The sequence below is a fragment of the Yersinia mollaretii ATCC 43969 genome (assembly GCF_013282725.1).
Taxonomy (GTDB): Bacteria; Pseudomonadota; Gammaproteobacteria; order Enterobacterales; family Enterobacteriaceae; genus Yersinia; species Yersinia mollaretii.
Window position 1 is genome coordinate 4,152,344 of the sequence record NZ_CP054043.1, and the last position, 230,686, is coordinate 4,383,029.

Here is a 230,686-nt window from a genome sequence, read left to right on the forward strand (position 1 = left end):
AGTAATTCGAGTCAATGACCACAGCTAGCATCGCTGAAGTTTAAAGTCTGGTAGAGATTATTGGCTTAATGTTTGCTTTACGCCCCTGCAAACTGGTAATTTCATTTAAGATTATTGTTATCTGAATGAATTGCAGGAGATCACCACGAATATGTTGTTACGCCTATTTGCTGCCTTGGCGCTTTCGGCCCTGAGTTTTGGCCTACAGGCTGAAACTATTAAAGAGGGGGCATCTTTTGCCATACTGGGCGAACCTAAGTATTCATCAGATTTTAGCCATTTCGATTATGTTAATCCGGCGGCTCCCAAAGGCGGCGATATTACGTTAGCCACCATTGGCACCTTTGATAATTTCAACCGCTATGCCTTACGTGGCAACGCGGCCATCCGCACTGAAAGGCTGTATGATTCGCTATTTGGCACCTCAGATGATGAGATTGGGAGCTATTACCCATTAATTGCAGAATCTGCGCGTTATGCCCCCGACTTCAGTTGGATTGAAGTGGATATTAATCCCCGCGCCCGCTTTCATGATGACACGCCTATTACCGCGCAGGATGTTGCCTTCACCTTCAATAAATTCATGACCGAGGGCGTTCCACAATTTCGTATCGTCTATAAAGGTGTGCAGGTTAAAGCCATCTCCCGCCTGACGGTACGTTTTGAATTCCCCGAACCCAATAAAGATAAAATGCTGGGCCTGTTTGGTTTGCCCGTCATGCCAGCGCATTTCTGGAAAGACCATAAGCTGAGTGACCCGCTGAGTAAGCCGCCGGTTGGCAGCGGCCCTTATCGCATCGGTAAATACAAAATGGGCCAGTTTGTCACCTATGATCGAGTGAGAAATTACTGGGCTGCTAACTTACCGGTCAATCGGGGCCAGTATAATTTTGACACTATCCGCTATGACTACTATTTAGATGACAAAGTGGCGCTGGAGGCATTTAAAGCCGGGGCCTTTGATTTCCGCGAAGAGACCTCGCCGAAAAGTTGGGCCACCCAATACGCGGGCGGCAACTTTGCGAAAAACTATATTATTAAGCAGGATATTGTCGATAACTCCGCACAAAATACCCGTTGGTTGGCATTTAATGTCCAGCGCCCTATTTTTAGTGACCGACGAGTTCGCCAAGCACTGACACTGGCGTTTGACTTCGACTGGATGAATAAAGCCTTCTATTTCAACAGTTATCAACGCACCAATAGTTTCTTCCAGAATACCGAATATGCGGCCAAGGGGTATCCAGACAGCGCGGAGCTAGCTTGGCTGGCCCCACTTAAAGGAAAAATACCGCCAGAAGTGTTCACCCAAATTTATCAGCCGCCACAAACTGATGGCAGCGGTAATGCGCGCGATAATTTGCTAAAAGCGCGCGAATTACTGAGCGAGGCGGGCTGGGAAGTCAAAAATCAGCAGTTAGTTAACAGCAAAACCGGCAAGCCCTTTGAGTTTGAATTGCTGTTATTGAGCGGCAGTAACTTCCAATATGTTCAGCCGTTCAAACACAATTTGCAGCGCTTGGGCATTACCATGAAAATCCGCGAGGTGGACAGCTCTCAGTTTGTTAACCGCCTGCGCAGTCGGGATTACGATATGATCCCCACAGTTTACGCCGCCTTCCCCTACCCTAGCCCGAATCTGCAAATTTTTTGGGGCTCAGCTTATGTTGACTCCACCTATAACGCCTCTGGCATTAAAGATCCGGCCATCGATGAATTGATTGCCCAAATCATCAAGCATCAAGATCAACCGGAGGCACTGCTCTCTCTGGGCCGTGCCCTTGACCGAGTGTTGACGTGGAACCAACTGATGATTCCAATGTGGTACTCCAATCATAGCCGCTTTGCGTATTGGGATAAGTTCTCAATGCCAGCGGAACGCCCCACCTATACGCTAGGGTTTGATAGCTGGTGGTTTGATGTCAACAAGGCAGCTCGCCTGCCAACAGAACGCCAATAGGGGGCTGTTGTGGGCGCATATTTATTACGGCGGCTATTGCTGATCATTCCCACCTTGTGGGCGATTATCACCATCAACTTTTTTATTGTACAGATTGCACCCGGAGGACCCGTTGATCAGGCGATAGCCAATATTGAACTGGGCCACTCCAGCGGCTATAGCACCGGTGGCGGTGATGGCGGATTGGGTGGCGCAAAAGTGGGCTTGAACGCGGCACAAGTGGGTGATAGCAACTATCGCGGCTCACGTGGATTAGACCCGGAAGTGATCGCCGAAATCAAACAGCGCTTTGGTTTTGATAAGCCGCTGCACCAGCGCTATTTCGATATGCTGTGGAGCTACGTGCGCTTTGATTTCGGCGACAGCCTGTTCCGTGGCGAGTCAGTTATGTCGCTGATTAAACACAGTTTGCCAGTCTCTATCTCACTCGGGCTATGGAGCACGCTGATTATTTATCTGGTCTCTATTCCCTTGGGGATTAGAAAAGCGGTGCGCAACGGCAGCGCCTTTGATAACTGGAGCAGCGCCTTAATTATTGTCGGCTACGCTATCCCTTCGTTTTTATTTGCTATTTTACTGGTAGTGCTGTTTTCCGGTGGCAGCTATTTCGACCTTTTCCCCCTGCGCGGGCTGACCTCCAGCAACTGGGACACCCTACCGTGGTACGGTAAAATCACCGATTATCTATGGCATATCACCCTGCCCGTATTGGCAACAGTGATTGGCGGCTTCGCTACATTGACGATGCTGACTAAAAACTCCTTCCTCGATGAGATCCGCAAGCAATATGTGGTGACAGCTCGCGCTAAAGGGCTACCCGAGGAGAAGATTCTGTATCGCCATGTGTTCCGCAATGCCATGTTGCTGGTGATCGCCGGTTTCCCCGCCACCTTTATCAGTATGTTTTTCACCGGTTCGCTATTGATCGAAGTGATGTTTTCACTGAATGGCTTAGGGCTACTGGGCTATGAAGCCACACTACAGCGAGATTATCCGGTGATGTTTGGCACCCTTTATATTTTCACCCTGATTGGTTTGCTGCTGAATATTATTAGCGATATCACCTATACCTTGGTTGACCCACGGATCGATTTTGAGGGCCGCCAATAATGATACGGTTAAGTGCGATTAATCAGGCCCGCTGGGCGCGTTTCCGCCAGAATCGCCGTGGCTACTGGTCACTGTGGATCTTCCTGACGCTGTTTATTATCAGCTTGTTTGCCGAGCTACTCGCCAATGACAAACCTCTGCTGGTGAACTATCAGGGCAAGATCTACATGCCCTTTATGGTCAATTACAGTGAGTCTACCTTTGGCGGAATTTTAACCACGGCAGCCGATTACCAAGACCCCTATGTGCTTGACCGCATTAAAAATAATGGTTGGGCGATTTGGGCACCCATCCGTTTTAGTAATAACACCATCAATTTTGCCACGGATGTACCCTTCCCTTCACCGCCCAGTCGTACCAATTTATTGGGCACTGACAGTACTGGTGGTGATGTATTGACCAAAGTAATTTATGGATTCCGTATTTCGCTGCTATTTGGCCTGACGTTGACCCTATTCTCCAGTGTGATTGGTATCTGTGCTGGGGCGATACAGGGCTATTACGGCGGGAAAATTGATCTGCTGGGCCAGCGATTTATTGAGGTTTGGTCGGGGATGCCAACCCTGTTTTTGGTGATTTTACTCTCCAGCATCGTACAACCGAATTTCTGGTGGCTACTCGCCATCACGGTGTTATTCGGCTGGATGGGGCTGGTCGGCGTGGTGCGGGCCGAGTTCCTGCGCACCCGTAATTATGACTATATCCGAGCTGCGCGGGCTATGGGTGTACGCGACCGAACGATTATGTCGCGCCATATGCTGCCCAATGCCATGGTCGCCACCCTGACCTTCCTGCCCTTTATTTTGTGTGGTTCGATAACCACCCTGACCTCATTGGATTTCCTCGGTTTTGGTTTACCGATGGGGTCGCCATCATTGGGCGGGCTGTTATTGGAAGGCAAAAATAACCTGCAAGCGCCTTGGCTTGGCATCACGGCCTTTCTGGTATTGGCCGTGCTGTTATCTCTGTTGATCTTTATCGGCGAAGCAGTCCGTGACGCCTTTGACCCCAGTAAGGTGTACTGATATGGCGACCTCTCCACTTCTGGATATTCAAAACCTCAGTGTGGCATTTCGCCAAGCGGGCGTTGACCGTGAAGTGGTCAGCGAGCTGTCATTGCAGGTCAATAGTGGTGAAACCCTCGCGTTGGTGGGGGAATCCGGCTCCGGTAAGAGTGTCACTGCCTTGTCGATATTGCGCTTACTGCCCTCGCCACCGGTAGTTTACCCCGGCGGCGATATTCTATTTGCGGGCAAATCACTGCTGCATGCCGATGATTCGACACTGCGTGGTATTCGCGGCAATCAGATCTCCATGATTTTTCAAGAGCCGATGGTGTCACTCAACCCTCTGCACACCATCGAGAAGCAGTTGGCCGAAGTGCTGTCACTGCATCGAGGTATGCGTCAGGAGGCGGCCAGAGCCGAAATTATTCAGTGCCTCGACCGCGTGGGTATTCGGAATGCCAAAGGTCGATTGGCTGATTTCCCTCATCAGCTTTCCGGCGGAGAGCGCCAGCGGGTGATGATTGCGATGGCGGTATTGACCCAACCCAAATTACTGATTGCTGATGAGCCAACCACGGCACTGGATGTCTCGGTGCAGGCCCAGATTTTGGCTTTGCTGAAAGAGTTAAAGCAAGAGATGGGCATGAGTTTGCTGTTTATCACTCATAACCTGAATATTGTCCGCAGATTGGCAGATAACGTGGCCGTGATGCGTGAAGGTCGTATCGTCGAGCAGAATAGCCGTCAGGCGCTGTTCAGTACGCCACAGCACCCCTACACTCGCCAGTTATTGGATGCCGAACCACAGGGCGAGCCATTGCCCCTCACGTCAGGTCTCGCGCCGCTGCTTGAGGTCAAAGGGCTGCAAGTGGCGTTCCCCATTAAACGTGGCTTACTGCGCAGAACGGTCGATCACCACTATGCACTGAAAGATCTCAGTTTTGAGCTAAAACCCGGTGAAAGTTTGGGATTAGTGGGCGAGTCGGGATCAGGGAAAAGCACCACCGGACTGGCCTTGCTGCGCTTATTACCCTCCCAAGGTGAGATTTGGTTTAACGGGCAACCACTGCACAACTTTACGCCAAAACAGATGTTGCCCTATCGCAGCCGCATTCAGGTGGTGTTCCAAGACCCTTATTCGGCGCTCAACCCGCGCTTGAATGTTCAGCAGATCATTGCTGAAGGGCTGGAAGTTCATCAGAAACTCAGTGCCGTGCACCGTGAGCAACGAGTGATTAAGGCCATGGAGGAAGTCGGGCTGGACCCCGTGAGCCGCTATCGTTATCCGACTGAATTCTCCGGCGGGCAGCGCCAGCGCATTGCTATTGCACGGGCATTAATCCTGCAACCGCAATTGCTGATTCTTGATGAACCCACCTCGTCGCTGGATAAATCGGTACAGGCACAGATTCTGGCTCTACTCAAATCCCTCCAACAGCGTTACCAACTCAGCTACCTGTTTATCAGCCATGACTTGCAAGTTGTTCGTTCGTTATGCCATCAGGTGATTGTGTTAAAGCAGGGGGAAGTGGTAGAGCAAGGCGACTGTCAGGCGATTTTTGCCGCGCCAAAAAAGCAATATACGCAGCAGTTGCTACAATTTGCCGACTAATGGCGCAAGCATTAAAATGCGCCAACATGCCGGGCTGACGATATCATCGATGAATAAATACGGTCGACAAATAGCGCCGATGAACGCTTAATGGCGTATCAGAAGGGATAGAGTGCCGTCATGGTTTCGGCAATGGCGACACCTACATCTTTCAGGCGGCACATGGTCGCACTCTCATCCTGCCGATGAACGAAGAGGCAAGGTTCACCCTCCCATTCAACAATCGCGGAATCCACTTGTATCTCTTGAAGCGAGAGATGCAGCCGCTGCATGATAATCTGCGCATGATTGCCATCGTGGCTGAGTAATTTCAGCCCCATAAGGTCATTTTGGGTATCGTCTATCGCCGTCAGTGGTATCGGTTCAACATTGACCCCGATAAACCCAGATAACCAACGGTAACTTTGCGGCAGACGATGTACTACCGAAAGTTGGATATTATTCACGTGTTTTTCCTAGTCAAAATAAAATTTCAAAAATTACAAAGGCACCACAATGACTCACACTCATTAAAGTTATAGCCGCTAAGTTGTCATTGTGCATGATTCACACTCAATCAAAACACAACATTGATAACAATTTAGAAACTTAAAACTAACAATGTTACTTTTGTGTTATTTTTAACCTTTCGTCAACCTTTTCTGCCAAGGTTGAAACTACCGGTTTGGGATTTAGATCCCATTTTTCGTTATATTTATACCTTTATGGCGGTCAGCTCAACCATTTTTCTTGCAAACGCGTTACTTAATCGTCGCCAATATTTTACATTTAAGGAACAATTCAAGGCAAATTCAACGTAATGAAACCACATTAATTAATTGATAAATATATAAATTAACGGGTATCAGTTACCTTTTAACTGGCAGAAATATCTGATAAAAATCATTCGATAACTCTTTAGCGCTTTTTTATGTTAGCGCTTAAAAAGTTAACAATATGTGTCTAAGAATAACTATGCAACGAATAATAATATGCATGATTACTATATTGATTGAGCGCAATAAAACGGCGCTTATTGGTCAGAATTAGGGGTGAAATTTAACAAAATGACGGGGTAAACCGAGGGGGGCATTGGCGAGATTAAATCGATAGATTTCATCGACAGACTGGCAGCAAATAAGGGTGTAGATCATGGCTAGAAAGGAAACGCCCTTCGGCGTCCGCCTTTCACATTTTACTCGCTATACTTTTTTCACTACATTTTTCTGCGGGCGGCTGGCATAGAGATACAACAACATGGCGACAATAATACAAAACGCCATTGAACTCACCATCGGCCAGGCACTACGCGAGGGAGCCATCGACAGCAGCGTCCCCACCACGGCACCAATACCAAAACGTAAAGTCCCAGCCAGAGAAGAGGCCGTCCCCGCCATATGCGGGAAATCATCCAAAATCACCGCCATAGCATTCGAGGTGATCATCGCGATACAACCGACATAAGCCGCCACCCCCAGCACCAATGCCCAGAATCCTAGGCCAGTGGCACACACCACCAGCAACCAGATCCCCATCACAAATTGAACCAGCATACCAAAGCGGAACATTTTCAGCGCACCGAAACGGCGAACATTGCGGCTGTTAATCAGTGTCATCAAGAACAAAAAGACAATATTCAGCGCAAAGTAATAGCCAAAGTTCTGCGGCGAAACGCCATTCAAATCGATATAAACGAAGGGACCGGCACTGAGAAACGAGAACATTCCGGCGAACGAGAAGCCGCTGGCCAGCATATAGCACAGCACCCGCTTATGGCGGAAGAGTGTCGCAAAATTACCGATAGTGGTGCGCAGATGAAACCTTTGCCGTTTCTCTTTGGGCAGGGTTTCTTTGATATAAAGTGCGACCAGTATTGCACCAATCAATGCCGCACCGGCCATCGTCCAGAAAATGGCATGCCAGCTAAACCACACCAGCAGTGCGCCCCCAATAATGGGAGCCAGCAACGGCGCGATAGTCATCACCAAGACCACGAAAGACATCATTCGGGAGAAATCATCTTTGGTGAACATGTCGCGCATCAATGCATTAATCACCACACTGGCAGCAGCGGCAGATAAGCCATGCAAAAAACGCAAATTAATCAGTTGTTCAATCGACTGCGCCATGGCACAGGCCATTCCAGCCAGCGCAAAGATCAGCGTGCCCCAGAAGATAACCGGCTTGCGCCCTACGCTGTCGGCCATTGGCCCATAGAACATCTGCCCGATAGCAAATCCCAGCACATAGGCGCTGAGCGTCATCTGTACCGCGCCACTCTCTACGCCAAACTCTTGCGCAATAATCGGCATGCTCGGCAGATACATATCTATCGCCAGCGGCATCAGCATCGACAGCAAACCCAAGATAAAAATCAAGCCAAAGTGGGATGTGCGGTTCTGCGCTTCGTTTTGGTTACTGGCATGCACGTTCAACAACTCCTTCAACAACTGACGGCAGGTGATATCCGCTGCAAACCACGTGGGAACAGCTCACCCACGCGACAATAGAAAAGCCATTACAGATGGGGCGCGCCGACACTAGCAATCTCTTCAGCCGTTAGCGGGCGGTATTCACCGGGTGCTAAATCGTCATCAAGTATCATTGCGCCAATGCGTTCACGGTGCAGTGCCAACACTCGATTTCCGACCGCCCCAAACATGCGTTTTACCTGATGATAGCGCCCCTCACTGAGGGTCAGGCGCACCAGTTGCGGCTCAATAATTTCGAGCTGGGCCGGCTTGGTCAGAGAGGTTTCATTGTGCAGTTGCACACCATCAGCAAACCGCTGCGCCGTATCTTCAGCGACTGGATGCTCCAGCGTCACTAAATAAGTTTTTTCACAATGATGGCGTGGGGAGGTTATCCGGTGCGACCACTGACCATCGTCAGTCATCAGCACTAATCCGGTGGTATCAATATCCAACCGCCCAGCGGCATGCAACTTGTAAGCCACTGGCTCATCAAGGAAATAGAGCACGGTAGGATGATCCGGGTCTTCTGTCGAACAGACATAACCCTGCGGCTTGTTCAGCATAAAGTAACGGGGGCCAAGGGTTTGCTGTAGTGGGTTGCCATCAAATCTTACGTCACTCTCTGGTGTCAGCTTAGTCGCACCACTTTTGACCACTTCGCCGTCAATAGTGACTCGTTTGGCCCGCAGCTCGCGCGCCACCAACGCCCGGCTAACCCCTAATTGCTGAGATAAAAACTTGTCCAATCGCATTGAATCTACTTTGCCTGTTGTATAGTCGTACCACTGACGGGCACGATACCCATAATCACTGCTGCCAACAGCGGCAGAGTGCTAATAATAGGGTGAGAAATTAATAAAGCAGTATAGCGGCGGTTGCCATATCATCCTAGGAACAGTTACTCAAAAAGTCATAAGTGTGGAAATGATATTTAGGTTGAAAATGACATCTATCCTCATCAGGCGGGCCTATTAATGGCCTTTACGCTACGCCCATACCAGCAAGAGGCGGTGGATGCCACCCTCGCCCACTTTCGTCGCCACACCGACCCGGCACTGATTGTCTTGCCCACGGGGGCGGGTAAAAGTTTGGTTATCGCCGAATTAGCGAAACTGGCCCGTGGTCGTGTACTGGTTTTGGCGCATGTCAAAGAGTTGGTGGCGCAGAATCACGCCAAATACTGCGCCTACGATTTAGAGGCCGATATTTTCGCCGCCGGGCTACAACAGCGCCAAAGTGAAGGCAAAGTAGTGTTTGGCAGTGTGCAGTCTGTGGCACGTAATCTCCCGCTATTTGATAGCGCATTTTCGCTGCTGATTATTGATGAATGCCATCGCATCAGTGACGAAGATGACAGCCAATATCAGCAAATTATCCAGCATTTACGCACCACCAACCCCCGGCTACGTCTGTTGGGGCTGACAGCAACCCCCTATCGGCTGGGCAAAGGCTGGATTTATCAATTCCACTATCACGGCATTACCCGTGGTGATGAAAAAGCGCTGTTCCGCGATTGCATCTATGAATTACCGCTGCGTTACATGATCAAGCACGGTTTTCTGGTGCCACCGGAGCGGCTGGATATGCCGGTGGTGCAATATGATTTCAGCCGTCTGACCAGCAACAGCGACGGTATGTTCCGTGAAGCGGATCTCGATCGAGAGCTTAAACAGCAGCAACGCATCACCCCGCATATCGTTAGCCAGATAATGGAGTACGCCGCCCAACGCCGTGGGGTGATGATTTTTGCGGCCACTGTTGAGCACGCCAAAGAGGTGTACGGATTGCTGCCCAAAGGCGAGGCCGCGTTAGTGAGTGCTGGCACTCCCCCCGCCGAACGGGATGCCCTCATCACCGCATTTAAGCAGCAACAACTGCGCTATCTGGTCAATGTCGCCGTGCTGACCACGGGCTTTGATGCACCTCACGTGGATCTGATTGCGATTCTGCGCCCCACCGAGTCGGTCAGTTTGTATCAGCAGATTGTCGGTCGGGGCTTGCGGCTCTCACCGGGTAAAGAAGATTGCCTAATTCTGGATTATGCCGGGAATCCCCACGATCTTTTTACCCCCGAAGTGGGTACCAGCAAACCCCATAGCGGCAGCCAGCCAGTGCAGGTCTTTTGCCCAGATTGCGGCTTCGCCAATATTTTCTGGGGGAAATGCACCGAGTCTGGGCAGATCATTGAGCACTATGGCCGCCGCTGTCAGGGCTGGTTTGAGGATGATCAAGGGGCGCGAGCGCAATGTGACTACCGCTTCCGCTTTAAGTCTTGCCCGCATTGCGGGGCAGAAAATGATATTGCCGCGCGCCGCTGTCATCAGTGTCAGGAAGTGCTGGTTGATCCTGATGACATGCTGAAAGCTGCGCTAAAATTGAAAGATGCGCTGGTGCTACGTTGCGGCGGAATGAGTCTGGAAACGGGCCGTGATGCTAAAGGCGAGTGGCTGAAAATCACCTATTACGATGAAGACGGCACCAATACCAGCGAGCGTTTTCGCTTAACCACAGCCGCGCAGCGTATGGCATTTGAGCAAATTTTCCTGCGCCCTCATCAGCGCGCACCGGGTATTGCGCTAAAATGGCAAACGGCAGCCGATATCATCGCGCAACAAGCGTTGTTACGTTACCCCGATTTTGTCGTCGCCCGCCAACGTGGGCAATGGTGGCAAATCAGGGAAAAGGTATTTGATTATCAGGGCCGTTTTCGGCGGGCGGATCCCCTAGCTTAAGCCGCATTTAGCCTGAGATTTTCTCAGTTTCATTTGCTGTTTGGCCGATATTTCGCTAGAATGCCGCCCGCTTTGCTCTGGGTTTACCCAATCAAAGCCGAGTATCGAACCTGTTGCTGGGTCGCCTGTAGCAGGGTAAATTTTCTTAAGAGAAAACAAAATGACCACTATCAATGTAGAAGTACGTAACGACCAGGGTAAGGGTGCGAGCCGCCGCCTGCGTGCAGCAAATAAATTCCCGGCAATCGTTTACGGTGGCACAGAAGCAGCTATTTCTATTGCTCTTGACCATGACACCACCAAGAACCTTGAAATCAAACCGGGCTTTTATGATTCCGTACTGACTCTGGTTATCGACGGTAAAGAAACCAAAGTTAAAGTGCAGGCTGTTCAGCGTCACGCTTTCAAGCCAAAACTGACTCATATCGACTTCGTTCGCGTTTAATCGCGTCGCCTTCGATATTCGGGACGCCGAAATAAAAAACGCCGCTTATGCGGCGTTTTTTATTGGCTAAACAAAGCCATAGATCAAGCGGTTAACTCTTATCTAGATTAACCCTTGCCTAGATTAACCCTTGCCTGAATTACGCTGTAGCTGATCGCGCAGATTCGGTGGCGTACCTTTAATGGTCAGCGTATCCGTCGCCGCATCCCAGAAAATACGCTCACCCAACAGCAGCGCGTCAAAATTGATACTCAACCCGCCACCACTGCCCGCGAACTTGGTCAACTGACGCAAAGTGCCGCGATCCGCCGGGAAGCTCTCTTCCAATGCATAACCCTGCTCAGCCGTGAATTGCTGAAAATCTTTTTCGCCGAACTTCGGCAGCTCTTGAGCCAACTCCTGCAAAGCAATCTCTTCGCCAGACTGCAACTGCTCATTACAGTAGCTATAAACCTGCTGACGGTAGGCCTGCCGCTCATTTTTGCCTAACTCGGCATCTGCACAATAGTCGTCAACTGCCTGCAATAAACCACGGTTTTGCGCTTTGGTATCCAGCCCTTCGGCTGCTGACAGGAAATCCATAAAGAAATCAGATACCTTTCGCCCTATCCGCCCTTTCAGGAAGGTCAGGTAACGAGTCGATTCAGGATTATTTTCCCATTCAGTCAAATCAATACGGGCAACAATATCCGCGCGGTTAATATCAAGATAATGGGTAGTACTCAGATCAAGCTGTTCATCCACTCGCATGCTATTACAACTGCTCAGCACCGAGATCAGCAAATATTCGGTTGCCAGATAGCGGTATTGGCAAAACAGCACCACCCCCCCTTCAGCAAACGGGTATTTGGCTAACTCGTCACGTAAACGCCCGGTCGCTGCACGGCTAAAGCTGAGGAAGTCTTCATCACCCTTACGGCATCGTTTCAGCGCATCCGCCAGCTCACTTTGCTCATTAAATAAGCCGTAAGCTTTGTTTTTGGCGCTGTAAACACGATGCAGCTCGGCCATCATCTCTTCAACGACAGCATTGGCAGGTAACAGGGAATCGCGTAACACCACGTCAAGCGTTTGTTCATCGCGCTTAATAAGCTGATGTAAGGCTATCTGGTCGATATCCAGACTCATGATAAATACTCCTTTTGGCTAGGGGCGTATTCAATCACTGATACCTGAGAGCTGCAACCCCCCATACGATGACGCCCCTCAATTAATGGCTAATGATTCTTAATGCTATAAAATAGCGGAAAAGCGCGTCTCTATACGGTAAGATGTGGGACTTTGTCAGGTGTTGAGTACAATTTTTATGCCACAATCATCCCGTTATAGCGACGAACACGTTGAACAACTACTGTCTGAATTGGTCAGCGTACTGGAAAAACATCGTACCCCAACCGATCTTTCTTTGATGGTGTTGGGAAATATGGTAACAAATCTGATCAATACCAGCATTGCCCCCGCGCAACGCAAAGTATTGGCACGTTCTTTCGCTGAAGCTCTTCAGGCTTCGGTACGTGAAGATAAAGCTCATTAATTTATCGGCCAAGACTGCAATCTCAATATGGTGACAAATCGTCAGCGCTATCGTGAAAAAGTCTCCCAGATGATCAGCTGGGGGCACTGGTTCGCCCTGTTTAATATTCTGTTCAGCCTGGTGCTGGGTAGTCGCTATTTGTTTGTCTCCGATTGGCCCTCCTCGCTGATTGGCCGTATCTATGCCCTCGTTAGCTGGCTTGGGCACTTTAGCTTTATCGTTTTTGCCGCCTATTTGCTGGTGATATTCCCCCTAACCTTTGTGGTGATGTCACAACGGCTACTCCGTTTTCTTTCCGCCGCCTTTGCCACTGCGGGTTTAACCCTGCTATTGGTGGATACCGAGGTCTTCACCCGTTTCCACTTACATCTTAATTCGGTGGTGTGGGAGTTAGTGGTTAACCCGGACCAAACAGAGCTAGCACGCGATTGGCAATTGATGTTTATTTCGGTGCCGGTCATTTTTCTGGTCGAGATGCTTTTTGGCACTTGGGCTTGGCAAAAACTGCGCAGCCTTAACCGGCAGCGCTTTGTTAAGCCACTGGTAGCGGTATTTATTTCTGCATTCTTTGCCTCGCATCTGATGTACATCTGGGCTGATGCTAATTTCTATCGCCCAATCAGTATGCAGCGAGCAAACCTGCCACTCTCCTACCCAATGACTGCCCGTAAATTCCTCGAGAAACACGGCCTGCTTGATCAGCAAGAGTATCAACGCCGCCTGATGGAACAAGGCACACCGGATGCACTGGCGGTTGAATATCCGCTCAGCCCGATTACCTTCAGCGATAAAGGCAGCGGTTATAACCTGTTATTGATTGTGGTTGACGGCATTCGTCTGAGTAGCCTTGAGAAAGATATGCCTGCATTGGCCGAGTTTGGTCGTGCAAACATTCAGTTTGATCGCCACTACAGTTCGGGGAATCGTCAAGATACCGGCTTATTTGGTCTGTTTTATGGTATATCGCCGACCTATTTAGACGGTATTCTCTCTGCCCGTGAGCCTTCTGCATTTATGACGGCACTGAGTGCGCAGGGTTATCAGTTCGGTCTGTTCTCATCCGATGGCTTTGAGTCACCACTCTACCGCCAGGCATTGTTAGCCGATTTCACCCTGCCCGCACCAGTGAAACAGACAGACAGCGAAACCACGGCCCAATGGCAACAGTGGTTATCAACACCCAAAAGTGATGCACCTTGGTTCTCGTACATTAATCTGAACGGATCAACGGAAGCGCAAGATCCAATCACCGGCAAGAAAATGGCAGCACCGGCTAACTTTATCCAGAACTATCAAGCGGGTGCGCGAGATGTGGATCAGCAAATTGCTACGATTCTGGAGACCCTGAAGCAGAGTGGGCAGCTCGATAAAACCGTGGTTATTATTACTGCGGCCCATGGCGTCGAATTTAACGATAGCGGCAATAATAGTTGGGGCGCAGGCAGCGGATTTAATCGTCAACAGCTCCAAGTGCCATTAGTAGTTCACTGGCCGGGCACCCCGGCACAGAGCGTGAATAAGCTGACCAATCATGAAGATATCATGACGACACTGATGCAGCGATTGTTGCATGTCAAAACGGCATCAGAAGATTACTCGCAAGGGGAAGATTTGTTTGCCGCGCAGCGCAACAATAACTGGGTGGCGACTGGCGACAATGGCACGCTGGTCATCACAACACCAACACAAACGGTGGTGTTAGATAATAACGGTGAATATCGTACCTATGATGAGCAAGGCAATGAAATCAAAAATGAAAAGCCACAGCTCCCCCTGTTGTTACAAGTGCTGACAGATATAAAACGCTTTATTGCGAACTAGTTCTAAAAATAGCCACTAGAACGCTCAAAAAACAGACGAATGAACGGTCAAGTCTTGTATTAATAAGGATAAAATGTAGTATAAAGACCACTACATCGGCATGTAGCGCAGCTTGGTAGCGCACCGTCATGGGGTGTCGGGGGTCGAAGGTTCAAATCCTTTCATGCCGACCAAAATACCGCAAAAAAACCAATCCGTTAGGGTTGGTTTTTTTGTTTGTGGGATTTACTGATGGTAAAACAATAGTGAAAGAATGTTAAAACCCCGACGATATCATCGGATGATTTTTGGCGGTAAATATATTGTAAACTCATTTAGTGGTTCGATTAATACACTGTATGGAGCACACTGCTCGTGTAACTTTACGATACCAAGGTCTGATAACAACTTAAAGTTGGCAGATGTCAATGTTGCAGGTTTAGCTGCCAGCTCTTTGTGCCAGACTCTATATGTCCCTAGTTTGCCGTCCCTGCGATAGTAAAAACCAGCCAGAGGGTGTGTTAGATAAACGAGTGCAGATTCAGTATCTGGAAACCCAGGAAAATCAAAGCGGTCATATCTAGACTGCACAAGTTCAACAGAGGCTTTTGCCCAATAAGACTCTGTCACCATTGCGTATTTTTCGTAAAGACCGCTAGCTTCATTGAATTCACAGTCAAAGCTGACCTTGCCTCGATACCAGGGAAGATTCCATAAGTATCTAGGTACGGTTATTGTCCATGAATCTAGAGTCGTACCGAGAAACCAAACACAATGTTCATTAGTTTCTTGATCAATGATATATATGCGGTAATTTGTCTGGCCCATCGTGAATTTAGGAAATGGAAATACTGCAGAAGTGAAATCAATATCTATAAATGGCACGACTGAGATAAGCCCCATGTTCTTGCCTTCAATAACAATAGTATCTAATTTAAATCTGTCAGGAAATAGGCCTAAAAATCTTTCTGCGGGTACAGCATAAGTAATAATTGAAAAATGTTTTAAACCACAAAGTACATCTATTCCTTTTGGCCTTGGCCTTTCCATTAGATAATCTTTAAATTTTCTTAACTTTTGCATAAAATCTCTTACAGGATAGATATTTAAATTGAAGGAAATTTTACCCTAAGCCGCTATTTGCAACAGTATCTTACTTTATATAAAATTTAGATCTCCCCATTGCTTCACCTGATGCTTGATAGATCATCATTTTCTGATGCCGACGTGCAGCCTGATCCTGAAAAGGGTAAACAGAACCCCCCATAACTAAGTCACGTATATATTGCTGCTCATAAGTATTAGATTTTTTATTCTTTAATGAATATTTTTCAATATCCAGATTACTTAAATTAGGAAAATACCAATCCTCAGTCCAGCCATCGATGATAATGGCCGCACCGCCCAAATTAAACATACTTGTTTCAGACATTATCTTATTATCTGAAATGATAACAAAAACATGATCAACACCTTCTATACACTCACCGTCAGAATCATAAATACCTGAAGTACACAAGTTAATATAATGCCTACTCCTATTAAATCTTAATATAGGATCTTTAACCAATGGTTCAAGGCAAATAAATGCCTTCTCCTCACAATTCCCTACACCTATTTTTCGAACTTTCCGTGCTGTTTGTTCAATCGTTTTGTATGGAGCATTGGGATTGTCTCGCCATTTAGCAAATTTATTCAGTCTCCTTTTTGAGATTTTTACACAATTATCCCTATTGGTGCTCAAAATATGATGGGCACGCACAATTTTTACTGCACGCTCTGCTGCTCCCTTGCGCTCCTCAAGAACATCTAGGCTAACATTAAATTTCATATTCATTATAATAACTTATTTTGGCTGTATTTTTATAACGCGACGCAGTTTAGTTAATTTTCATTATATTAAATAAAAACACTTAGCGCCTCTATTGTAATAATTAAAAAATCGAACACAACACAATTATATTCGATATTTAAAACTGAGCCAATCAAGCTTAGGTGTAGTTATGTACTGCACTTTTGGGAAGTGTGGAATATGTGGGGAATTTATATTCTCTATTCCGTAATAGCTGATATATGATTATTTTTCTACACTATAGCAAATAGCCTGTAGTGATAAAATCAGATTTATTTTTTGGAAAAAGAGCAATACATGAGCTAACAACTTATTTAACAGTGAAATTTCTCACAAAAATAACACAAAATACTGACAATGAAAAATATTTTGGTATCACATGTAATGTGTATAATAAAAAATAAGTAGTGGCACTATCTTCAACGCTGCTTTGGTAAAAATATCCGATGATTGAAAATACAGCCAGCAGGCTGCTTTCTTAGGCTTGTTACAAATAATGAGAGTCGGTGATTTTACTCATCGATGGATAGAATAACCAACGGAAGAAATTCATAATAATGATTAAATCGTTTAACAGCACCAACGACATTGACTATTTTAAAAATGAAGGACATAACAGCTGGATGCTGTTGCAGAGATGCCGTGAAGTATTCCAACAAATGTCACAGTATACATGCACAGATGCGGAGACATTCGCTAAAAAAAATGCCTACTATCGTGACGTGATACAACCTCGACTAGTTGATTACTACCGCGCCCCAACAAGAATACATGCAAACAACCAAGCAAATATGCTGGCTACAATTCAATTAACACAAGAGAACACATTAGCGACATTACACTCGATAGCGACTAAAACTCACTTGGCTATGGCTGGTTGCTGCACAACTCTAGCATGCACTACCGCATATGAATTGATTAATGAAGACCAAAATAATACTCTTATCGAGCTTGTTGTTCACGCAGGGAAACATAAGCATGCTGAAACTCATTGTTTTGTTCTTGTAGGACGAGATATAACATCTCAAATATCAATCCCCGGCTCATGGGGAAAAAATGCTTTTATTGTTGATCTTTGGGCTGCAACACTAGGGTTACGTCCCATATCACAGCCATTATCCCCGGCGATAACAGATCTCTACCCTCCAAACTCTATTCTTTTTAGCAACCAAAGACTTTCTCGTTAAATAATATACCTATTGAGCAGGCCGTCTGATTCTTTTACACTTTTTTTGTCGCACAAAATCAGCCAAAAAGGCTAGGGGAAAGGATTCGTACGTAAATGTGTAAGATCGTTCTACAGGTCACGCCAGTTCTGGCTTTTCATGTTTGTGCAAATTTCAACCTAGGGTACGACGTTGGTTTTGCTGTCCCAATTAAGCCCTTTTAATAAAAATACCCCTGATAGCCCGGTACACAAAGGTTTAAAGCTAATAAATAAGGAAGTAGGATAATGAAAGTGATCTTATGTTCACTGCTTGCGATTGCCCTGATCGTGCCTGTACACGCCAAGTCTGCATCCAACGCACGGGCAACAGCCAAGGTGGCTGAGTTTCTAAGCTGGGAACGTAAACTCAAACCAAGTGGCATCTATCAGAACTATCTGGGTGGTGCACTGCCAACCATTATCTCAGACGAGCTGCTCTGTTTGCTACACGCCGCCTCGGCTGCACGAGAAATTGCCACGCGGATGACTCCAGATGAAAAACCCCCCTTTGTTGAGGGCAACCCTTTCCTGCCCAATGCCTGGGATTATGTATTAGGTTCTAAAATTCTTTCATCCCGCCCCACGGCTGACAGCAGGGACCAGAGCACAGTAAAGGTGCGCTTCACCTACGGCGCGGTTAGGGGAAAAACCTACAGCTATACTAGCACCTACCTAGTGCGGGAAGAAAACAAGGAGGCCCGTATTACTGATATAGATGCAGGTGGACACTGTGATTTCTGCCAATCCGGGAGCTTGCGCGCTGCTTTGTATGAGACGCTGGCAGCCTATCCATCCTCCGGCTATCAGCAGTGTAAAGCTCTGGCAAGATAAGATCAGGGTTTAGGGAGTAACAGCGCCCCCCTCCCCCCGAAACAGCCTAAACTGTCGGATAAACGACAAAAAGAGCTGTGCCGAATGCACTAATCCGGCCAATATTCTATCAACGATCTGGCAGAGTTGTTCGCGGTATCCAGACCAACAGTTTACCGAACACTTTCGCGGCATAAGACAACTTTGGAAATCTCAACCGAAGAAAGCAGGCAGCATTCTGCTTTATCAGATTATTTACAATCGTCGGAGATCTTTACCAAAGCAGCGTTGAGAACAGCATCATTCTCAGAAGCAAACACAGCGATCCCCTTTACTGGTTTACCTTCTTTCAGGGAACCAGAGGTTAAAACCTCATCAACCGTATCGAGTTTGAATTCTTTCTTGTCTGGAGAGTAAGCCTTCAGGCAAAACTTTGATAAATCAACAGTATCTGCTGATAACTTTGCTATGGAGACCTCAAAGGTTTTAGTGTAGGCAATTTTATCACCAATGGATATAGACCCCTGAGATTGTTCAGTGGCATATACGGCGATATTACTAGGAGTAGAGGCGTTTGCTGCAAAGCAAAAACCGACCAGAGTTAGAGATGTAATGATAGCAGAAACCTTCATATCAATTCCTTTTTGTCAGTTAATTGTCTGGGTTACTGTACGTATGCAAGATGCATCCCTCTGATAATAGGGGTCTGAAGCTCAACCGTACGAAAACGTACGCTAAGTAAATAAAAGTCAATGAGATTGTTCGCTACGCCATAGTGAAAATAAGGGACATCCGCAGGGAATATTCGCAATTATTCTTGTGATTTTTAATATTAATTATCTAATTGTTTGCTTCTATTTCATTTTAGTGATTTTTAGAATATATATCCTCAATATGTGACCGCGGTATATTGCCACTGAGATAAAATACTTCATCCTCGCTGTAGTTAATGTTGCTGAAGTCGGTTAAAAGGTCTTAACATAGTAATAAATTCCTGTCATTAAAATAGAGAGAGCCCTGCCATAGGTGGGTGCTTTATCTGTAATAATACGTCGTGGCTGTTCCCAATCCCGTAAGTGACCCAATATCTTCTTCAAAAATCGATAAGCCGATTGGGTATTACGCCGAGACGAAATATAAAAATCAATCGTTCTACCATGGCTGTCGACGGCCCAGTACAAATAAACCCATTTGCCGCCGATTTTGACGTAGGTTTCATCCAGATGCCAAGGAGAGAGCTCAGTTTATCAAAATTGGATATTTGCAACAGTGCCGATTAACTCTCCTTTTTCTCAACTTCTGGCTTGCCTGGGAACATAATACTCAGAACAATACCCACAGCCAGTACGCCAAGGACAACATACAGGCTTGTCGTGGCCGTAATACTGTAACCGTGGTGCCAGATGTGATCTGTCGCATTTAGCCCCAGTTTTACAGCGATAAAGAACAGCAGCGCGATGACCGCTTTCTCCAGATGGACCAGATACTGCTTCAGTGCTTCGAGAACAAAGTAAAGTGTACGCAGGCCCAAGATTGCAAACATCATGGCACTGTAGACAATCAGCGGCTCACGGCTGACGGCGATGATTGCCGGTACCGAATCAAAGGCAAACATCACATCAGAAAGCTCAACGACAGCCACACACAAAAACAGCGGCGTGGCGTATATTGCGGTTTTCTTACCACGGCCGATAGTCACGTCTTTGTTTTCTGGCTTTGCCAGTTCCGCATCAACTTCTTTCTGTGAGAGCAGGAAAGCATGCCCTTTCAGTTTCGGCCAGATAGGGAAGAGGCGTTTCACCATGCGGTAGGCAAGATGCTGAGAATAATCCTCAACTTCATCCTTATCACCACCACTTTTAAGCATCATGACAGCCGTCATGGCCACAATAATCGCGAAGACCACTTCCACATAAAGCCCAAGGCTCAGGAGACTTGTACCGATGGCAACAAAGATGCCTCGGAATACGATGGCTCCAATAATGCCCCAGTAAAGTACACGGTGACAATAACGGTCAGGCACCGAGAACCACGAGAAGATAGCCATCATCACGAACAGGTTATCAACGGAGAGCACTTTCTCCAGCGCATAACCGGTAACAAACAGACTTGCGACTTCGGAACCGTGGTGAATATAGAGGAATCCGGCAAAAGCCATCGCCACGACGACCCAGAAGATGGACCACAGGACGGCACTTTTCAACGAGATTGGCTTGTCGTCACGGTGCATAAACAAGTCAATGAAGATGGCCCCGACTGACAGTGCAATGAAAACAATGACTGTTTCAGTCGGAAAACCGATGTGTGTTGAAACCATAACAACCTCTTAAAAATCGTGATTCAGAAACCAAATTCAGCCGGTTCAAAAACCAAATACGTGTCCACACCGCGATGTGTACCCTGCATGAATTTTTTATTTTTAAAACGACCCAGCTGGCGGGTCAGCTCTTCACGGCCTGAATTGATAGTGCTTTTACTTTGTCAAAAAGACTCATATTTAAATCCTTAGTTGCGGTGTTATTTAGAACCCGCACTCCAGCGAAAAACCCATCCAAACTGACCCCTAGTGGCTAGTTTATTTATATTACCGCGGCAAGCAGAGTGACCTGCTTGCCCGGTTCAACTTTTAGTTGCTGACCCAGCCTCCTTGTTTAATCGCTTTGTTCAGATAGTCATTAATAAATTTCTTCACATCTCGAATATTGATCTCTATAGAAGTGTTCGGTTGTGAGCCAAACATCAAACGTTGGATAAATTGATTCTGCCCCGAGTGCGTTACTAACATTTCTATTTTTTGTAGCCATATAATGGCTTCCTGTCCGGTTTCAGGAAAAAAGGTATCGAGATTAATATTTTGGAATTTGACACCATTAAATATGGTGCCCCCTTGTATTATTTGTAGCAATATTGAAATAGACCTAATATTGGGGGGGATTCTATAAGCTTGCGGCCCCTTATATCCAACAACCGTAAACGCTCGGCCGTTGGACAAAGTAGGTTCAGGTTCCATATCGAAAAAAAATGGCACTATTGATGCGAGCTGCTGAACTTGAATTTGTGCATGCGTAATATCAGCGGCATCAGCAATATCGGCTGCCTTATTGGCAGCGGCAATATCCATTGGCGCTTGATAATAGAGACCTGATTTACCCATAAAATGGTAATATCCATCAATCAATTCAGCGTTGGGAATAGACTCCAAATTGAAGTAGGTCATTACTTGAGTAATGGGTTTATTTAATGAAAAGAGAATATTGGCTTTGATTTTTTGAAACGACATTTGTTGGCTATTCAAAAAGCTGAAGAATAGTATTTCTTCCATATTAAGGGCATTAGCCACTTTGATGCTATGTCCTAAGTTTGAGCGCATAACAAAATCATTATCAGTAATATTGAGCAGCATACTCTGCTGCGTATGGTCGAGGATATTGACGGTAAAACGATTCTTCCGCGACAGGCCAGCGATATAGAGATTCGCTACAGGAATATCATTAAGCGCCAAACCAATGCAGCTAAGGTTGTCTTGGTAGAAAATAATAATTTGCGTGTTTTTGTCTAACCAATTGAGCTCCAGTTGCTGTTTACTTAGGTTTAATTCTACAGTTGTCGCTTTGGCTTTAACTTCCAACGTTTTTGTAGTTGATGAATAGAGGTTGTTATAGATAAATTCAGCCTGAGAGTTTGACCAGTTAGCATTGCTGACACTCAGTAAATCCCTCTCAGATAGTGCAAAGGAGAACCCTTCGCCTTGTTGGCTGGCAAAACGCCATACGCCTTGTGGGTTAAAGCTCAAGTTTTCACGCGCAAAACTGCCTGGATAGCGTGCAAGCAGGCTATCAATAACACCGCCCAGACTGTGGTCGGCAAATTCCTGGAAGGGTGCCTGACTAAAAGAGGTTGCATCAGCAATCACTATTTCTAGGTAGATCAATGATACCGCTATATTCCCGGATTGCTGTTCCAAGATGGCATTAAAGCTCAGATCCCCCATTTTCCCCGTAGCCATAATTTTATCATTAGGCCCGATCAGTACCTGCGCACTTTTAGGGAAAAGGCTCTTACTCAGTCGGTTACCATCACACAAAAGCAATTGTCCCTGAGATTGTGCCAACCACAGCCAATTGTTGGCGATATCAATCACACCATTGCTTTTGCCCGCCACAAAAGGAATTTTTGCAACCAGTGAAGCTAGAGGCCGCACTGCTTGCAGTATTTGTGCGGCATATTGTTCCAGTAGCGTATCGTCACTGAACATCAATACAGGGCGAGGTGGCGAGTTTTGTTCGCCAACAGATAACGCCAGAGTTAATGTGGGCAGGCTATTATTTTGTTTGGTAACGCCAGTAAGTGTTAGACGTGACTCTAGCAGCAGATGAACCGGGGGTTTACCATTAAACTGTATACGCTGATCCCCAACAGACAATATATTGTTATGTAAGGTTATAGCTTTGATCCGTTCCGGTAATAGTGCGCCGAGAACAATTTTATTGTCCACAACCGAGCTTTGTTTGATTAAGGCTTCAATATCAAAGATCCAATGCTCTTTGTCTGCATCTGCGCAGGTGATAGTGATTGCCACTGTTTTAGACGGCATGATCAGAGTGTATTCACCACCATTTCCAATCAATTGATAGAAAAGCTTACCGCGCTCAGTATCATCAAGTAGGGTGGGAACGATTAACGTGCGGGCACGGCTGTCCAGTTGTACATTTATTGGTGTGGAAAATAGTTCGGCAGTTAAACGAGTAATAGCCCAATCTGTGGGTAATGCATAGAAACCCCATTTAAACTGGGCGCCATAATATTGTCCCAATGCCATCAAGGCTGACGGATTTTTATAACGGATCCCCGGTGCTTCATCGTAGCCGAATGTATAGTGGCGCTGTGCGGATGCGGGTAGCAGGAATATTTGCGCGTCTGTTAAATCCAGCTCTTGGGTGTGTTCCTTTAATCCCAAACCAAGATAAAGATCCAGCTTCAACCCGTAATCAATAGACGGGCCGCTTAAGTAATGGTCCCAATGACCGGAGTGAGTATGCCAAGATCCTCCCTTGCTACCCACCGAGGTAACGGAACCAAAATGGACATGGTTATCGCGAAAATTAATACTGTCGACCACGGCCCCCATAGCGAGCCCCCAAACAATAGGGCTTTGACCTGCATCCGAAATTTTCCTCAGCTGATTGGGTTGGCTGACGCTGGTTTGTATGGCATCAAAGGCAGTGAGGGCTGATTTGTTCTGTTCCGCGAGGGTGGTGTAGTTACCGACTAATGCGGGTAAGCCCGCGGCAATGCCAGCCAATGGCACGGCGACCATGCCAAGCAGGCCACTGACCGCAGCGGAGGCCGCCGAGAGTGAGGTTAGTAGGGCTGCGATATTAGTGCCGACCATTAAGCTGCTTAGCGTTAAATTAGCAATCGTGGTATTGATTTCTACCGGGTCAGTGGATGCACTGAGTTGAAAACTCATGCCCAGAATATTAGCAGCATCCAGTAACAACCCGACAACCCCTGGGGCCACCGTACCAAGGAGTGATGTTGCCGCGCTAAGGGGTTTTAATTCAGTCGCAGAGGCAAGTTTAACCAAATTAGCCACTGCACTGACATCATGAACTAAGCCGAGGGTATTTTGTGCCAACTGAGTATAAGTCTGTAATTGTAATGGCCAGCTGAGAGCATTAATACCGCCATTGCTGGGATTAATATTCATCAATGTTTGAAGCATAAAGGCGGCATTTAAGGTGTGTGCCGCCTCGCCTTCAAGGACATTAGGTTTCGCAATGATTTTGCCACTTTGTTTATCTAACATTAGGCCGCTGCTAAAATGACCAAGCAGTTGCTCATAGCGCTGACTAAACTCAGAAAAGATACTTTCACGCGTGCTGATATATTGGATTTTATCGGTGAGTGAGTTGACAAAGGCCACCTGATGTCCACCGTTTTCGCCTGCTTGCACGGTAAAAGTGGCATGCCAGTGCTCATCTAGGTGGTTATCTAGGTGTAACTGACTCGCGGCGTCATTCCACTCATTACCCAGATTAACCAATTCCAGTAATTCCGAAACTCGCTGCTCAATTTCATTGCGGTGGGATTCATGTTTTTCGTTTAGCAGCAACAATTCACTGATGCGTTGACTCACCTGACGGTGCATTTCTTCCAGCAAGGTGGCAGACTGACTATCCAACTGATTATGTGTCGCTATGGCATCGTCAATATAAGGCGTGACTTGTTGCAATTCCTCGATAGACAGCGGTAATTTATACAGTGACTGAGTTTCCTTATTCCAAACTAATTTGGTTTTGTAAACCAGCCCATGAATATCAGCAACCTCCTTATTAATCCAATGATCATTGATTCTTATTTCTTTTTTGCCATTCTCTAACACAAGCAGGTCATTCTCACGGGCATTAACTGACCAATTACTGTCATCAAGACCAAGTATTTCCGCCTGCTGTTTAAGCCAGATAGCCAATTGGCCCGGTAAAGTATCAGCCAGTGGCTGTTTCGGGTTAAGTAATGAACATCCGGTGAGATTGAGCGTAATACCTTTAATCAGAACAGAGCTAGATCCCAAACGTGCAAATAGTGATGATAAGTGACCTTTAAGCGTTTCGGCATTCATCCCACCAAAGGTAGTGGTATCACCCTCGGTCTCGCCATGGCCAACCAAGGTGATACGGATCTTGCCTTCTTTGTCTAATTTAAGGGGGGAGGTATAGACAAACTTTTTATAGGTCTCGCCCCAAGTAAAAACTTCTGCCGGCTTGCCGTCACCTAATTGTAACCACTCACTTGTGTATCGGTGCTTATTAAATAATGCGCGGCTTGCTTCAAAACAGGTATCATCGCCTTGCAATTGAAAGATTAAGGTTTTTTCGTAATGAGTGCCCTCAGGCTCCAGAGGTGTATTTGGCAATGACGTGAAGTAAGCTTGGTCGGGGCTTTCCCAGACTGAGAAATCGATAGTTTCGCCCAAGACTCTTAACTTTTTAGTATTTTTTTCAAATACAGCAGGATTAGTGATATTGCTATCCAACTTTTTAAGCTTATACATTATGGGTTCAGCCGTGGAAAATTCAGCGCTGCTTTTTATGCTATTATCCCCAATATATAAATGACTGAGTATTTCCCGAGCAAGCGTTGTTGCAAAATTTTCATTAAGAATCAAACTCTCATCTACTTCACTAACTTTTATTATCCTAAATGTATTTCCCTTATCAAGGCTATCATTAATAATCGATAATTCAAAAGAGTAGGCTGTGGATCTTGTAATAAGTGTTTTTTTTGCGACGAGTTTAATGTTTATGTCTTTAGAAAAAACCTCATCATTGAACAGATGTTGAAATTGCTGATTGGCTTCCCACAGTGGCTCTTTTGTTATATTACTTCTAGCTGCCAGTTCATGCAAAGTGAGTACCTGATGAGATTTTTTTTCAACAATATTTTCTGTCAACTGTGCCATCTTAAATATGGGGAAATTTAAAGTTATTTCATAAACACTGATAACTTGCTCAGTTTTTATCTCCTTGATAACAGATATTTCTTTTTGCCCTTTATGTTTGACGCTATTGGGGAAAGTTGAATTTTCAACATCTATTCCCTGACCTGGCTTGAGTTTTATTTTGTAAACCAGCGCCGTAGTTTCTCCTTTATATCGGTTGAATAGCCAATCCGTCGGCATATCTACAAGTGTAGGAGGATCCTCTACATCTTCAATATTAATTTTATTTTTACCGGCAAAGTCTAGGGCTGACTCTATTACGAAACCTCTAAGCGAATATTCCTCAACCATCTCATTTGGATTAGAAGTCGATGTTGAAATAAAACCTGCATCTTTCGGTGGATTTGCAATAAAAGTAGAAATATCATAATTATCGCCGTAAGATTTAAATCCATCAACCATGATGGTCCCTGGTGATCGTGAGTCTATGCGATAAACAAACGTCTCTTCTTTATTTAAAATAATAATATCGTTTGGGTAGTTATCAACATTAAATGAATTAATTCTATTCTTTTTCAAAACAAACCTCTTTACTATTATTCGGTTTTGTTTTCTCAATAGTCATAACGTAGTTTATTGAGATGCTATTTAACTTTCGTACAAAAACACTTATCGCAGTAGATTTAATAAGGAAAAGATTAATACGTTTTAAAATGCTGTTTTATAACCTGAATGTATAAAATTTACTTGTGAATTTATAGAGGATTTATTTATTTTATTGAAAGATAATTCTTTATTTAAGCGGGAATTTTCATGTCTGTTTGTTGTAAGCAGTTCTATAGGCACTACTATTTTTTTCGGTTTAAATCATCATCAAATATATGAAATTATTTTTATGCCCTCCATCAGCGACTCCACTTTGCCTATGTATTCCCGTCGCTAATAATAAAGTCAGATAAATGATGATATATCTGTACCCAGTGAGGGTCGCTGAATTCGGTACAAAACATGTTGCGAAAGCCGATGGTTTAACGGCAACGCAGGATGCGCAAACGCCCCTGTTTTTGCCATGCCTAGCCGCTTCATTAGGTTCTCAGAAGGTGTATTAAGAACCGAAGTCAAGGAAACCACCTCATTTAACGCCAAAACCTCAAAAGCATAATTCAGACATGCTTGCGCCGCCTCCATTGCCAGCCCTTTGTGCCAATCTATTTTGCCGAGACGCCAGCCAATTTCAATGCACGGCGAAAAAACAAATTTATTCGGTTGTGGATGCAAACCGACACAACCAACAAATCTGCGCGCCTCTTTCAACTCAACCGCCCAAAATCCCCAGCCACGTTCAGCAATCCCTTCTCTGAATTGCGCCGCAAGGCTATCGCTCTCTTCCCTCAAGAGCAAAGCAGGAAAGAAGCGCATCACATCAGGATCGGCATTTTGAGCAGCAAAAGGAGCCAAATCTTTAGCTTCCCACTGTCTTAAAATAAGTCTGGATGTTTCAAGCATTTTGCTTATCCTTTGGATTTATCATCATCATGTGCTCATGATAGAACGAGAAATTAAGCACAGCGCCCTTTTACTGCTATTTTCAGATTTTTGCTCGCTATAATTCTATGGAATATTTCACTAAATTCCAATATGCTAAATAGATATTCATATCGCAATAAAAATGAATATCTATGGATGCTGTTGAAGAGTTGATCAATATCGACTCTTATGCATATTGTTCGAATTTGAACGTCAGATAATGACCGCTTATACTTATTTGATCATCCGACATAATTTTATTCATCGCATATTATAGTGAGGATTACCTACACTTAAAATAAAGGGGATTGATATTGAAAATATTACTAATTGTAAACACTGTTTTGGCGGTTATTATTCTGTTTGCTTGGCTAGCTATTCGTTCAGCCGCTAAAGACAGTGAAGATAATTACTAATCCAGCACTTCGCTTATCTATAATTCCAACGTTTTTAATCCCCTCGATGGGCACGGGATTACCGCGCTAATCGTTCCGACTACTTGGGCTTATTCTCTCTGATTCTTTTCTTGCGATCAATTAACTTCCCCTCTGCATCATAATAGCGACTCGGCCAAATCTCGGCGGGATGGATATTCAGCGCATCGGCAATCAACCACTCTCCTTTGGGCCAAGGGCGATACAACGTGTTAGCCAACGTGGCAGATGACAAGCCCGCAGCTCTGGAAACACCCGACAGAGACTTACCGCGCTTCTTCAATGCCGACATAATATCTGCGTGGTGCCAATCTTCCTTTTGATTTTGTCGGTAAGGTTTCATAAGGCTCCATTATTAAGTGCTTCTACAACAATGAAAGGATTTCTTTATTATTGATCAAAAAATACGCTAAATTCAAGTTTAACTTTGCTTTAGTAAGGATACCGATAAGATGAAGAACTAGAAAGTGGAGATAATCAACCACCTAGGGCTGATGAATAGGTGATTGTGTGATAGGTAAACGTCTCAAATTAGCAAGAGTCAATGCAGAGCTAACTCAAGCCGGATTAGGACAACGTGCTGGCATTGATGAAGAATCTGCCAGTTCGCGTGTTAGTCAGTATGAAAAAGAGACTCATGCTCCAGACTTTAAACTTGTGCGCAAATTTGCAGAAGTGCTTGATGTTCCTGAAGCCTATTTTTATGCCGTTGATGATGATTTAGCCGCGCTAATCCTGCAATATCACCGCTATAAGAAAAGTAACCCAAACTCAGTGATCATGATCATTCCACAGTAAAGCCGCTTCGATAGCAAAAACAGCTTCCCCCGTGCTGTGATCAGCCCGAATTGTCACGCCATAGAGGTGACACTATCTCAAACCGCAATGCCCCACGAATGCACCCGCAGATCAAAAACATTAATTTTCAATATGAATAATAAGTGAATACATAAATATTATTAATAATTAAATCTTAGGGTTTTCATTGCATTGCCCCTTATCTCCTGGCCAATGAGTTTAATTAGCACTATAGACTATTTGCAATAATTCAATTTCGTGAACTACATTTCTTATGGATATATTTACTATCCTAATGAGTATAGTTGCATCTGTCTTTATTGCACCTGTATATAGTCACATCCATTATTGGAAGGTATTTTCATGGTCGATAATAATCCACTTAAGTATGAAGGTGATACTGCTGCATTGTATTTATTGGAGCAGGCGATGGGGTTTACTTTTCAGGCCTCATTGCGTGCCGCAGCCATTTTAGGGGTAGCCGATCATCTGGTAAAAGGGGCGAAAACAGCGGAAGAAATTGGGCAAGCGGTGGGCGCGGATTGGCGTCTGTTAAATCGTGTATTACGCATGTTGGCCTCGCGACATATCTTTGCAGAATCGGAAAATGGCCAATTCTCGCTAACTCCCGCAGCAGAGTTCCTTCGCACAGATAATAATAATTCACTTCGCTCCGCCGTATTGATGCTGACGGATAAAACCTTCTGGCTCCCACTGGGTAATTTAGTCGAAAATCTACGAGGTGAATCGGCCTTTAAACAGGCATTCGGAATGTCTTTTTATGAGTACTGGTCACAAGAAAATATTCCCGAGTCAGATAGTGATTTCCATACAGGTATGTCGTCGATGTCCTCCGTAGAAAATAACTTTTTGGTCCGCAGTTATGACTTCCCTGAAAATGCCACAGTGGTTGATATTGCGGGGGGGTTCGGCGGATTATTGTTGAAAGTTTTACAGCATAATCCCACGCTCCACGGCATTTTATTCGATCGCCCTGCTGTTTTGGCAAGAAACCGTCTGGGCGAATTAGGCGATGATTCTCGCTGGAAAACTCAGTCAGGTAATTTCTTTGAGAGCTGCCCTTCGGCAGATATTTATTTATTAAAATATATCACGATGGATTGGCCTGAAGAGCAAGCCAGCAAGATATTACGCAGTTGTCGCAATGCCATGCGGCCAAATTCAAAAGTGCTCATCTTAGAGCCGGTAATATCCAGAGAGGATACTTGGCAAGGCGGAAAAGAGATCGATCTTCTATTACTGGGTAGTTTTGATGGGGGGCAAGCGCGAACCGAGGATGAGTTGAAAACACTACTGGCCAGCGCAGATTTGAAGCTTAATCGAATCATCGATACTGGAAGTTATGTCTCGATCATTGAGGCAATTCCACGCTAAATATCAGTATCAGTTTGAAATTCAAAAATGGCTTAATTTAAAGATTAAACAATAGTGTTAATCGGATAACTATTATCTCTAATAGGGTAAAAGTAATAAGCAAGATGATGAGATATTGCAGTGTCACATTTTCTTTAATGACAGTAATATAATAAGCCGCTCATATCATTGAGCGGCTTTTCCAAGATGATGGGTTATCTAGGTATTAAAGCACTTCGCCGTTACTGGAAATAACGTTTTTATACCAGTCAAAGCTTAATTTACGTGAACGCGCCATGGTGCCAGTGCCGTCATCATTTTTATCTACATAGATAAAGCCATAGCGCTTGCTGTATTCACCAGTGGTGAATGATACACAATCAATGCAGCCCCATGGGGTGTATCCCATTAAATCAACGCCATCTTCAAATACCGCTTTTTTCATCTGCTCAATATGGGCTTTCAGATAAGCAATGCGGTAGTCGTCGTGGACCATACCGTCGTCGGCCACTTTATCGATGGCACCAAAACCGTTTTCAACAATAAACAGCGGTTTTTGATAGCGTTCATATAATACGCTCAATGAATAACGTAAGCCGACGGGATCAATCTGCCATCCCCAGTCTGACGCTTTGACGTGCGGGTTAGGGACACTGCCTTCAAAACCAGAAAGTGAGTTGCCGCTCCCCGGATTGACCGCAGAAACGGCATTACTCATGTAATAGCTCAGCCCCATGTAGTCAGCACAACCCTCACGTAGAGTCTCGAGATCACCCTCTTCCATATGGATAGTGAATCCACGGCGCTCCCACTCATTCAGGATGTATGATGGGTAGTAACCGCGCATATGGACGTCACCAAATAGATAACGCTCACGCATGGCTTCGACAGAATACATCATGTCATCTGGATGACAGGAGAAAGGATACAGCGGCACCATCGCGACCATACAGCCAATTTTGAACTCTGGATTAATCGCATGACCGAGTTTTACCACTTTAGCGCTGGCAACAAATTGATGATGCAACACTTGGTACATGGTCTCTTCAGGATTTTCTTGCTCGGTGAATATCACACCCGAGCAGCAATAACCGAACAGGGGATATTTCCAATTGCGTTGGTTATTAATTTCGTTGAAAGTCATCCAATATTTAACTTTACTTTTATAGCGCTCCATCACCACTTCGCTGAATTTCACGAAGAAGTCTACCACTTGACGGTTTTTCCAGCCGCCGTACTCTTTCACCAAATGCCACGGCATCTCGAAGTGAGATAATGTAATGACCGGTTCAATGCCATATTTCAGTAATTCATCGAACATATCGTCGTAGAATTGCAGGCCCGCTTCATTCGGTTGTTGCTCATCGCCATTTGGAAAGATGCGCGTCCAAGCAATAGAGGTACGGAAACACTTGAAGCCCATCTCAGCAAATAGCGCGATGTCCTCTTTGTAATGACCATAAAAATCAACGGCTTCATGGTTCGGATAGCGGTAACCTTCTTGCACGCCATCGGTCATGACCCGATCAACGCCGTGCGAACCGCCGGAAAGTACATCGGCAATGCTTACGCCTTTACCGCCTTTATCCCAGCCGCCCTCGACCTGATGTGCTGCGACTGCGCCGCCCCATAAGAAATCTTTCGGTAATTGTTTGTAACTCATCACTTTCTCCCTTAGCACTATGGGCAACCCTACGCCCTGAAAATGGAAATCAACGACGGGTCATTGCCCGCCCGAAGATGAAAATACTTTAGCCCTGATTCATCTGTGCCTGCGCCATTGGTGTCTCAGCGGTTTTCTCACTTTGATCCGCGCTCTCTGGCTCATCAGTAAAACCCACCAGCCAAGTGAAAACCGCACCTAATACAAATGCCACGGTGATAGAGAGCAGAAGCCCGAGAAATTGTGTCATATGCCCTTCTTTAAAGAAGACCGGCAAGACCGCGATACCCGGCAAGCAGTAACTCCACGACACGGCATTAAACGAACCGGCAATCGCCCCACCGATCCCCCCTGCGGCACAACTGCATAAGAAAGGTTTTTTCAACCGCAGGGCCACGCCATAAATGGCCGGCTCGGTAATCCCGAACAGTGCTGTGAGGCCAGCCGACAGTGAAATACCTTTCATTTCACGATTGCGGGTTTTTAAGTAAACGCCAAACATCGTGCCTGCCATGGCAAAGACGGCGGAAGCTTGCAGGCCAGTAAAGGTGTCATAGCCCAGAGTCGCGTAGTTGCCGACAGTGACGGGCGTAATGCCCCAGTGAACCCCCAAGGTGACCAATGGCTGCCAAAAAGCACCGACCATAAACCCAGCAATGGCGGGGCTTAGATTGTAAAGCGTGTTGTAAACACCGCCAATGGCTCCCCCAATCAGGTTACCGATGGGGCCGAAAACCAGCAGTGTTAATGGCACCATAATGGCAATACAAAACATCGGGGTGAACAGGTTACGCACCACCATCGGCAAGATACGTTCAAAGAATCGTTGCACGTAAGACATTGCCCAAACCATCAAAATGATCGGGATAACCGAGGCGGTATAGCTCAGGTATTGCACGGGAATACCGAAGAAATCCAAGGTCGGGGATGATAAAGGAATGCCGGCTATGGTATTTAAAATATGGGCGACCTGCGGATTATTCACCGCTTCATGCATCAATTGCTGAACAGCCGGGTCCGCTGAATTGACAGTAGTGATTTTATTGGCCGTCAGCATATTCATGTAATCAGGGCTGATCAGCGCACAGGCGGTAATCACGGCGGTAAAGGGATTCACATTGAATTTTTTCGCGGCGGTAAAGGCCACCATCACGGGCAAGAAAGTAAAACCAGTCCATGAAACAAAATTTAAAATACGGTAGGTGCCACTCGCTGCATCCATCCAACCGATCGCGGCAAGAAAGGAGATAATCCCCTGCAAGATACCGCATGCCGCCAGCGGATAAAGAAAGGGAGCGAAGATACTGGAGATAATATCTATCAGGCGGCTAACAATGCCCACCTTGGGGGCTGCAATCGGGGCGCTTTCATCAATATTAATCAAGCGAGTAACGTGCTGATAAGCATCGCCAACGTGATTACCGATCACCACCTGCATTTGCCCACCCGCCTCAATGACGGTAATGACCCCTTTAACGCGATTGAGCCGTTCTTTGTCGACAACTTTATTATCTTTCAAGATGAAACGTAAACGTGTCGCACAATGTGTGACATTAATCACATTATTATCGCCACCAATATATTTAATAATTTCCTGCGCGGCCAATGCGTAATCAATTGCCATTATTCATCTCCTGTCAAGGTACTGAGTATAAGGTAAGCAGAACGTTACTGGCTTATTATTAGTATTTTTATTTGACTCAGAATGGAGTTTAGCAAAAAGGAAAATGAAGTCACGATATAACAAAAATCGCGATTTGGAATATGTCACATGTAAAAAACACCCTGTTTTAGGGTGCTTATTGATGCGTTAATTGCGGGAGTTTTTTGCCTATGGTTTCAATAATATATAACACCGGAATTTGGGTGGTAATATTATATTGCCCTTCAAGGACAATAGGGGGCATATGGTAGGAGATATTCAGGTCGGCCATTTTAGCCAGTGTCGAGTTTTCACTGTTGGTCAGACTGATTATTTTACATTTATGCAGGCTAAATTGGTTGGCAAGGCGAATAATTTCTTCTGTTTCGCCGGATACGGAGAGGATGATAGCAATAGCATCCTGATACATATCGCTGTTGATAGGATAATAGGGATCATCAATATAGGTGCTAAATTTACCAATATTAGAGAAAAAACGCGCGCTGTATTTCCCTAATGCACCGGAGGTGCCGATGCCAACAAATATAATTCGTTGAGTGGCTGCTATTTGGGCCGCCGCCGTATCTAATAATTCATCAAACTCACTATTATTAATACTTTTAAAATAGCTGATTATTTCACTGATACCAAAACTGACGGGCGGTTTGTCATCGTGTTCTAAATAGAGTTTAAAACGCACCCGAAATTCAGAATAGCCATCACAGTTCATTTTCTTGCAGAAACGTAAAACCGTGGTGGTCGAAACTCCCGCAGCATCAGCCAGCTCTCGGATGGTCATATACATCACTTTGTCGGTATTTTTTATGATGTAGTTATAAACAATCAATTCCAGTTCGTTTAACGCGGATATTTCTTTATATGTAAACATACTGATACCTGAAACGATGCAATGACCTGAGATAGATGAATTTAGCATGAAACGGTGGGAGTAACGAGGGGTTGTGGCTGCGGAGAGTAGTGAATTTATTGAACGGCCTCTTAGCACAAAACTAGATTCAAGATAGTTGAATTTATGGCCGCAAATCAGCGGCCATTCATTTTAACGTTTAGATGTCGTCGGCTCCGGTAATCCATCTATCCACATATGCACTTTGTTATAAAAGATAGCCCACTTCGGATCATCAGTTTCAATCTCACCCTGATGAGGGAAATCTTCTGGATCTTGTGGCCCTGCCAGATAAGCAATGATTTCTATTTTCTTTCACCTTTGCTATCACGTTAACAATTAGCCTATCCGCATTAACTATTGCATAGCTACTCATGAATATTCCTCCACAATGCTTACGCCTTTAAATCCGGCCATACCCTGAATTTGAGTAGCATTACTAGCGCGAAGTTGTCCGCTTCCGCCTATGCCTGCGTTACCGAGTTTAGATCGAGCGGTTGAGTGATAATTTGTTGCAACACCTATTGCAATGAGAACTGCCGGATCTACTGGCTGCCCATATTCGCTACAAAGCAATACTCCGGCGGGGTCAATCGTGGGTGCTGAAGTAGTGCCTTGTGGGCTGGAATAGCCCGGCGGAGTGATTGAATTACCGACTAAAGACCCAATGCCGCCGGAGCAAATAAGGAGATTACCAAATGAAGTATCCCCCCCATTGAAGCCGTTACCAAGACGCGGCTGCCCACCCTCACCAATGGTGACCAATACACTGTCAAACTTCGAGAAAAAGAGGGCCTCTGCATATACGCCGATCCCACCCGGGCATGTGATTGTATTTTGTGATGATCCTGTGGCTGATGCCGCGCCTGACGCCGCCCCTCCAGCGATTTGGCGCACGCGAATAAATTTTGTTTTTTCTTGAGCGTGGAACACCTGTGTATCAGCAATCACTGATGTCTTAATTAGTCGTCCATTTTCGACGCCACTTAAACCAAGGTTTGCGAGAGTCTCGGCGACCGCTGCGGCACCGGCGTTTTTAATTTCCTTAAGATGATTTGCCGCCTGAAGAAAATCACTGCCCTCAATACCATTACTGATCAGTTTTGAAATAGCGGCGGCAACTTGATTAAACTGATCGCTATCGGCCTCAATATCCGCAGCAGACAGAACACTCATTAATTCCCGCTGCAAGGTATTAAACCATTCGGCGGGTAATATCGTTGGTGGAACCCCACCGGCGACATTGCCGTCGGTAAATTCGCCATTAATATCGGCGCGCGTATTAGGAATATCTCCAATTTTTTGCATAGTAAAACCTCACTGATTAAAGCGATATAGATACCCCCTGAGTACTTGGGGAGTGAATAGGGTTAATTAATGGATATGATTAATTGATATAGCCGAACTTCAGAATGGCATGAGACGGATTTAACACCGCCATGCGGCACTCCAGTTGTTTATTACCCCATGAGCGCAGCGGATCGCGGCAATAGGTCAATCCACACTGAGCATGATGAATCGTGGTTTCCGGCGCAGTAATCAGCCACGTGAATGGCCACTCCTCGCCGTTGAGTGCATCACGGCAAACAGACATCCCCGCGCAAGCTTGCCGATATTGGGTGATGGTAATGACATAACCCAGCGCTTTTGCCACGCGGATAAAATAGGCCGCTGACTGCCCGCCGATACCAAACAATTTCGACACAACTGCCCGTTGGCGCTGGATCATGCTGTCAACTTCGCCGATAGCACAGAGATCCGGCAGCCCAACGGTGGCCTCCCACTCGGGCAGCATGGCTGTCGCCGTTGCCGGAAACGCGGCTGTGAGCAGATCCTGAGCCTCTTCGTCGCTGCGCTGATAGGCATTCGCCAGCGCCCGCAACACCTCGGTTTGTACCCCATCGGGCTGCCGTGGCCAGACTAACCCCATCGGCATTAATGCTTGTAATGCTCCGGTATATTCACTGACAGAATAGCGGCTCATAGGTAACTCACTGTACCCCTGACGGGGATTTTACCTGTTTCCAGCTCAATATTGGCCGTAGGAGATTGCATAATAAAGCCGCTGGTGCCCGCCACCTCGCCGATCGCCAGCAACAGTGATGACCAGAGGATTTTGCCACCGGGTTCGCCTTCGGTGAAAAAAACTTCGTCAATTGCGGCATTAATGGCCGCCGTGGTTTCATTGTCCGCATAAGGGATACCGCTGATAATAAAATCAATGGGTTGTGCCACGGGTGCGCACACATAAACCAAGGCGATAATCGGTTGTTCCAGATAAATGCGGTCAGCCACCCGCCCTTGGTCACCGGTAGCTTTGACTGCCCCCCAACTCTCCAGTGATGAGATACCGTCACTGCCCTGCGGGAATCCATCGTGATCATTATCATCACACATGATGTACACCCCGACACTGCCCGCTCCCATCAAGCGCCGCTTCACCCAGCATCGGGTGACACCCGGCACGGCCAGCGCCCAAGATTGATAATCAGTGTCATTACCCCCTTGCGGAACATTCTGGTAGGCCAATAGCATTCGAGAGCGAAATGCCTCTTCGGATTCAATATCCGCACCACCGCTGATAGGGCTCAGCGCCGTCGCCGTGGCCTGTACCCCGTCAATGGCGATATCCAGTGTCAACAGGGTCCCTGACTCGCTGTTACCTCGGTTGCCGCCGCCCGTGGCATCATCCAACGGGCTGGGTAAAATAGCCGTAATTTCGCCAAATGCGTTGCCATCAGCGGTGATATCAACCTCTTTATCCAGTCGATACTGATAGCCGTCCGCCCGATTGAGTAACCGCCCTGTCGGAATGACTCGGCCCGCAATGCCACTGAAGCGGATTTGCGCACCACGGGCTGGCATCGCGGCTTTACGGTAGACATCTTTTAGCGCCGCCCAAGCCGCAAGATACTCATCCGTCGCATGGTAAGGCGTGGCCTGTTGGGCAATGTAATCCAGATAGCCGTAATGCAGATGTGCCATCCCGGCGTCCGCATCACTGATCACGCCGATATTAGAAAAACGCAGTAAATTGCCGCCGGTTTTCAGCTCCGATTGGATATATGACTGATTTCGTTGCCGCAATTCACTTAATGTGGGTCGATTAAATGGCATGAATTACTCCTCCCATACCCATGAAAATTTAACTGATGATTGAGTTTTACCCGGCTGTTGGTAAGTAATCACTAGCCGCAGTGTGTTGGGGTAGACTCTCTCTGCACGGGTGCTGATGGCCGCCACCACACCATCCTCCGTCAGCCAAGCCAGCGCCTGTGCGGCATAATCTTCCGCTTTGATGGCAACCTGCGAGGTAAGCTTTTGTCGCCGCAGCAACCACAGCCGCGATCCAATGGGCGATGCCGCCCCAGTGTCGCCCCACCAGCCTCGTCGGTCATCGCCGTCAAAGGCATCATCCACCCGCGCCAAGCCGTCAGTGAATAGACTCAGCAGAATGGCAGTGTGTAAATCATCACCATCCAGTAAGCCGCCATGACCCGTCCGCCAGTCGCCCAGCGAACGATCGACATCCCAAACTGTTTTAATATCGGTGGTCATCGCACCCCCTTCGCGGGTGTTTCACTGGTGAGAGTGGCACTGCCCGACTGTACGTTTTTGAGTTGATGATTGTGGCTGTTATAGGCGTCACGTAAGGTTTTCAGCGTGGTAGAATTACTGCCCGCGTTATCGATGATATCGCCGCTAACCTCCAGTAACGGGGTGTTCAGCCGGACTTTGACTGAGGCATTGACCGTCACCTCCGTGGCGTTATTGATGATGACGGGTTGATGGTGGGCCTCAATGATCACCCCGTTTTCGGTTAGTTTGATAAACTGCCCCCACTGGGAATAGATCACGGTTTCCCCCGCCTTTAGCCCGGTATGGCGATAAGCCGGATGGTTAGAGGCAATGATCAGGCCGCTGGAGCGATCTCCGCCCAGAAAGCCAATCACCACATCACTGCCGGCAGGCAGGCCGGAAGAGAAGCCGAACTCCGCCAGCCGTGGCGTGTTGCTGTGCACCTCCAGCGGCGTTTGGTACTGCACGGATTGCACCCCGTCACTGTCATCAGAAGCGCTGACCCGCCCGATCCCCAGCAACATCTTGATCTGTCGATACAGCGTCGAGATTTGTCCGCTGACATCATTCATGATTAACCCTCTGTTTCATTTGGTTTTATTGGGCTGAATAGCAAAGGCCGCAGGCGGCATCAATGTCATGTTCGCCACTGTCCCTTTGGCGTCTTTGACATAAATAACCTCGGCCAGCAGCCACAATTCATCTTTCAGCCCTAAAGCCGGGATAGTGATAGGAATCAGTGAGTTGACTTCCCACAGTTGTTGATTTCGATCACGCCAGTTGTCCACTTGCACCTTGAGCACTTTGGAACGGCCATTTTTGCGATTGATAGCCCAATCGAGGCTATCTTTGACCAAATTCGCGGAGTTCATGGTGCTTTCGACGATAATGATTTGGTGACGATGGCGATCGGGGAACTGTTCAGCCAGCGCGGTATCCTGCGTTCTGACCAAGGCCGACGTATTATTGCCACCGGACGCGGCCCGTCGGGTAATCGCGTTGCTGGAGAGGGATACCCCGGTGTAATCAATAAAGCGCTGATTGATATCAGTATGTAGGCTGGCACTGAGAATATTGACGCCTTGCGCCACCCCGCTGGCCGCTTGACGGGTGCCAACGCGAGTCAGATATAAATGACCATCCGGCTGGTCGTAATAGAGTAGCGCCGCCCAGCGAGTCACTCGCTCAATCACCGCTTGCGCCGTATCCCCCCAATTCAAGGTAAATTGCGGCACGACGGTCATGTCGGCGATATCAGAGGTCACCTTGATGCCATAAGGTGCGGCTAATTTTTGCGCAATTTGCAATGCCGTGGATTGGCTGATCACACTGTTAGGCCACTCGGCGGAGCAATCCACCAGATCCTGACATTGGCTGCGTCCCTTGGCGCTGACCTCATGGGTGTTGACGGTGATGCTGCTATCCCAGCTGTCGATATAGCCATTGAGCACTATGTCTTTGCCCAGCTTCACCACACAGCGATCGCCGGGGTTGACCCATTGCTGCCCCTCACTGGCGGGATAGCGATCCATTAGTGATAACTCAAAGCTGCTGGGTAACTTTTCAATGCTGCGCGTCACCTGAACCTTACTCCAGCCGGTGATTGCCCTGCCGCCTACCTCCAGTGTGAGGTCATCACTTATCCGTTGCTCATTCATAAGTTCAATGCCTTAAACCGAACGGGCATAAATGCCGGATGAATCGGATTGGCCATTTTGACTAGCCCATCGCCCCGTAATGCATCCTGATAGAGGCGGTTTGCCAGCATCAGAGCAGGCAGTGAGCGGTTAAAGCTGACTTCACCGACACGCGATAAATTCGCCCCCGCCTGTTGCAGCAGCGCCACAATCGACTCTCGCATCAGCATCAGTGCCGAGTAGGTTTCATCATTGCCGCGATCGGCCGCTGCCAGTGCAGTGTCGTCAATCACCGCGCAGACTCGGCCCAGTACCGCGACCGCATCGTCATAACTTTCCGGCTGATATTGGGCGGCGACAGACACCATGCCTCCGGCACAGAGGGTCATCATTAAATGATGGCTGGCATCCATAACAGCTACGTCACTGCTGTTGGCGAGAAATCTGTCGTCACGGATTGCCGTCAGGTTTTCCATCAGGCGGATAATATCTAAGGTACTGATCCCGCTGGCTAATAGGGCATTGACCAGTGCCAGCACCTTGCCAGCATACCCATCAATGCTGCTCGCACTGAGTAACGCCTCGATGGCCGCATCAATCGCGGCTTGCCCTTCAACCGTCAACGCCAGCCGCTGGGCTACCAATGCGGGCAAATTATTGGTGTCACTTTGCTGGCTCACGACGGCGGTTGCGCCTGAGCTGCTGCCACCGACAGTGCCATGATTGAAGCGGCCATAGCGGTTACGGCCCAAGGTTGAGCGCAGTGCATTGCCGAGATTACTGGCTTCATTGGTGGTGTTGGTGACCATGCGCCCCCAAAATGCCGCCGTATTTTTCAGGGTTTTTATCGCCTGAGTGGCCGAGCGCATTTCACCTTTCACTGTTGAGATAAAACCAGCGACGGCTTTGGCGCTCAAGCCCAGCCAGGAAGATTGAATGGAAGTCCCAATTTCTGCCGCGCCGGTGATAGCAAAGGCCCGTAAACCAGACTCAACCACCGTGAGTGTGAAGGCGAAGACGCGCCCATTGGCGCTGTTTTCATCGATTTTCAGTGCGCTATCGGTGACACTGACCATCATTTCGCCGAGTGTCGGATGAACCAATGTTCCGGCACCGGGCATTTCACAGGCGGCGATCAATGAATCGCGCTGTGTCATCACATCTGGTGCAGTGTATATCTGACTGTTTTGCACCAGAAATCCGCTTAACAACAGGGTTCTGGCGCTGCGCCCCATATCTTCGATATAGCTGGTGTCGCGATAAGGGTAGCTGTGGACCACCTGACGGCGGCCAAAGTTGCTGGCGCTTTTATCAATCACAAAAGGAACACCACGAAACGATGCTTGGTGCAGATGTTCCGACCATTGCCAATTGTCGCTACCCTCGCCCAATAGCGCGGATAATGTATTGCCGATAAGTGACATTTCGTTCTCCTATACAGGATGCTTAGGATAGAAAGTAAAAAACCCGCCGAAGCGGGTTATGACGAAATTGAAGTGATATTAAGGGCTGCATTACATTGGCATTGCCATGGCGTAACTGATCCGGCCACCACCCTGTGCGGGAATAACCGAGGTTTCCCCCGTTCGGCCATCAATGAGTGTCAGTTCGATCTGCACCCGGTTATTTTGCATGGCGGTGGCAATAACATCGGCAATAGCCCTCAAATTCACTCCGCCCGTTGATTCCGTATCAATGGGTGAGGCATTGACCGAAACACCGCTGGCATCAGCACCCGCCGATGAAATAGCCGATGGCGACCAGAGGGAATAAGGATCTGGTGCATTAGGATCGGTGGCCCGATTATTACGCCAAGTGTTTTGGGTTGATATCTGAGAGTCAACTTCAGCGACGGGTCCAAGATTAAAAAGATCAGTTAATGGGTTAGGTTCCATTTGAACTGGCCGAAGTGCAGGAATAACCCCGATATCTTGAGTTTGACTATTTATTGTCTCCGTATTTTTAGACTCGTGATAAGCCTGATATTTCTTACGAAACCCATCAGTCATCAGACCGCTATTAAGCATCATCGTCTCATACCAATTAAGTTTCTGATTAAAATCGGGTTCATTATAAGCCCAGCGCATTTTCTCCGAGTCAGCACCGTTAATTACGCCGAAACTGCGAAGAATGGCAAAATTATCGGCACCATATGTCAATAAATCAGTTAAGCCACCAATACCATCAGCTACAGAACCATCGGAGACGAGCATTCTATCTCCAGCATTAGATACTTTTTGTTTTAAACCTTCCCAAGCCATCCCTAATTCATTAGTCTGCCGGTTTAAGTGCGTCAGTTGAGTATTAAGTTCAGGATCAATGGTTAATCCATAGTGAGTTGATTTGGCGAGTAAATCATTTAGTCGTACTCCCTCTCTCAGTAACTCAATGGCACCACTGTCTTCACCACCAAGAGCTTCGATCAGTTTACTCTGAGCTTTGGGTGCCATTTGTGGAAAATCTCTGGCAATGTTGGTCAATGTTGCAGGCACATCCGCCGTGCCATTTTCATTGCTGATAACGTCGTAGCCGAAGTCACTTAACTGTGTCACTCCCTGCTCATTACGCCCCCATAACATGTTATTTAACGTGCTATAGAGCTGTTGAGTTGAGTTGAGCGCAGCTATTTTCTCAGTACCGAGAATGCGCATAGCGCCAATAACCTGACTGAATTGATCAATAGGTGCACTTACATTTTGAGCTGCATTCTCTATTGTGGCAGCTTGTTTCGCGTCATTAATAGCAATGCCTAATACTTCGGAAGCAATAGCATAAGGAACATTAAGCCGCCCACGCCAAAGCTCTATTTTATCCAGAGAGTTGACTATTTTATTCTGTGGAGGAACCCCATCAATTTTGTATTTATCAGCCATTTTTGCCAGCCTTAATTTTATTAATCCGCTCGGCCTGCTGGCACCACCATAGTAATTTACTGTAGGTCAGGGACCAGGCATCGCCCGGCCCCCAGCTATAGTAGTAAGTAGCGTCAGCGATTATTTCGCGCCATGGTCCCCCGTTGGGGAGTAGGCTAAAAAACCCATCATGTAGACCTCGCAGACTTTATAGTCAGTGAAGGCCATCTTTTTAATCGCCTCACGCGGCACACCAGACACCAAGGCAATCAGCAGCCCCATCCCGCTGAGCGAACCGGATTTGGTCTGCTCATCGTAGAATTGCTGCACCTGTAACAGTGTTGGCTCACTCAGTTCAACGACCTCATAGGTGGTTTTGGTGGCGTCGTGCGAGATGGGCTTGACCAGCGAAATCGTTTTACTGCGCTCCAATTCAGTCATCTTAATTCTCCGTCACCGAACCGCCTTCCCAACTCACATCCACGGTGCCTTCGGTGCTATCGACCACCAAGGTGCTGACCGACCACATGCCGCTGCCGATGATGGTTTTTCCATTCGCCAATTCACAAACAATGTTGACGTTTGTCTGGTCGTTAAAGTCACTGATGGAGACGCCACCGCTATCGCGGAGGGTGCAGGAGATTGAAGGGGCAACCACCGTCTCTTTGTAGCCGTGTACCCCGTCCATGCCCATCACCGTTTCGCGTTTGACCTTTGATGGGCTGTATTTGAACTGACCGGCTACCATAATGGTGATGCCATCCACAGTGACATAGGCTGTACCCGCTAGGCGGTTTGAAGTATTGCTCATAATTTATTTCCTTTTTTATTCTTAAAGCGTCGGCTGTTAATGAGCCGACAGCTCAATAGTTAAGGGGGGGGGTAACTAATTGATATGGTTAACTTATCGACAATTAACGGGTTGACCGTTAAACCGCCGCTTGCAGACGGAATTGGTTGAGGACCGCAAAGATGCGTAGCTGATTAATCAGCACGCCCGTCCATAGCACATCGATTCGATTAGGATTCGTGGCGCTCTTCTCCACAATCAGCCCACGGGCGAAGCCTTTGGCATCCTGAACGTAGCCGTTAAATTCCAAAGTTTGATACTGAGCAATCAGCTCAGCACGGATGACATTCGGGGTGATGATTGCTGAGCCGGGGGCAAAGCGGGTGCCATCCGCCGCCAACTTCATGCGCGCAAACTTGGAGGTCACTTGGGTACGCAGATAGCGGGTGACAAACATCAGCAGGAACAGCGTCTCAATTTGCAGGTAGCTATCATCCTCAGCGCCGTATTTGTTGGTCTGATAAGTGGTGATGATGTTTTCTACCTGAACAGTGCCGTCGTCAGCCACGGTCACCGTCGAGATGCCGCTGTGCAGCAGATTATTGCGCTCAGTCAGGGTAAAACGGCTGGACAGTGGCGGCGCTAGCACCCCACTGACCGCCAGCGTTTGCAGGGGTCGGCCCGGATCGTTGCGCAAACTTTGTGCAATCGCCCCCACATAGGCAGCCGACCAAATATAGGCCGGTGTCGGTGAGTTATGGATGCCCAACAAAGAAGCATGTTGATCATTGCGCAACTCGCCCGCCGCCGTGAGCTGACCATAGGTGCCGGATTGAGCGGCAAAACTGTGGCCGTACAACTGCTGGCTGTAGCTCCAGCGCCCGGTGCTATCCGATAAAAATGCTTTGATGGCATCGAGCGAAGTGGTGTCGGTATAGGGGTTGATAATGAAATCGAAGGTGCGATCCTGCAAATTTGCCAGACCCGCCGCCAGATCAGGTGCCCCCGCCCCGCCAGCCATCGGCACAATTGTCAGTACCAAGCTGTCTGGGGTGATCTCACCGCCCGCGCTGCCCAGATAATTCAGGCGGATATCAATGTTATTGCCGTGCGCCCCCTTGTTTTTTGCGGCCAATACCAGCACTGCGCCGTCAGAAACACTGTCGCCGGTATGCACGACGGTGACCGGTAGCTCCGCTTTCGCCTCAATGGCGGCAGCCAGTGCTGTGGCAATAGTGCTGACATCATCAGTTGCCACCACGGTGGTCTGCACACGGATACCGCCGATGTAGAGTGAAATCACTCCCGTCGCGGATGCCGGGCTGCTTACCGTGATTTTGCCGATGGCTGCCACCATCGAATCAGCATCACTTAGCGGTAAAAGATAAACTTCACCCGCCGTATCATTTGCCAGATAGGCGGTCATCTGCCCATGCAGCATCGAGCCAGCACCGGCTAAGTTGGCGGCCGTAGCGGCCGATGAAACCAGCACCGGGATATCAGCGGGTAAAGTACTTTCCGCCAATGTTTGCCCGATAATCAGGGTCCGCTGAGGGGTGCTCGCACTATTGGCTTGGGAATTATCAAACTCCGCAAAGAACAGTGGCGTGCGCAGATTGCTAGGAATATGAGTGAAAGGAATGGTCATAGTTTTGTACTCTCCGTTGTTAACACTTCAAGTGCAGATTCCGCTGATTGAGCAACGACCTGCACCACATCACCGTCGTGTATGCGACGATGCCAAAATGGGTTATTGGGAACCTCTGCGCCGAATTCAGGCAAAAAGGTGCCCTTGACCGGATCGCGCACTGCGCGACCTGCCATAGGTTTGACGAACATAGAATTACTCCGGGAAGGTAATGGCGATCAGGGGATCAAGGGTGCCATCGGGCATATCAATCGTGATATCCATGCCCTGTAGTGGGCGGCTGTCCAGCGGGAAGAAATCTTCCGGCCCTTGGTAATATTCGAGATCCAACTCAACTTTGACTTCAGCAAAATAGTGCTCGCTGCTGGTGTCGATCCCCATGGTGGTGCGCACCTTGGCAAATTGCTGAATTTGGCGAGTCAGTTCATAGCTGTTAATCACCGCCCGCTGAATTTGTTCGCACAATCGCTCCAGTGCCGATGCGGCCTCTGTAATGCGGTTATCCGCCTCACTCAGTTGAATATGGCCGATGATGCGCAGTGTGGTGGTGGTTTTAAACTGCGGCGCATTGCGGCCAATGGACTCTTTTACTTCAATGGGCGTTTGCAACAAAATGGCCGGATAAGGGGTGACTGGCCATATGTCAGTTGAATAGATACGATCTTCAGCATCTGTTTTGCCCAGTAACGCCGTAGCGGCCAGTTGCCTAATTTGAGCTGCATTCATAATTTCACCCAATAGAAAATGGGCGATCTGCCCGTCATAAATGTCATGGTGACCCTCCTGATAAATGATTTTCTCCTGTGGGAATAACACCGCCCCCGATTCGATTCATGACGCCTCCTTGGCGGGCGGTATTAAGCACAATTCGCGCTCGATCTCGCGTCGATTAATCAAGCCCGGCCACTGCTTGCCCCCCGCCCTGATCCAGCGCCGCAACTCTTCACAAGCGGCGGTAAAATTGCCGCTATTCAGTTTCTTTAATAAGGTCGAGTTGAGAAATGCGGTACGACCGACGTTATAAGTGAAGGAGTAGAGCGCGGCACGGGTGTAATCCCCCAATGGCACCTTCACTGCGCCATCAACCCACCTTTTCACTGGCAGCAAGTCCCGTTGCAGCATGGCGTCACACTCTTGATCGCTATACTGTTTGCCACGAATAATGTCGCTGCCAGTGTGACCATCACACAGGGTCATGACGCCCGCGACATCGTAATAAGCAGTGTGTTGGCGGCCCTCCAATCCCTCGTGCCCACCCAATAGTGCCGCCGCGATGGCGAGTGCTCCCCCTGCCGCTGCGGCAAACACCTTTTTGCGAAGAGTCGGTGTCATATCAGCGCCCTATTTTATGTAATGCGTCGTGACATACAGCAATGGCGGCGGGAATATCCGCTCCGGACTTATTACGCAGAAAATTTCGCAATATTTCTGTCCGTCGCTGCTCCTCTTTCACTATCGCGTCTTTTTCACGCAAATTGACGTAATAGGTTTTGATGGTAAAAATAATGCTAATTATTGTTCCAAGAATAAAGATGTAATCTTGCAGGCTCAGCGCCGAAAATAAGGCAAGTGTGCCTGTCCACCAATACGGCAGCTGACTTTGTTCATTCATTTATTTTCTCCTATCGATACACTGCACGTATTACCAACAGAAACAGGAAAGCCCCGACAATGCGGGGCTTTCCTATTGATTAATCAGTATGTAACGAACCAGTGATATCAGACTAAACCACTTTATGCGGACCGCGTTAGTTTTTTTTATCATTATTTTTCTGGGCTAAAAATAGCGCTGAATAATAACAAAAAAACCCGCCTTAGCGGGTTCTGAAATGTTTTTAATTGCGTAACCAATAAGGCAGTTATGTCAGACTAATACACTTTTTGCGGACCGTGTTACTGTTTTTTCATAAATATGTAAATTTTCGATTAAAGGGTCCATTTCCAATTTTACATTTAACATTGCTAGGCAGCCATCAATAAACCCTTCGGCCATCTGCATATTAATCCTAACTAATTTTTCATCTCTTTTCTGCTGACGTGCAATTGCCCGCTTAGATTGATTAAGGACGTAATGACGAATAATCAATTCATACTCATCCGGCCGATACTGCTTTAGCCGAGAAATGCAACCATCCACCACTAAACCATCATCATCACAACAGGATGCTTTGCTTTTAGAATTATCGGGCAATAGCCCTTTGAAGCCCGCTGCAATAGAGGAATAATCCAGCCCTGAGCTGTACTTCGCCCAGACTCCCCAGCGCGCCAAGACTAATTGAATATCTCTCATGCTCTGATGCTTCACGCTGTGGTTTCCAGTTTGCGTACCGCTGATTGAACTCATAAATAACTACTCCACAAAGGCGGGGTCAGGCGATGACACCTCAGCCTATCGATTGCGCAACAACGGAAACCACCGATGAGTCAGGCTGCCGTCTTCTTGTGATAACCAGAGCAACTCAGGCCGCTAACACTGCGGGCAGTACCTGTTGCAGGTGCGTTCTCATACATTTCTCTTATATGTTTTGATTGATTATTACCGCAAGTGATTTTATAGTCAATACCGCAGGTGATTGGATATTATTGCTAACGGTAATAAAATTGAGCCATGAAAAAGAAGCCATTGACGCCAGAACAGTTAGACGACGCTAAGCGGCTGAAAGAGCTGTTTAACGCCAAGAAAAAAGCACTGGGTATATCCCAGGAGTCGGTTGCGCACGAATTAGGGGTGGGTCAGAGTGCCGTGAATCAATTCCTCAACGGCATTAATCCACTGAATGTGACCAACGCCGCCGCTTTTGCCAAAGTACTCAATGAGCCTATCAGCAGCTTTAGTCCCTCACTGGCAAAGGAGTTGGCGAAAATGGCCGAGAGCCTGTCAATATCGACTCGCTCTGGGTTAAAAGACAAACCGACGGGTTCTGTCGCCAACAGTTATCCCTTGATCAGTTGGATCAGTGCGGGCAGTTGGTATGAAGCCATAGAGCCTTACACCTTGCGTGATATTGAGATCTGGCCAGAGTCGACTAAAAATGCGCACGACAGTGCATTTTGGCTCAGTGTGAAAGGCGACTCCATGACCTCCCCTTCGGGTATCAGCTTCCCGGAAGGCATGATTATTCTGGTTGATCCAGAAAAAGAGCCGATGCCGGGTAATTTTGTTATCGCGAAACTGACGGATGATAACGAAGCGACATTTAAGAAGCTCATTGTCGATGCGGGCGTTAAATATTTGAAACCCCTGAATCCCGCCTACCGGCTCATCGAGCTAACAGGTAACTGCAAAATCGTGGGCGTGGTGGTCGATGCTCGCTGGTTACAAATAGATTAGCCTCACATGACGGTTATCTTGCTAACCGGACGGCTAAAAAAATCTAAATTACCTGTATAAACAGTCAGATAATATCCCGTATAAAAAACAGCCGCAGGTGATTAGTCATTAAATCACTTGCGGTTGTTTAATTACCATATAAATAATTATAAAAGTGATTTAATTTCCTAGAGTAGTGGTAATCTCGTTGTTTTACACCCAAAAACACTGTACATTAACACAGTTAATTACTCATTTAGGAAAAATCCATGCGCGTTGAATTGATTTATGACAAACGGAATGTCGCGGGCCTAACTAATGCCGGTGAAATGATTAAGGCTGAGTTAACCAAACGTGTACATCGTGTGTTTCCAGGTGCTGACGTTAAGGTCAAAGCGATGCAGGCTAACGGTATCAACACTGATGCCAACAAACAGGAAAAATCAGTGCTCAATCGCTTGGTTGAAGAGATGTTTGATGAAGCAGACGAATGGCTGGTTACTGAGTCTTGAGATGAGATTATCTGGGTGAATCAGCGGCTATTTCTGATAGAGCAAGTGTCACCCAGCAAAACCAAACAGTTTCTGCGGATTTGCAGTATAAATTTCAATCACACCTATGAATTGTAGTGACCCATCCCAGCTTCAATGCGCCCGGTACACACTCGCTGTACCCGTATTTAGGCTGAATTTACACTTTAAATATCACTATTTTTTTCAACATTATTTTTATTCTTATCATTAAATTTTAAGCGATGCAGTTAGCAAGTTTATGTTTTTATTAGATATCGATAGCAACAAAATCCCTCACTTCTGTCACTGTTACATAAACAAGCATTAACAATGGCGCACTTATCGCGCTTTGTTACTGTGACTCAGCTCAAGTTTTTCCCTGCCAAGCCGTTACTTGAATCATGCCTTCCCATTTATTTAGGACGCTCTATGCTTGATTCCATTCGTTCACGTATCTTGGCTGCCTGCATCATCATCGTGGCAGGCTCGCTCGCCATTAACACTTATTTTAACTACTCCGTTGCTAACAAATATAACAGCAGCGCAATCGATAACACATTGACCGCCGTTACCGCGAGTCATGGTGTTGGGATTGCAGACTGGGTGGCGACGAAAACACAAATGATTGTGTCGCTAAAAGAGAGTGCGCTGACGGCTGATCCGACCGCAGCCCTGCGTCAAGTGGCTGCTGCGGGCAATTTCATTAACGTTTATATTGGTTACGCTAATAAGACAGCCACTTTTTCTAATCCCGACGGCATCCCCGCAGGTTACGACCCCACCGGGCGTCCATGGTATCTACAGGCGGTAAAAGCAGGTAAACCTGTGGTTACACCGCCGTATGTCGATGCGGGAACCAACCAATTAGTGGTGACGTTTGCACTCCCGATTATTCAAGATGGGAGTGTTAAAGGGGTATTAGCGGCCGATGTCACCATGGATAGCGTAATTGCAAACGTGAAATCCATACACCCAACGGATGATAGCTTCGGTATGCTAATTGATGCCGATGGCACAATTATCGCGCATCTCGATGCACAGTTAACCCTCAAGCCACTGAGTGACATCGCGCCGACATTGGATCTTAAAACCCTGTTAACGGCTACTGATCCTATTGTTGCCGACATCGGCGACCAGAGTAAATTGCTGCTCGCGCAAGCCGTGCCTGGCACGCAATGGTTTACCGTGGTTGCACTGGATAAAGCCCATGCCACTGCGGGTATGCGCTCACTGCTGACAACATCACTGGTCACCTTGATTGTCATTATTTTCATTGCCGTGGTGATTATTGGTTTGATTACTCAACGCGCCCTGCTCCCCCTAAACCATGTGCATAAAGCGATGGATGCCATCAGTTCTGGCACGGAAGATTTGACCCAGCGTTTGCCGGTCGAAGGCCGCGATGAAGTGGCGAAAATCGCCGAGTCATTCAACCGATTTGCCGACAAACTCAGTGCCGTGATGGCACAAATCCGTGATACCAGCGAGTCAGTGCGGATTGCGGCTAATGAAATTGCGGCGGGGAATCAGGATCTTTCGGGCCGAACCGAGTCTGCCGCCGCCAGCTTGCAGCAAACATCGGCAGCCTTAGAGCAAATTTCAGCCACCGTGGCCCAGTCGGCCAGTGCCGCCAGACAAGCCAACACGGCGGTACTCTCCGCGGCGAATGATGCTTCCCGTGGCGGCGAAGTGATCGCCAAAGTGATCACTACGATGGAGTCCATCGAGGCAGCGTCGGGCAAAATCGGTGATATCACCAGTGTTATCGATGGTATCGCTTTCCAGACCAATATTCTGGCACTGAATGCGGCTGTAGAGGCGGCACGAGCAGGTAAGCAAGGCCGTGGTTTTGCGGTGGTTGCGGGTGAAGTTCGCACACTGGCACAACGCAGTGCTCAGGCGGCGAAAGAGATCAAAACGCTGATTGAATCCACTGTCAGCAGTGTGTCATCAGGCTCGGGTCAAGTCCGTCAGGCCAGTAATACCATGACCGAGATTGTCAGCAGCGTGTCTGATGTCACCACCATTATGTCGGAAATCACCAACGCGGCAGATGAACAAATGCGTGGCATCCATGAGATCAATAGCGCAGTCGCGCAATTGGATACCATGGTGCAACAAAATGCGGCGCTGGTGCAGGAGTCAACAGCCGCCTCTGCGGCGTTGCAGGCTCAGGCGGCTGATTTAACTGGGGCGGTGAATCAATTCAGGATTTAGCTCGATACTCTCTAATTCGACTATTAGCTTAGGTTTCAGCGGGTTATCTCACCCGCTGAAACGCCTCTACCCCAGTAAGATCCGCGCCCCAATTTTAATCGGAGCAAAATGATTGTTCGTCACCCCCGCTTCACTTAACGCCAGCTTGAGTTGCTCCGGTGGCTCATCCAATGATTCATCAGCCAACTCAAATACCCCCCAATGAATCGGAACAGTTATGGGTTGCTGTAATTGCTGAAATAACTGTACCGATTGCTGCGGGTCCATGTGCTGTGCCTGCATAAACCAGCGCGGCGCATAAGCCCCAATCGGCAACGCCGCATAATTGAATGGCCCTAATCTTTCGCCAATGGTCAGCAGTTGTGGGCAATACCCCGTATCCCCCGTGAAATAGAAGTTAATCTCACCGCGTTTGACCACCCAACCCGACCATAGACTTTGGTTGCGATCCCAGGGGGTGCGCATACTCCAATGACGGGCTGGCACACAATGAAACTCAAATTCGGCCGCAAGGTGTGTCTCCCACCAATCCAGTTCGTGGACATGGCGAGCACCGTGTTGCAGCAACCAATTTTTTAGCCCCAACGGGGACAGAAAAGTGATGTCAGGGAAGCGGCGCAATAATTGGGTGATAGTCGTCACATCCAAATGGTCGTAGTGATTATGGGAAATCACCACCACATCAATCTGCGGCAGTGCCTTCACTCGCGCAGGAACCGGGGTTTTGCGCGCTGGCCCGTAAAAATTGAGCGGCGAAGCCCGGCTGGAGAGCACCGGGTCAAACAGCACGGTTTTCCCGCTGACTCGGAGTAAAAGCGAAGCATGGCCCAGCCACCACAACGCATCTTGCTGACCACTGAAATCAGCCTCTTGCCACCAGTCACGGACAAACTGTGCATACCCCTGCTGAGGCGGTTTTGGCAGTGATTGGCGTTTTCGCTCTTCACGCCAGCGCTTCAAATCTTGCGGATGATGAATAACCGGTTCCAGATTCTGGAATCCAAACTCCGTGTGGTGTGGCTTACTCGCATCATAATAGGGGTTTTTCTTCGCCATTTGGCATCCTTCACTGCTAGCCACGATAGCAGCCAACATAGATTCATGGGCTACGCCCGTCATAATTCATTCGTGCTCAATAGAGCTACTTTAACACGCAGAGCAGTAGGCCTAATGGTAGTGATGATATTTCACTTTGCTGATTAAAATCTTGCCACACTTGTCACGGTCATGATTGCGCTAAAAAGGCATTATCGCTTATTCGTATTCTCATGGATATTTCGTTTTTTGCCGAATATCCCCAATCGCCACCAAATTGATTCATATCAATTTTTACTGTAATTCGCACTATTTCAGGCCGCAAAACCCTTTTTCGTGATCAAACACTCATTTTTAAAAACGCCATGCCTATATAAAGAAAACAATTATCCATTATTAATGAAACATTGTTTTAATTTGAGGTGGCGGTAAAAATGAGTAAACAGATTTCAACAAGGCATACGTTGGCGTACGGGAGTGCCAACTTATTGGGCAGTGGGGCGCTGGCCATCAGCGGCGCTTGGCTGATGTATTTCTACACCACCTTTTGCGGGCTGTCTGTCGTCGAAGCCGCGACTATTTTCTCCATCGCCAGCATTATTGATGCCATCAGTAACCCAGTCATGGGTTATATCACCGATAACTTCTACAATACCCGACTGGGCCGCCTATTTGGTCGCCGCCGCTTCTTTATCTTGCTAGGTATCCCGCTGGTATTGGTCTATCCGATGCTCTGGATGAGCGGCTTCGGGTTCTGGTATTACCTGCTGACTTATGCGCTGTTTGAACTGATTTACACCTCCATCATGGTGCCTTATGAAACACTGGCGACCGAGATGACCACGGATTTTGCCAAACGCTCTAAGTTAACCGGATCTAAGGCGATTTTTGGTAAAGTAGCCAACTTTTTGGCCGCCTTCATTCCCGGCCAGTTTATTGCGATTTACGGCAAAGACTCCGCGACCCCCTTCCTCTATACCGGTATCGCCTACGGCCTGATTATGTGCTGTGCGATGATTTGGCTCTACAGCTCATCTTGGGAACGTCCGGCCAGCGAAGTGGTACGGGAAACCACCAGCAGCTTAGGTCAGGCACTGAAAAAACTCTGTGTGGATATGGCGTCAACCTTCCACCTACGAATTTTCCGCAAGCATCTGGGGATGTATCTGTTCGGTTTTGGTGCTGAATGGTTGTTCGCTTCCGCATTTACCTACTTTATTATTTTTGGTCTGGGTCAAGATGCCGCACTGGTTTCTCAGCTCAATAGTTTCAGCTCAATCATGCAGTTGATCTCTACCGCCATCTTTATCGGCATCTGCGTCAAAATGGGCTTCGCTCGCCCGTTCCGTATTGCCCTGCAAGTGGTGATTGTCAGTGTAATTGCCTATGCCGCGCTCTATTTTACGGGTTGGTCTCAAACCACCACCGTGATTGTGTTGTTCTGCATCACCGCAGTTTTCGGCTTAAGCACGGGCGGTATTTATTACATTCCCTGGACAGTTTATACCTTCCTCGCGGATGTCGATGAAGTCTTAACTGGCCGTCGCCGTGAAGGGATCTATGCGGGTGCCATGACCTTCGCGGGCAAAATGACCCGTTCGGTTATTGTCTTCGCCATGGGATGGACGTTGAGCCGCTTTGGCTTCGTCTCGGGGCAATCGAGCCAGCCAGAAGTTGCGGTGCAAGCGATCGTTGGCGTGTTTGCCATCGGGGTGATCTCACTGGCGTTAGTGGCTATTTACTACACCACACAGATGAAGCTAGATCGCAAAAATCATAAAATTCTGCTGGAGGAGATTGAGCGCATCAAAGCTGGCGGTGCCATGGCCGATATTCCTGCCCATGCTCGAGCAGTGGCTGAAGAGCTGACTGGCTGGAAATATGAGCAGTGTTGGGGAAATAACCCGCTGGGCATGAAGGAATCAACAACGGTGATCCCTAAACCCGTGACTGAAAGTTAATCGTCACTCGTCATAACCCACCGCATCGGCTCTCTCCGGTGCGGTTTTTTTGTTTTTGGCGCGGGCTAATATCGGGTTCGACGAAATTACAACTAGGCCGTTTTTTGAACAATTTGGCTTTTTTTGACCATTTTCGGCGTGAAGTTTAACCAAACGAATCAAATTTCAAATTTTTTTAAATGAAACACTAGACATATCATCACGCTATAGATCATAATCCCGCTCATTGGAAGGATGGCCGAGTGGTTTAAGGCAACGGTCTTGAAAACCGTCGACTGTAACAGGTCCTAGAGTTCGAATCTCTATCCTTCCGCCAAATTACGCCGGCATAGCTCAGTTGGTAGAGCAACTGACTTGTAATCAGTAGGTCCCGAGTTCGACTCTTGGTGCCGGCACCAATAAAAAGCCCCGTTATCTGAATAAGATAACGGGGCTTTTGCTTTTCAGCTTATCTCTGTTGCGTCGGTTCTTTGTGGCAACAGTGTTCTGTGGCGGCAGTGATCACACTGCCGCCCATAGCGTCAGCCATTCTTCGCCAACTGAGCGACCAACTGATTAACGCCATCACTCATATTGCTAAATTTAGTCAGTTGAGTGCGGGTGACCACCACAAACACGCCAATGTTCTTTTCTGGAATCATCGCCATATAGGTAATAAATCCACCGCCGCCACCCGTTTTTTGCATAATGCCCGGCAGGCCCGCATTCGGTGCCATATAAACCCAGCCCAGACCCAGCGCATCGGCCTGACCCGCAACATCCATGCCCTTCAGTGAGGTCAGATCACGACGCTGGAAATAGAGCGTCTGCTCACGTTTGGCTGAGCTTTTGCGCGCACTGTTATCCGAAGATAAGAATTGCTGCATCCAGCGCTGCATATCTTCTGGCGTTGAGTAGATCCCGCCACTGCCAGCAGCCGCTATGGTGTTTTCACAGCGGCTACTACCCACCCCCACCATCAGGCGATTGCATTGCTCTGCTGTCGGCGTGAGGGTGGTATTTTTCATGCCCAGCGGGGCAGTGATTTTATCACGTAGCAAGCTGGTATAAGGCTTCCCCGACGCCCGTGATAACGCATCGGCCAGTAAGTCATAGGCCAAATTGGAATAAGCCGCTCTGACACCCGGTGGCACGGTCACATTAGCCTGTTTTAGCCACTGCCAACGATTATCTTTGGTCGGCCAGGTAAACACCGGTCTTTTTTGCGGGCCACCGGGTTGCTCGCGCGGCAGGCCACTGGTATGGCTCGCCAAATTCAGCAAGGTAATCGGCTGCTTGGCATTATAAGAGGGAACCTTGGCTCCCTTAGGCGCATATTTTCGCAATGGGTCGGTCAGTTTAACCGTGCCATCATCAGCCAGTTTAACCATCACTTCACTGGTCATCAGCTTGGTAATTGATGCAATGCGGATGAGTGAGTCTGGCCGTGGGCGGAGGTTGTTACCGGGTTTGGTTTCACCAAAACTGCGATTGACCACCTGATTATTATCGATAACCACCAGTGCCATTCCCATGGCTCCACTGTTATAGAAAATATGCTCGGCATGTTGATCAACAACTTGTGAGGTCAAAAGCTCAGTTTTAGCTTGGCTATGCAAGGGGATAGTAAATAAGGCAGCGGCCAGTAGCGAGGAGGAGAAATATTTCAGCACTCTTTTATCCATGTTAAAAAAGCAAAATAAGTGGTCGTGGGCTTATAGTAATCGGATATCTGAATAAAACATGCTGAAATTTTCTGGCAAACGAATAATTTACATTATCGGGCAGGACGCCCCTATGATCACGGCAAAAAAGCGTGGAAGCTGAGCCAGCGAGTTCTGTCGGCAAAACTAAGGCGCGACAGTGATGCCGCGCCCATTGAACGTTTCTAGCGGAAATCTTAGCCGTGGCAGGCTTTCGCCAGCAATTGTGTCGGACTGACTTGCCAGTCAAAAGTCCCCTTGCCTGTTTCGCCGTTTAGCGAAATACACGCGATTGCTGAGGTCGCAAACATTGGCGGGCATTGCCCCGGACAAAGTTCGGCCACCAGATAGCCAACCAGTGGTAAGTGCGAGATAACCAGCACCGCTTCGTGGTCCTCTTTCGCCAGCGCTTGCAAATAGCAGCAGATGAAAGCCGCATCCCCGCCAGGGGTTAATTCTGGCATCACTTCCTGCTCTGCCGGTAGAGGCATGACCCCTCGCACCACTTCCAGTGTCTGCTCAGCGCGCAAATAAGGGCTAACTAGTATCTGATCGATATCGACCGATTGCTCGTTTAGCCAGCTTGCTATCTGACGTGATTCATCCTGACCACACAGAGTTAGAGGCCTTAGCGCATCACTTGCTGCGTCAAGCGCCGCGTCACCGTGACGCATAATGAAAACTTGCATATTGCACCGTTTTTGTTAACAAAATAACGCTATACAGAAACGCTTTGCGTGCTGTACCGCCGAAACCTTTACCCGAGGGTAAAGAAACTTCATAACGATAACGCGCCGTCTATCTATGGCGGCCGGGCATTTTGCCTGAAACTTAAAGTAAAGAAAATGGCTGTTTTCACACCGGACACTCCGGCGGCCACCCCTGACTGGTTACATAATAACCATATCAATAGCTTAATCCAAACTCTACTGCCTGCCAATAAATAGCGATTAATTCATTTTGGCACGAATAGTCACTTCACGTGATTCTGGCTTTAAGGTAGCGCGGGTTGCCCCCAGAGTACAGTCACCTTATTCGCAAGAATTTCAGGTAGTGATCCTGCTCACACTCTCAATCGGGGGGTGGCTTGACACCTCATTTTCGCTATTTTCTGGCAAGTAAAATTGCCGCTGTTGCTCAGCCATCGTCACCAGCAGCGGACAAGGCTCAAAGCGTTCACCGTACTGCTGCGCCAGCAATCTAAGCGTTTTCACCACGTTATCTGCGCCCAGACTGTCCAAATAGCGGAATGGCCCCCCGAGGAAGGGCGGGAAGCCAATACCGAAAACAGCACCAATATCCCCATCACGTGGGCTACGAATAATGGACTCGTCCAGACAGCGGGCGGCCTCATTCAGCATCATCATGGTGCAGCGCTGCGCTATCACCGCAGATCCGAGATGGGCTTTGGGTGTGACACCCAGTAGAACATAAACGCTGGCATCAACTTGCTTACCGGAGTTTCGTTTCCACTTAATGCCGCGACTTTGGGTGGGATATAAATAAAAACCACGGCCATTTTTACGCCCTTTACGCCCATCCTGCAAAAGGAGGTCAAATGAGGCCGGCGCGGCAAAGCGTGGCCCTAATTGCTCAACCAAGATAGGCATGATTTTGGTTCCGACATCAATACCGACTTCATCCAGCAGCGTAATCGGCCCCACCGGGAAGCCGAAATCGACCAGTGCGCTGTCGATGGAGTCAATAGGTTCACCGTCTAGCAAGCAGCGAGCTGCCTCATTGATATAGGGGGCTAAAATGCGGTTTACATAGAAGCCGGCACGATCAGCCACCACAATGGCTGTTTTCCCCTGTTTACGGGCTAAAGCAACAGTCGTAGCAATGGTCTCTTCACTGGTTTTTGCATGAGGGATCACCTCCACCAGTGGCATTTTATCGACCGGACTAAAGTAGTGCAGGCCGATAACCTGCTCTGGCCGCTGCGCCTGAGCGGCAATTTGGCTGATCGGTAATGACGAGGTATTGGAGGCGAAAATGGTATGCGCCGCGCCGAAATGCTCGATATCCGCAACCATTTGTTGCTTCAATGATAAGTCTTCAAATACCGCTTCAATCACCACATCAACGGTGTCAAAACCGCTGTAATCCGTGCTGCCAGAAATCAGCATCATCTGCCGTTGCCGCTCCGCCGGACGCATCCGTTTGCTGCGCACCCGCTTACCCAGTGCGTCCCACGTATATTTCAGCGCCTGATTAATCCCTTGCGGATTGATATCTTTGATGCGCACGGGCAAACCCGCACGGGTTGCGGTGACATTAGCAATGCCGCCGCCCATCAGTCCGCCCCCCAGCACCCCGACCCGATGAATAGCGCGGGGTTGCGCATCACCACCGGTCTCTTTTTTCAGTGATGTGGTGGCAAAAAACAGACTGCGTAAGGCAGCGGATTGAGGTGACATCGCCAGTTCGCCAAATGCGCTGGCTTCCGCCTCATAGCCACTGGCACTGCCGTGATCCAGCCCTTTACGCACTACATCAATGATGCGTAAAGCCGCCGGATAGTGGCCTTTGGTCTTCGCCAGCGTTTTCTTGCGCACAATATTAAACAGCAGCGCCTTACCTAGCGGGCCACTGAGCAGGCGCTCTTGCCAAGGCACGACAGGCTTATCGAGCCAGCCCGCTTTGGCCCTTTTGATAGCCACATCCAGCAAGATATCTTGCGGCACGGCATCATCCACCAGCCCCATTTTCAGTGCCTGACGGGCGCGGACCTGCCGACCGGTCAGTATCATATCCAGTGCTTTACTGACGCCCACCAGACGCGGCAAGCGCTGTGTGCCACCGGAGCCGGGCAGCAGGCCCAGTTGCACCTCTGGTAGGCCGAGCACCGTTTTATCATCCAGCGAACAGATGCGGCTATGGCACGCCAGCGCCAGTTCCAAACCACCGCCCAGACAAGCACCGTGGATAGCCGCCACCACCGGTACTGGGAATGCCGCAATTTGCGCCAAAATAGATTGCCCTTTTTGGGCCAATTTCCGCGCATCTTGCGCGGTACGGCAAGCCGCAATCATGGTGATATCCGCGCCCGCGATAAACGAGTCTGGTTTGCCAGAAATAATCACCAGCCCCTGCAATTGGGGTAGAGCTTGTGCTTGTTGCAGTATTTCGGCAATTTGCTCTGCAAATTCAGCCTTTAAGGTATTCACTTTATCGCCAATAACATCAATGGTGATGACACCAATATTGTCAGGCCGAACATCGAGGCTAAAGACCGAGGGAGTCACAGCCACACTATCGACGACGACGGGTTCATCAGCGGGGTTAAGTCCATTTTCCTTGCTCATTACTCCACCTCCAAAATCATTGCAGCACCCAATCCACCTGCGGCACAGGCGGTGGTTAGCCCTAGCCCGCCACCTCGGCGGCGCAGCTCATTTAGCGTTTGGGTAATCATGCGCGCGCCAGTAGCCGCAAAAGGATGTCCGTAGGCAATTGAGCCACCCAATACATTGAATTTGCTCATATCAACTTCACCAATCGCCTGCTTGCGACCCAGTTTTTCGCGCGCAAAGGTATCACTGGCAAACATTTTAAGGTTTGCCAAGGTTTGTGCGGCAAAGGCTTCGTGCATATCAATCAGGGTCAAATTTGCCAGTGTGATTCCGGCACGGTCCAGCGCCAACGGGGTGGCATAGGAGGGGCCAAGCAACATGTCTTGCCAAACATCAATGGCGGAAAAAGCAAAACTGCGCAGATAGCCCAATGGCTGTAAACCCAGCGCTTTGGCTTTCGATTCACTCATCATCATGACCGCCGCCGCCCCATCCGTTAGGGGGGTGCTGTTCGCCGCCGTGACACTGCCGTGTTTGCGGTCAAACGCCGGACGTAATTTGGCGTATTGCGCCATCGTAGAGTCTTTGCGGATATTGTTATCTTCGGCAATCGCATCACGGTAAGGCGGAATATAGGCCGTCATCACCTCATCCTGTAATAGCCCCTGCTGCCAAGCTTGCGCTGCCATTTGGTGAGATCGCAGCGCTAGCGCATCCTGATCTTCTCGGCTGATACCATAGGTTTTCGCCATCTGCTCGGCAGTATCTCCCATACGCAAACCGGTTGAGTATTCAGCTACGGCGGGGGCCACGGGCAGCAGATCCCGCAGTTTTAATCGACTGAACAATTTTAGCCGCTGGCCTAGGGTTCGCGCCTTATTGACGTCAACCAACGTGCGCGCCAGTGCTTTACTGACCCCAATGGGCAACACGGAAGAGGAGTCGGCACCGCCAGCTATCGCCACTGTCACTGAACCGGCGATAATACTTTCTGCCACATTCGCTACCGCCTGAAAGCTGGTTGCGCAGGCGCGTGAGACACTGTAGGCGTCGGTATGCACACTCATGCCCGTTCCCAACACAATTTCGCGGGCAATGTTGGGGGCTTCTGGCATTTGTACCACTTGGCCGAACACCAGTTGGTCAATTAACTCAGGAGCTACGCCACTTCGCGCCAGCAGTTCACTGACCACAATATTGCCCAAGTCTACAGCGGGGACGCCATGATAAGCAGTGGCCTGCTTGGCAAAAGGGGTTCGTAGGCCACTGACGATGGCAATGCGATCGCCCTGACGCGTCACTAGCGGTAATGGCTTACTCATAAACGCTCCTGATAAATAAAGTGGCTATCACTCATGATAACAAATAACAGGTCTGACCTGATCTAATGATTGTTAACCAAACATTTACATTTGGTAAACCTATAGAGCAGCAAAGTGAGAGCAGGAGCAACTTTTTGAGGTAAAAACGTCAAGGGGAAGGTGCGGGAGTGGGGTTACATCAGTCGCAAGAATGGATTTGGCGCAATAAATTAGCGGAATAAGTCACACAAAACAAAACGCGAAGCAAAAAGCTCCGCGCTCGTAATCACTTAGGCTACGAAGTGTAAATTAACGCAGGCCCAACTGGAAAATCATGGTTTCGGCCTGACAGGCAAAAGTGAAGTCGATAGTTAAGCGCACGCCGCCTTCCGCTTCTTCCAGTTTATGCTCAATCAGGCAAGGTTCGGACTCAACAGCACGGGCTTTTTCAGTCAGCGTTTTCAGCATCGCTTCTGCTTCGGCGCGGTTATCAAATACACAACTGTAGGATGCGGTACAGTCAGTATTGTCCATGACAGTGCCCACATCAACACAGCAACAAGCCGCAGTTTCTTCAGCACTACACAGGTTTTTTATTGGACGATCGTTTGCATCTGACATCTTCAACTCTCCTCAACGGACATTTCAAAATAGGTGCAAATTGCCTATCAGGTAGCCCAAATAGCAATTAGTACAAAGCCAATAACATCTGGCGCAAAAAAAAATTTCTCTGCCGCTATTTTACTCCCCCAGACCCGAAGGCACTAGGACTTACTGTTTATAGGCTTATTAAGTGATGGATATCACAGTCGTTTTGTTTAGTTGCTCATCAATAGCGCATAAATTGATACTCATTTGTAAGTTTTTTGTTAACTACGTCTATTTTTTGCGATCAAATTTGAACAAATCCTAAAACATACTTGCAACATGCACACAGGTCGGACCTATACTTCAGCCACTGGTCTGCTTTGTCTGACCGAAAACGGACCCTACAATCCCGCATTCTCTTGTTACGGTATGTAACATCAATTAAAACAATGAGGTTTTGGTCATGAACCAGAAAAACCTGTTTACCCGATCAGCTCTGGCAGCTGCAATAGCAATCATCTCTTCGAACGCTTCTGCGGCGGGCTTCCAACTGAATGAATATTCAGCCGCGGCATTAGGCCGCTCTTTCTCTGGTGAAGGCGCTGTTGCCGACAACGCCTCTGTTGGTAGCCGCAACCCCGCCGCAATGACTCTATTTGACCGCCCTTCATTCTCCGGTGGTGCTGTTTATGTCGATCCCAATGTTGATATCACGGGAAAATCGCCCTTAACGGGCAGAAGCACTGATGCCAAAAACATAGCACCCTCAGCATGGATCCCGAATATCCACTTTATTATGCCGTTGAATGAGCAATGGGCCATTGGTGCCTCGGTGACTTCAAACTACGGCTTGGCGACCGAATTTAATGATGACTATATTGCCGGTTCTTTGGGGGGACAGACGGATCTGAAGACCGCTAACACGAATCTGGCTGCAGCTTATCGCCTGAATGAAAACTTCAGTTTCGGCTTGGGCTTTAATGCGGTTTATGCCGATGCCAAGATCGTACGCCATATCGGTGAGCTTGGCGGATCAACCTTCCCTGCCCGTACAGAAATTACCCGCATGGAGGGTAAAGAGTGGGGCTATGGTTGGAATGCCGGTATTCTGTATGAAGTGGATAAAGAGAACCGCTACAGCTTCACCTACCGTTCAAAAGTGAAAATCGACTTTGATGGCGACTTCAGCAATCAATTACCAGTAATAGCTGGCGGCACGGGTGGTGCGACAATCCCTGGTGCCTTAACCTTGAATCTGCCTGAAGTGTGGGAAGTGTCTGGCTACAATAAAGTGGCACCACAATGGGCCATTCACTATAGCTTAGCCTATACCAGTTGGAGCCAATTCAAAGAGTTGAAAGCCACCGGAACGACGGGTAAGACACTGTTTGATAAGGAAGAAGGCTTCAAAGACGTCTACCGTATCGCGTTGGGTACCACCTATTATCATGATGATAACTGGACCTTCCGCACCGGTATTGCCTTTGATGATAGTCCGGTTCCAGCAGATAACCGTACCATCTCGATTCCAGACCAAGACCGTTTCTGGATCAGTGCCGGTACTACCTACGCATTCAACAAAGATGCTTCAGTTGATGTGGGTATTTCCTATATGCACGGACAGAACGTGCACATCTCGGAAAAAACACCCGCATTACCTACCAGCACCACTTATCAGTTCGACTCCAAAGGCACAGCCATGCTGTACGGCGTGAACTTTAACTACGCCTTCTGATAAGTTGTTGTCAGTTTGATGCCCACAAAAAAGCGCCTTTCGGCGCTTTTTTTTATGTTTATTTACATTAGCTTAGGCAAGAAAATGTTCACCACCAATTAGCGGAATAAGCCTTGCTAACACTTCATCATAGAGACCCGCTTCTGATTCAATGACAAACTTAGCTTTGCGCTGACGCCAGTCAAAAGTCTGGATTAATGTCGTTGCCACCACACAGGGTGTATCCAGATTAGTCACTGGCACTTCAGTCGGCGCACCCCGCACACTGCTACTCACGGGGCAGCACATCACCAATCCCGTGAGACGATTATAAGTTTCATGTGACAGAATTAATGCGGGGCGATATTTGCCAATCTCTTTGCCTTTAGTCGGCTCAAAATCCAACCAACAAATATCACCGCGCTTTGGTATATACATTAATAATCAAACTCCCTCTCCGTGGGATCAACCCGTTCATCCGCATGTGCTGTATAAGCGGTAAGTCCGGCCAGTAAACTCTCTTCGGTTAGCGGTTTTTTGACCACTTTTTGAATGACTAATCCCTGTTCGCTAATATCAATATCGACAGTATCACCGACCTCAAAATTTGGGATGGTTTTTAGATTACCTGATAAACGCAATGCCACGCTATTACCCCATTTTTGTAATGTGGCTTGAGTACGCATAATCACCTCCTACACTCTCTGTATCTACTATGAGTATACACAATCTGCTCATGTATATACATCGTAGATACAAAAAAGCGCCTTTCGGCGCTTTTCTATACTCACTGTTTCGTCACTATCTATTGGCTGAATCGATCAGTTCGCGGAGTCGATACTCTCCAGATCACCCTGAATCGCCTGAGCATTCGAGTTCACTTCCGGTTTCAACTGCCCGCCATTCGCCAGGAAATCATTACGCTGGAAGTAAGCTTCGCGCATCATCAGGTAAGGGTCAGAGGAGTTACGTAGCAAGCCATCGGAATCCAGCAACTGCGCGCGGGTTTCAATCCCTTCGACCATCCACTTCCCTGCTGACATCCAGAAGGTCAGATAGCTCAGCACCGGATAGACGTAATCCGCGGCATTACCGCCATCTTCACGAATAGTGAAACTGCCATAGCCCGGTAAGACCACGTAAGGGCCGTAACCGACATTGTAGTGGCCCAGCGTACTCCCGAAGCGGTGCGGAACTTCTTTCGCCAGTTTCGGGTTCGCCATGCCAGCGACGTCAATTAACCCCCCCATCCCCAAAATGGTGTTCAGGAAGAAGCGGTTAAAATGTTTCATGGCGTTGTAAGGGTCACCCACCAAGAAGCTATTCACCATGCTGGCTGGCTCTTCAAGGTTACCGAGGAAGTTGCTCATGCCATTTCGTGCGGGCTGTGGCACATAGTCGCGCCAGACCACAGCGACGGGGCGTACCACATAAGGGTCAAGAACATCATAGTTGAAATTGAACATTGCCCGGTTAAATCCTTCCAGCGGATCAGAGCGGCCCTGCTCCATTTGATCCGGCGAGTTACTGGCGCAGCCGACTAATAGCACGGTTGCAAAAGCCAGCCCAATCAGGCGGTAGTTCATATTTTTCTCCATGAAATTCTTTCCAGCCCCCTACACTTAAGGGGCTTGCTTATTGATCTCAACATTGATCGTCTGAGGCTGCCCTTTCCCATCAAAATCCTGCACGCCACTTTCACCAAACCAGTCGCCCGGTTGAGGATTAGCGGTGCCATCCAATGAGATGCGCGCACGCACTTTCACCTGCTGCAATGACGAGAGCAAGCGCTCCGGCATCATGGCATTACTGTCATCCAGTGTTATCGAGAGCGGGAATCGGCTCAATGGCAGTTGCTTCACCGCAACCGGCACCGGGTTGGCCCCATCGGTAACCGAGATAATCAGTGCCCCCTGCTGAGGTAATTTCCGGGCGGCATCAGATGACAGTGCAACCTCTATTTTCAGTGTAGCTGTTTCCTGCCCCGCCTGTGATTTGGCTTGTGCAATACTGCGTTTTATCACTTCTACGCGAGAATCGCCAGCAGGCAGCAATTTTAGCATAACTTCCCACGCGCCAATGGCTTGTTTGAAATCGCCCTGCTCAAAAGCATTAAAAGCTAATAAACTCATGGCGCGTAGATTGGTGTGATCTTGCCCCACCATGCTCCGCAGCATCTGAGTTGCCAACTGATTATCCTGCGGATCATTGGAACGTGTCAGCACTTCTGCATAACCGAGTCTGACATCCTCATTATCGGGCGCAAGTTGGTAAGCTTTAGCAAAAGCTTGTGTCGCGGTGGTCGCATTGTTCAGCGCCATACCCACTCTGCCGAGCATCATCCAGTCGTTGACGTTACCGGTATCCTGCTGCAAAGAGGTCCGTAATCCCAATCCTAAACGGGCGACCTCTTCCATGGTCAGCGGCTCAGCGCGCTCATTAGCCACTCTGGCACGTAATTCAGGCATTTGCGCCTCAACCTGATGCCATGCCTGCACCTGAGACAAACCACCCGTTTTCAGGTATAGCCCCACAGCAATCACCACCAAAATCACCACACCCGGTAATAGTACCCAGCGGTTGATGGGAGTTGTCGCTTCATCCGATTGCTGTGGGATATCAGTCAGCAGGTTTTGTTGCAGTTCCTGAATCAGTTCTGGCCGCTGTTCAACCACGCCCTGCGCTTCATCCTCAGCCAGTTCAGATAATCGATCCTGATAAATCGCCTTATTCAGCTCATCACGAGTGGTCGCGGGTGAATTCGTCTCTTTTCGTAGGGCCGGAATGACCAACAAGGCCCCCGCGACCGCCAGTAAAATAATCACTATCAGCCAAAAAGCCATTATGGTTGTTTCCTGTCAGTCTTGGATGATGGGGTCAGTTGTTCAGCCAACAGATTTTGTAATCGTTGCTGCTCCTGCGCGGAGAGCGGGGTCTCCTTCTCGACCCGCCGACGGGCGCGTAATATCACCACTGCCGCCCCTATCAGCACAAACAGTGCTGGCCCGACCCACAGGATAATCGTCGCAGCAGTCACCGGTGGCTCGTAAGTCACAAAATTGCCGTAGCGGGCCACCATATAATCAATGATTTGCTGTTTGGAATTCCCCTGCTGTTGGAGTTCGTACACCTTTCCCCGCATATCAGAGGCAATGATGGCATTGGAGTCAGCAATACTGTTGTTTTGGCATTTCGGGCAGCGCAGTTGCTCGGTCAACTCGCGATACTGCTGCTCCTGCGCCTCTGATTTGAAGGTGTGGGTATCAATGGTCGCCAATACACTCCCGCTCAGCAACAGGCCGAACATCAGGCTCAGTAATCTCATGCGCCCTCCTGATACTTTTTATAGAGCGGCAGGATTTCCTGCAACCAAACGCGATCATTCAGATCACCCGCATGGCGATAACGGATAATGCCCTGCCCATCGATCAGAAAAGTTTCCGGCGCGCCGTACACGCCGAGATCCAGCCCCAACATGCCATCACCATCGTACAGACTCAGCGCATAAGGATTGCCCAGCGCATTGAGCCACTGCACGGCTTTGGTGCGATCATCTTTATAGTTCAACCCCACCACGCGAATGCCCTGTGCGGCCAGTTTATTCAGGTATTGATGCTCAGCCCGACAGGTCGGGCACCAAGTTGCCCAGACATTCAGCAGCATGGGTTTGCCATCATGTAGCACCGCCTGATCAAAGGTTTTCCCCGGTTGATCAAGAGATTCTAGCTTGAAGGTCGGTACAGGTTGACCAATCAGTGCCGACTCCAACATGGTGGGATCTTCGCCGTTGGCATTGCGGGTCAGTTGCACCAAGAAGGCGACCACCAGCAGCAAAAACAGCACCAGCGGAATAAACATCAGCCTATTGAATGAAGTAGGAGTTTTCATTATTCAGCCTCCGACGCAGCGCCGCGTTTTAACTTTTTACTCATCCGGTAGCGCGGATCGAGCATACAGAAGAGGCCGCCGATCGCCATAAACACCCCGCCATACCAAATCCAGCGGACAAATGGCTTGTAATACAAGCGCACCGCCCATGAACCATCATCCAGCTCTTCGCCCAATGCGGCATAAAGATCACGGGTCAGACCGCCATCAATGGCCGCCTCGGTCATCATCGAGCGGGCCACGCTGTAATAGCGTTTCTCCGCATGGAGGGTCGCTTCCGGCTTACCCTTGCGGGTGACATCAATGATCCCCACACCGCCGGTATAGTTTGGCCCTTTAATATCGTGAACATCGCGGAAAACAAAATGATAATCGTGGATATCGATGCTATCTCCGGCCTTCATGCGCACATCGCGCTCGACACTGTAATTCTGGCTGAAAGCAATGCCGATCACGGTCACCGCCACCCCCAGATGGCCCAGCACCATGCCCCAATGGCTGCGGGAGAGGTGGCTCAGGCCACGCCAGAAGCTATGACGGTGCGTGGCCCGCTCATGCAGCTCCATTAATGTCAGGATAATCACCCAGATAGCCATCATCAACCCAACCACCGTCATGCCCGCAATAGTGTCTTGCAGCAGCCACGGTACCAGAATCGACAGCAACAAGGTGACCACCAGCGCCACACCCAAGCGCCGCCACAGTTTACTCGGCTCATCACGACGCCAGCGCACCAGCGGCCCAATCCCCATCAGCAGCGCCATCGGTGCCATCAACCAAGTGAACATGGTATTAAAGAAGGGTTCGCCGATGGAGATACTGCCCAGCCCCAGTTGTTTGTGGACCAGTGGCAGCAAAGTACCCAAGAGCACCACCAGCATGGCGGCAATCAGCAGCACATTATTGCCGAGCAGGAAAGTCTCACGCGAGAACACTTCATGCTGAGTCCGGCTACGCACTTGTGCGCCTTTCACCGCATACAGCAGCAAGGAGCCGCCGATGACAATCACCAAATAGGCCAAAATAAACATGCCGCGTGCCGGATCAGAGGCGAACGAGTGCACCGAGACCAACACGCCAGAACGCACCAAGAATGTCCCCATCAAGCACAATGAAAATGCGGTGATGGCAAGCAGTACAGTCCATGCTTTGAAGGTGCCCCGTTTTTCCGTCACCGCCAGCGAGTGAATCAGTGCCGTCCCAGCTAACCAAGGCATAAAGGAGGCATTTTCTACCGGGTCCCAGAACCACCAACCGCCCCAGCCGAGCTCATAATAGGCCCACGCCGAACCGAGCACGATCCCCAAGGTCAGGAACACCCATGCGGCTTGAGTCCATGGTCGTGACCAACGCGCCCAAGCACTGTCGAGCCGTCCGGCCATCAAGGAAGCAATGGCGAAAGCAAAGGCCACCGAGAAACCGACATAGCCCATATAGAGCAGTGGCGGGTGGAAAATCAGCCCGATATCCTGCAACAGTGGATTCAAGTCATTGCCGTCAATGGGGAAGTCCGGCAAGGTGCGGGTAAAGGGATTTGAGGTCAGAATAATAAACAGCAGGAAGCCACCGGTGATCATCCCCAGCACCGACAACACCCTTGCCACCGCATCATCCGGCATGGAGCGACTAAACAGGGCCACTGCCAGTGACCAGCCACTGAGTAGCAACACCCACAGCAGCAGTGATCCCTCGTGTGCCCCCCAACTTGCGGCGATTCGGTAATAGACCGGCAGATGTGAATTTGAGTTAGCCGCCACATAGGAGACGGTGAAATCATTCACCACAAATGCGTAGATGAGACAGATAAAGGAGAGCGCAATGGTAGCGAACATACCGTAAGTCAGTGGTCTGCCGGTTGCCATCATGCGGGCATCCTGACGGGCGGCCCCCCACTGCGGATAGAGGCTCAGCAACAGCGAGATGGCCAGTGCCAGACATAACAAGAAACTGCCAATTTCAGGCATCATGAGGCATTGCCCCCACTGTTGGCGCTGCTGTAGGCCTCGGCCGGGCGTGTGTGGTTCTCTTTCATTGCTTCTTTGACTTCAGGTGGCGTGTATTTTTCGTCATGTTTTGCCAGCACTTCTTTGGCATTAATGGTATTGCCTTCCGCAAATACCCCTTGTGCCACGACGCCCTGCCCCTCGCGGAACAGATCTGGCAGGATGCCGGTATAGGTCACCGTGACCGCACCACGAGCATCATAAACCTGAAAACTCATTTCCAGCGTCTTATTATCTCGTTTGACCGACCCCGGCATCACCATGCCGCCGATGCGCAAGCGCTGACCGATTTCCGGCTTCTCATGGCGCTCCCCTTTGCCCTGCAAAATTTCGCCCGGCGTATAAAACAGATCAATATTTGAGCGCAATGCATACAGCACTAATGTGGTGGTTAAACCGATACCGATCAGCACCACCAGCGCCAGATAAAGCCGACTTTTTCGACGTGGGTTCACTGTGATTTCTCCTGCGAATGGGCTGCGTGCTGACGAATACGCTGCTCTCTGGCCTGACGGCGCTGAATATCTGCTAATAAGTGTTTGTGTTGCCACACGGTATGCAGCCATAACCCCAGCAGTGACAGTAATGTGGCCGCCACTGCCAGCCAGACATAAAAGGCGTAACCGCCCATGGCAAAAAATGCCGCCCAAGAGTCAAAGGCCGGTTTCATACGCGTGGCTCCTTACGCAATAAGGCGCTGACCCAAGGGCGATGGCGCTCTTGCTGTAAAATCAGATTGCGCAGACGCATCAGTGTCAGGGTGATAAAACAGAATAAATAGCCAAAAATCGCCCAACGCAGTGGCGATCGCATACTCGGATCGATGCTTTGCTGCATATTGGTGGAGCCTTGGTGCAGGGTATTCCACCAGATGACAGAGAAATGAATGATGGGGATATTCACTACGCCAACCAAAACCAGAATGCCCGCCGCGCGTCCCGCCAGCTTGCGATCCTCGAAGGCATTATACAGGGCGATCACCCCGAGATAGAGGAACAACAGCACCAACTCCGAGGTCAGGCGTGCATCCCAGATCCACCAAGTTCCCCACATAGGTTTGCCCCACGCGGAGCCGGTGACTAAGGCAATAAAGGTGAATACGGCCCCGACCGGTGCCATGGCTGCCAGTACGTTATCGGACATTTTCATTTGCCAGACCAATCCAACAAACGCCGCGATAGCCATCGACATATAGATGCCCATCGACCAGATGGCGGCCGGAACATGCAAATAGATGATACGGAAACTATCACCTTGCTGGTAATCCGAGGGGGCGAAACCAAATCCCCACACCCAGCCGACCGTCAGACAGATAGCCGCGCCCATGCCCAGCCACGGAATAAATCGGCCGCATAGCTGATAGAGCCGCTCGGGTTTAGCCCATTGATGAAACCATTTCCACATTTTTCATTGCTCACGTTGAAATTGGACCGGTATCACCCTTTGGCAATATCGGTGCAGGGTACGGCGCACAATCTGCTCTGACAGGCGTTGGCTACCGCGCTTAAGCTTCTGAAAATCCGTGCATCTAAAAACTCATATTTATAAAAACTCATATTTATAAAAACAAATGCTTCTAAAAATCAGTGCTCGTTTATGCTGCTTGCCGCCAACAAGAAACGGCTAGTGCACACTTACTCTCAACGCCGCTGCGGTCGCAAAAGGCGCAAGGGTTGCACTCCCCGCCAGCATCGCCCCCAAAATCGCCAGATAGCCGTCAATCGGCAGCGCCATAGAGGCCGCATCAATGGCTGCGGTGGCAAATATCAGCACGGGAATATACAAAGGCAGCACCAATAAACTCAGCAACACACCGCCTTTACGCAAACCTACGGTGAGCGCCACACCAATAGCCCCCATAAAGCTGAGGGTTGGCGTCCCCAGTAGCAGTGTAAGGGCCATCGCTATCGCGGTATTCATGTCGAGAGAGAGCAGCAATGCCACCAGCGGAGATAAAATAAGCAGTGGCAATCCAGTAACAACCCAGTGAGCACACACTTTGCCTAACACCGTGAGTGCCAGCGGTGTGGGTAACAGCAGCAACTGCTCAAGCGAGCCATCGAGAAAATCATCGCGAAATAGCCGCTCCAGCGATAACAGTGACGCTAACAGTGCAGCCACCCAGACGATACCCGGTGCGATGCGCGCCAACAGTTGCGGTTCTGGACCAATACCCAATGGAAACAAGGTGATGACAATCAGAAAAAACCAAAGCGGGTTAACAATTTCACCGCCTTTTCTGAAGGCAATTTTCAATTCACGGCGCAACACGCTGATAAACATTACTGCTCCTGCGTGTGGGTTAGACGGATTTTCCGCACCTGCTGACCCACCGCATCCAGATCCTGATGGGTGGTGAGTAGCACCATTCCTCCTTTGGCGGCATGTTCAACAAACAGTGCCAGCAGTGTGCCGACCCCCTGCTTATCGATGGCCGTCAGCGGCTCATCCAAAATCCATAACGGCGATTGACTCAGCCACAAGCGAGCCAGTGCTACCCGCCGTTGTTGCCCGGCGGATAACTGAGAGACCGGTAAATCCTCATACCCCACCAGCCCGACTAGAGCCAGTGCCTGCCAGATGGCGGCGCTATCCACCTTTTGAAACACCGACTGATAAAATGCCAGATTTTCAAAAGGTGTCAGTACCGACTTAATGCCCGGTTGATGACCTAAATACAGTAAATCCTGATGATATCGGGCGCGATCGCGGCGGATATTCTCTCCTTGCCAGCTCACCTGCCCCTCATCAGCATCGGCAAGCCCGGCCAAAATACGCAGCAAGCTGGTTTTTCCCGCGCCATTTTGCCCCTCAACCTGCACAATTTCACCCGCTGAGATACAAAAACTTAACCGCTGGAACAAACGCCGTTCATCTCGAATGCAGGTCAGATCTTTAGCTTCCAGCATGAAGGATTCTCTTCCACCATAGGATTATTAGCTCAGGAAAACTGAATGATAACATAAGGCTTAAACCTTACGTAGCATGGGTCTAACGCGATCCCTACCCTTATAGAGGTAATATTCGGGATAAGATCAAATTTCTGTAGAAAAAACCAACACCGTTCAAATTTGGTTACTTTTTTCTGTCAGCATTAAGGTGGGAGTTGAGCCACTCCTCCGCCCCCAAAGTCAGCATTATCGGTAAAACCTCGCGAATAATAATTAGCAACTATGCTTATAACTTTACTATTTCCTTATTTTCTAGCCTCTAACCGATGACAACAATTTTCTCTGCCAATCAGGAAATCCCTATGAGTGATAAAAAACCGTCTCAGGATGAGGATGAAAGAAAAGTGGAGAGCGATGAACAACATCAGGGAAAGGAGATCGAAGTTAATGAGAAGAACCTGCCCTCCAAAGCGGCAGCAATTCATGAGCTTATCCGTGTTGACGGTGAAAAAGAGCTAGAACGCGACAGTTTTGCCTTGCTCTGGTCGGCCATTGCAGCGGGCCTTTCCATGGGAGCCTCACTGATCGCCAAAGGGATTTTCCATGCCAAACTGCCCGATACGCCCGCCAGCTTTTTGCTGGAAAACATCGGTTATACCTTCGGTTTCATTATTGTCATCATGGCGCGCCAGCAACTATTTACCGAAAATACCGTCACGCCAGTACTGCCCATCATGCAAAAACCCAGCGCTCAGAACTTTATTCTGCTATTCCGCCTTTGGGGGTTGGTGCTATTGGGCAACCTAATAGGGACGGGAATAGCCGCCTACTCCTTTATTCATATGCCGGTATTTGATGAGGCCACGCGCGCGGCATTTGTCAGCATTGCACAAGGGGTCATGGAGAGTTCGCCGGGAGAGATGTTTGCTAAGGGGATATTTTCCGGCTGGATCATTGCCACCATGGTATGGATGATGCCTTCAGCGGGTGCCGCCAAGATTTGGGTGATTTTCCTGATGACCTATTTAGTCGCCCTATGCGACCTGACCCACATTGTGGTCGGCTCCGTAGAGATCTTCTATCTGGTGTTTAATGGCTCATTACCTTGGCAACAATTTATTTATCCCTTCGCCCTCCCAACACTGGCAGGCAACATTATCGGCGGCACCTTTATTTTCGCCCTGATTAGCCATGCCCAGATTCGCAGCGATATGACTCATCAACCGAGAAACAGCGATAAAGTAGAGAAAAACAGCCCGCCCTCTCAGCAGTAACCACACATATTTTGCCACTGCTGGTGGCGACTTTTTGATTACTGACAGCCATTTTTTACCTTAGATTGGTGGCAGAGTAACCAAACAGACAGCTAACTGCTTATTATTTGGGTCAAAATGCGTATAATGCTCCGGCAACACACTTCACCGGCAACCACCTTGCCGATGGCCGGGTCCCCGTAGTTAAACGGATATAACAAGCCCCTCCTAAGGGCTAGTTACTGGTTCGATTCCAGTCGGGGACACCATTAGCACTTCTCACACTGCTTCATTCAGATTCAAATCACTTAAAAATTCAATAAAAACAAAGTCATTTAGCTATCCTTCGTCTCACCACATCTCAATCAGGTTCTCCAGAGCTTATTTTGATGATGAATGGCGATATTAATGGTGCATTGGACTCCCTTAGTTATGAATGGGCAAGTCTTCCTCCAGGACGGTATGGTCAACCATCAAAAAGCAAATCTGAAGCAATGGCTTTGTTTGGAAAATATCTCAATGAAGAAGTCGATGGTAAAACAGATTTGCATATCCCTGTTGGATACATATCAGGAATTATTGAATGATAAGCAATATGAAAAAAGCCTTAGTTATCTTGCTGTTATTATTTCCATTGTGCGGGCTAGCCAGATCACAACAAAATATTTTGGGGACTGCATGTGATGATAATGGATTCCATTTGGACTTATCAAATGATAATACTGAAATTGTTATCAATGATAATCAAATTGTAATATCCATTCGTACAGTAAAGGTTAGTAGTGACGATATTGATATCTTCTTTTATAAAACGCTAGATCTTGGTCGCGGTGGTATGAATTTACCTTGGAAAGATTTCGATAAAACAAAAAAAATAGCCGAAATGAAGTTAATTAATGGCAAAGGATATCTAAAATGGCTCGGTTTTTTCAATAAGAAAGAAAATAAATACGATTGGGTTAAAGACTCTGATTTTGTTCAGTCATTCTCTAGGTCGGGGCTGATTGAAATGAAAAGCTGTAATTAACGTCTGCTTGAATAGCTAGGTGGATAAGATTACTCACCTAGCTCTGATATTCCAGCATTCAAGAAGCTAATTCTGGCAGCCCGTCACTTGCGGGTAGTTACGGCATACCAAAGCGAGTTTCTTTTTGGGTTCAAAACCTTTATCGAGCATACATTGCTGTATTTCAGCGGCCTTTCTAATCGTCGGATCGACTGGATTCGAACCCAGCGGTTGCGGATAACCACATTGGTACATAACCTGTAACGCTACTTTATCATTCTCAAGTGCATGTGAAAAATGTAGCGAAGCCCCCGCTTTACGCCAGCTTATTCGCGAAGATTCCGTGACACCCGAACCCGACTTAATGGGGTGGAATCCGTTATCAGCAACAAAAGGCAGCGCTTCGAGTTGCTGCTGGTTTAATGGAATCGTCTGTCTCTTATTAATGCAGGCAGGTGTTTGTTTGTACACGTCACAAATTTGAAAACCGTGCTTAAAAGTAAACCCCTTTTGCTCCATGCATTGGTAATAGAGGACAGTTTCGTTATCAGTAAAATCCGGCTGAGGCCCAGGCAGAGGAACACCGCATTGACCCATCGCTACGCGAACCTCATTCACATCAGTATGTGGGCGCTGCCATTGCGTTAAATCAGGTGGTGGCGGGCATCCGGTAAGCAAAAAAACCGCCGCGATCAGAATAGGTAAAGACACCAAAGTACGTTTACAAAACATAATAATCCTTTGTTAATGTTATCTTCAGGCCTTGTCTACATTGCCCTCACCTGTACCTTAACACTCAGATTTAAACTCATCTAACTGACTGTGGAATTTTTATATATCTCAGTTATATATACAGTATTCTGTCTGACGAGAGATAAAAAAACAAACACAATGCATCTTCATATACTGCGTTCATAGAAAATATAATGAATAAGATTTTATCTTCTGATAATCCACCTGATTAACGGAAAATCAGAAGGCATACTTAATATTTAAGCCACCCGCAACACCTTCCCTTTTACCGGTAAAACCAGACAATTTCACATCTACTGCAAGATTTTTTTCCTTGGTTGGAGTAAAACGCAACCCAATCTCACCGATACCAGAACTGCCTTTTACACCCGGTGAAATAATGTTATCACCGTCAATCGTGCCCTTGGCTTCACCATCAAATTCATATTCGTAGGCAACTCCACCGATAACATCCATCTGTGCCGTCGCATTATAGGTGGCGGTTAAACCTGTGTTCACGCGGTTTGAGTTCAATGCAGAGAAAGAGAGATTCTCACCCTGTGAATTAGTCACACTATCACTGCCGACGCGAGTTGTCAGTGCACTGACATGAGTATCCAGTTTTGTATTTTGAGTCATGACATTCCGATACCCCATCTTAATATGTCCACTGACATACGCTGATGAGCTGTCATAGTGGCTATTAACTCCACCGTTCACACCAAAATCATTCGATGAGAAGTCACTCGCGACACGGCCAGCTCGCAATGAGCCGTTAAAATAAGCAGCCTCATCGAAATCATAATTTGCAATGACACCTGCACCTTTATAATTCACTTTACCATTACCAATAACACTCGCCAGACCGGTAAAATCGTTATAGGTGTCATAGCTACCCCAACCAGCCTCAAATAAGCCACCAACAGTCAACTTACCCAGATTTTTGGTCACGCCAGTCGTCAGGGCAAAGCCATCCATATCAATGTGAGACCCAGAATTATAGCGACTCTTGCTGCCGGATGTGAGACCAAACAGCGCAACACCGTCGTCATCTGTCTGTAAACTCGCCATATTTAATCCGGCAATCAGGTCAGCACTTTGATTAATCATCAGCATTCCGGGCAAGCGGCCTTCGAGATAAGCCTTAGTCTGGGGATTAGTATTCAGTCTGCTCTCACCGACTAATTGAGTTACCTCATCTAATGAGGCTTTAAGTGAGTCATTTTCCCGATATACTCGAACATCGGCCAGTTTTGCAGTGCCAATCACCACTTTCTGTGTGTCATTCAATGCGACGTCGCCCCCAGTCACATTGGAAATCAGTGTCACCGTATTACCTTGAACCAAGCTGCTGTCTTTGCTGATCCCTTTCACTGCAATGGTCGCGTGATTAATATTTGCCGCTTCAGTAACGGATATCAATGCGTCACTGTTTTTAATGCTATCGTTCAGATAAAAGTTATAAAACTCAAAATTGCCCATTCTATTTAAGGAAATAGGATTAGCTGCAAAGTTAAGGATGTTACCGGTCAAAGCATCGCCATTTGAGGTGGTAACACCATCAAATATTTCCGCAAAACCGCCCCAGATCTCACTGGTATCCGCATCAAATATCGGAGAGCCTGAGAGTGTAATAATATTATTAATTGCAGTGGCATTATCTATTGTAGTATCACCACCAAAGCTTGCAGCGTAGCCTCCGTAGATACGGCCATTAAAAGTGCCACCATTCAAGATAATGCTATTAGCATTACTTTTGACACTAATAGGAGCACTTTCGTCTGGATTCACGGTACTAATCATGGTAATAGCTTCTGCATAACCACCATAAATAGATCCATCGAATATACCCTTGTTAATAACAATGCTATTGGCACTACTTGAAGCACTCGCATCAGCAGTTGTTGAATCATTACTGCTGGCGCTGTAGGCAAAGGCAAAAACATTCGCGTAAGCGTAGCCGCCATGAATTGGGCCACTAAATGAGCCGCCATTAATGGTAATGCTATTCGTATCACTCGTTGCACGAGCATCTACCACGCTATTCGCTATACTGTCAGTGCCATAAGCATAAGCTAAAACACTTCCAGTGGCTGAGCTATAACCGCCATAAATATCACCGTTAAATAAACCACTATTAATCGTGATGACATTCATATTACTGAAAGCTCGGACGTCGGAATAACTTTCGGCCACTCTATTGGTGGATGCGACTGAGACCATAGAGCCAACATCAGTTTCAGCGCCTGAACTTCCCCCATAAATAGACCCATTAAATGATCCATCGTTAATTATTAAGGTATTCTCGCCACTTATCGCATTGGCATCAGCACGGCTCGTCACCGCGACAGTGCTGTTCAAGTTACTCGTCGACGCCGTAGCATCAGCATATCCGCCAATAATAGACTGCAATGTCGCAGATGCAGGTGTATTAACAATGACTGTATATCCCGATGCATCAGTATTCTCAGCGCCTTCAGATAAAATACCCACAATATCGGTACTTGAAGCGGTCGTTACCGTGCATGTCCCGCCCGCAATTGTCCTGGTAGGATCATTACATTCAACGGCATAACTATTTGAGGCTGCGCCAGTTATTAATGCGGCCAAAATACATCGAGCAATAGGGGTGATTTTTTTAATAGGAATAGGTGTCATATATTATTAAATATCCTGATATTCAGCATGTTCAAGAATGATAAAAAATGGAGAGTGTGTAATAGAAAGCAATAGCTTATTATTTGATTTGAAAATTGCCTTACCGAGTTAAGGCTGAAGTATTAAGTGGTATTTGATAATAAATATCTTAACGTGATCTAGATCGCAAAACCATGAGATAGACATCCGACTTTCGTAGGAAACTTCTCATCTTCTCTATTGCTATAATTAATGAATTAGTTGTGTTTATTCGTTTTATTATATATAAATTCAGTCGATAACATTGAATGTAAATACTTATCAATGAGATTAAGGTAGTGACCTATATTTTATGCAAATAACGAATTAAATTTAGAAAATCAAACTATTCTGTTTGCCTGAAAATGTCAGGAACTCTGGTTTTTGATGAACAAAAAACTCCCCCTTAGACCCGTTACTCCACTTCCGACTTTTCAATAACCTGATAAAAAGTGTAAAATAGGTAACTATCAATACAGTAATCAATTTTTTGTTACTTTTTTATATTTATTAAATTTAATTTCAAGGGGTTAGCGAGATGAGTTTACCAAACTGTCCAAAATGCAGTTCTGAATTTACATGGCAGGAAGGGGAACAACTGAATTGCCCAGAGTGTGGTCATGAGTGGTCAGAAAGTAGCGATTCCACTGCTACTGATGAGGGTCTGATCGTCCGTGATGCCAATGGTAACCTACTGGCCGACGGTGACTCAGTCACTGTTATCAAAGATCTGAAAGTCAAAGGTAGCTCTTCAACCTTGAAGATTGGCACCAAAGTGAAAGGCATTCGTCTGGTTGAAGGCGATCACAATATCGATTGTAAAATTGATGGGTTTGGTCCGATGAAGCTGAAATCGGAGTTTGTTAAGAAAAACTAATGTCACAACCGGTTATTTCCCCCCCTTGCTCAGTGTGGTAATGCTGAGCAAGGGGATGATTTATAGCAATATCTATTGCGTTAGCTTGCCTTCCTGCTTAAGGAAGTCCGTCAGGAAATATTGTGCATTCCCCTCTTCAGAAAGTGAGCTGCTATAAAAAATAGGATGGTTGCCATTTTCTCCAGGGAGATTCAGTTGCCCCGAATTATTGTTGTTAATCACTAACACCACGAATTTTTTCCCATTAACCGTAATGCTATAGTCACTACGACCCTCTTTATTCTCCACATCCATTATTTGAATTTTTTTATCCCAATCATGATCTGCATTTGTTATTTGTACTAATGACTGATTGTCAGACCTTGGGCCATAACGCAGTGTCCAGACTTGAATACCTTCATTGCCTTCCCAAGCTTTAACCGAATTAGCCACCTCAGGGCGAGTAGGTTCAGCAGAAAAACTGGTGGCCGATATCGCACACAAGAGAATAAGAAAGAAAAATTTTTTAAACATTTAATAGCCCTTTTTTGTAAATTGAAAACGATAATCCTAATATCGTCGAAACGGCATATTTATCTTCATAATAACCGCAACGGGAAAATATAATCTTATACTAACAGAGAAAACAGCACCTTCGGTTTTATCCATATTGGTAAAAACAGAGACAATTCTTGATACGTTTTTTCATTTAGATATATCTTTTTGTATCCCCCCTCTTGCTAATTCCGATATATCGATCTAGATTAGATACATCGAAATTATTTCGATATATCTAAAGGAGAGTTGTTATGTTTGGATTTTCAAAACGGGGTCATCGTCATGGCGAAGATCATCATGAAGGGCAGCGCCGTTGTGGCGAGAGAATGCAACGCGGTGGCCGCCACTCGATGGCGGGTGACGGCGTAGAAGCAGTAAGAGGCGGCAGACGTGGCCGGGGTGATAAAATGCATCGCCTATTTGAACACGGTGATCTACGTGTGGTTTTGCTGGCGCTGGTTGATAAAAAACCCAGCCATGGTTATGAGCTGATTAAGGCTATCGAAGAGGCGTCATCTGGGCTGTATGTCCCAAGTCCAGGGGTGATATACCCGACACTGACCCTACTGGAAGAACAAGATTTTGTCACACCCGTGGCCACCGGTAATGGCCGCAAAAGCTACCAAATCACCGAGGCCGGTAAGGTTGAATTGCAGAAAAACCAAGCGATGGTCGATGTGATTTTCTCCCGACTGGCGCAGGTAAACCGCCGTCCAGAGGGGAATCTGGCTGAAGGTATTTCCGATGCGATGCATCGTTTACGTCATATTTTGCGCAGTAACATGGTGCGTTCAGATGTCACACCCGAGCAGGTAACCCGCATTAATGCCGCATTAATGACCGCAGTAGAAGCCATCGAGAAAGAGTTAACACCCGAATCAGTAGCGACTGATGCAGATGAACAGGAGAAAAACTGATGCCCGGCTATCGTTATCGCATTACCGTTGAGCCGCTAATCGATCGTAAAGGCGAGCCAGTTGATAAAGCACCAGTCATATTTGAAGTCGAGAATCATGATGAGATCCTCGGCATCATCGAACGGTTGCAGGCACGTGAAGATCTAAACTTCGGCAAAGATAAAACAGCAGCATTTGCTGTGGGTCTGAAACTGTTTTCAGAAACCATGATGGAGAACCGCAAACACCCACTGTTTGCCCCGCTGCGCACTGCCTTTATGGAGTTTATGACCCTGCTGAAAAAAGGCTCACCTCGCGATCGTCATGGGGATAGTGAGCAGTAAAACAAATAGGGCCATTTTATGCATTATCTCGCGGGAATATCGATTATCGACGATATTCCCGGCATTTTTAGCTCAAATCAGCACCGTTGCTGGCGATAACTTTTTTATACCAATAAAAGGATCTCTTTTTCCGTCGTGCTAGAGAGCCTTTTCCCTGATCATCCCGGTCAACATAGATGAAGCCGTAGCGCTTGCTCATCTCCCCGGTAGAGGCAGAAACTAAATCAATGCAACCCCATGAGGTGTAACCGATAACCGGAATACCATCATCAATCGCCTCGCCCATCGCTTTAATATGCTCGCGCAAATAGCTAATGCGGTAATCATCCTCAATTTCACCCTGTGGGTTAATTTCATCTTTCGCACCCAGCCCATTTTCAACCAAAAATAGCGGCTTTTGATAGCGGTCATACATCATGTTCATGGTGATGCGTAAACCTAGAGGATCAATGCCCCACCCCCATTCACTGGCCTCAATATGCGGATTTTTAAGGGATTTTACGATATTGGCGGCACTGCTGTTATGGTCGTTCATCTCCGCCGAGGCGCAACGGGAGGCGTAATAACTGAAGGAGACGAAATCCACGGTATCCTTGAGGATATCGTCGTCCCCCGCTTCGGTGACAATTGAAATTCCCTTCTCCCTGAAGAGGCGTTTAGTGTAGGCCGGATAAGCGCCTCGCGCCTGAACATCAATGAAAAATAGATTTTCGCGGTCTTTCTCCAGCGCTGCCCAGACATCTTCTGGCTTACAGGTGCGCGGGTAGAAATTCCCGCCCGCCAACATGCAGCCCACCTGATTATCCGGATTAACCTCATGGGCTATTTTTGTTGCCCGTGCACTGGCGAGCAGTTCGTGATGTGCAGCCTGATATTTGACCTGCTCCTGGTTTTCGTTTGGCTCAAACACTAGCCCAGCACCGGAAAACGGGCTATGAAGCAAAATATTAATTTCGTTGAATGTCAGCCAGTACTTCACCAATCCATCAAACGCCTCGAAACAGGTGCGCGCATAGCGAGTGAAAAATTTAACCATTTTCCGGTTACGCCACGAACCATATTCCGTGACCAGATGCATCGGGACATCAAAGTGGCACAAGGTGACTAGCGGCTCGATATTGTGCTTTTTGCATTCATTAAACAGGTCGCGGTAAAAGGCGATACCTTCCACATTCGGCGTCATCTCATCGCCATTCGGGTATATCCGGCTCCACGCAATTGATGTGCGGAATACGGTGAATCCCATTTCAGCCATTAATGCGATATCATCTTTATATCGATGGTAAAAATCTATGGCCTGATGGCTAGGATAAAACTCATCGTCCCGTAACACGAAGCGCTTCTCCTGCCCCAGTTTCACCGCCAAACGGTGCGGGCCATGAGGGATCATGTCAACTGTCGTCAGCCCTTTACCACCCTCAAAGCATGCACCTTCGGCCTGGTTTGCAGCTAATGCGCCGCCCCATAAAAAACCGTCGGGAAATGTTGATACCGCCATGAAATACCTCGTGATTTAGTTAATTTTTACTGCACTCTGCACAATAACCGCGTCGTCAGGATGGGCGTTATCGCCTGCGCTGTTCTCAACAGGAATATCCTCAAATCCTAGCAATAGTGTGGTGACGAACGAAATCACTATCGCCAGAACCATAACGCCAAACACCCAGACGATACTCATCGGATTCGCCGGATCGAAGAACTGAACACTGGTAAATAGCCCAGGAGAGGCCATCGAATGGCTAGCCAGCCCACCAATTCCGGCGACCGCGCCACAAATAAATCCACTGATTAAGCTGGCGATCAGTGGGCGTTTGAGCCGCAAGGCGACACCGTAAAGCGCGGGTTCAGAAATGCCCGCTACAATCGCGGATGCCGCCGCTGCCAATGCCGTCTGGCGTAACTCTGGGTTCTTAGTTCGCCATGCAACCGCCAGCGAGGAACCGCCGAGCGAAAGGTTCGCACCAATTTCGGACGGCATAACCATGCCCTCTTTCCCGGTTTCGGCAATGGTCTGAATGATGGTCGGGGTAAAGACGCGGTGCATCCCCGTCATCACCAGTAACGGCCAGAGTGCGCCCATAATCGCGACAGAGAGCCAGCCCAGATAATCATGAACGGTGTAGACCAAAGAGGAGATGCCACTGCCGATCCAGATCCCCAGCGGGCCGATAAACATGATGGCAATCGGAGCCGAAATCAGCACAATCAGCATCGGTTTAAGGAAGTTTTTGGTCACCGCTGGCGTGATGCGATCAACCCAGCGTTCGATATAAGAGAGCAACCACGTCATGCATAACGCGGGAATCACGGTATAAGTGTACTTCACTGCCGTGACAGATAACCCCATAAATTCAACCTGTTGGCCCTGTGCAGCTTTCGCCATCAGATCAATAAAGGTGGGATGGACCAGCACGCCAGCAATGGCAATAGCCAGCGATAGGTTGGTTTTGAATTTGATGGCGGCTGAAGCGGCAACCATCACTGGCAAGAAGAAGAAAGCCCCATCGCCAATGACATTGAGAATAATGAGTGTCGAGGAGCCTTTGCCGAAAACACCAGTCATATCCAGTATCATCGCCAGCAGTTTGACCATCGAACCCCCGATGATGGCCGGAATCAGCGGCGACATCGTGCCAATCAGCGCGTCAAGAATCCCGGCCCCAATCCGCTTTAAGGTGATTTTCTTTTTTTGCGGAGCGCGATCTTCAGGCCGTGCGCCTTCCGGCAGCAGCTTCAGAACCTCTGCATAGGCATAGGAGACATTATTACCAATGATGACCTGACACTGGCCCTCATTGCGCACCACACCCAGCACACCACTGATGGCCTTCAACTTAGCCAGATCGACTGCGCTATCATCGTTGAGTACAAAGCGTAACCGCGTCATACAATGGGTCACAGCCCCGATATTGCCGACCCCCCCCATGGCATCGACGATCAGTTGAGATACTGCGGCATAATTCTTAGACATGAGTGACAACTCCCCGTAACGACGCACGCCGAGCTAAGCGAACCATTTGCGGCCGAAGGGAAACTGCCCTTACCGGCATAAATGCACAATTAGCCATTATATTCATATAGTTATAATTAACTCATTTGCCGATTACTGTTACGTTTTGGTGTTTTCAAACAAATAGGTAACCGGTTCCACATGAGAATCGTTAATTACTAACTAAAATTCAATAGATGGATAATTACAATTTCAGTTTTGTGATAACGATCGGTATAAGTGCAGTAATTTATTTTGCTCAGCAGCCTGCATCTTGCCAGCAGTAACCTGTAGAATGGCCCTAATTGTTTAAAAGCCAGGAAGGGCCTATGTCTACGATGCAAGAAGTGGCAAAGAAAGCGGGCGTATCGAAAGCCACTGTTTCACGGGTTCTGTCAGGCAAAGGTTATGTCAGCGAAGCGACTAAAAAGCAGGTTTATACTGCAATTGAAGAGGCGGGATATCGCCCCAATTTATTGGCGCGAAATCTGGCGACAAATAAATCAGAATGCATCGGTTTCGTGGTCACCAATACGCTCTACAATGGGAATTACTTTAATGAAATTCTCTCTCAGGCGGCGAAAAAATTAGAAAGCAGTGGTCGTCAATTGGTGTTGGTGGATGGGAAACACAGCGCAGAAGAGGAACAAGCGGCAATTCAGTTCCTGCTGGATCTCCGTTGTGATGCCATTATCATCTATCCGCGATTTTTAACGGTGGATGCCATGGATCTGATTATTGATAAACATAAACAGCCGATTATGGTGGTGAACAGAAAATTAAGAAAAAATCATAGTCACTCTATTTTCTGCGATCATAAAGGTTCCAGTTATCACGCCACAAAATATCTTATCGAGCAGGGGCACCGGGATATCGCTTTTATTACCGGCTCACTGGATTCACCCACTGCAATTGAGCGTCTTTCCGGTTACAAAGAGGCATTAATAGCACACTCATTGCCGGTGCGGGACACACTGATTGCACAAGGGAAATGGACGCCACACAGCGGCTCAGCGGCGGTAGAGTCATTACTCGCCCATCAGTTGCCATTGAGCGCAATCCTCGCCAGCAATGACGACATGGCCATTGGCGCGATTAAAAAATTAAATGAAGTGGGTATTCGGGTGCCGGATGAAATATCTATCATCGGATTCGATAATATTCCGCTCGCGCCGTTTCTTAGCCCAGCGTTATCCAGCATTAAAGACCCCGTCAGCAGCATGGTGAATGAAGTCATCAATCGGTTAATATCCATGCTGGACGGGGGCTATTTATCAAACGAAAATCTATTTCAGTCTGACCTTATTCTCAGAGAGTCGGTCAGTCATGGGCCGTTCTTTAGTCAAAAAACTATTTAGCCCGAACACCTTCAACGGACAAAATAAGCTCAACTTCTTGTGACGCTGGGCCTAAATCGGTGGTGATATTAAAGTCTTTCAACTTAATATTGCCATTCGCTTCAAAACCAGCACGGTAGCCGCCCCATGGGTCATTACCTTGACCGGTCAGTTTACTCTCCAGTGTCACGGGTTTAGTCACGCCATTCAGTGTCAGATTACCGATCACGGAATAACCTTCGCCATTTTTCTTCACTTCAGTCGACTCAAATGTCGCTTGTGGGAATTTACCGACGTTCAGAAACTCTTTACTGCGCAGATGCTTATCTCGCTCAGCATGATTGGTATCAACACTATTGGTGTTGATCACCACATTCACTTTATCGGCAGCCGGATTTTTCTCATCAAATGTGAAAGAGCCATCAAAATCGTTAAAGCTGCCGTATAACCAGCTATAGCCTAAATGTTTAATCCGAAACTCGATAAAGGCGTGTTGCCCTTCTTTATCGATTTTATATTCGGCGGCTACGGCGTTGCCTGCGGTAAACATCAGTGCGCCTACAGTCAGGCCCAATAGGGTCTTATTAAACATGCTTCATTCTCCATAATACAGTTGGTTAATCGGTGCTACGTCCCAGCATCCGTTTAAGGGTGATATCACCATCAATAAAGTGGTGCTTGATCGCGGCCAGCCCATGTAATAGCGAGAGCACTACCACGGCCCAAGCCAGATAGAGATGCACAGTACCGGCGGTATCGGCCTGATCAGGTAATCCCGTGAATGTCGCCGGTAGGTTAAACCAACCAAATACATTGATAGGCTGCCCATCCGCAGTCGAGATTAAATAGCCGCTGAACATAATACAAAATAGAACAATATATAGAATCAAATGAGCCAATATCGCGCTGACTCGCGTGAAACGACTGTAGCTAGATAAAGGTTTCGGCGGTGGTGAAATAAAGCGCCAAATAACCCGAAATAACATCACGGCAAAGAGTATACAGCCAATACTTTTATGTATTTCAGGTGCCTGATGATACCAACCATCGTAGTACCCCAGTGTCACCATCCATAACCCCAGAGCAAATAGCCCATAGACGGTTAATGCCACCAGCCAGTGGATGCCAATAGTGATGCGCCCAAACTGCTCCTGAGTATTCTTCCAAAGCATAATGATTCCCTTTTGCTCAATTCATCGAACAATAGTCAAACATTATGAAACATAAAATCAACACTTATTTGATATAAGATATATTTCCCTAATAGCTTTCAGTTATTTTGCCGGAATAGATAATAACTCAGTCAGTTTAATTGGCTGACTTTACCTAACTTGACAGTGGCATAACAAATATAGAGAAACAAAAATGATGTTATATTAGCCAGCACTTAGTGATCAGTATAAAAATAACGCCCCCAATCAGTGCGATTAAATCCGTCTGATCGGGGGAAATAGGATTTAGGATGACGGAAGAGATTGCTGCAACATCCAGTTAAGCACCTGTGCAGCTAACTGATCGCTCGCCAGGCCAAAAGCCTGAACCACCTCATCCATCTTCGTACCGCTTATCGGTTGGCGAATCTCAAAATGGTGGGTCGCAATAATCCGGCGGTCTGAAATTCTGACCAGTCGAGCATCGAAGCGGATCAGCACTTCACTCTTATCCGTCAGGTAGACGCCCTGAAAGGCGGAGAGATCACCGCTCAACTCCACATCCGCCTGCAAACTGTCGTCGTCACTGCTGACCGCACGGATACGACCATCTGCGCGGAACTCCTGAATCAGGCGATTACGCAGTAAAATCGGCGCGGGATCACTCCAGCGCGAGTTTTGATAGACCGCTATCTCCTGCCCTTGCGGCTGCACCGCAATCCGTGAGCTGTTCAGAAATTGGCTGGTCGTCGGTTGAGAAACCCGCAGTGACCAATTGACGGTCTGCGCTCGCGCTGTATTCGTCGCTGGCGGCACCGGCAGAAGATAGACCTGCGATACTGGCGCGGTGGGTAAAATAGTGCAGGCTGATAGCAACATAACCAGCATTGATAACATCAATAGCCAAGTGCGGCGGCCTGCATAGCGCATTACCTTAAGAGATATCATCGAGGGGTAAACTCCTGTGTTCTTTCACGGCCACGCAACAAGGCCGATGGGTTCTCTTCCAAGCGGGAAACCGCAGCGCGTAATGTGGCTAATGTTCTGCGCAGCTCATCCACTGCTGGCCCCAACTCATTCATCCCTTGCATGCCATTACTGAGCGAGGTTTTATTTTCACTCACTAATTTATTGAGGATGGTACTGGTATTTTGCAATGACGCCATGGTCTTAGCGGCATCACTGACCAGCTGTTTTCCCTGCCCATCCATCAACCCATTAGCATTGCGCAGTAAACGATTGGTCTGGGCCAGTGTCTCATTGGCCTGTTTACTGGCCTGCGCCAACTGCTGCAACATAGTGCTGATATCGCCCCGTTGATCCGCTACGGTCTGGGTAATCAGCGCGAGATTATCCAGCGTCCTGATGAGTCGCTGCTGATTATCCGGCTCCAATAGCTGATTGAGGCGCACTAAAACTTCATTAGCGTTACTCATGAAATTCTCCCCGTTCGCCAATAACTGGCTCATCGGTGACGGGGTGGCAATAATGATCGGGATTTCGCCATCTTTTCCCTCCAACAGTGGGCTAGATTGGCTGCTGCTACTGAATTGAATATTGGAGGTACCGGTAATCCCGGCGACCGTCAGCCGCGCTTGGGTGTCTTGGCGGATAGGCGTTGATGCCGACACCCGGATTCGCGCCCAAACTTTATTGGGGTCCTCGTTATCCAGACGTAGCTGAATCACTTCACCCACGCGAATCCCGCTGTACTGCACGGTACTGCCCTGAGACAGGCCACTCACCGGTTCATTGAAGACAATGTCGTACAGCTTGAACTGGCGATTAGAGCCGGCGTTGGTCAGCCATAGGCAGAATAACAAAGCGGCACTGACCACAATGAGAGTGAATAAACCAATGACAACATGATGAGCACGGGTTTCCATATTACGACCTCTCTCCACTATTCGTTACTGCTTGATAAGCAGCCCGGCCACGTGGGCCATGAAAATACGCCTGAATCCACTCATCATGGGTTGCAGCAACATTATCCAAAGTATCAACCACCAGCACTTTTTTCTGTGAAAGCACCGCCACACGATCACACAGTGTATAGAGCGTATCCAGATCATGAGTCACTAAAAATACCGTCAGGTTGAGGGCATCACGCAGGGTACGGATCAAACTGTCAAACGCCGCGGCACCAATGGGATCAAGACCCGCTGTTGGCTCATCAAGAAACAGAATATCGGGGTCCAGCGCCAGCGCACGGGCTAAAGCCACCCGCTTAACCATCCCGCCCGACAGGGATGCCGGATATTTACTCCCTGCACCCGGCGGCAAACCCGCCAGTGCCAATTTGACCTGTGCCAAGCGCTCAGCTTCAGCACGGGGCAAACCGGCATTTTCGATTAACGGCAGCGCCACGTTTTCAGTCACCGTCAGAGAGCTGAAGAGCGCTCCCCGTTGAAACAGGACACCAAATCGGCGTTCGACCAGAGAGCGCGGCTTACCTGACAGCGCCATTAAATCTTGACCAAATACGTGAATCTGCCCGCCAGTCGGGCGTCGCAACCCGACGATACTGCGCAATAGTACGGATTTTCCGGTTCCCGAACCCCCAACAACGCCGAGAATTTCGCCGCGCTGAACATCCAGATTCAGGTCTTGGTGCACCGTCTGTTTACCAAAGCTGTTCACCAAACCACGAATTTGAATAATGGCATCTTGCTTTATTTGGCTCACCATCCCATCTCCATGAAAAAGAGTGCAGCGACGGCATCAAGCAGGATCACCACAAAGATCGAATGCACCACACTGGTGGTGGTGTGAACTCCCACCGACTCCGCGCTGCCCGTGACTTTGAATCCTTCCAGACAGCCAATGATAGCAATCAGGAAAGCGAAAATCGGTGCTTTGCTTATCCCCACCAGAAAGTGCTGCAACCCGTTGCTGTTTTGCATAATCGACAGAAACATGGTGGGCGAAATATCCAGCGTTAAGGCGCACACCACCATGCCGCCGAAAATACCGCAAACCATGCCGATAAATGTCAGCATCGGCAGCGAAATCAACAGCGCCAAGACCCGTGGCAGCACCAGCAATTCGACCGGATTCAGCCCCAGTGTTTGGATGGCGTCGATCTCTTCATTGGCTTTCATCAGCCCGATTTCGGCGGTAAAGGCACTGGCGGTGCGCCCTGCCATCAAGATGGCGGTGAGCAATACCGCAAATTCGCGCAGGAAGGAAAACACCACTAAATCAACGGTAAAAATACCTGCGCCGAAGGTGGTCAATACCGTTGCTCCGAGAAAGGCGATCACCGCCCCCACCAGAAAAGTCAGCAGCATAATGATGGGCACTGCATTCAAGCCAATTTGCTGAATATTGGCGATCAGTGAGGTCATGCGCCAGCGGGCGGGACGGAATAGTGTGCCCAGCAAGGCTTCAAGTGTCAGGCCGATAAAGCCCAGTAAAGATTTGATATCCTCCCATAAATTGACCATCGAACGGCCAATATTGGACAATAACTCCAGCCAAAATGGGGGCGCTTTTGTTGAGGGTTCGGGGGATAAATCAGGTAAAACGCGGCTCACCGTTTCCAGTAAAACTCGGCGCTCTTCCGGCAGTTTCGGCGCAAGTTCGCGTAAATTGCCGACACGCGCCTCACCGAGCAGCAAAGCTAATAAGGTGGCTCCGGCGGTATCCAGCGCCCCCAATTGATTGAGGTCAAATATCACGCCGCTGGGTAGATTCGCCCGCAATTGCATCACTTCTGGCTCTAGCGCGCGGTAATGCGCCAAGACCCAATCCCCTCTGGCTGCCACTCGAACAGGCTGAGCCGAGCTATCGATATCGAGTTGTGCTGTAAACTGCCGCTCGGTCATAGAGAAAGCCTTACTCTTTATTGGAATACGGTTTGATATCGTCACCTATCAAAAACCAGCTCACCACCGCGAATAGGTATATCACACACTTTAGTAAGAGTAATGGCTAATAAGAGTAATGCCAGAGAGATTATTCAGGCTTCAATTGAGTGGTTAAAAATAGCTTGAAAGGTAAAAAAGCATCTTTCGATGCTTTTTTATGGTCAGGTCACTCACTTAAATAGCAAGTCACCCCATTTTCGCTGAATAGCCAACTCATCTGCTACCATGCCAGCAATCAGCTTTTTGCTCCAAGAGGAGGCATACTGATTTGCCTGCCGCAGAAGTTGTAAGATATCGTCCGGGCTAAAAAGTGAATGGGCCGTAAAGGTGGATTGGTCTTCGATAAAAGTTCTGATCATCATATTAAGCTGATCCTTCGACGCACATTTCATCAGGATCATGGCAACGGCTGTTGCGTCTTCAGCGGAACCTTTCCCTTGCGTTTGGCGACAATAACTATCGAGCAGCATCGAAATACCAATAGAAAACATCATGGCAAACTCGTCATTTTTATCATCCTCACGTAATACATCGGGGATTTTGTGGTATGAGAATCCATGCATGATGGACAAAGCAGCCAACACATCACTGTCATGATCTGCCGTCAGTTTCTTACCAGATTTCCTCACCATATCTAATACCGCTGATGCAAGATTAATGGCATGGGTAAAAATAAATGTCATTTCCGGATCTTTGGTAATTTCATCCCGAAGCTCAAGAATTGCGTTATTTAATGCAACATCAGGTTTAATTGCACCTGAATCTGAGTCATCTTCATCATCAAACAGTGCATCTAACTCATCACTGATATTCGTGGATGATCTTAAAGGGGAATTTAATAAAGACAATTGAGGTTCTATGTTAACTGGCGCAAGTGAAAACTCAGTATCCTTAAATAGGGCATCCAGAATTTTGTCTCGATGAGGCAAAATAAAACTAACTAATTGATGTTCTTTAACTGCGAGGCGAACAAAACCTGGTAAAAATGCATAAATAAAGGAAGCCAATCTTTCAATGTATTGATCATTTCTCAATGCTGACTGAGATAACTCACCTGTCTTCTCTCGCAGCATAGGCAATATTTTGCTTTTATTATCTTCAATCGCCGTTAAAACGTAGCCTGTCAGCTTGTTTCTGGCCGTCGTTGCCTTGCTATCATCCCCGCTACTCTTCTCATCTGCCAATATCAATTGACCCAGAATAGCCGTTTCCTCAGCGAATAAATCATCGTCAGTATTGGCAGTTAATTCAGACGAATTTTCCGTGGTTATCGTATCGTCGGCGCTGATATTGCTCGTGTCTTGATGCCAACGATTTATTAACTGAAATAGCCGTTGAATATCACTTTTGTTCGGCATACTAAATGAGATAACTTTTTTGTTATCAAGATAGAGCTTCACCCCTTCTATCTTGATTGAGTCCAATGTATCGAACATATAGCGACTGGCATCGTCAAAGGAATCACGGATAACGATGCCATTACGACAAATTAATGCACCATCTTTACCACTGCCCATCATGGTATTGTCGATAAGGACAATAACATCATCCTCTGCCAAATTAGATTTGTAGGACGCAAGTGCATTGCTTAATTTCTTTGCCGGAATATTGGGGTATACATATATGCGGCTACAATTCGTAAAACCACTCTTATTGAAAAAATCGCTCAAGCCCATAAAAAATCCCTATTTTTCACTGCCTTTTTCATTCTTGTTACACCCCCCACTATCGTGAGGCCCACAAGGGATTATCGGCAAATAAGTCATTTTCTACATTGTAGATGTCACACTAAATGGCTGTTTACAGCAGAAAATATGATTAACCTATTGAATATAAGGATACTTTATCTTAGGTTGAACAATGATGAGGGAGCATTTCAGCTCCCCCGGTTAGTGTGCAAGTTGCAGAACGCGCTTTCTCGGCATGGTGAACCACACGGTGACGGCCAGCAGAATCAACATCGCACTGGCGGAACCTAGCACCAAGCTGTGCGAGGCTGAAAAAGCCAGTTTGGCGCTGGCAAGCAGTGACTCATTCCCACCGAGGCTATTGATCACCTGAAGGGTTTCACTGATAGAGGCACTGGCCTGAGCCACTAAATCTGCGGGTAAATCATCCGGTAACATAATCGAGGCGGTATAAGCTCGCGAGAGCATGAGACCAAAGATTGCCACCCCAAGCCCAGCCCCCAGCTCATAAGCCATGCCCTCTACTGCACCCGCTGCGCCCGCTTTCTCAGGAGGAGCGGCGCTCATAATTGCCGCCGTCGAAGCCAGCAATGAGGCTTCAATACTGAAACCGAGCAAGATCATCCATCCCCATGCCAGATAGGATTGAGTGGCAAAATCGGTCAAGGCCAACCCCAGAAAACTCAATGAGCTAAATGCAATACCGGCACTTGCCACAGCACGCAGCCCCACTCTGGCGACCAGCCAGCCAGATATCGGCCCACTCACCCCACTAGCAATCATGAGCGGCAGTAGGAACATGCCCGCTTCGAGCGGAGTTTTACCCAAGACAAACTGCAATTCCTGTGTCAGCAGTAGCTCAAAACCAACCAACGTGATCATGGCGGTCATCGCCATCACCATGCCCACCGCGATCACCCGCTGGCTAATCAGGCGAAAATCAATCATCGGGGCCGCTGTGGATAGCTGATGGCGGACAAAGGCAAACAGCATCACCCCACCGATCAGCGCCGTCAGGGAAGTGACCATCATATCGCCGCCACCACGCAACCCGGTTTTTGCGGCATAAACCAGCATCAGAATCGCGGTAATCAATACCAGCGCCGGTGCCAGTTTCCATGTCTGTTCAGCGCGCCCTGGTTGGCTAGGGATCACCACCAGCGTCGCAATCACTACGATGATGATGATGGGAATATTGATCAGAAAAACTGATCCCCAGTAGAAGTATTCCAGCAATACGCCGCCGACCAGTGGCCCCATCGCAGCCCCCATAGTGCCGATAGCCACCCATATCCCCAACGCTAATGACCGCTCCCGCTCATCGGTAAAGATATGGCGCACGGCGGAGAGTGTTGCAGGCAGGATCATGGCGGCACCAATGGCCAAAAACGCACGTGCCGCAATCAGTGCCGCCACCGACGGCGCAAGGGCCGCCGCCAGTGATGCCAATCCGAACAATATCGACCCCATTAATGCTAACCGCTTGAAGCCAATGCGATCACCCAGCGCCCCCATAGGGAGCAACAAACATGCCATGACCAGCGAGTAAATATCGATGATCCACAGCAATTCGCTGCCGGTGGCAGAGAGGGCGATACCCAGCCGAGGGGCCGCTACATGTAATACGGTTGCATCAATCGAAACGGGGAGATACATCAGAATGATAACGTAGAAAACTATCCACTTTTTAGACATAAAAACGCTCAAATAGGGCATAAAATAATGTTGAACACCTGTTCAATATGCCAATAGTAGCGGAAAGTTGAACTAACGTCCAATTCATCACATAATGACGAAAACATTGATGAGTCAGATAAAGGAGTCATTTTTGGCCTATTTGAACCGCGAAGAGCGCCACGACACCCTTCTACAGGCGGCAATGCGTGTCGCCATCACCGAGGGGATGGCCGCAACCACGGTGCGCCGTGTTGCCAGTGAGGCGGGTGTGTCAGTCGGGCAGGTTCATCATCACTTCGCGTCAGTCTCGCGCCTGCGGGCCGATGCTTTTCTGCTGTTAGTGAAGCAGTCGTTAGCCGCTTTTGAGCAAAGTAGCCAAAATTTACCCGCAACTGAACGCGTGCTGCGAGCGCTGGGCTACCCACAAGATGAGATGTGCCAAAGAGAGACTCGGCTGTGGAATGAAGTTTCGATTCTGGCTGAGCGGGATGAGCTGATGAAAACAGCCTATGCCGCCTCGATGTCTGACTGGCACCGAGCCACACTCGATGTCATCAATGCCGGTATTGCCAGCGATGAGTTCCGCTCAGATATAAACCCCAGTGATGTTGCCTGGCGTTTGATTGGGCTGCTTTGTGGTTTAGATGGCCTGATCCAATTTACCGAATTAGGCTTTTCGGAAGCAGAAATCATGCGCCATCTGCAAGCAATGATGGCAACCGAGCTATTGAAGAGCCAATAATTGCCCCTCGGCCTCAACCTCATCTCCCACGGGCGGTTTTTGCCATTAATAACAGCTATAATCGCTATTTAATTATTATCCCCAGTCGAAGGGGATTATTGAGAAGATAAAATGACTCAACAATCAACTGTCGCCGATGTCATCTATTACAACGGCACAATCTACACGGCTGACACGGATAACCAAGTTTGCAGCGCCATCGCGATAGGTCAGGGCTATATTCTGGCGACTGGCGCTGATGACATTAAGCAGACATTTAGCGGCCCCCACACCCAACTTATCGATCTGGCAGGCAAATTTATGATGCCCGGCCTGATTGATAGCCATATGCACCCCTTCTGGGGCGGAAAACAGCTTATCGGCTGTAACCTCAATTATGCTGCGCTCAGTGTTGAGCAGACATTGGAGATTATCCAACGGCATCTCGATAGCGACCCCTTTAAAGGCGAAAATGACTGGCTGACGGTGCGCGCTTGGCAACGTCAGGCGATGACACCCGTGGGTGCAGATATGAGTCGTGCGGCACTGGATTCACTCAATACCCGCCGCCCCGTCGCCCTGTTCTCCAATGACTGCCATACCTTGGCAGCCAACAGCCGCGCACTGGCACTGCTGGGCATTGATGAAAATACCCCCGTGCCGCCCGATGGCAAAATTGCCCGCGACGCAAGCGGCAAACTGACCGGTATTTTGGAAGATGCACCCGCGATGCGCGCTTTCGACAGCATCCCCTCCGCGACGCCAGAAAAGAATGTGCAGATTGCCGCCCATGTGCAGCAAGTCCTGAATGCGCAGGGTGTGACCACCGTGATGGATACCCGTGTTTTTGCCGAGCAGTTACTGGCGTTTCGTCGGTTACATGAGCGTAATGAACTGACTCTACGGGTGCTGGGTGCCAAAGAGGTGACCCCCGATAGCCTGCAAGGGCCAGAGGACGCCGCGCGCGTGGTGCAGGAAGTGGTGGCGTTTGGTCGTGAATGGGGAAGCCGCGAATGGACTCCTGCACCGGGCTTTGCGGTAGACCACCTGAAACTCTTTATCGACGGGGTGCTACAGCCGCCAACCATGACGGCCGCCCTGCTGGAGCCATATCGTGCCAATCATGGCACCGAACAACACCCCGACTGGCAGGATACCGAGCACTACGGCGATCTCTACTTTACCGCACCAGTGGTCAATGCCGTGATTCTGGAGTGCGCCCGCGCGGGCCTGCATCCCCATACTCACACCGTGGGCGATGGGGCCATCGAGATGGTGCTGGATGCGGTAGAGCAGATGCGCGCGGCACTGCCGGGCAAAGATATTCGGCCGGGATTGGCGCACAACGAACTGGTTGCCGCCCATCAATATGACCGTTTTGCCAAACTCGGTGCCACGGCGGTGCTCTCCTTCCAGTGGGGCGGTTTGCCGGGTGTGCTGATTGATGAGGAGCGCGCCATGCTGGGTGAGGCCCGTTTCCAACATATGGAGCCAGCAGCCCGTTTTCTGGATGCCGGAGCGCGTATCGCTTATGGCAGTGATTGGCCTATTGATCGTCTGGATGAATGGTACAATCTGCAAGTGGGCATGACCCGTCGCGCATGGGATCTTGATGGCCATCCAGCAGGCCCGCGTCTGGATAATGACCGAGATCTGACCCTGATGGAGACTCTGCGCTCTGCCACTATTGATGCCGCTTATATGATTGCCAAAGAGCAATACATTGGCTCACTGGAAGCGGGTAAATTCGCGGATATCATTATTCTGAAAAATAACCTGTTTACGCAGTCGCCAGAGACGATTTACCAGACTGAAGTAGAGGCAACACTGGTGGGCGGTAAAGTCGTTTATCAGGCTACGGATTCAGCTCAATAAGCGCCAGTCAATCCCCTCCGGAATCACGGGCTTAGGTCAGTGATTCCGGTAAATCATTGCGGTTAACGACACGCCGCTATCAAGTCGGGTGGCGATGGACTTTCAAACCTGCCCCCCTTGTGTCAAAATCCGCTCCTTTATGTTTTACAGCTGCATAAAAATGCAGCTCAGCGGTGCTCGTTTACACCAGGAGATGATAGGGTAATGCCACAAAATATTCAGTTGCGCAGAGTGCTTAAAACCCCCGCGCTGGTCGCTTTCGGCCTTGCCTACATGGTTCCATTAGGCGTATTTACCACCTACGGACAGGTGACCGTACTCAGTCAGGGCCACTTGCCCATTGCTTATCTGGTGACGGTTGCCACTATTCTGTTTACCGCCCTCAGTTATTGCCGGATGACCAGCGCCATGCCGCTATCAGGTTCGGCCTACTCCTATGTGCAGCGCAGTTTTGGCGGGAAAACCGGGTTTCTGGTGGGTTGGGCGCAAATTCTGGATTATCTGTTCCTGCCAATTCTGAACTATTTGGTGTTAGGTATTTTCTTGCACGAGGCATTCCCGGCGATCCCCGCCCCAGTCTTTATCATTGCCTCGATCGTCACTGTCAGCCTGCTTAACATTCTCGGCGTGCGGCTGCTCACTTCGGTCAATTTCTCGCTGATCGCCGCACAGATGGTCTTTATCGTGCTATTTATCGCGCTCTCATTCAGTCAGGCCGATTTAAGCCCCGCAGCGCTGATGAAGCCGTTACTGGTGAATGCGGGTGATCTCTCCGGTTTGTTGTCCGGTGCGGCGGTGCTCTGTCTGGCATTTCTCGGTTTTGATGCCATCGCCACCATGGCGGAAGAGGCGCACGACGCCAAGCGCACTCTGCCGCGTGCGATTCTGTTTACCGTGATCAGCGCCGGAGCCATTTTCATTGCCGTCTCCTATGCCGCCCATTTGGCCTATCCGGATTGGCAGTCGCTGATTCCGCATCAGGATACTGCCAGCCTGATTATCTCAGAGCATGTCGGCGGCAAGTGGATGTATAACTTCTTTATGGCGACCTACCTGACGGGCGTGTATGCCTCGGCCATGACCGCGCAGACCAGTGTGTCGCGTATTTTCTATGCTATGGGCCGTGAAGGGGTGTTGCCACGTAAAGTGTTCTTCCATCTGCATCGCAAATTCCACACGCCATGGCGGGCTATTTTGTTCGTCGCAACTATTTCGCTGCTGGCACTGTTCCTTGATCTGAACCTCGTGGTGTCGATGATTAGTTTTGGTGCACTGGGTGCGTTCACCTTTGTTAACCTGAGCGTAATCAAGCACTTTCTGATCAATGAGAAGCGCCGTGGTGCATCAGCCCTGTTCAAGTACGGGCTGCTGCCGATGATGGGGTTTGTGATGTCAGTCTGGCTGTGGGTGCATTTAGAGCAGCGCGCACTGGAGGTGGGTTTGCTGTGGTTGCTGGCAGGCTTTATCTATCTGCTGTGGCTAACGCGCGGTTGGCGTAAATCCCCACCATCCGTCAATCCGGATGATATTTCGCATCTGCTGTAATCCGTCAATTCTGTCGTAAAAAGGGCCATTGATGTGGCCCTCAGACTGCTGACAAACCTCGACGACTCGATCTGAAACGGTGAGGACAGGTGGAAGAGTAAAGCGTCCGCGCCAAGGATGGCGCGGCTCGAGCCTCCAAGGATGGATTTACGGCGTCTTTACGATCCGCCTGTTCTCACCGCCGCTGGCACTTTGTCAATAACCTCAGGGCCACTGATGTGGCCCTGAGTATGATGAAAAAGGCTTGTGAGCCAAGGGGTTACCGCACCTAGGGGCACTTCGGCGGCTTACGCCGCTTACGACCCCAACGGCACGTTTCCCCCTTGGTTTAGCTTTGTGAGTGATAGACTTTAATAACCTCTACGCGCCCTACCGACCGCTTCACCCAGTTGCCACACCGCCATGGCGTAATGGGTGCTGTGGTTGTAACGGGTGATGGTGTAGAAGTTAGGTAAGCCGTACCAGTATTGATAGCCCGTGCCGATATCAAGGCGTAACAAGCTGGCTTCCTGATAATCACCCAGTGGCGCAGTGGGGCTTAGCCCGGCCGCAGATAAAGTTGAGAGCGGGTATTTGGTCTTAAAGCCATTGTCGAGATTGGCCGCCTGACCATTGGCAGGCACCGCGACGGCCGCCCCTTTCGTCCAGCCGTGAGATTTGAAGTAATTGGCAACACTACCAATCGCATCCACCGGATCCCACAAGTTGACATGCCCATTGCCATTAAAATCAACCGCATAGCTCTTAAATGACGATGGCATAAATTGACCGTAACCCATCGCACCCGCATAAGAGCCCCGCAAGCTGAGTGGATCATTGCCCTCAGCACGCGCCATCAGCAAGAAGGTTTCCAGCTCGCCAGAGAAGTACTCGGCTCGACGCGGGTAAGCAAAGGAGAGTGTCGCCAGCGCATCAATAATGCGAGTCTTGCCCATCACTCGGCCCCAGCGAGTTTCAACACCGATGATACCGACGATAATCTCAGGCGGCACGCCGTAGATTTCATAAGCGCGTTGCAGTGCCTCTTCATGCTGATTCCAGAAATTGACGCCGTTTTGCACATTATCCGGGGTGATAAATTGGCTGCGATAGCGGTTCCACGCCCCATTTGGCCCGGAAGGACGACCTGAAGTGGGCGCTTGCTTGTCCATCAGACGGATAACAAAATCCAATTTTTTAGTTTGTGCTAATACATCATGCAACTGTTCTCGCTCAAAACCGTGCTCGCGCACCATTTTGTCGACAAAACGGGCGGTATCGGCGTTGTAAGCAAAATCACCATCTTGCAGATGCCCCTGATGTTCCGGTTCAAGCAAAAAGCCGCTCTTTACCAAGCCATCCGATGGCGTGGCAGCGGCGAGAGGCGTCGGCTTGCTACTACAGGCAGAGAGCAATGTGAGTAAAGGGAGAAGAACAGCCAAGTAGCGCATCGAATATCCATGATCCATGCAAAAAAGTGATAGCTATGTTAAGTCATTGTCCGTGGCGAACAAACAGGAAAATGCAGTGGGGGTGGAATTTCAAAAAAACATATTAGATCTGTGTTTTATCAACATCTTAGCTTTGTTGATGACTCAGATAGTGATTCTCAAGGATATAATCCTGCCATAAAGGGCCGTGTTTGTTCCCATTAAGCAGGTAATTTAGTCAGTAAATCTTTTACCTTTTCCGCATCTTCCGGGTGAAGTTTAAGGTATTTCTCGCAGGCCAAACGAACATACTGATAGCAGATGTCTTCACTAACAATGACAGACTCTGCATCAGAAGGTGGATAGCCAATGGCAAATTCAACACCGTCAAAATGCTCACTTTCGTCATAACTATTCATGTCAGGAAAATGACAATAGGCACCATCGACATTTAATGTCCACTTTCTAGATAGTAGATCTATAGCATCCAGGAATTTACCATCCCCATACATCCTATCAAAATAGGACACAATGATTAGATCTAGCCCATCATCAATATCCTGTTGACTAAATAATTCCTTTTTCATAATTAACCTCAATTAGGATGAAAATTCCGTACTCTCCCAGTATCCTTATCCACATATATTCTGAAGCTAACGCCATCGACAGTTGCACTAGCTTGCCCGCTTTTACTCGCCATTGCATCTTTATAGCCTTTAGCTGCTGCTTGTTGTCCAAGCTCTAAAATTTTCTGATCAGTGAATACATTAGGGTCATAAATAGTTTTTGTTTCAACGGCAGGCTTATATCCTCCTGTAAGATTTCCGGCCCGGTCTTTGGTGGGTATTTGATATTTAACCTCTGTGATACCCTTGGCCCCGGTGGATGTTTCACTGAGAATTTTTACATCATATTGTTTTGCAGCCTCATAAAAAGCATCAGCATTATGCCCACCTGAAATGCCTGCCTTCTGCGTAAATCCGTCAACTGATGATAAGTGCTTTGGCTGATCGATTCTGAAGCTAATACCTTCAGGGGTACTGACCAAAGTAGTCCCTTGTGGCAGATTTTTTGCTACAGCTAAAAAGGCTTTCGCTGCTGTATATTGTATTAGTTTTGCTTCACTGGTTGGCACACCACTTGACACAATTTCTGCCGCTCTTTCGACGGTCATTGGCCCATTTGCTATCAAAGCAGTAACAGGCACTCCGAAGAATTCAGCCCAAGCAGTCAACAATCCCCGAATCGGGTCCTGACCCTCAGGGGTCTGCCCCAAAGAGTTCTTCACCAATGCCGCTGAAACTTCATCCGGTGAAGTCCCATTTCGCAGCATGGAAACACCAAGCGAGGTCTGCGACATTCCTATGTCTGCCATGCCTTTGCCAAAACTAAGGTTATTATCCTCAACCGCATTTTTCCCGGCCTGTGCCCCCGTAATCAGACCCGTGCTGCTGTCGGTACTTAACCCACCAAGAATACCGGCGGTTAAGGTGCCAATGGCACTGACAATTTTCTTATCTGCTTCGGACAAATCAGAGACTTTCTTACCCGGATGCACTTGGTCCATATAGATACGGGCAGCCAGCTCACCACCGCCCCCACCTAATGCCCCCGCAGTGGCTGAATTACCCTGCATTTGGGCGACAATACCACCCAATATCGCATGGGCTAATATATTGATGGTTTTATTAACCTTGTCGTCTTTATCCGTGGTGTATTTCTTTATTTGCCCCGCCAGATAAGGAGCAACGGCCGCACTGCTAATACTGCCAATATCAGCATTACCGGCTAAACCCGTTAATGCTGCGCTGACCGCCATACCGGCTGTCCAGAAACTGCTCCCAATACCAAATGATTCTTGCGCCGCTTTATAATCAGCAGAGGCATAGATCATTTCTTGCCGCTTCTCTCGCGTGGCGTTCTGATATTTAGGGTCTTTTTCCAGCTTTTCGGCGGCGGATCGCTCAGCTTGCTTCATGTTCCAACTGCTGACATCCCCCACCAACTGAGTCGCTAATTGGGTCACCCCTTGGGTAAATGCCATCTGATCTTTAACTTTAGATTCATCAAAGATCTTATCAATACGGCCATTGGCTGAATCTGTATCACGGCTGAGAGTCGTTACATCCTGCTGCTGCTCGCCCTGATTGCGGATCTCGATCTCCCCGCTGGCTACCGCACTGCGCGTTGTTCCGCTGGCACTGCCGTGGGCATTCGCCATCCCCAAGGTTGGCATCGGCGCATCCGTTGAATAACCAATACGGGTACTGGTCGCTTTATATTCCGCCTGATTATGAATATCCCCCCATCCCAAGGTCCCAGTTGATAGCAGGTTGTCCTGCGCTCCCGCCGTCGAGGCCAACACCCCCCCATTGAGTTGAGTATGGTTGCCAACATTCAGATCAAAACCTTTACTGCCAGCGAAGAAACCGCTTTGGTCACCCACACTGGCATATTTACTCTCTATTTTGGTTTTACCGAGGCTAAATGAAGCGGAACCGCCACCAGATGGACCAAAGGTGAAACTGAATCCAGCGCTAGCATCCTTTTGAATACTATTATAATTATCTGAATCTTGCAGGCTGCTGATCGTCAGGTCACGGCCTATTTCTGCCGTGATTTTATCCCCCAACACTTGGGCCCCGGATAGTACCGTATCGCGCCCACTGTTTATGGCTAGAGCCTCTTTGGCATTAATACGGGCATTGGCATAATCTGTAGTTTTACCGTCTGAGTTCCCTTTTGACATAAAACCATTGGCAGCAATACCAATCCCAGTCTCCTTGCCTAGTGAGAGATGCACCCCGGCATTCCAACCGCTACTGCTATCGCGACTGGTTTGCTCGGAGTTGTTACTGGCAGCGGCCAATAGCACATCATTTTTGGCTACCAAGGTCACTTTATTACCGGTAACGCCACTGCCGACCACACTGAGGTCGCCGCTTTGCTCATGATCACCGCTGGCAACCATGGTCAGATTATCACCCGCCGTTAGGCTGCTTCCCCGTGTCTGATTTTGCGCCAGTTCTGACGTCGATTTGCTATGGCTAGCTCCGACACTAAGCTGTAATTTAATACTGGCTCCCGGATCTGCGGCTGGCCCGCCCGGCTTGCTCGCCATCATATCCATAGTGCCATCCACCCCGACCCAAGCTTCCCGTGCAGCCTGAGCACCATAGAGCGCACTTAATTTGTCACTGCCTGCGTCACTGGCCTGTTTCAATTTGCTATTGATTGCCAGCAAAGCATCGGTAAATGGGCTGGAGAGTGAAAGTGTTAGCCCACTCTGTTTTTGCTCATAAATCTGCCGACGTTTCAGTACATCATTTCCGGGATCGACTTTAATCGTGCCAGCAATCACATTAAGATCTTTACCGGCAATAACATCTGAACCACTGATATGGGCCTGTGCGCCAGCCAGAATACTGACATTACCCGCCGTAGAGCCGACCGCGCTGGCACTTTCGCTCTGCTTGCTACCCTCTTGATTAATCTGCTGGCGGCTGGATTTACTGCCTAACGTCACCCCCAAACCGCCACCGCTGAACATACCACTGGTTTTTTTCTCGTTCAGGCGATAGCTGGATTGCTGCTCAGTGGCAGCGACAATATCGACATTGTTGTCCGCTTTGAGCACCACGGTCCCATCGCCCACAACTGAAGAACCTTTAACTATCAGATTGTTACCCGCACTCAGCGAGACATTATTTCCTACGAGAGCCGAGCTTTTTTCTGTGGTAGCAAAATCCTCTTCCACATTGTGAATGGTCGTCTTTGAGACCAGTTTTTTCTTGGTTTTCTTCTCTTCGAAGAAGTGATAGTCGCTCTCAGTGGCACTATTAACAGCAATGTCACGTCCCGCTTGTAAAGCTAGGTCACCTTTTGCACTGATACTGGCCGCATGTAAATTAATATCCTGTCCGGCATGAACTTGCGTGCCTTTACCGCTAGCTAATTCAGTGCCTTGCTGGCGAATGGCCTCATCAACGCGTTTATAATTTTTACCGTGACTTTCGTTATATTGGCGACTTTCCTGAGCATTAAGATTGATATCGCGACCGGCATTGAGCGCAAGCGTGTTCTCCGCAGTCACTGCTGCCGCCTGTGAGTTGATATCACGACCAGCACTGGCTGTTAAATCGCCCCCGCTACTCAGTGTGCTTCGGGTATATCCCGTCGTTTTATCTTCACTGTCAATATGCTGATTACGAGTGCTTTTCTCCTGAACCAGTAAGTTGACATCACGTTCAGCTTGCAATGTTGCATTGCCATCAGCACCTAAATGGCTGGCAGATAATGTGATATCCCGCCCAGCATGCGCAGTTAACGTGCCACCCGCACTGACATGACTACTTTGGCTCTCGTGCTGTTCATTCAGCTCGATATTTCTGTTCCGGCCAAGGGTTTGCTGCTGTGCAGAGTAGAGATCATTGGCAATAATATTGATGTCATGAGCTGCCTGTATGCCAATATCGCCCGCCGCAGTCACTTTGGCCCCTGTGATAGCAATATTATTTCCAGCCGCCAGCGTGAGTGCTTTACCCGCAGTAATGGCCGCTGTCTCACCCACCTCAGTCTGGGTCATTGATTGTGTTTTTATCCCAGACCAATAGCCCGGTTGCCGACTTTGGTCTGCTGACCACTGGCGGGTTTGTGTCTGATTGATTATGTCGCCGTTCTGGCTTGTTATTGCGACACGATCACCGGAAATGGATGAGCTGAGGTTACTGATATTATTCAAGGCGGTCAGATTCAGTGCACCCTCAGAGGTAAGCAACCCGCCTTTTTCATTGGTAATGGTGTCCTGACTGGCTATTGCCAGCAGTTCAACACCTTTAAGTACACCACTGTTGGTCACTGAACCCGCATTCAGCTCGACCTTATTCCCGCTGATCACACTGCCCTGTAAATGTGCCTGTTCAGCTTTCGCGAGATACAGTTTCGGCGCTAATACAGTCTGGCCGTTAACATTAATATTCTCCCACCAAACGATACTGTGACTCAATTGCGCAACCTGTTCCGGCGTTAGACTGACCCCCAATTTGAGATCCAGTTTTTTCTGCGATTGCGCTGCGTTATCGAGTAAATATTGCATCTGGGACAAGTCAGAGCCCACGCCATTGAGGTAACGCTGGCCAGTCTGGCTCAAGACCGCATTATTGATATAGCGAGTATCAAAAGCCGCATCCCCCAAGAATCGGTAATCATGTTCAGCATCAAGATTGATTTTCTTTAACAGATAATCAGAACCGAGGAAATTGTCCTGCTGAGTCCACTGTGGGTTTCGCTCAATAGCAACAGACGTTTGGGGCTGACGACCCAACATGGCCTGCAAACCGGAAAGCAATGTGCTATCAACGTTACCCAGCTTTTCCAATGTCGGATTAGTGCTGATCAGATAGCGGCTACCCGGCTCTGAATTAACAACAAACAGGCCGTTATTGCTATCAGGCAGCGGATAATCAGAGAGTTGAGCACGGGTTAATGGCTTACCATCAGTACCCAAACCAAAGGTTAATGCAGTGCCGCTTTGATTATAAAGGGCAACCAAATCACCATTATTGCTGTCTGGAGCAACTTGAGCTGCGCCTGAATTTGGCTTGGTGGCAAGTTCTGATGGCACCGTAGTGGCCGTTAGACTGGGCTGCGTCACCTGATGAACAATGCTGCCTATATTGGGTTTAACCGAAGTATTACTCAGATTTTGTGTGAAATTAGCCGAGACACTCCCTACAGCCTGTATCACCCCCTGATAAAGTTGCCCGTCATTGCTTATTTCGTAGGTCGGGCTGCCACTCAATTTAAATTCAAATAAGTTATATTCGGGGTTAGTGTCGCGAGTATTGGTATAAACCAGATACTGCGTTAACGTCCCACTTTGATAACTCTGATTATTGAGTGACTGCCCCTGTAATAGTGCATTCCTACCAGCTGACATTTGGCTGGCCTGATTGACCAACGTATTTGCTGAAATATTAATATCCCTGCCCGCCACGATCCGGCCAACATCATAAGGGCTATCTACGGTAACAATTGAACTGCTGGTCGAGAGTTTTTGCTTTCGAGCCGAAGGCACTAATCCGAGAAGGTTAACTGTTGATACATTTCCATGATGTCCACCGCCAGTCACTGTTTTGGAATAATGCGTGACTTCCCCCGGCTTAAAATAACCAGATGATATGAGAATATTGGTAGCACCCACATTGGCAATGCCGCCGCTATTCACTGCACCGGTTTTTTCTGTGACGCTAAAACCGTCACGCCGGTTGAGCAATGACGCAGTATTAAGCACCATATCTCCTTGCTGAGTCTCAATATTTCCGGAGCTATTAATAATTTCACGGTTAGAATTTCCAGCATTATCCCGCTGCATCCATAAATGATTGCCTGCCAGAATATCGCCACGGACGTTATAAATCGCATCAGCTAATAAGCGCATACTGCCACCTGCATACAGCAGACTGGTATTATTTACCGCGCCGATTGCCTGCAACAACAAATCACCGGCCGCACCGACAAAACCACGATTGTTAATATCACCGCGACTGGTGAGTGAAATTTGCCCCCCTGACTGTAGACTGCCGCTCTGCTCCTGATTAATGGCTGCGCCATTAAGTGCCAGACTACCGCTACCCGCCGCGAGTTGGCCGCTATTGGTTATCACCCCGCGACTGGTAATGCTGACATCATTCCCTTGCAAGTTACCGCGCTGGTTAAAATCACCATCAACCTGCAAGCTGAGTTGCTTACCCGCAGCCATGGCACCGCTAAAATCTAAAGCACCTTTGATTTCACCGGTCAAATCCCTCAGTGCGGTCCATTGACCATTTTGTTGCAGGTGAGATGTTGTGAAATGCAGATCCTGACCGCTGAGAATTTTGCCAGCGCTACTATTAGTCAGGTTCACCGCCTGTAACTCAAGATACGTTAAGCCAAGTAATGTGCCATTATTGGTGAGGTGCTGACTGGCTAATACCAACTCAGTCCCTTGCATGAGTCCATTATTAACCAGTTGCTCGCTATCAAGCTTAATGGTGTTATCAGACAATAATTGCCCACGAGCCTGATTAATTATCTCGTTATGACTATCAATGTGTAATGTTGATAATCCCGAAAGCGTACCCGTGTTATCCAACACCTCTCCCGTCAATGACAACGAGCCAGCTTGAATTAACCCGGCGTTATTCACACTATCGGAGTGAATCTCACCTACACCCTTCGTCAATAATTGGCTGCCGGTGCCACCTTGATACTGTTTCAGGCCGTTTAGTGTCACGGCTTGATTGCCCTGTAACAATCCGCTATTTATTACCTGTTCAGCAACGATGATAAATTCGCCGTCCGTCAGGAATTGGCCTAACTGTTGATTAGTCAATGACCCACTAAGATTGATATTTTGTGACCCGACACTCAACACCTTGCCATTATTGGTCAATTGCTGTGCTGTCGTATTAAGCGAACCACTCTCCCAATGTCCCTGATTATTAATCTCATCCGCAGTCACCGAGAGCAGACCATCACTTTTTAACTCACCTGAAGAAGTTCCTTGATAACCTTCATCCAGTTGTAGAGATAACTGCTGTTTCCCCACTAACTGGCCGCTATTACTAATATTTTTACCACTCAGTGCCAATTCGGCCCCAAGGATTCGCCCCTGATTACTCAACTGATTAAATGATAAATCCATATCGCCAGCGGAAACCAATACGCCGCGATTATCAATAGTGTGACCCAGCCGTAATTGGGCATGTTCTTGCGCAACAACATTACCGTGGTTATGCCAATTGTCCCCTTTCACATCGAGGATCTGGCTTTGCAGGTCACCACTAATATCCATCTCAGCAGCACGCAGGGTTAATGCACGCCCACTATTCATTGTGCCTCGAGTGCTTTGCACTAAACTATCCGCAGTCAGCAAGAGACTCTTATCACCCTGAAGTTGGCCTTGGTTATTAAGCCGATGTACCGCGATATTGATGTCAGCAGCCAATATCTGACCCTGATTATCTAGCCCCAAGCCTTCGAAATGCATCTGATTTGCAGCCAGCAGTTGCCCATGATTAGTTAAACTCTGACCACTAAAGATCAGGTCATTACCTGCCACCATTTGCCCGGCCCACTCACTATCACCGGCAAGATTAAACGTGATGTTTTTCTGGCTGCCTACCGATGCTGTTTTGCTCCCCCGCAAACTTTGACCCGTGATAGATAAATCATTATTGGCCGCTAATTGCCCTGCTAGCTCAAGGTGTTGACCACTCAGTTTGAGTTGTCGTGCAGTCAGACTACTCTCCTTATCCTGCACGATATCCCCTGAACTCACCACGCTCACTGCTGCGGCAGCAACATGACTTTGCTGTAACGCTAACTCACTTCCCTGAAGAGATACGGTTCCTTTCTCACCGATATTTCCGGCTGAATCTACGCCAGCATTAAGTTGACTCTCTTTCGAGGTGATTTTGCCGCCTGCCTTGACGGCTAGCGTATCCCCTGCCAGCAATGTGGCATTGTCCAACCGGCTCTCACCATGGCTATTAAGCGTAATATTGCCTTGCGCTCGCTGATGACCTTGCAGATGAAGTTGGTCGGCTGAGGCAATAATATCCCCATGAGCCACCGCATTATTGACTGTCAGTTTGCCCTTGCTGTCCAATTGGATATCACCCTGACGGGCATTCAGGTTGCCGAGGTTAACGCCAACACCTTTCTCACTGGATACCAACCGAATGCGGTTGGCATACATGCCACCCAGTGCACCAGTATCAATCGACACTTGTGGCACGTCACCTTGACCTTGCCGCTCGCTGACATGACCTGCACTATCCACTCGGTTGCTGCCCGCAATCACAGTGAGATCTTGCGCGTGTATTTGTGCATTAATTTCATTGGCACGACTAATCAGCGACAGTGCGCTACTCTGGCTGGCATCCAGCCCTTTCCCCTGAATCGAAATTGCCCCCTGTGTCACGTCCAACGACTGTAATTTGCCATTGGTATCCATCATCGGTTTACCCGTGGTCAGCGTCACATTGGGAGTATTGATAAAACCACAGCCATCGCAGGTAATACCATAGGGGTTAGCGACCATCACGGCCGCTGCTTTTCCGCCCACCTCAAGGTAGCCATTTAATTGTGATCGGTTGGCCGAAACCACTTCGTTAATAATGGCTCCCGCCGCTTTGCCGTTGAGATTGGCGTTACTCTGAATCAGGCCACCCAGTTGGGTTTGAGTTAAGCGGTCCGTCGCATTATTGAGAATGACCCCCTCGCTACCCACATTGAACTGGTTATAAACATTATGAGAAACCCCCGCGCTATTGGGTGGAGCAATATTCACCACCGGCACCCCATTCCCCGCCTTATCCAGTGCAGTACTTCCTTGGGCAACATCAATTCCCGCAGCCATCACAGGCATAATCGGCTGGATAGCAACCAGATAAATCAGGGCATAGCTGATCAGTTTCTGGCGAAGATAAATGGGGATCATTCTGCGGTTCCTTTGCGTTAATGAATTAAATCACGATACCGATGCGGTAATAGAACGTCATATTGTCTGGCTTCAACCAACTGGGATAACTCAGCGGTTTACCGATACTCAATTGGCTGGAGAAGTAGCGGCCATTGTTAGCCACACCCATTGCCGCGCCCCATAACGAACCTTCTGCATGTTCATCCTGTTTATCGTGTTCCAGCCAGCCACCGTCTATTGCTGCGGTGAGTGACAAGTTGCCCAGTAAAGGTAATTGCAGTACCTGCCAATTCACTTCATTCCGCCAATACCCCCCATTGTTGCCAGACAGGTATTGCTCTTTAAAACCACGAACCGAACTTTCTCCCCCCACAGTCAACTGTTCACTGCCATACAGGCGATCATGTGAATGTTGCCCATACAGGCTGGTGAGATAGCTCACAGAAGAGGTCAAAGGAGAGTAATAACTGGCAGAAAGTGCCCATTTGTTGAATTCGGCATGTGGCGCATCAGCCTCTTTGAGGGCATCATTTTCAGCACCAAACCACGGCGTACCACGACTGAATGAGGGATTGAATGTGGCTAACCCACCGAGCAATTTCTGACTGTGATTGATGCCAATCATGCCGCTACTCAGGCTGCGACTACTGCTTTGTAATCGCACCCCATCAAGGTAGTTCTGGCTGACTCGATGGGTAATACCCAACGACAATGCCGTTTTCATATCAGCGTTGCGAAATACCACGCGAGATAGCGTCCCTCGGTGTATCCGGCTATCGCCGGTAGAACGCCAACTGTAATTTCGATCCGGAATGACGTTGAGGTAATCACTCCAAGCATAACTATAATCAATGTTCCAATAGCCAAATGGCACGCCGACCCCTGCTTGTAAGCTGCGCGCATTATGGCTATTAGAAAACTCACTACTATGGCTACCGGCAATAAACCACTGATCAGCTAGACCCAAGGGATTATCAGCATTTATTGATGCGGTAAGCTGAGATATCCCCGTACTTTTCTGACCGCTATTATCGCTACCCACTGAAAACGTCAGTGGAAATGCTGGCTGAGAGGTCAAATTCACGATGGAATAGCCCGGCTTACTGCCCGGTAAAATTTCGATTTGGACTTGCCGGGTTCGTAGCCGATTAATTTGCTCCATACCCTGTTCAATATCACGCAGATTCAGCACCTTCCCTTTGAGATGTGGGAAAGCCATTACCAACATTGATGCGCCTTGATGGTCAAGCTGAATATCTTCCAGCTTTCCTTCAAGAATACGAATATTTAATTTTCCATCGGACAAATCCTGTTCGATAAGAAATGCACGGCTGGTGATATATCCCCGCCCGATATAGTCATTGCTGACATCTGCCAACAATTTATTGATTTTGGCCAGTGTCAGACATTTGCCAATATAAGGAGAATTGAGGTGCTGCTGCGCCGTGGATGATAAAAGTGTGCTATCAAGATACTCAATACGTGAAATCACAAAACAAGGTTGTGGTTGCGACAATAAAGGGGTTTGCGGCACCGCTAAATCTGGTTGCGTAATTTGTAGGTCATCACGTTGTTGGCGCGCCCGCTCTAGCAGTTGTTGCTGTTCGAGTTGAATAATATTACGTTCAGCTGGGCTAGGAGCTGCATGAGAATAACCACAGACCAATGCCATCAAACAGCAGAGAATTCTCTCCATGCGGATTACTATCAAATAAAAACTATTTACTAGGCTAAGTAATTTTTTTCCACTCATCGCTATCCATTGGCACATAACCAACATCCTGTTATTAAAACTATCAATCAGCTAAAGACTTAAAGAACAAAGTCTGCGAGAGAGATATTGTCATGACATGTAATATTGAGAGGGAGTATCGGCAATAATTAAATTAACTTGAGATATTAATTAAAATAATTACTGAGAATGAAAGGAAAACATTAATAAATAACGCCATGACTATCTTTTTATATTAACTGTTAAAAACAACTCACAAATGATATAGGGAAGTTAAACTTCAGGGCTTATCCACATAAAAAATAGTGTTGAAAATGAAACATTTTGTAGCATATATTGCGAATGATTTTCACTATCATTGCTAATTTCTTTCTATACAATCGTCCTGAATTGCCGTTATCAGACAATCTCGTTTTCTTCTCTGACCTTTTAAAAGGATGTCGCTATGAAGTTACGTTTTCCCTCTCTCGGCCCTATCGCTCTACTCTCTTCTTCAATACTGGCCTCCTCAATGGCGCTGGCGTTTTCCGCTCATGCCGCATCAAATGATGAAGGCATCGTGATTTATAACGCACAGCACGAAAACTTGGTGAAATCTTGGGTTGATGGCTTTACCAAAGAGACTGGCATCAAAGTGACCCTGCGTAATGGTGGAGACAGCGAATTAGGTAATCAGTTGGTTCAGGAAGGTAGTGCATCACCGGCAGACGTTTTTCTGACCGAGAACTCGCCCGCCATGGTGCTGGTCGATAACGCCAAACTGTTCGCGCCACTGGATGCAGCAACCCAAGCTCAGGTCGCCAAAGAGTACCGCCCAGATCATGGTCGCTGGACTGGCATTGCGGCACGCAGCACCGTATTTGTCTATAACCCGGAAAAAATCAGCGAAGCGCAACTGCCTAAATCCATTATGGATCTGGCGAAGCCTGAGTGGAAAGGCCGCTGGGCCGCCTCCCCCTCCGGTGCAGACTTCCAAGCCATTGTCAGTGCCATGCTGGAGTTAAAAGGCGAAAAAGCCACGTTAGAGTGGTTAAAAGCCATGAAAACCAACTTTACCGCCTATAAAGGCAATAGCACCGTGATGAAAGCAGTGAATGCGGGGCAAATCGATGGCGGGGTTATCTATCACTATTACCGCTTTGTTGATCAGGCAAAAACCGGTGAGAACAGCGGCAAAACGAAGCTGCATTACTTCAAAAATGAAGATCCAGGTGCGTTTGTCAGTATCTCTGGCGGCGGCGTGTTAGCCTCCAGTAAGCACCCGAAAGAAGCGCAGGAATTCGTTAAATGGATCACCAGCCATTCGGGGCAGGATATCTTGCGCACCAACGACGCATTTGAATATGCCGTTGGCGTCGATGCGGCTTCAAACCCTAAATTGGTACCGCTGAAAGATCTGCAAGCACCGAAAGTTGAACCATCCAAACTGAACAGCAAAAAAGTGGTTGAGTTGATGACAGAAGCGGGTCTGCTGTAATAGGGTAACCTACTGAATTTTTAGCCCGCCGCGTCTCTCACCCGGCGGGCGTTTAACATGCCGAGCGCCTTAACGAATATGGCCAATATAAGTCCCGATAATGTGTTACCGGTTTCGCTGAATAAAGCAGCACCACGGCACTCTAGCCGCCGTCCCGGTTTTGGGATCGTCACTATCGCGATTCTGCTTTCGCTGATTTCCCTGCTGCCTCTGGGGTTTGTTATTGGTATTGCCATTGATACCGGCTGGTCAACCGTCAAAGCACTGGTTTTTCGCCCACGAGTGGGTGAATTACTGATTAACACCGCACTACTGGTGGTTATCACCTTACCGATTTGCGCCATTATTGGCGTTGCACTGGCATGGTTGACCGAACGGACCACCCTACCCGGTCGGCGGATCTGGTCACTGCTGGCCATTGCCCCGTTGGCCGTACCCGCGTTTGTGCAAAGCTATGCATGGATCAGTTTAGTTCCCGCCATGCACGGGCTAGCCGCCGGGGTTTTTATCTCTGTCATCGCCTATTTCCCCTTTATCTATCTGCCCGCATCAGCGGTATTACGCCGTCTTGATCCCGGCCTTGAAGATGCCGCCGCCTCACTGGGCAGCCCCCCACGGCGATCTTTTTTCGCGTGGTGCTACCCCAGCTAAAATTAGCTATTTGGGGCGGTTCAATACTGATTGCGCTGCATTTATTGGCGGAGTATGGGCTGTATGCCATGATCCGTTTCGATACCTTTACCACCGCCATTTTTGACCAATTCCAATCCACTTTTAATGGCCCGGCAGCCAATATGCTGGCTGGTGTGCTGGCGTTATGTTGCTTGGGGTTGCTGTTAATCGAAGCCACCAGCCGTGGCTATAACCGCTACGCCCGAGTCGGCTCCGGTAGCGCGAGAAGCCAAACCGCTTACACAATGGGCACGGCCCTCACCCTGCTGTGTCTGCTGTTGCCACTGGCACTCACCGCCCTCTCGCTGGGTGTCCCCTTTATCACCCTCGCCCGCTGGCTCTCTATCGGGGGCATTGATGTGTGGCTGAACCCTGAATTGCTCCCTGCCTTGAAACAAACCTTGGCATTAGCCCTGAGTGGTGCGGTGATCATCACCCTGTGTGCTATCCCGATGGCATGGTTATCAGTGCGCTATCCGGGGCGTTTGCACCGAGTCATGGAGGGCTGTAATTATGTCACCAGCTCACTGCCCGGTATTGTGGTTGCGCTGGCACTGGTCACCATCACTATCCGTATTGCCCGTCCGTTGTATCAAACCGAATTCACTATTTTGCTGGCCTATTTGTTGATGTTTACACCGCGCGCTTTAATCAGTCTGCGAGCCGGTATTGCTCAAGCGCCCGTTGAGTTAGAAAATGTGGCGCGCAGCTTGGGTAAAACGCCGACTCAGGCGATTTGGAGCACCACCCTGCGCCTCGCAGCACCGGGCGCGGCGGCTGGGGCGGCATTGGTGTTCCTCGCCATCTCCAATGAGTTGACTGCTACCCTATTACTGGCCCCCAATGGCACCCGCACACTGGCGACAGGTTTCTGGGCATTGACCAGCGAAATCGATTATGTTGCAGCATCACCCTACGCACTGCTGATGGTGGCGCTCTCGCTGCCGCTCACTTGGCTACTTTATTCTCAATCTCAACGCACGGCAGGATTATGAGCACGCTTGAACTTCAGCAAATCGGGAAGTCTTATCAATCGGTTACCGTGTTAGATCACATTGATTTACAGGTTGCAGCGGGCAGCCGCACCGCCATTGTCGGCCCTTCAGGCTCCGGCAAAACCACACTACTGCGCATCATTGCTGGTTTTGAAACGCCCGACCACGGCAGCGTGATCCTGCAAGGCAATCCGGTATTCGATAGCACCACTCAACTCCCTGCACATAAAAGAGGCATTGGTTTTGTGCCGCAGGATGGTGCCCTGTTCCCGCACTTCACTGTGGCGGGCAACATTGGTTATGGGCTAAAAGGCACAAAGCAGGAAAAAGCGCATCGGATTGATGAGTTGATGGAGATGGTGGCACTAGACCGGAGATTATCCCAACTTTGGCCCCATGAGATTTCCGGAGGGCAACAACAGCGGGTGGCCCTCGCCAGAGCACTCGCACAGCGCCCAGTGCTGATGTTGCTGGATGAACCCTTTTCCGCACTGGATACCGCGTTGCGCGCCTCAACTCGCAAAGCGGTCGCCGAACTATTGGCACAGGCGAATATTGCCTCGATTTTAGTGACCCATGATCAAACTGAAGCGCTGTCGTTTGCGGATCAGGTCGCAGTCATGCGCGCAGGAAAACTGGCCCATGTTGGCCCACCGCAAGAGCTTTACCTACGGCCGATTGATGAGCCGACCGCGACTTTCCTTGGCGAAACCGTGATCCTCTCTGCCAATATCGCCAGCGGATGGGCAGATTGTGCATTGGGTCGAGTCAAGGTTGATGACGCGAAACGCCAAGGTCTGACGCGAATTATGTTACGCCCGGAGCAAATTACCCTGACCCCATTGCCCGCCGACCATCACTACCCGACTCACTGCTTGGCGAAAATCATCAATATCGATTTTGCCGGTTTTATCTCAACACTCACGCTATTTATTGTCAGTAGCGAAGAGAGCATCGAAATTAAAACCATCAGCCGAGAAGGTATTAGCGTCGGCTTAATGGTGGATCTGACAATAGTGGGTCAAGCGCATTTGTTTGCTGAGTAAAAGTGCAGTCTCACCTGCTGACGGAATATATTCAGTCAGCAGGTTGCAATGAATGCCGCAACTGGCGGTATTCCAGTAACGTCAGCACAATCACCACCGCATCCAGAAGGGTGATCAGGATTAACAGTGGCGAGTGGGTAAAGGTATAGCGATAGAGTTGATAAACAATAAATAGGCTAAAAATCACGATAGCCATTGGATAATAGCCCAACCTCTTGCGCCATAATCCAATAATGATCCACAGCTTAATCACGCCATGCGCCACCAGATAAAAAGCGGCGAAATGCAAACTGCTGATGGAGAGGCTTTGCGCGGCATGCAATAAATAATTCGCCACCACATCCCCTCGCTGCTCGATAAACTCAACTTGCGTAATACGATGCAGCAAATTAAGTAAAAAATGCGGGGTGATAAAATAGGTTAAAATACCGGTGACAATCTCCAAGGTTGCCAGTATCGCTTTTAGCAGCAGACTGACTTCAAAAACCGCATGGATATTCTTCTCGCCAAACAGATTGTTGCGGTCAAATCTGTTGTTTTTATCAGATCGAACGCTTTGATCAGATAGATTTTTTACCTTTGCCATCGCGCTAACTCCTTGCGTAGTCACAGCTGAAACGACACCTACCAAGAATAGAATAATAGCTTAAAAGGCGCTCGTTAAAGCGTCGATTGCAAAAATTGTCTGGTCAATATGACCCGATAAGACAAAAATATATTAAGACTTTTCTCGACACTGTTAAGAGAAATTAAATATTTCTATTTATTAATTCAAATGAAGTATATTTCCTTCAGTTGAGAGTGATTCTTTATTAGATTAAAAAGAGTCTGTAATTACATTAATTTTATGTATAAATAATAGTTAACATCTCGCAGTAAATAATTAATAACCTTCGGCATGATCACATAAATCACCTCTGCAACTTCGTTATCCTGCCTTAATTGATTTATATCATATGAAAGTAACAAATTATTTCCTAAGGTGGGACATCACTGTTTTATTCTGATTTTTTTATTTTCGTCAAGATAATGTCTTCCTCATAGGTAATGTCGATGAATAACAATAAAAGACTCCCCACCGGCTCACTGAGTCGCCGTGAATTTATTCAAACATCCGCCGCAGTGACCGGGGCTGCGGCCATTGCGGGTTCAATCACCCTGCCTTTTTCAGCTCAGGCCGCGCCAACACTGGCTGCAACGGCAACTGAAGAGAGCATCAAATACAGCGCTTGTCTGGTTAACTGCGGTAGCCGTTGCCCATTGAAAGTCCATGTCAAAAATGGCGAAATTATTAAAATTGCTAATGAAGCGATTTATGATGATTCCACCTTTGGTGAACATCAAATTCGCCCCTGCTTACGTGGCCGTTCAGTCAGATGGAAAACTTATAATCCAGATCGGGTAAAATATCCGATGCTGCGGATCGGTAAACGCGGTGAAGGTAAATTCAAACGTATTAGTTGGGATGAAGCCACCACTATTGTGGCTGACAAGCTGAAAACAACGATTGCCCAATATGGTAATGAGGCCATTTATTACCAATATGGTTCCGGTTCTACCGGCGCTAATTTGCAGGGGCGTAACGCCTGTAAAAGAATGCTGAGTTTACTTGGCGGTTTTCTGGATCAACACGGCACCTACTCCACCGCTCAAATAAATACGGTGATGCCTTATATCTATGGTAATGCCGACGAAACCTTGCTGGATGAAATTAAAAACTCCGATTTAGTGGTCATGTTTGGTCATAATCTGGCAGAAACGCGAATGTCAGGTGGCGGCCAATATATTGAGACCGTTCATGCGCTGGGAAAAAGTAAAGCCAAAGTCATTATTATCGATCCACGGATGACAGACAGCGTGACCACCCTTAATGCCGAGTGGATACCCATATTTCCCGGCACCGATGCCGCGTTGGTCGCCGCATTGGGATATGTATTGATCAAAGAAAACCTGACCGATGAGAATTTCTTGAAAGAATACTGTGTGGGCTGGGATGCCACGACATTACCTGACTCGGCTCCCGCCAATGGCTCTTATAAAGATTATATTTTAGGTCAGGGTGCCGACGGGGTAGAAAAAACGCCGGAATGGGCCAGCGAAATAACCGGCATTGCCCCAGTGCGCATTATCCAGTTGGCCCGAGAGCTAGGAAATGCCCGCGCAGCTTGGGTTTCGCAAGGTTGGGGCATCCAGCGCAGTGCCAATGGTGAACAAGCCGCCCGCGCTATTATGATGTTGCCACTGATGACCGGAAATATTGGTCGGGCAGGCACCAATACCGGAGCTTGGGGCGGGAACGTAAAATATCCTGTGCCCGGATTTAGTATTGCGAACCCGGTCAAGACCGCTATCCCCTGCTTTATGTGGACGGATGCTATTTTCCGTGGCACCGAAATGACGGCAAAAAATGCCCATGTAAAGAATAAAGATAAACTTGATACCAATATTAAGTTTATGTGGAACTACGCCAGTAATGTTATTGGGAACCAGCACTCGGACCTGAATAAAACCCACACTATTTTGCAAGATGAATCACTGTGCGAGTTTATTTTGGTGTGGGAAAACCACATGACCAGTTCGGCTAAATATGCCGATCTACTCTTACCGGATGTCACCTCAGTTGAATCCAATGACCTGATCGACAACTCCTACGCCAGTGGCGCTTATCACTATGTGACGCGGCTGCAAAATGCTATCGAGCCACTATGGGAGTGCCGCCCATCCTATGATGTGTTAGCTGAGATCGCCACTAAATTGGGGATTGGCGAGGCCTTTACCGAGGGCCATACCCAGCAAGAGTGGATTGAGATTAGCTATAACAAAATGCGCGAGAAAAATCCGGCACTGCCGCCTTTCGAGCAGACCAACGACATGGGTATTATTGACCGAATTTATGCTGATAGCAGCCAATATATCGCGTTAAAAGGGTTTCGTGATGACCCACTGAATAACCCACTGAAAACCCCCTCGGGCAAAATTGAGATCTACTCAGAAGCACTGGCAACACTGGGAGAAGAGTGGCAATTGACGCCGGGTGATCGCATTACCGCCGTAGCGGAGTATTGCCCGACATTTGAGGGCGTCAGTGATGTCGAAACCCTGAAAACCTACCCGCTACAGATGACCGGCTTCCACGTCAAAGGCCATACCCACTCATCCTATTACAACGTCGCCATGCTGCGGGAAGCGGTGCCGCATCAGTTTTGGATGAACCCTATTGATGCGCAGGCACGGGGCTTACAACAAGGCGAAATGGTGGAGATTTTTAACAGCCGTGGCCGTATCCGCATTGCGGTCAAAATCACCGAGAGGGTCTTGCCGGGGGTCATTAGTGTGCCACAGGGAGCATGGCGTAATCTCAATAAGGAGGGTATCGACGTGGGCGGTTGTATCAATACATTAACCACACTGCGGCCTTCGCCACTGGCGAAAGGCAACCCACAACATACCAACCTCGTTGAAGTCAAACGCGCATAAGGAGTTGAATAATGAAGCAATATGGTTTTTTTGTCGACTCCACCAAGTGCACAGGTTGTAAAACCTGCCAGATTAGCTGCAAGGATGAGAAGCAGTTGGATCTCGGGCCGAAACTGCGCCGAGTGTACGAATATGGCGGTGGCAGTTGGACTCAGCAAGGCAATATCTGGGTGCAAAATGTCTTCAACTACTATTTATCTATCGCCTGCAACCACTGCTCGTTTCCCACCTGCGTCACTGGCTGCCCAACCGGAGCAATGCATAAACGCGAAGAGGACGGTTTGGTGGTGGTGAATCCGGATCTCTGCGTCGGCTGCCGCTATTGCGAAATGCGCTGCCCCTATGGTGCGCCGCAATTTGATGCAAAGACGAAATTGATGACCAAATGTGATGGTTGCTATCAGCGGGTCGCCGAGGGGCATAAACCAGTTTGTGTCGAATCTTGCCCGCAACGTGCGCTGGATTTCGATGAAATCGCGCTATTAAGAGAGAAATACGGTGAAGAGAGTGCAGTTGCGCCGTTACCGCTCGCCCATCTGACACAGCCTAATTTGGTCATCAGAAGCCACCGCGATGCCAAGCCATGCGGTGATACATCAGGCCGTATCCAAAATCCGGCGGAGGTATAAAATGCATGAATTACCCTTGGTGTTTTTCACCGTACTGGGGCAAACCGCTGTTGGGTTGTTTGCACTGGTGTTGCTGAGCAACAAACTCGGAATGACCACACCACAGCAACTCAAACAAGCCAATATTATCGGCTTGATACTGGTGATGGTGGGGCTGATCGTCGGCACACTGCATGTCGGGCAACCCCTGCGTGCCGCAAATATGCTACTGGGTGTTGGCCGTTCGCCAATGAGCAACGAAATTGTTCTCAGTGGCCTGTTTGTTGCCATGGCCTGTGGCACCGTATTTTTCTCCGTGATGGTAAAAAATGCGGTGCTGGCGGCGCTGTGTAATGTGGCAACTGTGGTATTTGGGCTGGCCTTTGCCTGGTCAATAACCCAAGTTTATCAACTGACTACCGTACCGAATTGGGATACCTCGTACACCTCACTGCAACTCTGGATGACGGTGTTAGTCGGGGGCGGCGCATTCGCCCTATTGACGGGTGCTCGTCAGTTGGGTGCCTTGGCAATGTTAGTGGGTGCTATTGTGACATTGGTGAGTAAGCCGGGTTATCTGAGCTTCCTCGGCCAAAGTTCACTGGAACTCAGCAGCCAACAGACGCTTTTTTGGGGCATCCAAATTCTGCTGCTGACAGTAGGCATCTTTGTGGCCGCCATTGCATTGCTGAAAGAGAGCATCCCACGAGCCACACTGGCGGTCAGTGCTTCGGCCGTGGTCATTGGTGAATTGGCCGGACGCATCGCGTTTTATAATCTCTGGCAAGTGCCGATGTAATTAATGAATTGATTGACCGAGATAAATCACGGATTAGCCGCGATGGCCTGCGGCTAATCACTCCCCAGAGAGTCGGGCCTAAAGAGAGAACATTTTGACGTTATTAGCGACCACTTTACCGCGAATTTTAGGTGCATTTTTTTACTATCCACCCCAATCCGAGACGGTACAGCGCCTGTGGCCACTACTGCCGCAAATCGCCGAGATCTTCCCGTGGCCAGATTTAGCTGAAATGACGCAATATTGCCAGCAAATACCAGCTATCGCCCCCGAAAAACTGGAATATGACTTCTCGATTCTGTTTGAGGGGCAAGGTGAGATGCCCGCCCCGCCTTGGGGTTCGGTCTATCTGGATAAAGAGAATAGCCTGATGGCGGCCAGCACCCTGCACTATCGCGAATTTTTGTCCGGATTAGGGCTGAAAAGTCAGAGCACCATCCGTGAACCGGAGGATCAGTTTGGCTTAATGCTACTGGCTTGGGTGCACTTAATTGAGCAGCAACAGTGTGCCGCCGCCATCGTGCTGCTCACGGATCACTTATTGCCATGGGCTTATCGCTACCTTGAGCTGGTCAAAAGTGCCCAGGTCGAGCATCCGGTTTATCCTCTATTGGCCGAGATTACAGAGTGCTACCTGAAAACCGTGCAGAGTGAATTGGGCTTATTCCCTCAGCCCCATGAGCTGTATCGATGATAATAGTGATAACGAAAAATCAATGAGCAGAGACGAGCGCTACTACAGAGCCTTTATGGAGAGCCGGGTGATCAGCCGTCGCGGGCTATTTCGTGGCTTATTCAAGGGAGCCGCTGGCGACTCACCATCAACATCGTCTCCAGCCCTCCCCTATCCCGTCATCAAAAACCCGTGTCAGAACACCTATATCTATTGTGATAGCTGTGCTGATTTTTGTGAAAAACACGCGCTACTCTGGCAACCCGGCTTACCGCCAACACTGGTTTATACGCTGTGCGATGGTTGTGGAGAGTGTGCTTTTAGGTGCCCGGCAATGGCGCTGGAGATGGAGTTAACGTGCGGAAAAATGGGCGATTGAAGCAAATACGGCGGGGGGAGACATAATAAATGCCCCCGACAACGTCAGGGGCATGGGTACAAAAGAGAGTTAGTGGCCGTCTTTGCCGTATTGCGGTGAACGCGGGCCATACAGAATGCCGTTCGGTGTTCCGGCGGTCAGCATACGTGCACTGGTCACGCCAGCAATATCATGGCTGCGATCGGTCAGTGTGTTGCTGATCTGCGTGACCGCAGCTTGAACCAACATGCCGATGATGCCACCGGAAGAGTTATCACCTTCATTGCTGGAGGCGGTCGCACTGCCGCTCCACAACAATTTGCCGGTTCTCAAATCCACCAATTTGGCATTCGCTGTCACGCGAGTATCACTGGTGATGACCTGATAAGAGGTGCCGTATTGCACCACGGTAATGTACAACACCGCATCTGCACCAAAGATTTTATGCAGTTTGGCTGGGCTGGCGGCACTGATATCGCCCGCATTCGTCATGCCATTTTGCTTAAATGTCTCTTCCACGACGGCAACTGGCAGCACGTAGTAGCCCGCTTCAGAGAGCGGATAAGTGACCTGAGACAGCATGCCATGGCTGGCAGCCACTTCTGGCGATTGGTTCTGTGGCAGTAACACCAAAATGCTCTTTGGTTTGCTTTGCTTAAAGGCAGAGTAGTCCTGCTGTACTGGCTTGGCACAGCCCGTCAGCAGCAGCGTGATCATGACCGCGCCTATGGCGAAAATAGATCTCATTTAAATGCCCCTTTATCTTTGCTCATCAAGAAATCCATAAACGGAGCAGACTCAGGGAATGCCGTTTTCTCTGTATTGAATTCAGCCATCGCTAAATCTGTATGCCCGGTATTGCCATACAGCATGCCCAAATGAGCATGTAAGCCAGGAGGGACTGGCATATTTTTCGCGCGTGACTTTTCAATATTCTCTTTTAAAGCAGCAATTTGCTGTTCAGGGCTGGCATCCGATTTATAGTAATCGTAAATCGTTGTTTGGTAGTTATCCCAGTTGTAAATAGGTTTCGGTGCCGTGGCGCAACCCGCCAAGACAGCAGCAGCCAGCAGCAGGGAGATCTTTTGCACTAATTTCATATTGCGGTATCCATACTCGTGATTAGGAATTAATAAGCCGTTAAGGGTTACTTCGCCGGTTGCCATGCACCTGATTCAATGCCAGCGACCAGATTGTTGACAGCTTCACGGATAGCCAAATCCAACACCTTGCCATTCAAGGCGGAGTCGTAACTTGCTGTCCCGCCAAAACCGATCACTTCACGGTTAGACAGCTCATACTCGCCAGCCCCCTGTGAAGAGAACACCACTTCAGAGGTATTCACATTGACGATATTCAGATTGACTTTGGCATAGGCAATCTGAGATTTACCCCGACCTAAAATGCCAAATAGCTGACGATCGCCAACCTCTTTGCGGCCAAACTCAGTCACATCACCAGTCACAACATAGGTCGCGCCTTTCAATTGCTGGCTTTTCCCTGAAATAGCCGCTTCTGTTTTCAGCTCTTCCATATTGGTGCGCTCTAAGACGTTAAAGCGGCCCGTTTGTTGTAAGTGCGTGACCAAAATGGTTTTTGACTGGTTCCCCAAACGATCGACGCCATCGGAGAATATCCCGCTCATATAGCTGGAACGGTTGTCGAATTTCCCCACAGAAATAGGGCTACGTGGGCCGTTATATTGCGTGCCGTAAGAGGCGACTTTCGCCACTTCTAACGAACGCGAGGACTCAGAGGCACATCCACTTAATAAAAATGCGGAGATTAAAGCGGACGCTAAAAGTATTTTTTTCATCATAAAAGCAATATTCTCAATAAAAGATTAAACGTCATAATTGGAAGAAATAAATAGTGATAATTTAACTTAAGTTAAAATAACAACCTATTAATAAACATAGACTGAAAATAATAACAAATAGTGATTATTGATAAATACACGCATATTTATCATTGATTTAAAAAGGATTTTAGCGGGAGGATAATAACAGATGTAAAATACATTTTGAAATATTAAACCCAGTCTATTTATCAAAATTTAACTTAAGGTTTAAAAAAACGCATTTTATTTAAAGCGAATTTAGTTTTTCATCTATTATTATCGTGGATTATATAAGCAGCAATTGTTTATAAGTCGTTATGGCGGATGTTATATCTTGGTTACTGTTCAACCTGAAAAAGCCAGATAATGAGGAGGCCAAATAATCATTTGATACTTTCGGTGAACAATCGCCATCATTTTGATGAATACGTTAAATAAGTAACCCAGACGGGCTGATGTCAGTACAATGCCCGTACTTTGAGTACTTCGTTTAGCCACAGGAGTGACACCGTGTTCCACTACCCAGCCAGTTATACCCTCGATGAAGCCAGCGGCGAGTACCACATTAAATATCGCGACTTCCCTGAATTGGACTCAGTGACCTACTCCTTGGAAGATATTGAGCTGGAAGCACAGGACGGCATTAAGAATGGCATCGCCGCAGAGATGGAGGAGCATCGCCTAGTGCCTGCCCCGTCCGCACTGCAACCCGGTGATATTTCGGTTCACGTACCCATTCTGGTGCGACTGAAAGCGGAACTGCACAATGCCATGCTCACCACTCATACCCGCAAAGCCGATATGGCCCGTAAACTCGGCCTGAATGCCGCGCAGATGGATCGTCTGCTGGATGTGTATTACGCCTCCAAAGTTGAAGCATTGGAGCAAGCCCTTTATCTACTGGGCTTTGAAGCAGATGTGGTGGTGCGGAAAATCAGCTAATGGCCTTAACACGCCGATCATTGGCTTAATTCTTAGTCAACAAAGTAACAAATTGTTATTTAGCGATAATTTAAAAAAACGTTAATAGCTTCACACTTCAACACATTGGCTAACGACACTTGCTCTTTATGGGCGAAATTGTGATCTAATGCATAAAATTACAGTATTGTAAGTTTCTCCTCGTTGGGATTACATTAGCGCGATCCTATCGTAGACAGCCACTTAGGCTGGTACGACAATTCGGATATCTCTCAGGTTGATAGCGAGCTGATTATGATGAAATGGCTGTTATTGATTGAAAGAATTATTCATCCATTTGATACCTAGAGAATGTGGCATTACAGGCAGAACCTTGTAACACCAGATAAGAAGGGTAAATTCAGCGCAGCAATTTGGATCGTTACTGGCGAAGTAGCTCCAAGGGAGTTGTTCAGTGAAATATTTTTTTATGGGTATCTCAATCATGTTGGTGGTTTGGATTGGCACCTTCATGATGATGGTCGAGTAATATTGGCTCGAATCATCCACCATCTGACATCGTATAAAGGGCGCATTCGCGCCCTTTATCATTTTTGGCGATCTGAATCATTTACCTGGCATCATTCTGCGCAACGTATCATCACGGCGAATATAGTGATGATAGAGTGCCGCTAAGACGTGAATCCCAATGATAAAATAGCCCAAATTAGCGATTAACTCATGAGTCTGCTTAAGGTAGGAACGCGCTTCATCATTCGGTGTCACCCACTGCGGCACCTGCCAACCCAGTAAGAACCAGGTTTTCCCGCCGTAGGCTTGCGCCAACACCCCCAGTATCGGCAACGATAAGAACATCAGATACAGCCCCCAATGCAAAATATGCGCCCCCAAAAGCTGCCAATCCGGTAATTTCGGGGTGATCGTGGGGGTCACATTGCGGTGGCGCAACCAGAGTCTAATCAACATCAGTAGCCAGACAGAAATACCAAAATTGAAATGCAGGTTTTTCACCAGTGTCCGATCTTCATCAGGCACGCTATCACTGAGCAACATGGCGGCATAGGTCAAGATCAGCATCAATAATGTCAGCCAATGCAGGGTTATTTGGGGTAATGAATAGCGATCTCTCATAGCCGCACACTCCAGTCAGTCACACAAAAATGGGTCATTAATGATAAGTATGGCGTATCACAGATGAAGAGAACATTAAGGCGTTGCATATAACATTTTGAAGAGGGGGCACTTTTATTCTGACCAGCCACTTTGCGCGGCCAGCCAGAATAGTGATGAGGTGATTAAACTGGCGCGTTAAGCCGTTTCATCTGATGTGGGTTTACTCGGTTTCAGCAAGCCATCGGCGCGGAACATACTTTTAATCCCACGCACCGCCTGACGAATCCGGTCTTGGTTCTCAATCAGCGCAAAACGAACATGAGTATCACCGTAATCACCAAATCCAATCCCCGGCGAGACACACACTTTCGCTTCAGATAATAGCCGCTTGGCAAATTCGAGTGACCCTAAATGCGCGTAAGGTTCGGGAATTTTAGCCCAGACATACATTGAGGCTTTCGGGTTTTCGACCATCCAACCCGCTTCATGCAACCCGCGCACCAAGGCGTTACGGCGCTGACGGTACTGTTCGGCGATATCACGTACACACTGCTGATCTCCCTCCAGCGCCGCAATCGCCGCGACCTGTAGTGGAGTAAAAGTGCCGTAATCGTGATAACTCTTAATCCGCGCCAGTGCATTCACCAGTTCAGGGTTACCCACCATAAAACCAATGCGCCAACCAGCCATATTGTAACTTTTGGACAGTGTAAAAAACTCAACTGCAATATCTTTTGCACCGGGAACCTGCATGATTGACGGCGCTTTCCAGCCATCATACACAATGTCGGCATAGGCCAAATCATGCACCACCAGCACATCATATTGCTTCGCCAGCGCCACGACCCGCTCGAAAAAGTCCAGCTCAACACACTGCGCCGTCGGGTTAGAGGGGAAGCCGAGGATCATCATTTTTGGTTTAGGAATGGTTTCACGAATCGCACGTTCCAGCTCACCGAAGAAATCAATACCCTCGGTCAGTGGCACCGAACGTACTTGTGCGCCCGCAATCACCGCGCCGTAAATATGAATGGGGTAGCTCGGGTTCGGCACCAGCACGGTATCACCGTGGTCCAGTGTGGCCAGCATCAAATGCGCCAGCCCCTCTTTTGAGCCGATAGTGACAATGGCTTCGCTTTCCGGGTCAATATCCACTTGATAGCGATCGGCATACCAGCGAGAAATCGCCCTGCGCAGGCGCGGAATCCCTCGGGAGGTTGAATATCCGTGGGTGTCTTCACGTTGCGCGACACTGCACATTTTCTCAACGATATGTGGCGGTGTCGGGCCGTCTGGATTACCCATACTGAAATCAATAATGTCTTCACCACGACGGCGCGCCGCCATTTTTAGCTCGGAGGTAATATTGAAAACATAAGGGGGAAGGCGTTCAATTCGGGTAAAACGACGTTTGGAAGGGTATTCAGCCATAATTTCCTCGGGATACGTGAGCGCCCGGACCATCCGAGCGACGCTGACCATCAAATGGTCTGTTGATGAACATATCCTAGCGCGGTATGAGTGTCGAGTGGCTGGTCATAAATATCTCACTGATCGGATAAGTGGCTATATAGACAAAGTTACTGTGATAGGAATAGGCCAAGCTACTGCGGCTTAAATTCACTGCTCAATATCCCCAAAACCCAGTCATCACACCATTGCCCAGCCAATTTATAGTTATCACGCAAAGTACCCTCCAACTGAAAACCACAGCGCTCCAACAGACCCCGTGAAGCCTGATTCCCCACTGTGACTGTGGCTTTCATTTTATGGAACAGACATTGCTGGAAGCCGAATGCCAGTACCGCCATCAGCGACTCTTTGCCAAAACCTTTACCTTGGCAGGCGGGCAGCATGGCATACCCCACTTCCGCTTGCTGTAGCGGCAACCATTCGGCTAAAAAGCCCGTCAGCCCCACCGCTTGCCCACTCTCTTTTTCGCGGATCACCAGACACAGCCAATGGCTGGACGTTTTTTCCCATGGCTGGATGCGCAATTCAAATCGCGCACGAATCTCAGCTAAATCCATCGGATCTGAGATAAAACGCTGGATCTCGGGGTCTTGATATAAACGCAAAAACAGCGGCCAGTCCTGCTCGCTCAGGCTATCGAGCATCAACCGGGGGGTGCTGAGTGAAATAGGGGAATTATTGAACATTTGAATCACCGGTGCCATTTTTCTCTCGAATTATCGCTGTAGCCATCAAAAGGGGATGTGAAAATTAAAGGGGAAATTTTGTCTTAACCTCATCCCTTTATTCTTCTCCATTTTACTTGAATAATGTTTACTCCAAAGTAACAAAAAACAAACAAATGGTCAGCATCAACTGACCCATGCCACCGCCTCACCCCTACAGCTATCGGAGAATCAGCATTATGGCTTCATTACAAATAGACGATATTCCCGCAGCAATCAAAGCGGTGAAACAACAATTACGTCAGGCACTCCCTGATTACCAACAGGTGTTTCACGCCGTTGAAGAGAACATTCGCCAGCAAGTGACCGAGATCCGCCGCAGTCTGGCGCAGGGCGAGAATCCCGTCCCCCGCATTCATGCCGATGATATTATCAATGGCAAAGTGACTGATGAACAAAAAGCACAAATAAAGCAACGGGGATGCTGTGCCATCCTCGGTGTATTCCCGACAGAAAAAGCCGCCGCTTGGAACCGTGAAATCGGCCACTATCTGGAGCGTAATAATTTTGTTGAGCGCCTGAAAAATGCCGCAGAAGATAATTACTTTGGCACTCTAGCGGCCAGCAAGCCACAAATTTACGGTATTTATTGGTCAACCCCGCAAGTTGAAGCCCGTCAGGATCAACGGATGAATGCGGTACAGGTATTTTTGAATAATCTGTGGCAAACCGAGAGCAACGGCAAGCAGCATTTTGATGCTAACCGCGTAGTGACCTATGCTGACCGGACACGCCGCCGCCCACCAAAATCCTCCTCTCTGGGCTTGTCACCCCATGTGGATGGTGGCTCCATTGAGCGCTGGCTGGATGAAAACTTCCGCCATGTCTATCGCCACGTGTTCTCTGGTGAATGGCAGAAGTATGATCCCTTTGCGGCAGAGGGCCGCCCAGAGGTGCGCGAGTTCCCGTCACCGGCGGTATGCTCGATGTTCCGCACTTTCCAAGGCTGGACCGCGCTGACCCCTCAGCGTACCCATGCCGGGACATTAAATGTTATTCCGATCGCCAATGCCATGGCCTATATCTTACTGCGCGCCATTCAGGATGATGTTGCCGACGATGATCTCTGTGGTGCTGCGCCAGGCCGTGCGCTGTCCGCCTCCAAACAGTGGCATCCTCTTTTAATGGAAGCAATTTCCCCTATTCCCGATCTGGAAGCGGGTGACACGGTATTCTGGCATTGCGATGTGATTCACTCGGTGGAAAACGAACATAACGGCGAGTTTGACAGTAACGTGATGTACATCGCTGCCGCCCCATGGTGTGAAAAGAACGCCGCCTACTTGCCGCGCCAACTTGCCAGCTTTATGGATGGTCGCTCACCACCAGACTTTGCCGCCGATGATTTTGAAGTCGATTTCTCGGGCAGAACCACCGCCGAGAATCTGACACCGATAGGCAAGCAGCAGTTGGGGATGACTGAATAACTTTACCTTTACCGCCCCCCTGCCGGAGGTGATTCCTCCGGCAAATCCCATTCTGAACCGCTCGATAGCACGGATAAAGTAGCAGTCAGCCGCCCTTTTCCTTATAGTTAGCCGCTTATTCGCCTCAAGATCTGATTATTTTCGACCTAAGATCTCAGGCCGTAGCCAAGAGAAAATAGCGTGCACCAGATATTTGAAATGCTACTGGCGGTGTTTGATCGTGCCGCACTGATGCTAATTTGCCTGTTCTTCCTGACCCGCACCCGCCTGTTCCGTCAGTTACTGCAAAAAGAGAAGCATACCCCGTTGGAACTGGCCGCAGTGACCGCCATCTTCTCGCTCTTCGCGATTTTCGGTACCTATTCCGGCATTAACGTCGAAGGTTCACTGGTCAACGTCCGTGTCATCGCCGTCATGTCTGGCGGGATTCTGTTTGGCCCATGGGTCGGGATCATCACGGGAGTGATTGCGGGTTCTCACCGCTACTTGATTGATATTGATGGTATTACTTCAGTTCCCTGCCTGATTACCAGTATTATCGCTGGACTGATGTCTGGCTATATCAACCTGAAAGTGAAGAAAGAGCGGCAATGGAGTGTCGGTATTTTAGCTGGCATGATTTGCGAATCACTGACCATGCTATTAGTGGTCATTTTGGCTAAACCGACCGCATTAGGTATCGATATTGTGTCTAAAATCGGCATTCCGATGATTTTAGGGGCGGTCTGTATCGGGCTGATTGTGCTGCTGGTACAGAGTGTCGAGGATGAAAAAGAGGTGATTGCGGCACGGCAGGCCAAACTCGCCTTGGATATCGCCAATAAAACCTTGCCCTATTTTCGCAATATTAACGGCGAGTCCTTACGTAGCGTATGCGAAATTATTCGCGACGATATCAAAGCCGATGCTGTTGCCATCACCGATAGGCAAAATATTTTGGCTTACGTGGGGGTCGGGGTCGAAACTTACGATATTGGCCATGAGATTATCAGTGATATCACCAAAGAGAGTATTCAGCGCGGCAAGATCACCATCCGCAATAACGATGAAGCTCACCGCACGCCGCAGATTCACTCGCTGATTATTATTCCGCTATGGGAAAAAGGTGAAGTGACCGGTTCGCTGAAAATCTATTACTGCCATGCCCATAAAATCACCTATTCGCTGAAAGTCATGGCGGTGGGTCTGTCGCAGATTATCTCTACGCAAATTGAGGTTTCCCGCATTGAGCATCTGCGTGAAATGGCGAATAAAGCGGAGATGCGCGCCCTGCAAAGTAAAATTAACCCGCACTTTTTGTTTAATGCGTTGAATGCGATTTCGTCATCGATTCGCATTAATCCAGACACCGCGCGCCAATTGATCATCAACTTATCGCGTTACTTGCGCTACAGCCTTGAACTGAATGATGAACAAATTGATATCCGCAAAGAACTCCATCAGATTCAAGACTATATCGCTATCGAGCAGGCGCGTTTCGGCAGTAAGCTGACGGTCATCTATGATATCGACGACGACATTGCGCTGAAAATCCCGAGCCTACTGATCCAACCTTTGGTGGAAAATGCCATTGTGCACGGCATTCAGCCCTATCGTGGCAAAGGGGTGGTGGTCATTGCTGTCAAAGACCATGGTGATCAAATCAAAATTTCAGTGAAAGATACCGGCAATGGCATTAACCCAGAAACCATCGAGCGCGTCGCTAATAATGAGATGCCGGGCAATAAAATCGGTTTACTGAATGTACATCACCGGGTGAAATTACTCTATGGCGAAGGTTTACAGATACGCCGCATGGAACCGGGCACCGAAATTTCTTTTTATATCAGCAAAAATGGCGGCAAGATCCATGCAGAACCCAGTATTTCAGCCGGAGTTTAACCCGTGAAAGCAATCATTGTTGAAGATGAGTTTCTGGCTCAGGAAGAGTTAAGCTACCTGATTCACCAGCACAGCAGCATCACCATTGAGGCGACCTTTGAGGATGGGCTGGATGTGCTTAAATATCTGCAAAATCATCAGGTTGATGCCATTTTTCTTGATATTAACATTCCGTCACTGGATGGCGTGTTGCTGGCCCAGAACATCAGCAAATTTACCCATAAGCCCTATATTATCTTTATCACCGCCTATAAAGAGCATGCGGTTGAAGCTTTTGAGATTGAAGCGTTCGACTATATTTTGAAGCCTTACCATGAGTCACGTATTGTCACCATGCTGCAAAAGTTGGAAGCACTGCATAAGCGTGATCGTCAAAATAGAGAGCAAACCAGCAGCCCCAATCCGCGCGCAGCGGCGTACACCATCAACTTGATGAAAGATGAGCGCATTATCGTCACTGATATCAATGATATCTACTATGCGGCAGCACAGGAGAAGGTCACGCTGGTCTATACTCGTCGCGAAGAATTCATCATGCCGATGAATATCACTGAATTTTGTAGCCGTTTGCCGGAAGAGTATTTCTTCCGCTGCCATCGTTCCTATTGCGTGAATTTAGCCAAAATCCGCGAAATCGTGCCGTGGTTTAACAACACTTACATTCTGCGGCTCAGCGATTTGGACTTTGAAGTCCCCGTTAGCCGCAGCAAGATAAAAGAGTTCAGGCAACTGATGCGCCTTTAAATGCATTTCATTCCACGTGGAGTGCAGCTCATTCCCCTTTCGATCTCTCGCTATTAGTCCGCCCGTATACTGGTTTCATTCGGCGGGCTGATAACACCTCAACACAAGATTTTCGGTGCTCCATCAGCGCGTAACTTTTAGGCTTCCGACGCTATTTATCTCTATCAATAGCCATATTCGGGCCACATGCATTGATGTTTAAGGAGTCCGGCATGAGCAGTAAACCGGTAAATCGTTGGTTAATTGTTGTAGGTACTATCATCGTTCAGATGGGACTAGGCACTATCTATACTTGGAGCTTATTTAATCAGCCCTTGGGAGAGAAGTTTAGTTGGTCATTGGGCGCGGTGGCGACCACCTTCTCTATCACCAGTTTCTCTCTGGCTATCGCGACACTCTTTGCTGGCCGCCTGCAAGAGCGGATTGGTATCCGTAAACTGACGCTGATTTCCGGTATCATCCTCGGCTTGGGGCTGATTGCCAGCTCCTTCGCCACCTCATTGGGGATGATTTATCTGCTGGCGGGGATTGTGGTGGGCTTTGCTGATGGCACCGCCTACATCACCACACTGTCGAATCTGATTAAGTGGTTCCCAGAACGCAAGGGGCTGATTTCGGGTATCTCAGTGGGGGCATTTGGGACCGGTAGCCTGCTATTCAAATACGTGAATGCCAGCTTGATTGCCAATCAGGGGGTGTCGTTGGCGTTTTTCTACTGGGGCATTATCGTGATGGTCTTGGTCGGGGCTGGCTCTTTCCTGTTACGGGAAAAAGTGGTTGCACCGCAAGCGGCCAACAACCTATCAACCGCCCGTGCAGGGCGCGACTTTAGTGTCGGTGAGATGCTGGCGGTCAAAGAGTCCTACTTCTTGTTTATCATCTTCTTCACGGCCTGTATGAGTGGCCTATATCTGATTGGTATCGTGAAAGACTTAGGTGTGCAATTAGCCGGGATGGATTTGGCGACGGCAGCAAATACCGTTTCAGCCATCGCCATCTTTAACACTGCCGGACGCATTATTCTGGGGGCGCTCTCCGATAAAGTCGGCCGCCTGCGGGTGATTAGTTTCACCTTGCTGGTCACCACCTTGGCGGTCTCCGTCCTAACCTTTGTTCCACTGACTCACACCTTGTTCTTCCTGTGCGTGGGGGCGATTGCCTTCTGTTTTGGTGGCAATATCACCGTGTTCCCCGCCATTGTTGGCGACTTCTTTGGCCTGAAAAACCACAGCAAAAACTACGGGGTCATCTATCAGGGCTTTGGCTTAGGCGCATTGGCAGGTTCATTTATTGCCGCCCGACTGGGGGGATATCACGCCACCTTTATCGTCATCGCGGTGCTGTCAGTGGTGTCCTTACTGCTGACACTCATTATCAAGCCACCCAAAGGGGCCGCTGCTGAAACAGAAAGCAGCACCTCCGCTCCCGCAGGTGCCACCGCCAGCAGCCATGCTTGAACATTAATACTCTCTAGTCATAAAAAAGCAGAGCCTCGGCTCTGCTTTTGAGTTTCAACGGGTAACACGAAAGCTAACACCCCTGCGGCTTCAAAACAAAGGATACCCAAAGTCATTGGAGTCGCAGGTAGGCAGCAAGTGAACGCATCCCGATGAGCTTACACAAGTAAGTGATTCGGGTAAGTGAGCGTAGCTAACACCCCTGCGGCTTCAAAACAAAGGATACCCAAAGTCATTGGAGTCGCAGGTAGGCAGCAAGTGAACGCATCCCGATGAGCTTACACAAGTAAGTGATTCGGGTAAGTGAGCGTAGCTAACACCCCTGCGGCTTCAAAACAAAGGATACCCAAAGTCATTGGAGTCGCAGGTAGGCAGCAAGTGAACGCATCCCGATGAGCTTACACAAGTAAGTGATTCGGGTAAGTGAGCGTAGCTAACACCCCTGCGGCTTCAAGGACGAAGGGTATGCCCTAAAGTTTGACGCAGATAAGCCCCTGCCCCCAACAAACCCGGCTGTTGATGGGTAATCATATAAACGGGAATCTCGTGCAAGAAATCTTTGAAACGGCCTTTATCTTCAAAAGCGCCACGGAAACCGGAGGCTTTAAAAAACTCCATAAAACGCGGCACGATACCGCCAGCAATATAAACGCCGCCAAAGGTGCTGAGATTCAAGGCCAGATTGCCGCCAAAGCGGCCCATAATGACGCAGAACAGTGATAATGCGCGGCGGCAGTCAGTACAGCTATCAGCCAGCGCCCGCTCAGTCACATCTTTCGGTGCCAGATTCTCCGGCTGGCGCGCATCAGAAATCACAATGGCACGATACAAATTCACCAGCCCTGGGCCGGAAAGAACACGCTCGGCGGAGACGTGGCCCAACTCCTGACGCAATACCGCCAGAATGCGGTCCTCTTCTTCGCTATTGGGCGCGAAATCAACATGCCCGCCCTCACCTGGCAAGCTTATCCAGCGGCGGTCCACATTGACTAAATGCGCCACCCCCAACCCAGTGCCAGCACCATACACCGCAATAGGTTTTCCCGGCTGAGACGCGGTGCCGCCAAATTGCAGCACATCTTGCTCAGACAGCACGGGAATCGCCATGGATACCGCCGTAAAATCATTGATCACTTCTAAATGATTCAGCCCCAAATTTTGTTTCATGGCGGCAATCGAAAAGGCCCAAGTATGATTGGTCATCGCCACCCAGTCGCCGGTAATTGGACAGGCGATGGCGATGCAGGCATCCGTTATCGTCGCCGTATGTTCCGACAGATATTGCCTGATAACATCTTCCAAACTGTCGTATTCCAGCCCTGAATATGTTTTTGCTTGTGATATTTCACCCGTCGCCACAGCGCAAAGCGCCAAACGGGCATTAGTGCCGCCAACGTCACCCACCAGGGCATAGCTCGTCATCAGAAACTTCTCCGTTACAGGGATGCTTAACTTCTACTGTCTCCACTGTAAAATCAGGTTGGGGAAACAACAATCTGAATGCGGTAAACCATTTCGCTTTGGGATGACGATCACATAAAAACGATTCAGCCGCGGCAAAATAGCGCGGCTGAAAGTTGAAAACGGCAGCTAGATGGCAATTATGCCCCGCGTTTTTTTTCCGACGCGGCGGTCAATACTGCGGGCTGACGAGCGCGGATAATACGCATCCGTAAGTTGTCATAAGCCCAGTTGTAACAGATGGTGTAGGGCAGGAAGAACAGGAAGAAACCGATCTCCAACATAAATGCCTGTAGCAGTGAAACACCCAAGACATAAGCCGCAATCGGCAAGCCGATCAGGATAAACCCACCTTCAAAGCCCAGCGCATGGAATACCCGCACACGCAGAGTCTTGGCGACCCGACTGACAGGCCAAAAGTAGTCGAACAACGTGTTGTAAATAATATTCCACAGCATCGCCACGGAAGAGAGAATAATGGTCAATGTCCCCATTTGCAGAATTGAACGATCCAACAGCCATGCCCCCACCGGGGCGCAAATCGCGACCGCAATGACTTCAAAGCCAACAGCATGGATAACCCGCTCAGAGAGAGTCTTGTGATGAACTTGCATAAAACACCTATTTAATTAACCGATAACTGATTGTCTGAGGTGATTATCATCGTTTTTTAAGATAGATTAAAGATAGAATCCATCGATAAAATAGATAGCTCATGCACTATTCTCCCGAATCATTGATTGCGTTTGTCGAAGCCGCTGCACTCGGTTCGTTTTCCGCCGCTGCGCGCAAGTTGCGTAAAAGCCAGTCAACCATCAGCACCGCTATTGCCAATCTGGAGGCGGACCTGGGGGTGACGCTATTTGATAGGCAGGCGCGTCAGCCGGTGCTAACGGATCATGGCCGCCGGGTGTTGTCCCACGTGCAAGAAATTTTGGCCGCCAGCGAACGGCTGGACTCACTCTCAATTCGCCTGTCGGGTCAGGTTGAAACGCGCCTCACCTTTGTGCTCTCCGACACCTATCAACCGACGCATCATGAGGATCTGCTGCGCCGTTTTGAACAGCGCTACCCTGATATCGAATTTGAATGCCTGATCGCCGAAGAAGCCGACGTTATTGACCTATTACAGCTCAGACGCGCACATATTGGTGTGGTGGAAGTGCAACAGAGCTATCCGCCAGACATTGCTGCTCGCCGATTATCCGCCCAAACTGAAATGGCGATATTTGTGCAGGGCGATCATCCGCTGGCAAAACTGCCCCAAGTCCACCCCGAGCAACTGGCTACCACCCGCCAGCTCTGCCTCAACACCTACAAGCGCACCGAGCGCAATCAGCCGCAAGGACTGATCTGGTCTGCGCCCAGTTATTTAATGTTGTTGGAAATGGCAGAGCAAGGTTTCGGTTGGGCCATTCTGCCTCGCTGGTTGGTTGATCAATACAGCCGCCGAAAACTGGTGCCGTTACCGACCATTGGCTGGCCAAAAATGATCTCCATTGATGCCGTTTGGTCGAAAAAAAGCCCGCCCGGCCCGGCAGGCTATTGGTTGTTGGATCAATTGGCCGGCGATATCAGGTAGCAGAATTGCGGGCCTGAATAGATTTGGCAACACTGATTAATAGATCTGGCATATCCATGGGCGGCAATACCACCTCAATGAACACCAACTGTTGAGCGCCTTCGATTTGTGCCAACACCTGTTGCAGTTGATGTGTCTCTTTGATTTTGCGCGTCATAAATTGTTTTCCTACCGTCAATGCTTGCGGCAATTGCGTCCAGTTCCACGGGGCAATATCGTTATAGCGCTGCTGTGCTCCATGAATAGCCCGCTCTACCGTGTATCCTTGGTTATTCAGCAGAAAAATAGTGGGGTTCAACCCATCACGCAGCATTGATCCCAACTCTTGAATTGTCAGTTGTGCAGCCCCGTCCCCCACCAGCAATATCAGTCGCCGCTGGGGTTGCGCCAACTGCGCACCATAGGCCGCCGGCAAACTAAAACCAATCGAACCCCACAACGACTGGGCGATAAAGGTACAACCAGAGGGGAGGTTCAGGGTTGCAGCCCCAAAACTCGAGGTGCCTTGATCAGTCACCACAATATCGTTTGGGCGCAAAAAGTGCTGGATGTGATACCAAAAAGTTTGCTGACTCAGTAAGTGATGTTGCGAGGCTTGTCGCACAGGAGGGGTTATCACGGGCTGTGGCCATTCGCCCTGTAGGGATTTGCACAATTGATGTAAGGCATCGACGGCAGCAACCATTGGGATCTGGCTAAAAACGCGGCTCCCTATGCGCACCTGTTCCGGCTGGACATCAATACAATTATCCTGAGTAATATGCTGGCTGAATCCGGCAGTAATGGTATCGACATACCACACCCCGACAGTGATAAGAACATCTGCATTTTCAATCACTTCTTTCACACTGGCGTCACTGGCTGCCCCAGCATAAGTCCCGATAAATAGCGGATGGGTTTCATCCAGCACCCCTTTTCCCAACAAGAGTGTGGAGTGAGGCAAATTCACCTCCGCCAGCCATTGATTCAGTGATTGTCGCGCGCCAAATCTGTCGGCCAGAAAATCGGCCAGCAGGGCGACCCGATGCGCCGACTGTAATTTCTCACGTGCCGCGTCAATGAATGCTTGAAGGGATGTCGGTGATAAGAGAGGTGGAGAGAGCGCCAAAGTACCTGAATTTGTTGCCATATCAGCTTCCGCCACATCACTGGGGAGTTGCAGATAGACCGGACGCCGTTGGTTTAAAGCCGCTACCAGCAGGCGATCAATTTCAGCCGCCGCATTCTCAGCGGTCAAGCTGGCCTGTGCACAAGTGACCTCTTTCGCCATGCGGGAAAAATGGCTGAAATCACCATCACCTAATGAGTGATGCAACAATTCTCCGGCCTTCTGTGAGCGCAATGCTGGGGTGCCCACAATATGAATCACTGGAAGGTATTCAGCGAAACTACCCGCAATCCCATTGATCGCACTTAATTCCCCAACACCCACTGTGGTGAGTAATGCCCCCGCTGGCATGACCCGAGCATAGCCATCTGCGGCATACGCTGCATTCAACTCATTAGCACACCCCATCCATTCAATCACCGGATGGCTGATAACATGATCTAAAAAATGGAGATTAAAATCACCCGGAACACCAAAGAGATGCCGGATACCCACTTGTGCCAGTCGATCCAGTAAATAATCTGCCACTTTGTAGCTGCTTGCCATCAGGAGACCAACCTTAATACTTATTATATTTAACTAAGTATTAAGCAAAACATAAATAAATCTAATATTTTCTAATTAATAATTAGCTAACACACAGACTACTTGCTGCTATCACCTCTTTGAGACGCGCCATCACTGATCAACTCTGTGATCCTGCCAACTTCACCCATCAGTGAAACCGCATACACTAAAGTGTCATTTACTCTCTTCAATAAGGGGCATCATGGTCTATCAAGCAGCGTCCTCCCGCTATCAGGAGATGAAGTATCATCGTTGTGGGCGGAGTGGGCTAATGCTCCCGGCTATCTCTCTGGGCCTGTGGCATAACTTTGGTGACAGCACGCTGTACGAAAATAGTCGTAATCTGATTCACCGCGCTTTTGATAGCGGCATCACTCATTTCGATTTAGCCAATAACTATGGCCCGCCTCCCGGATCTGCTGAGTTGAACTTTGGCCGAATCCTCCAGCAGGATCTGCGCCCTTACCGCGATGAACTGATTATCTCGTCCAAAGCGGGTTACACCATGTGGCCCGGCCCCTATGGTGACTGGGGTTCGAAGAAGTATCTGGTCGCCAGTATCAATCAAAGCTTGCAACGTATGGGGCTGGATTATGTTGATATCTTCTATCATCATCGCCCCGCTCCTAATACGCCATTGGAAGAGACTATGAGCACCTTGGATCTGCTGGTACGCCAAGGTAAAGCGCTGTATATCGGCTTATCCAACTACCCTGCGGCGCAAGCGCGTCAGGCTTTCGAGATTCTGGCAGCGTTGGGGACACCTTGCCTGATCCATCAGCCTAAATATTCCCTGTTTGAACGCGGGATTGAAGCCGAGCTGCAACAGACGCTGGATGAGTACGGGGTGGGGTCTATCGCCTTCTCTCCACTGGCGGGTGGTCTTTTGACGGATCGTTATTTAGCCGGTATCCCGCAGGACTCACGGGCGGCCAGTAGCAGTAAATTCCTTAGCCCTGAACAGCTTACGGCAGAGAAATTGACTAAAGTTCGTCGGCTGAATGAGCTGGCCCTTGCGCGTGGGCAGAAGCTGTCACAGATGTCTTTAGCATGGGTATTACGTGGCGGGCGGGTGACTTCAGCCCTGATCGGTGCCAGTAAAATCAGCCAGATTGACGATGCCGTGGGTATGTTGGCGAATACTGAATTTAGCGACGAAGAGATAAGTATCATCAATGCTATTTTGGTGTAAACGTTCTCTCTGTAATATTGGACGGGGGTACTCAACGGCCCCTGCTCCCTTCGCACCCATCCCCCACAGATAAATCCTAAATCCTTATTTTACAGTTTTATCCGAATCCCAGCGGTTGGCGAACTGTTTAAGATAGCACCATAGCCAATAAGGTCTGGTAAGGATTAATCATGTTAAAAGTGGCTGCGTTTAAGTCAACGATGTTGAAACTGAGTGTGGTGAGGCCGAGAAGGGTAAAGCCCCTACTGCTGATAACGATATTAGCTTGGTTGCCACTCATTCCGATGGCAAATGCCGAAAGTATTGAACTCTTACCCAGTGTCACGTTGAACATTGGCGAGCAAGATCGCAGCGGTAATTATTGGGATGGTTATGACTGGCGTGACCGCCAATGGTGGCAAGATCATCAGGGGCGGGATTTAGGCGAACGTAATCGCCATGGACATTACTGGGATGGGCATCGCTGGCAAAACAGAGATTGGTGGAAGAAAAACTACTATTACCGCGAAGGGCGCTATTGGAAATACGATAAGCACTATGACAAACACGGTAAAAAGCATCATAAGGGTAAAGGCCATGGTCACGGCCATCATGATGATTAACTAAAGAAAAACGGGCGGGTTATTTACCCACACTCGCCAATATATTTCGGCTAAATTAAGCTAATCAGCAGATAAGCATTGAGTCCAATCACAAACAAGACGACGAGTTTACCCAAAATCTGAGTGAATTTTGTATCCACCAGCTCACCCATCAACTCTTTATTCCCGGTGAAAACCAGCAATGGCACCAGCGCCAGTGCAATACCAAAACTCAGTAATACCTGACTCATCACTAAGATCTGTGTGGCATCGATCCCCACCATAATGACGATAAAGGAGGGCAGCATAGTTATCGAGCGACGCAACCACATCGGAATATAAAAGCGCACAAAACCCTGCATGACCACCTGCCCCGCCATGGTGCCCACGACAGTGGATGAAAGCCCAGCCGCTATCAAGCTCAAGCCAAAAACAGTGGCGGCGGCATTACCCAGCAGGGGTTGTAGGGTCAAATACGCCTCTTCGATTTCAGCAACATTCTGGTAACCACTGAAATGAAACGCCGCTGCGGCCGTCGCCATCATCGCCAGATTGACGAAACCCGCAATCGTCATCGCAATCGCCACATCAAATCGGGTCGAGGCATAACGCTGAGCTTTAGACTCTTTCCCTTCCGCTTGAGTTAACGCTGAATGCAGATAAATAACATGCGGCATGATGGTTGCCCCCAACACCCCGGCGGCTAAAAATACGGCGTTACCATTCGGTAAATTGGGGATCAGCATCCCACGGCCAAGCGCTGCAATATTGGGTTGAGAGAAAATCAGCTCGACGATATAGGCTGCCGCAACAAACAGTAACAAGCCGCCGACGACCAACTCGATCGGCTTTTGCCCCCGATTTTGCAGCATAAGAATAAGGAAAGTGGCAATCCCGGTCAGTACAGCCCCTTCCAATAATGTGACACCTAGCAGTAATTTAAAACCGATGGCCGCCCCGATAAATTCAGCCAGATCAGTCGCCATGACGATAATTTCAGCTTGTACCCAGTAGGCCCAAACCACGGGGCGCGGGAAGCGGTCACGAATATGCTCCGCCAGGTTTTTGCCCGTCGCAATACCGAGTTTGGCTGAGAGCAACTGAACCAACATCGCCATGACGTTGGCCCATACCACCACCCACAGCAAGGTATAACCGAACGAGGCACCGGCCTGAATATTTGTCGCGAAATTACCGGGATCAATATAAGCAATGGCAGCGATAAAAGCAGGCCCCATCAAGGAGAGTTTAGCTCTCCTCGATGTACGGCGGGATGTATCGACAGCACGGCTATTCAGCATTCAGTATGACCCTTGGAAAATAACGTCTTCTTTCTTATCACCAATAATATCCAAATGATAATAATTATCAAGCGCATTTAGATCAGCAAAACTTATCTCTCTGATAGGCGAACCCCATAAATCTGCCACATCACTATCCTTCACTTTTGCTTTCTGAAAAGTTGAGCTAAATGTGGCATCGCTATTTTCAAGACTGTTCACTAGAATAATTTAAACTAGCATAGCTAACCTACTGGCGTAGCAAATGTTTAGCAGCGATTTTTTTTGTGATCAACTCCGCTAATTTGTTTGCATTTATGAAAACGAATTTCTATATTTGCAGCCTACATCTCGTTTTTAATGTAGCCGTTACATAAAATGTCCACCAAAATCTAGCCTGCCTCAAATTTGGAGCACACATGTCCCATATTCTGCAGTTTGCGTTGGCCTTAGTCGTGGTGGCCATATTAGCTTTAGCGATCTGTAAAGATCGTAAAAGCATTCGCATTCGGTTTGTTATTCAATTGCTGGTTATTGAAGTGTTGTTGGCGTATTTCTTCCTTCATTCGGAAGTTGGATTAGGTTTTGTGAAAGGATTCGCCGGTTTATTCGACAAATTACTTGGATTTGCCGCGACCGGTACTGATTTTGTCTTTGGCAATATGGGTGATAAAGGTCTCGCCTTCTTCTTCCTGAGAGTGTTATGCCCTATCGTCTTTATCTCTGCTTTGATTGGTATTCTGCAATACATCAAAGTGCTGCCGATTGTTATTCGGATTATTGGTACTTTATTATCCAAAGTTAACGGCATGGGTAAGTTGGAATCATTCAACGCTGTCAGCTCACTGATTCTGGGTCAGTCTGAAAACTTCATCGCTTATAAAGACATTTTGGGCAAAATGTCTGAAAAACGTATGTACACCATGGCAGCAACCGCAATGTCGACAGTATCTATGTCGATTGTGGGTGCTTATATGTCAATGCTGGACGCGAAATTCGTGGTCGCGGCACTGGTGCTTAACATGTTCAGTACCTTTATCGTGTTGTCATTGATCAACCCGTATAAAGCGGAAGATGAAGAAGAGTTACAACTCAGTAACTTGCATGAAGGCCAAAGTTTCTTTGAAATGCTGGGTGAATATATCCTAGCCGGTTTCAAAGTAGCCATTATCGTTGCTGCCATGCTGATTGGTTTTATTGCATTGATTGCCGCAATGAATGCCTTATTCAGCCTGTTGTTCGGGATTAGCTTCCAGGGGATTCTAGGTTATGTGTTCTTCCCGTTTGCTTGGGTCATGGGTGTACCGACTCATGAAGCTTTGCAGGTCGGCGGTATCATGGCAACCAAGCTGGTTTCTAACGAATTCGTAGCAATGATGGACTTACAGAAAGTCGCCTCAGAACTGTCACCACGCAGTGTGGGCATTTTGTCCGTATTCCTGGTTTCATTCGCTAACTTCTCTTCTATCGGTATCGTCGCCGGTGCGATTAAGGGTCTGAATGAACATCAAGGCAATGTCGTTTCTCGCTTTGGCTTGAAACTGCTGTACGGCTCTACGCTGGTCAGTGTGCTGTCCGCCTCTATCGCGGGCCTAGTGCTCTAAGCTTCAGAAAAAACTCTCCAAAAGGCGCTACGGCGTCTTTTTTTATGTCTGCAATTCGGTGATGGGGAATTTGTTTGAATGATGGTCTGTTTGGGATATGACAGATTGGGGAATGTGTTGGGTGTTGGGTGTTGGGTGTTTAAGGGGAATAACTGGAAACTTGATAAATGGTGGGCCGTGCGGGATAACTTGTACTGCTACATAATGGTGGGCCGTGCGGGATGACTCGGCCTCTGGCCTCGCCCTTCGGGTCAACGCTGACGCGTTGCTGTCTCGCTTCGCTCGGCTCGAACCTGCACGCAGGGTCTCACCCACACGATTCTGGGTTGTTTGCGACGTATAAGTTTTGGGGAATAGAAGAGGTACTTGATATAATGGTGGGTCGTGCGGGATTCGAACCTGCGACCAATTGATTAAAAGTCAACTGCTCTACCAACTGAGCTAACGACCCATTATATAGACTTACTTGACATTTTTAGTGCTTATCGTGCGGGATTACTCATCCTGCGGATTCGCCCTTCGGGTCAACGCTGACGCGTTGCTGTCTCGCTTCGCTCGGCTCGAACCTTTAACCAATTGATTAAAAGTCAACTGCTCTACCAACTGAGCTAACGACCCACTATTATGGTGATGCATTTATAGCGTGATACAAATAAAAGAAGTGGTGGGCGATACCAGATTCGAACTGATGACCCCCTCCGTGTAAAGGAGATGCTCTACCAACTGAGCTAATCGCCCACTTCTACCTATTTGAATCTTAATGCCTTAAAACAATGAGTGATGAGTGGTGGGCGATACCAGATTCGAACTGATGACCCCCTCCGTGTAAAGGAGATGCTCTACCAACTGAGCTAATCGCCCTCATCTATCTCATTTTTACTACTTTAATCCACAACGCGTCGAGTTTGGTGGGCGATACCAGATTCGAACTGATGACCCCCTCCGTGTAAAGGAGATGCTCTACCAACTGAGCTAATCGCCCCGCCGTGTTGTTGGAGTCGCATTATAGGGATAGTTCGAAGTGAGTCAACGGTTTTTAAAACGAAAACAACCGTTCGCCGCAAATTTAAACAGGATGCGATATTTATCGCCGCTATGAGCGTTTGTTTAGCTATATCTGTCAGTAATCATCAATTGCATGTCGGTAACATCGTTGAGGAATTACTACAGGGTGGTAGAATGACGCCTACTTTTTCGAATTTCGAGCAACAGCCAGTGTCTGCTGGTTGGCGTAGCGTAATAAGGCATTGATCCCAATGAAAATCAAAACCCGTTTTGCCCCCAGCCCTACCGGCTATCTCCATGTAGGTGGTGCACGTACTGCACTCTACTCCTGGTTATTCACCCGTCATTTAGGCGGTGAATTTGTTCTGCGCATTGAAGACACCGATCTTGAGCGCTCAACTCAGGAAGCTATCGACGCCATTATGGACGGTATGAACTGGCTGAATCTGGATTGGGATGAAGGCCCGTATTTCCAGACCAAACGTTTCGATCGCTACAATGCCGTGATTGACCAAATGTTAGAAAAGGGCACGGCCTATCGTTGCTACTGTTCGAAAGAGCGTCTGGATGAGCTGCGCGAGGCCCAAATGGCTAATAACGAGAAGCCTCGCTATGATGGCCGCTGCCGTGATAGCCAATGTACCCATGGTGCAGATGAGCCGTCGGTAGTGCGTTTCCGTAACCCGCAAGAAGGCTCCGTTATTTTCGACGATAAAATCCGTGGGCCGATCGAATTCAGTAACCAAGAGCTGGATGATTTAATCATCCGTCGTACTGATGGTTCACCCACCTATAACTTCTGTGTCGTGGTCGATGACTGGGATATGGAGATCACGCATGTTATTCGTGGTGAAGACCATATCAACAATACACCTCGCCAGATCAATATTCTAAAAGCGCTGGGCGCACCCGTTCCTGAATATGCTCACGTTTCAATGATTCTGGGGGATGACGGCAAAAAACTGTCTAAACGTCACGGTGCAGTTGGCGTCATGCAATACCGCGATGACGGCTACCTGCCAGAAGCCTTGCTGAACTATTTGGTGCGTTTGGGTTGGTCACATGGCGATCAGGAGATTTTCTCTGTTGCCGAAATGACCGAGCTCTTTACTCTCGATGCGGTGAGCAAATCAGCCAGTGCTTTCAATACTGAAAAGCTGCAATGGCTGAACCACCACTATATCAATAGCTTGCCGCCAGAACATGTTGCTGTGCAGTTGTCGTGGCATGTGGAGCAGTTGGGTATCGATACACGTAACGGCCCTGAATTGGTTGAAATTGTTAAGCTACTGGGCGAGCGCTGTAAGACACTGAAAGAGATGGCGGAATCTTGCCGCTACTTCTACGAAGAGTTTGCTGAGTTCGACGTTGATGCCGCTAAAAAACATTTACGTCCTGTTGCACGCCAGCCGCTCGAAGCTGTCAAAGCTAAACTCGCGGCCATCACTGACTGGACCACCGAAAACGTACACCACGCCATTCAAGGCACCGCTGACGAATTAGGTGTAGGTATGGGGAAAGTGGGCATGCCGTTGCGTGTTGCTGTCACGGGTGCAGGCCAATCACCGGGGATGGACGTCACTGTTCATGCTATCGGTCAGGCTCGTTCACTGGCTCGAATTGATAAAGCACTGGCCTTTATCAGCGAACGCGAAGCTCAGCAGTAAAACGTAGTACTCTCAATATGATCAGGCGGCGACTCAGCCGCCTTTTTTATGTGGATAGCGTTATTAATTGTGAGCAGGATTCCATTTATTATGCTGTTTGCTGACTGATTTGGCGGCTTTTTCAGCGCTTAACGCGAGAAATCGAATTAGCCGTTGACACTGTTTCAGTGGTTTCATATCATGCGCCCCGTTCACACGATTTATTATGTGCGCATTGGGGCTATAGCTCAGCTGGGAGAGCGCTTGCATGGCATGCAAGAGGTCGACGGTTCGATCCCGTCTAGCTCCACCAAATTTTACTTTTTGATTAGCGACGTTTTATTGCGTAATCAAGTGGGTAAGATGGGTGGCACAGAGATAAATCATCACGAACAACCACATTTGTGGGGCTATAGCTCAGCTGGGAGAGCGCTTGCATGGCATGCAAGAGGTCGACGGTTCGATCCCGTCTAGCTCCACCACTCTTTAAAAAATCGGCTTATGGCCGATTTTTTGCTATCTAATGCTAACCCTTATCACGCGTCTCTGCTTCAACTTGCCATAAAACCAGCCACTCTCCATTTTGTCATTGACCCCTGTTACCCTGCATACTCTCTAACGGCATTGATTATCTTAGGAATAGCTCATGAACCAGCAACAACAACAAATCATTCAATGGCTCAATGCTGACTCTTATCGTATGCAGGCATTGTCTATTGCGCGTAAGCTCGGGCTGAGCCAGTGGTGCCTAGCGGCTGGATTTGTTCGCAATCTCGTGTGGGATCAGTTGCATGGACACCGCGCCCCGACACCACTCAATGATATTGACTTAGTCTATTTTGATGAGCAGAACATCAGCGAACAACATGATTTGCAGTTAGAAGCACAGTTACAGCAGCACAGCTTCTCCCAGCATCCCCCCTTCCCCTGGTCAGTAAAAAATCAGGCCAGAATGCATCTGCGCAGTGGCCGCCTGCCTTATAACAGCACAGAAGATGCCATCAGCTATTGGGTTGAAGTGGAAACGGCGATTGGTGCCAGACTCAAAGAAAATGGGGATATCGAATTGGTGGCACCGCTAGGGTTAGATGCGCTGTTTACCCACACCATTACTTTGAATGCGAAAAATGGGGATATCGACACCTATCACCAGCGCATCAATAGTAAAGATTGGCAACGACATTGGCCCGAATTGCGCTTGGTGGTTTAGCGGCTCAGCGCCCTGTTTTGGCACTCATAAAAACGCCAAGTGATAAGTTAGTGATAAGATTGTGTAAAACAGCCCTAGAGCGTTAAAGGTTAATATTCTGCCGTCGATAAGCATTACTCTATCCACGTTTTTCTAAGGAATAATGATGTCGAATACGATTTCAGCCGCCTCTACCTCAGTGAGCAGCAGTAGCTCTTCAGACAGCAGCACGGCCGCACAAATTAAGTCGCTTAATCAGCAGATTCAAAAACTGACAGAAAAATTAAGCACCTTAAAAGATTCTGGCTTGACCGCTGATGAGTTACAAAAACAGCAGCAACAAATTCAGAGTCAAATTGCGGCGCTGCAAGCTCAAGTTGCTCGCATTGAGGCACAGGAAGCGGAAAAAGCGAAAGAAGGAAAGGACGACACAGTGAGCCCGAGTACACCGACAGGTGATGGGGTCAACCGCCCTTCTGCTCAAAACCAGATTGACGTCTATATTTAATGCCATTTTTGTCCGACAAAACAATACATTGGCGATGGACGGATAGCGCCCATCGCCACGTTTTAGCCCCGTTTAAGCGGTTTGACCAAGCTATCTAAACCTTCCACCTTGATGGTCAGTGTCAGCTCCATCAACATGCCCAGCTTGCCTTGCGGAAATTCACCTTTGCGGGCGAACCACAGCAGGTACTCTTCAGGCAAATCAATCAATACCCGTCCTTGGTATTTACCAAAAGGCATTCGGGTATTGGCAATCTCAATTAGATTCTCTTTTTCCATCCTGCCCTCTGATGTTAGAACTATTCACCCAGCAGACGGATCATTTCTGCTTCATCAATGACGGTGATCCCCAGTTCCTGCGCTTTGACCAATTTTGAACCCGCAGCCTCACCGGCTATCACCAGATCCGTTTTCTTGGAGACACTGCCGCTCACTTTTGCCCCTAGGGCGGTCAGACGATCTTTCGCCTCGTCCCGCGAAAGGATTGTCAATGAGCCCGTCAAGACGACCGTTTTACCCGCAAACGGGCTGTCGATCTCTTCAGCAATAATCTGCTGCGGCTCCGGCCAACTGATCACCTTCTCCAGCGCCTCGATCACTTTCTGATTGTGCTCCTCACTGAGGAAGTTCAGCACGTGTTTAGCCACCACCTCACCCACATCTGGCACACTTTTGAGTGCGTCGATATCAGCCGCACGTAAATTGGCCATATTACGGAAGTGCGCTGCCAAATTAGCCGCCGTCGCCTCGCCCACTTCGCGGATACCCAAGGCATACAGGAAGCGCGCAAATGTAGTCTGTTTTGCTTTATCTAATGCCACAATCAGATTTTGTGCAGACTTCGGCCCCATCCGATCCAGCCCGGTCAGTTTACCTGCCGTCAGTTCGAACAAGTCAGCAGGATTCTCGACATACTGTTTTTCCACCAGTTGCTCGATAATTTTATCGCCCATTCCCTCCACATCCAGCGCCCGGCGGGAAACAAAGTGCTTGAGTGCCTCTTTACGTTGCGCAGCACAGAACAGGCCACCGGTACAACGAGCAACCGCCTCTCCTTCCACCCGTTCAATATCAGAACCACACACCGGGCAGTGCTCTGGGAAGAGGATCTCTTGCGCATCTTGCGGGCGTTGTTCCATCACCACACCCACCACTTGCGGGATCACATCACCCGCACGGCGCACAATGACGGTATCGCCGATACGTAAGCCAAGGCGTTCAATTTCATCGGCATTATGCAGTGTCGCATTGCTGACAATCACACCCGCCACTTGCACCGGCTCAAGGCGGGCAACTGGCGTGATAGCCCCCGTGCGCCCCACCTGAAACTCCACTTCACGGACTTGAGTTATCTGTTCTTGAGCGGGAAATTTGAACGCAGTCGCCCAGCGAGGCGCGCGCGCCACAAAGCCTAACTGCTCTTGTAAGTCTAGATCATCAACCTTGATGACTACCCCATCAATATCGAAACCTAAACTTGCGCGGTCTTGTTCAACCTGTCGATAGAAAGCAATCACCTGCTCGCTGCCGGTGCAGAGCTTCACGCGATGACTGACCGGTAAGCCCCAAGCTTTAAATTGCATCAGGCGTTGGATATGGCTGCGGGGAAGCTCGCCGCCATCTAGCAAACCCACGCCATAACAGAAGAAGGCCAATCGCCGTTTGGCCGTGATGCGGGGATCGAGCTGGCGCAACGATCCAGCAGCAGCATTTCGGGGGTTGGCGAAAACTTTGCCACCTTTGCGGCGCGCCTCGTCATTCAGTTGCTCAAAACCCGCTTGCGGCATAAAGACTTCACCACGCACTTCAACCCGCCGTGGGATGTTATCCCCCTGTAAGCGCAGTGGAATAGCACGAATAGTACGCACATTCGCGGTAATATTCTCACCCGTCGTTCCGTCACCACGGGTTGCCGCTCTGACCAATTCGCCCTCTTCATACAGTAAACTGACCGCCAGACCATCTAACTTCAGTTCACAGCAGAAAGTCAGCGGTTCCGCGCGTTTCAGGCGATCATGTACCCGTTTATCAAAAGCCAAATAGCTCTCTTCATCAAAGACGTTATCGAGAGAGAGCATCGGGACTTCATGTTTAACCTGCTCAAATGCATCGAGAGGTGCAGCCCCCACCCGCTGTGTCGGTGAGTCACTGGTGATCAATTCGGGATGTTGTGCTTCCAAATCGCGCAATTGCTGCATCAGACGATCATATTCAGCATCAGGGATCTCTGGGGCATCTAACACATGGTACTGATGTTCGTGATGGCGCAATGAGGTTCTTAGTTGATTAATTTGCTGAATTATCGATTCCATAGCTCACCATCAAAGATAAAAAACCCCCGGCATGCGGGGGTTCGGGTTAATTCGATTCATTGCGAGGCAACGTGATTAGGCGGTTGCGTTTGCATCCAGCACTTCGCGGATGCGGGCCTTATACGTTTCCAGTTTTTGCGGGGTCATCATGCGGCGCTCATCATCCAACACTACACCACCGACATCATCGGCAATACGTTGGGCAGATTGCAACATAAGCTTAAAGTTCTGATGTGCATCGCCATAAGATGGCACCATCATAAACATTGAGACACCCGGCGTTGAAAAATCAGCCATGGTATCAGGGTCAAAGGAACCCGGTTTTACCATATTCGCAAGACTGAATAATACGGGGCCACTGCCGGCTGGGCTAAGATGTCGATGGAAAATACCCATCTCGCCAAACTGGAAACCAGACTGAAGAACACTTTGTAGCAGCAACTCGCCGCCCAAAGCACCACCGTGATGTGCTGCAACATGCAGTACCAAAACGGTTTCTTTCAGTTTTTGCTGTTTCACCTCAGGGGCGGGAACAACAGGTTCTGGCTGTGGAGCCGCGCGAGGTGCAGGTTCTGCCGCATGTTGTGGCTCTACGTGTCGCGGTTGTGAATAGGATTCGTCAACCGATCCAAGCAAAGGATCACGCTGTGATTCATGCGGTGGTTGCTCAGCAGATAGCCCACCCAAAAGAGGGTCGTCATATTCTGTTTGCACTGAAGCAAAAGGCTGCTGACGAGACTCTGTCTTCACCTGAGCCGGCTTGGTTTCAGTGTGCTGAATAACCGGCATTTCTTCGTCATCGTCATCAATGTGACTAAACGAAGGCTTCTCCTGTGGATGAGCAGTGCGGACGCGCACTTCTCCTACCCCTTCATCGAGACTCTCGATTGGGGTTTCAACACGTTCTTGTTTCAGACGTTTAACTGGGCGATCGCGAAAAAGTGACGAGCGTTCTTTACGGCTGGTCCATAAACCATGCAATAACAACGCTATTATGGCGATCGCGCCAACAACGATTAATATCAGACGCAAATCCTGCATCATTACTATCTCTGTTGTTCCAATACATTGCCACCGCGGCAAACATTCACCCTTTAACTCTATTTCCCAACGAACACAAGTGCAAGTCCGTGCTCAATTTTCTTCGAAGAAAGATGATTATGCTAGATGTTTCGCTCATTTTTCGCACAATATGTGACTATGCAGTGGGAAATCATACCGATATGATACGCGGGTCGATAAGCTTATAGAGAACTGAATGGCATGGCGTATACGCAAAAAACGGTAAAAAAGGTGAGTGGTGTCCATTATTTTGCCCAAGGATGGCAGTTGATTACTCGTCCGGGCATCAAGAGATTCGTTATTTTGCCTTTGCTGGTGAATATTCTGCTGATGGGCGGCGCTTTTTGGTGGTTATTCAATCGGATAGGTGACTGGGTGCCACAATTAATGAGCTATGTTCCCGACTGGTTACAGTGGCTGAGTTATTTGCTGTGGCCCGTGATGGTGATTTCAGTGCTACTGGTGTTCAGTTACCTGTTCAGTACTCTGGCTAATTTTATCGCGGCCCCCTTTAGCGGGTTACTGGCCGAGCAACTGGAAGCCAGCCTGACCGGTAAGCCCCTGCCAGACACGGGCATTATGGGTATCGTGAAGGATCTACCGCGCATTATGGCGCGTGAATGGCGCAAATTGGCTTACTACCTGCCACGGGCCTTGGTGCTGTTGCTGCTGTACTTTATTCCGGGCATCGGTCAAACAGTGGCTCCGGTTCTGTGGTTCTTATTCAGTGCCTGGATGCTATCAATCCAATATTGCGATTATCCCTTTGATAACCATAAAGTGAGTTTTCAGGAGATGCGCAGTGCGTTGCGTCAGGATAAAGTCGATAACTTGCAATTTGGTGCACTGGTGAGCTTATTTACCATGATTCCATTCTTGAATCTGGTGATTATGCCAGTTGCGGTCTGCGGTGCCACAGCAATGTGGGTTGATCGCTATCGTGACCAGTTTATTCAACCATCACGATGATCGTCTAAGGGCGTGACAGCCACGCCCTTGTTATTGGGATTAAAACTTATTTCTTAATAACATATAGATATACCAATTACTTACTTCCATAGCCATACTGTTAGCGTATGCTTTGAACGTTTCCTACATTTTCATAGAGTTAAAGGACGGGCTATGAGCAAGATATATGAAGACAACTCTTTAACAATCGGCCATACGCCGCTGGTTCGTTTGAACCGTATCGGTAACGGACGCATTTTGGCAAAGGTTGAATCACGCAATCCAAGTTTCAGCGTTAAATGCCGTATCGGCGCAAATATGATTTGGGATGCTGAAAAACGCGGCATTCTGACGACAGATAAAGAACTGGTAGAGCCGACCAGCGGCAATACCGGTATTGCTCTGGCATTTGTTGCCGCCGCACGCGGTTACAAATTAACCCTGACCATGCCTGAAACCATGAGCATCGAGCGCCGCAAGCTGCTCAAAGCGCTAGGTGCCAATCTGGTGCTGACTGAAGGCGCTAAAGGAATGAAAGGGGCCATCGCTAAAGCGGAAGAAATTCAAGCGACTGACCCAGACCGCTACCTTATTTTGCAGCAGTTCAGCAATCCAGCAAACCCAGAGATTCATGAGAAAACCACTGGCCCGGAAATTTGGGAAGATACCGATGGCGAAGTCGATGTCTTTATCGCGGGTGTCGGTACAGGCGGCACCTTGACAGGTGTTAGCCGCTACATCAAAAACACCAAAGGTAAGGCGATTACCACGGTTGCAGTAGAGCCAACTGACTCTCCGGTGATTACTCAAGCATTGGCAGGTCAGGAAATCAAACCCGGTCCACATAAAATTCAGGGTATCGGTGCTGGCTTCATTCCCGGCAACCTCGATTTAACACTCGTCGATCGTGTCGCTTTGGTCACCAATGACGAAGCTATCTCCATGGCCCGCCGGTTGATGGATGAAGAGGGTATTTTGGCCGGTATTTCTTCCGGTGCTGCGGTGGCTGCGGCAGTCAAACTTTCTGAAGAAGATGGCTTTACTGACAAAACAATTGTGGTTATTCTTCCGTCCTCGGGTGAGCGCTATTTAAGCACGGCTTTGTTCGCAGATCTGTTCACTGAGCAAGAGCTGCAACAGTAGTCACGCCGTCGCACTAAATGCTAAAAAAGCACCCGCATGGGTGCTTTTTTTGTGGCGTACTTCAAAGTTTTTACTACATAAAGATTGATTTTAGCCTCTGGGTTTAGTATTTAACCGGACAATTATTTTGATACACGAAATTAATCGTATCTCCGGTGCTTCTCAGGCTGAATCGATTTATCTATTATGCAATGCGTTATGCAAAGCGACAAAAAATGTCATCAACTCACGCTGATTGAAGACATAACGCAAAGAGAGCATTATTCTTAGAGATGGCAGTGCCGATTTTAGACCTGAATTCAGGTTGCATCAGAAACTGTCTTTGTGACTTGCCAGTGGTTGAGGCATAGTCATGCGCGAGTCACGGCATCTCGTTTACGCGCACCAATACAGGCTAAAGTTTAGGTTCTACACTAGACTTTAGCTCCACAACATAAATCCAATAAGTTGGGGAAATACAATGTTCCAGCAAGAAGTTACTATTACTGCACCAAACGGTCTGCATACCCGCCCTGCTGCCCAGTTCGTAAAAGAAGCAAAAGGCTTTGCGTCTGAAATTACTGTGATCTCCAACGGTAAAAGCGCTAGCGCCAAGAGCCTGTTCAAACTGCAAACTCTGGGCCTGACCCAAGGTACTGTTGTTACGATCTCTGCTGAAGGCGAAGATGAGAAGAAAGCTGTTGAGCATCTGGTAAAACTGATGGCAGAGCTTGAGTAATCACGCGCGCTTTTTAAGTTAACACCAGTCAAGAGTAAGGTAGGGTTATGATTTCAGGCATTTTAGTATCACCGGGTATCGCTTTTGGTAAAGCACTTTTGCTGAAAGAAGATGAGATTGTTATCAACCGGAAAAAGATCTCTGCTGACCAAGTGGAGCAGGAAGTCGAGCGTTTCAAAACTGGCCGGGCCAAAGCCGCAGAACAGTTGGAAGCGATTAAGACCAAAGCTGAAGCAAGCCTCGGCGAAGAGAAAGCTGCCATCTTCGAAGGGCATATCATGCTGTTGGAAGACGAAGAGCTTGAGCAGGAAATCATAGCCCTCATCAAAGATGAGCATGCCACTGCCGATGCAGCCGCTTATTCAGTGATTGAAGGCCAGGCAAAAGCTCTGGAAGAGCTGGATGACGAATACCTAAAAGAACGTGCCGCTGACGTACGTGATATCGGTAAGCGCCTGCTGAAGAACATTCTCGGCCTGAACATTGTCGATTTAAGTGCGATTCAGGATGAAGTGATTCTGGTTGCCGCCGATCTGACACCGTCAGAGACCGCGCAGCTGAATCTGGATAAAGTGTTAGGGTTCATCACCGATTTAGGTGGCCGTACCTCTCACACCTCCATTATGGCCCGCTCATTGGAATTACCGGCTATCGTCGGGACGACCAATGCGACCAAAGAAATCCAGAATGACGACTATTTGATCATTGATGCGGTCAACAACAAAATCTATTTAAACCCGACTGCCGACGTTATTGAGCAGTTGAAAGCGGTGAAAAATCAGTACATCACCGAGAGAAATGATCTGGCCAAATTGAAAGACCTGCCAGCTATCACGCTTGATGGCCATCAGGTTGAAGTGGTTGCCAACATTGGTACTGTGCGTGATATCGCCGGCGCTGAACGTAATGGCGCTGAAGGTGTGGGTCTGTATCGTACCGAATTCCTGTTCATGGATCGCGACTCACTGCCGACGGAAGAAGAGCAGTTCCAGGCATATAAAGCCGTTGCGGAAGCTATGGGTTCTCAGGCCGTTATCGTCCGTACTATGGACATCGGCGGAGATAAAGACCTGCCGTACATGAACTTGCCGAAAGAAGAAAACCCATTCCTGGGCTGGCGCGCCATCCGTATTGCTATGGATCGCAAAGAGATTCTGCACGCTCAGTTGCGCGCCATCTTGCGGGCATCAGCATTCGGTAAATTGCGTATTATGTTCCCGATGATCATTTCGGTTGAAGAAGTACGTGAGCTGAAAGCAGAACTTGAGCTGCTTAAGAGCCAATTGCGTGAAGAAAATAAAGCCTTCGATGAGACTATCGAGGTCGGTGTGATGGTTGAAACACCAGCGGCAGCGGTCATCGCTCGCCATTTAGCTAAAGAAGTTGACTTCTTTAGTATTGGGACAAACGATCTAACTCAGTATACTCTGGCAGTAGATCGTGGTAATGAGCTGATTTCTCATCTCTATAATCCAATGTCGCCATCGGTATTGGGCCTGATCAAACAGGTTATTGATGCATCTCACGCTGAAGGTAAGTGGACCGGAATGTGCGGTGAACTTGCTGGCGACGAACGTGCTACACTGTTGCTATTGGGCATGGGGCTGGATGAGTTCAGCATGAGTGCGATTTCGATCCCACGCATCAAGAAAATTATCCGTAATACGAATTTCGAAGATGTGAAAGTGTTGGCGGAGCAGGCATTGGCTCAACCGACAGCGAAGGAATTGATGGATTTGGTTACCACATTCATTGAAGAAAAGACGCTCTGCTAATTCCACGATACTGGAACGCTGCCCAATATAAATACTTAGGAGAAGATCATGGGTTTGTTCGATAAACTGAAATCACTGGTTTCAGATGATAAAAAAGACAGTGGTACTATTGAAATTGTTGCACCATTGTCTGGCGAAATCGTCAACATCGAAGATGTTCCTGATGTTGTATTTGCAGAGAAAATCGTTGGTGATGGTATTGCCATCAAGCCTTCAGGCAACAAAATGGTTGCTCCTGTTGACGGCACCATTGGTAAAATTTTCGAAACTAACCATGCTTTTTCTATCGAATCAGACAGCGGCATTGAGCTGTTCGTCCACTTCGGTATTGATACTGTTGAACTGAAAGGCGAAGGCTTCAAACGCATCGCTGAAGAGGGTCAACGCGTCAAGAAAGGTGATGTGGTTATTGAGTTCAATCTGGCCCTGCTGGAAGAGAAAGCCAAGTCTACATTGACGCCGGTTGTTATCTCCAACATGGACGAGATCAAAGAGCTGATCAAATTGTCCGGTAGTGTCACCGTAGGTGAGACGCCAATCATCCGTATTAAGAAGTAACTTTTCTTGCTACGAATAAGAAACGGCACCCACGGGTGCCGTTTTTGTTAGCTAAAATCCCTTTTTATTAGCTAAAATCCATTGTCAGCTAAAACACATTAATCTGCTGCAACCCAACGCGGCACCCGCAGTGTAATCACCAATCCGCCCTGTTCGCCATTTCTGGCTTCTACCTGCCCACCAAGGGCCAGAATCACTTTGCGCGTAATGGCTAGCCCCAAGCCGTAGCCTTTGCCAGACATCGCTGATTTTACACGCACGAAAGGATCGAAAATGCAGGATAACTTGCTCTCTTCTACCCCCGGCCCTTGATCTGCCACCTGAATCTGGTAATTCTTCTCAACGGGTGAAAGCGTCACTTTGACCTGCTGGCCCTGAGCGGAGAAACGCAACGCGTTGCGGACGATATTATCAATCGCCCGCCGCATCAGCTCGGCATTGCCTTTCACCGTATACTCGACGGGCTGCGGCGCGACTTGTAGCAGAATGTCCACTCCCGGCACCTGCGCCTCATAGCGGGCATCATTCACCACCACTTTCACTAATTCGTGCAGGTCAAAATATTCATCGTCATCAGACAAATCGTGGTTTTCGGCACGTGATAGCGCCAATAGCTCGCCAATCATCTTATCTAGCCGCTCCGACTCATGCTCAATGCGCTGTAGTGAGTTCTCCACCTTGCTGGGGTTTTGGCGCGCCAAGCCGATAGCCAATTGCAAACGAGCCAACGGCGAACGTAGCTCATGAGAGACATCATGCAGTAACTGTTCACGGGCGCTGACCAGCACCTCAAGGCGCTCAGCCATTGAGTCAAAGTCACGCGCCACTTCGGTCAGCTCATCATGGCGACGACGCATCACAGGCAATAATCGTACTGACAAATCGCCCTGTGCCACCCGCTCAAAACCGGCCCGCAACTGGCGCATCGGCCGCGTCAGATTCCAGGCAAGTAACGCGCTGAAGAACAGGCCGCCTAATAGCCCCATCCAGATCATCGGGATCGGAATATTGAGTATTTCACGTCGTTTCTCTCTCGGCTCCCCTCCCCCCTGCAATCCATCAATGTTATAGCTGATACGATACCCCTGCCCATCGGGACCTTGAGTCCAACTGATGACTTCCGAGCGATGAGATGCAGCCTCATTACCTGTGGGCGCGGTTTTCCCCTCGGGGACAGCTTCAGTCATTGGCACAATCATTGTGGCGGGCGAGACTGATAACTGGTTTTTATCTGCCGCTGGCCAGTCGGCCATCATGGTATTCAGTGCAGGCAAGCCGCCGGAATGCACTACCGAAGCGGCTGACACCACCTGTAACTTGGCAAGCTGCCGGACCCTTTCGCGCTCCGGTGGCTCATGGCGATTCCCGTAGAAAGAGAACACCAGCCACAACATTTGGGTCATTAAAATAAAGGTCACCCAGAAACCCAACAGGATTTTCCAGAACAATCGTCCACGCATAGGCTATCTCACTTCATTTATGGGGATTATCTGATGCGATAGCCAATACTGCGTACCGTTTCGATATTCAGGGTGTTCCCCGGCAGCGCGGCCAACTTCTGGCGGATATTACTGATATGTACATCAACACTGCGGTCATAAGCTTCCCGTGGTCGCCCTAACCCTTTATCCGATAACTCATCTTTGGTCACCACGCGATCCGGCGAACGCAACAGCAATTCCAGTAAATTAAATTCTGAGGCGGTCAAATCAAATGACGTCCCTTGCCATTCACTGCTGCGGGTTGACGGGTTGAGTGTCAAATCCCCGTGTGTAATCACGCCGTCATCAGTAGACGATAAGTCTGGATGTTCGTCGAAACGGCGCAATACTGCGCGCAACCGCGCCACTAGCTCACGGGGATAACATGGCTTCGGCATGTAATCATCAGCCCCCATTTCAAGACCGATAACTCGGTCAATATTGTCGCCTTTGGCCGTCAGCATAATGATCGGTAAACGGCTTTTTTTACGCACTTGCCGCAACACGTCGATACCACTCATATCAGGCAACATAATGTCGAGGATCAAGGCGGTATAGTCACCGGACAAGGCACGATCAATGCCCTCTTTACCCGTTAATACCAGCTCAGCATTAAATCCCTCGCCGCTCAGGTACTCCCGCAACATGGTGCCCAGTTCAACATCATCATCGACTAACAAAATCTTCATTTTCTAACTCTCCTGCCTGATTTCAGCTATTTTCATGCCTATTTGACGCGCACGCAGCCGGTTTTACTCAATCCTTACATAATTTTGAATCCCACTTAACTCACCCCCCAGCCTGCTTGGCGGTAAATTATCCCCCTGCATTTGGCTTCACCATTCTCTTCATTGTGGTTCAAGGATTTTTGATTAAATATGCTACAGGTTATCCGATCGAAACGTCGCTTTATTGGGTTGGCGGTTGTGCTGTTGCTCGCTGGCGGTGTGCTGCTCTTCAAATTGATCTCTCCGGCGGATAAACCCGGCTATATCACCGCTGCGGCTGAAACCCGCACACTGGAACAGACTGTTTTGGCTGATGGCACCATCAAGGCAAAAAAACAGGTCACTGTTGGCGCACAAGTTTCAGGGCAGATCAAAGCCCTTCATGTCACCCTAGGACAGCAAGTTGAAAAAGGCCAGTTAGTCGCCGAAATTGATGATCTTACGCAGCAAAATGCCCTGAAAGATGCACAAGAAGCACTGAAAAATGTGTTAGCGCAACGCGCGGCGAAAGTCGCGACACAGAAGAATAACCAGTTAACCTATCGGCGCCAGCAGCAAATCCTCGCCAAGGGCCTCGCCGCACGGGCCGATTTTGATAGCGCCAAAGCGACACTAGAGAGCACTCAAGCTGAAATAAATGCGCTGGATGCTCAAATTGCGCAGGCCGAAATCGCCGTCAATACTGCCAAACTTAATCTTGGTTATACCAAAATCAGCTCGCCGATCGCCGGTACAGTAGTGGCGATTCCGGTTGAAGAGGGGCAAACCGTCAACGCGGTACAAAGCGCGCCCACCATTATTAAGGTCGCTCAGCTTGATACCATGACTGTCGAAGCGCAGATCTCTGAAGCGGACGTGGTCAAAGTCAAAGCCGGTATGCCCGTTTACTTCACTATTTTAGGCGAGCCTGAACAGCGCTTCAGCGCCACATTACGCGCCATAGAACCCGCCCCTGACTCAATAAATGATGAGACCACCACCTCATCAAGCTCCAGTAGCAGCACCACGTCCACCACTACCGCCATCTACTATAACGGCCTATTTGATGTGGCAAACCCGCACGGTGCATTACGTATTTCGATGACAGCGCAGGTCTATATCGTGCTGCATAAAGCCGAAAACGCCGTGGTGATCCCCGCCACGGCATTGGAAACTCGGCAAGGAAAGCCTCAGGTTCAGGTGGTCAGCGACAACGGCAAAGTCAGTGTGCGCGAAGTCAGTGTCGGGCTAAACAACAATGTCGAAGCCCAGATTATCTCCGGTTTGCAAGCCGGGGAGCAGGTGATTGTGAGCCAAGCGACGGCCACCACCACCAACAACAATAAGGCCCAGCGTATGGGCCCGCCGATGGGGATGTAACGGATGACTGACCTTAACCCAAGCAAGATTTTGCTTCAGCTCGACAACGTGAGCCGCTGGTTTATCAGTGGTGAAGAGAGGGTTCGCGTGCTGAAAAACATCAACTTGACGATTTACAGCGGCGAAATGGTAGCGATTGTCGGGGCATCCGGTTCCGGTAAATCAACACTCATGAACATTCTTGGCTGTCTGGACAAACCCAGCTCAGGAGAGTATCTGGTGGCCGGGCGTATCCCGCAGCATTTGGACAGCGACACACTCGCCGAGCTACGCCGCGAACATTTCGGCTTTATTTTTCAGCGCTATCATTTACTGAATGATTTAAGTGCCCGAGAAAATGTGGAGATACCGGCGATTTATGCGGGCATTGATCGTGAAGAGCGGCACCAGCGTGCGAGTGCTCTCTTATCCCGCCTCGGACTGGCGGATCGGCTGGAGTATCGCCCAAGTCAACTCTCCGGCGGGCAACAGCAGCGGGTCAGTATCGCCAGAGCGCTGATGAATGGCGGCGAGGTTATTCTGGCCGATGAACCCACGGGCGCTCTTGATACTCACAGCGGCAATGAAGTCTTAAGCATCCTTAAAGAGCTGCATCGACAAGGCCATACAGTGGTGATTGTCACTCACGATATGTCGATTGCGGAACATGCCCAGCGGATTATCGAGCTAAGGGATGGCGAGATAATTGCGGATAGAACCCAGCAACAAGCTGTACCGCAAGAGCAACAGCGCCCGAACAGCATAGCAGAAATAGCCCCCCAGACGGCCCCAAAAACCGTTCTATCGCCTTGGAAAGCCCAACGAGACCGTCTGCGAGAGGCGTTCAAAATGGCAACACTGGCGATGGCTGCGCAGCGCCTTCGCACCCTGCTAACCATGCTAGGGATCATTATCGGCATTGCATCCGTGGTTTCCGTCGTGGCGCTGGGCAAGGGGTCACAACAGCAGGTACTCGCCAATATCAATGCGATGGGCACCAGCACGCTGGAGATTTTCCCCGGTAAAGATTTCGGCGATATGCGCTCTGCGGCCATTCAAACTTTGCGGGCCACCGACGCCGATGCCCTCGCGAAACAGGGCTATATCCACAGCGTGACACCCGCAGTCTCCACCAGTACCACTCTGCGCTACGGCAATAAATCGGTCAGTGGCACAGTGAATGGTGTCGGTGAGCAATACTTTATGGTGCGCGGCTATAGCATTGCGCAAGGGATGGCATTTACCCGTGCCAGTGTCGATGGGCTGATGCAAGAAGCGGTTATTGATGAAAATACGCGCGATAAGCTGTTTCCCAATGGCGAAAAACCCTTGGGTAAAGTGGTGCTGCTCGGCTCCCTGCCCTGTCGGGTGATTGGGGTGGCGGCCAAAAAACAGAGCGGCTTTGGCAGTGATGAAAATCTGAATGTGTGGATACCTTACACCACCGCCATGAGTCGTATGCTGGGGCAATCCTATCTGCGAAGTATTACTGTGCGAGTCAATGATGATATTGATCTAGCGAATGCCGAACAGGGGGTAACCAAACTGCTGACCCAACGTCACGGCACACAGGACTTTTTCGTGATGAACACGGATAGCATCCGCCAGACCATCGAGAAAACCACCTCAACCATGACATTGCTGGTATCGATGATTGCCGTTATCTCATTAGTGGTCGGCGGTATTGGAGTGATGAATATCATGTTGGTCTCCGTCGCAGAGCGCACGAAAGAGATTGGTGTGCGGATGGCGGTCGGTGCTAGGGCTAGCGATATTATGCAGCAATTCTTGATTGAAGCGGTTCTAGTGTGTCTGCTCGGCGGCTGCATCGGGGTAGTACTATCACTGGGCATCGGTCTGTTGTTCAGTCAGTTCAGCAGCAGCTTTTCGATGGTTTACTCGGCGACCTCCATTATCACCGCATTTATCTGTTCCAGCTTAATTGGTGTGATTTTTGGTTTATTTCCCGCGAAAAAGGCAGCAGAAATGGACCCAATTAGGGCGTTAGAACGAGAATGACCTTATTTCCGCGCTTAGAATCTTTATTAATCCTATTATCTTTAATGCATCAGTCATGAATAAAAAACCGCAAACACACTTGCGATACAAAGCGTCGTAGATATATAAATACAAAAGATAAAACAACCATCCCTTACCTGAAAAGGTAAGGGGATTCCTAATTCCAACATTATTAACAACGCAGAAACCCAAAACACTTAAAACAAAAATACAATAAAAAACAATGCGTTAAATAAGAAGTATTTATTGTGAGAATTTTCTTACAAAACCAAGATATTTCGCAAAAAGTATAAGAATGAAACAGTCAAATTAAAACATACGATTTTAATGGTCTTTACATAATCCATACCCTGCGGTATCGTACGCATATAAAACATTAGAACTACGATCATACCAGAAAATTACCTCCTATTTTCACGGCACACATATAAATACCGCCATCCTTTGGCATGGATATTTTCCGCTATATCAATATGGCGTGATCTCTTTTTGTTTTTCAGCATACTGGTCGTTGTCAATCAGGGGCGGTAGCGTGGAAAAAACAGATTAATTATTTTTGGATAACAGCAGATGTCTCGTAGTGGTTTAGAAGTACAAAAAGCAGCCATTAACGCCTTATTTCTAAGAGAGATTAAGACCCGATTTGGCAAATTTCGTCTTGGTTATCTTTGGGCGGCGCTAGAGCCGATGGCTCACATGCTCATTCTGCTGGGTATTTTCGGCTACATTATGAACCGCACCATGCCAGATATCTCCTTCCCGGTTTTTTTGATTAACGGGATTATCCCCTACTTTGTCTTCATCAATATCAGCAACCGCTCGATTGGTGCCATAGAAGCCAATCAGGGCTTGTTTAACTACCGGCCAGTAAGACCCATCGACACCATAATTGCCCGTGCCATTTTAGAATCACTGATCTATGCGGTCGTTTATGTACTACTGATGACCATCGTCGGCTTGTTTGGCGAGGAGTTTGAAGTCGTTAACCTGATTTCGTTGGTTCTCGTTTGGTTATTGCTCATTATTTTCTCCTGTGGCGTCGGCTTGATTTTTATGGTGATAGGAAAAACCTTCCCCGAAACAGAGAAATTTTTACCCATCCTGCTAAAACCGCTCTACTTTATTTCCTGCATCATGTTCCCACTACATTCAATCCCCAAAGAGTATTGGCCGTACATCCTGTGGAATCCAATAGTTCATGCCGTCGAATTATGCCGTGAAGCCGTTGTTCCGGGTTATATCAGTGAAGGTGTCAGCTTACCCTATCTGGCATTCTGTGCTTTGGTGAGCCTGTTTGTCGGATTAGTGCTGTACCGTAACGGCGAAGAGGCGATGCTAACCTCATGATCAGAATTGAAAATCTCACTAAATCCTACCGCACTCCAGCGGGCCGCCATTATGTTTTTAAAAATCTGCATGTCGAGTTCCCCTCCAACAAAAGTGTGGCACTGATTGGCCGTAACGGCTCAGGCAAATCAACATTATTGCGTGTCATTGGCGGCATTGATCGGCCTGATAGTGGCAAAGTGGTTACCGATAAAACTATCTCTTGGCCCGTTGGGCTAGCAGGCGGATTTCAAGGCAGCCTGACAGGGCGCGAAAATGTTAAATTCGTCGCCCGACTCTACTCGACCCAAAACGAATTACGCGAGAAAGTGGCTTTTGTCGAAAACTTCGCGGAACTCGGCAAATACTTTGATATGCCAATCAAAACTTACTCCTCAGGCATGAAGTCTCGCCTTGGTTTTGGCCTAAGTATGGCCTTTAAGTTTGATTACTATCTAGTGGACGAAGTCACCGCCGTCGGTGATGCGCGTTTTAAACAAAAATGCGCGGACTTATTTAAATCCCGCCACGAGGAATCGAGCTTTCTGATGGTCTCCCACAGTCTGGGTTCACTGAAAGAGTTCTGCGACTCGGCACTCTTTATTGGTCGAGATAATCAAGTTAAGTATTTTGAATCAGTGGATGAGGCGATCGCGGTTTATAAGGTGGATGAGGGGATATAGTTTTTATTTTTATCAAGTCTGTCTCCCTAACCTAATGATTTAAATCTAATTTTAAAAGTACCTTCATATACTAAATATAATCTAAAAGGAATGTATGTTAACTGCAATTGTGCCAGTGGATCTTAGCCAAAGGGCATTGGACATTGTCAAAAAAGCGATCAATATGGCTCACGCAGCAGAACTGGCTAAAGTGCAGATCATTTTTGGGCATAATAATCGTAATACTATTTACGATAAGATGTTCTTAAAGTCCATCGCGAAATATAAATCTGCTAATATTGCTTCTGAAAATTATTACAAATCCGGTGTCAATACATCGCTACTTCGGAATAAAGCATTCAGAAAAGTAACTAGTGAACATCTTGTCTTGTTAGACATTGATATTTGGCCTGACTTCAAACAGCTAAAAAAATATAGTAAAAAAATTCACAATGGCTTTCAGCCATTTTATATACTGCCTTGTTTGTATCTCACGAAATACGGTTCAAAAAAGTTAACAACACAAAAATTATCAACATCAGAACTTATCGATAGGTTTTACTCGTTCTCTAGAAAAGAGTTTCTACATTTGGCTAGCCCCTCTTCAGTGACTGTCATGAAAAGTAGTGATTACGAAAGTCTGGGTGGTTTCAATATTAACTATAATGGTCATGGATACGAAGACTTTGATTTTCTAGTAAGATTATCAGACTATTATAATAAAATAGTACCTACCACAGATTTCATGGTTGATAAAACTGCTCGTTCACCTCTATTTGCTGAGGGGTTTCGTCGCTATTTAGGTGAACTCTGCTTAGAAACATTACTTGAAAAAGATATGGTCTTTCATATTTATCATGATAAACCTAAAGGCAGTAAATATTATGCAGCACGCCCAATAAACTTCAATGTTTTTGCTGCTCAGCACACACATTTAATAGGAGATAAAATCAGCAAAGATCCTACTCTCTTAACCAACTTTGTCAGTATTTGTGTTACGAAGGGGCAGTGTATCCAAGATTACTCTATCTTATTCGATAATAAACCTGGACATATTGACAGATTTGATACTTTTAAAAGACGCTTAAGGTTTTTATTAAATGGCTAAACGACTTGAATCAAGAAAAATAATAAAACTATTCCGCAATCCAAATTTATTCTTTTATGATATGTTCCGAAAAAGAGTATACAAAGATGCACCACAGGAAACAAAAATAATCACTGCAACTACACAGCATGCAATTTTTCCTGCTGTAGATATAATAGAAATAAACCGAGTTGGCTTAAATAATTATATACGTAAATATCTTAATGCTGCTTCTGGACCTAAAGATGGCTCAGATCCGAATAGCTTGCTCATTTGGAGTGGTTATCTAAATGGAATTGTCGGCTTCTTAGGCGGCTTAAAAGAAGCAATGTCTATGAGTATTACCATTTACACATCAAATGGTAAATATAATGTAACATCAAAATCAGGTGAGAAATTTGACATACGAGGAATAACTAAAAACCTCAATGGAGCACCAGATTTTGTTGTGGAAACCAGTAATTCAATAGGACAGCTTGATGTTCTTCATATTTATCTTTTTGACCTTGATGCCTTAGGTGTAGCGACGGTTAGATCTAGCCAAGCTTTAATTAGGCGTTTCAATCTTACTAATATACATGATATTTTTAGTGGGAATGAGGCTGATTCTAATGTACCTAAAATTGATGCTGTTTACACTTGGGTAAACCATCAAGATTTAGATTGGCAGAACTATTGGCAATCCGAATTCCCTGAAGAGCCTTTTGATCCAGATAGATATACTGATAATAACGAGCTTAAATACTCATTAAGATCACTAAACAAATATGCACCGTGGTTAAATAAAATTTACGTCGTGACTAATTGTAAAAAGCCTAAATGGCTCAACAACAATGATAAAATCATATGGGTATCGCACGAAGATATATTCCCAGATAAAAACAGTCTCCCAACATTTAGCTCTCACTCCATTGAAACTTGTTTGCATCACATACCGGGCTTATCTGAAAAATTTATCTATTTCAATGATGATGTTATCCTTGGACAGCCATGTTTACCTTCAGACTTTTTCGATGAATCTGGTCGTTCTATTTCATATTTTGAGCCTTATGGAATGGTGGATTCAATAGAGAAAAATGATCTAACACCAGATTATTTAGTAGCAGCTAAAAACTCTCAAGAATTACTTAGATCTGTTTATCCACATTATGTAGCAAGAAGGTTACATAAGCATGTACCATTTTCTTTGAATCGCTCAACCCTCAAAAAAATAGAAAATACATTCTTCCCAGAAATAAACAAAACTAGAAATTCCAAAAGGCGATCTGAGTATGATATTAATCTCACATCATTCCTCTATCACCATTATTCTCTTGTAAATGGACTTTCCATTCAAAGTGATACCCCCTCTATCATTGTTAGGCCGAGGAATATCAATACATTGATGTCTAAAGATACATTCAAATATAAACTATTATGTTTTAATGACGGTAATGGCAGTGCTCAGGATGATATATACAAAAAACAAACACAAAAATTCTTCGACTTACGACTCCCCGAGAAAGCGGAATGGGAAAATATCTAGTTTTTTTTAGCATTACGTAACTTTCCCCCAATTAACCCGATACCTTAAAATACTCACCTTCATACTCTTTCCCTGCCGTCGGTATCGGTTCAACCTGATTATCACCATAATAAACCGCATTAATCTGGGTGTTCTTCAACATATGCAGCCGATACTTTTTGAATAGCTTCATATCTGGCTGGAAATCTGACTGCCAGAATTGGTTGAGATGCCCCTGAAAGGTCAGCCCTTTCATGTCATACATGGCGTTACCCATGACAATCAAAGGTTTATTGTGGATCAGTGCTGATAATCCGGCGGTGCTGTTAATGGTGATCACCGCTTTGGCATGAGTCAATAGTTCTGGCATCGGCAGATCGTGCACATATTTTACGCGATCACTGATGCCATACTGCTTGCCCAACTGACGAATTAACGGCCCGTAGAGGCGATGCCCTCTGTCCATTGGATGGTGTTTGATCACCAGCCACTGGTTGCTACAAGCTTTTTTTGAGAATGAATACATGACTTCATTGATATAATCACGCACATCATTATAGGGACTGTGATTACGAATCTGGCTGTCGTTATAAACTTGCAAAATCGCCAGATGGTAGCGCTGATCCAGCTCACCCTGAAGTTGGGACAACACCTTTCGTTGCAGGAATCGATACCCTTGTTTTCGCACTGCGGCACGCGCCCAACAGCGCGCTTCGTACAGTGGCGAGAAAGATTTATGGTGCCGGTATTGCTGAAACTCATTGCGATAAAACCAGCCAGCAAGGTAATAGGTCATGGCGTGCCGCACACGCAGAGTAAAGCATGATGCCAGTTTTTTGGCGATTGGCGGCTTGACGTCCGGTAACTTGCGGTAGAAATCAGGATTACGAGGCAGTGAGGAGAACGCATTCACGCCCCCCTCTTCGAGGGTAATAAAATGGGGCCGTAAATAGCCCTCTTCGAACGCCAGAAAACGCACCCCTTTGGCTTGCGCCCATTGCTTTGCCGCCTGATGTAACGGGCGACAATCGCCAAAGCACAAAATAGTGTCGAAGGGGTAAGTTTGCCACGTCTCTTTAAGCCAAGTCGGCAGCTCTTTGGGTGTCTGCTTAAACAGCAAATAGTCGCGCTTACGGCAGTAAAACTTGTCGCCGCCGTTAAATACTACGTTCACCGCCTCACATCCCATGGATTCGAGCCACTCAGCAGTATCACTGAAGAAAGGCCCCATCGGGCCTTGTAATAGCAGGTATCTCTTCCCGGAGATAAGTTTGGTCAGCGCGCGACTACTTGTAAGCATAAACAGGTTACCATTATGATTTAACAGACTGATTTATAGATTTATTGTGACTTTCGTTAACATGATCAACTTTCTATAGTGGCGGATAATCCTGCCCGCCTTCTTTTTGGTCAATTGCATATTGGCCCGAGGCTGAGCGGCCAAGATGTCTAACGCCCGTTCAGCGGTGATAGCTTCACGCCGTAGCGGATCGACATAAGTCGGATAAGCGATTAATGCTTGATACACCAAATCATCCAGCGTCAAGGTGCGGTTTCGGCGGGGCGAGCGATGTTCATCCTGAGTCAGCCCCCATCCGGCGTAAAACGGGATGCCGTAACAAAATACCCGCTTGCCATGCAGCAGCGCTTCAAATCCGGATAGAGACGTCAATGTATGCAACTCATCCGCCGCCTGAATGCACTGGATGATATCGGCATCCAGCGCCTGAATATCTGCCCAACGTGCAATATCAGCGGCGGGAATATGCCCTTGGCGATTACCCACCAGCACATCGGGGTGCGGCTTATAAATAATGAATGCGTCTGGGTTCCGCTGGCGCACGGTTTTTAGCAGCTCGCTGTTAGTACGAATAGTGACGGTGCCGGTGAGGATTGAGGCGTCGTCCTCTACTTGGCCGGGCACCAGCAGGATGCGTCTCCCCTGCGCAGCCTGCGGCACACTAAATGCTGCGCCAATGTTGTATTTACTCACTTTGCTGCTCACCAGCCGCTGGCGAAATGTGGCCGCCCGCGCGGCCTGTAGCACGGTTAACTGACTATGACTGAGCAAAGTTTCAAGGTCACTTGGCCGAGTGGCATCGTAGTAAATGCCACTTTTATCCAGTACCAACGACAACGGGGGATGCAGGTCAGACCCCAGCCCCGATGAACGCAAAAAGCCATCCTCCATCCGCCACACCGGCAGTGTTTGTGACTGTGCCTTCTCTTGCCACCGCTGTTCTCCTTTATGCCCCCAGACCACACACGCCGTGTTCAGCTTTTTACTTTCTCTGAAAGTGACGCTGTTCAGCGATGTTCTTAAAAATAGTTGGAAAATGCTGCGTTTCCAAAGCGTTAATCCCGGCGCCCATAATCGCCCCTCGCGTTGTCGCTGATGATTCTTTTGCATCAGCAGGCCATTGATCACATCAAATAAGGTGGCTGGCTGCCCACTACAAGGGTCGATATAGCGGCTGTAGCGGAAGTAAGCCGCGCTGAAGAGATCCTGCAAACTTGCCTGCCCGCGCCGCGCCGATAGTGCGCTGGCCTGTGGGTGGCGATCGTCGGTCAATCCCCAACCGGCATACCAAGGTTGACCAAATACACGGACGGTTTTTCCAGCCAGTAGCGCTTCAAAGCCATACTGTGAGGTCACGACATAGACGCGGCTGACATGGCGCAATAGCGACTGTGGGCTTACATTCTCTGCCAGTAACTTGATACGCGGATCTTTCGGTATGACCTCGAAGTAGCCCGATTTCTTGCCCTGTAATACATCCGGGTGAATTTTCAGCCAAATTTCTGCCTGCGGATTCTCCTCCAGCGCGGCATTTAGCATGGCCTCAAAATCAGCGGCCCCCACATTCCCGTACTTGACCGCCATATCACCGAAGGTTTGGTCGACGACCAGCACTGCATCGCCCTGCGGCGGCTCACCACTGAATGGCGGTGCAAGGTTATATTTCGACAGATCCGCCTCGACAATCAGCTGCATTGCCCTTTGTGCATCGGCATAAAAGGGCTGATTACCGACTCGATCCTGAATCAGTGTTTCCAGCGAACTAGCCCGATTGGCGTCGTAATAGATCCCCTGCGTATCCACCACCATCGACAGCGGCGGGCAGCCCGTGACACCCAACCCCAGTGAACGGATAAAACCATCTTCGAGGCGAATCACCGGCAGATTGGCAGCGCCCGCTTGCGCCGCCGCCTTATCTGCGGTCGGGCGATAGCCCCACACCGCCACCGAGCTTATCTGCGGCGGAATGGGGCGCAGCGATGAGAGCTTGCAGCAAGGCTCAGCCAGAAAGTTTTCCAGATGATCGATGCGATAGATGCCTGCCGAAAAGATGCCTATCATCAGAGTGTTAGCACCACTTTCGCGGCCACGGCCAACTGGTAAAGAATGGTCGAGATGCCACGGGTGACTTCGATATTCTTCGATTCAAACTTCGGCAATACCATCAGTTCGTCGCCCGGTTCCAGTGTTTTGACATCTTCAGCATTCAGCGCTTCGCCGCTTTGCTTAATCAAAATGACTTTGGTGTTGCTGGCTTTTTGCGTGTAGCCGCCCACCTTGGCGATGTAGTCATCCGGACTCAGCCCTTTCTGCCAGCTCACTGCATTGGGGAACATCACTTCGCCGTGGATCATCACCAGCGAGGTTTTCTCTGGGATCTTAATGACGTCGCTGTCCTCCAGAATCACCTGATCAAGATTGCTTTCGCTGAGCACCACTTCCCCCTTTGGCACCACATTGCGGGCTTTGGAGACGAAACGGCTGATAAGTTGTGCTTCCTGCATCCGCAGACGGGCCTCTTCTGAGGTGGAAGATTGAGCGGATAAAGAGGCTTCTTCCAGTTTTTGCAGCGACAGATCAAGCATCTCTTTCTGGCGCAGTGCAACCGAGCGGCGGTAGAGCTGGATAGAGTCCATCTGTGACATGCTGTTTGGGCGAATTTTCGACAGTACCTGACGCATCGTCGCACCATATGGCAACACCATGGCATGTTCGCCGGAGTGTGCGCCTTCAATTCTCACCTGAATGGTTCCGGAATAACGATCAGTGCTGATAATAAGTTTGTCGCCATCCTGCAATGAGCGGCCTGGCGCAGAGCTGAGCGGATAGTATTCACTGCGCTTGATGGTGCCCTGCTGACGGATAATGGTCATATGGGTCGCACCCGGTTTAGGGCGCGCCCAACTCAATGCTTCGGTCACCGGGATCGTGCTGTTGCGGAATTCAAAGTCATAGCTGTTGAACACTTCGCCTTCCACACTGAAGGTGTGCTGACGCGGCCCGACCACGATAGTGTCGCCGTCAGAAAACTGTGATAACCCCAGATTGCCATTGAGTAAAAAGTCGTACAGATTGACCTGCGAACGCACACTTTTACCGCGTTTGATGCTGATATCCACATAACTGCCGCTCTGGGTATCAACCCCCCCCGCTTTGCTGAGGTAGGAGAGCAATGAGTCCGAGGCAACACCGCCATACAGACCGGGGTTGTTGACATAGCCAGTGACAAAAACTTTGACCGGCTGAGCCTGTAAGAGTGATGCATAGACATTCACGTTGGACTGATAGACCTGTTTGACCTTGTTCGTCACCACGCTATTTATCTGACTATTCGGGATGCCAACCACTTTCAGCGGGCCGACATTCGGCAGGAAGATATTGCCTTTCGGGTCCACACTCAGCGCGCCTTCAAAATTGAACGCCCCCCACAACCGCACTTGGATCTGATCACCCAAGCTGACGACGTAGTTGGGATTAAAACCAATACTGGAGCCGCTGTCCGCCGCAGACACGGAAGTAAAGAGCTGCGCACCAAACATGCGGCTCATCACCATCGGCATCGCGGCCTGTGGGGGATCGTAAAACTGGCCGTCGTTATAGGCTTTCTGAGTTTGACCGGAGATTATCGACGGCAAAGGTGCCGCCCCCGTCATGTTCGGATCGGCATTCAGATCCACTGCCTGAGCTGATGTTGCCTGTAGGGCAATAATCAGAAGAACAGATTTCAATAATTTCATAGCATGCTCTGAGTGACTGCCTGCGGTTTTATCCCGACAAGCTAAGAATCGCGTTAATACAGCGTCAGTCTTTATGATCATCAATTACCGCCAGCAATAACTTGACGGTGCCAAAGAGTAAGCAGCAAACCAGTAACCAGCTAATGAGCAGATACAGGCGATTGGGGAATGCAGACTCTTCAGGTAACTGCGGTGAGCTGATGACTGACAATACTTTCAGTTTTCTTGCCGCATCGACGCGGGTTTTCTCAATCGATGTCAGGGTCAATTTGTAGATTTCGCCATCAAACTGCACCTTGGCTTTAATCTCTTCAAAATCCACCGCCATGCGGTTCAGCTTGTGACCATCAGGCGCGGTGATTTTGTTTTTTTCATTATCAATCTGAGTGGAGAGCGATTTAAGGGCATTCTGCGCACTGATGACCTGAGGAGCATCGTCACGAAGATACGTCAGCAGATTACGCAGCTCCGCTTCCATCTGAATCCGTTGGCTCACCAAGGTGTTGACCAACGAGGTCGCGGCTAAAGCCTGAGCTTCGGGATCAAGCACATTATTGCTGTTCTGATAAGTAAGTAGCTCGGTTTTACTGCGATTCAAACGCACACGCGCGGCTTGCATTTCATCTTCGGCAAACTGCAACTGCTCGCGGGCAATGCGGTGCGAGATCTCATTGATAAACTTTTCGGACTCTTTCAATACCGCCTGATTAAATGCTTCGGCAAATTCAGGTGAGAATCCTTGTGTCCCAAGAGTGAGCAGCCCCGTTTTATCGTCATAAACCACAGAAATACGGTCACGGTAATAATTGAGAAATTGTTCGCGGGTGGCCCCCTCAGAGAGATGATAGAAGAAATCCCAACCGCTCTGGCCGAAAGCTTGACGAAAATTAAGCTGCTTATCGAGAACACCCAACATATCAGGAGAGCTAATATACTCCTTCAAATAGAGGGCATCCTCGGCGGAACTGGGGTTGCCAGTGCCTAACAGCAAACCCACGTTCAGGTTACTGCCATTGATATCGCTGGACTGTTTGATGGCGACTTTAGATTCACTGAGGTAGCGTGGCTGGCTAAAAATCAGCAGGTAGAGAGCCAGCAACAGCATCGGTATCAGGATTATAATCTTGCCTAAATGGCGCTGTATCTTGGACAGATTCAAGTGTGATAGTCGCACACGCTTCAGCGCATCACCTGGCCAAGCCGACTTTACTTTTTCAATAAACATGGATTTCATCATTTGTTATTTGCGCGGGTATTTCCCCATCACGTTTAATGCAGTCATCAACAGAAAAATCTGATAATAAAGCGACCTTTTCCCAACAGACGTAAATTAGGTTCGCCGAACCTTGTATCATGTTCAATCACACATGTCACAGCAAAGAGTTAACCCTGTGGGTGAGCTAAAACCTAACCCATAAAATAGAGACATTTTTGTCAGCAAAACGCTAAATGAAGGGATGAATCTATAAAACTGCGGCTATAACATTGCAGCTACAATACGTTTAACTCTTATTCTTTCAACTGCGATACTTTCGGCTAAAATGGGTCAATAATTATACCTTCATCTCGTTATCATTAATAAAGCTGACAACTTTGCATCTTATTCTGGCGATAGAAGATAAATAGTGGAAAACAAAAAAACACATATCTTTCCAATAGATAGAGTATGGAAATCATGAGCCGAGGCAGTATAGAAACAATGGTCCACTAACACCAATTGAATAAATGTTACCAAATGTAACAGCCAAAGATTGATAAAATTAAACTGCCGATTTTATTTGTAAGAATTTTCTCAAGTGTAAATTACAATAACCTTAAAAGTCATGATAGTAAATATTTTCTATTTACAACCCTCTGGGAATGAATGAAGTGTAATGTACGAATTTTCCTAATATTATTTCTGCAAAATATGTGATGTAAATAAGTCATATCGTCAGATCCGGTGGCTATTCATGCTCAGATGCTAAAGACATAAATATGACTTACCCATAGTTAATCAAATTGGGTAGCCAGCGGTACATTAAAGTTATAAATATTGAAACAATTGGTGTTGATATTGTAGGCAGGCATTGAAGCATTGGAGAAGAGAATTAAGCAGAGAAATCATGTTCCCCAACCTGATCGCGCGATCAGATTGGGGAACATGCAATGGTCAGAATAACGCTGTTACTCAAACACCCCAGTCGATAAATACCTATCTCCACGATCACAAATAATCGCCACAATCACCGCTCCTGGGTTTTCGGCCGCGACTCGCAATGCTCCGGCGACCGCACCACCAGAGCTAACGCCACAGAAAATCCCCTCTTCCGTCGCAAGTCGGCGCATGGTCTGTTCGGCTGAGATCTGGGCGATATCCAAAACTTGATCCACTAATTCAGGGCGAAAAATCCCCGGCATATATTCAGGCGACCAACGGCGAATACCGGGAATACTACTGCCCTCCGCCGGTTGCAGGCCGATAATGGTCACTTGCGGATTCTGGCTTTTCAGATACTGGCTGACACCGGTAATAGTGCCAGTGGTGCCCATGCTAGAGACAAAATGGCTCACTTTACCCGCCGTCTGCTGCCAGATTTCTGGCCCAGTGCTGGTAAAATGGGCGTAAGGATTATCGGCATTATTAAACTGATCCAGCACCTTGCCCTGCCCCTCGGCCTGCATCATCAACGCCTGATCACGCGCGCCTTCCATGCCCTGCTCGCGGCTAACCAGAATCAACTCAGCCCCATAAGCGCGCATCGCCGCCTGACGTTCTTGGCTCATGTTTTCCGGCATCAATAATTTCAGCCGATACCCTTTCAGAGCCGCAATCATCGCCAGTGCAATCCCGGTATTGCCGCTGGTGGCCTCGATCAACACATCACCCGGCACAATTTCCCCGCGCAACTCGGCCTGCTGGATCATGGCGAGGGCCGCGCGATCTTTGACCGACCCCGCTGGATTATTGCCCTCCAGTTTGACCCAAATCTCCGCGTTCAGCCCTTGGCTTAATCGTTGCAGTTTTACCAGTGGGGTGTTGCCGATGCATTGTTCAAGGGTCATCACTCTAAATTCCTAGCTAGAATTGATTTTAATAAAAGAAAAAGGCGGCTGTTAGGCCGCCTCTGTTTGCCATAGGCAGAAAAACTTATCAGGCGCTTTGGGCTAAAGCAATGGGTTGCAATAATTGATCGCCAGAATACAAGCGAGCATTCAATCCACCCACGTAATAGCGATTACCGCGCACTGGGGCGTCGATATTGCCTTCCGGCAGCACGACACTGATAGGATCTTGATGCCAACCAATAGGTTGCACGGTCAATTGCCAGAAATGACCACGCGGGCTAACTTCCAGCACCTGCACCGGCAGTGGGCAGCGATCACTCGATTGAGTGCTGACCTCCATCTCCCATGGGCGCAGGAACAGATCCACACTGCCCTGATGCATTGGGGCCAAGTCCAGCGGCCAGTGATGCGCGCCAATATAGAGCTGCGAACCTCGGATCTCTCCGCTCAAGCGATTCACTTCCCCCAAGAATTCCAGCACAAAACGGGTGGCTGGGTCGCGCCACACTTCATCTGGCGTACCAACTTGCTCGATATTACCCTGACTCATCACCACCACGCGATCCGCCACTTCCATCGCCTCTTCTTGATCGTGGGTGACGAAGACGCTGGTGAATTTCAACTCTTCATGCAACTGGCGCAACCAGCGGCGCAGCTCTTTACGCACCTGCGCATCCAGCGCGCCGAAAGGTTCATCCAGCAACAGAATTTGTGGTTCCACCGCCAGCGCCCGTGCTAAAGCAACACGCTGTTTCTGGCCGCCGGAGAGCTGTGATGGATAGCGACTCGCCAGATGGCCTAATTGTACCATCTCCAGTAACTGCGCCACTTTCTGTTTGATGGCTGCCGCATTGGGGCGCTCACGGCGCGGTAACACCGTCAGACCAAAAGCGATGTTATCGAACACCGTCATATGGCGGAATAACGCGTAATGCTGGAACACAAAACCCACGCGCCGATCACGGGCATGGAGGCGGCTGACATCAGTGCCGTGGAAACTTAGCCGCCCGGCGTTTTGGTTTTCCAATCCAGCGATAATGCGCAGCAAGGTGGTTTTCCCCGAACCGGACGGGCCGAGCAGCGCCACCATCTGGCCAGAAGGAATATCAAGCTGGATGTTGTTCAGTACCTTGGTGCGACCAAAATACTTGCTGATATTATCAATCTCAATGCTCATGCTTTTGCTCCTGTTCGAGACGAACAACCTGACGCGCTAAGCGCCATTGCAGGCCGCTTTTCAGAAAAAGGGTCACTATTGCCATCAGGGTCAATAATGCGGCGGCGGTAAAGGCCCCGGCAGTATTGTAATCCTGATGCAACAGCTCAACTTGCAGCGGCAAGGTGTAGGTCTCGCCACGAATAGAACCAGATACCACGGAGACCGCCCCAAACTCGCCAATGGCGCGGGCATTGGTCAACACCACGCCATACAGCAGCGCCCAGCGAATGTTGGGCAAGGTGACGCGGCGGAACATTTGCCAGCCGGAGGCACCGAGCAGCACAGCGGCTTCATCTTCCTGACTGCCTTGACTCATCATCACCGGCACCAGTTCACGCACCACAAATGGGCAGGTGACGAAGATGGTCACCAGCACCATGCCGGGCCAAGAGAACATCAGTTGGATATCATGCGAATCCAACCAGCCGCCGACTACCCCGTTCGAGCCGTAAAACAGCAGGTACATCAGGCCCGCCACCACCGGCGAAACCGCAAACGGGATATCAATCAGCGTCATCAATAACTGGCGGCCGGGGAAGACAAACCGTGTCACCAACCAAGCCAATACCACACCAAACACCAGATTCACCGGCACGGTAATCAGCGCCACCAGCACGGTGAGCCAAATGGCGTGCAACATATCTGGGTCGAGTAAATTCTGCCCCACCACCGCCATCCCTTTCGAGAAGGCGGTGATGAAGATCCACACCATCGGGATTACCAGCAGCAAGAATGAGAACAGTGCGCCGATAGCAATTAGGGTCCATTTTCCCCAGTTGATCGGAGGGCGGGCCACGCCGTTAAACTCGGTGATATCCGCCATCAGTGCCCACCTATCCGCCGACCAAAGCGGCTTTGTAACGTGTTAATCCCGAACAGCAACACCAGTGATACCGCCAGAATAACCGAGGCAATCGCACTGGCCGCCGGGTAATCAAATTCTTGCAAGCGGATGAAGATCATCAGCGAGGTGACTTCGGTTTTCCACGCGATGTTGCCAGCGATAAAGATAACTGCACCGAACTCGCCCAAACTGCGGGTGAAGGATAACGCCGTCCCTGCCAGCAGTGCCGGAGCCAGTTCGGGCATCACCACCAGACGGAAGCTCTGCCAGCGGCTGGCACCTAGGGTTTCAGCCGCCTCTTCGTATTCCGGCCCCAACTCTTCCAGCACCGGTTGCACCGTGCGCACCACAAACGGCAAGCTGGTAAAAGCCATCGCGACGGCAATCCCTAACCATGTGAAGGAAACTTTGATGCCAAACTCGTTTAACCAAGCCCCATACCAGCCGGTGGTGGAGAACAGGGTCGCCAGTGTCAAACCAGCCACGGCGGTCGGTAAGGCGAACGGTAAATCCATCAGGCCATCAAGCAAACTGCGACCGGGGAATTGATAGCGGGTCAAAATCCACGCCATCAACATGCCAAAGACCGCATTAAAAATACTCGCCACGCCGGCGGCCAGTAAGGTCACTTTATAAGCGGCAACCACCTGAGGGTTAGTTATCACCTCCCAGTACTGCGCCCAACTCATCTGTGCGACCTGCATCACTAACGCGCTGAGCGGTAATAATAAGATCAGGCAGGTGTAAAGCAGGCTGCTCCCCAGACTGAGGGTAAATCCGGGCAGAACCCGTTTACTGGATGCCGACAACATTACTGATGCCCTTCCGCTAACAATTTATCCAACACGCCACCCGTCACGAAATGGGTACTCATCACTTGTGGCCAGCTACCGAATTGCTCTTCAACGCGGAACAGCTGGGTTTCAGGGAATTGGGATTTGGCCGCTTCCATCGCTTTTTTATCGTAAACACGGTAGTTGAAACTGGTGATGACCTGCTGTGCTGCCGGGCTGTAGAGATAGTTGAGGTAAGCTTTGGCCGCTTTTTCAGTGCCATTCTTCTCCACATTTTTGTCTACCCACGCCACTGGGAACTCCGCCAGAATATCGACTGGCGGGACAATGACTTCATATTTGTCACTGCCATATTCTTTGCGGATATTATTCACTTCAGACTCGAAGCTGATCAGCACATCACCCAAACCGCGTTCGACGAAAGTGGTGGTCGCCCCCCGGCCGCCAGTATCAAATACCACCACATTGCTCAGGAAGCGCTTCATCCAGTCGCGAGTTTTTGCTTCATCTTTGCCATTGGCTTGTTGTGTCGCGCCCCATGCTGCCAGATAGGTGTAGCGGCCATTGCCGGAGGTTTTGGGATTTGGGAACACCAGCTTCACATCTTCGCGCACCAAATCATCCCAGTTGTGGATATTCTTTGGGTTGTCCTTGCGCACCAAGAAGGCCATGGTGGAGTAGAATGGCGAGCTGTTGTTGGGCAAGCGGGCCTGCCAGTCAGCCGGAATGAGATTGCCGCGATCATGCAGGATTTGGACATCAGTGACTTGGTTATAGGTCACCACATCGGCTTTCAAGCCTTGCAAGATAGCCAGTGCCTGCTTGGAGGAGCCAGCATGGGACTGTTTGATGGTCAGTTTGTCGCCCGGATTTTGTTGCTCCCACTGTTGCTGGAAGCCCGGATTCAATGCGGTGAATAACTCGCGGGAGACATCATAAGAGCTGTTGAGCAGCTCAGTGGCAGAGGCGGTTGTGCTGCCGAAAATTAACGCGCTTAATAAGGCGACTCGGGTCCATCCATTTGTCTTCACTGAAGCCTGTTTCATTCTGCACCTTATCCACTGAGTTCATTCGGCCGGCATGTTATAAATGTTAACAGTGCCCTTCATATGTTCAGTGTATTTATAACTAGGCGCATACCTATAACGCTTTTATATACCGTTTAGTGATGTTCAAGTATCAAATGCTCTAAGCCAGTCACACCGCAGGTCGCCAGCCACCCCATTTGCCGGTCCTCTAATAATGAAAAGCCCAGCCGACCTGCGCTGGGCAATAAAACAGACTTATTGAGGTTATTGGCAAAGTGCCAGCGGCGGTGAGAACAGGCGGATCGTAAAGACGCCGTCAATCCATCCATGGAGGCTCGAGCCGCGCCATCCCTGGCGCGGACGCTTTACTCTTCCGACTATCCTCACCGTTTCCGATCGAGTCATCGGGGCTTGTCAGCGGCATGACTTATTTTATTTTTGAGTCACAACACTCGCACTGCTTGGCCCAATAGCGCCACTGAATGGCTTACCATCGATAGCATCCACCATGCGCAAACCGGATGGGCGCACCCAGCGCTGCACACGAGATGGCATATCAAAGCCAATCAGCAGAATCACCACAAATGTCAGGCTGAACGAGAGCGAACCGAGCGCGGTGCCGAGGCTCAAATGCTGAGCAATCGATGCCCCGAGAATCGGTGCTAATGCCCCACCCAGCGCGCCGACGTTGTAGGTAAAGCCCAAGCCCGCCGCACGTTGCTCGGTATCGAAATAACCGCCCAGCAGTTTCGGCAGCAATCCGGCAATGCCCTGCCCCAACATCTGTTGTAGAAACAGTAAACCACCAAGGAACAGGATGCTGCTGCCCTGAATGGCAAACAGGGGAATGATCAGTAATTGCGAAATCAGCAAGCTGGTCACATAGGCTTTGCGGGTACCCAACCAGTCACCCAAGAAGCCCCCCACGCAGCAACCCACCGCCGCACCAAAACCACTGAAGAACAAGATATTGCCGACCGTGTGCGGGTCATAACCCAGATCCATTTTCAGGTAAGTGGGCAGCAGTGCCTGAATCGGCCATGAGTAGAGGAAGGCGCAGAACACCACCACCATCAGCATCACGCCGGTCGGCCAGCGTTCACCGCTGGTTTGAATCATAAAGTAGACGAATATTGCAGCACAAAGAATACCGAGAATTACCACTAACGGTGTCGATACCATACCGGTGAAGCAGGCGTAGAGCGCGGCGGAGGCAAAGATAGTTAGGCCAATATTCAGATAACTCAGGTTGCTGCGATACAGAATATCCACCATGTTGCGGTTTTTAGTCTGTTTAGTGTGCTGTTGCTGGCTTTGGGCTTTTTCCCAATCTTCCGCTTCCGGCAGATTTTTACGCAACCAGAGTGCAAAAATAATTGGCAGTAATCCAATGTAGAACAGCATACGCCAGCCAAATGCTGGAACCACGTAGCTATAGGCTTGAGCCGCCAATACTGCGCCGATAGAGAAGCCAGAAATCAGGAATCCACTGGCTTTGTTACGCATATGCTTAGGCCAGCTCTCCATCACATAGGTGGAACTGGAGCCATACTCCCCCGCCATCCCGATACCAATAATCAGTCGGGCGATAAATAGCGTGGTGTAGCCCGGCGCAAGACCACAGGCCAGTGTCCCGAAGGAGAACAGCACAATACTGGTGATCATCGCCAGTTTGCGGCCATAACGGTCGCCCATGGCACCCAGTACCAAACCACCGAACCAGCGCGAAATAAAGGCTGCGGAGATCAAGCTGGTGGCTTGAATCAGTGTCAGACCAAATTCTTGCTTAATATCAGTCAGAACCAGAGTAATAAGAACAAAATCGAAACCATCCAGGGCATAACCGATCCAGGCGGCAATAAATGCCTTCCATTGCGCAGGGGTTAGCTGCTTGTACCAACGCAATGGCTTGTCTCCACGAGATCCTACTGAAGTGCTCATATCGTCGCTCTCTCCACCACCAGCCAAGTTCACTGGCAGAAACTGTTTTCCTCGCGGCAGATCTAACCATAGCAACCGATTGTTTATCATCACATAATCTGTCACTACCCGATGGTTCACGCCACATTTATATTTATGTGGTTTTACTCCAAACAAAAACACACAAAGGAGTAAAACTCCATTTGAGTGTATAAGATCAGCCCACTAATTCAATCACAATGTGTCGAAAACGTGACAAAGATGGCGAAATGCTAGTGTGCGTGGAAGAGGCAACAGGATCGTGGGGTGTTGACCTCCGCTAGTGGAATATCTCCGCAGCAGAGGCTTGATATTACAGCAGGAAATGCATTACCGATCATCCATTTTGGCTGACCGCTTGGGTAGTTTTGCGCTTAATGCTCTCCGCCTGCGCCGGATCCGCTTTGACCAGCAAGGCGTAAATCAAGTCCAGCACAAAGAGCTGCGCAATTTTGGTGCCGATGGAGTCCCCCTGTAGCTGCCCCTGACGGTTGCCGTTAATCAGCACATAATCCGCCAGCTCAGTAATGGTAGAGCCCATATTGTGAGTCAATGCCACAGTGGTGGCCCCAGCCTGCTTAGCCAGCTTCAGGGCTTGCACGGTTTCAGCCGACGTCCCTGAGTGACTGATGCCAATCGCCACATCACCGGGGCGCATCAGCGAGGCTTGCATATACATAAAATGGTTATTGGTCGCCGCATCCACCCGCAGCCCAATTCGCATTAATTTGCCTTTGGCATCTTCTGCCGTGATGCCGGAAGAGCCAACACCAAAAATGCAGATTCGATCGGCCGGGCGCAGTAACTTAACCACCTGCTCGACACTCTCGATAGAGAGCAGGTTTAGGGTTTCAGATAACACATTATTAATTGCCGACTGTAACTTAGTGCCAATCGCCAGCGCATCATCGCCCTCTTGCACATCCGCATCCAATAGACTGTTTTCACTGTGATGGCGAGTCGCCACTTCAATGGCCAAGTCCATTTTAAAATCCTGAAATCCTTTATAACCCAGCGTCCGGCAGAAGCGGATGATGGTGGCTTCGCCGGCCTGCGTCTGCGAGGAGAGATCGGCAATGGAGAGGTGAGTTACTTTAGCGGGTTCCGCCAGAATATAGGCCGCAATTCGCTGGGCTGAGCGTGTCAGGCTATTTTGCATTGCACCCAAGGCATCAAGAATTTTACCCGGCTTAAAACGGGGAGCACCAGTCTTCACGCGGACACCTCAAGGGAAAGAGAATTGATAAACAGGAGACATATCTGGGCGGCATCATGACATAATTGGCCCATTTGGTGAAGAAGAATGGCGATGTTATGCGGGATGCATTCCATAAAAAATCCATAAAAAAACCCCGGAGGGCCGGGGAAGATGTCAAAGATAGTGTGCCTTATTATTATATAAAAATCATCAAGATAATTAGCTACGCAGCAAGCTGTGATGAACCTTCACCACCACTTTCTTGATCGTGCCGGAGCCAGCAATTTGGCAGCCTGGCTTATGGGGTTCACCCGGTAAAAACAGCGCAAACATCCCCGGCAGCATCCGTAATTGGCTTTTATCTGGAATATCGGCGATGAGTTGGTAGTCGTCATCCGCGTGATAAGGCTCCAGATGCTCAGTGGGCGTCAGCGTTGAATACTCAATGCCTTCAATGCCACTGATCAGCAGTTGGATGTCAGCATAGGAGCGATGCATTTCGGCTTTTTTGCTCTCGGCTGGTTGGGTGTCAAACTCCATCACATTCATGAAGAGTAACTCGCCGTCGATCTCATGACGCCCGCAGCTTAGATCCGCCAGTGGCAACTCGGCCAAATAAGCTAAAACCCATTGAAGCCGCTCCGGTAATCCACAGAAAAATGCGGTCTGTGTTAATGATCCGCTGATCATGTTATGCCTCTCATTTTAATCATAAAATTGCTCCCCAAACTCATTGGGTCGCAGCCAGCAGCGGCTTCAAGGACGGAGGATATTCTTGGCCCAGAGTGCCGCCCCGAGTAAACCACTGTCCTGCCGATGATGTGCCGCCTGCACGGGGACGCGATAAATTTCTGGCAGCGCTTTTTGCGCCCCCATCACCCGCTCCAGATACCCCACCGCCAGCCCAACACTGCCACCCAGAATTACGATCTCCAGATCCAGCGCCATTTTCATGTCTGCCAACATCTGCGCTATCGCCGTAGCGGAGCGATTAATGATATTTTCCGCCTGAACATTGCCCTGTTGCGCCATTTCAAACACTTTGGCGGCAGCGACTGGCTGTTTCCAGCCCAAGGTTTCAGTACCAATGGCAGTGCCGGAGGCCACACTTTCGACACATCCTCGGCGACCACAACCACACTGTAAGCCATGAGGATCGGCTAACGTGTGACCAATATGGCCTGCCAGCCCGCGATTTCCGACCAGCAACTTTTTATTCAAGATAATGCCGCCACCCACGCCGGTGGAGACGGTCACAAACATCATGTTATCGGCAGAAATCAGACTGTCGCTATCATCATGTAATGCCTGATACTCCGCCCAAGCTGCGGCCTGTCCATCATTAAGCAGCACACAGGGCAAATCAGCGATCGACTGGATACACTCTTGCAACGGAAAATCCGCCAGCCCCCCCAGATTGGCGGGATTCAGCGCGGTCAGGCGACCACCACTGATAATCCCCGTCGAGGCAACCGCAATAAAATCAACCAGATGTCGATAAGGTGCAATCAAGGTGTCCAGTGCGATAGCCAGTTGCTCCGCCCCACCCCGGGGTGTTGCCACCTGCTGGCGACCAATCAACATGCCGCTCTCGGTAACAACTGCCGCCGCAATTTTTGTCCCACCGATATCCAGTGCTAACACTTTTCCCATCTGGCGTCGCCCTCTCGCACCTGTAATGAATGTATGACGTTGAATGAATTTATGATGCTGAATGACCTTATGATGCTAAATGACCTTATGATGCTAATAGCATGACTATGGCAATTTTTTTGCCATAACTCCATTATTATTTTTAAATTGGAGTTACACTCCGAAATGAGACATTTATTTACCTTTCTCACCATTGCACCCTGCAAATAAAAGATCTAACATGATGGAGTAAAACTTCATTTAAAAATTAAGATCGGAGCTAAAAACCGTGAGCAACCTGACAGCGAGTGACCCGACCATGAGTAACACCAGTGATCTTCGCCACAAGCTCCAAAATGGCTTGATCGCATCTTGCCAGCCTGTTCCTGGCAGCACCATGGATACGCCAGAAATTGTGGCGGCAATGGCTTGTGCGGCACTCGCTGGAGGCGCAGTTGGCCTGCGGATTGAAGGTATCGACAATATTTTAGCGGTGCGTCGGGTTACAGATGCGCCGATTATCGGCATTATTAAGCGCGACCTGCCGGACTCCGAGGTCAGAATCACCCCGTGGCTGGAAGATGTCGATGCCCTAAGTGCCGCAGGAGCCGACATCATCGCATTTGATGTTACCTGCCGCGCTCGTCCGGTTTCGGTTGAAGAGTTGTATCAGCGAGTGCGGGCCACGGGCCGTCTGGCGATGGCGGATGCGTCCAACCTTGACGATGGCTTGCAGGCGCATCGATTAGGTATCGATTTTATCGGCACCACCCTCTCCGGCTACACCCAAGATCCCGTCCCTACCGAGCCGGATCTGGCGCTGGTGAAACTGTTGACTCAGGCGGGCTGCCGGGTGATTGCGGAAGGTCGCTATAATTCACCAGCCATGGCGGCAGCAGCGATTTCAGCGGGGGCTTATGCCGTGACTGTCGGCTCAGCCATTACCCGTATCGAACATATCTGTGGTTGGTTCTGCGAAGCAATCAAGCAACACGAAGCCGCAAAACTGACTGAATACTAATTAAGTAAAAGATTGATAGCACTAATGACTATTGCGCCCGTCTGGGCGGCCTACTCTCTCTGATTTATAAGGATGCGTATGAAAAAGTTAACCGGCCTGATCGCAGCTCCGCACACCCCCTTTGATGAGCAGGGTGAGGTCAACTACTCGGTTATTGACCAAATTGCCGAGCATCTGGTCAATGATGGCGTGACAGGAGTGTACGTTTGCGGCACCACTGGCGAGGGCATTCATTGCTCGGTAGAAGAGCGCAAGAACATTGCTGAGCGCTGGGTCAAGGCGGCACAAGGCAAACTGAGCATCACCTTGCACACGGGCGCACTCAGCATCAAAGATGCCGTCGATCTCTCTCGTCATGCGGAAACACTGGATATCTTCGCCACCTCCGCCATCGGCCCCTGCTTCTTTAAGCCGGGCAATCTCGATGACCTGATCGCCTATTGTCAGGCCATCGCGGCCGCAGCGCCATCGAAAGGCTTCTATTACTATCACTCTGGCATGTCCGGTGTGAATTTGGATATGGAGCAGTTCCTGATCAAAGCCGAATCCAAGATCCCGAACCTGTCAGGGATTAAATTCAATAATGCGGATTTGTATGAGTTCCAGCGCTGCCTGCGAGTGAGTGGCGGTAAATTTGATATTCCTTTTGGCGTAGATGAACATCTGCCGGGCGGTTTGGCGGTTGGCGCTATCGGCGCTGTCGGCAGCACCTATAACTATGCCGCGCCACTGTTCCACAAAATCATTGCTGACTTCAATGCGGGCAATCAAGTCGCGGTACAACGTGGCATGGATCAGGTTATCGCGCTGATTCGTGTGCTGGTGGAGTTTGGAGGGGTTGCCGCAGGCAAAGCCGCCATGCAGTTACACGGGATTGATGCTGGTAATCCCCGTCTGCCACTACGCACATTGACCCAAGAGCAGAAGCAAACGGTGGTGAACAGAATGCGTGACGCAATCTATTCTGCTTAATTAACACGGTAGCAGTCGCTAGAGCACAAAACGAAAGGCCGGATATCCGGCCTTTATTGTATGGAGAGATCCATAACTGACTGGATCAACCCACTAATTACAGGGAGAGCAATTTAGTCAGTGACGGCGCAAAATAGTAGCTGCCGGTAACCGGTTTGCTGAAGCCCAGTAACAGATCATGCTTGCCGTCTATTGAGCCAAACATGCTTAATAGTTGCTGCTCGATATTGTGTAAGCGCGCGCAATAAGCAATGAAATAGAGGCCGTGCTTGCCGCTGGCTTTGCCGTAAGGCAGGCTTTGGCGCAAAATCTTCAGTCCCTTGCCATCCTCTTTCAGATCGACCCGGCTAACATGAGAAGTGTCTGGGCGCTGATCCGAAGACAACTCTTGGCTGTCACGCTTGGTGCGCCCAACAATTTGCTCTTGTTTGTGCTCAGGAATGCGTTGCCATTTTTTCAGGTCATGCTCATAACGCTGAACCAAGACATAACTGCCGCCTGCATCCTCTTCGCCATCCGCAATCACTGCCACTTCTGGGCGGCTATCACCCTGCGGGTTTTCAGTACCATCAATAAAGCCGGTAAAATCGCGCTCTTCAACCCAGCGGAAACCGTGTGTCTCTTCTTCCACCGCAATAGCATCACCGAAAGCCGCAATAGCCGCTTGCGCTAAGGTAAAGTTAATATCCTGACGCAGTGATTGAATATGAATCAATAGATCACGTTGAGTCGCCGGAGCAACCATCGGCGCTTTACCCAGAGGGACAAACGGCTTTAACTCTTTCGCGCCCTGCCCATTGGATAAGTCATGCCAAATGTCAGAACCGAAAGCGATAACCGCCCCCAGATGTTCATGAGGAAATTGTTGCTGCAACTCTTGCAATGAATGACAGAATTTTTTGCAGCCCTGACGAATGGCATCGAATTCACCCTGCACTTTCGCTTCCATAAATATGGCAAAACGGCAATGCTCCAGCAAAATGCCACTCTGTACTTGAGTCATCTTTTTTCCTTACTTAAAGCCGATAGGGTTATGGTGAATGTGGGTTATGGCAAATATAGTAACTGAAGCATTCAAAATAACCTTGCGTCAGCGCAAAATAAAACCGCGCCTAAAGGTAGGAATATAATTAACTCATTGATGGCTTGGCGCGCCAAATAATCTTACTCACCTTCCAGCTCTGTAATGAGTCGTCGGATGGCATTAAGCCTTCTGGGCCATGCCAGTCACCTTCAAATAAATAGCTCACATGCTTACTGTCCGGCGCAGCGCACTCTATTTGAGTAGCATCATCACCCGTGCCTTGGCGGCAAACACCAAAAGCTTTTTTGTATAAATCACCAAATGGCGTACCAATCTTGACACCCCATTGACTAGGAATATTTTTATCCATGACGTCGATACGTTCTACCGTACCTTTGGGCTGACCGGATATCACCAGCTTAATTTGGTCCTCTTTCATCGCCTGATAGAAAGAGACTAATTGGCCATCATTGGTCGCCATACCGCTGCGCAAGCGATAATCCCCTTTCAGCCCCTCTTTAATCTCATTTTCGGCCAGCGGCGTACTGGCAGTGATTCCGCCGACACCTTGATCAGTCACCTGCATACTGCTGCTCCCGCTGAACCAATTGAGCGGAGAGAGACTTGACCAGGAAAAACCGGACATACTTGAACAGCCAGCCAGCAACAAAGGGGCACCCAATAACAACAACCGCACCCCAGACAACCGTGGGCGAATATTCATTTAACGCTCCTTAAAAAAACCACTGCATCCATTAGGCTTCTCTGCAACATATGCGGCACAGAAACAGACTTAGCAGCAGTTGAAAAATGGTAACCAGTGGTTGGAGTCCTCAGCGCTGAAAAAGTGCCATCTCCGCGCCGGCATTGTTCGATATCAATTGTTCGCTATCACTGGTCAGCGGCGCATCTAATTTACTGCGCCCCTCAGATGAAAGCCACTAACAGGGGTTGATAAAATCCGCATCAGCCCCTATTTCATCATCGGGTATTAAGACTTCAACATGCCTTAACTTAAATTTGGTCTACGCTTGAGTACCCGAGAGGCTTTTCTCGTCTCCCGTTTTAGACGTAATTATTCATGCATTGAAGGAGCAATATAATGAAGAAATTAACTTTAGCGGCAACACTCATGATGTTATGCGGTGCGCCACTGTTAGCCCACAGCGCGACCGAAGCCGCGAAAGGTGGCTTTGATGGCCCAGCAACAACCCAGACTCAACCAGCAACGCAGGGTGGATTTAGCGGCCCTAGCGCCACGAATACCACTGTGGATAAAGTCAAAAGTATGCGGGATGACGCCCGTGTGACCCTGCAAGGGAATATTGTCGAGCGGCTAGGCCACGATACCTATACATTCCGCGACAGCACCGGCACCATCACTGTTGATATTGATAGTAAGCGCTGGAAAGGCCAAACCATCACTCCACAAGATAAGGTACAAATCGAAGGGAAAGTGGATAAAGACTGGAACTCAGTGGAAGTTGATGTGAAAAATATCACTAAAATTCAATAAACTATTTTAAATCTCGGGTACTGTATCTGCATCAATTCAGCACCCGAGATTTATATTCCCTCGCACATTTTCACCTCCAAAAATCAAATACCACTCCATAAAATAATATAAGAAACAAATATATTTAATTAATTTACTGCGAAAACATGTTTATTGTTTGTTTATTTCAACTGAACTAAAAAATGATTACAGTACCGTTTATCAGGCACGCCAAGACAAATTGTCTGTAATGATAAATTATAATGAATAAACTAGGAGAGAAAATGATAGATAACAACCACACAACAGAAAATTCGACGGTTGAAACAAGAATATTAAAAGGGAAATCAGGAAATAACAATTTCAATATCGACTTAGGGGAGAGCAGTTATGTTATTAGTGATTCTGGAGGTGCTGATACCCTGACATTTAAAAACACCAAATTGGAAAATTTAGAATATTCAATTAAAGATGGCCGTCACTATATCCGCGATAAACAAACTAAGAATGTAGTAACGTTTGATGATACCGGCGGCGCCGAACGTGGAGAAAATATAATGGAGGCCTATAATACTTTCCAGTCTGCATATGATAGCAATCAAACTTCTATAAAAGATGCGATCGAGAAATATTTTGGCGACAACATAGATCCCGATTTTATTCAGAGGGAAATAAATGATTTATTCTATATTTCTTATCATGAAATAAGCCCAGAAGGACTACTCCCACAATATATTAACAATCTTAAAAACGCATTTGGCGCATTAATTGAAATTACTAACTCTCGGGGTGATGGGATTAATTCATTGCTATTTTTAGAGTTAAAAACATTATTCAATGAATTCGCTCCTCAGTTTGCTAAGCTAGCGACCAATCATAGTAATGTTATTGAAGAAATAATTCTTGACGGTAAAACACATGCTGTAGAAGAATTATTCTTCTCTAAAGCATTAAATAAGACAAGAACTACGTATGGAGATGATAGTTCTAAACTTGCCGACATTACTGATGTTAAAATACTTAAAAATGGTACTTTTGACTATACAGAGCAGGAATTAGAAAAACTTAATATCGAGCGGTACAATACCAACACCATGATTGAATATATGGCAGAGTTCAAAGATCTAGGCCAACGACTAGGAATACAAGATTTACCTTTTCATGATTATTCAGGTTTCTTCCCCCCTATTGTCCAAGTCAATTAATTTTGTACCCTCTCTGAGATAAATACCTCCTCCTACTGGAGGAGGTATTTAAGTAGCATAGTGAATTTGGCCACCTTAATAGAGGCGATATTATAAATATCCCGTGTAAATGATCCTTCACCCTTAATACTCTTGATCAACAATCAGCCGCTTGCCCAGCATGATGCTATCTTGGGTTTCATAATCGAGCTTTTCATACATGCCGATCACTGCGTCATTGTCTTCGCGCACCATGATATTCAGCTTCGGGCAGCCACGGGCAATTAATTTCTTTTCCAGACGGCTGATCAGCGCATTGGCAAAGCCACGGCCACGGAAATCGGGGTGAACCCCCAGATAATAGGCCGAGCCACGGTGGCCGTCATAACCGCCCATGATCGAACCAACAATCGCGCCACTGACCTCTGCCACTAAAAACAGTTCAGGATCATGATTCAGCTTACGCTCGATATCCATCTCCGGATCGTTCCAAGGCCGCAGTAAGTCGCAATGCTCCCACAGTAGAATGACTTCTTCAAAATCGTTTTGCTGAAATACGCGGATTTCCATGGATATTCGCACCCTTGAGTCAAATAGATATGCTGATTATTACGTCATATTATATCACGCAATAATAAAGTGATATTTCCCATAGTGATAGTCCGTAAAGATATTTGTGCAGAACCAGATAAATCTCGTTTAGCTCCCTGCTTAATCAGCCCCCATCCACACCGAGAGTACAACAATGGCAAAAAATCGGGGTATACTTGGCCCCTGAAAATTTCCCGAGAACTAGAACCCTGCTGATGAATTTACCCGATATCACCCAAATCAAAACCTATCTGCTGGATTTGCAGGATAAGATCTGTGTCGCTCTGGCCGCCGCCGATGGCAGCGCGACTTTCGCCGAAGAGAACTGGACTCGCGAAGAGGGTGGCGGCGGTCGCAGTCGGGTATTGATTAATGGCGCGGTATTTGAGCAGGCAGGGGTTAACTTCTCCCATGTTTCAGGTGCGACACTGCCCGCCTCCGCCACGGCACACCGCCCCGAATTAGCAGACCGCAGTTTTCAGGCGCTTGGCGTATCACTGGTGATTCACCCGCTCAGCCCCTATTTGCCGACCAGCCACGCCAATGTGCGCTTCTTTATCGCCGAAAAACCCGGCGAAGATCCGGTCTGGTGGTTTGGCGGCGGCTTTGATTTAACACCATTTTATGGTTTTGAAGAGGATGCTGTGCACTGGCATAAGACTGCCTATCAACTGTGCCAACCCTTTGGTGAGCAGATCTATCCACGCTATAAAAAATGGTGCGATGACTATTTTTATATCAAGCATCGTCACGAAGCACGGGGGATTGGCGGCCTGTTCTTCGACGATCTAAACAGCCCCGATTTTGATACCTGTTTCAGCTTCACTCAAGCGGTCGGCGACGGCTTCCTTGACGCCTATTTGCCGATTGTCGCGCGGCGCAAAACATTGAGTTGGGGCGAACGCGAGCGCCAGTTCCAGCTCTATCGCCGTGGCCGCTACGTCGAATTTAATCTGGTCTGGGATCGTGGCACCCTGTTCGGCTTACAAACTGGCGGGCGCACAGAGTCTATTTTGATGTCCCTGCCGCCGCTGGTGCGTTGGGAATATAACTATCAACCCGCGGCAGACAGCCCTGAAGCAGCGTTGTACCGCGATTTTCTGCCCGTCAAAGATTGGCTAAACGCAGGAGAGCACCACTGATGCAAATTTGGGTTGATGCGGACGCCTGTCCGAATGTGATTAAAGAGGTGCTGTTTCGCGCCGCCGAACGGACCAGCATGATGGTCACACTGGTGGCGAATCAGCCACTTAAAACACCACCATCAAAGTTTATTCGCACCTTACAAGTGGCATCCGGTTTTGATGTCGCCGATAACGAAATCGTACAGCGGGTGGAGAAAAATGATCTGGTGATCACCGCCGATATCCCACTGGCAGCCGAAGTCATTGAAAAAGGGGGTATCGCGCTGAATCCGCGCGGTGAGCGCTATACCCCAGATACCATTCGTGAGCGGCTGAATATCCGTGATTTTATGGATACTATGCGCGCCAGCGGCATTCAGACTGGCGGCCCCAACACCTTAAATCAACGCGACCGCCAGCAGTTTGCCAATGAGCTGGATAAGTGGCTACAGCAAGCCAGTAAAGCCCAATAAGTCAAAACCCGCGCGAGGCGGGTTGAGTTTGCTGGGGAATACTCAAAGTCATTGGCGTTTGTCAGCCGTCTGGTTTCAAGATAGTGACGAAGCTGAATCAAGGGGAAACGTGCCGTTCGGGTCGAAAGCGGCGTAAGCCGCCGGAGCGCCCGTAGGTGCGGTCAACCCTTGACTCACCGCACTTATCACAAAGGTTCGGTTTGTGCTTCGACCACCGCTAAAGCCACCATATTCACGATACGCCGCACCGACGCAATCTGCGTCAGAATGTGCACCGGTTTTGCTACGCCCATCAATACCGGCCCGACCGTCACCCCCTCCGACGAGGTCACACGCAGCAGGTTATAGCTGATACGCGCCGCCTCCATATTGGGCATAATCAATATGTTAGCCGCCCCTTTCAGTGGGCTGTCTGGCATTAAGTTATGGCGGATACTCTCCACCAGCGCGGCATCACCGTGCATCTCACCATCAATCTCCAACTCAGGGGCCATCTGATTGACCAGCTCCAATGTGCGCCGCATTTTGCGCGCCGCCGGACAATCGGAAGAGCCAAAGCTTGAATGGGATAACAGAGCGACTTTCGGCTCAATACCGAAACGGCGCACGGTTTCAGCCGCCATCAACGTGATCTCCGCCAACTGCTCTGGCGTCGGATCATCATTGACGTAAGTATCGGCAATAAAGGTGTTGCCGGTCGGCAGCAGCAGCGCATTCATCGCCCCCGCTACATGTGCGCCTTCGCGGAAACCAAACACCTTCTCCACCACATCATAATGTTCATGGTAGGTGCCGATGGTGCCGCAAATCATCGCGTCCGCTTCACCTCGGTGCACCATGATGGCCCCAATCAGGGTCGGGTTACCAATCACGGCGCGGCGGGCCTGCTCCTGCGACACCCCACGGCGTTTCATGATTTGATAATATTCGTGCCAGTACTCATTAAAGCGCGGGTCAGACTCATTGTTGACCACTTCGAAATCTTTGCCGATGGCAATTTGCAGACCCAATTTCTTCAGCCGAGTCTCAATCACACTGGGGCGACCAATCAGAATCGGGTAGGCCAAGCCTTGTGAAATCAGCTCCTGAGTGGCGTGCAGCACCCGCTCCTCCTCCCCTTCCGCCAACACCACCCGTTTCATCTCTTTCTTCGCTTGCGAGAAAATAGGCTTCATAAACAGGTTGGTTTTGTAGACAAATTCCGTCAGTTTCTCGATGTAAGCATTGAAATCAGTGATGGGACGAGTGGCGACACCGGAGTCCATCGCCGCTTTCGCCACAGCAGGCGCAATTTTGACAATCAGACGCGGGTCAAAAGGTTTCGGGATAATGTATTCAGGGCCGAAAGAGAGGTCTTGCTCGCCGTAGGCTGACGCCACCACATCACTCTGCTCAGCCAGCGCCAAGTCAGCAATGGCATGTACGCAAGCCAGTTTCATCTCTTCGTTGATGGTGGTCGCCCCGACATCCAGCGCGCCACGGAAGATAAACGGGAAGCAGAGTACGTTATTGACCTGATTCGGATAATCCGAGCGGCCAGTGCAGATAATCGCATCCGGGCGCACCGCTTTCGCCAGTGGTGGCAAGATTTCAGGTTCCGGGTTTGCCAGCGCCAAAATCAGCGGGCTAGGAGCCATGGTTTTTACCATCTCTTGGCTCAACACGCCAGGGCCGGAACAGCCGAGGAAGATGTCAGCGCCCGGCATAGCATCACCCAAGGTGCGCTGGCCGTTATCCTCAATGGCGTAGGCCGCTTTGGTTTCAGCCATATTGGCCTCACGGCCCTTATAGATAACACCTTTGGAATCACAAACAGTGATGTTGTGATGCTTTAATCCCAACGCCACCAGCAAGTTTAAGCAGGCGATGGAGGCCGCACCGGCCCCAGACACCACCAATTTCACATCACTGATATCTTTCTTCACCACCCGCAAGCCATTGAGTACGGCGGCAGTACAGATAATGGCGGTGCCATGCTGATCATCATGGAATACCGGGATCTTCATGCGCTCGCGTAATTTTTTCTCAATATAAAAGCACTCCGGCGCTTTAATATCTTCCAGATTAATACCGCCAAAGGTGGGTTCCAGTGACGCGATAATATCAATCAGTTTATCTGGATCGAGTTCATCCACTTCAATGTCAAAGACATCAATACCTGAGAATTTTTTAAACAGAACGCCCTTACCTTCCATTACCGGCTTACCGGCTAATGCGCCGATATTCCCCAGCCCCAGCACCGCAGTGCCATTGGAAATAACCGCGACCAAGTTACCGCGCGCCGTATATTTGTAGGCGGCCGAAGGATCAGCGGCAATTTCCAAACAGGGGGCCGCAACACCGGGAGAGTAAGCCAGCGCCAAATCCCGTTGGGACGCGAGCGGTTTAGTGGGCGACACCTGAATTTTCCCTGGAGTGGGGAATTGGTGAAAATCAAGCGCACTCTGTTTCAATTGTTCGTCCATTGTAGGTTCCCTTTGCTTTTATGCTTTGAGGTGGTATGACCAAGAGCAGAACCAGTATAGTGAGTGAATCATCACAATCTATGAACTAGGGCATACTCTGCATAACATTTTTGTATCAATCGCGGAATTTACTTATCAATCAGAAGGGATTATCAACAATGAGCGGGATATTCAGTGCCGCTCAAGTCGCGGCAGTGAAATATCGCGGTAACAGATAGGAATAATATTAACTAGCAAGTCAGTAATTCGTGATTCGGGTAAGTGAGCGCCGCTAACAACGCTGCGGCGTCATGGACACTGCTGCTTACTCCCCAAAGTCATTGGCGTTGCAGCTAGGCAGCAAGTGAACGCATCCCGATGAGCTTATTTATAAGCAAGGCTAACGGCACGTAAGTCATTCGGATAAGTGAGCGCCGCTAACCACGCTGCGACGTCAAGGGCACCTGATGCTTAATTCCCCAAAGTCATTGGCGTTGCAGCTAGGCAGCAAGTGAACGCATCCCGATGAGCTGACTCAAGTCAGTGATTCGGGTAAGTGAGCGCCGCTAACAACGCTGCGGCGTCAAGGACGAAGGGGAATTAAAGAAACCATGAATTTGGGCATACTGCAACAGCATCATCGTCTTGCCATCTTTAATCCGCCCATCCGCCATCATCGCCAGCGCCTCGGTGAAGGGCAGTTCAACCACATCAATGACTTCATCTTCGACGCCGACATCGTCTGTGACTTTCTGATCCGAATGGTATTGTGCTGCAAAGAAATAGACAATTTCAGTCACGCCACCCGGTGACATATAGGCTTCGAATAATTTTTGGACTTTATCAATCTGATAGCCAGTCTCTTCCATCGCTTCACGGCGAATACACTCTTCCGGCGAGTCGTTATCCAATAATCCGGCGCAGGTTTCTAGCAACATGCCCGTCGGATTACCATTAACGTAAGTGGGCATACGGAATTGATTGATGAGTACCACGGTGCCTTTTTCTGGGTTATACAGCAGAATAGTCGCGCCATTCCCCCGGTCATAGACTTCGCGAATTTGTTGCACGGTGGTGCCATCATCCGCTTTTAAATCAAAGGTATATTTGTGTAATTTAAACCAATTTTTGGATAATACTTCACTCTGAATATTTTCAATTTTGACTGACATAGCGCCTTCTCTGCTCGCAACAACACCCTAACGTTTTCCCTGCTTAGCTAACGCCACTCCCGATTCATTTGCAATAGGCGCTCGTGCAATAAACACCTGCCATAAAATATGCCCCGATAGCGGGGCATATAAAATAGGCTGTATTGAGAATTTTGCCATTAAAAACCGGTTGGCACATCCTTCATATCCGGCAATTTATGGGCAATGCCTTTATGGCAGTCGATACAAGTTTTACCTTCCGTAATGGCTTTACTGTGCATCTTCGCCGCCACAGTTTTTTGCGCGGTGAAATCCATATTGTCGAAATTATGGCAGTTACGGCACTCTTGCGAGCCATTGGCTTTCATTCGCGCCCACTCATTTTCGGCCATCGCCAGACGATGAGCCTCAAACTTCTGCGGCGTATTAATCAAGCCAATGGTTTTGGCATACAGCTCTTTACTGGCCTTGATCTTGCGCACCATTTTTGGCCCCCACTCATGGGGCACGTGGCAATCAGGACAGGTCGCCTTCACACCACTGCGGTTGCTGTAGTGGATAGTTCCCATGTACTCCTGATACACGTTGTCTTTCATCTCATGGCAGCTAATACAGAATTTCTCGGTATTCGCCATCTCCATGCCGGTATTAAAACCGCCCCAGAAAATGATGCCACTGACAAAGCCAATCAGCAGTAGAGTCCCTAGCGCCAGTCGGCTTGGCCGACGCCACCACTGCCATATCCGTCGGATCACACCCGGCTTTTTCGTTTCACTCATCACTGGCCTCTCTCATTACTCATCTCACAGTAGCACCTGGGTTATTGACCAAAGCCAGGGGCGGGTTGGAAGCTGTTACCGACAATCGGTGCGGCATCGGTTTGGGGTACATGGCATTGCAGGCAGAAATAGCGACGTGGAGAGACTTCACTCGACACTTTGCCATCGCGGTCAATAAAGTGGGTCGGGCTGACGCGCGGTGCGCCAGTGGTGCGATAGTGCTCCACGCCGTGGCATTGCAGGCAGCGGTTGGTATTTTTGCTGATTTGATAGCCATCCACACTATGGGGGATCAGCGGCGGCTGGTTAACATAGTTCAGCGCCATTCGCTGTTGTTGTTTCGGCATTTTCACCTTGCCTTCCGCCGTCCCTGAAACCTCTGGTGACTGGCTTAGATCCATCTCGACATTGCTGGCCGCATTGACCGCGCCCGCGACCACCAATACCGCCAACAGCGATATGATGGACAAAAATCGGCGGTTTAGTGATTTAAACATCGTGCTATTCATTATTTCCTCCTGAAAGACACTGTCTTTTCCTGAGCATCCCTGGATATTTTTGATAAGTGAGTGGCAAAGCCCGCCCCGCAGGGCGAGCCGCCGTATCACGCCACTACCCGCGCCAATTTCACCGCGCATTTTTTAAAATCTGTCTCTTTGGAGAGCGGATCGGTGGCATCCAGTGTCAGATTGTTCACCAGTTGGGCGGCATCGAAGAATGGCATATAGACCAGCCCTTCTGGTGGGCGGTTACGGCCACGGGTTTCGACCAGCGAAATCACTTCACCACGGCGCGAAATCACTTTCACTTTGTCGCCACGGTGTAAACCACGCTTTTTGGCATCCAGTGGGTGAATGAAGAGCACGGCCTCTGGGAAGGCGCGGTGCAATTCAGGTACTCGGCGAGTCATGGATCCGGTGTGCCAATGTTCCAGCACTCGGCCGGTGGAGAGCCACAGGTCATACTCTTCATCCGGGCTTTCGGCGGCCGGTTCATAAGGCAGGGCGAAGATCACCGCTTTGCCGTCCGGTTTGCCATAGAAGCGCACCTCTTCGCCTTTCGGCACGAAGGGGTCGAAGCCTTCGCGGTAACGCCAAAGGGTCTCTTTACCATTCACCACCGGCCAGCGCAGGCCGCGCTCTTGGTGGTAGCGGTCGAATGGCGCTAAGTCGTGGCCGTGACCGCGACCAAAATCGGCATACTCTTCAAACAGCCCTTTTTGGATGTAGAAACCGAAATCACGCGCTTCGTCATTCAGTTGATCGGCAGGAATTTCGCTTAGCGGGTATTTGTTCACCACATCATTGGCAAACAGCACGTCATACAACGTTTTACCGCGATATTCCGGCTTCTTGTTGACCAATTCGGCAGGCCACACCTCTTCGACTTTGAAGCGCTTGGCGAACTCAACCATCTGCCACAAATCGGATTTAGCTTCGCCCGGTGCCGGAACTTGCTGACGCCAGAACTGCGTGCGGCGCTCTGCATTGCCGTAAGCGCCCTCTTTTTCCACCCACATCGCCGTTGGCAAGATAAGGTCCGCCGCCAGCGCACTGATGGTGGGATAGGGGTCAGAGACGACAATAAAGTTACGCGGATCACGCCAGCCCGGCATACGGTCTTCGTTGATATTTGGGCCAGCCTGCATGTTGTTGTTGCACATCACCCAGTAAGCATTGAGGGTGCCATCTTTTAGCGCCCGGTCTTGCGCTACCGCGTGCAGCCCCACTTTTTCGGGGATAGTCCCCGCAGGCAGTTGCCATTTGGTTTCGGCAATCTGGCGATGTTTTTCGTTGGTGACGACCATATCCGCAGGCAAGCGGTGGGAGAAAGTCCCCACTTCGCGCGCGGTGCCGCAAGCCGATGGCTGGCCGGTCAGGGAGAAGGGACCAGACCCCGGTTTGGAGATCTTGCCCGTTAACAGATGCAGGTTGTAGCACATGTTATTGGCCCAGACACCCCGGGTGTGCTGGTTGAAGCCCATGGTCCAGTAGGAGACCAGTTTCACTTTCGGATCAGCATAGAGTTGCGCCAGCGACTCCAATTGGTCTTCCGGCACGCCGCTCATTTTAGCCGCTTTTTCGACGGTATATTCGGCGACAAAGGATTTGAAATCATCAAAACTCATCGGCTCGGAGGCATCGCTGCCCGGATTCTTAGCGGCTTTTTCCAGTGGATGCGTGGGTCGTAAACCATAGCCAATATCAGTGGCACCACGACGGAAATTCACATGGCGGTCAAGGAAGCCCTGATCAACGGCATTGTTTTGGATGATGTAATTGGCGATGTAATTCATGATTGCCAGATCGGTCTGCGGGGTGAAGACCATCGGGTTATCAGCCAATTCAAAGCTGCGGTGCTCATAGGTAGAGAGAACAGCAATTCTGACATTTTCATTAGTCAGGCGGCGGCTGGTCATGCGCGACCATAAAACCGGGTGCATCTCGGCCATATTGGAGCCCCAGAGCACGAATGCATCTGCTTCTTCAATATCATCGTAGCAACCCATTGGCTCATCCATACCGAAGGTGCGCATAAAGCCCACCACGGAGGAGGCCATACAGTGACGGGCATTGGGGTCAAGGTTGTTGGAGCGGAAGCCCGCTTTCAGTAATTTCGAGGCGGCATAGCCCTCCCAGACAGTCCATTGGCCGGAGCCGAACATGCCAACTGCCGTCGGGCCTTTCTCTTTTAGTGCATTTTTGAATTTCAGTTCCATGATATCAAAGGCTTTTTCCCAACTGATGGGGGTGAAATCGCCCTCTTTATCATACTGCCCATCTTTCATCCGCAGCAGCGGCTGGGTCAGGCGGTCTTTGCCATACATGATTTTGGGCAGGAAATAGCCTTTCACGCAGTTCAACCCCCGGTTGACTGGCGAATCAGGGTCACCTTGCGATGCCACGATTCGGCCATTCTGCGTCCCGACTAATACACCACAGCCCGTGCCACAGAATCGGCAAGGGGCTTTATCCCACTTAATGGCGTTTGATGTCTCACCCACGACGGCCTTAGCGACTGTGGGTATGGTCAATCCGGCAGCGGCAGCAGCAGCGACCGCCGCATTGGCCTTCATAAAATCCCGGCGACTGAGTTTCATGGCATTTCCTCACCTTGCTGATCCTGCTGGTGATAAACCAGCGATACAGCCAGCACACCATCCAGATTACGTGCTGACTCAATATAATTCAGGAGCACGTCTGAGCGCGCCGCCTGCATAACCACCACCAGCTTGCCTTGAGCGGCATCACTGGTCGGTATTTCTGTGCCCGGGATCGCCAGCAAGCTGTCGGTCAACTGCGCAAATCGCGCCGGTTTGGCTTGCAATACCAATCCGCAGACATGCCACTCTTTATCGTCCATCATCACTCCGGGTGAGGGTTACAGCCTGAACCGGGCAACCGGGTACGCAAGCACCGCAACCAGTACAGGCAGGTAAATCTAATTCGGGTTGAGCAATGCCATTCAGCCGTGGGCGGAATTTAATCGCCCGTGTTTCACAGCTATCCTGACAGCTACGGCACTCAATATGGTGAAAAGGCAAACAGCGGTCTGAGATCGTGATTTTAAGTGACCAAGCAGCCAGTTCTGTCGAGGTAAAAACAGGGGCTTCACACGCCTGCACGCAAGCCTGACAAAAGCTGCATTCGGCACGCTGGAAATCTATTTCGGGGAATCCACCACTACCTGCTATCAACACGCCAGTTTCACAGGCGGAAACACAGGCATGGCATCGGGTACAACCCGCGATAAAATCAGCCTCCATCACCGACCAAGGTGGGCGAATAACAGAAAGTGGCTGTTTATCTGCCCGCCAATAACCAGTCAGTAATCTACGCCGCGATAAATCAGTCATGCTGATATCCTTAATACCTGCTGGCGCGTCCGTGTGTGCGGTAGAGAGTGTTCATTTAACGCCCGAGGGTTTATATCGGGATGATGATAATTATTCTTATTTATCTTGATGAAAGAGATTCCCCAGTGTTTAGCTACTAAATACAGAATAATGAGTAATAAAATAATTACTCTTTAGGGTTAATCAGTGGTGGATATTGAGCAGGATCAATTAATTTAGTGGTTATTTGCCTGATTTGTCTCTGTTAAATCTATTTGCGTTATCACCTTTTTTATATAACGATTTGTTTAATGAGAATAGCTATCAAATCAAGCTGATACTTTGGTAATTATTTCTTCAGATAAAGTGCAACTGCTGAATGAATTTGATCGGTATTTTAAGACTGATGCTTTAAAGCAGTCCCCCTTCCCTTGTGGGTAAAAATAGAGATCCCATCGGAACCCTCTTATACTACGTAGGAGAATTACCACGGGAAATAGGCTAAGACTGCGGTACACTAAAATCATAGGTCAGCTCGCTGTGCTTGATAACATGGTTAGCCTAATTAGTGACCAAACAATAATTCACATTTAACAGCAGATATTTATACCTAAAGTCATTGGAATTGCAGGTAGGCAGCAAGCGCCCACGATAAGCTGATCACCTGCAACTTGAAAGATGACGGGTATAACCGTTTTTTCGGTTACAGGGACATTACTTATTATGACCAAAAGTCACACCATTATGATTGTCGATGACCACCCGCTAATGCGCCGAGGTATTCGCCAACTACTTGAGTTAGATAGCAATTTTGATGTTGTTACTGAGGCCAATTGTGGCAGCGACGCCATTATTGAAGCCGCCAGATATCAGCCAGATGTCATTCTGCTCGACCTGAATATGAAAGGCATGTCAGGGCTGGATACGCTAAAAGCGTTACGAAATGAAGGCATTGATGCGCGGATTATTATCCTCACCGTCTCTGATGCCCGCAACGATGTGTATGCCATGATTGATGCTGGCGCGGACGGTTATCTGCTCAAAGACAGCGAACCAGAAATATTGCTGGAAAATATCCGTCAGGCGGCACTGGGTGAAAAAGTATTCAGTGATGAAGTCGCGCTCTATTTATCGTCTCGCCACGAACAGGTTAATCCTTTCGGTGAATTAACCGAGCGCGAATTAGATGTGTTACAAGAAGTGGCACGCGGGATGTCCAATAAGCAGGTGGCTTTCGAGCTACACATTTCCGAAGAGACGGTGAAAGTGCATATCCGCAATTTATTGCGCAAGCTGAATGTGCGTTCACGTGTGGCGGCAACCATCATGTTTTTGGAAAATAAAAAATACTAGCCACCGCCCTGTGTGTTAATTGCCGCCACCCTGCTTCTCGCCGCGAGGCTATTCAATGGCCGCTAAAATAGAATCATGGTGATCGTAAATCCATTTTTTATTCAGTGGCCCCCAGCTCTCCAACTGGTAATAGCCTGCGTTATTGCGCACTCCATGTTGTACAAATATCAGTGTGATGCCCAAACCGGGCAGCGCTTTTAAGACATCCTGCAATGTTCGCCGTGGCCAGCCCGTCAATTCCATCAGGCGCGGCACGTTTAAGGCGTCGCCACGGCTGATAAGCCAGCACAGATAGAGGCGACGGGCAAATACGGGATTGAGTTCCATACACATTCCTATGTTGAGTCACTGCTATTCAGTCTACTTGATAGCCGAAAAAACACCTGTTTATCACTCTTTTCTGTATCAGGGTGAATTAACTCGGCTTTATCGAAGTTTTTTTACAGGTTCTCCATATTTTCTTCACGTTTCCTTCAGCTTTCCCGCGTAGAGTGCAGTGTCGAGTAGAGTGCAGTGTGGATTTTGCTGCAAATAATTTTTTTCCTATAGAGGCTGGCACTGCATGGCAAACTTTTTCATCGACCGCCCAATATTTGCTTGGGTATTGGCGATAATTATGTGTCTTACTGGGGCATTGGCAATCTCAACATTGCCTATTGAGCAATACCCCAATCTGGCACCGCCTAATGTGCGCATTAGTGCCTCCTATCCGGGTGCCTCGGCACAAACACTGGAAAACACCGTCACGCAGGTCATCGAACAGAGCATGACCGGGCTGGATAATCTGCTCTATATGTCATCACAAAGCAGCAACTCCGGCAGTGCATCGATAACCTTAACTTTCCAAGCTGGCACCGACCCTAACGAAGCCATGCAACAAGTGCAAAACCAGTTGCAATCTGCCATCAAAAAACTGCCACAAGATGTGCAGCAGCAAGGGGTTTCAGTCTCAAAATCAGGTGATAATACCCTGATGATGGTGGCGTTTGTCTCCACCGATGGCAGCATGGATAAGCAAGATATTGCCGACTATGTCGCCAGTAATCTGCAAGACCCCCTGAGTCGAATTGAAGGGGTGGGCAGTATTGATGCTTTCGGTTCGCAATATGCCATGCGCATCTGGCTCGACCCCAATAAACTCAATAATTATCAGCTCACAACACAAGATGTGGTCACCGCGATTCAGTCGCAAAATAGCCAGATCGCCGTCGGGCAACTGGGCGGAACACCCTCGGTTGATAATCAGGCATTGAATGCCACTATTAATGCACAATCTCAATTACAAACCCCCGAACAATTCAGGGAAATTACGCTGCGCGTCAATCAGGATGGCTCACTGGTCACCTTGGGCGATGTAGCAAAAATTGAGTTGGGTGCCGAGAAATATGACTATCTGAGCCGTTTTAACGGGCAAGCTGCGTCAGGTATGAGTGTCAAACTGGCCTCAGGGGCCAATGAGCTGCAAACCGATGCACTGGTCAAAGCCCGGCTGGCCGAACTGGCCCCCTTCTTCCCCCACGGCCTTGAAGCCAAAATCGCCTATGAAACCACCCCCTTCGTCAAAGCTTCAATCAAGGATGTGGTTAAAACGCTGTTGGAAGCCATTTTGCTGGTTTTCTTGGTGATGTATCTGTTTTTACAAAATTTCCGCGCTACGTTGATTCCGACCATCGCTGTGCCCGTGGTGCTGCTGGGGACCTTCGCGATCCTCTCGGTATTTGGCTTCAGTATTAACACCTTAACCATGTTTGCCATTGTGCTCGCCATCGGATTACTGGTGGATGATGCCATTGTGGTGGTGGAGAACGTCGAGCGGGTGATGAGCGAGGAGGGGCTAGACCCACGGGAGGCGACGCGCAAATCCATGGGGCAAATTCAGGGCGCACTGGTGGGGATTGCGCTGGTGTTGTCAGCGGTATTTATTCCGATGGCCTTCTTCGGCGGCACCACAGGGGCTATCTACCGCCAGTTCTCCATTACTATCGTCTCCGCCATGGTGCTCTCGGTACTGGTCGCATTGATTCTGACGCCAGCCCTTTGCGCCACCATGCTCAAGCCCATCAAGCCGGGGCATCATCACGCCAAACGCGGTTTCTTCGGCTGGTTTAACCGCATGTTTGATCGCAGCGCCCATCGTTACGAGCGCGGCGTGGCGCGAGTGTTGCACCACAGTCTGCGTTATATGCTGCTCTATTTACTGCTGCTGGGCGGGCTGGCGCTGCTGTTCGTCAAATTACCCACTTCGTTTTTACCATTGGAAGATCGCGGCGTCTTTATGGCGCAAGTCCAGCTTCCGGTAGGTTCCACCCAGCAACAGACACTGAAAGTGGTTGAGAAAGTGGAGGATTACTTCCTGACGACGGAGAAAGATACCGTGCTATCGGTATTCTCCACTGTGGGTTCCGGCCCCGGCGGTAACGGCCAGAACGTGGCACGATTATTCATCCGGCTCTCTGATTGGGAGCAGCGTAAAAGCAGCAATGACTCCTCCTTTGCCATTATTGAGCGCGCGACCAAAGCCTTTAATAAGATCAACGAGGCTAGAGTGTCCGTCAGTAGCCCACCGGCCATTTCAGGGTTGGGTGGCTCCTCAGGTTTTGATATGGAATTACAAGATCACGGCGGTTTAGGCCACGATAAATTGATGGCAGCCCGTGACCAGTTGTTGCAGATGGCATCGAAAGATCCCGCCCTGACTCGGGTGCGGCACAACGGTTTGGACGATAGCCCGCAGCTACAGATAGATATTGATCAGCGTAAAGCGCAAGCACTGGGGGTCTCGCTGGATGATATTAACAACACGCTGAAAACCGCGTGGGGGTCGACTTACGTTAACGATTTTGTTGATCGCGGGCGGGTGAAGAAGGTCTATGTGCAGTCGGAGGCCACGGCCCGTATGCTGCCGGAAGACGTCAATAAATGGTATGTGCGCAATAAGAGCGGCGGCATGGTGCCCTTCTCCGCGTTTTCGACGACACGCTGGGAGTATGGTTCACCACGGCTGGAGCGCTACAACGGCTATTCGGCACTGGAGATTGTCGGCGAGGCCGCGCCGGGGGTCAGTACCGGGACAGCCATGAATGTGATGGAGGATCTGGTTAAACAGCTACCCAATGGTTTTGGTCTGGAGTGGACCGGCATGTCCTATCAGGAGCGGCTATCGGGTTCGCAAGCCCCTGCCCTCTATGCTATTTCGCTGCTAGTGGTGTTCCTCTGTCTGGCAGCACTGTATGAGAGTTGGTCAATCCCCTTCTCCGTGATGCTGGTGGTGCCGCTTGGGGTGATTGGCGCAGTGGCCGCCACCTGGATGCGCGGGTTGGAGAATGACGTCTATTTCCAAGTTGGCTTGCTGACCATCATCGGGTTATCAGCCAAAAATGCCATTTTGATTGTTGAATTTGCCAGTGAATTGAACAGCAAAGGCAAAGATCTGGTGGAGGCCACACTGGAGGCGTCACGCCAGCGGCTGCGGCCCATTTTGATGACCTCACTGGCGTTTATCTTCGGCGTGTTGCCCATGACGATCAGCCAAGGGGCAGGCTCTGGCAGCCAACATGCGGTCGGGACGGGGGTAATGGGCGGGATGATTTCGGCCACGGTATTGGCGATATTCTTTGTGCCGCTGTTCTTTGTTCTGGTTCGCCGCCGCTTCCCCAGCAGACCACCACGCGCGAAAGAGTAAAGAGAGCCAACACAGCTGCGGCTTGAAAGATGCAACACACCTATACCCAATAGATTTCAAGTTGCAGGAAGGCGGCAAGCGAATAAATCCCGATGAACTTACATCAGTAAGTGATTCGGGTGCATGAGTGCAGCCAACACACCTGCGGCTTGAAAGATGAAGGGTATAAAAAAGGCAGATGCCGCAATGGCTCTGCCTTTCTGCGAGCGATCACTCGCCCCTGGTTATCTATCAATAAAACAACAAAAAGATATTTATTCTTACTGCCGGTTTATTCGCTTATGCCTTACGCAGCATAGCCTCGATAAACTCTTTCCACGTGCTTAACTCAAAATCAACCATAACGTCCTCTCTAATTATCGCCAATCATTATACGCCTATTTTTTGAACAGTCAAAATAGAAAGCAGGCGAATGAATTGAGCAATAAAAAAGCAGACTGATGACAAACTCCAATGACTCGATCGAGAACTGTGAGGACAGTCGGAAGAATAAAGCGTCCGCGCCAGGGAGGGCGCGGCTCGAGCCGTCAGGGATGGCTTGTTTTTACAAAGGGAAGACGGCGTCTTTACGATCCGCCTGTTCTCTCCGCCACTGACACTTTGTCACTAACCTGAGACCTGCTTTTCCTGAAAACAGATCTCAGACTGAACATCACCGCAACTCAGGTTTACCCCTTTGGAAACACCCACAAGTGCTCCACGGGCAGAGAGAGTGCGCATAACGCCTCGCGGCGAAGCTCGGCACCATAAGCGCGGATCACAAAATCGTCAGCCGCCGTGCGGAACAGATACTCCCAGCGGTCACCCAGATACATGCTGGTCAGCAAGGGCAGGTTGAGCTGGTTGCCATTTGGGTCATCCGCCAAATTGACGCGCTCAACCCGAATCACCGCCGTCCCCTCCTGACCCGCAACCACGCCCTCGCCTGCCCATCCCCACAGCGCCCAATCTTTACCCTCAATGCGCGCCTTGCCCTCACTGACTTGGGTAACCTTGCCATGTAAGCGGTTATTACTGCCCATAAATTCCGCTGTAAATAACGTGGTTGGCGAGCCATACATCTCCTGCGGGGTCCCTTGCTGCTCAATTTTACCGTTATTAAGCAGCAAGATACGATCAGAGATCGCCATCGCCTCATTTTGGTCGTGAGTCACCATCAGCGCCGACAAACCGAGTTTGATGATCAATTCACGCAGAAATACCCGCGCCTCCTCGCGCAGTTTGGCGTCCAGATTCGACAGCGGCTCATCCAGCAAAATCACCGGCGGGTTATAGACCAGCGCACGGCCAATGGCCACACGCTGCTGCTGTCCACCCGAGAGCTGATGGGGATGGCGATGGCCCAGCGCCCCCAGCCCCAGTTGGTCGAGTACCGCTTGCACCCGCTGAGTAATGTCCGCCGCCGATGTTTTGCGCAACTTCAGCGGGTACGCAATATTCTCAAACACCGTTTTATGCGGCCACAAGGCGTAAGACTGGAACACTAGCCCAAGATTGCGCTCTTCGGCGGGAATTTCGCGGCTAGTTTTACCGTCATAAACCCGATTTTCGCCAATAACAATGCAGCCCTGACTCGGTTTTTCTAAACCCGCGACTGCGCGCAGTAAGGTGGTTTTCCCACTGCCCGATGGCCCCAGTAGAGAGACCACTTCGCCGCGCTTCAATTCCATCGACACCCCTTTCAATACCGGGTTATCGCCATAGGTTAAATGCAAGTTATCTACTGATAATTCAATCATTTAATTTAACTCCAAAACGCAGTGCAATACCCAGCCCCAACACCACCAGCAGGATATTAATAAAGGAGAGCGCGGCAACGATATCAATAGCACCCGCCGCCCACAGTGAAACCAGCATCGAGCCGATGGTTTCTGTCCCCGGAGAAAGCAGATAAACCCCGGTGGAGTACTCACGCTCAAAAATCAGGAACATCAGCAGCCACGAACCAATCAGGCCATAGCGGGATAATGGAATGGTGACATGGCGGGTCACCTGACCCCGGCTAGCGCCGTTGCTCCGCGCCGCCTCTTCCAACTCCGGCCCCACTTGCAGCAAGGTCGAGGAGATCAGCCGCAAGCCATAGGCCATCCACACCACGGTATACGCCAGCCAGACGCTAAAGATGGTGCTGCGCAAGGAGCGGAGCCACACCACCAGATTCCCGCGCAGCCATTCGGCCATCGGTAACGAGGATAACCAGCCCTCTTTCAATGAGTTATCCAGCCACATCGGCAGGAACAGGAAGACCCACAAGAACGCCAACCCCGCCAGCAAGCCCGGCACCGCACGCGGCACCAATACGCTGTAGTCGAGGAACCGCGTTACGCCATCGGGTTTACGGTGCATGGCAATGCCGATAAACAGGTAGCAGATGACCGCTAACGCGCCACCAAACACCCCGATGGCCATTGAGTTGACGATAGCCCGCAGCAGGTTGGGTTGTTGCCAAATGGTGCGGAAGGTGTCGAGGGATAACTCATCCCAAAGTGAGACGCCCATGCCCCAGTTCGAGACAAAGGCTCGTAGCACCACACCCAGCAGCGGCACGCCAATAGTAACTGTCAGCCAAAATGCCACCACAGCACCGGCTATCCAACGCCATTTGCCCAAAGGCAAAAGCCGCGCCTGAGAAGCTTTACCTTTGACTGTCACAAAGCGGTTGGCGGTGCGCATCAGCATCCGTTGTAACATCACCAACGGAATAGTAATGCAGATCAGAACCACCGCCACAGCGGCCATCAGGTGGTAAGAGGGGGTGCCCAGTTTATTGGTCAACTGGTAGAGATAGGTCGCCAGCACCAAGTTGCCCTCAGGATCACCCAATACCAGCATCAGCCCGAACACTTCCAACCCAAGGAAGAACAGCAATACGGTGATATAGAGAATCGATGGGCGCACCATCGGCAAACTCACCGCCGTCATGACCTGCAAAGGCGAGGCACCCGCCGTGCGCGCCGCTTCTTCCACATCAGAGCCGACACTGCGCAGTGCCGATGAAATATAGAGGTAGGCGTGAGGAACATGGGTCAGGCCCGCAATCACCACGATGCTCGACATGGCATAAATATTCCATGGCACAAAACCGATCAGTGACTCCGCCCACAGGGAGAAGAAGCCCACTGGCCCTGCCGCCACCACGTAACCAAATCCCAGTACCATAGGTGAAACAAAAATAGGCACCAAAATCAGGGGTTCGATGATACGGCGGCCCGGCAAGTCAGTTCTGACCATCAAGAAGGCCAGAATCCCCCCCAATGGAATCGCGATCACCACCAGCCCAAAAGCCAGAATAAAACCACTTTTCAGCGCCTTGTAAAAGTCGGGATCAGCAAAGATGAAGCGGAACGCCTCAAGACTGAACACTTTAGATGGCGAGAAAAAGGGGGCGGAGAGAAAACTTTGAATAACAATAAATGACAGCGGTACGTAGATAACCAGTGTGGTTATCAATACCACCAAGCCGCGCGGCAAGCTTTGCCACTTTCTGCGCAATGCTTTCATAATGAGTCCCGTGGGTTAACGATCCATGATAAAACCAGTCAAATCAGGGTGCATACCGCCAATAGCCTCTATGCACCCAAGGGATTCTTTATTTTGCAGCGGCACTGCGCCACTGTTTGATGTAGTCCAGACGTTTAGCCTGCTCCATATACTCCAAGAGGCTCTCATCAACCGCGATAGGCTTGAGCGCATTGCCCAGCTTTTTGGTCAGACCATCAATGTCGTTGCTGCCCTCGATGTCGTTGCGAATCGAAGGGATATCAGATTGGTTAGCCAGAATATTTTGACCCGCTTCCGATAACACGTAGTTAACCCACAGTTTGGCCGCATTATTATTGGTCGCATTTTTACTGATAAAAGTGACACGCGACAGCACCAAGGTGTAGTCCTGCGGATAGGATATTCCCAGAGAAGGGTCTGTTTTAGCACGGGTTTCGGCGTAAGAGCCGAGGATGTTAAAGCCAATCAGATTCTCACCGGATGACACCCTTTCCATCATCGTACCGGTGGACGATTGCACCGTCAGTCCACCCTTGGCGATATCCGCCAGTGTCGCAAAATAGTTAGGATCCGCTTTGAAATCCTGTACCGAGAGCATGAAACCTAAACCTGATTTCTCAATATCATAGGTGGTGACTTTCTTTTTGAATTTATCAGGCTGGCTGGCGATCAGTTTTGCCAGTGCAGTATGGGTCGTCGGCACATCCGCTGCGGGAATCAAGCGCTTGTTATAGATGAAAACCACTGGCTCGTAAGTGGTGCCGTAGGCGCTATTTTTCCATACCGCCCATTTTGGCAGCTCACCCTGCTCTGGAGAGAGATACTCCTGCGCATAGTCGGTCGCCAACTTCAGCGCCGTATCCATTGATGAGCTCCATACCACGTCACCACTGAGGCTACCTGACGCCTGTTCGCTGATGTAGCGGTTGTATAACTCGGTGCTGTTCATGTCGTTGTATTCGACTTTAATCCCCGGATAGGCGGCTTCGAACCCCTTAATCAGCGGGGCGGCAGCCTTGATATCCGTAGAGGAGTACACCACCACTTTGCCCTCTTTTTTGGCTCCATCGATAATGTTTTGATAATCAGCAGGGTAATAGGTTGGGAGTTGAGCAGAGGCGGGAAGAGTAGCTAATGCAGCCGACGCCATCATCAATACTATAAATTTCCTTAACATGTTATTAACTCCAATATCCATTTGTGGAACGAAAAATCAACATATAGTCAATCAGTGGCCCTAAGCAATGAAGTTGATTTTTTGTCTTCTTGTTTTGTGATGGCGCTCATTTATCGCGCGATTGTGACCTGAAATCTGTCTCAAAAAGAGGTGTGCTAGGGGTTCATTAGGGGAGGTGTAGCGCAGGTGCTGCGTGAATGGGTGGCGCTCAGCTTGCCAGTGGCGTCATTCAGGAGTAGCGTGCTCAGTAATTCAGGCAATTTGTTTGCTAACACATGACTGTGTGTCACTTAAATGACTGTGTGTCACTTAACTTACTATGTAGAACCATGAAACACTCCATCGACTCGTTAAAAGAGCTGGGCCGTTATGATGATGCGGTGGCAATGGCGCAGAATTTGCTGCTCCGCTCACCCGATAACGCCAGTCTGATGTATAAAATCGCCTCTCTGTATGACATTCAAGGGCTGGAGTTGCAGGCGATCCCCTTCTATCGTGCCGCCATCGATCATCATCTGACCGGGAAAGAGTTACAGGAAGCCTATTTGGGGCTAGGTAGCACTTATCGGGCGCTGGGGTTATACCAAGCTTCGTTAGAGACCTTTGACCGCGCGCTGGCCACCTTCCCGCAAGCGAAAGAGATCACCTTGTTTCGTACCATGACGCTGTACAACTTGGGTGAAACCAAAGAGGCGGTTGCCGCGTTGCTGATCCTGCTGGCAGAAACCTCGAACCATCAGGACATCAGCCTTTACCAAAAAGCCATCCGCCACTATGCCGCTGACCTTGACCGCATCGGCTAAAGCCGTAGGTCATACCTGATTGTCGGAACGCCAAACAACACATAGCCATCTGGATTCAAACCTCATTTTCCCGCATGATGGGCTAATTGCTCCCGTTGAGCTGGGCAGCCGCATCAGTGGCTGCCCTGTTTTGTCACTCTAGCCGAGGTATTATTTTTCCATGTCAGATAGCCCAGCAACCCCATCATTGCGCCTTTATGGCATTAAAAATTGTGACACCATAAAAAAGGCCCGCCGCTGGCTGGAAGAACAAGGTATTGCCTACCAGTTCCACGATTATCGCGTGGACGGATTGAGTGATGAGCACCTGCAAGGCTTCATCGATAAGCTGGGTTGGGAGCCGCTGCTCAACACGCGCGGTACCACGTGGCGCAAGCTGCCAGAAGCCCAACGTGCGGGCATAACCGATGCCCAAAGCGCCAAAGTGTTGATGTTAGCGCAGCCAGCCATTATCAAGCGCCCACTGTTAGCAGCGGCCAATGGCGAAATGCTGCTGGGCTTCAACATTGAAAACTATCAATCCTTTATCCAACACCAAACCGCTATTGAGGTGCAATAACATGATCTGTCCGGTAATCGAACTGGCTCAACAATTAATTAAACGCCCGTCGCTTAGCCCGAATGATGCGGGTTGCCAAGAGATCATGATCAAGCGCTTAGAGGCCATTGGTTTTACTGTCGAACCGATGAATTTTGGCGATACCCTTAATTTCTGGGCATGGCGTGGTGAAGGCGAAACACTCGCGTTTGCCGGACATACCGACGTCGTTCCTACCGGTGATGAGCGTCATTGGAGCAGTCCGCCATTTGAGCCAACCATTCGTGACGGTATGCTGTATGGCCGTGGTGCCGCCGATATGAAAGGCTCACTGGCCGCCATGGTGGTTGCCGCTGAACGATTTGTTGCCGCGCATCCTGATCATAAAGGCCGATTGGCATTTATGATCACCTCCGATGAAGAGGCCAAAGCGATTAATGGCACGGTAAAAGTGGTGAATGCGCTGATGGCGCGGCATGAGCGGTTAGATTATTGTCTGGTCGGCGAACCTTCCAGCACCGATAGAGTCGGCGATGTGGTGAAAAATGGCCGCCGAGGCTCGATCACTGCCAACTTACGCATCCATGGCATTCAAGGACATGTGGCCTACCCCCATTTGGCTGATAATCCGGTGCACCGCGCTATGCCTGCCCTGAATGAGTTAGTGGCAACCCAGTGGGATGAGGGCAATGAGTTCTTCCCTGCCACCAGTATGCAGATTGCTAACTTACAGGCGGGCACTGGCAGCACTAACGTGATCCCCGGTGAGTTTTACGTGCAGTTTAACTTCCGTTTTAGTACCGAATTGACCGACAGCATGATTAAACAGCGGGTCGAAGCCCTGCTGGATCGCCATCAACTCAATTACACATTAGAATGGGTGCTCTCCGGCCAGCCATTTCTGACCGCACGAGGCGCATTAGTCGATGCGGTGGTTAACGCTGTCGAGCATTACGCCGAAATCACGCCACAACTTCTCACGACCGGTGGCACCTCGGATGGACGCTTTATCGCCTTAATGGGCGCTCAGGTGGTCGAACTGGGGCCAGTGAATGCCACCATCCATAAAGTGAATGAGTGCGTTCACGCGGCTGATTTACAACTGCTAAGCCGGATGTATCAGCGAATCATGGAGCAACTTATCGCATGACAGTTAATGCATTAACGCCACAGATGCTTACCGGGCGCTCAACGGCACATTTAGTGGTGTTAACCGGCAATCACCGCATGCAGCCGCAGGCCGTTGATGCCTTTCAGTCAATGCAGCAGGCGGCAAAAGCGGTAGGTTTTAATCTACAACCTGCCAGCACGTTTCGCGATTTTGACCGCCAATTAGCTATCTGGAATGGTAAATTTCGCGGTGAACGACCAGTATTAGATAAAGAGAGTCAGCCGATAGACGTCAGCCAGCTTGATGATGCGACCCGTTGTGAGGCTATTTTGCGGTGGTCTGCCCTGCCGGGGGCCAGCCGCCATCACTGGGGCAGTGATCTGGATATTTATGATCCCTCCCTGCTGCCAGCCGATAGCCGACTCCAACTGGAGCCATGGGAGTACGAAGCGGGCGGTTATTTTTACCCGCTAACCCAATGGCTGAGTGAGCATATGGCCGAATTTGGTTTTTATCGCCCCTTTAGCGAGGATACTGGCGGCGTCGCCGCAGAGCCTTGGCACTTGAGCTATCGTCCACTGGCGGCAGTCGCAGAGCATTTATTGACGCCAAAAATCTTGCTGGAAGCTTGGCAATCACAAGATGTGGCGGGCAGTGAGTGGCTGGCGAGCCATTTACCGATGATTTTTTCACGATTTATCGCGACACCCACTGATTTATTGCTACACCCACAATAGAGGGATTTTAACCATGCAATGGCTAGCAGATTACTGGTGGATTATCCTTATCCTACTGGCGGGCATTATCTTAAACGGCATCAAAGAGTTGCGCCGTCTCGATCATAAGAGTTTTTTGAGCAATAAGCCGGAGATTCCACCGCACCGCGACAATAATGCGGAATGGGATGACGACGATGATTGGCCGGATAAAAACAAGAAAAAGTAAATAGGTGCGAACAGCATACAGCGAAGGGAGCCTCTCCCCCTTCGCCAATCCTCTAGTTCGCGGCAATATCCTGTCGCAAATGGGCGATCGCCTGCTCAAGCATCGGCTGATTGATTCCATGCCCCATGTTAGGTACTAAATCCAACGTCACATCACTGCCTAATGCCGTTAAACTCTGGGCCGCATTTTTGGCATGTGCGACCGCGATCACCGCATCCTGTTCGCCATGAATCAGATGGATCACCACATCCGCTATCCGCTGCTGGGGTGAGGTGGCAAACCGACCACTGAAGCCAATAACTTGCCCAGCGAGTTGTGGCTGCGCTTTCACCCCCTCCAGTGACATGATGGTGCCCTGCGAGAAGCCGACCAATGTGGTCTGCTGTGCGCTCAGACCACTTTGTTGCTGCCACTGGCGTACCGTGGCAACGAACTGGGGAATCACTTCATCAATTCGCCCCTGACGGCCCTCCTCGGTGATCCCCTGAACCGAAAACCACTGCCGCCCATGGCCCATGCTGCTAGCAAATGGCCCATCAATACTGATCACCAGCGCCTGAGGAAAAGCTTGCGCGAAGTGACGTCCTACTGGTGCCATGCCAGCGGCACTGTCACCGACGCCATGAAACAGTATAATTAATTGCTCTGCCTTGGTGGGTTGCTGTACCACGATATGTTGCTGATCCATTGGAGGCCTTACTCATTGAATGACGATAGCATGACTATACGGCCGCTAATACGGCAGGGATATTGGGTTTTATTGATGGAGTTGGTGGGAATTATTGAAGGTGATTGGATTTGGTTGCGGCTACAAAGCCGACTCCTCACCAATCCGACCTTAAATGGCTCGCTCCTCCGCCATCCCTTCTGCTGCCTCCTGTCGCCAACGCGCCACGAGCGCCTTTCGCCCTGAAAGGCCCAGTGAGCTAACAATCTCTGCGGGTGAAATGCGTTGCTGCAAATATTGCCGCAGCGCAGGAAGGGGCAATTCTGTTTGCAACAATAAGCGCTGCAACGCAGGTAAACTGGCCTCTAACGGGCGGGAAGCCGAGGCAAAACCCGCCAACTCACGCCAGTCGTCGTCTTTTAAAGTGACATCCGGCTGTTCAGGCAGGGAGAGCGAGGCTGGCGTATCAATCTCAATCCATTGCTGCAACCAATACCAATCTCGCTCTAATTGCTGCCGTGCAGCGGTGCAGAGTGCTCGCCCGGCGTGACTCAGGGGCAATATCGCCATGGCGGCATAGCAGCCGCTACTGGCTTCTTGGTGGCTACCCATTCGCACTAGTTGGAATCCACAGGTGTGCCAAAAATGCGCTAATTCAGCGGTATAGCCAAAACTGACCGAAAGAAAATCCAGTTGATCTTGCAGCCCGCGCGCCTGCTCTGCGGCAATCATCTGCCGGGCAATCCCCTGCCGACGCCATGAGGGGGCGACCGCCACGCGGCTGATACGCCGTGATAGCAGGATCGGCGCTTGCCACTGCCCACTGTGAGCCGCCAGTGATTGCGCCACTAAACTGCCTTTGGGCCGCCGCCTGCCCGCCCAAACATCTTGGGCCAACGCATGGCTCAAGCCGCCTTCATCTACCAGCCACAGTGCGCCGACCACGGAGTCAGCCACCTTCGCCGCAGAGAAATGCATCCCCGGCGCATCCATCAAACGCCGCAAATCCAGAGGTGTAGTCCGGTAATGCGCACTGGAGAGCAAACCATAAAATTGCCGCAGTAATTCGGGGTTATCCCGCCAATCTCGCTGCTCGCAGGCAATGATATCGACTGACGAGGAGGAGGGTGTTGTCAGCGGCCACGTCTCATCAAACAGCATGACCGCATCCACAATGCGCTCCAACGGATCGTGGCTGGCCCAACGAATAGGGTCCGTCAGTGTCAAGTGATGCCAATCGTTCAGGGTGGCGCAAAATTTCAGTAAAAATCCGCGTCCGGTGCCTTCGTAGCCCTGCACCGTGGTGGTTAATAGCGCGCGCGGGAAGTAGGCCAGTAGCGCGGAGAGTAATGCCGTGGGGATAGCGGCGGCCTCATCAATCAATAGCCAATCAACCTCACTGACATCGTGCTGGCGGCAGTAATCCAGCAGGGCATCCGGCGCCCAAAACTGCGCCCGTTCACCCGCGTGCGCATTCAATACTTGCGTGGCGGCTTTGCCCGGCCCGGTCACCCAGCAGCGACCTTGCCACTGTGCCACCAACATGCCTGCAAGGGTCGATTTACCACGTCCACGCGCGGCAGTCAGCACCCAGACACCCTGTTTGGCCTGCATCAAACGCTGAAGAATATTTTGTTGCTCAATAGTAGGAGAGCCATCAGGCCGCTGCCAGTTGGGTCGTGAATCCACCATCAGCATCGGTTGCGGCTGGCCCTCTTGCCACAAGAGCACATAGGGATCAGCCAACAGTTGGCGTTGCAGATGCTGGATAAAGTGGGGTGTGGCGATTGGCTCACCCTGCTCACTCCATCGCAAGCTATCCGTATCCGGTAGGCTCGACCAGCGCCCCCACTCTGGCACCAAAAGCACCAGCCAGCTTCCTGCCTGTAATGTGCCCGCCAGCACCGCCAGTGCCTCGGTATTCAAGCCGTCAGTAGCATCAAATATGCCGTGCACCCCCTCCTGACCCAATAAGGTTTTTGCCGCTGTTGGCGGAAGGCCATGGGTGTCGGCGGGTAAATCCTCGCCCAGCCACAGCCAATCTCCCGGCAGTTGCCGACGGAGATTGAGCGCCTGTTGCCGTGACCACTCAGCGCTACCACTGAGGACCAGTAAGCGGCGAATCCCCTGCTGCGCCATCAGCGGCTGGCTGGCAACAATCCCATGGCTCACGCTAGGATTTACCAATCACCAGCGAGAGTAATCCGGCGGCGATCAATGGCCCAACCGGCACACCTCGGAATAATGCCACCCCCAGAACCGTCCCGACCAACAACCCAGCCACTACCGAGGGTTGATGTGTCATTAACGAAACACCTCGCCCGCCGAGCCACGACACCGCCACACCCACCACAATGGCTAATATTGACTTCCATTGCACAAAGGAGTGGAGCACCTCGCTGGCGCTGATTTTACCGCTGGCAATCGGGGTCATCACCCCAATAGTCAAGATCAGGATACCGATGGTTAAGCCATATTTCTCTATCCACGGGAAGAACTGATTCAGGGGGGTAATGCGAATGGCGAGTAGTGTCAGAATGGCTAATGTGACGGTCATATTGTGGCTGATGATTCCGAGCGCAGCCAACGCCAATAGAATCAATAGAGTGGGATCAAGAGCGGCCATGGTTATCTTTGCCTTGCAAGAGATGCCGGCAGCGAGAGTGCCGGCAAGAAAAAAGTGCGGTTATGATAGTCGCTGCTGACGCGAGGTTCTAGCGCTATTAGCGGCTGGCAAAGGTATTGCAGCTATTGGGGTCGCCACTGTCGAATCCACGTTTAAACCAAGTATAACGTTGCTGTGAGGTGCCGTGCGTGAAGCTGTCAGGCACCACGCGCCCTTGGCTCTGCTGCTGGAGTCGGTCATCACCAATGGCCTGCGCGGCATTCAGAGCCTCTTGCAAGTCCCCGACCTCCAGCACTTGCTGTTCGTCCATCGCTTTGCCCCACACGCCCGCAAAACAGTCTGCCTGCAACTCCATTTTGACCGATAGGCGATTGGCCTCTGCTTGCGTCGCGCCCTGTTGCTGTTGGCGCACTTTGGTGTCGATGCCCATTAAGTGCTGCACATGGTGCCCCACTTCGTGAGCAATCACATAGGCTTGCGCGAAATCACCGTCTGCTCCCAGCTTGTTTTTCATCTCTTCGTAGAAAGATAAATCGATATAAACCGTGCTGTCTGCCGGGCAGTAAAATGGCCCCATCACTGATTGTCCGGTGCCGCAGCCAGTGCGGGTTGCGCCACGGTACATCACCAATTTAGGTTCTTGATAGGTGCGGCCCATTTTCTGGAAAATCGGTTTCCAGGTATCTTCCGTGTCCGCCAGAATCACCGAGGTGAACTTGGCATACTGGTCATCTTTGGCGCTGATGGAGCTTGATGAGCGCGGCGGTGCCTGAGTTTGCGACATGGGATCACTGCCATTCAACAGTGGCGTCAGATCAACCCCATAGTAGCCCGCGACCAGCACCACAATCAGGATGACAATGCCGCCCTTGCCGCCAATCGGCGGTCGAAATCCACCGCCACCACCGGATGAGTCACCCCGCCGATCTTCTACATTGTCACTTTCGCGACGACCTTGCCAACGCATAGCTTTGCTCCCAAATATATTCCATACGTATTATCGTAGGAAATCAGAGAGCCTAATACCATTAAAAGTACAAATGATTAATGCCACGGGGGAAAATAAGAAGAGTTGAGGGGGAGATAGAACTATCTCCCCTTAAAACGTAATCGATTGCGCGGTTAGTCTAATTTTACGCCAATACGGTGCGCAACTTCTTCATAGGCTTCAATCAAACCACCCAAGCTCTGACGGTAGCGGTCTTTATCCATCTTGTTGAGGGTCTTCTTATCCCACAAGCGGCTGCCATCAGGTGAGAACTCATCACCCAATACCACTTCACCGTTGAACAGGCCAAATTCCAACTTGAAGTCCACCAAGATTAAGCCAGCATCGTCAAACAGCTTGCTCAGCACATCATTGGCTAAATAGCTCAGCTCTTTCATCCGCGCTAATTGTGCTTCTGTCGCCCAACCAAAGGTTTTGCAGTAAGACTCGTTAACCATCGGGTCATGCATCGCGTCGTTCTTCAAAAACAGATCAAACAGCGGTGGGTTCAGTTCCAAACCCTCTTCGATACCCAGACGTTTGACCAAGGAGCCAGCCGCGCGGTTACGGATAACGCATTCAACCGGGATCATATCCAGTTTTTTCACCAGCACTTCGGTATCAGACAGCAAACGCTCCATCTGAGTAGGAATTCCGGCCGCTTCTAATTTAGCCATAATAAAATGGTTAAATTTGTTGTTTACCATGCCCTTACGATCGAATTGCTCAATGCGCTGACCATCCAGTGCTGACGTATCGTTACGGAACTCCAATACCAATAGGTCAGGATTTTCGGTGGTGTAGACGGTCTTCGCCTTCCCACGATACAACTCAGCTAGCTTTTGCATCTTAATTACTCCAGTAATGTGAAATGTAACTCGCCATAAAATGACTAAGCCCTAAATAATTCGAGTTGCAGGAAGGCGGCAAGAGAGAGAACCCCGAGGAGCTTACATCAGTAAGTGATTCGGGTTATTGAACATAGCCAACGCACATGCAGCTTGAAGTATGAGGGGGTTAAAGGGGCCGAAGCCCCTTTGGTTTTATTGGGTATTTGTGGCGCTTGTCTGGCTAAACGCCGCCTGGAACACCGCGACCAGCGCATCATTCTGCGACTGGGTTAGGGTGTGCCCTTTCGGGCCGATGAATTGCAAGCTACTGCGGTTATCAAGGTCACCGACTTGCAGCTTGTAATCACCTTCTGGCAATTCAGGGTCTTTAGCTCCCAACGCATCCCAGCTACTGCTGCTCATGGATTTGTTGGTCACATTGATTGAGCCTTGCGGACGGCTGCGGTCAGTCACTTTCATGCCGACTTTCTCAAGTGCGGCGGGCAGACGCTCCCACAGCACAGCATAAGGTGCGCGGACAATCAGTTGTGGTAGACCCGTGTCATCGCTGCCGCTTTGCACGTCGAGTGTACCCACTTTACGGGCAGCTTGACTGCTTTCGCTGTCAGAACGGACCTTATCCAAGCCTTCGATAATGGCATTCAGCATTGCGCCATTGTAGCGCTGGATTTCGGTATAGCTGGTAATGGGCTGACCGCCCTGCTGTAAAGCAAGGGATTTCACCACCAAGACCAACTGATAACCCTGCTCCTGCACACTTATCTGATAACGGCCTTCAAACTGTACGTCTTCATCAGCGCGATTCCATTTAACCCAATCCGTGGTCAAGGTTTGGCTGGCATCCTGACGGCTGGCTATCGCCCAGTTTTTATCTTGAAGGACGCGGGTCACCTGCGCCCACAGATTACGGTTTTGCGGGCTATTTTCTAACAATAGCTTGCTGGTATCGTTAGCATTTTCAGCGCGAGAGCCGCTTAACAATGCCAGGGGTTGTACCGGAGGACGGATGTCCAACTGCTTACCCACAGCGCCTTGAGAGTTGACGGTACGGACATCAAAATCGCCATTTTGTACTGGCAGAATCATTCCTGCGGGTGAGTTAAGCGGTTTCAGCCCCGGTGCTTCCAGATAAGATTCGTCACCGCCAACCTGGCGTTTGTAGCGTTGGTCAGTGGTACAGCCTGCTAGCAGCATGGCCAGCGAAACACCCACTACCGTGACTACCGTCGACTTTTGCAATGTTATTGCCATCAAATTTCCCTAAGAGTTACAGCAAACCTGCGCTTTTCAGCGCGTCTTCCACAATCCGTTTAGCCGGATCAGTCAGCGGGGTCATGGGCAGACGCAAAGTGTCATTCGCCATGAGTCCCAGTTGCTTTGCGGCCCATTTCACCGGAATTGGGTTTGCTTCTACAAATAAATGCTGATGCAGTGGCATCAAGCGCTGATTCAAACGGCGTGCTTCTGCAAAGTTGCCTTGTGCCGCTAATGCACAAAGTTCAGCCATTTCACGTGCAGCGATGTTCGCCGTCACGGAAATAACCCCTTTGCCGCCCAGTTGCATAAAGTCTAGCCCGCTAGCATCGTCACCACTGAGCAGGATGAAATCTTCATCATCAACCAGCACTTGGATCTGACTAACACGACTTAAGTTCCCTGTTGCCTCTTTAACAGCAACAATATTTTTAATCTTGGCTAAGCGGGCAATGGTTGGCGGCAACATATCGCAACCGGTACGCGAAGGCACATTATAGAGAATTTGGGGCAAATCGGTACTTTCAGCAATCGCTTTGAAGTGCTGATATAGCCCTTCCTGCATTGGCCGATTGTAATATGGCGTCACAGTCAAGCAACCCACAACACCGGTGTTATTGAATCGTTGCGTGAGAGAAATGGCTTCGGAGGTGGCATTAGCGCCGGTTCCAGCAATGATGGGAATGCGGCCATCAGCCAGTTCGAGGGTCTGCATGACCACATCGACATGCTCGTCATGGTTCAGTGTGGCAGACTCACCCGTGGTGCCCACGGAGACAATCGCCGCAGTACCGCTGGCGACATGATAATCAATCAGTTTCTTCAGGCTCGCACGATCGACAGCACCTTTGTCGTCCATCGGCGTTACCAGTGCAACTATGCTACCTGTAAACATTCGATTTTCTGTAATTACCGGACTTCCCGTAGACATTGACCACCCCCACCTTAAACAAGTTACTCATGGTACTTTTGACCTCTATCCAAAAGCAAGCAAACAACTGTGTTGTAAGCGCTTGGCAGCAGGTTTTTTTTGTGTTTACCATGGTAACCCCAAAGAGCATGACAGGAAGAGCGATTTTGCCGCAGCTTGATGAACATTATCTGGTCATTACCGCACTGGGTGCTGACCGCCCTGGAATCGTCAATACTATCACCCGCCATGTCAGTAGCTGCGGTTGTAATATTGAAGATAGCCGACTGGCTATGTTCGGTGAAGAGTTCACCTTTATTATGCTGCTTTCAGGCAGTTGGAATGCCATTACTCTGCTGGAATCAACCTTGCCGCAAAAAGGCGCAGAGCTTGATTTGTTGATTGTGATGAAGCGTACCAATGCCCAAGACCAGAAAGCGATGCCAGCGACAGTATGGGTAAAAGTGGAAGTGAATGACTCCCCACATATTATTGAACGCTTTACCAACCTGTTCCATTGCCACAATATGAATATCGCGGAGTTGGTTTCTAAAACTCAATCGGCGGAAAGCGATACGCCTCCTCGGTTGCATATTCAGATAAGTGCACACAGTCCCGCCAGCCAAAACAGTTCGATAATTGAACACGCTTTTTATCAGCTATGTACAGAACTCAATGCGCAAGGCAGTATTAGCGTTGTGAACTATCCACAGCATGACTCACGAATGGAGAGTTAGTAATGAGCCCATTGAAAGCCGGTGATTTAGCGCCGAAGTTTAGTTTGCCCGACCAAGATGGCGAGCAAATTAGTTTGGCCGACTTCCAGGGACAACGTGTCTTGGTCTATTTTTATCCTAAAGCCATGACACCGGGCTGTACTGTTCAGGCCTGTGGTCTGCGGGACAACATGGATGAATTAAAAAGCGCAGGCGTCGAAGTGCTGGGTATTAGCACCGATAAACCTGAAAAGCTGTCGCGTTTCGCAGAGAAAGAGCTGCTGAATTTCACTTTGTTGTCTGACGAAGATCATCAGGTTGCAGAGCAATTTGGCGTTTGGGGCGAGAAAAGTTTTATGGGTAAAACCTACGATGGTATCCACCGTATCAGCTTCTTAATTGATGCCGACGGTAAGGTGGAGCATGTGTTTGATAATTTCAAAACGACCAATCACCACGATATTGTGATGGACTATTTGCGCCAAAGCGCCTGAGTCGTTTCGTTATCACTGCTACCCATAAAAAGCAAAAAAGAGCGTTTAGGCGCTCTTTGAGTTTGTTGACAAAGTAGCTGATAGCTCAGTGAGTGAAGGGTTTACCGCACCTAGGGGCACTCCGGCGGCTCACGCCGCTACGACCCCAACGGCACGATTCCCCTTCATTTAATTTTGTCATCAGTCTGAAAGAGCGTTTATGCGCTCTTTTTTTATTGATTAATCCGCGTCAAGCGCCAGCTCTTCCGGCCAAGCATGGATAACGGCTTTGACCAAGGTCGCCAATGGGATAGCAAAGAACACCCCCCAAAAACCCCACATCCCGCCGAAAATAATCACAGACAGAATAATCACCAGCGGATGCAGATTGACCGCTTCCGAGAACAGCACAGGTACCAGCAAGTTGCCATCCAACCCCTGCACCACCAGATAGGCGACAAACAGAGTCCAGAAATCCGCCCCCAGCCCCCATTGGAATAGCGCCACCAACACCACCGGGATGGTGACAATCACCGCACCAATATAGGGGATCAAAACCGAGAAGCCGACCAACACCGCCAGTAATAGCGAGTAATTCATGCCCATAATAAAGAACACTAAATAGGTAGCGATCCCCACAACCACCATCTCCACCACTTTGCCGCGAATATAGTTAGTGATCTGCTGGTTCATCTCCAGCCAGACTTGCCCGGCAAGGCCACGGTTACGCGGCAAAACACGGCGCACCGCATTCAACATCTGCTCTTTGTCCTTGAGCAGGAAAAATAGCATCAGCGGCACTAAAATCAGATAGATCGCCAGTGTCAGCAAGCCGATCAATGAGGCCACCGAGATTTTAACCACCGATTCCCCCATGCCAGACAGCTTGTTACGCAGATTCTCCGCCATCATATCGACGATGCCGGCATCCACCAGCGCGGGATACCGCGAGGGCAATGTTTGCGCAAATGCGTTGAATTTATTCAGCATTTTCGGCATATCGGATATCAGATTATTACCCTGTTGCCAAACAGTCGGTGCCACGACAAACACCGCCAGCAGTGTGATACCGCCGAAAACCACCAGTACGATAGTCGCGGCCCAAAGCCGTGAGCAGCCAATGCGCTGTAGCCGGGCAGTCGGCCACTCCAGCAGATACGCCAGCACAATTGCCGCCAGTAGCGGAGCCAAAATACCGCTGAAGAAATAGAGAATGCAGAATCCAGCCAACAGAATAACCAGTAAAGCGATAACCTGCGGGTCGGTAAAACGGCGACGATACCACTGCAACAACAGCTCTAGCATCCGAAATTGCTCCTTAAATACCATGAAGAACCCGCAAATTGGCGTGTTCCTTAAACAGCCTCACTCAGCAGAGGCACGACCCGAAGGTCAAAATGATGTGTCGGCTCTTCCATAGCGCCATTGCCTTGGTATCCATTAAGCTATAACTATTTCTTTATATTCGCAGGCTAGCTAAGATAGTTGCGTGTCTCAGCAATGAATGTTGAACTTAGCCTTTGACCTATTTAATCCTATTTTTGTGATCTATACCCAATAGATTTCAAGATGCAGGAAAGCGGCAAGCAAGAAAATTCCGATAAGCTGACATCAATAAGTGATTCGGTGATTACGTGCGGCCAATGCACCTGCAACATGAAAAATGACGGGTATAACGCGTTTTCGTGATGATTGTACTGGAGAGCAGAGTAAGGAAGAAGAACTCTTACGCATCTCGGGGTCTAATTGTCATTACATTAGCAGGGGCAGCTTCAGTTATGACTTATCGATTTAGCAAAACAGGTCGGTTCAGTAAGAGAGTGATCGCAACACTGCTCAGTAGCTTGCTGCTCACCAGCACCCTCCCCGCGAGTGCCGAGACGCAAGACCTGCTGCCCGATATTGGTACTTCAGCAGGTGCCACCTTAAGCATCGATCAGGAGCTGGCAATGGGGGATTTCTATGTCCGCCAAATGCGAGCCAGTGCGCCACTCATTTATGATCCGTTATTGACGCAATATATCAATTCGCTGGGTAACCGGCTGGTGGCTAATGCCAACTCAGTGCGCACCCCCTTCCATTTCTATCTGGTCAATAACGACCAGATTAACGCCTTTGCTTTCTTTGGTGGCAACGTGGTGCTTCACTCCGCGCTGTTCCGCTATACCGATAACGAAAGTGAATTGGCATCCGTACTGGCCCATGAAATATCTCATGTGACTCAACGCCACTTGGCTCGGGCCATGGAAGAGCAACAGCGCATGGCCCCGCTGACATGGGTCGGCGTTTTAGGCTCGATCTTGTTGACAATGGCCAGCCCACAAGCCGGTATGGCGGGCTTAAGCGGCACACTGGCGGGCGCTCAGCAAGGTATCATCAGCTTTACTCAGGGCAATGAGCAGGAAGCAGACCGCATTGGTATTCAAGTGCTGCAACGTTCAGGATTTGATCCGCAAGCCATGCCAAATTTCCTGCAAAAACTGGCCGATCAGTCACGATATGCGTCAAAACCGCCGGAAATGCTGCTGACACACCCCTTACCCGATAGCCGATTGTCCGATGCCCGCAACCGCGCTAACCAAATGAAGCCACACCCAATCGCTTCATCACAAGATTATTTATTCGCCAAAGTTCGAATTCTGGGCATGTATGGTTCAACAGAGAACAGCTTGACCCCCGACCTGCTGGACACCCTGAGTAAAGGCACGGTGCGCGAACAGTTGGCCGCTAAATATGGTCAGGCCATTCTGCTATATCAGGCCAAGAAATACGATGAAGCCCGCAATCAGTTACAGCCGATCTTAACGCAGCAACCGGATAATATTTGGTTCCTCGATTTGATGACCGATATTGATTTGGGGCAAAACAGAGCGGCCGCCGCCATTTCTCGCCTGCAAGCCGCCACCGCGAAACAACAAAATGATGAGCCGGTATTGCAACTGAACCTCGCCAATGCCTACGTTCAAGGGGGGAAACCCGCTGAAGCCATCAAGCTATTACGCCGCTATACCTTCGCCAATCCAAATGACCCAAATGGCTGGGATCTGCTGGCGCAAGCCGCCGCTGCACTGGGTTTGCGTGATCAGGAGTTGGCCGCTCGAGCGGAGAGTTTGGCATTGAGTGGCAAGCTGACACAGGCTATCGGCCTGCTGAGCGATGCCAGTGCACGGGTGAAGTTGGGGAGTCTGGAACAAGCACGTTATGACGCCCGAATTGACCAGTTGCGCAAGCTCAATGAGCGTTTCCGTAAATACCAGAAGTCTTAAGGAAAGTTACCATGAAAGAGGTCACGATTTATCATAACCCACGCTGTTCTAAAAGCCGGGAAACACTTGCGCTAGTCGAGCAACAGGGCATCCAGCCACAAGTGGTGTTGTACTTAAACACGCCGCCGTCAGTGGAGACGTTAAAAAAGTTACTGCAACAGTTGGGATTTAGTGATGCACGTCAGTTGATGCGCACCAAAGAGGATTTGTATCAAGATCTCAATTTGGCAGATAACGCGCTGACACAAGATCAATTGCTGCAAGCTATGCACGATAATCCCAAACTGATCGAGCGCCCTGTTGTGGTTTATCAAGGCAAAGCGCGTATTGGCCGCCCGCCAGAGCAGGTACTTGAAATTTTGCCGTAAATTGACCGAATGAATCCCGATGAGCTGATTCATATTCATGCACTGACTAAAGTTCGTGAGACGATAGAGTAAATATCAGCGGGATCTTTGAGGTGGAGATAGGGCCAGGGGGCAGAAAGAGTTAAAGGTTAAGTGTCTCTTTGACAAAAGGAATGGTCAGCTTACGTTGTGCCGTAATGGAGGCCCGATCAAGCTGATTCAGCGTCGTAAACAGGGTGCGCATCTCCCGATCCAGCCGCTTTAGCAAAAAGCGGCCAACATCTTCCGGCAATTCAAAACCCCGCAATTTGGCGCGCAACTGCAAAGCCTGCAACTTTTCATCATCGGAGAGAGGCTGCAATTTATAGATCTGGCCCCAATCGAGGCGAGAAGCTAAATCAGGCAAACCGAGATTTAACTGCCGTGGCGGGCGATCTCCGGTGATCAATAAGCGGGTACGGCCAGTTTCCACAATGCGGTTATAGAGATTAAACATCGCCATTTCCCACTGTTCGTCACCGGCAATGCACTCGATATTATCAATACACACCAGCGCTAACTGCTCCATGCCATCCAGCACTTCCGGCACAAAATAGGCGCGTTTATCCAGCGGAACATAGCCTACGGCCTCGCCTTTTTGCGATAACTCAGCACAAGCAGCATGTAACAGATGGCTGCGGCCACCGCCTTCGCGTGACCAGAAATAGATATAACTGCCGTGGGATTGATGAACAGCGGACTGGATCGCCGCTAATAGCGACGGGTTCTCCCCCGGATAAAAACTGGCAAAAGTTTCATCATCAGGAAGATAAAGTGGCAGTGAAAGCTGTGCCGGCGTATTCAGAAAAGCACCTCAACCAACAAAACGGGCGGGAAAACAGGGAAAGCTTAACACAAAAAGTGACAACAGCATAAAAACCTGATCTGGGGTTAAAAAATGGCCGAACCGAGATAGGCGAACCGCAGATAACCGCGGCTCGGCCAGATTTCACTTTTTATTGAGCAGACTTATCTTCCGCCGCATCAAGAATCTCTTCTTCTGCGCGGAATAAGCTGATCACTTTGAACAGCAGGCTTAGGCCGATGCCAACCACGGTCGCCAGCGCCATGCCTTTAAGCTCAGTCGCGCCAATGTTCACTTTTGCGCCACTCACCCCGATGATCAAGATAACCGAGGTTAAGATCAGGTTTTGTGCCTTGTTATAGTCCACTTTTGACTCGATCAACACTCGGATGCCTGATGCCGCAATCACGCCGTACAACAGCAGTGAAACACCGCCCATCACGGGAACAGGAACCGCTTGAATGGCGGCCGCAAGTTTACCGACACAAGAGAGCATAATCGCCAGAATCGCCGCACCACCGATGACCCAAGTGCTGTAAACACGGGTGATCGCCATCACGCCGATATTTTCGCCATAAGTGGTATTTGGCGTGGAGCCGAAGAAACCAGAGATGACAGTAGAAATACCGTTGGCGAACATCGAACGATGCAGACCGGGGTCGCGAATTAAATCTTTTTTCACAATGTTGGCCGTCACCACCAGATGCCCGATATGCTCGGCAATCACCACCAGTGCCGCAGGCAAGATGGTCAGGATGGCGAACCACTCAAAACGTGGGGTATAGAAGGTCGGCAAAGCAAACCAATGGGCTTCGCTAATCGGCGTTAAATCAACCACACCCATCACGAATGACAGAGCATAACCGACCAATACCCCAATCAGAATAGGGATGATGGCGAAGAAGCCACGGAACAGCACCGAACCCAAGATGGTCACCCCTAAGGTCACCATTGATATAATGATAGTGGTTGAATCTACCGTCACCCCTTGTGCGGGCAGCAGCCCCGCCATGCCGGCAGCAACCCCGGCTAACTCAAGGCCGATAACAGCAACAATCGCCCCCATCGCCGCTGGCGGGAATATCACATCCAACCAGCCCGTCCCGGCTTTTTTCACAATCAGCGCCACCAGACAGAACAGCACGCCGCACATGATAAAGCCCCCCAGCGCGACTTCGTACCCTAATGGCAACAACAGTAACACTGGTGAGATAAATGCAAAACTTGACCCCAGATAAGCCGGAATTTTGCCCTTACAGATGAACAGATAGAGCAAGGTGCCGATGCCGTTGAACAGCAGCACCGTGGCCGGGTTAATTTTAAACAGGATAGGAACTAAAACGGTGGCACCGAACATGGCGAACAAATGTTGAAAACTCAGGGGGATCGTCTGGAGCAGCGGTGGGCGCTCGCTGACGCCAATGGTGCGACGGCTCATTCTTCTATCCTCTTCAATGGTGTGATTTATGCTAAAAATTATTCAAAAAAAAGCCGACTATCGAGTCGGCTATCTGAAGGTTACTTCGTTCCGAAAATCTTATCACCGGCATCACCCAACCCTGGGATGATGTAACCCTGTTCGTTCAAGCCCTGATCGATAGAGGCGGTGTATAGCTCAACATCTGGATGGGCGGCTTCCAATGCTTTGATGCCTTCCGGTGCCGCAACCAAGACCAAGACTTTAATGCTCTGGCAGCCCGCTTTCTTCAGCAGGTCAATGGTCGCAATCATCGAACCACCGGTGGCTAGCATCGGGTCAACCACCAACGCCATGCGCTCATTGATATTTGAAACCAATTTCTGGAAGTAAGGAACTGGCTTTAGCGTCTCTTCATCACGATAGACACCGACCACGCTGATGCGGGCGCTCGGTACATTCTCTAACACCCCTTCCATCATGCCCAAACCGGCACGCAGAATCGGCACCACAGTGATTTTTTTACCTTTAATCTGTTCTACTTCAACCGGCCCGTTCCAACCCTCGATGGTCACTTTTTCAGTTTCCAGATCGGCGGTTGCCACGTAAGTCAGTAAACTCCCCACTTCAGACGCTAACTCGCGAAAACGCTTCGTACTGATATCATTTTCACGCATCAAACCAAGTTTATGTTTTACTAGCGGGTGTTTCACCTCAACGATCTTCATTATTTTTCTCCTGGTTAGGCGACTGGCGGCCAAAAAAATCGCGAGATTATACCGCCTTTTTTTTTGAACGCCACAATGAATAGCCTGATTCAGATCAATAGAAAATCATTATTAAGTCAAGAAAGCTAAAAATCAGCGTGATGTCACAAGCCACTCGCAAACGTTTGCCTGCGCTGTTAGAATTGTCGCGTTTTCTTTAAACCGCCAACCGCCGTGGGGACCTCGCAGTGACCAACAAAACCTCTCTCAGCTATAAAGACGCAGGTGTAGATATTGATGCCGGCAATGACCTTGTTGATCGCATAAAAGGTGTGGTTAAACAGACCCGTCGCCCAGAGGTCATGGGTGGATTGGGCGGCTTCGGTGCCCTGTGCGCTTTACCGCAAAAATACCGTGAACCTATTTTAGTTTCAGGTACCGATGGCGTGGGCACCAAGCTGCGTCTGGCGATGGACCTGAAACGCCACGATACCATCGGTATCGATTTAGTGGCCATGTGTGTCAACGATCTGGTGGTACAAGGTGCAGAACCCCTGTTCTTCCTCGACTACTTCGCCACCGGTAAACTGGATGTGGATACCGCCGCCAGTGTGATTACCGGTATCGCCGAAGGGTGCAAACAGTCAGGTTGTGCGCTGGTCGGCGGCGAAACTGCCGAAATGCCGGGCATGTACCACGGCGAAGATTATGACGTGGCTGGCTTCTGTGTTGGTGTGGTCGAAAAATCTGAAATCATCGATGGCACCAAAGTGACGCCGGGTGATGTTCTGGTGGCCTTAGGTGCCAGCGGCCCACACTCCAATGGCTATTCTCTGGTGCGCAAAATTCTGGAAGTCAGTAACACCAACCCAGAACAGACCCAGTTGGAAGGCAAATCGCTGGCCGATCATTTGCTGGAACCGACCAAAATCTACGTAAAATCGATTCTGAGTCTGATTGAACAACTGGATATTCATGCGATTGCTCACCTGACCGGCGGCGGCTTCTGGGAGAATATCCCTCGCGTATTACCGCAAGGCACTCAAGCGGTTATCGATGAAGCGAGCTGGCAGTGGCCGGCAGTATTTAGCTGGTTGCAGCAAGCCGGGAATGTGAGCCGCCACGAAATGTACCGCACCTTTAACTGTGGTGTCGGCATGGTGGTTGCTCTCCCTGCGGAACTGGCGGATAAAGCGGTTGAGTTGCTGACCGCATCTGGCGAAAAAGCGTGGAAAATCGGTGTGATCGCCGCCGCCGCTGAAGGCGCTGAACAAGTTATTATTAATCCATAGTATTATTTTAGATATATCGCTATTTTTTAATGTCAACATTGACGCCTATACCCAAGGTTATTGGAGTTGCAGGTAGGCGACAAGTGAACGCATCCCGATGAGCTTATTTATAAGCAAGGCTAACGGCCCGTAAGTGATTCGGGTTCGTGAGCGCAGCTAACACCCCTGCAACTTCAAGAACGAAGGGTATATGAAGAGAATCGTTGTTTTAGTCTCAGGCCAAGGAAGCAACCTACAAGCCCTGATCGACGCCCAGCAGCAAGGGCGGATTTCAGGTCAGATTAGCGCGGTATTCAGCAATAATCCTGAGGCTTATGGGCTGGAACGGGCTGAATTGGCAGGCATTTCACATCATGCTCTGGATGCCAAAGCCTTTACTGACCGCACCAGTTTTGATGCGGCATTAGCCCAAGCTATCGACCAATATCAGCCGGATTTGCTGGTACTGGCGGGTTATATGCGCATTCTCAGCCCGGCGTTTGTCCAGCACTATGCTGGGCGGATGTTAAATATCCACCCCTCTCTGCTGCCAAAATACCCTGGTCTGCACACACACCGTCAGGCACTGGAAAACGGCGATCAGGAGCACGGCACCTCTGTCCATTTTGTGACTGAGGAGCTGGATGGCGGCCCAGTGATTCTGCAAGCTAAAGTCCCTATTTTTAGTGATGATACCGAAGAGGATGTCGTCGAGAGAGTGCAAACTCAGGAGCACAGCATCTATCCACTGGTGGTGGGTTGGTTTACTGATGGCCGTCTGACCATGCATGATAATGCGGCTTGGCTGGATGGTGAGCGCTTGCCCGCACAGGGACATGCCGCTGAATAAAAATGGCCGTTAAATAGATACTTTGCTTGTTAAATAGATATTGGCGAAAGGCGCTACCATTTTATGGCGAGCGCCTTTTTTAATTCTCTCGTGCTTACACCTTATGCTAAGAGTATAATTTTTATGGCAGCAACCGCTGTCGCAACATGAGGAATAAGTATGTCTACCACCAGCAGCGTCCGTTTACGTCCACTTGAACGGGATGATCTGCCGTTTGTCCATCAGTTAGATAACAATGCCAGTGTGATGCGCTATTGGTTCGAGGAGCCTTACGAGGCATTTGTCGAACTCTCTGATCTCTACGATAAACATATTCACGACCAGAGCGAACGCCGCTTTATTATTGAAAGTCAGGGCACCAAAGTCGGTTTGGTCGAGTTAGTTGAGATTAACCATATTCACCGCCGAGCTGAGTTTCAGATTATTATTGACCCAGCCCATCAAGGCAAAGGCCATGCGGGAACGGCAGCAAAACTGGCGATGGAATACGGCTTTTCAGTGTTGAATTTGTACAAACTTTATCTGATCGTGGATAAAGAGAATAAAAAAGCCATCCATATCTACAGCAAGTTAGGTTTTGAAGTGGAAGGTGAACTGAAGCAAGAGTTCTTTATCAATGGTGAATACCGTACTGTTATTCGTATGTGCATTTTTCAGCCACAATATTTGGCTAAATATAAAACGCCATCGATAAAGAGTGCTTAATTGAGCGCCGTATTGGGGCCATCCGGCCCCAATTAAAGGCCTCAACCATAACGCCCGGTAATATAATCTTCCGTGCGCCGCTGATGGGGCGAAGTAAACAGAGCATCAGTATTGTTATACTCCACCAAACTCCCCTGATGAATAAACGCGGTATAGTCTGACACCCGCGCCGCCTGCTGCATGTTATGAGTCACCAACACCACGGTATATTGCTGTTTTAGTGTGGTAATTAGCTCTTCAATGGTCAGCGTTGAAATAGGGTCGAGAGCCGACGTCGGCTCATCCAGCAACAACACTTCCGGCTCGATCGCAATGGCTCTGGCTATCACCAAGCGCTGCTGCTGGCCGCTTGAGAGACGAAACGCATTTTCTCGCAACCGATCTTTCACCTCATGCCATAGCGCCGCCGCCCGCAGTGAGCGCTCAACGGCGTCATCAAGCACCCGACGATCACGAACTCCCTGCAAGCGCAGCCCATATACAACATTCTCATAAATTGATTTCGGGAATGGGTTCGGCCGCTGAAAGACCATGCCGACCCGCCGACGCAATGCGGCAACATCAGTGGGTTTGCTGGTGATGATCTCGCCGCCCAGACGAATCTCCCCCTCGAGGCGACAGTTATCCAGCAGATCATTCATGCGGTTGAAACAGCGCAATAAGGTGGATTTACCGCAACCGGACGGACCAATCAGTGCGGTGACACGGTGCTTCGGCACATTAAACGAAATATCATGCAGCACCTGTTTGTCGCCATAGAATAGATTGAGCTTTTCGACCGCCAGTGCCGTTTGCTCGTCAGTCAATTGCTGCACATCAAACAGTGGCAGCGCATCCGGCATCAAAAGTCCCATATTTCGTCCTGCGGGTTAAAAAGTGCAATCACAGCATTAAACCTCGGTACTTTTCGCGTAAGTAATGGCGAATGCCGATAGCTGCTAAATTAAGGCCAACCACGATGATCACCAGCAGCAGTGCGGTGGCGAAGACTAATGGGCGGGCCGCTTCCACATTGGGGCTTTGGAATGCCATATCGTAGATCTGGAAGCTCAAATGCATAAATTTACGTTCCAAATGCAGGAACGGGAAGATGCCATCCACCGGCAACAGCGGGGCCGATTTTACCACGCCCACCAGCATCAGCGGGGCAGTCTCACCCGCCGCCCGTGCCACGGCTAAAATCAGCCCGGTGATCATCGCCGGAGCCGCCATCGGCAGCACAATGTGCCACAGTGTCTCGGCTTTACTGGCCCCCAGCGCTTGCGAGCCTTGTCGCAAGCTGGCCGGGATGCGAGATAGCCCCTCTTCGGTGGCGACAATCACCACCGGCAGTGTCAGTAGCGCCAGCGTCAAGGCGGCCCACAATACGCCCGGCGTGCCAAATGTTGGGTTGGGCAACGCCTCGGCATAAAAGAGCTTATCCAATGATCCGCCAATAAAATAGACAAAAAATCCGAGGCCAAATACGCCATAGACAATGGAGGGCACCCCCGCCAAATTCACCACAGAAATACGAATCATCCGGGTCAGCACGTTTTTACCCGCGTATTCATGCAGATAAACTGCCGCAATCACCCCCAATGGCATGACGACGATGGACATCAGTATCACCATCAGCACAGTGCCAAAAATAGCGGGGAAAACACCGCCTTCGGTACTGGCATTACGCGGATTATCGGTCAAGAATTGATGAACCTGCGCCCCCCAGTGGCGTAATTTATCACCCAAATTCATGTCATTGGGATACCAAGCACGGTTGACCTGACTGAGTGACATGGGGTGAATTTGCCCATTCATGTCCCGCAGCAACAAGGTATAGCGGTTTTGCTCGGTTTGCAGGTCGCGCAGCTTCTCCATCATCGCCAAATGGCGGCGCTGTAGCTCTCCCCACTCAGCTTCAATGCTGTCTTGCGATTTGCTGTCGAGCGAACCGGTCATTTGCAGGCGTTTTTTCTGTAGCCGCAACGCCTCAAATTGCTGATTAAGCATATTCATCTGTCGGTACTGAATATCTTTTGACTGCCGCACTAGCCCCTGAATGACAGGAATTAGCTTTTGCAGCTCTTGCGCCAAATTATCGCCCACCAGTGGCTGGCCGTTATCCAGCATTCCCGCGAGAAAACCGTAGGCCGTGCCATGGTTTTGCCGATCGAGCACCAATACCGCTTTAGGCTGTGTGCGTTGCTGAATATCGCTATCAAGCAGCCGATGAAAATCCTGCCCCTGAATCTCTCGATTGCCAGTTTTGATCAGATAGCGGGTCACCGTTTCGCCCGCTTCTGGCGGCAAAATCACCCCCGCCTGTTCCAGTTGCTGACGCGGCAGTGACTGTTGCTGATAAATTTCGCCGATCACGGTAACCGGGCCTGCCGCCGTCTGTTTAAGCTCAAACAGGTAAACTGGCGCGGGCCAGAAATAGCGCATCCCCTGCCCGGCTAATAGCAACACAATCCCCAGCAGCGCCAGCAGACTGATGCTCACAGCGCCAGCCGTCAGCCAGATCCACGGCGAGCCGGAGGCAAACCACTTTTGGGTCGCGCCTGTCGTCGTCATGCCGTCCGCTCCATCTGATAGCGCTCACGCAGCCGCAAACGAATGGCTTCGGCGAGCGTGTTCACTAAAAAGGTGAAACAAAACAGTACCAACGCCGTTAAAAATAGCACCCGATAATGCCCACTCCCCACCACGGCTTCCGGCATCTCAATAGCGATATTGGCGGCCATCGCGCGCAGCCCCTGAAAAATGCTGCCATCAATAATGGGGGTGTTACCGGTCGCCATCAGCACAATCATCGTCTCACCGACTGCACGACCAAAACCAATCATCAGGGCGGAAAAAATACCCGCAAAGGCCGAGGGCAACACCACGCGCACCACCGTCTGCCAAGGGGTCGCCCCCAGCGCCAGTGAACCTTGACTCAGCGACGGCGGCACACTAAAGAGGGCATCTTCCGCCAGTGAGAAGATCACCGGCACCAGAGCAAATCCCATCGCGACACCGACCACTAGCGCATTGCGCTGATCATAGTTGTCGCCCAACCATTCATGTAGCGGCAGCCCCAGCGTCCACACCGACAATTTTGGCCCTAGCCACAAGGCCAACCACCCCGTCAGCAGAATCACGGGCAACAACACGATGACATCCCAACCCGCAGGCCGTGACCACTGCACTTTTTCCGCCAGACGCGCACTGCCCCAACCGCACAATAGGATGGCGAATGCCAACAGCAGCGGCAGCAATAAAATACCCGCCAGATAATTTTCAATCACGGGTGCCAGCCAAATTCCGGCGATCAAACCGATCACCACCGTCGGGAATGCCCCCATCATCTCAATGGCGGGTTTCACCACGCGCCGCAAGCCCGCCGACATGAAATAGGCGGTGTAAATAGCCCCCGCCAGTGCCAATGGAATGGCAAATAACATGGCGTAACCCGCCGCCTTCAATGTGCCGAAAATAATCGGCACTAAACTGAATTTGGCCTGATAGCTCTCTTCGGCGGAGCTTGATTGCCACACATAAGCCGGTTCCGGGTAATTTTCGTACCACACCCGTTGCCACAAACTGCGCCAGTTGATGTCAGGATAGTGGTTATCCACCTGATAAGAGGACCACCCCGTGGCACTCTCCACCAGCAGATGATCGCCCCAAGGGGAGAATGCCGCATGGGTGATCCCCTCGGGCATTTTTTGTTGCAGCAGCGGTGTGGATTGAAGGCTGGAGAAAAGGGATAGCTCGCCTTGTGGCGATAATGACGCAAAGACCCGC

General features: G+C 49.1%; 201 protein-coding genes, 10 tRNA genes, 2 other RNA genes and 5 pseudogenes (1 of these 218 only partly in view). 86 read left to right on the top strand and 132 right to left on the bottom strand.

The window, feature by feature from the left end; all coding sequences use genetic code 11:
* Positions 1 to 151: 151 nt before the first annotated feature.
* The 4 genes from HRD69_RS18435 to yejF are packed head-to-tail and all read left to right on the top strand — an operon-like array spanning position 152 to position 5,689.
* Entirely contained in the window at positions 152 to 1,960 is a 1,809-nt protein-coding gene (locus tag HRD69_RS18435; RefSeq protein ID WP_032814014.1) for an extracellular solute-binding protein, read from the top strand.
* A 9-nt stretch (positions 1,961 to 1,969) separates the two neighbouring features.
* Complete coding sequence (gene yejB / locus HRD69_RS18440) at positions 1,970 to 3,070, top strand: microcin C ABC transporter permease YejB (RefSeq protein WP_004874738.1); 1,101 nt, start codon at positions 1,970 to 1,972, stop codon at positions 3,068 to 3,070.
* Positions 3,070 to 4,095, top strand: coding sequence for an ABC transporter permease (locus HRD69_RS18445; RefSeq protein ID WP_032814013.1), 1,026 nt, complete (start codon positions 3,070 to 3,072; stop codon positions 4,093 to 4,095). Before yejB ends, HRD69_RS18445 begins: the two co-directional genes overlap by 1 nt.
* A 1-nt stretch (position 4,096) precedes the next feature.
* Positions 4,097 to 5,689 (top strand): microcin C ABC transporter ATP-binding protein YejF, encoded by a 1,593-nt coding sequence (gene yejF, locus HRD69_RS18450; RefSeq protein ID WP_004874737.1) that lies wholly within the window; start codon positions 4,097 to 4,099, stop codon positions 5,687 to 5,689.
* 98 nt (positions 5,690 to 5,787) lie between these two features.
* Here the strand turns inward: yejF and HRD69_RS18455 are convergent, their stop codons facing one another.
* The 3 genes from HRD69_RS18455 to rsuA all read right to left on the bottom strand — a co-directional run bounded on the left by HRD69_RS18455 (position 5,788) and on the right by rsuA (position 8,894).
* Positions 5,788 to 6,135 (bottom strand): YejG family protein, encoded by a 348-nt coding sequence (locus HRD69_RS18455; RefSeq protein WP_004874736.1) that lies wholly within the window; start codon positions 6,133 to 6,135, stop codon positions 5,788 to 5,790.
* 735 nt (positions 6,136 to 6,870) lie between these two features.
* Positions 6,871 to 8,097, bottom strand: coding sequence for a Bcr/CflA family multidrug efflux MFS transporter (locus HRD69_RS18460; RefSeq protein WP_004874735.1), 1,227 nt, complete (start codon positions 8,095 to 8,097; stop codon positions 6,871 to 6,873).
* An 89-nt stretch (positions 8,098 to 8,186) separates the two neighbouring features.
* The gene (rsuA, locus tag HRD69_RS18465) at positions 8,187 to 8,894 is read right to left on the bottom strand and encodes a 16S rRNA pseudouridine(516) synthase RsuA (RefSeq protein ID WP_004874734.1); all 708 of its coding nucleotides are present in this window, start codon (positions 8,892 to 8,894) and stop codon (positions 8,187 to 8,189) included.
* 222 nt (positions 8,895 to 9,116) lie between these two features.
* Between rsuA and radD the strand changes: the two genes are divergently transcribed.
* On the top strand, positions 9,117 to 10,874 hold the full coding sequence (gene radD / locus HRD69_RS18470; protein ID WP_004874733.1) for a DNA repair helicase RadD: 1,758 nt from the start codon (positions 9,117 to 9,119) through the stop codon (positions 10,872 to 10,874).
* Between the two features lie 160 nt (positions 10,875 to 11,034).
* Entirely contained in the window at positions 11,035 to 11,319 is a 285-nt protein-coding gene (rplY, locus tag HRD69_RS18475) for a 50S ribosomal protein L25 (protein WP_004874732.1), read from the top strand.
* Between the two features lie 123 nt (positions 11,320 to 11,442).
* On the opposite strand, the gene yejK is transcribed toward rplY, so the two are convergent.
* A complete protein-coding gene (gene yejK / locus HRD69_RS18480; protein WP_004874731.1) occupies positions 11,443 to 12,447 on the bottom strand; it encodes a nucleoid-associated protein YejK in 1,005 nt (334 codons plus the stop codon).
* Positions 12,448 to 12,625: 178 nt separating this feature from the next.
* On the opposite strand from yejK, the gene HRD69_RS18485 reads away from it, so the two are divergent.
* The 3 genes from HRD69_RS18485 to HRD69_RS18495 all read left to right on the top strand — a co-directional run bounded on the left by HRD69_RS18485 (position 12,626) and on the right by HRD69_RS18495 (position 14,847).
* A complete protein-coding gene (locus HRD69_RS18485) occupies positions 12,626 to 12,853 on the top strand; it encodes a YejL family protein (protein ID WP_002208836.1) in 228 nt (75 codons plus the stop codon).
* Between the two features lie 27 nt (positions 12,854 to 12,880).
* Positions 12,881 to 14,674, top strand: coding sequence for an LPS biosynthesis-modulating metalloenzyme YejM (gene yejM / locus HRD69_RS18490; protein ID WP_004874730.1), 1,794 nt, complete (start codon positions 12,881 to 12,883; stop codon positions 14,672 to 14,674).
* 96 nt (positions 14,675 to 14,770) lie between these two features.
* Positions 14,771 to 14,847, top strand: a tRNA-Pro gene (locus HRD69_RS18495).
* 100 nt (positions 14,848 to 14,947) lie between these two features.
* Here HRD69_RS18495 and HRD69_RS18500 read toward each other — a convergent pair.
* Both HRD69_RS18500 and HRD69_RS18505 read right to left on the bottom strand, forming a co-directional pair.
* The gene (locus HRD69_RS18500) at positions 14,948 to 15,736 is read right to left on the bottom strand and encodes a DUF2071 domain-containing protein (RefSeq protein WP_004874729.1); all 789 of its coding nucleotides are present in this window, start codon (positions 15,734 to 15,736) and stop codon (positions 14,948 to 14,950) included.
* A 70-nt stretch (positions 15,737 to 15,806) separates the two neighbouring features.
* Positions 15,807 to 16,490 carry a hypothetical protein gene (locus tag HRD69_RS18505; protein ID WP_152412084.1) on the bottom strand — a complete coding sequence of 228 codons (684 nt, stop codon included), beginning with the start codon at positions 16,488 to 16,490 and terminating at the stop codon, positions 15,807 to 15,809.
* Positions 16,491 to 17,062: 572 nt separating this feature from the next.
* Between HRD69_RS18505 and HRD69_RS18510 the strand changes: the two genes are divergently transcribed.
* From HRD69_RS18510 to HRD69_RS20690, 3 genes and pseudogenes are all read left to right on the top strand, one after another.
* Positions 17,063 to 17,692, top strand: a complete 630-nt coding sequence (locus HRD69_RS18510) for a hypothetical protein (protein ID WP_050413187.1) — start codon at positions 17,063 to 17,065, stop codon at positions 17,690 to 17,692.
* 266 nt (positions 17,693 to 17,958) lie between these two features.
* Positions 17,959 to 18,543, top strand: coding sequence for a hypothetical protein (locus HRD69_RS18515; protein ID WP_004874727.1), 585 nt, complete (start codon positions 17,959 to 17,961; stop codon positions 18,541 to 18,543).
* A gap of 39 nt (positions 18,544 to 18,582) precedes the next feature.
* Positions 18,583 to 18,720 (top strand): annotated as a pseudogene (locus HRD69_RS20690) (helix-turn-helix domain-containing protein); the annotation flags it as partial.
* Between the two features lie 53 nt (positions 18,721 to 18,773).
* On the opposite strand, the gene HRD69_RS18520 reads toward HRD69_RS20690, so the two are convergent.
* From HRD69_RS18520 to HRD69_RS18550, 7 genes and pseudogenes are all read right to left on the bottom strand, one after another.
* Entirely contained in the window at positions 18,774 to 19,154 is a 381-nt protein-coding gene (locus tag HRD69_RS18520) for a DUF4354 family protein (protein WP_032814011.1), read from the bottom strand.
* Between the two features lie 369 nt (positions 19,155 to 19,523).
* Positions 19,524 to 19,766, bottom strand: a pseudogene (locus HRD69_RS18525) (DDE-type integrase/transposase/recombinase); the annotation flags it as partial.
* Between the two features lie 32 nt (positions 19,767 to 19,798).
* A complete protein-coding gene (locus tag HRD69_RS18530; protein WP_004874726.1) occupies positions 19,799 to 20,839 on the bottom strand; it encodes a TerC/Alx family metal homeostasis membrane protein in 1,041 nt (346 codons plus the stop codon).
* A gap of 77 nt (positions 20,840 to 20,916) precedes the next feature.
* A pseudogene (locus HRD69_RS18535) lies at positions 20,917 to 21,017 on the bottom strand (Tellurium resistance protein TerB); the annotation flags it as partial.
* A gap of 131 nt (positions 21,018 to 21,148) precedes the next feature.
* Positions 21,149 to 26,542 (bottom strand): TcdA/TcdB pore-forming domain-containing protein, encoded by a 5,394-nt coding sequence (locus HRD69_RS18540; protein WP_004874725.1) that lies wholly within the window; start codon positions 26,540 to 26,542, stop codon positions 21,149 to 21,151.
* A 372-nt stretch (positions 26,543 to 26,914) separates the two neighbouring features.
* Positions 26,915 to 27,469 carry a GNAT family N-acetyltransferase gene (locus HRD69_RS18545; protein WP_004874724.1) on the bottom strand — a complete coding sequence of 185 codons (555 nt, stop codon included), beginning with the start codon at positions 27,467 to 27,469 and terminating at the stop codon, positions 26,915 to 26,917.
* A gap of 516 nt (positions 27,470 to 27,985) precedes the next feature.
* The gene (locus HRD69_RS18550; RefSeq protein ID WP_004874723.1) at positions 27,986 to 28,267 is read right to left on the bottom strand and encodes a helix-turn-helix domain-containing protein; all 282 of its coding nucleotides are present in this window, start codon (positions 28,265 to 28,267) and stop codon (positions 27,986 to 27,988) included.
* Between the two features lie 167 nt (positions 28,268 to 28,434).
* On the opposite strand from HRD69_RS18550, the gene HRD69_RS18555 reads away from it, so the two are divergent.
* Positions 28,435 to 28,722, top strand: a complete 288-nt coding sequence (locus HRD69_RS18555; RefSeq protein ID WP_004874722.1) for a helix-turn-helix domain-containing protein — start codon at positions 28,435 to 28,437, stop codon at positions 28,720 to 28,722.
* Between the two features lie 363 nt (positions 28,723 to 29,085).
* Positions 29,086 to 30,117 (top strand): methyltransferase, encoded by a 1,032-nt coding sequence (locus HRD69_RS18560; protein WP_004874721.1) that lies wholly within the window; start codon positions 29,086 to 29,088, stop codon positions 30,115 to 30,117.
* Between the two features lie 205 nt (positions 30,118 to 30,322).
* Here HRD69_RS18560 and HRD69_RS18565 read toward each other — a convergent pair whose 3' ends face one another.
* The 19 genes from HRD69_RS18565 to HRD69_RS18655 all read right to left on the bottom strand — a co-directional run bounded on the left by HRD69_RS18565 (position 30,323) and on the right by HRD69_RS18655 (position 47,104).
* A complete protein-coding gene (locus HRD69_RS18565) occupies positions 30,323 to 31,759 on the bottom strand; it encodes a 6-phospho-beta-glucosidase (RefSeq protein ID WP_032814010.1) in 1,437 nt (478 codons plus the stop codon).
* Positions 31,760 to 31,847: 88 nt separating this feature from the next.
* Positions 31,848 to 33,383: a PTS transporter subunit EIIC gene (locus HRD69_RS18570; RefSeq protein ID WP_004874719.1), complete on the bottom strand. Its 1,536-nt coding sequence runs from the start codon at positions 33,381 to 33,383 to the stop codon at positions 31,848 to 31,850.
* 175 nt (positions 33,384 to 33,558) lie between these two features.
* The gene (locus HRD69_RS18575; RefSeq protein WP_004874718.1) at positions 33,559 to 34,290 is read right to left on the bottom strand and encodes a MurR/RpiR family transcriptional regulator; all 732 of its coding nucleotides are present in this window, start codon (positions 34,288 to 34,290) and stop codon (positions 33,559 to 33,561) included.
* 390 nt (positions 34,291 to 34,680) lie between these two features.
* The gene (locus HRD69_RS20695; protein WP_004874716.1) at positions 34,681 to 35,616 is read right to left on the bottom strand and encodes a hypothetical protein; all 936 of its coding nucleotides are present in this window, start codon (positions 35,614 to 35,616) and stop codon (positions 34,681 to 34,683) included.
* 79 nt (positions 35,617 to 35,695) lie between these two features.
* On the bottom strand, positions 35,696 to 36,292 hold the full coding sequence (locus tag HRD69_RS18585) for a YmfQ family protein (RefSeq protein WP_032814009.1): 597 nt from the start codon (positions 36,290 to 36,292) through the stop codon (positions 35,696 to 35,698).
* Positions 36,289 to 37,425, bottom strand: coding sequence for a baseplate J/gp47 family protein (locus HRD69_RS18590; RefSeq protein ID WP_004874714.1), 1,137 nt, complete (start codon positions 37,423 to 37,425; stop codon positions 36,289 to 36,291). Before HRD69_RS18590 ends, HRD69_RS18585 begins: the two co-directional genes overlap by 4 nt.
* Positions 37,426 to 37,428: 3 nt before the next feature.
* Positions 37,429 to 37,866: a phage GP46 family protein gene (locus tag HRD69_RS18595; protein WP_032814008.1), complete on the bottom strand. Its 438-nt coding sequence runs from the start codon at positions 37,864 to 37,866 to the stop codon at positions 37,429 to 37,431.
* Complete coding sequence (locus HRD69_RS18600; RefSeq protein WP_004874712.1) at positions 37,863 to 38,459, bottom strand: phage baseplate assembly protein domain-containing protein; 597 nt, start codon at positions 38,457 to 38,459, stop codon at positions 37,863 to 37,865. Before HRD69_RS18600 ends, HRD69_RS18595 begins: the two co-directional genes overlap by 4 nt.
* A gap of 15 nt (positions 38,460 to 38,474) precedes the next feature.
* Positions 38,475 to 39,530 carry a phage baseplate assembly protein gene (locus HRD69_RS18605; RefSeq protein WP_032814027.1) on the bottom strand — a complete coding sequence of 352 codons (1,056 nt, stop codon included), beginning with the start codon at positions 39,528 to 39,530 and terminating at the stop codon, positions 38,475 to 38,477.
* Between the two features lie 11 nt (positions 39,531 to 39,541).
* On the bottom strand, positions 39,542 to 40,948 hold the full coding sequence (locus tag HRD69_RS18610) for a DNA circularization protein (RefSeq protein WP_004874710.1): 1,407 nt from the start codon (positions 40,946 to 40,948) through the stop codon (positions 39,542 to 39,544).
* Positions 40,949 to 41,038: 90 nt separating this feature from the next.
* On the bottom strand, positions 41,039 to 42,397 hold the full coding sequence (locus HRD69_RS18615) for a hypothetical protein (RefSeq protein WP_004874709.1): 1,359 nt from the start codon (positions 42,395 to 42,397) through the stop codon (positions 41,039 to 41,041).
* Between the two features lie 120 nt (positions 42,398 to 42,517).
* Positions 42,518 to 42,817: a phage tail assembly protein gene (locus HRD69_RS18620; protein WP_004874708.1), complete on the bottom strand. Its 300-nt coding sequence runs from the start codon at positions 42,815 to 42,817 to the stop codon at positions 42,518 to 42,520.
* 1 nt (position 42,818) lies between these two features.
* Positions 42,819 to 43,187, bottom strand: a complete 369-nt coding sequence (locus HRD69_RS18625) for a phage tail tube protein (protein ID WP_004874707.1) — start codon at positions 43,185 to 43,187, stop codon at positions 42,819 to 42,821.
* Positions 43,188 to 43,305: 118 nt separating this feature from the next.
* Positions 43,306 to 44,814, bottom strand: a complete 1,509-nt coding sequence (locus HRD69_RS18630) for a phage tail sheath subtilisin-like domain-containing protein (protein ID WP_004874706.1) — start codon at positions 44,812 to 44,814, stop codon at positions 43,306 to 43,308.
* A complete protein-coding gene (locus HRD69_RS18635) occupies positions 44,811 to 45,005 on the bottom strand; it encodes a DUF2635 domain-containing protein (protein WP_032814007.1) in 195 nt (64 codons plus the stop codon). The genes HRD69_RS18630 and HRD69_RS18635 overlap by 4 nt, the downstream gene beginning before the upstream one ends.
* A gap of 4 nt (positions 45,006 to 45,009) precedes the next feature.
* Positions 45,010 to 45,540 (bottom strand): hypothetical protein, encoded by a 531-nt coding sequence (locus HRD69_RS18640; protein ID WP_032814026.1) that lies wholly within the window; start codon positions 45,538 to 45,540, stop codon positions 45,010 to 45,012.
* Between the two features lie 105 nt (positions 45,541 to 45,645).
* Positions 45,646 to 46,146: a lysozyme gene (locus HRD69_RS18645; RefSeq protein WP_032814006.1), complete on the bottom strand. Its 501-nt coding sequence runs from the start codon at positions 46,144 to 46,146 to the stop codon at positions 45,646 to 45,648.
* A 1-nt stretch (position 46,147) separates the two neighbouring features.
* Complete coding sequence (locus HRD69_RS18650) at positions 46,148 to 46,426, bottom strand: hypothetical protein (protein ID WP_004874703.1); 279 nt, start codon at positions 46,424 to 46,426, stop codon at positions 46,148 to 46,150.
* 252 nt (positions 46,427 to 46,678) lie between these two features.
* A complete protein-coding gene (locus HRD69_RS18655; RefSeq protein ID WP_279625220.1) occupies positions 46,679 to 47,104 on the bottom strand; it encodes an antiterminator Q family protein in 426 nt (141 codons plus the stop codon).
* A gap of 318 nt (positions 47,105 to 47,422) precedes the next feature.
* On the opposite strand from HRD69_RS18655, the gene HRD69_RS18660 reads away from it, so the two are divergent.
* From HRD69_RS18660 to HRD69_RS18670, 3 genes are all read left to right on the top strand, one after another.
* Complete coding sequence (locus HRD69_RS18660) at positions 47,423 to 48,145, top strand: LexA family protein (protein WP_004874701.1); 723 nt, start codon at positions 47,423 to 47,425, stop codon at positions 48,143 to 48,145.
* Between the two features lie 248 nt (positions 48,146 to 48,393).
* On the top strand, positions 48,394 to 48,636 hold the full coding sequence (locus HRD69_RS18665) for a DinI-like family protein (protein ID WP_004874700.1): 243 nt from the start codon (positions 48,394 to 48,396) through the stop codon (positions 48,634 to 48,636).
* A gap of 429 nt (positions 48,637 to 49,065) precedes the next feature.
* On the top strand, positions 49,066 to 50,853 hold the full coding sequence (locus HRD69_RS18670; RefSeq protein ID WP_004874699.1) for a methyl-accepting chemotaxis protein: 1,788 nt from the start codon (positions 49,066 to 49,068) through the stop codon (positions 50,851 to 50,853).
* Positions 50,854 to 50,919: 66 nt separating this feature from the next.
* Here HRD69_RS18670 and HRD69_RS18675 read toward each other — a convergent pair whose 3' ends face one another.
* Positions 50,920 to 51,948: an MBL fold metallo-hydrolase gene (locus HRD69_RS18675; RefSeq protein WP_004874698.1), complete on the bottom strand. Its 1,029-nt coding sequence runs from the start codon at positions 51,946 to 51,948 to the stop codon at positions 50,920 to 50,922.
* A gap of 374 nt (positions 51,949 to 52,322) precedes the next feature.
* Between HRD69_RS18675 and HRD69_RS18680 the strand changes: the two genes are divergently transcribed.
* The 3 genes from HRD69_RS18680 (at position 52,323) to HRD69_RS18690 (ending at position 54,247) form a co-directional block, all read left to right on the top strand.
* Positions 52,323 to 53,849 (top strand): MFS transporter, encoded by a 1,527-nt coding sequence (locus HRD69_RS18680; RefSeq protein WP_032814003.1) that lies wholly within the window; start codon positions 52,323 to 52,325, stop codon positions 53,847 to 53,849.
* A gap of 228 nt (positions 53,850 to 54,077) precedes the next feature.
* A tRNA-Ser gene (locus tag HRD69_RS18685) sits at positions 54,078 to 54,165 on the top strand.
* 6 nt (positions 54,166 to 54,171) lie between these two features.
* Positions 54,172 to 54,247: transfer RNA gene (locus HRD69_RS18690), tRNA-Thr, on the top strand.
* A gap of 123 nt (positions 54,248 to 54,370) precedes the next feature.
* On the opposite strand, the gene ampH is transcribed toward HRD69_RS18690, so the two are convergent.
* The 5 genes from ampH to HRD69_RS18715 form a co-directional block, all read right to left on the bottom strand.
* Positions 54,371 to 55,513, bottom strand: a complete 1,143-nt coding sequence (ampH, locus tag HRD69_RS18695) for a D-alanyl-D-alanine-carboxypeptidase/endopeptidase AmpH (protein WP_004874694.1) — start codon at positions 55,511 to 55,513, stop codon at positions 54,371 to 54,373.
* Between the two features lie 215 nt (positions 55,514 to 55,728).
* Positions 55,729 to 56,220 (bottom strand): phosphohistidine phosphatase SixA, encoded by a 492-nt coding sequence (gene sixA, locus HRD69_RS18700; protein WP_032814002.1) that lies wholly within the window; start codon positions 56,218 to 56,220, stop codon positions 55,729 to 55,731.
* Positions 56,221 to 56,577: 357 nt separating this feature from the next.
* The gene (fadJ, locus tag HRD69_RS18705) at positions 56,578 to 58,839 is read right to left on the bottom strand and encodes a fatty acid oxidation complex subunit alpha FadJ (RefSeq protein WP_004874692.1); all 2,262 of its coding nucleotides are present in this window, start codon (positions 58,837 to 58,839) and stop codon (positions 56,578 to 56,580) included.
* Positions 58,839 to 60,149, bottom strand: coding sequence for an acetyl-CoA C-acyltransferase FadI (gene fadI / locus HRD69_RS18710; protein WP_032814001.1), 1,311 nt, complete (start codon positions 60,147 to 60,149; stop codon positions 58,839 to 58,841). Before fadI ends, fadJ begins: the two co-directional genes overlap by 1 nt.
* Positions 60,150 to 60,437: 288 nt before the next feature.
* A complete protein-coding gene (locus HRD69_RS18715) occupies positions 60,438 to 60,749 on the bottom strand; it encodes a YfcZ/YiiS family protein (RefSeq protein ID WP_004874691.1) in 312 nt (103 codons plus the stop codon).
* Between the two features lie 430 nt (positions 60,750 to 61,179).
* Between HRD69_RS18715 and fadL the strand changes: the two genes are divergently transcribed.
* A complete protein-coding gene (fadL, locus tag HRD69_RS18720; RefSeq protein ID WP_004874690.1) occupies positions 61,180 to 62,451 on the top strand; it encodes a long-chain fatty acid transporter FadL in 1,272 nt (423 codons plus the stop codon).
* Positions 62,452 to 62,523: 72 nt separating this feature from the next.
* On the opposite strand, the gene HRD69_RS18725 is transcribed toward fadL, so the two are convergent.
* The 12 genes from HRD69_RS18725 to ccmA all read right to left on the bottom strand — a co-directional run bounded on the left by HRD69_RS18725 (position 62,524) and on the right by ccmA (position 71,230).
* The gene (locus tag HRD69_RS18725; RefSeq protein WP_004874689.1) at positions 62,524 to 62,868 is read right to left on the bottom strand and encodes a type II toxin-antitoxin system PemK/MazF family toxin; all 345 of its coding nucleotides are present in this window, start codon (positions 62,866 to 62,868) and stop codon (positions 62,524 to 62,526) included.
* Positions 62,868 to 63,116 carry an AbrB/MazE/SpoVT family DNA-binding domain-containing protein gene (locus HRD69_RS18730; protein ID WP_032814000.1) on the bottom strand — a complete coding sequence of 83 codons (249 nt, stop codon included), beginning with the start codon at positions 63,114 to 63,116 and terminating at the stop codon, positions 62,868 to 62,870. Before HRD69_RS18730 ends, HRD69_RS18725 begins: the two co-directional genes overlap by 1 nt.
* Positions 63,117 to 63,251: 135 nt before the next feature.
* Positions 63,252 to 64,016 (bottom strand): phospholipid-binding lipoprotein MlaA, encoded by a 765-nt coding sequence (mlaA, locus tag HRD69_RS18735; RefSeq protein ID WP_072080259.1) that lies wholly within the window; start codon positions 64,014 to 64,016, stop codon positions 63,252 to 63,254.
* A gap of 36 nt (positions 64,017 to 64,052) precedes the next feature.
* Positions 64,053 to 65,273 carry a c-type cytochrome biogenesis protein CcmI gene (gene ccmI / locus HRD69_RS18740; protein ID WP_004874687.1) on the bottom strand — a complete coding sequence of 407 codons (1,221 nt, stop codon included), beginning with the start codon at positions 65,271 to 65,273 and terminating at the stop codon, positions 64,053 to 64,055.
* The gene (locus HRD69_RS18745) at positions 65,273 to 65,755 is read right to left on the bottom strand and encodes a cytochrome c-type biogenesis protein (protein WP_032813999.1); all 483 of its coding nucleotides are present in this window, start codon (positions 65,753 to 65,755) and stop codon (positions 65,273 to 65,275) included. The genes ccmI and HRD69_RS18745 overlap by 1 nt, the downstream gene beginning before the upstream one ends.
* Complete coding sequence (locus tag HRD69_RS18750; protein ID WP_032813998.1) at positions 65,752 to 66,318, bottom strand: DsbE family thiol:disulfide interchange protein; 567 nt, start codon at positions 66,316 to 66,318, stop codon at positions 65,752 to 65,754. Before HRD69_RS18750 ends, HRD69_RS18745 begins: the two co-directional genes overlap by 4 nt.
* The gene (locus HRD69_RS18755) at positions 66,318 to 68,285 is read right to left on the bottom strand and encodes a heme lyase CcmF/NrfE family subunit (RefSeq protein ID WP_032813997.1); all 1,968 of its coding nucleotides are present in this window, start codon (positions 68,283 to 68,285) and stop codon (positions 66,318 to 66,320) included. Before HRD69_RS18755 ends, HRD69_RS18750 begins: the two co-directional genes overlap by 1 nt.
* A complete protein-coding gene (gene ccmE, locus HRD69_RS18760) occupies positions 68,282 to 68,776 on the bottom strand; it encodes a cytochrome c maturation protein CcmE (RefSeq protein WP_032813996.1) in 495 nt (164 codons plus the stop codon). The genes HRD69_RS18755 and ccmE overlap by 4 nt, the downstream gene beginning before the upstream one ends.
* Positions 68,773 to 68,991, bottom strand: coding sequence for a heme exporter protein CcmD (ccmD, locus tag HRD69_RS18765; RefSeq protein ID WP_032813995.1), 219 nt, complete (start codon positions 68,989 to 68,991; stop codon positions 68,773 to 68,775). The genes ccmE and ccmD overlap by 4 nt, the downstream gene beginning before the upstream one ends.
* A complete protein-coding gene (locus HRD69_RS18770; protein ID WP_004874682.1) occupies positions 68,988 to 69,725 on the bottom strand; it encodes a heme ABC transporter permease in 738 nt (245 codons plus the stop codon). Before HRD69_RS18770 ends, ccmD begins: the two co-directional genes overlap by 4 nt.
* A 219-nt stretch (positions 69,726 to 69,944) precedes the next feature.
* Complete coding sequence (ccmB, locus tag HRD69_RS18775; RefSeq protein WP_004874681.1) at positions 69,945 to 70,604, bottom strand: heme exporter protein CcmB; 660 nt, start codon at positions 70,602 to 70,604, stop codon at positions 69,945 to 69,947.
* The gene (gene ccmA, locus HRD69_RS18780; protein ID WP_032813993.1) at positions 70,604 to 71,230 is read right to left on the bottom strand and encodes a cytochrome c biogenesis heme-transporting ATPase CcmA; all 627 of its coding nucleotides are present in this window, start codon (positions 71,228 to 71,230) and stop codon (positions 70,604 to 70,606) included. Before ccmA ends, ccmB begins: the two co-directional genes overlap by 1 nt.
* 344 nt (positions 71,231 to 71,574) lie before the next feature.
* Between ccmA and HRD69_RS18785 the strand changes: the two genes are divergently transcribed.
* The 4 genes from HRD69_RS18785 to HRD69_RS18800 all read left to right on the top strand — a co-directional run bounded on the left by HRD69_RS18785 (position 71,575) and on the right by HRD69_RS18800 (position 73,492).
* Positions 71,575 to 72,486: a formate/nitrite transporter family protein gene (locus HRD69_RS18785; protein ID WP_032813991.1), complete on the top strand. Its 912-nt coding sequence runs from the start codon at positions 71,575 to 71,577 to the stop codon at positions 72,484 to 72,486.
* Positions 72,487 to 72,659: 173 nt separating this feature from the next.
* Positions 72,660 to 72,734: transfer RNA gene (locus HRD69_RS18790), tRNA-Arg, on the top strand.
* Positions 72,735 to 72,854: 120 nt separating this feature from the next.
* Entirely contained in the window at positions 72,855 to 73,052 is a 198-nt protein-coding gene (locus tag HRD69_RS18795; protein ID WP_032813989.1) for a lysozyme family protein, read from the top strand.
* An 8-nt stretch (positions 73,053 to 73,060) separates the two neighbouring features.
* Positions 73,061 to 73,492 carry a hypothetical protein gene (locus HRD69_RS18800; RefSeq protein WP_152412083.1) on the top strand — a complete coding sequence of 144 codons (432 nt, stop codon included), beginning with the start codon at positions 73,061 to 73,063 and terminating at the stop codon, positions 73,490 to 73,492.
* A 66-nt stretch (positions 73,493 to 73,558) separates the two neighbouring features.
* On the opposite strand, the gene HRD69_RS18805 is transcribed toward HRD69_RS18800, so the two are convergent.
* Together HRD69_RS18805 and HRD69_RS18810 are read right to left on the bottom strand one after the other, a co-directional pair.
* Positions 73,559 to 74,203, bottom strand: coding sequence for a hypothetical protein (locus HRD69_RS18805; protein ID WP_032813987.1), 645 nt, complete (start codon positions 74,201 to 74,203; stop codon positions 73,559 to 73,561).
* A gap of 240 nt (positions 74,204 to 74,443) precedes the next feature.
* The gene (locus HRD69_RS18810) at positions 74,444 to 76,861 is read right to left on the bottom strand and encodes an autotransporter domain-containing protein (RefSeq protein WP_004874677.1); all 2,418 of its coding nucleotides are present in this window, start codon (positions 76,859 to 76,861) and stop codon (positions 74,444 to 74,446) included.
* Between the two features lie 556 nt (positions 76,862 to 77,417).
* Between HRD69_RS18810 and HRD69_RS18815 the strand changes: the two genes are divergently transcribed.
* Entirely contained in the window at positions 77,418 to 77,756 is a 339-nt protein-coding gene (locus HRD69_RS18815) for a zinc ribbon domain-containing protein YjdM (protein ID WP_004874676.1), read from the top strand.
* 72 nt (positions 77,757 to 77,828) lie between these two features.
* On the opposite strand, the gene HRD69_RS18820 is transcribed toward HRD69_RS18815, so the two are convergent.
* Entirely contained in the window at positions 77,829 to 78,269 is a 441-nt protein-coding gene (locus tag HRD69_RS18820) for a hypothetical protein (RefSeq protein WP_004874675.1), read from the bottom strand.
* A 275-nt stretch (positions 78,270 to 78,544) separates the two neighbouring features.
* Here HRD69_RS18820 and HRD69_RS18825 point away from each other — a divergent pair, with 275 nt between their 5' ends.
* Both HRD69_RS18825 and HRD69_RS18830 read left to right on the top strand, forming a co-directional pair.
* The gene (locus tag HRD69_RS18825) at positions 78,545 to 79,210 is read left to right on the top strand and encodes a PadR family transcriptional regulator (RefSeq protein ID WP_004874674.1); all 666 of its coding nucleotides are present in this window, start codon (positions 78,545 to 78,547) and stop codon (positions 79,208 to 79,210) included.
* Positions 79,210 to 79,533: a DUF3861 domain-containing protein gene (locus tag HRD69_RS18830; protein ID WP_032813984.1), complete on the top strand. Its 324-nt coding sequence runs from the start codon at positions 79,210 to 79,212 to the stop codon at positions 79,531 to 79,533. Before HRD69_RS18825 ends, HRD69_RS18830 begins: the two co-directional genes overlap by 1 nt.
* A gap of 67 nt (positions 79,534 to 79,600) precedes the next feature.
* Here the strand turns inward: HRD69_RS18830 and HRD69_RS18835 are convergent, their stop codons facing one another.
* Together HRD69_RS18835 and ascF are read right to left on the bottom strand one after the other, a co-directional pair.
* The gene (locus HRD69_RS18835) at positions 79,601 to 81,031 is read right to left on the bottom strand and encodes a 6-phospho-beta-glucosidase (RefSeq protein WP_004874673.1); all 1,431 of its coding nucleotides are present in this window, start codon (positions 81,029 to 81,031) and stop codon (positions 79,601 to 79,603) included.
* A 15-nt stretch (positions 81,032 to 81,046) separates the two neighbouring features.
* Positions 81,047 to 82,504: a PTS cellobiose/arbutin/salicin transporter subunit IIBC gene (ascF, locus tag HRD69_RS18840; RefSeq protein ID WP_004874671.1), complete on the bottom strand. Its 1,458-nt coding sequence runs from the start codon at positions 82,502 to 82,504 to the stop codon at positions 81,047 to 81,049.
* A gap of 347 nt (positions 82,505 to 82,851) precedes the next feature.
* Between ascF and HRD69_RS18845 the strand changes: the two genes are divergently transcribed.
* Complete coding sequence (locus HRD69_RS18845; protein ID WP_032813983.1) at positions 82,852 to 83,880, top strand: LacI family DNA-binding transcriptional regulator; 1,029 nt, start codon at positions 82,852 to 82,854, stop codon at positions 83,878 to 83,880.
* On the opposite strand, the gene HRD69_RS18850 is transcribed toward HRD69_RS18845, so the two are convergent.
* The 8 genes from HRD69_RS18850 to HRD69_RS18885 all read right to left on the bottom strand — a co-directional run bounded on the left by HRD69_RS18850 (position 83,873) and on the right by HRD69_RS18885 (position 92,262).
* Entirely contained in the window at positions 83,873 to 84,451 is a 579-nt protein-coding gene (locus HRD69_RS18850; protein ID WP_032813982.1) for a YceI family protein, read from the bottom strand. The genes HRD69_RS18845 and HRD69_RS18850 overlap by 8 nt on opposite strands.
* A gap of 25 nt (positions 84,452 to 84,476) precedes the next feature.
* Entirely contained in the window at positions 84,477 to 85,031 is a 555-nt protein-coding gene (locus HRD69_RS18855) for a cytochrome b (protein WP_004874669.1), read from the bottom strand.
* A gap of 285 nt (positions 85,032 to 85,316) precedes the next feature.
* On the bottom strand, positions 85,317 to 85,958 hold the full coding sequence (locus HRD69_RS18860) for an ABC-type transport auxiliary lipoprotein family protein (protein WP_032813980.1): 642 nt from the start codon (positions 85,956 to 85,958) through the stop codon (positions 85,317 to 85,319).
* Positions 85,955 to 86,896 (bottom strand): MlaD family protein, encoded by a 942-nt coding sequence (locus HRD69_RS18865; protein WP_004874667.1) that lies wholly within the window; start codon positions 86,894 to 86,896, stop codon positions 85,955 to 85,957. The genes HRD69_RS18860 and HRD69_RS18865 overlap by 4 nt, the downstream gene beginning before the upstream one ends.
* Position 86,897: 1 nt before the next feature.
* Positions 86,898 to 87,698, bottom strand: coding sequence for an ABC transporter ATP-binding protein (locus tag HRD69_RS18870; protein WP_032813978.1), 801 nt, complete (start codon positions 87,696 to 87,698; stop codon positions 86,898 to 86,900).
* On the bottom strand, positions 87,692 to 88,837 hold the full coding sequence (locus HRD69_RS18875; protein WP_004874665.1) for an MlaE family ABC transporter permease: 1,146 nt from the start codon (positions 88,835 to 88,837) through the stop codon (positions 87,692 to 87,694). The genes HRD69_RS18870 and HRD69_RS18875 overlap by 7 nt, the downstream gene beginning before the upstream one ends.
* 212 nt (positions 88,838 to 89,049) lie before the next feature.
* Positions 89,050 to 90,555: a hypothetical protein gene (locus tag HRD69_RS18880; RefSeq protein WP_032813976.1), complete on the bottom strand. Its 1,506-nt coding sequence runs from the start codon at positions 90,553 to 90,555 to the stop codon at positions 89,050 to 89,052.
* A gap of 213 nt (positions 90,556 to 90,768) precedes the next feature.
* Positions 90,769 to 92,262: a SmvA family efflux MFS transporter gene (locus HRD69_RS18885; protein WP_032813974.1), complete on the bottom strand. Its 1,494-nt coding sequence runs from the start codon at positions 92,260 to 92,262 to the stop codon at positions 90,769 to 90,771.
* A gap of 133 nt (positions 92,263 to 92,395) precedes the next feature.
* Between HRD69_RS18885 and HRD69_RS18890 the strand changes: the two genes are divergently transcribed.
* From HRD69_RS18890 to HRD69_RS18900, 3 genes are all read left to right on the top strand, one after another.
* Positions 92,396 to 92,986 (top strand): TetR family transcriptional regulator, encoded by a 591-nt coding sequence (locus HRD69_RS18890; RefSeq protein WP_072099447.1) that lies wholly within the window; start codon positions 92,396 to 92,398, stop codon positions 92,984 to 92,986.
* Between the two features lie 111 nt (positions 92,987 to 93,097).
* Positions 93,098 to 94,840, top strand: a complete 1,743-nt coding sequence (locus HRD69_RS18895; RefSeq protein ID WP_004874661.1) for an amidohydrolase — start codon at positions 93,098 to 93,100, stop codon at positions 94,838 to 94,840.
* 204 nt (positions 94,841 to 95,044) lie between these two features.
* Positions 95,045 to 96,385, top strand: a complete 1,341-nt coding sequence (locus tag HRD69_RS18900; protein WP_004874660.1) for an APC family permease — start codon at positions 95,045 to 95,047, stop codon at positions 96,383 to 96,385.
* Between the two features lie 350 nt (positions 96,386 to 96,735).
* Here the strand turns inward: HRD69_RS18900 and mltB are convergent, their stop codons facing one another.
* The 4 genes from mltB to HRD69_RS18920 all read right to left on the bottom strand — a co-directional run bounded on the left by mltB (position 96,736) and on the right by HRD69_RS18920 (position 108,959).
* Complete coding sequence (gene mltB, locus HRD69_RS18905) at positions 96,736 to 97,815, bottom strand: lytic murein transglycosylase B (protein WP_004876814.1); 1,080 nt, start codon at positions 97,813 to 97,815, stop codon at positions 96,736 to 96,738.
* 200 nt (positions 97,816 to 98,015) lie between these two features.
* Positions 98,016 to 98,381, bottom strand: a complete 366-nt coding sequence (gene cdiI / locus HRD69_RS18910; RefSeq protein WP_049611435.1) for a ribonuclease toxin immunity protein CdiI — start codon at positions 98,379 to 98,381, stop codon at positions 98,016 to 98,018.
* An 8-nt stretch (positions 98,382 to 98,389) separates the two neighbouring features.
* Positions 98,390 to 107,281: a contact-dependent inhibition toxin CdiA gene (gene cdiA / locus HRD69_RS18915; protein WP_004876812.1), complete on the bottom strand. Its 8,892-nt coding sequence runs from the start codon at positions 107,279 to 107,281 to the stop codon at positions 98,390 to 98,392.
* A gap of 25 nt (positions 107,282 to 107,306) precedes the next feature.
* Positions 107,307 to 108,959: a ShlB/FhaC/HecB family hemolysin secretion/activation protein gene (locus HRD69_RS18920; RefSeq protein ID WP_004876811.1), complete on the bottom strand. Its 1,653-nt coding sequence runs from the start codon at positions 108,957 to 108,959 to the stop codon at positions 107,307 to 107,309.
* A gap of 481 nt (positions 108,960 to 109,440) precedes the next feature.
* Here HRD69_RS18920 and HRD69_RS18925 point away from each other — a divergent pair, with 481 nt between their 5' ends.
* The 3 genes and pseudogenes from HRD69_RS18925 to HRD69_RS18935 all read left to right on the top strand — a co-directional run bounded on the left by HRD69_RS18925 (position 109,441) and on the right by HRD69_RS18935 (position 113,185).
* Complete coding sequence (locus tag HRD69_RS18925; protein ID WP_004876810.1) at positions 109,441 to 110,472, top strand: iron ABC transporter substrate-binding protein; 1,032 nt, start codon at positions 109,441 to 109,443, stop codon at positions 110,470 to 110,472.
* Positions 110,473 to 110,550: 78 nt separating this feature from the next.
* A pseudogene (locus tag HRD69_RS18930) lies at positions 110,551 to 112,139 on the top strand (ABC transporter permease).
* Positions 112,136 to 113,185, top strand: a complete 1,050-nt coding sequence (locus HRD69_RS18935; protein WP_032815248.1) for an ABC transporter ATP-binding protein — start codon at positions 112,136 to 112,138, stop codon at positions 113,183 to 113,185. The pseudogene HRD69_RS18930 and the gene HRD69_RS18935 overlap by 4 nt, the downstream one beginning before the upstream one ends.
* A gap of 31 nt (positions 113,186 to 113,216) precedes the next feature.
* Here the strand turns inward: HRD69_RS18935 and HRD69_RS18940 are convergent, their stop codons facing one another.
* Positions 113,217 to 113,771, bottom strand: a complete 555-nt coding sequence (locus HRD69_RS18940; RefSeq protein ID WP_004876807.1) for a DUF2127 domain-containing protein — start codon at positions 113,769 to 113,771, stop codon at positions 113,217 to 113,219.
* 467 nt (positions 113,772 to 114,238) lie between these two features.
* Between HRD69_RS18940 and HRD69_RS18945 the strand changes: the two genes are divergently transcribed.
* The 5 genes from HRD69_RS18945 to HRD69_RS18965 all read left to right on the top strand — a co-directional run bounded on the left by HRD69_RS18945 (position 114,239) and on the right by HRD69_RS18965 (position 119,121).
* Positions 114,239 to 116,662, top strand: a complete 2,424-nt coding sequence (locus HRD69_RS18945) for a DmsA/YnfE/YnfF family dimethyl sulfoxide reductase (RefSeq protein WP_145569401.1) — start codon at positions 114,239 to 114,241, stop codon at positions 116,660 to 116,662.
* A gap of 11 nt (positions 116,663 to 116,673) precedes the next feature.
* Entirely contained in the window at positions 116,674 to 117,291 is a 618-nt protein-coding gene (locus HRD69_RS18950) for a DMSO/selenate family reductase complex B subunit (RefSeq protein ID WP_004876803.1), read from the top strand.
* Position 117,292: 1 nt separating this feature from the next.
* Positions 117,293 to 118,069: a dimethyl sulfoxide reductase anchor subunit family protein gene (locus HRD69_RS18955; protein ID WP_004876802.1), complete on the top strand. Its 777-nt coding sequence runs from the start codon at positions 117,293 to 117,295 to the stop codon at positions 118,067 to 118,069.
* A 94-nt stretch (positions 118,070 to 118,163) separates the two neighbouring features.
* Positions 118,164 to 118,763 carry a TorD/DmsD family molecular chaperone gene (locus tag HRD69_RS18960; protein ID WP_004876801.1) on the top strand — a complete coding sequence of 200 codons (600 nt, stop codon included), beginning with the start codon at positions 118,164 to 118,166 and terminating at the stop codon, positions 118,761 to 118,763.
* A 22-nt stretch (positions 118,764 to 118,785) separates the two neighbouring features.
* Entirely contained in the window at positions 118,786 to 119,121 is a 336-nt protein-coding gene (locus tag HRD69_RS18965) for a 4Fe-4S binding protein (RefSeq protein WP_080545074.1), read from the top strand.
* A gap of 69 nt (positions 119,122 to 119,190) precedes the next feature.
* Here HRD69_RS18965 and HRD69_RS18970 read toward each other — a convergent pair whose 3' ends face one another.
* From HRD69_RS18970 to HRD69_RS18980, 3 genes are read right to left on the bottom strand one after another with little or no spacing between them, the layout of a single operon-like run.
* Positions 119,191 to 119,847 carry a DUF799 domain-containing protein gene (locus HRD69_RS18970; protein WP_032815247.1) on the bottom strand — a complete coding sequence of 219 codons (657 nt, stop codon included), beginning with the start codon at positions 119,845 to 119,847 and terminating at the stop codon, positions 119,191 to 119,193.
* Positions 119,844 to 120,200: a DUF4810 domain-containing protein gene (locus HRD69_RS18975; protein WP_004876798.1), complete on the bottom strand. Its 357-nt coding sequence runs from the start codon at positions 120,198 to 120,200 to the stop codon at positions 119,844 to 119,846. The genes HRD69_RS18970 and HRD69_RS18975 overlap by 4 nt, the downstream gene beginning before the upstream one ends.
* Before the next feature lie 47 nt (positions 120,201 to 120,247).
* Positions 120,248 to 120,919: a CsgG/HfaB family protein gene (locus HRD69_RS18980; protein WP_004876797.1), complete on the bottom strand. Its 672-nt coding sequence runs from the start codon at positions 120,917 to 120,919 to the stop codon at positions 120,248 to 120,250.
* A 531-nt stretch (positions 120,920 to 121,450) separates the two neighbouring features.
* Here HRD69_RS18980 and HRD69_RS18985 point away from each other — a divergent pair.
* Together HRD69_RS18985 and ypdK are read left to right on the top strand one after the other, a co-directional pair.
* The gene (locus HRD69_RS18985; RefSeq protein WP_004876795.1) at positions 121,451 to 121,882 is read left to right on the top strand and encodes a type II toxin-antitoxin system HicB family antitoxin; all 432 of its coding nucleotides are present in this window, start codon (positions 121,451 to 121,453) and stop codon (positions 121,880 to 121,882) included.
* Between the two features lie 433 nt (positions 121,883 to 122,315).
* Entirely contained in the window at positions 122,316 to 122,390 is a 75-nt protein-coding gene (gene ypdK / locus HRD69_RS18990; RefSeq protein ID WP_099460453.1) for a membrane protein YpdK, read from the top strand.
* Between the two features lie 77 nt (positions 122,391 to 122,467).
* Here ypdK and HRD69_RS18995 read toward each other — a convergent pair whose 3' ends face one another.
* From HRD69_RS18995 to HRD69_RS19005, 3 genes are all read right to left on the bottom strand, one after another.
* Positions 122,468 to 122,992 (bottom strand): cytochrome b, encoded by a 525-nt coding sequence (locus tag HRD69_RS18995; RefSeq protein WP_004876793.1) that lies wholly within the window; start codon positions 122,990 to 122,992, stop codon positions 122,468 to 122,470.
* 177 nt (positions 122,993 to 123,169) lie between these two features.
* Positions 123,170 to 124,405, bottom strand: a complete 1,236-nt coding sequence (gene alaC, locus HRD69_RS19000) for an alanine transaminase (RefSeq protein WP_004876792.1) — start codon at positions 124,403 to 124,405, stop codon at positions 123,170 to 123,172.
* 173 nt (positions 124,406 to 124,578) lie between these two features.
* Positions 124,579 to 125,091 carry a GNAT family N-acetyltransferase gene (locus HRD69_RS19005; RefSeq protein ID WP_032815249.1) on the bottom strand — a complete coding sequence of 171 codons (513 nt, stop codon included), beginning with the start codon at positions 125,089 to 125,091 and terminating at the stop codon, positions 124,579 to 124,581.
* 260 nt (positions 125,092 to 125,351) lie between these two features.
* On the opposite strand from HRD69_RS19005, the gene HRD69_RS19010 reads away from it, so the two are divergent.
* From HRD69_RS19010 to HRD69_RS19025, 4 genes are all read left to right on the top strand, one after another.
* Positions 125,352 to 126,599: a DUF1479 domain-containing protein gene (locus tag HRD69_RS19010; RefSeq protein WP_004876790.1), complete on the top strand. Its 1,248-nt coding sequence runs from the start codon at positions 125,352 to 125,354 to the stop codon at positions 126,597 to 126,599.
* Between the two features lie 180 nt (positions 126,600 to 126,779).
* Complete coding sequence (locus HRD69_RS19015) at positions 126,780 to 128,480, top strand: sensor histidine kinase (protein ID WP_032815244.1); 1,701 nt, start codon at positions 126,780 to 126,782, stop codon at positions 128,478 to 128,480.
* A gap of 3 nt (positions 128,481 to 128,483) precedes the next feature.
* Positions 128,484 to 129,224, top strand: coding sequence for a LytR/AlgR family response regulator transcription factor (locus HRD69_RS19020; RefSeq protein ID WP_004876788.1), 741 nt, complete (start codon positions 128,484 to 128,486; stop codon positions 129,222 to 129,224).
* Between the two features lie 212 nt (positions 129,225 to 129,436).
* Complete coding sequence (locus HRD69_RS19025; RefSeq protein WP_032815243.1) at positions 129,437 to 130,681, top strand: L-lactate MFS transporter; 1,245 nt, start codon at positions 129,437 to 129,439, stop codon at positions 130,679 to 130,681.
* Between the two features lie 450 nt (positions 130,682 to 131,131).
* Here the strand turns inward: HRD69_RS19025 and glk are convergent, their stop codons facing one another.
* The gene (gene glk, locus HRD69_RS19030; RefSeq protein ID WP_032815645.1) at positions 131,132 to 132,103 is read right to left on the bottom strand and encodes a glucokinase; all 972 of its coding nucleotides are present in this window, start codon (positions 132,101 to 132,103) and stop codon (positions 131,132 to 131,134) included.
* 179 nt (positions 132,104 to 132,282) lie between these two features.
* Complete coding sequence (locus HRD69_RS19035) at positions 132,283 to 132,756, bottom strand: multidrug/biocide efflux PACE transporter (protein WP_004878201.1); 474 nt, start codon at positions 132,754 to 132,756, stop codon at positions 132,283 to 132,285.
* Positions 132,757 to 132,857: 101 nt separating this feature from the next.
* Between HRD69_RS19035 and HRD69_RS19040 the strand changes: the two genes are divergently transcribed.
* Positions 132,858 to 133,724 (top strand): LysR family transcriptional regulator, encoded by an 867-nt coding sequence (locus tag HRD69_RS19040; RefSeq protein WP_032815643.1) that lies wholly within the window; start codon positions 132,858 to 132,860, stop codon positions 133,722 to 133,724.
* On the opposite strand, the gene HRD69_RS19045 is transcribed toward HRD69_RS19040, so the two are convergent.
* Positions 133,717 to 135,378, bottom strand: a complete 1,662-nt coding sequence (locus tag HRD69_RS19045) for an alpha-keto acid decarboxylase family protein (protein WP_004878200.1) — start codon at positions 135,376 to 135,378, stop codon at positions 133,717 to 133,719. The genes HRD69_RS19040 and HRD69_RS19045 overlap by 8 nt on opposite strands.
* A 223-nt stretch (positions 135,379 to 135,601) precedes the next feature.
* Between HRD69_RS19045 and HRD69_RS19050 the strand changes: the two genes are divergently transcribed.
* Both HRD69_RS19050 and HRD69_RS19055 read left to right on the top strand, forming a co-directional pair.
* Entirely contained in the window at positions 135,602 to 136,591 is a 990-nt protein-coding gene (locus tag HRD69_RS19050) for an aldo/keto reductase (protein WP_172984635.1), read from the top strand.
* A gap of 170 nt (positions 136,592 to 136,761) precedes the next feature.
* Positions 136,762 to 137,193, top strand: coding sequence for a DUF2502 domain-containing protein (locus HRD69_RS19055; RefSeq protein WP_072079753.1), 432 nt, complete (start codon positions 136,762 to 136,764; stop codon positions 137,191 to 137,193).
* A gap of 50 nt (positions 137,194 to 137,243) precedes the next feature.
* Here HRD69_RS19055 and HRD69_RS19060 read toward each other — a convergent pair whose 3' ends face one another.
* Positions 137,244 to 138,473 carry an Nramp family divalent metal transporter gene (locus HRD69_RS19060; protein ID WP_032815527.1) on the bottom strand — a complete coding sequence of 410 codons (1,230 nt, stop codon included), beginning with the start codon at positions 138,471 to 138,473 and terminating at the stop codon, positions 137,244 to 137,246.
* Positions 138,474 to 138,602, bottom strand: coding sequence for a hypothetical protein (locus HRD69_RS20745; RefSeq protein ID WP_261371966.1), 129 nt, complete (start codon positions 138,600 to 138,602; stop codon positions 138,474 to 138,476). It lies immediately after the preceding gene.
* A 269-nt stretch (positions 138,603 to 138,871) separates the two neighbouring features.
* Here HRD69_RS20745 and HRD69_RS19065 point away from each other — a divergent pair, with 269 nt between their 5' ends.
* Positions 138,872 to 140,056, top strand: coding sequence for a NupC/NupG family nucleoside CNT transporter (locus tag HRD69_RS19065; protein WP_004877768.1), 1,185 nt, complete (start codon positions 138,872 to 138,874; stop codon positions 140,054 to 140,056).
* Between the two features lie 205 nt (positions 140,057 to 140,261).
* Here the strand turns inward: HRD69_RS19065 and HRD69_RS19070 are convergent.
* The 6 genes from HRD69_RS19070 to HRD69_RS19095 form a co-directional block, all read right to left on the bottom strand.
* Positions 140,262 to 140,387, bottom strand: a non-coding RNA gene (locus tag HRD69_RS19070) — RtT sRNA.
* Positions 140,388 to 140,431: 44 nt separating this feature from the next.
* A tRNA-Lys gene (locus HRD69_RS19075) sits at positions 140,432 to 140,507 on the bottom strand.
* A gap of 27 nt (positions 140,508 to 140,534) precedes the next feature.
* A non-coding RNA gene (locus tag HRD69_RS19080) (RtT sRNA) lies at positions 140,535 to 140,667 on the bottom strand.
* Positions 140,668 to 140,718: 51 nt separating this feature from the next.
* A tRNA-Val gene (locus tag HRD69_RS19085) sits at positions 140,719 to 140,794 on the bottom strand.
* Positions 140,795 to 140,841: 47 nt separating this feature from the next.
* Positions 140,842 to 140,917: transfer RNA gene (locus HRD69_RS19090), tRNA-Val, on the bottom strand.
* Positions 140,918 to 140,962: 45 nt separating this feature from the next.
* A tRNA-Val gene (locus tag HRD69_RS19095) sits at positions 140,963 to 141,038 on the bottom strand.
* Between the two features lie 274 nt (positions 141,039 to 141,312).
* On the opposite strand from HRD69_RS19095, the gene gltX reads away from it, so the two are divergent.
* The 5 genes from gltX (at position 141,313) to HRD69_RS19120 (ending at position 144,404) form a co-directional block, all read left to right on the top strand.
* Complete coding sequence (gltX, locus tag HRD69_RS19100) at positions 141,313 to 142,728, top strand: glutamate--tRNA ligase (RefSeq protein ID WP_004877766.1); 1,416 nt, start codon at positions 141,313 to 141,315, stop codon at positions 142,726 to 142,728.
* A 216-nt stretch (positions 142,729 to 142,944) separates the two neighbouring features.
* Positions 142,945 to 143,020 (top strand) — tRNA-Ala (locus tag HRD69_RS19105).
* Positions 143,021 to 143,113: 93 nt separating this feature from the next.
* Positions 143,114 to 143,189 (top strand) — tRNA-Ala (locus tag HRD69_RS19110).
* 164 nt (positions 143,190 to 143,353) lie between these two features.
* Complete coding sequence (locus HRD69_RS19115) at positions 143,354 to 143,917, top strand: nucleotidyltransferase family protein (RefSeq protein WP_004877764.1); 564 nt, start codon at positions 143,354 to 143,356, stop codon at positions 143,915 to 143,917.
* Between the two features lie 145 nt (positions 143,918 to 144,062).
* Positions 144,063 to 144,404, top strand: coding sequence for a FlxA-like family protein (locus HRD69_RS19120; RefSeq protein ID WP_032815526.1), 342 nt, complete (start codon positions 144,063 to 144,065; stop codon positions 144,402 to 144,404).
* A 62-nt stretch (positions 144,405 to 144,466) separates the two neighbouring features.
* Here the strand turns inward: HRD69_RS19120 and HRD69_RS19125 are convergent, their stop codons facing one another.
* The 3 genes from HRD69_RS19125 to zipA form a co-directional block, all read right to left on the bottom strand.
* Positions 144,467 to 144,682, bottom strand: a complete 216-nt coding sequence (locus HRD69_RS19125; RefSeq protein ID WP_004877760.1) for a DUF3820 family protein — start codon at positions 144,680 to 144,682, stop codon at positions 144,467 to 144,469.
* 20 nt (positions 144,683 to 144,702) lie between these two features.
* On the bottom strand, positions 144,703 to 146,715 hold the full coding sequence (gene ligA, locus HRD69_RS19130; protein ID WP_004877758.1) for an NAD-dependent DNA ligase LigA: 2,013 nt from the start codon (positions 146,713 to 146,715) through the stop codon (positions 144,703 to 144,705).
* A 75-nt stretch (positions 146,716 to 146,790) separates the two neighbouring features.
* A complete protein-coding gene (zipA, locus tag HRD69_RS19135) occupies positions 146,791 to 147,759 on the bottom strand; it encodes a cell division protein ZipA (RefSeq protein WP_004877756.1) in 969 nt (322 codons plus the stop codon).
* 219 nt (positions 147,760 to 147,978) lie between these two features.
* Between zipA and cysZ the strand changes: the two genes are divergently transcribed.
* The 5 genes from cysZ to crr all read left to right on the top strand — a co-directional run bounded on the left by cysZ (position 147,979) and on the right by crr (position 152,919).
* Entirely contained in the window at positions 147,979 to 148,746 is a 768-nt protein-coding gene (cysZ, locus tag HRD69_RS19140) for a sulfate transporter CysZ (RefSeq protein ID WP_004877755.1), read from the top strand.
* A gap of 153 nt (positions 148,747 to 148,899) precedes the next feature.
* The gene (gene cysK / locus HRD69_RS19145) at positions 148,900 to 149,868 is read left to right on the top strand and encodes a cysteine synthase A (RefSeq protein WP_004877754.1); all 969 of its coding nucleotides are present in this window, start codon (positions 148,900 to 148,902) and stop codon (positions 149,866 to 149,868) included.
* 460 nt (positions 149,869 to 150,328) lie between these two features.
* Positions 150,329 to 150,586: a phosphocarrier protein Hpr gene (ptsH, locus tag HRD69_RS19150; RefSeq protein WP_004393588.1), complete on the top strand. Its 258-nt coding sequence runs from the start codon at positions 150,329 to 150,331 to the stop codon at positions 150,584 to 150,586.
* 47 nt (positions 150,587 to 150,633) lie between these two features.
* On the top strand, positions 150,634 to 152,361 hold the full coding sequence (ptsI, locus tag HRD69_RS19155) for a phosphoenolpyruvate-protein phosphotransferase PtsI (RefSeq protein WP_049610650.1): 1,728 nt from the start codon (positions 150,634 to 150,636) through the stop codon (positions 152,359 to 152,361).
* Between the two features lie 48 nt (positions 152,362 to 152,409).
* Positions 152,410 to 152,919 (top strand): PTS glucose transporter subunit IIA, encoded by a 510-nt coding sequence (crr, locus tag HRD69_RS19160; protein WP_004392561.1) that lies wholly within the window; start codon positions 152,410 to 152,412, stop codon positions 152,917 to 152,919.
* 98 nt (positions 152,920 to 153,017) lie between these two features.
* Here crr and HRD69_RS19165 read toward each other — a convergent pair whose 3' ends face one another.
* On the bottom strand, positions 153,018 to 154,379 hold the full coding sequence (locus HRD69_RS19165; protein WP_004877188.1) for an ATP-binding protein: 1,362 nt from the start codon (positions 154,377 to 154,379) through the stop codon (positions 153,018 to 153,020).
* Positions 154,380 to 154,405: 26 nt separating this feature from the next.
* Positions 154,406 to 155,089 carry a response regulator transcription factor gene (locus HRD69_RS19170; RefSeq protein ID WP_004877185.1) on the bottom strand — a complete coding sequence of 228 codons (684 nt, stop codon included), beginning with the start codon at positions 155,087 to 155,089 and terminating at the stop codon, positions 154,406 to 154,408.
* Between the two features lie 189 nt (positions 155,090 to 155,278).
* Here HRD69_RS19170 and HRD69_RS19175 point away from each other — a divergent pair, with 189 nt between their 5' ends.
* The 6 genes from HRD69_RS19175 to HRD69_RS19200 all read left to right on the top strand — a co-directional run bounded on the left by HRD69_RS19175 (position 155,279) and on the right by HRD69_RS19200 (position 163,085).
* The gene (locus tag HRD69_RS19175) at positions 155,279 to 156,487 is read left to right on the top strand and encodes an efflux RND transporter periplasmic adaptor subunit (RefSeq protein ID WP_004877182.1); all 1,209 of its coding nucleotides are present in this window, start codon (positions 155,279 to 155,281) and stop codon (positions 156,485 to 156,487) included.
* 3 nt (positions 156,488 to 156,490) lie between these two features.
* Entirely contained in the window at positions 156,491 to 158,485 is a 1,995-nt protein-coding gene (locus HRD69_RS19180; protein WP_004877180.1) for a MacB family efflux pump subunit, read from the top strand.
* A 570-nt stretch (positions 158,486 to 159,055) separates the two neighbouring features.
* Positions 159,056 to 159,832, top strand: coding sequence for an ABC transporter permease (locus HRD69_RS19185; protein ID WP_004877178.1), 777 nt, complete (start codon positions 159,056 to 159,058; stop codon positions 159,830 to 159,832).
* Complete coding sequence (locus tag HRD69_RS19190; protein ID WP_032815372.1) at positions 159,829 to 160,494, top strand: ABC transporter ATP-binding protein; 666 nt, start codon at positions 159,829 to 159,831, stop codon at positions 160,492 to 160,494. The genes HRD69_RS19185 and HRD69_RS19190 overlap by 4 nt, the downstream gene beginning before the upstream one ends.
* A gap of 94 nt (positions 160,495 to 160,588) precedes the next feature.
* Complete coding sequence (locus HRD69_RS19195) at positions 160,589 to 161,581, top strand: galactosyltransferase-related protein (protein WP_004877173.1); 993 nt, start codon at positions 160,589 to 160,591, stop codon at positions 161,579 to 161,581.
* Entirely contained in the window at positions 161,574 to 163,085 is a 1,512-nt protein-coding gene (locus HRD69_RS19200) for a stealth conserved region 3 domain-containing protein (RefSeq protein WP_032815371.1), read from the top strand. The genes HRD69_RS19195 and HRD69_RS19200 overlap by 8 nt, the downstream gene beginning before the upstream one ends.
* A gap of 31 nt (positions 163,086 to 163,116) precedes the next feature.
* Here HRD69_RS19200 and HRD69_RS19205 read toward each other — a convergent pair whose 3' ends face one another.
* The 14 genes and pseudogenes from HRD69_RS19205 to HRD69_RS19270 all read right to left on the bottom strand — a co-directional run bounded on the left by HRD69_RS19205 (position 163,117) and on the right by HRD69_RS19270 (position 179,844).
* A complete protein-coding gene (locus HRD69_RS19205; RefSeq protein WP_032815370.1) occupies positions 163,117 to 164,364 on the bottom strand; it encodes a capsule biosynthesis protein in 1,248 nt (415 codons plus the stop codon).
* A 33-nt stretch (positions 164,365 to 164,397) separates the two neighbouring features.
* Positions 164,398 to 166,425 (bottom strand): capsular polysaccharide biosynthesis protein, encoded by a 2,028-nt coding sequence (locus HRD69_RS19210; protein WP_004877167.1) that lies wholly within the window; start codon positions 166,423 to 166,425, stop codon positions 164,398 to 164,400.
* Positions 166,425 to 168,101 carry a polysaccharide biosynthesis/export family protein gene (locus HRD69_RS19215; RefSeq protein WP_032815369.1) on the bottom strand — a complete coding sequence of 559 codons (1,677 nt, stop codon included), beginning with the start codon at positions 168,099 to 168,101 and terminating at the stop codon, positions 166,425 to 166,427. Before HRD69_RS19215 ends, HRD69_RS19210 begins: the two co-directional genes overlap by 1 nt.
* Positions 168,102 to 168,165: 64 nt before the next feature.
* Positions 168,166 to 169,326: a capsule biosynthesis protein gene (locus HRD69_RS19220; RefSeq protein WP_244263005.1), complete on the bottom strand. Its 1,161-nt coding sequence runs from the start codon at positions 169,324 to 169,326 to the stop codon at positions 168,166 to 168,168.
* A gap of 941 nt (positions 169,327 to 170,267) precedes the next feature.
* A complete protein-coding gene (gene cysM / locus HRD69_RS19225; RefSeq protein ID WP_032815367.1) occupies positions 170,268 to 171,149 on the bottom strand; it encodes a cysteine synthase CysM in 882 nt (293 codons plus the stop codon).
* An 85-nt stretch (positions 171,150 to 171,234) separates the two neighbouring features.
* Complete coding sequence (cysA, locus tag HRD69_RS19230) at positions 171,235 to 172,326, bottom strand: sulfate/thiosulfate ABC transporter ATP-binding protein CysA (protein ID WP_032815366.1); 1,092 nt, start codon at positions 172,324 to 172,326, stop codon at positions 171,235 to 171,237.
* Entirely contained in the window at positions 172,316 to 173,191 is an 876-nt protein-coding gene (gene cysW, locus HRD69_RS19235) for a sulfate/thiosulfate ABC transporter permease CysW (protein ID WP_004877158.1), read from the bottom strand. The genes cysA and cysW overlap by 11 nt, the downstream gene beginning before the upstream one ends.
* Positions 173,191 to 174,024: a sulfate/thiosulfate ABC transporter permease CysT gene (gene cysT, locus HRD69_RS19240; RefSeq protein WP_032815365.1), complete on the bottom strand. Its 834-nt coding sequence runs from the start codon at positions 174,022 to 174,024 to the stop codon at positions 173,191 to 173,193. The genes cysW and cysT overlap by 1 nt, the downstream gene beginning before the upstream one ends.
* Positions 174,024 to 175,052, bottom strand: coding sequence for a sulfate ABC transporter substrate-binding protein (locus HRD69_RS19245; protein WP_004877157.1), 1,029 nt, complete (start codon positions 175,050 to 175,052; stop codon positions 174,024 to 174,026). The genes cysT and HRD69_RS19245 overlap by 1 nt, the downstream gene beginning before the upstream one ends.
* A 236-nt stretch (positions 175,053 to 175,288) precedes the next feature.
* Positions 175,289 to 175,363 (bottom strand): annotated as a pseudogene (locus tag HRD69_RS20795) (gluconate 5-dehydrogenase); the annotation flags it as partial.
* 103 nt (positions 175,364 to 175,466) lie between these two features.
* On the bottom strand, positions 175,467 to 176,975 hold the full coding sequence (locus tag HRD69_RS19250) for an MFS transporter (protein WP_032815511.1): 1,509 nt from the start codon (positions 176,973 to 176,975) through the stop codon (positions 175,467 to 175,469).
* 355 nt (positions 176,976 to 177,330) lie between these two features.
* Positions 177,331 to 178,152, bottom strand: coding sequence for a MurR/RpiR family transcriptional regulator (locus HRD69_RS19260; RefSeq protein WP_244455173.1), 822 nt, complete (start codon positions 178,150 to 178,152; stop codon positions 177,331 to 177,333).
* A 258-nt stretch (positions 178,153 to 178,410) separates the two neighbouring features.
* Positions 178,411 to 178,881 (bottom strand): N-acetylneuraminate anomerase, encoded by a 471-nt coding sequence (nanQ, locus tag HRD69_RS19265; protein WP_004877692.1) that lies wholly within the window; start codon positions 178,879 to 178,881, stop codon positions 178,411 to 178,413.
* Positions 178,882 to 178,947: 66 nt separating this feature from the next.
* Positions 178,948 to 179,844 carry an N-acetylmannosamine kinase gene (locus HRD69_RS19270; protein ID WP_004877695.1) on the bottom strand — a complete coding sequence of 299 codons (897 nt, stop codon included), beginning with the start codon at positions 179,842 to 179,844 and terminating at the stop codon, positions 178,948 to 178,950.
* Positions 179,845 to 180,142: 298 nt separating this feature from the next.
* On the opposite strand from HRD69_RS19270, the gene HRD69_RS19275 reads away from it, so the two are divergent.
* Positions 180,143 to 180,844: an N-acetylmannosamine-6-phosphate 2-epimerase gene (locus tag HRD69_RS19275; RefSeq protein ID WP_071984874.1), complete on the top strand. Its 702-nt coding sequence runs from the start codon at positions 180,143 to 180,145 to the stop codon at positions 180,842 to 180,844.
* Positions 180,845 to 180,922: 78 nt separating this feature from the next.
* On the top strand, positions 180,923 to 181,816 hold the full coding sequence (locus HRD69_RS19280; protein ID WP_032815508.1) for a dihydrodipicolinate synthase family protein: 894 nt from the start codon (positions 180,923 to 180,925) through the stop codon (positions 181,814 to 181,816).
* Positions 181,817 to 181,913: 97 nt separating this feature from the next.
* On the opposite strand, the gene HRD69_RS19285 is transcribed toward HRD69_RS19280, so the two are convergent.
* Complete coding sequence (locus HRD69_RS19285; protein WP_004877702.1) at positions 181,914 to 182,819, bottom strand: Dyp-type peroxidase; 906 nt, start codon at positions 182,817 to 182,819, stop codon at positions 181,914 to 181,916.
* A gap of 127 nt (positions 182,820 to 182,946) precedes the next feature.
* Positions 182,947 to 183,564 carry an RpoE-regulated lipoprotein gene (locus tag HRD69_RS19290; RefSeq protein ID WP_004877704.1) on the bottom strand — a complete coding sequence of 206 codons (618 nt, stop codon included), beginning with the start codon at positions 183,562 to 183,564 and terminating at the stop codon, positions 182,947 to 182,949.
* Positions 183,565 to 183,942: 378 nt separating this feature from the next.
* On the opposite strand from HRD69_RS19290, the gene HRD69_RS19295 reads away from it, so the two are divergent.
* Together HRD69_RS19295 and HRD69_RS19300 are read left to right on the top strand one after the other, a co-directional pair.
* Entirely contained in the window at positions 183,943 to 184,356 is a 414-nt protein-coding gene (locus HRD69_RS19295) for a YgiW/YdeI family stress tolerance OB fold protein (RefSeq protein WP_004877705.1), read from the top strand.
* 242 nt (positions 184,357 to 184,598) lie between these two features.
* Positions 184,599 to 185,540: a hypothetical protein gene (locus tag HRD69_RS19300; protein WP_004877706.1), complete on the top strand. Its 942-nt coding sequence runs from the start codon at positions 184,599 to 184,601 to the stop codon at positions 185,538 to 185,540.
* Between the two features lie 123 nt (positions 185,541 to 185,663).
* Here the strand turns inward: HRD69_RS19300 and HRD69_RS19305 are convergent, their stop codons facing one another.
* Complete coding sequence (locus HRD69_RS19305; protein WP_004877707.1) at positions 185,664 to 186,089, bottom strand: GNAT family acetyltransferase; 426 nt, start codon at positions 186,087 to 186,089, stop codon at positions 185,664 to 185,666.
* Between the two features lie 236 nt (positions 186,090 to 186,325).
* Between HRD69_RS19305 and hemF the strand changes: the two genes are divergently transcribed.
* Together hemF and HRD69_RS19315 are read left to right on the top strand one after the other, a co-directional pair.
* The gene (gene hemF, locus HRD69_RS19310) at positions 186,326 to 187,252 is read left to right on the top strand and encodes an oxygen-dependent coproporphyrinogen oxidase (RefSeq protein WP_004877708.1); all 927 of its coding nucleotides are present in this window, start codon (positions 186,326 to 186,328) and stop codon (positions 187,250 to 187,252) included.
* On the top strand, positions 187,252 to 187,707 hold the full coding sequence (locus tag HRD69_RS19315) for a YaiI/YqxD family protein (RefSeq protein WP_032815509.1): 456 nt from the start codon (positions 187,252 to 187,254) through the stop codon (positions 187,705 to 187,707). The genes hemF and HRD69_RS19315 overlap by 1 nt, the downstream gene beginning before the upstream one ends.
* A 185-nt stretch (positions 187,708 to 187,892) precedes the next feature.
* Here HRD69_RS19315 and maeB read toward each other — a convergent pair whose 3' ends face one another.
* The 7 genes from maeB to napF form a co-directional block, all read right to left on the bottom strand.
* Entirely contained in the window at positions 187,893 to 190,172 is a 2,280-nt protein-coding gene (gene maeB, locus HRD69_RS19320; protein ID WP_004877709.1) for an NADP-dependent oxaloacetate-decarboxylating malate dehydrogenase, read from the bottom strand.
* 545 nt (positions 190,173 to 190,717) lie between these two features.
* A complete protein-coding gene (nudK, locus tag HRD69_RS19325) occupies positions 190,718 to 191,323 on the bottom strand; it encodes a GDP-mannose pyrophosphatase NudK (RefSeq protein WP_050538636.1) in 606 nt (201 codons plus the stop codon).
* A gap of 158 nt (positions 191,324 to 191,481) precedes the next feature.
* Complete coding sequence (napC, locus tag HRD69_RS19330) at positions 191,482 to 192,081, bottom strand: cytochrome c-type protein NapC (protein WP_032815596.1); 600 nt, start codon at positions 192,079 to 192,081, stop codon at positions 191,482 to 191,484.
* Between the two features lie 41 nt (positions 192,082 to 192,122).
* Entirely contained in the window at positions 192,123 to 192,590 is a 468-nt protein-coding gene (napB, locus tag HRD69_RS19335) for a nitrate reductase cytochrome c-type subunit (RefSeq protein WP_032815595.1), read from the bottom strand.
* Positions 192,591 to 192,685: 95 nt separating this feature from the next.
* A complete protein-coding gene (gene napA / locus HRD69_RS19340) occupies positions 192,686 to 195,181 on the bottom strand; it encodes a nitrate reductase catalytic subunit NapA (protein WP_032815593.1) in 2,496 nt (831 codons plus the stop codon).
* Positions 195,178 to 195,444, bottom strand: a complete 267-nt coding sequence (gene napD, locus HRD69_RS19345) for a chaperone NapD (RefSeq protein WP_032815592.1) — start codon at positions 195,442 to 195,444, stop codon at positions 195,178 to 195,180. Before napD ends, napA begins: the two co-directional genes overlap by 4 nt.
* A complete protein-coding gene (gene napF / locus HRD69_RS19350; protein ID WP_004878033.1) occupies positions 195,434 to 195,937 on the bottom strand; it encodes a ferredoxin-type protein NapF in 504 nt (167 codons plus the stop codon). The genes napD and napF overlap by 11 nt, the downstream gene beginning before the upstream one ends.
* Positions 195,938 to 196,639: 702 nt before the next feature.
* On the opposite strand from napF, the gene HRD69_RS19355 reads away from it, so the two are divergent.
* On the top strand, positions 196,640 to 197,269 hold the full coding sequence (locus HRD69_RS19355) for a response regulator (RefSeq protein ID WP_004878032.1): 630 nt from the start codon (positions 196,640 to 196,642) through the stop codon (positions 197,267 to 197,269).
* A gap of 48 nt (positions 197,270 to 197,317) precedes the next feature.
* On the opposite strand, the gene HRD69_RS19360 is transcribed toward HRD69_RS19355, so the two are convergent.
* Positions 197,318 to 197,596 (bottom strand): winged helix-turn-helix domain-containing protein, encoded by a 279-nt coding sequence (locus tag HRD69_RS19360; protein ID WP_004878030.1) that lies wholly within the window; start codon positions 197,594 to 197,596, stop codon positions 197,318 to 197,320.
* A gap of 235 nt (positions 197,597 to 197,831) precedes the next feature.
* Between HRD69_RS19360 and acrD the strand changes: the two genes are divergently transcribed.
* On the top strand, positions 197,832 to 200,951 hold the full coding sequence (gene acrD, locus HRD69_RS19365; RefSeq protein ID WP_004878027.1) for a multidrug efflux RND transporter permease AcrD: 3,120 nt from the start codon (positions 197,832 to 197,834) through the stop codon (positions 200,949 to 200,951).
* Positions 200,952 to 201,619: 668 nt separating this feature from the next.
* Here acrD and HRD69_RS19370 read toward each other — a convergent pair.
* The 3 genes from HRD69_RS19370 to HRD69_RS19380 form a co-directional block, all read right to left on the bottom strand.
* Positions 201,620 to 202,690, bottom strand: a complete 1,071-nt coding sequence (locus tag HRD69_RS19370; protein WP_032815267.1) for an ABC transporter ATP-binding protein — start codon at positions 202,688 to 202,690, stop codon at positions 201,620 to 201,622.
* Entirely contained in the window at positions 202,683 to 204,452 is a 1,770-nt protein-coding gene (locus HRD69_RS19375; RefSeq protein WP_004876844.1) for an ABC transporter permease, read from the bottom strand. The genes HRD69_RS19370 and HRD69_RS19375 overlap by 8 nt, the downstream gene beginning before the upstream one ends.
* An 88-nt stretch (positions 204,453 to 204,540) precedes the next feature.
* Positions 204,541 to 205,629: an ABC transporter substrate-binding protein gene (locus HRD69_RS19380; protein WP_032815266.1), complete on the bottom strand. Its 1,089-nt coding sequence runs from the start codon at positions 205,627 to 205,629 to the stop codon at positions 204,541 to 204,543.
* 329 nt (positions 205,630 to 205,958) lie between these two features.
* On the opposite strand from HRD69_RS19380, the gene HRD69_RS19385 reads away from it, so the two are divergent.
* From HRD69_RS19385 to HRD69_RS19405, 5 genes are all read left to right on the top strand, one after another.
* Positions 205,959 to 206,432, top strand: coding sequence for a tetratricopeptide repeat protein (locus tag HRD69_RS19385; RefSeq protein WP_004876842.1), 474 nt, complete (start codon positions 205,959 to 205,961; stop codon positions 206,430 to 206,432).
* A 160-nt stretch (positions 206,433 to 206,592) separates the two neighbouring features.
* A complete protein-coding gene (locus HRD69_RS19390; protein WP_004876841.1) occupies positions 206,593 to 206,991 on the top strand; it encodes an ArsC family reductase in 399 nt (132 codons plus the stop codon).
* Between the two features lies 1 nt (position 206,992).
* On the top strand, positions 206,993 to 208,120 hold the full coding sequence (dapE, locus tag HRD69_RS19395; RefSeq protein WP_004876840.1) for a succinyl-diaminopimelate desuccinylase: 1,128 nt from the start codon (positions 206,993 to 206,995) through the stop codon (positions 208,118 to 208,120).
* Entirely contained in the window at positions 208,117 to 208,818 is a 702-nt protein-coding gene (locus HRD69_RS19400) for a M15 family metallopeptidase (RefSeq protein WP_050413218.1), read from the top strand. Before dapE ends, HRD69_RS19400 begins: the two co-directional genes overlap by 4 nt.
* 13 nt (positions 208,819 to 208,831) lie before the next feature.
* A complete protein-coding gene (locus HRD69_RS19405; protein WP_004876838.1) occupies positions 208,832 to 209,026 on the top strand; it encodes a YpfN family protein in 195 nt (64 codons plus the stop codon).
* A 52-nt stretch (positions 209,027 to 209,078) separates the two neighbouring features.
* On the opposite strand, the gene ypfH is transcribed toward HRD69_RS19405, so the two are convergent.
* From ypfH to dapA, 7 genes are all read right to left on the bottom strand, one after another.
* A complete protein-coding gene (gene ypfH, locus HRD69_RS19410; protein ID WP_004876837.1) occupies positions 209,079 to 209,714 on the bottom strand; it encodes an esterase in 636 nt (211 codons plus the stop codon).
* A gap of 150 nt (positions 209,715 to 209,864) precedes the next feature.
* The gene (locus HRD69_RS19415; RefSeq protein ID WP_004876836.1) at positions 209,865 to 211,865 is read right to left on the bottom strand and encodes a tRNA(Met) cytidine acetyltransferase TmcA; all 2,001 of its coding nucleotides are present in this window, start codon (positions 211,863 to 211,865) and stop codon (positions 209,865 to 209,867) included.
* A gap of 1 nt (position 211,866) precedes the next feature.
* Positions 211,867 to 212,319, bottom strand: a complete 453-nt coding sequence (locus HRD69_RS19420; protein WP_004876835.1) for a DUF441 domain-containing protein — start codon at positions 212,317 to 212,319, stop codon at positions 211,867 to 211,869.
* Between the two features lie 97 nt (positions 212,320 to 212,416).
* Positions 212,417 to 213,286, bottom strand: coding sequence for a KPN_02809 family neutral zinc metallopeptidase (ypfJ, locus tag HRD69_RS19425; RefSeq protein ID WP_004876834.1), 870 nt, complete (start codon positions 213,284 to 213,286; stop codon positions 212,417 to 212,419).
* Between the two features lie 155 nt (positions 213,287 to 213,441).
* Entirely contained in the window at positions 213,442 to 214,155 is a 714-nt protein-coding gene (gene purC, locus HRD69_RS19430; protein WP_004876833.1) for a phosphoribosylaminoimidazolesuccinocarboxamide synthase, read from the bottom strand.
* A gap of 195 nt (positions 214,156 to 214,350) precedes the next feature.
* The gene (bamC, locus tag HRD69_RS19435; protein ID WP_004876832.1) at positions 214,351 to 215,409 is read right to left on the bottom strand and encodes an outer membrane protein assembly factor BamC; all 1,059 of its coding nucleotides are present in this window, start codon (positions 215,407 to 215,409) and stop codon (positions 214,351 to 214,353) included.
* Positions 215,410 to 215,425: 16 nt separating this feature from the next.
* Complete coding sequence (gene dapA / locus HRD69_RS19440) at positions 215,426 to 216,307, bottom strand: 4-hydroxy-tetrahydrodipicolinate synthase (RefSeq protein WP_032815264.1); 882 nt, start codon at positions 216,305 to 216,307, stop codon at positions 215,426 to 215,428.
* A 182-nt stretch (positions 216,308 to 216,489) separates the two neighbouring features.
* Between dapA and HRD69_RS19445 the strand changes: the two genes are divergently transcribed.
* Together HRD69_RS19445 and bcp are read left to right on the top strand one after the other, a co-directional pair.
* Positions 216,490 to 217,059: a glycine cleavage system transcriptional repressor gene (locus tag HRD69_RS19445; RefSeq protein ID WP_032815263.1), complete on the top strand. Its 570-nt coding sequence runs from the start codon at positions 216,490 to 216,492 to the stop codon at positions 217,057 to 217,059.
* Positions 217,060 to 217,061: 2 nt separating this feature from the next.
* Positions 217,062 to 217,532, top strand: a complete 471-nt coding sequence (bcp, locus tag HRD69_RS19450; RefSeq protein ID WP_004876829.1) for a thioredoxin-dependent thiol peroxidase — start codon at positions 217,062 to 217,064, stop codon at positions 217,530 to 217,532.
* A gap of 219 nt (positions 217,533 to 217,751) precedes the next feature.
* Here the strand turns inward: bcp and HRD69_RS19455 are convergent, their stop codons facing one another.
* Positions 217,752 to 218,816, bottom strand: coding sequence for an AI-2E family transporter (locus tag HRD69_RS19455; RefSeq protein WP_032815262.1), 1,065 nt, complete (start codon positions 218,814 to 218,816; stop codon positions 217,752 to 217,754).
* Between the two features lie 473 nt (positions 218,817 to 219,289).
* On the opposite strand from HRD69_RS19455, the gene bepA reads away from it, so the two are divergent.
* Together bepA and arsC are read left to right on the top strand one after the other, a co-directional pair.
* Positions 219,290 to 220,777 (top strand): beta-barrel assembly-enhancing protease, encoded by a 1,488-nt coding sequence (bepA, locus tag HRD69_RS19460; protein ID WP_032815261.1) that lies wholly within the window; start codon positions 219,290 to 219,292, stop codon positions 220,775 to 220,777.
* 11 nt (positions 220,778 to 220,788) lie between these two features.
* Positions 220,789 to 221,145 (top strand): arsenate reductase (glutaredoxin), encoded by a 357-nt coding sequence (gene arsC / locus HRD69_RS19465; protein WP_004876826.1) that lies wholly within the window; start codon positions 220,789 to 220,791, stop codon positions 221,143 to 221,145.
* Positions 221,146 to 221,266: 121 nt separating this feature from the next.
* Here the strand turns inward: arsC and hda are convergent, their stop codons facing one another.
* The 3 genes from hda to upp form a co-directional block, all read right to left on the bottom strand.
* Positions 221,267 to 221,968: a DnaA inactivator Hda gene (gene hda / locus HRD69_RS19470; protein WP_032815260.1), complete on the bottom strand. Its 702-nt coding sequence runs from the start codon at positions 221,966 to 221,968 to the stop codon at positions 221,267 to 221,269.
* A 151-nt stretch (positions 221,969 to 222,119) separates the two neighbouring features.
* Entirely contained in the window at positions 222,120 to 223,406 is a 1,287-nt protein-coding gene (uraA, locus tag HRD69_RS19475) for a uracil permease (RefSeq protein WP_004876824.1), read from the bottom strand.
* Between the two features lie 80 nt (positions 223,407 to 223,486).
* Positions 223,487 to 224,113: a uracil phosphoribosyltransferase gene (gene upp / locus HRD69_RS19480; protein ID WP_004876823.1), complete on the bottom strand. Its 627-nt coding sequence runs from the start codon at positions 224,111 to 224,113 to the stop codon at positions 223,487 to 223,489.
* Positions 224,114 to 224,340: 227 nt separating this feature from the next.
* Here upp and purM point away from each other — a divergent pair, with 227 nt between their 5' ends.
* The 3 genes from purM to speG all read left to right on the top strand — a co-directional run bounded on the left by purM (position 224,341) and on the right by speG (position 226,918).
* Complete coding sequence (gene purM / locus HRD69_RS19485; RefSeq protein ID WP_004876822.1) at positions 224,341 to 225,384, top strand: phosphoribosylformylglycinamidine cyclo-ligase; 1,044 nt, start codon at positions 224,341 to 224,343, stop codon at positions 225,382 to 225,384.
* A 190-nt stretch (positions 225,385 to 225,574) separates the two neighbouring features.
* A complete protein-coding gene (gene purN / locus HRD69_RS19490; RefSeq protein WP_004876821.1) occupies positions 225,575 to 226,213 on the top strand; it encodes a phosphoribosylglycinamide formyltransferase in 639 nt (212 codons plus the stop codon).
* 159 nt (positions 226,214 to 226,372) lie between these two features.
* Positions 226,373 to 226,918 (top strand): spermidine N1-acetyltransferase, encoded by a 546-nt coding sequence (speG, locus tag HRD69_RS19495; protein WP_004876820.1) that lies wholly within the window; start codon positions 226,373 to 226,375, stop codon positions 226,916 to 226,918.
* 41 nt (positions 226,919 to 226,959) lie between these two features.
* On the opposite strand, the gene pstB is transcribed toward speG, so the two are convergent.
* The 3 genes in view from pstB to HRD69_RS19510 are tightly spaced (at most 28 nt apart) and all read right to left on the bottom strand, a layout consistent with a single transcriptional unit that may run on beyond the window.
* The gene (gene pstB / locus HRD69_RS19500; RefSeq protein ID WP_032815259.1) at positions 226,960 to 227,772 is read right to left on the bottom strand and encodes a phosphate ABC transporter ATP-binding protein PstB; all 813 of its coding nucleotides are present in this window, start codon (positions 227,770 to 227,772) and stop codon (positions 226,960 to 226,962) included.
* 28 nt (positions 227,773 to 227,800) lie between these two features.
* The gene (gene pstA, locus HRD69_RS19505) at positions 227,801 to 229,471 is read right to left on the bottom strand and encodes a phosphate ABC transporter permease PstA (RefSeq protein ID WP_032815258.1); all 1,671 of its coding nucleotides are present in this window, start codon (positions 229,469 to 229,471) and stop codon (positions 227,801 to 227,803) included.
* A protein-coding gene (locus HRD69_RS19510; protein WP_032815257.1) for an ABC transporter permease subunit crosses the window boundary here: on the bottom strand, positions 229,468 to 230,686 show its 3' portion. It continues 983 nt past the right edge of the window; 1,219 of the gene's 2,202 nt are visible here — the last part of the coding sequence; its start codon lies off the right edge, out of view; its stop codon occupies positions 229,468 to 229,470. Before HRD69_RS19510 ends, pstA begins: the two co-directional genes overlap by 4 nt.

What these genes read in the sequence shown, in the direction of transcription:
- HRD69_RS19390 (WP_004876841.1), top strand. Translation starts at nt 206,593, where the DNA reads ATGTCAGATAGCCCAGCAACCCCATCATTGCGCCTTTATGGCATTAAA.
- HRD69_RS18935 (WP_032815248.1), top strand. Translation starts at nt 112,136, where the DNA reads ATGAGCACGCTTGAACTTCAGCAAATCGGGAAGTCTTATCAATCGGTT.
- HRD69_RS19215 (WP_032815369.1), bottom strand. Translation starts at nt 168,101, where the DNA reads ATGAAATTATTGAAATCTGTTCTTCTGATTATTGCCCTACAGGCAACA.
- HRD69_RS18830 (WP_032813984.1), top strand. Translation starts at nt 79,210, where the DNA reads ATGCCCGGCTATCGTTATCGCATTACCGTTGAGCCGCTAATCGATCGT.
- HRD69_RS19220 (WP_244263005.1), bottom strand. Translation starts at nt 169,326, where the DNA reads ATGTTTATTGAAAAAGTAAAGTCGGCTTGGCCAGGTGATGCGCTGAAG.
- napC (WP_032815596.1), bottom strand. Translation starts at nt 192,081, where the DNA reads ATGAGTGAAACGAAAAAGCCGGGTGTGATCCGACGGATATGGCAGTGG.
- HRD69_RS19295 (WP_004877705.1), top strand. Translation starts at nt 183,943, where the DNA reads ATGAAGAAATTAACTTTAGCGGCAACACTCATGATGTTATGCGGTGCG.
- speG (WP_004876820.1), top strand. Translation starts at nt 226,373, where the DNA reads ATGTCTACCACCAGCAGCGTCCGTTTACGTCCACTTGAACGGGATGAT.
- napF (WP_004878033.1), bottom strand. Translation starts at nt 195,937, where the DNA reads ATGACTGATTTATCGCGGCGTAGATTACTGACTGGTTATTGGCGGGCA.
- HRD69_RS18770 (WP_004874682.1), bottom strand. Translation starts at nt 69,725, where the DNA reads ATGTGGAAATGGTTTCATCAATGGGCTAAACCCGAGCGGCTCTATCAG.
- HRD69_RS18805 (WP_032813987.1), bottom strand. Translation starts at nt 74,203, where the DNA reads ATGTTTTGTAAACGTACTTTGGTGTCTTTACCTATTCTGATCGCGGCG.
- HRD69_RS18510 (WP_050413187.1), top strand. Translation starts at nt 17,063, where the DNA reads ATGATTAAATCGTTTAACAGCACCAACGACATTGACTATTTTAAAAAT.
- HRD69_RS19205 (WP_032815370.1), bottom strand. Translation starts at nt 164,364, where the DNA reads ATGCTTACAAGTAGTCGCGCGCTGACCAAACTTATCTCCGGGAAGAGA.
- HRD69_RS18795 (WP_032813989.1), top strand. Translation starts at nt 72,855, where the DNA reads ATGATGAATGGCGATATTAATGGTGCATTGGACTCCCTTAGTTATGAA.
- HRD69_RS19305 (WP_004877707.1), bottom strand. Translation starts at nt 186,089, where the DNA reads ATGGAAATCCGCGTATTTCAGCAAAACGATTTTGAAGAAGTCATTCTA.
- HRD69_RS18640 (WP_032814026.1), bottom strand. Translation starts at nt 45,540, where the DNA reads ATGAATGCAGCTCAAATTAGGCAACTGGCCGCTACGGCGTTACTGGGC.
- cysK (WP_004877754.1), top strand. Translation starts at nt 148,900, where the DNA reads ATGAGCAAGATATATGAAGACAACTCTTTAACAATCGGCCATACGCCG.
- hemF (WP_004877708.1), top strand. Translation starts at nt 186,326, where the DNA reads ATGAATTTACCCGATATCACCCAAATCAAAACCTATCTGCTGGATTTG.
- HRD69_RS19405 (WP_004876838.1), top strand. Translation starts at nt 208,832, where the DNA reads ATGCAATGGCTAGCAGATTACTGGTGGATTATCCTTATCCTACTGGCG.
- ccmA (WP_032813993.1), bottom strand. Translation starts at nt 71,230, where the DNA reads ATGCTGGAAGCTAAAGATCTGACCTGCATTCGAGATGAACGGCGTTTG.
- HRD69_RS18820 (WP_004874675.1), bottom strand. Translation starts at nt 78,269, where the DNA reads ATGTTTAAAAAATTTTTCTTTCTTATTCTCTTGTGTGCGATATCGGCC.
- HRD69_RS19290 (WP_004877704.1), bottom strand. Translation starts at nt 183,564, where the DNA reads ATGAATATTCGCCCACGGTTGTCTGGGGTGCGGTTGTTGTTATTGGGT.
- HRD69_RS18675 (WP_004874698.1), bottom strand. Translation starts at nt 51,948, where the DNA reads ATGTTGGCTGCTATCGTGGCTAGCAGTGAAGGATGCCAAATGGCGAAG.
- HRD69_RS18680 (WP_032814003.1), top strand. Translation starts at nt 52,323, where the DNA reads ATGAGTAAACAGATTTCAACAAGGCATACGTTGGCGTACGGGAGTGCC.
- nanQ (WP_004877692.1), bottom strand. Translation starts at nt 178,881, where the DNA reads ATGATCAGCGGATCATTAACACAGACCGCATTTTTCTGTGGATTACCG.
- yejK (WP_004874731.1), bottom strand. Translation starts at nt 12,447, where the DNA reads ATGAGTCTGGATATCGACCAGATAGCCTTACATCAGCTTATTAAGCGC.
- ypfJ (WP_004876834.1), bottom strand. Translation starts at nt 213,286, where the DNA reads ATGCGTTGGCAAGGTCGTCGCGAAAGTGACAATGTAGAAGATCGGCGG.
- HRD69_RS18435 (WP_032814014.1), top strand. Translation starts at nt 152, where the DNA reads ATGTTGTTACGCCTATTTGCTGCCTTGGCGCTTTCGGCCCTGAGTTTT.
- HRD69_RS18625 (WP_004874707.1), bottom strand. Translation starts at nt 43,187, where the DNA reads ATGAGCAATACTTCAAACCGCCTAGCGGGTACAGCCTATGTCACTGTG.
- HRD69_RS18645 (WP_032814006.1), bottom strand. Translation starts at nt 46,146, where the DNA reads ATGACACCGACTCTTCGCAAAAAGGTGTTTGCCGCAGCGGCAGGGGGA.
- ampH (WP_004874694.1), bottom strand. Translation starts at nt 55,513, where the DNA reads ATGGATAAAAGAGTGCTGAAATATTTCTCCTCCTCGCTACTGGCCGCT.
- HRD69_RS18575 (WP_004874718.1), bottom strand. Translation starts at nt 34,290, where the DNA reads ATGTTTACATATAAAGAAATATCCGCGTTAAACGAACTGGAATTGATT.
- purN (WP_004876821.1), top strand. Translation starts at nt 225,575, where the DNA reads ATGAAGAGAATCGTTGTTTTAGTCTCAGGCCAAGGAAGCAACCTACAA.
- ypfH (WP_004876837.1), bottom strand. Translation starts at nt 209,714, where the DNA reads ATGGATCAGCAACATATCGTGGTACAGCAACCCACCAAGGCAGAGCAA.
- HRD69_RS18560 (WP_004874721.1), top strand. Translation starts at nt 29,086, where the DNA reads ATGGTCGATAATAATCCACTTAAGTATGAAGGTGATACTGCTGCATTG.
- HRD69_RS18660 (WP_004874701.1), top strand. Translation starts at nt 47,423, where the DNA reads ATGAAAAAGAAGCCATTGACGCCAGAACAGTTAGACGACGCTAAGCGG.
- HRD69_RS18755 (WP_032813997.1), bottom strand. Translation starts at nt 68,285, where the DNA reads ATGATGCCTGAAATTGGCAGTTTCTTGTTATGTCTGGCACTGGCCATC.
- HRD69_RS19045 (WP_004878200.1), bottom strand. Translation starts at nt 135,378, where the DNA reads ATGGCAAGCAGCTACAAAGTGGCAGATTATTTACTGGATCGACTGGCA.
- HRD69_RS18925 (WP_004876810.1), top strand. Translation starts at nt 109,441, where the DNA reads ATGAAGTTACGTTTTCCCTCTCTCGGCCCTATCGCTCTACTCTCTTCT.
- HRD69_RS18845 (WP_032813983.1), top strand. Translation starts at nt 82,852, where the DNA reads ATGTCTACGATGCAAGAAGTGGCAAAGAAAGCGGGCGTATCGAAAGCC.
- uraA (WP_004876824.1), bottom strand. Translation starts at nt 223,406, where the DNA reads ATGAGCCGTCGCACCATTGGCGTCAGCGAGCGCCCACCGCTGCTCCAG.
- HRD69_RS18505 (WP_152412084.1), bottom strand. Translation starts at nt 16,490, where the DNA reads ATGAATATGAAATTTAATGTTAGCCTAGATGTTCTTGAGGAGCGCAAG.
- HRD69_RS18965 (WP_080545074.1), top strand. Translation starts at nt 118,786, where the DNA reads ATGAGCAGAGACGAGCGCTACTACAGAGCCTTTATGGAGAGCCGGGTG.
- mlaA (WP_072080259.1), bottom strand. Translation starts at nt 64,016, where the DNA reads ATGAACTACCGCCTGATTGGGCTGGCTTTTGCAACCGTGCTATTAGTC.
- upp (WP_004876823.1), bottom strand. Translation starts at nt 224,113, where the DNA reads ATGAAGATCGTTGAGGTGAAACACCCGCTAGTAAAACATAAACTTGGT.
- HRD69_RS18980 (WP_004876797.1), bottom strand. Translation starts at nt 120,919, where the DNA reads ATGATGAAAAAAATACTTTTAGCGTCCGCTTTAATCTCCGCATTTTTA.
- HRD69_RS19125 (WP_004877760.1), bottom strand. Translation starts at nt 144,682, where the DNA reads ATGGAAAAAGAGAATCTAATTGAGATTGCCAATACCCGAATGCCTTTT.
- HRD69_RS18895 (WP_004874661.1), top strand. Translation starts at nt 93,098, where the DNA reads ATGACTCAACAATCAACTGTCGCCGATGTCATCTATTACAACGGCACA.
- pstB (WP_032815259.1), bottom strand. Translation starts at nt 227,772, where the DNA reads ATGGGACTTTTGATGCCGGATGCGCTGCCACTGTTTGATGTGCAGCAA.
- HRD69_RS18970 (WP_032815247.1), bottom strand. Translation starts at nt 119,847, where the DNA reads ATGAGATCTATTTTCGCCATAGGCGCGGTCATGATCACGCTGCTGCTG.
- HRD69_RS19455 (WP_032815262.1), bottom strand. Translation starts at nt 218,816, where the DNA reads ATGCTAGAGCTGTTGTTGCAGTGGTATCGTCGCCGTTTTACCGACCCG.
- HRD69_RS18940 (WP_004876807.1), bottom strand. Translation starts at nt 113,771, where the DNA reads ATGGCAAAGGTAAAAAATCTATCTGATCAAAGCGTTCGATCTGATAAA.
- HRD69_RS18595 (WP_032814008.1), bottom strand. Translation starts at nt 37,866, where the DNA reads ATGACCACCGATATTAAAACAGTTTGGGATGTCGATCGTTCGCTGGGC.
- ptsH (WP_004393588.1), top strand. Translation starts at nt 150,329, where the DNA reads ATGTTCCAGCAAGAAGTTACTATTACTGCACCAAACGGTCTGCATACC.
- HRD69_RS19285 (WP_004877702.1), bottom strand. Translation starts at nt 182,819, where the DNA reads ATGACTCAAGTACAGAGTGGCATTTTGCTGGAGCATTGCCGTTTTGCC.
- cdiI (WP_049611435.1), bottom strand. Translation starts at nt 98,381, where the DNA reads ATGAAAAAGGAATTATTTAGTCAACAGGATATTGATGATGGGCTAGAT.
- HRD69_RS19165 (WP_004877188.1), bottom strand. Translation starts at nt 154,379, where the DNA reads ATGCGTGGACGATTGTTCTGGAAAATCCTGTTGGGTTTCTGGGTGACC.
- HRD69_RS18850 (WP_032813982.1), bottom strand. Translation starts at nt 84,451, where the DNA reads ATGTTTAATAAGACCCTATTGGGCCTGACTGTAGGCGCACTGATGTTT.
- radD (WP_004874733.1), top strand. Translation starts at nt 9,117, where the DNA reads ATGGCCTTTACGCTACGCCCATACCAGCAAGAGGCGGTGGATGCCACC.
- HRD69_RS18485 (WP_002208836.1), top strand. Translation starts at nt 12,626, where the DNA reads ATGCCACAATCATCCCGTTATAGCGACGAACACGTTGAACAACTACTG.
- ccmI (WP_004874687.1), bottom strand. Translation starts at nt 65,273, where the DNA reads ATGGCTTTTTGGCTGATAGTGATTATTTTACTGGCGGTCGCGGGGGCC.
- HRD69_RS19250 (WP_032815511.1), bottom strand. Translation starts at nt 176,975, where the DNA reads ATGAGCACTTCAGTAGGATCTCGTGGAGACAAGCCATTGCGTTGGTAC.
- HRD69_RS18950 (WP_004876803.1), top strand. Translation starts at nt 116,674, where the DNA reads ATGAAGCAATATGGTTTTTTTGTCGACTCCACCAAGTGCACAGGTTGT.
- HRD69_RS19200 (WP_032815371.1), top strand. Translation starts at nt 161,574, where the DNA reads ATGGCTAAACGACTTGAATCAAGAAAAATAATAAAACTATTCCGCAAT.
- HRD69_RS19180 (WP_004877180.1), top strand. Translation starts at nt 156,491, where the DNA reads ATGACTGACCTTAACCCAAGCAAGATTTTGCTTCAGCTCGACAACGTG.
- mltB (WP_004876814.1), bottom strand. Translation starts at nt 97,815, where the DNA reads ATGCGCTACTTGGCTGTTCTTCTCCCTTTACTCACATTGCTCTCTGCC.
- HRD69_RS18445 (WP_032814013.1), top strand. Translation starts at nt 3,070, where the DNA reads ATGATACGGTTAAGTGCGATTAATCAGGCCCGCTGGGCGCGTTTCCGC.
- HRD69_RS18860 (WP_032813980.1), bottom strand. Translation starts at nt 85,958, where the DNA reads ATGATATCTCTTAAGGTAATGCGCTATGCAGGCCGCCGCACTTGGCTA.
- HRD69_RS18750 (WP_032813998.1), bottom strand. Translation starts at nt 66,318, where the DNA reads ATGAAAACTCCTACTTCATTCAATAGGCTGATGTTTATTCCGCTGGTG.
- ccmD (WP_032813995.1), bottom strand. Translation starts at nt 68,991, where the DNA reads ATGAAACCGGCCTTTGACTCTTGGGCGGCATTTTTTGCCATGGGCGGT.
- cysA (WP_032815366.1), bottom strand. Translation starts at nt 172,326, where the DNA reads ATGAGCATTGAGATTGATAATATCAGCAAGTATTTTGGTCGCACCAAG.
- HRD69_RS19355 (WP_004878032.1), top strand. Translation starts at nt 196,640, where the DNA reads ATGACCAAAAGTCACACCATTATGATTGTCGATGACCACCCGCTAATG.
- yejM (WP_004874730.1), top strand. Translation starts at nt 12,881, where the DNA reads ATGGTGACAAATCGTCAGCGCTATCGTGAAAAAGTCTCCCAGATGATC.
- HRD69_RS18975 (WP_004876798.1), bottom strand. Translation starts at nt 120,200, where the DNA reads ATGAAATTAGTGCAAAAGATCTCCCTGCTGCTGGCTGCTGCTGTCTTG.
- HRD69_RS19185 (WP_004877178.1), top strand. Translation starts at nt 159,056, where the DNA reads ATGTCTCGTAGTGGTTTAGAAGTACAAAAAGCAGCCATTAACGCCTTA.
- rsuA (WP_004874734.1), bottom strand. Translation starts at nt 8,894, where the DNA reads ATGCGATTGGACAAGTTTTTATCTCAGCAATTAGGGGTTAGCCGGGCG.
- maeB (WP_004877709.1), bottom strand. Translation starts at nt 190,172, where the DNA reads ATGGACGAACAATTGAAACAGAGTGCGCTTGATTTTCACCAATTCCCC.
- napB (WP_032815595.1), bottom strand. Translation starts at nt 192,590, where the DNA reads ATGAATAGCACGATGTTTAAATCACTAAACCGCCGATTTTTGTCCATC.
- cysZ (WP_004877755.1), top strand. Translation starts at nt 147,979, where the DNA reads ATGGCGTATACGCAAAAAACGGTAAAAAAGGTGAGTGGTGTCCATTAT.
- acrD (WP_004878027.1), top strand. Translation starts at nt 197,832, where the DNA reads ATGGCAAACTTTTTCATCGACCGCCCAATATTTGCTTGGGTATTGGCG.
- HRD69_RS19175 (WP_004877182.1), top strand. Translation starts at nt 155,279, where the DNA reads ATGCTACAGGTTATCCGATCGAAACGTCGCTTTATTGGGTTGGCGGTT.
- bcp (WP_004876829.1), top strand. Translation starts at nt 217,062, where the DNA reads ATGAGCCCATTGAAAGCCGGTGATTTAGCGCCGAAGTTTAGTTTGCCC.
- HRD69_RS19275 (WP_071984874.1), top strand. Translation starts at nt 180,143, where the DNA reads ATGAGTAACACCAGTGATCTTCGCCACAAGCTCCAAAATGGCTTGATC.
- HRD69_RS18565 (WP_032814010.1), bottom strand. Translation starts at nt 31,759, where the DNA reads ATGAGTTACAAACAATTACCGAAAGATTTCTTATGGGGCGGCGCAGTC.
- HRD69_RS18835 (WP_004874673.1), bottom strand. Translation starts at nt 81,031, where the DNA reads ATGGCGGTATCAACATTTCCCGACGGTTTTTTATGGGGCGGCGCATTA.
- HRD69_RS18995 (WP_004876793.1), bottom strand. Translation starts at nt 122,992, where the DNA reads ATGAGAGATCGCTATTCATTACCCCAAATAACCCTGCATTGGCTGACA.
- HRD69_RS19400 (WP_050413218.1), top strand. Translation starts at nt 208,117, where the DNA reads ATGACAGTTAATGCATTAACGCCACAGATGCTTACCGGGCGCTCAACG.
- HRD69_RS18670 (WP_004874699.1), top strand. Translation starts at nt 49,066, where the DNA reads ATGCTTGATTCCATTCGTTCACGTATCTTGGCTGCCTGCATCATCATC.
- napA (WP_032815593.1), bottom strand. Translation starts at nt 195,181, where the DNA reads ATGAAACTCAGTCGCCGGGATTTTATGAAGGCCAATGCGGCGGTCGCT.
- HRD69_RS19050 (WP_172984635.1), top strand. Translation starts at nt 135,602, where the DNA reads ATGGTCTATCAAGCAGCGTCCTCCCGCTATCAGGAGATGAAGTATCAT.
- HRD69_RS18875 (WP_004874665.1), bottom strand. Translation starts at nt 88,837, where the DNA reads ATGACCGAGCGGCAGTTTACAGCACAACTCGATATCGATAGCTCGGCT.
- HRD69_RS19280 (WP_032815508.1), top strand. Translation starts at nt 180,923, where the DNA reads ATGAAAAAGTTAACCGGCCTGATCGCAGCTCCGCACACCCCCTTTGAT.
- HRD69_RS20695 (WP_004874716.1), bottom strand. Translation starts at nt 35,616, where the DNA reads ATGCAAAAAATTGGAGATATTCCTAATACGCGCGCCGATATTAATGGC.
- fadI (WP_032814001.1), bottom strand. Translation starts at nt 60,149, where the DNA reads ATGAGTAAGCCATTACCGCTAGTGACGCGTCAGGGCGATCGCATTGCC.
- HRD69_RS19300 (WP_004877706.1), top strand. Translation starts at nt 184,599, where the DNA reads ATGAATAAACTAGGAGAGAAAATGATAGATAACAACCACACAACAGAA.
- HRD69_RS18545 (WP_004874724.1), bottom strand. Translation starts at nt 27,469, where the DNA reads ATGCTTGAAACATCCAGACTTATTTTAAGACAGTGGGAAGCTAAAGAT.
- cysW (WP_004877158.1), bottom strand. Translation starts at nt 173,191, where the DNA reads ATGGCGGATATCACCGAGTTTAACGGCGTGGCCCGCCCTCCGATCAAC.
- bepA (WP_032815261.1), top strand. Translation starts at nt 219,290, where the DNA reads ATGACTTATCGATTTAGCAAAACAGGTCGGTTCAGTAAGAGAGTGATC.
- HRD69_RS19115 (WP_004877764.1), top strand. Translation starts at nt 143,354, where the DNA reads ATGAACCAGCAACAACAACAAATCATTCAATGGCTCAATGCTGACTCT.
- purC (WP_004876833.1), bottom strand. Translation starts at nt 214,155, where the DNA reads ATGCAAAAGCTAGCTGAGTTGTATCGTGGGAAGGCGAAGACCGTCTAC.
- HRD69_RS19025 (WP_032815243.1), top strand. Translation starts at nt 129,437, where the DNA reads ATGAGCAGTAAACCGGTAAATCGTTGGTTAATTGTTGTAGGTACTATC.
- HRD69_RS19360 (WP_004878030.1), bottom strand. Translation starts at nt 197,596, where the DNA reads ATGGAACTCAATCCCGTATTTGCCCGTCGCCTCTATCTGTGCTGGCTT.
- HRD69_RS19055 (WP_072079753.1), top strand. Translation starts at nt 136,762, where the DNA reads ATGTTAAAAGTGGCTGCGTTTAAGTCAACGATGTTGAAACTGAGTGTG.
- HRD69_RS19035 (WP_004878201.1), bottom strand. Translation starts at nt 132,756, where the DNA reads ATGCAAGTTCATCACAAGACTCTCTCTGAGCGGGTTATCCATGCTGTT.
- HRD69_RS18550 (WP_004874723.1), bottom strand. Translation starts at nt 28,267, where the DNA reads ATGAAACCTTACCGACAAAATCAAAAGGAAGATTGGCACCACGCAGAT.
- napD (WP_032815592.1), bottom strand. Translation starts at nt 195,444, where the DNA reads ATGGACGATAAAGAGTGGCATGTCTGCGGATTGGTATTGCAAGCCAAA.
- HRD69_RS18530 (WP_004874726.1), bottom strand. Translation starts at nt 20,839, where the DNA reads ATGGTTTCAACACACATCGGTTTTCCGACTGAAACAGTCATTGTTTTC.
- crr (WP_004392561.1), top strand. Translation starts at nt 152,410, where the DNA reads ATGGGTTTGTTCGATAAACTGAAATCACTGGTTTCAGATGATAAAAAA.
- HRD69_RS19375 (WP_004876844.1), bottom strand. Translation starts at nt 204,452, where the DNA reads ATGAAAGCATTGCGCAGAAAGTGGCAAAGCTTGCCGCGCGGCTTGGTG.
- zipA (WP_004877756.1), bottom strand. Translation starts at nt 147,759, where the DNA reads ATGATGCAGGATTTGCGTCTGATATTAATCGTTGTTGGCGCGATCGCC.
- HRD69_RS18515 (WP_004874727.1), top strand. Translation starts at nt 17,959, where the DNA reads ATGAAAGTGATCTTATGTTCACTGCTTGCGATTGCCCTGATCGTGCCT.
- HRD69_RS18945 (WP_145569401.1), top strand. Translation starts at nt 114,239, where the DNA reads ATGAATAACAATAAAAGACTCCCCACCGGCTCACTGAGTCGCCGTGAA.
- HRD69_RS18855 (WP_004874669.1), bottom strand. Translation starts at nt 85,031, where the DNA reads ATGCTTTGGAAGAATACTCAGGAGCAGTTTGGGCGCATCACTATTGGC.
- HRD69_RS18730 (WP_032814000.1), bottom strand. Translation starts at nt 63,116, where the DNA reads ATGCGTACTCAAGCCACATTACAAAAATGGGGTAATAGCGTGGCATTG.
- HRD69_RS18815 (WP_004874676.1), top strand. Translation starts at nt 77,418, where the DNA reads ATGAGTTTACCAAACTGTCCAAAATGCAGTTCTGAATTTACATGGCAG.
- HRD69_RS19065 (WP_004877768.1), top strand. Translation starts at nt 138,872, where the DNA reads ATGTCCCATATTCTGCAGTTTGCGTTGGCCTTAGTCGTGGTGGCCATA.
- HRD69_RS18785 (WP_032813991.1), top strand. Translation starts at nt 71,575, where the DNA reads ATGAGTGATAAAAAACCGTCTCAGGATGAGGATGAAAGAAAAGTGGAG.
- arsC (WP_004876826.1), top strand. Translation starts at nt 220,789, where the DNA reads ATGAAAGAGGTCACGATTTATCATAACCCACGCTGTTCTAAAAGCCGG.
- HRD69_RS19270 (WP_004877695.1), bottom strand. Translation starts at nt 179,844, where the DNA reads ATGGGAAAAGTGTTAGCACTGGATATCGGTGGGACAAAAATTGCGGCG.
- ligA (WP_004877758.1), bottom strand. Translation starts at nt 146,715, where the DNA reads ATGGAATCGATAATTCAGCAAATTAATCAACTAAGAACCTCATTGCGC.
- HRD69_RS18500 (WP_004874729.1), bottom strand. Translation starts at nt 15,736, where the DNA reads ATGCAAAAGTTAAGAAAATTTAAAGATTATCTAATGGAAAGGCCAAGG.
- cdiA (WP_004876812.1), bottom strand. Translation starts at nt 107,281, where the DNA reads ATGATCCCCATTTATCTTCGCCAGAAACTGATCAGCTATGCCCTGATT.
- dapE (WP_004876840.1), top strand. Translation starts at nt 206,993, where the DNA reads ATGATCTGTCCGGTAATCGAACTGGCTCAACAATTAATTAAACGCCCG.
- ccmB (WP_004874681.1), bottom strand. Translation starts at nt 70,604, where the DNA reads ATGTTTATCAGCGTGTTGCGCCGTGAATTGAAAATTGCCTTCAGAAAA.
- HRD69_RS19420 (WP_004876835.1), bottom strand. Translation starts at nt 212,319, where the DNA reads ATGGCCGCTCTTGATCCCACTCTATTGATTCTATTGGCGTTGGCTGCG.
- HRD69_RS19060 (WP_032815527.1), bottom strand. Translation starts at nt 138,473, where the DNA reads ATGCTGAATAGCCGTGCTGTCGATACATCCCGCCGTACATCGAGGAGA.
- HRD69_RS18585 (WP_032814009.1), bottom strand. Translation starts at nt 36,292, where the DNA reads ATGAGCCGCTATTCTGTCAGTGAATATACCGGAGCATTACAAGCATTA.
- HRD69_RS19170 (WP_004877185.1), bottom strand. Translation starts at nt 155,089, where the DNA reads ATGAAGATTTTGTTAGTCGATGATGATGTTGAACTGGGCACCATGTTG.
- HRD69_RS18885 (WP_032813974.1), bottom strand. Translation starts at nt 92,262, where the DNA reads ATGTCTAAAAAGTGGATAGTTTTCTACGTTATCATTCTGATGTATCTC.
- HRD69_RS18745 (WP_032813999.1), bottom strand. Translation starts at nt 65,755, where the DNA reads ATGAGATTACTGAGCCTGATGTTCGGCCTGTTGCTGAGCGGGAGTGTA.
- HRD69_RS19385 (WP_004876842.1), top strand. Translation starts at nt 205,959, where the DNA reads ATGAAACACTCCATCGACTCGTTAAAAGAGCTGGGCCGTTATGATGAT.
- HRD69_RS18715 (WP_004874691.1), bottom strand. Translation starts at nt 60,749, where the DNA reads ATGTCAGATGCAAACGATCGTCCAATAAAAAACCTGTGTAGTGCTGAA.
- rplY (WP_004874732.1), top strand. Translation starts at nt 11,035, where the DNA reads ATGACCACTATCAATGTAGAAGTACGTAACGACCAGGGTAAGGGTGCG.
- fadL (WP_004874690.1), top strand. Translation starts at nt 61,180, where the DNA reads ATGAACCAGAAAAACCTGTTTACCCGATCAGCTCTGGCAGCTGCAATA.
- HRD69_RS18810 (WP_004874677.1), bottom strand. Translation starts at nt 76,861, where the DNA reads ATGACACCTATTCCTATTAAAAAAATCACCCCTATTGCTCGATGTATT.
- glk (WP_032815645.1), bottom strand. Translation starts at nt 132,103, where the DNA reads ATGACGAGCTATGCCCTGGTGGGTGACGTTGGCGGCACTAATGCCCGT.
- HRD69_RS18590 (WP_004874714.1), bottom strand. Translation starts at nt 37,425, where the DNA reads ATGCCATTTAATCGACCCACATTAAGTGAATTGCGGCAACGAAATCAG.
- HRD69_RS18955 (WP_004876802.1), top strand. Translation starts at nt 117,293, where the DNA reads ATGCATGAATTACCCTTGGTGTTTTTCACCGTACTGGGGCAAACCGCT.
- ascF (WP_004874671.1), bottom strand. Translation starts at nt 82,504, where the DNA reads ATGTCTAAGAATTATGCCGCAGTATCTCAACTGATCGTCGATGCCATG.
- HRD69_RS19210 (WP_004877167.1), bottom strand. Translation starts at nt 166,425, where the DNA reads ATGATAGGCATCTTTTCGGCAGGCATCTATCGCATCGATCATCTGGAA.
- HRD69_RS18880 (WP_032813976.1), bottom strand. Translation starts at nt 90,555, where the DNA reads ATGGGCTTGAGCGATTTTTTCAATAAGAGTGGTTTTACGAATTGTAGC.
- cysT (WP_032815365.1), bottom strand. Translation starts at nt 174,024, where the DNA reads ATGTTGTCGGCATCCAGTAAACGGGTTCTGCCCGGATTTACCCTCAGT.
- HRD69_RS19190 (WP_032815372.1), top strand. Translation starts at nt 159,829, where the DNA reads ATGATCAGAATTGAAAATCTCACTAAATCCTACCGCACTCCAGCGGGC.
- HRD69_RS18600 (WP_004874712.1), bottom strand. Translation starts at nt 38,459, where the DNA reads ATGAATGATGTCAGCGGACAAATCTCGACGCTGTATCGACAGATCAAG.
- HRD69_RS18900 (WP_004874660.1), top strand. Translation starts at nt 95,045, where the DNA reads ATGCCACAAAATATTCAGTTGCGCAGAGTGCTTAAAACCCCCGCGCTG.
- fadJ (WP_004874692.1), bottom strand. Translation starts at nt 58,839, where the DNA reads ATGAGCAAGGAAAATGGACTTAACCCCGCTGATGAACCCGTCGTCGTC.
- HRD69_RS18800 (WP_152412083.1), top strand. Translation starts at nt 73,061, where the DNA reads ATGAAAAAAGCCTTAGTTATCTTGCTGTTATTATTTCCATTGTGCGGG.
- HRD69_RS19370 (WP_032815267.1), bottom strand. Translation starts at nt 202,690, where the DNA reads ATGATTGAATTATCAGTAGATAACTTGCATTTAACCTATGGCGATAAC.
- pstA (WP_032815258.1), bottom strand. Translation starts at nt 229,471, where the DNA reads ATGACGACGACAGGCGCGACCCAAAAGTGGTTTGCCTCCGGCTCGCCG.
- HRD69_RS18635 (WP_032814007.1), bottom strand. Translation starts at nt 45,005, where the DNA reads ATGTTCGTCAAACCTATGGCAGGTCGCGCAGTGCGCGATCCGGTCAAG.
- HRD69_RS19245 (WP_004877157.1), bottom strand. Translation starts at nt 175,052, where the DNA reads ATGAAACAGGCTTCAGTGAAGACAAATGGATGGACCCGAGTCGCCTTA.
- sixA (WP_032814002.1), bottom strand. Translation starts at nt 56,220, where the DNA reads ATGCAAGTTTTCATTATGCGTCACGGTGACGCGGCGCTTGACGCAGCA.
- gltX (WP_004877766.1), top strand. Translation starts at nt 141,313, where the DNA reads ATGAAAATCAAAACCCGTTTTGCCCCCAGCCCTACCGGCTATCTCCAT.
- bamC (WP_004876832.1), bottom strand. Translation starts at nt 215,409, where the DNA reads ATGGCAATAACATTGCAAAAGTCGACGGTAGTCACGGTAGTGGGTGTT.
- HRD69_RS18655 (WP_279625220.1), bottom strand. Translation starts at nt 47,104, where the DNA reads ATGAGAGATATTCAATTAGTCTTGGCGCGCTGGGGAGTCTGGGCGAAG.
- ptsI (WP_049610650.1), top strand. Translation starts at nt 150,634, where the DNA reads ATGATTTCAGGCATTTTAGTATCACCGGGTATCGCTTTTGGTAAAGCA.
- HRD69_RS18520 (WP_032814011.1), bottom strand. Translation starts at nt 19,154, where the DNA reads ATGAAGGTTTCTGCTATCATTACATCTCTAACTCTGGTCGGTTTTTGC.
- nudK (WP_050538636.1), bottom strand. Translation starts at nt 191,323, where the DNA reads ATGTCAGTCAAAATTGAAAATATTCAGAGTGAAGTATTATCCAAAAAT.
- HRD69_RS19315 (WP_032815509.1), top strand. Translation starts at nt 187,252, where the DNA reads ATGCAAATTTGGGTTGATGCGGACGCCTGTCCGAATGTGATTAAAGAG.
- HRD69_RS18570 (WP_004874719.1), bottom strand. Translation starts at nt 33,383, where the DNA reads ATGGCAATTGATTACGCATTGGCCGCGCAGGAAATTATTAAATATATT.
- dapA (WP_032815264.1), bottom strand. Translation starts at nt 216,307, where the DNA reads ATGTTTACAGGTAGCATAGTTGCACTGGTAACGCCGATGGACGACAAA.
- HRD69_RS19260 (WP_244455173.1), bottom strand. Translation starts at nt 178,152, where the DNA reads ATGCAAAATAGCCTGACACGCTCAGCCCAGCGAATTGCGGCCTATATT.
- HRD69_RS18665 (WP_004874700.1), top strand. Translation starts at nt 48,394, where the DNA reads ATGCGCGTTGAATTGATTTATGACAAACGGAATGTCGCGGGCCTAACT.
- HRD69_RS18630 (WP_004874706.1), bottom strand. Translation starts at nt 44,814, where the DNA reads ATGACCATTCCTTTCACTCATATTCCTAGCAATCTGCGCACGCCACTG.
- HRD69_RS18650 (WP_004874703.1), bottom strand. Translation starts at nt 46,426, where the DNA reads ATGAATGAACAAAGTCAGCTGCCGTATTGGTGGACAGGCACACTTGCC.
- HRD69_RS18865 (WP_004874667.1), bottom strand. Translation starts at nt 86,896, where the DNA reads ATGGAAACCCGTGCTCATCATGTTGTCATTGGTTTATTCACTCTCATT.
- HRD69_RS18870 (WP_032813978.1), bottom strand. Translation starts at nt 87,698, where the DNA reads ATGGTGAGCCAAATAAAGCAAGATGCCATTATTCAAATTCGTGGTTTG.
- HRD69_RS19040 (WP_032815643.1), top strand. Translation starts at nt 132,858, where the DNA reads ATGCACTATTCTCCCGAATCATTGATTGCGTTTGTCGAAGCCGCTGCA.
- HRD69_RS18920 (WP_004876811.1), bottom strand. Translation starts at nt 108,959, where the DNA reads ATGGAGAGAATTCTCTGCTGTTTGATGGCATTGGTCTGTGGTTATTCT.
- HRD69_RS18825 (WP_004874674.1), top strand. Translation starts at nt 78,545, where the DNA reads ATGTTTGGATTTTCAAAACGGGGTCATCGTCATGGCGAAGATCATCAT.
- HRD69_RS18620 (WP_004874708.1), bottom strand. Translation starts at nt 42,817, where the DNA reads ATGACTGAATTGGAGCGCAGTAAAACGATTTCGCTGGTCAAGCCCATC.
- yejF (WP_004874737.1), top strand. Translation starts at nt 4,097, where the DNA reads ATGGCGACCTCTCCACTTCTGGATATTCAAAACCTCAGTGTGGCATTT.
- alaC (WP_004876792.1), bottom strand. Translation starts at nt 124,405, where the DNA reads ATGGCTGAATACCCTTCCAAACGTCGTTTTACCCGAATTGAACGCCTT.
- HRD69_RS18610 (WP_004874710.1), bottom strand. Translation starts at nt 40,948, where the DNA reads ATGTCACTTATCGGCAATACATTATCCGCGCTATTGGGCGAGGGTAGC.
- HRD69_RS19010 (WP_004876790.1), top strand. Translation starts at nt 125,352, where the DNA reads ATGGCTTCATTACAAATAGACGATATTCCCGCAGCAATCAAAGCGGTG.
- HRD69_RS18615 (WP_004874709.1), bottom strand. Translation starts at nt 42,397, where the DNA reads ATGGCTGATAAATACAAAATTGATGGGGTTCCTCCACAGAATAAAATA.
- HRD69_RS19120 (WP_032815526.1), top strand. Translation starts at nt 144,063, where the DNA reads ATGTCGAATACGATTTCAGCCGCCTCTACCTCAGTGAGCAGCAGTAGC.
- HRD69_RS19380 (WP_032815266.1), bottom strand. Translation starts at nt 205,629, where the DNA reads ATGTTAAGGAAATTTATAGTATTGATGATGGCGTCGGCTGCATTAGCT.
- HRD69_RS19195 (WP_004877173.1), top strand. Translation starts at nt 160,589, where the DNA reads ATGTTAACTGCAATTGTGCCAGTGGATCTTAGCCAAAGGGCATTGGAC.
- HRD69_RS19005 (WP_032815249.1), bottom strand. Translation starts at nt 125,091, where the DNA reads ATGCTCGATAGCCTGAGCGAGCAGGACTGGCCGCTGTTTTTGCGTTTA.
- HRD69_RS18725 (WP_004874689.1), bottom strand. Translation starts at nt 62,868, where the DNA reads ATGTATATACCAAAGCGCGGTGATATTTGTTGGTTGGATTTTGAGCCG.